This window comes from Pseudomonas sp. MOIL14HWK12:I1 (assembly GCF_000510705.1).
In the GTDB taxonomy this organism is placed as follows: Bacteria; Pseudomonadota; Gammaproteobacteria; order Pseudomonadales; family Pseudomonadaceae; genus Chryseomonas; species Chryseomonas oryzihabitans.
On record NZ_AZNY01000003.1, the window covers coordinates 388,000 to 612,104 of the forward strand.

Genomic DNA, 224,105 nt, shown 5'->3' on the forward strand with positions numbered 1-224,105 from the left:
TGCCCACGTCCAGCCAGTGCCCGGCGCCCACGTGGGGGACGATGCTGAGGCTGTCCAGCAGGTGCCGCGAGACCATCTCGTTGGGATCGCGCACCGCGGTGAGGTTGTAGGCCTTGTTCCACTTGACCAGCAGGTCCAGGTAGCCCAGCAGGCGCTCTTCCACGGCGACGGGCAGCGCCACGCCGAGCGTCTCGGCGCCCTGGCGCAGTTCGTTGGCTTGAATCGCGCTGGCCATCAGGCGCTGTGCTCCAGGCTGCGACCGGCGCTGCGCTTCTTCAGGTGGATCAGCAGCAGCGAGACCGCCGCCGGGGTGACCCCGGGAATGCGCGAGGCCTGACCGAGGGTTTCGGGGCGGGCCTGGGCCAGCTTGTGCTGAATCTCCTTGGACAGGCCGGAGATGCTGGCGTAGTCCAGCTCGGCGGGCAGCGCCACGGCGTCGCTGGCGCGCAGCCGCTGGATCTCGTCCTGCTGGCGATCGATGTAGCCGGCGTACTTGGTCTTGATCTCGATCTGCTCGGCGACTTGGGTCTCGGCCGGCGTTTCGCCCACCGCGGCCATCAGGCCGGCGTAGTCGATCTCCGGGCGGGCCAGCAGATTCTGCAGGTTGTATTCGTGGTTGAGCGGGGTGCCGAAGCGTTCGGCCACCGCCGTGCCCTGGGGCGTGCCCGGACGGATCCAGGTCGCCTTGAGGCGCTGCTCTTCCAGGGCGATGCCCTCGCGCTTGGCTTCGAACAGCGCCCAGCGCTGATCGTCCACCAGGCCCAGCTCGCGACCCTTCTCGGTCAGGCGCAGGTCGGCGTTGTCTTCGCGCAGGATCAGCCGGTATTCGGCGCGCGAGGTAAACATCCGATAGGGCTCCTGGGTGCCCAGGGTGATGAGGTCGTCCACCAGCACGCCGAGGTAGGCCTCGTCGCGGCGCGGACACCAGGCCTCGCGGCCCTGGGCGCGCAACGCGGCGTTGGCACCGGCGAGCAGCCCCTGGGCGCCGGCTTCTTCGTAGCCGGTGGTGCCATTGATCTGGCCGGCAAAGAACAGGCCGGCGATGACCTTGGTTTCCAGGCTGTACTTGAGATCCCGCGGATCGAAGAAGTCGTATTCGATGGCGTAGCCGGGTCGCAGGATGTGGGCGTTCTCCATGCCGCGCATGGAGCGCACCACCTCGAGCTGCACATCGAAGGGCAGCGAGGTGGAGATGCCGTTGGGATAGAGCTCGTGGGTGGTCAGACCCTCGGGCTCGAGAAAGACCTGATGGCTGTCCTTGTCGGCGAAGCGGTGGATCTTGTCTTCGATGGACGGACAGTAGCGCGGCCCTACTCCTTCGATCACGCCGGAGTACATGGGCGAACGATCCAGGTTGGCGCGGATGATGTCGTGGGTGCGGGCGTTGGTGTGGGTGATCCAGCAGCTGACCTGCGCCGGATGCTGCTCGCGATTGCCGAGAAAGGACATCACCGGCAAGGGGGTATCGCCGGGCTGCTCGGTCATCACCGAGAAGTCCACCGAGCGGCCGTCGATGCGCGGCGGCGTGCCGGTCTTCAGTCGCGATACCCGCAGCGGCAGTTCACGCAGGCGCTGGGCCAGGGCGATGGCCGGCGGGTCCCCGGCTCGTCCACCGCTGTGGTTCTGCAGACCGATGTGGATAAGACCACCGAGGAAGGTCCCGGCAGTGAGCACCACGTTGTCGGCATGGAATTTCAGGCCCATCTGGGTGATCACGCCGGCGACGCGATCGCCTTCGACGATGAGGTCGTCGCAGGCCTGCTGGAATATCCACAGGTTCGGCTGATTTTCCAGCGTGTAGCGGATGGCCGCCTTGTACAGCACGCGATCAGCCTGGGCGCGAGTAGCGCGCACGGCAGGTCCCTTGCGGCTGTTGAGAATGCGGAACTGGATGCCGGCGAGATCCGTGGCCGCGGCCATGGCGCCGCCCAGGGCATCGATCTCCTTGACCAGATGGCTCTTGCCGATGCCGCCGATGGCGGGGTTGCAGCTCATCTGGCCGAGAGTTTCCACATTATGCGTGAGCAGCAGGGTGCGCACACCCATGCGAGCGGCCGCCAGGGCCGCTTCGGTACCGGCATGGCCGCCGCCGATCACGATGACGTCGAAACGGGAAGGAAAGTCCACCACGCACCTCGTGCCTGTTGGCAGGAATTCAAAGGAAAGCCGGCAAGTATAAGGCCTGGACGTCGCTTGCAGAAGGGGGCTCTGGCCAAAAAATGATCAGCCGGCCTGGCAGACACCCAATATAAACAATAGGGAAGAAAGTTTTAAAAGGACTGATATAGAGCTTATGTATATGCAGGCCCTTCGCTGTGGATAAGCCTATGCAGCCCCCGTCAGCGCTGGGCTGGGGAAAACCTGAACCCCGTGTACGTCTTGTGCTGTGGATGAATACAAGCTCTCAGCATCCTGTGGACCCTTTGCCCGCTTATCCACAACGCCAGTCATGGACAGTTCGTGCACCGATTTATGGGCAGACCTCAGGCAGGGTTATCAACAGGGCTCTGGAAAGGGGAGATGAGGACAGCCAAGGCCTGCGTTGCACAGGCCGGGAACGGCGGGCGGGAGGCTATTTGCCGATGCAGAAGCTGGAGAAGATGCGCCCGAGCAGGTCGTCGGAGCTGAAGGCGCCGGTGATCTCGCCAAGCACCTGCTGGGCCTGGCGCAGGTCTTCGGCCAGCAGCTCGCCGGAGCCGGCCAGGGTGAGTTGGCGATAGCCGTGGTCCAGGGCGCTGGCGGCCCGCTGCAGGGCATCCAGATGGCGGCGGCGGGCGCTGAAGCCGCCTTCGGTGGTCTGTTCGAAGCCCATGCAGGCCTTGAGATGCTCGCGCAGGGCTTCGATACCGGCGCCATCGGTGGCGCTGAGACTGATCTCGACCGGCTCGGTCGCCAGCAGCCCGGTGGGCTCACCGGTGAGGTCGGCCTTGTTGCGGATCACCGTCAGCTTGTCCAGCGGCGGCCGGGTGCTCAGCAGTTCCGGCCAGAGCGCCTGGGGATCCCGGGCTTCCGGAGCGCTGGCGTCCACCACCAGCAGCACCCTGTCGGCGCCGGCAATGGCATCCAGGGCGCGCTGGACCCCGATCTGCTCGACCCGGTCGCTGGTGTCACGCAAGCCGGCGGTATCGACCACATGCAGCGGCATGCCATCAATGTGGATATGTTCGCGCAGGACATCCCGGGTGGTGCCGGCGATGTCGGTGACGATGGCGGCCTCACGCCCGGCCAGGGCGTTGAGCAGGCTGGACTTGCCGGCATTGGGGCGACCGGCGATCACCACGGTCATGCCGTCGCGCAGCAGGGCGCCGCGGTTGGCTTCGCGCTGGACCTGGTGCAGTTCGGCCTGGACGCCCTCCAGCAGGCCCTGGACCCGGCCATCGGCGAGGAAGTCGATCTCTTCCTCGGGAAAGTCGATGGCCGCCTCGACATAGATGCGCAGGCGGATCAGCTGTTCGACCAGGCTCTCCACCCGGCGCGAGAATTCGCCCTGCAGCGAACGCAGGGCATTACGCGCCGCCTGTTCGGTGCTCGCCTCGATGAGGTCGGCGATGGCTTCGGCCTGGGCCAGGTCGAGCTTGTCGTTGAGAAAGGCGCGTTCGCTGAATTCACCCGGGCGGGCCAGGCGCGCGCCTTCTTCCAGGGTGCGGCGCAGCAGCAGATCGAGGATCACCGGGCCGCCATGGCCCTGCAGCTCCAGCACATCTTCGCCGGTGAAGGAGTTGGGACCGGGAAAGAACAGCGCGATGCCGGCGTCCAGCACGCTGCCGTCGGCGGCTAGGAAGTTGCCGTAGTGGGCATGCCGGGGCGGCAGCTCGCGGCCGCAGATCGCCCGCGCCAGCGGGGCGGCCAGGGGACCGGAGACGCGGACGATGCCGACCCCGCCACGCCCGGTGGCGGTGGCGATGGCGGCGATACTGTCGGAAGGCAGGGACATGACGATCCTCCAGAAAGCACGACGCCCCAATCAAGGGGCGTCGTGTGGACAGAATGAGCGGGGTCAGGCCTTCTTGCTGGCCGCCTCGATCTTCCGGGTAATGTACCACTGCTGCAGGATCGACAGGCAGTTGTTGACGATCCAGTACAGCACCAGACCGGCCGGGAACCACAGGAAGAAGAAGGTGAAGATGATCGGCATCATCTTCATGACCTTGGCCTGCATGGGATCCGGCGGTGCGGGGTTCAGCATCTGCTGCACCAGCATGGTACCGCCCATGATGATCGGCAGGATGAAGAAGGGATCCTTGGCCGACAGGTCGGTGATCCAGAACATCCAGGGCGACTGGCGCATCTCGACGCTTTCCAGCAGCACCCAGTACAGCGCCAGGAACACCGGCATCTGCACCACGATGGGCAGGCAGCCACCCAGGGGATTGATCTTCTCCTTGCGGTACAGCTCCATCATCGCCTGGGACATCTTCTGGCGATCGTCGCCATACTGTTCCTTCAGCGCCTGCAGTCGCGGGCCGACGGCACGCATGCGCGCCATGGAACGGTAGCTGGCGGCGGACAGCGGGAAGAACAGCATCTTGATGATGATGGTCAGGACGATGATCGACCAGCCCCAGTTACCCAGGATGCTGTGGATATGCTGCAGCAGCCAGAAGATCGGCTGGGCGATGAACCACAGGAAGCCGTAGTCGACCGTCAGTTCCAGGCCGTGGGACAGGGTCTTGAGGTGCTCCTGGATCTTCGGACCGGCATAGAGGGTCAGCGAGGTCTCGCCCTTGCCACCCGCCGGCACGCTGAACTGCGGACCGGTGAAGCCGACGATGTAGTTGCCCTGGGCATCCTTGCGGGTGGTGATCTGGTGCTGCTCATCCTTGTTCGGCACCCAGGCGGTGACGAAGTAGTGCTGCAGCCAACCCACCCAGCCGCCCTGCACGGATTCCTGCAGGCGGTTCTTGTCCATGTCGCTCATGGACACCTTGCGATAGGGCTCGGCCGGGGTGCCGACCGCGGCGCCCAGGTAGGTGGACACGCCGGTGGCGGTGGTGGCCGAGGGATCGCCGCTCTTGTCACGCTTGAGCTGGGCGTAGAGCACGCCGTTCCAGGCGTTGGCGCTGTGGTTGTCGATCAGGTAGCTGACCTGGATCTGGTACGCGTCCGGATTGATGCAGGTGATCTTCTTCTGCGCCTTCTCGGCGTCCGAACAATCGACCTTCAGGCCCCGGTGGAAGGTGAATCTCTTGGTGTAGTCCACGCCATTGGCCTGGTACTTGAGATCCACCACCAGTTGCGGCTGGCCATCGGCGAGCACGTAGCTGGACTGCGCCGAGGTGTACAGCGGACGACCGGCGCTGTTGGCGTCGGGTCCGTTGGCACCGGTCAGGCCGCTCTGGGCCAGATAGAGACGCTCGTTGCCGTTGTCGAACAGCATGAAGGGAACGTCGGGGTGGTCCTGGCGACGGGGATACTGCACCAGTCCGAGCTGGACGATGTCACCACCGCGCGGATCGATGGCCAGATCCAGGACGTCGGTACGCACCTTGATGAGCGCGGTGCTCGGTTGGGCGGCCGAGTTGTCCACTGGCGCCGCGGCCTTGGCATCGGCCGGTACGTCGGTGGGCACGTTGGGGGTATCGCCCGGCAGGACGCTGGTCTGCGTCTTGGCCGTGGGCAGATCGGCCTGGCCGTAATCCTTGTTCCACTGGAAAACCAGGGTGTAGGACACGATCGCCAAGGCGGCAATGAGTAGCGGGCGCTTGATATCCATGTTTACTCGGCCATCGAAGAGGTCGGGGCTGGGTTCTTTGCGGGAGGAACGGGATCATATCCGCCTGAGTGCCAGGGATGGCACCGGCACAGTCGCCGTGTGGTCAGCCAGCCACCACGCAGCAGCCCGTGGCGCTCGATGGCTTCGAGGGCGTAACCGGAACAGGTCGGATAGAAACGACAGTGACTGGCCATCATGGGGCTGATGGCGTAACGGTAGAAGCGAATCAGCAGCAGGGCCGGTTTACGCATGAGCACCGTCGGGACTGTCGATTGGGTGGGCAACGGTCTTGCTCGCCTGGCGATTGAGACGTTTCCACAGTTGCAGCAGCTGATCGTGCAATTCGGGATTGTCGACTTCGCCAAGTCCCTTGCGGGCGACGAAGACCAGATCGAAGCTGCCCAGGCGGTCCTGATTCAGACGGAAGGAATCCCGGATGACCCGCTTGATGCGATTGCGCTCGACAGAAAGCTTGACGCTCTTCTTGCCGATGACCAGCCCGAGGCGGGAATGGTCGAGCCCATTGGCATGGGCGAGCAGCAGCAGGTGCTTGCCGGATGCCTTGTGGGTGGGAGAGTCAAAGACCGCTTGGAACTGTTGGGAGCTCAGTAAGCGCCTGTCCCGACCGAAACCCTGACTCACCACCTGACCGGGCAATCAGATCGCCAGACGCTTGCGGCCTTTGGCACGGCGACGGGACAGAACCTGACGGCCGTTCTTGGTTGCCATACGAGCACGGAAACCGTGGACACGGGCGCGCTTCAGGGTGCTGGGTTGGAAGGTGCGTTTCATGGACTTTTACCTAGGTGAAAGCGGCAAGGCATGAGTGCCCCGCGCAAAGAGACCGGCGATTCTAGAGAAAGCCTCGGTACAGGTCAATTTCCAACCAGCACCGGCTGACAGGAGACCAGGCAAATAAAATCAACAGGTCAGAAGGTTTTAAAAGACTGTTGAAGTGAATATGTATGGTGCAGCGGATTTCTGTGGATAGATCGTGCCAGGCCGGACGGAATCTGGCCTGAGCGGGGACGGAAAGTCTGTTTTCAACAGGTGCAGTTCGGGTGCTCTGCCTGCTGAGAGGCTGTGGATAAGCAAGGCTGTTACGCACAGCTGGATTATCCACAGTGAAAAGCCCCGGGATGTCCAGAGAGGTCAGACGGCGTTATCCACAGAGCTGACGGTCGTGCGTCCGCCCGTTGCCTTCGTGACGGCTATCTGTTGGGAAACTGCGCGGTCATGTGGATAACCCGGGTGGGGAGGGATACAATGGGCGTTTGCTCATGGCCCGTCCGGGCCGCTCCAGTTCTTGGGAGACGCTGTGTCGGTCGAACTCTGGCAACGTTGCGTGGATGTGCTGCGCGACGAGCTGCCTTCGCAACAATTCAATACCTGGATCCGGCCACTGCAGGTGGAAGCGGAAGGGGATGAGCTGCGGGTGTTCGCGCCCAATCGCTTCGTGCTCGACTGGGTCAACGAGAAGTACCTGAGCCGCATCCTCGAATTGCTCGAGGAACATGCCGACGACGGCATCGCCCCGGTGCTGTCCCTGTTGATCGGCAGCAAGCGCAGCAACAAGCCGCGTCCGGCGCAGACGCCAAGCAGCCAGAGCACCCCGCTGCCTCCTCCGGTGCAGGCTCCGCAGCCGATCCAATCGGACATCGTCACCGCGGGCGTCGCCCTGGAAGACGTGACCGCGGAACTGGCCGAGGCCGACGAGCCGGCGGTCAAGACCGAACGCACCGTGCAGGTGGAGGGTGCGCTCAAGCACACCAGCTACCTGAATCGCACCTTCACCTTCGAGAACTTCGTCGAGGGCAAGTCCAACCAGCTGGCCCGCGCCGCGGCCTGGCAGGTGGCGGACAATCCCAAGCACGGGTACAACCCGCTCTTCCTTTATGGGGGCGTGGGTCTGGGTAAGACCCACCTGATGCACGCGGTGGGCAACCACCTGCTCAAGCGCAATCCGAACGCCAAGATCGTCTATCTGCATTCGGAGCGCTTCGTCGCCGACATGGTCAAGGCGCTGCAGCTCAACGCCATCAACGAATTCAAGCGCTTCTACCGCTCGGTGGACGCGCTGCTGATCGACGACATCCAGTTCTTCGCCCGCAAGGAGCGTTCGCAGGAAGAGTTTTTCCACACCTTCAATGCCCTGCTCGAAGGTGGACAACAGGTGATCCTCACCAGCGACCGCTATCCCAAGGAGATCGACGGCCTGGAAGAGCGGCTCAAGTCGCGCTTCGGCTGGGGTCTCACCGTGGCGGTGGAGCCGCCGGAGCTGGAAACGCGGGTGGCGATCCTGATGAAGAAGGCCGACCAGGCCAAGGTCGACCTGCCCCACGACGCCGCCTTCTTTATTGCCCAGCGCATCCGCTCCAACGTGCGGGAACTGGAAGGCGCGCTCAAGCGGGTAATCGCCCATGCCCACTTCATGGGCCGCGACATCACCATCGAGCTGATCCGCGAATCGCTCAAGGATCTCCTGGCACTGCAGGACAAGCTGGTCAGCATCGACAACATCCAGCGCACCGCGGCCGAGTACTACAAGATCAAGATCGCCGATCTGCTGTCCAAACGCCGCTCGCGTTCGGTCGCCCGGCCGCGGCAGGTCGCCATGGCGCTGTCCAAGGAGCTGACCAACCACAGCCTGCCGGAAATCGGCGACGCCTTTGGCGGACGCGATCACACGACGGTGTTGCACGCCTGTCGCAAGATCGCCGAACTTCGGGAATCCGACGCGGATATCCGCGAGGATTACAAGAACCTGCTGCGTACCCTGACGACCTGACGGACGCGGCCCTGGCAAGGACCTGACCATGCATTTCACCATTCAACGCGAAGCCCTGTTGAAACCGCTGCAGCTGGTGGCCGGTGTCGTGGAACGTCGGCAAACGCTGCCGGTGCTGTCCAACGTACTCCTGGTCGTGGAAGGCCAGCGGCTGTCGCTGACCGGTACCGACCTGGAAGTCGAGCTGGTTGGCCGGGTCGATCTGGAAGAAGCCGCCGAAGCCGGCGAAATCACCGTGCCGGCGCGCAAGCTGATGGATATCTGCAAGAGCCTGCAGCCCGATGCGCTGATCGACATCCGCACCGAGGAGCAGAAGCTGCTGATCCGTGCCGGACGCAGCCGTTTCACCCTGTCCACCCTGCCGGCCAACGACTTCCCCACCGTGGAGGAAGGTCCGGGTTCGCTGAAGTTCAGCATTCCCCAAGGCCGCCTGCGCCGTCTGATCGAGCGCACCGGCTTCGCCATGGCCCAGCAGGACGTGCGCTACTACCTCAACGGCATGCTGCTCGAAGCCAGCACCGGGCGCCTGCGCGCCGTGGCCACCGATGGTCACCGCCTGGCCATGTGCATGCTGGAAGCCGACGTCGACCAGGCCGAGAAGCACCAGGTCATCGTGCCGCGCAAGGGCATCCTGGAACTGTCGCGCCTGCTCACCGAGCCGGAAGAGCCGGTCAACGTGGTGCTGGGCCAGCACCATATCCGCGCCACCACCGGGGACTTCACCTTTACCTCCAAGCTGGTGGACGGCAAGTTCCCCGACTACGAGCGCGTCCTGCCGCGGCATGGCGACAAGCTGGTATTGGGCGAACGTCAGCACCTGCGCGAGGCGTTCAGCCGCACCGCCATTCTCTCCAACGAGAAGTACCGCGGTATCCGCCTGCAGCTGGAAAACGGCTTCATGAAGATCCAGGCCAACAACCCGGAGCAGGAAGAGGCCGAGGAAGAACTGCAGGTCGATTACGACGGCGGCAGCCTGGAGATCGGCTTCAACGTCAGCTACCTGCTCGACGTGCTCGGCGTGATGACCACCGACCAGGTGCGCATCACCCTGTCCGATTCCAGCAGCAGTGCGCTGTTGCAGGAGGCGGGCAACGACGATTCCTCCTATGTCGTGATGCCGATGCGCCTCTGATCGCCGCTCGATGACGCTGATCCGCTTCAACGCCGACCGCCTGCGCAATCTGCAGGCGGTCGCGCTTCAGCCCTCGCCCCGGGTCAACCTGCTGCACGGCGCCAACGGCAGCGGCAAGACCAGCCTGCTGGAAGCCATCCACCTGCTGGGCCTCGCCCGCTCCTTTCGCAGCACCAAGCTGGCGCCGGTCATCCAGCACGAGCAGGCCAGCTGCACGGTGTTCGGCCAGGTGCGGCTGCCCGGGGGCCAGGATTGCAACCTGGGCATCCAGCGCGAGCGCGGCGGCGACTATCAGATCCGCATCAATGGCGAGAATGCCCGCAGTGCGGCGCAGCTGGCCGAGGTGCTGCCGCTGCAGCTGATCAACCCTGACGGCTTCCGGCTGCTCGAAGGCAGTCCCAAGATCAGACGGCAGTTTCTCGACTGGGGCGTGTTCCACGAGGAACAGCGTTTTCTGCCCCTATGGCAACGCCTGCAAAAGGCGCTCAGGCAGCGAAATCACTGGCTCAGACGTGGTAAAATCGACCCTGCGGCGCAGGCCGCCTGGGATCAGGAACTGGCCCTGGCCAGTGCCGAGATCGATGGCTTTCGCCAGGCCTACATCCAGCGCCTGAAACCGGAATTCACCGCAGTGCTGGCCGAGCTGATCCAGCTCGACGGCCTGACCCTGAGTTACTACCGCGGCTGGGACCGCGAGCGCGATCTGCGCGAGGTGCTGGCGGACAGCCTGCCGCGGGATCTGCAGCTGGGGCATACCCAGGCCGGTCCCCAACGCGCCGACCTGCGGATCCGCATCGGCAATCACAACGCGGCGGACATCCTGTCGCGCGGCCAGCAGAAGCTGGTGGTGTGCGCACTGCGCATCGCCCAGGGGCGGCTGGTCAACCAGGTCAAGCGGGGCCAGTGCGTCTATCTCATCGACGACCTGCCCTCGGAACTGGACGAGGGACACCGGCTGGCCTTGTGCCGGCTGCTGGAGGCACTGGAGTGCCAAGTCTTCATCACCTGTGTCGAGCGCGAGACGCTACAGGCCGCCTGGCGGCCGGAGACAGAGGTCAGCGTGTTCCACGTGGAACACGGCCATATCAAGCAGACCCACACTAGCGGGAGCCAAGCATGAGCGAGACCAATACCTACGACTCTTCCAGCATCAAGGTGCTGAAGGGACTGGATGCCGTGCGCAAGCGCCCCGGCATGTACATCGGCGACACCGATGACGGCACCGGCCTGCACCACATGGTCTTCGAGGTGGTGGACAACTCCATCGACGAGGCCCTGGCCGGCTTCTGCAGCGAGATCAGCATCACCATCCACATGGACGAATCCATCACCGTGCGCGACAACGGTCGCGGCATCCCGGTGGATATCCACAAGGAAGAAGGCGTTTCCGCGGCCGAGGTCATCATGACCGTGCTGCACGCCGGCGGTAAGTTCGACGACAACACCTACAAGGTGTCCGGCGGCCTGCACGGCGTGGGCGTCTCGGTGGTGAACGCCCTGTCCGAGGAGCTGCGGCTGACCATTCGCCGCGCCGGCCAGGTGTGGGAGCAGGTCTATGTGCATGGCGTGCCCCAGGCACCGCTGGCGGTGATCGGCGAGACCGACACCACCGGTACCCAGGTGCACTTCAAGCCGTCCGCCGAGACCTTCAGCAACATCCAGTTCAGCTGGGACATCCTGGCCAAGCGGATTCGCGAGCTGTCCTTCCTCAACTCCGGCGTCGGCATCGTCCTGCGCGACGAGCGCAGCGGCAAGGAAGAGCTGTTCAAGTACGAAGGCGGCCTGCGTGCCTTCGTCGACTACCTCAACACCAACAAGACCGCGGTGAACGAGGTGTTCCATTTCCAGGTGCAGCGCGACGACGATGGCGTCGGCGTGGAAGTGGCCCTGCAGTGGAACGACAGCTTCAACGAGAACATTCTCTGCTTCACCAACAACATTCCCCAGCGCGATGGCGGTACCCACCTGGCGGGCTTCCGCTCGGCACTGACGCGCAACCTGAACAACTACATCGAGGCCGAGGGCCTGGCCAAGAAGTTCAAGGTGGCCACCACCGGTGACGACGCCCGCGAAGGCCTGACCGCCATCATCTCGGTCAAGGTGCCGGATCCCAAGTTCTCCTCCCAGACCAAGGACAAGCTGGTCTCCTCCGAGGTGAAGACCGCTGTGGAGCAGGAGATGGGCAAGTACTTCTCCGACTTCCTGCTGGAGAATCCCAACGAGGCCAAGGCGGTGGTCGGCAAGATGATCGACGCGGCCCGGGCCCGGGAAGCGGCGCGCAAGGCGCGGGAGATGACCCGCCGCAAGGGCGCTCTGGACATCGCCGGTCTGCCCGGCAAGCTGGCGGACTGCCAGGAAAAGGACCCGGCGCTGTCCGAACTCTACATCGTGGAGGGTGACTCCGCCGGTGGTTCGGCCAAGCAGGGCCGCAACCGGCGCACCCAGGCGATCCTGCCGCTCAAGGGCAAGATCCTCAACGTCGAGAAGGCCCGCTTCGACAAGATGCTCTCCTCCCAGGAGGTGGGCACCCTGATCACCGCGCTGGGCTGCGGTATCGGTCGCGAAGAGTTCAATATCGACAAGCTGCGCTACCACAACATCATCATCATGACCGATGCTGACGTCGACGGTTCGCACATCCGTACCCTGCTGCTGACCTTCTTCTTCCGCCAGATGCCGCTGTTGATCGAGCGGGGCTACATCTACATCGCTCAGCCGCCGCTGTACAAGGTGAAGCGTGGCAAGCAGGAGCAGTACATCAAGGACGACGAGGCGATGGAGGAATACCTGACCCAGACCGCCCTCGAGGAAGCCAGCCTGCACGTCAACGAGAACGCCCCGGGCCTGTCCGGCGTGGAACTCGAGAAGTTGGTGAACAGCTATCGCCAGGTGATGAAGACCTTCAAGCGCCTGTCGCGCCTCTATCCGGCCGACGTCAGCGAACACCTGCTGTACCTGCCCCGCGTGGGCGTGGAGCAGCTGGGTGATGAGGCGGCCATGCGCCAGTGGCTGGCCGGCCTGGAAACGCGCCTCAAGGCTGCCGAGCGCAATGGCACCACCTACACCCTGAGCCTGCGCGAAGACCGCGAGCGCAGCCTGTGGCTGCCGGAGGTCGAGACCCGTGCCCACGGCCTGTCCAGCTACGTCACTTTCAACCGGGATTTCTTCGGCAGCAACGACTACCGCCTGGTGACCGAGCTGGCCGCCCAGTTGGACAACCTGCTGGAGGAAGGCGCCTACGCCAAGCGCGGCGAACGCCGGCGCCCGGTCAGCACCTTCAAGGAAGCCTGGGAATGGCTGATGGTGGAGACCAGCAAGAGATTCAACATCCAGCGCTACAAGGGCCTGGGCGAGATGAATCCGGATCAGCTGTGGGAAACCACCATGGACCCGAACGTGCGTCGCATGCTGCAGGTGACCATCGAGGACGCCATCGCCGCCGATCAGATCTTCAACACCCTGATGGGCGATCAGGTGGAGCCGCGCCGCGACTTCATCGAGAGCAACGCCCTGGCCGTGTCGAACCTCGACGTCTGATCCCGCGGTTATGCACAAGCCCCGCCATGCGGGGCTTTTTTGTGGAAAACATTCTGCCTAGAGAGCCGCAGCGTTTCGTTCCCCGGGAGCGAACGCCGTTCATCTTATAGCCAGAGGTTTTGTGGATAGTTTTCCTCAGCCGCTTTTGATCACCACAGAAAATTTGCGTAAAGAGGCCGTGCCATGCGGCATAGAGACACAGGCTATAACGGATGATCCTGTGGATAAGCCTGGGAATAAGCTTGTCGGTACTTGTGGATGAAGACTCATCCGAGGTAGCGGGCCAAAATCCGCCCACACCAAAGGCTTGATCTGGCCTGTGGATAAGTCTGTGGGAAAAGGGCGGAAAAGGGGTGGAAACAGCCAGGCCTCGCGGCCTGGCGGTCAGGCTACGCAGCGCGGGCGGGACTGGCGTCGGGCTTGGTCGCCAGAGCCTGTTCGATGAAGGCGAAGCAGCGGGCATTGAGATCGACGATGGCGCGCGGATCCTGACCCTGGGGATGGAGCAGCGGACCGATGCTGACCTTGATGGTCCCCGGCGACTTGATCCAGGAGCGATTGGGCCAGTAGGCACCGGCGTCATGGGCGATGGGCAGGATGGGTACGTTCAGGCTGCAGGCCAGGGCGGCGCCACCGCGAGAGAACTTGCCCATCTGGCCGTGATCGATGCGGGTACCCTGGGGAAAGATCAGCACCCAGCAACCCTGGGCCAGGTAGCGACCGCCCTGCTCCGTCAGCTGCTGCAGGGCCAGCTTGCCGTTGTCACGGTCGATGGCGATCGGCTTGAGCAGCGAGAAGGCCCAGCCAAAGAAGGGGATCCGCAGCAATTCGCGCTTGATCACCTGGGAGGTGGGCTCGAACTGGGCGGACAGGAAAAAGGTTTCCCAGGTGCTCTGGTGGTTGGCCACGATCACGCAGGGCTGCGCCGGGACGTTTTCCAGGCCTTCGATCTCGTAGCGGATGCCGCAGATGACCTTGGCCAGCCAGACGGCGAAACCGGTCCAGGCCTTGACCACCAGCCGATAGCGGGCGCGATAGGCGAGGAAGGGCGCGATCAGCAGGCTGACGCAGGACCAGAGGATGCCGCTGGTTCCCAGCAGCACATAGAACAACAGGGTACGCAAGAGCCGCATCAGGGCGCTTCCTCGAGCAGGTGATCAGCCACCGCGGCCAGGTCGGCGAAGACCCGGGTGCCGGCTGGCAAAGGCTTGGCCAGGGTGCGTTCACCCTTGCCGGTCCGCACCAGACAGGGTGTGCAGCCAAGGGCCACGCCGGCTTCCAGATCGCGCAGGCTGTCGCCCACCACCGGCACGCCGCTCAGGTCGGCACGGCCATAGTGGTGGGCGATGGCGCGAAACAGGCCGGGCAGCGGCTTGCGGCAGTCGCAGCCCGCTTCCGGGCCATGGGGGCAGTGCAGGATCAGGTCGACCCGACCGCCCTCCTCCGCCAGCAGCCGCTGCAGTTTCTCGTGCATGGCCGTCAGGTCGTCTTCCGTGAAGTAGCCGCGGGCCAGGCCGGACTGGTTGGTGGCCACGGCCACCTGCCAACCGGCCCGGTTCAGGCGAGCGATGGCGGCGAGGCTGCCGGGCAGCGGTTGCCACTGCTCGGCGCTGCGCACGTAGTCATCGGAATCGACATTGATGACGCCATCGCGGTCCAGCACGATCAGCTTCATGCCCTAGCCCAGCACCGAGATGTCGGCGATGCCCAGGAACAGGCCACGCAGGTGGGCGAGCAGCGCATAGCGATTGGCGCGGACGCGCTCGTCCTCGGCGTTGACCAATACCTCGTCGAAGAAGGCATCCACCGGGGCGCGCAGGCTGGCCAGGCGCTCCAGGGCTTCGCGATAACGGCGAGCTTCGGCCAGGGGCGCGGCTTCCCGCTCGGCATCGGCGATGGCCGCGGCCAGGGTGCGCTCGGCGTCGGTCTCGAACAGGGCGGCATCGGCCTGGGTGGCGACCGTGCCCTCGAACTTGCCCAGCAGGTTGGAGACGCGCTTGTTGGCGGCGGCCAGGGCTTCGGCCTCGGGCAGGCGGCGGAAGGCCTGCACGGCCTGGACGCGCTGATCGAAGTCCAGCGCCGAAGCCGGGCGCAGGGCCCGCACGGCCAGGTAGGCGGCGGTGTCGACGCCTTCGTCCTCGTAGCGGGCACGCAGCCGGTCGAAGACGAAGTCCAGCACCTGCTCCTGCAGCCCCGCGGCCTTGACCCGCTCGCCGTAACCGGCGATGGCGAAGGCGACGGCGGCTGGCAGATCCAGCTCCAGGCCCTTCTCGATGAGGATGCGTAGCACCCCCAGGGCCTGACGGCGCAGGGCGAAGGGGTCCTTGCTGCCGGTGGGCAGCATGCCGATGCCGAAGATGCCGACCAAGGTGTCGAGCTTGTCGGCCAGGGCCACGGCGGCCCCGGTCAGGGTCTGCGGCAATTCGGCGCCGGCGCCGCGCGGCATGTACTGCTCGTTGAGCGCCAGGGCCACGTCGTCGGCTTCGCCGCCCTTTTTGGCGTAGTAGTAGCCGGCGATGCCCTGCATCTCGGGGAATTCGCCGACCATCTCGGTGGCCAGGTCGCACTTGGCGAGCACACCGGCGCGGTGGGCGCGCTCGGCATCACCGCCGATGCGTTCGGCGATAAAGGCGGCCAGGGCGGCGACGCGCTGGGCCTTGTCGTAGACGGTGCCGAGCTGGGCCTGGAAGACCACGTTCTTGAGGCGCTCGTTGAAGCTTTCCAGCGGCTGCTTCTGGTCCTGCTTGAAGAAGAATTCGGCATCGGTGAGACGGGGGCGGACCACCTTCTCGTTGCCGCTGACGATCTGCGCCGGATCCTTGCTCTCCAGATTGGCCACGGTGATGAAGCGCGGCAGGAGCTTGCCCTGGGCGTCCAGCAAGCAGAAGTACTTCTGGTTGTCCTGCATGGTGGTGATCAGGGCTTCCTGGGGCACCTCGAGGAAGCGTTCCTCGAAGGCGCAGACCAGCGGCACCGGCCATTCCACCAGGGCGGTCACCTCGTCCAGCAGCGCGGGCGGCACCACGGCACTGCCCTGCTCCGCCGCGGCCAGTTCGGCCACGCGGGATTCGATCAGCTGGCGGCGCTCGGCGAAGTCGGCCAGCACATGGGCGGCGCGCAGGTCGGCTGCATAGTGGGCCGGCGCGCTGATGCGCACGGCGTCGGGATGGTGGAAGCGATGGCCACGGGACTCACGGCCGGCCCGGCGGGTCAGGATCTCGCAGTCGATGACCTCGTCACCCAGCAGCATCACCAGCCACTGGGTCGGACGCACGAATTCCTCGCGGCGGGCGGCCCAGCGCATGCGCTTGGGAATCGGCAGCTCGGCCAGGGAGGCTTCGACGATGCCGGGCAGCAGGCTGGCCGCCGGTTGACCGGGAATGCTCTGGGAGAATCTCAGCTTGGGACCGCTGCGGTCGATGGCGCTGATGTCGACGCCACACTTGCGGGCGAAGCCCAGGGCCGCCTGGGTCGGCTGGCCATCGGCGCCAAAGGCGGCCTGGAGCGGCGGGCCGTCCAGGTTGACGCTACGCTCGGGCTGCTGGGTCTGCAGGGCTTCGACCAGCACCGCCAGACGGCGCGGCGCGGCATAGGCGCGGGCGCCGGCATAGCCGAGACCGGCCTGCTTGAGGCCCTTCTCGATGCCGGCGAGAAAGCTGTCGCCAAGGGTCTTGAGCGCCTTGGGTGGCAGTTCTTCGGTACCCAGTTCGACCAGGAAATCCAGAGTGGTGCTCATCATTCGCCCTCCTTGAGCAGCGCCTGGACATCGTCACGACCCAGGACCTCGTCACGCAGCGCGGGGCTGGCCAGCGGGAAGCCCAGCCGGGCCCGGGCCTTGAAGTAGCCCTGGGCGACGCTGCGCGCCAGGGTGCGCACGCGCAGGATGTAGCGCTGGCGCTCGGTCACCGAGATGGCCCGGCGGGCGTCCAGCAGGTTGAAGGTGTGGGAGGCCTTGAGCACCATCTCGTAGGTGGGCAGCGGCAGGTCCAGGGCGATCAGGCGATTGGCCTCGGACTCGTAGAAGTCGAACAGTTCGAACAGCTTGGGCACATTGGCGTGCTCGAAGTTGTAGGTGCTCTGCTCCACCTCGTTCTGGTGGAAGACGTCGCCGTAGGTCACGGTGCCGAAGGGGCCGTCGGCCCAGATCAGGTCATAGACCGAATCCACGCCCTGCAGGTACATGGCCAGGCGCTCCAGGCCATAGGTAATCTCGCCGGTCACCGGATAGCACTCGAGACCGCCGGCCTGCTGGAAGTAGGTGAACTGGGTGACTTCCATGCCGTTGAGCCAGACTTCCCAGCCCAGACCCCAGGCGCCCAGGGTGGGCGATTCCCAGTTGTCCTCGACGAAGCGCACGTCGTGCACCAGCGGATCCAGGCCGATGGCGGCCAGGGAGCCGAGGTAGAGCTCCTGGAAGTTGTCCGGGTTGGGCTTCAAGACCACCTGGAACTGGTAGTAGTGCTGCAGGCGATTGGGGTTCTCGCCGTAGCGGCCGTCGGTGGGGCGGCGGCTGGGCTGCACATAGGCGGCGTTCCAGGTCTCGGGACCGATGGCGCGCAGGAAGGTGGCGGTGTGGAAGGTACCGGCGCCGACTTCCATGTCATAGGGCTGGAGTACCACGCAGCCCTGCTCGGCCCAGTATTGCTGCAAGGCCAGGATCAAGTCTTGGAAGGTGCGCACGGTGGGCTTGGACTGGCTCACGAAAAATACCCGTTCGGCTGCGACGAAAAGCCGGGGAGTATAGCCGAAAGCCGGGAGGGACCGCATGGGCTCGTAGGGCTGCCCGGCGGTATTTGGCGGGGATGGCCGGCTGCGCGCTTTATCGCGGCCATGGGCCGCTCCTACAGATACGGGTTGGCCTGTAGGAGCGGCCCATGGCCGCGATAAAGGTAGCTGCTCCTACGGTAGCAGCGCCTGCGGCCTGTTAGAAACGTGCGTTCAGAGCATTCGCCATGCTACCCATTCCAGAGGCGGTTATGACTCGCCTCCGCTGTCGGGCAATTGCGCTAAGGTGAGGCCTTCCCTCCTCGACCGAGTCTTCGCCATGCCGCGTTGCTTCTGGTGCACCGCCGATCCGATGTACATCGAGTATCACGACCACGAATGGGGCGTGCCCCAGCGCGATCCGGCGGTGCTCTTCGAATTCCTCCTGCTGGAGGGCTTCCAGGCCGGACTGTCGTGGATCACCGTGCTGAAGAAGCGCGAGCGCTATCGTCAGGTGCTGCATGGCTTCGATCCCAGGCGCCTGGCGCAGTTGAGCGATGCCGAGATCGCGGTGCTGATGCAGGACCCGGGCATCATCCGCAATGGCGCCAAGCTGCGCGCCGCTCGTCAGAATGCCCAGGCCTGGTTGCGCCTCGAAGACCCTGCCGGCTGGCTGTGGTCCTTTGTCGGCGGTACTCCGCGCATCAATCGTTTCCGTGATCGCAGCGAGGTGCCGGCGATCACCCCGGAAGCCGAGGCCATGAGCAAGGCGCTCAAGCGGGCCGGTTTCACCTTTGTCGGGCCGACCATCTGCTATGCCTTCATGCAGGCCATGGGCCTGGTCATGGACCATACCCTCGACTGCGACCGCCATGGCGAATTGGCGTCTGCGTCGGCAGAGCTGCAGGAAAAGTCGAATGTATAGCTGCCAGTTGGCGCGAACCTTACGCTTTCTTAACGTTTCCGGGGGCTGTAGACGGTAAACTGTCTGGGCATTCAGACAGGAGCCCCTCTTTTGGAAAGATTCAAAGGCGCGCTGATGATCGCCTTCCTGCGCCTTTTCGCCCTGCTGCCCTGGCCGCTGGTGCAGCGCCTGGGTGGATTCATCGGCTGGTGCATGTGGAAGCTGCCGACCCGCGCCAGCAAGGTCACCCGCATCAACCTCGCCCACTGTTTTCCCGAACTCGATGCCGCCGGTCTGGAGCGACTGTCGCGCGAGTGCCTGCGCGGCATCGGCAAGACCCTGACCGAAAGCGCCTGCGCCTGGATCTGGTCGCCGAAGCGTTCCTTGCGCCTGGTGCGCGAGGTGGAAGGGATGGACGTCCTGCAGGAAGCCCTGGCCTCCGGCGATGGCGTGGTGGGCATCACCAGCCACCTGGGCAACTGGGAGTTGCTCAACCACTTCTACTGCTCCCACGCCAAGCCGATCATCTTCTACCGGCCGCCCAAGCTCAAGGCGGTGGACGAGCTGCTCAAGCGCCAGCGGGTACAGCTGGGCAATCGGGTGGCGCCCTCCACCCCGGAAGGCATCATCAGCGTGATCAAGGAAGTCCGGCGCGGCGGCGCCGTGGGCATTCCGGCGGATCCCGAGCCGAGTCGCAGCGCCGGCCTCTTCGTGCCCTTCCTCGGCACCACCGCCCTGACCAGCAAGTTCGTGCCCTCGCTGCTGGCGCGCGGCAAGGCCCGTGGGGTGTTCTTCCATGCCGTGCGCCTGGCGGACGGCAGCGGCTACAAGGTGATCCTGGAAGCGGCGCCGCCGGCCATGTACGACCCGGATCCGGAGGTCTCGGTGGCCGCCATGAGCGAGGTGCTGGCCGGCTACGTGCGGCGCTATTCGACCCAGTACATGTGGAGCATGAAGAGGTTCAAGAATCGCCCGGATGGCGAGGAGAAGTGGTACTGAGGTCTAGCGCCCGGGTCCTGCCCGGGCGCTGAGGGGCAGGCGGTGGTCCTATGACCTATCGCTCGGCGCTTCGCCAGCACCGTTCGGTCGGTGCGCGGCTGACAGGCGCCGGGCTTTGCCGGAAGCTGCCAGGACCTCAAGGGAGCGCCTAAGCCAGGGAGTCAGGCGATGAATTCGCGCGATCAGCGCCAGCATACCCGTACCCCGCTCAAGTGCCGGCTATGGATCGCCTATCCGGATGGCGAGATCGTCGGCGAGACCCGCGACCTGTCCGATGGCGGCGTCTATGTGGTGCACCCCGAGCTGACCCGGCTGCCGCAGGGCACCCGCGTGGTCGGCCAGGTGCTCGATCTGCCGATCGAAGCGCCCAAGGTGACCATGGAAGTCATGCGCACCGACGGTGACGGCGCGGGCCTCAGATTCCTGCGCGATCAGGACTGAGCGCGGCGCGCCAGGCGCTTGAGAAACACCGTCATCTCCTTTTCCGCCTGCTTGTCGCCCTTGGCCTGCGCCGCCTGCAGGCCCTGGGTCCAGGCCGCTTCGGCGCTGGCCAGGTCGCCACTCCCCTCATGGGCCTTGCCCAGCAGTTTCCAGGCCGCCGAATAGGCCGGATCGAATTCGACGCAGCGCGCCAGGTGCTCGATCGCCCGGACGGGCTCTCCGGCATCCAGATAGCCCTTGCCCAGACCGAATCTGAGCAGGGCGTTGTCCTGGCCGCGGGCGAGCATCTTTTCCAGGGATTCGAGCATGGTGAGGTCTCCTACTTGGCGATCTTGATCAGCTTGCAGTAATAGAAGCCGTCATGGCCGTCGGGCTGCGGCAGGAGCTGGCGACCATGGGGCTGGGCAAGGCCCCAGGTAGCGGGGATATCCAGTTCGCGGGCGCCGGGGGTGCGGGCGAGAAAGGCGGCGAGGTTGCTGCTGTTTTCTTCCGGTAGCACCGAACAGGTGGCATAGACCAGGATGCCGCCCACCTCCAGCGTCGGCCAGAGGGCGTCCAGCAATTCGCCCTGCAGCTGCACCAGGGGCGCTATGTCGCTGGCCTGGCGGGTCAGCTTGATGTCCGGATGGCGGCGGATCACCCCGGTGGCGCTGCAGGGGGCGTCCAGCAGGATGCGCTGGAAGGGCGTGCCGTCCCACCAGTCGGCCACGGCACGGCCATCGGCAGCCAGGGTGCGCGCGGTGAGGCCCAGACGCGCCAGATTCTGCTCGACCCGCTGCAGGCGGCCGGCATCGGCGTCCAGCGCCACCACCTCGGCCAGCCCCGGCTCACGTTCCAGCAGATGGCAGGTCTTGCCCCCGGGCGCGGCGCAGGCGTCCAGCACCCGCTGGCCGGGCGCCAGTTCCAGCAGTTCGGCCGCCAGCTGCGCGGCTTCGTCCTGCACGCTCAAGCGACCCGCGGCAAAACCCGGCAGGGCGGTGACGTCCTGGGGCTGCAGCAGGCGGATGCCGTCGGCGCTGAAGGCGCAGGGCACGGCCTCGATACCGGCGGCGGCCAGCTCGGCCAGATAGGCATCGCGACTGCCCTGGCGGCGATTGACCCTGAGGATCAGCGGCGGGTGCAGGTTGTTGGCCGTGGCGATGGCCTCCCAGTGCTCCGGCCAGCGCGCCTTGAGGGCTTTCTGCAGCCAGCGCGGATGGGCCAGGCGCGCCGCCGGGTCATGCTCCAGGGCCGGCAGCAGGCTGTCGTATTCGCGCTGGGCGCGGCGCAGCACGGCATTGAGCAGGCCCTTGGCCGAGGATTTCTTCAGCTTGTCGACGCAGCCCACCGTCTCGCCGATGGCGGCGTGGGCGGGGATGCGCGTGTGGAACAGCTGGTAGAGCCCGATCAGCAGCAGGGCTTCGAGATCGCGGTCGCCGGCCTTGAAGGGTTTCTGCAGGAGCTTTTCCGCCAGCAGCGACAGGCGCGGCTGCCAGCGGGCGGTGCCGAAGGCGAGATCCTGGGTCAGGGCGCGGTCACGCGGATCGACCTTGGCCAGTTGCTCGGGCAGGCTGCTGCCCAGGGAGGCGCGGCCGGCGAGGACCGCCGCCAGGGCGCGGGTAGCTGCCAGCCGCGGATTCATAGACCCAGCACCTGACCGGGGGCGAAGCGCTCGCGACGGGCGTTGTAGAGATCGGCGAAGCCCAGCGGCTTGCCCCCGGGCAGCTGCAGCCGGGTCAGGCGCAGGGCGCCTTCACCGCAGGCGACCAGCAGGCCGGAGCGATCGGCATCCAGCACCATGCCGGGAACGCCCTGCCCTGCGGCCAGCTCCGCGGCCCAGACCTTGAGCGGTTCGCCGGCCAGGGCGGTGTGGCACAGCGGCCAGGGATCGAAGGCGCGGATACGGCGCTCCAGTTCCACCGCCGGACGGCCCCAGTCCAGCCGGGCCTCGTCCTTGTTGAGCTTGTGCGCATAGGTGGCCAGGTCATCGTCCTGCACCTCGCCCGCCAGGCTGCCGTCGGCCAGACCCGGCAGCGCCTGGACCACGGCGGCGGCGCCCAGGCTGGCCAGGCGATCGTGCAGGCTGCCGCCGGTATCGTCGGCGGTCAGCGGTGTGCTCACCTTGCTCAGCATGGGACCGGTATCCAGACCGGCTTCCATGCGCATCACGGTGACCCCGGATTCGGCATCGCCGGCCTCCAGGGCGCGCTGGATGGGCGCCGCGCCGCGCCAGCGCGGCAGCAGCGAGGCATGGCTGTTGATGCAGCCCAGGCGCGGGATGTCGAGCACCGCCTGGGGCAGGATCAGGCCGTAGGCCACCACCACCAGCAGATCGGGTTCCAGCGCCGCCAGGGTGGCCTGGGCCGCGGGATCGCGCAGGGTCGGCGGCTGCTGCACGGGAATGCCGTGGCTCAGCGCCAGCTGCTTGACCGGACTCATGGCCAGTTTCTGGCCACGCCCGGCGGGGCGATCCGGCTGGGTATAGACAGCGGCGATGGGATAACCGGCATCGATCAGCGCCTGCAGGTGCACGGCGGCGAATTCCGGGGTTCCGGCGAAGACGAGGCGAAGGGATCTGGACATGGCGGACCTGGCGGAAAGGGCGAGCGGCGGACGCCGAAGACGCCGTCCGCCAGGGCGATCAGGCCTTGTGGCGCTGCTGCTTTTCGAGCTTCTTCTTGATGCGATCGCGCTTGAGCGGCGACAGGTAGTCGACGAACAGCTTGCCGTCGAGGTGATCGATCTCGTGCTGGATGCACACCGCCAGCAGGCCGTCGCATTCCAGCTCGAAGGGCTTGCCGTCGCGATCCAGGGCCTTGACCCGGACGCGCTCGGGGCGGCAGACCTTTTCGTAGAAGCCGGGAATCGACAGGCAGCCTTCCTGATACTCGCCCAGTTCCTGGGTGAGCGGCTCGGCCTCGGGATTGATGAAGACCAGCGGCTCGCTCTTGTCTTCGCTGACGTCGATCACCACCAGGCGGCGATGCACGTTGACCTGGGTGGCGGCCAGACCGATGCCGGGCGCTTCGTACATGGTCTCGAACATGTCGTCGATGGTCTGGCGCAGGGCGTCGTCCACCGTGTCGATGGGCTTGGCGACGGTGCGCAGGCGGGGATCGGGGAATTCGAGGATGTCTAGGATCGCCATGGCGTTGAGGGCACTTGTGGAATACAGTCAAGGGGCGCTGCTAAGATGCCGCAGCGTTGTTTCCACCCGGCTCGGGCTGGTCCCGAGTGGTGGATGACGTCGGTCGACGGGGATGAGCGCCTGCGCTGCCCGGTGCCGACAAAGGTGGCGATCAGGGCACGACTGGGGCGATTCCCCGACGTTTGCGTGAAGACGGTTCTTCAAGGCCAAGAGTGTAAAGGGATTCGACGCATGAGGAAATCTTTGTTCGCCCTGCTGCTGGTTGCAGGGGGCGCCCTGCAGTCGGCGTACGCAGCGGTCACCCTGCGTCAGGATCACCCGGAAAGCTACACCGTGGTTCGCGGCGATACCCTCTGGGACATCTCCGCCAGATTCCTCAGCAAACCCTGGGAATGGCCGGAGATCTGGCAGGCCAATCCGCAGATCAAGAATCCCCATCTCATCTATCCCGGCGACACCCTGGTACTGAGCTATGTCGACGGTCAGCCGCGCCTGCAGCTCAACCGCGGCGCCTCGCGCGGCACGGTCAAGCTGTCGCCCACGGTGCGCAGCACGCCCATCGCCGAAGCCATCCCGGCCATTCCGCTGGAAGCGGTCAACAGCTTCCTCTTGCAGAATCGCGCCATCGATTCGGCCGAACAGTTCCAGGCGGCGCCCTATGTGGTGGCCGGCAACGCCGAGCGGGTGGTGAGCGGCGCCGGCGATCGCATCTATGTGCGCGGCAAGCTGCAGCCGGGGGTCTCGGCCTATGGCATCTACCGCCAGGGCAAGACCTATGTCGATCCCAAGACCGGCGCCTTCCTCGGCATCAATGGCGACTTCATCGGCAGCGCCGATCTGGTCGCCCAGGAGGGCGACATCGCCACCCTGCGCCTGACCCGCACCACCCAGGAGGTGCGCCTGGGCGACCGGCTGTTCCCCACCGAGGAGCGGCTGGTGAACTCCACCTTCATGCCCAGCGCCCCGGCCCGCGACATCAACGGCCTGATCCTCGATGTGCCGCGTGGCGTCACCCAGGTCGGCCAGTTCGATGTGGTGACCCTCAACAAGGGCGCTCGTGACGGCCTGGCCGAGGGCAACGTGCTGGCGGTCTACAAGACCGGCGAGACGGTGCGTGATCGCATCACCGGCGAGCTGGTGAAGATCCCCGACGAGCGCGCCGGCCTGCTGATGGTGTTTCGCACCTACGACAAGATCAGCTACGGCCTGATCCTGACCGCCACCCGCCAGCTGGCGATCATGGACAAGGTGCGCAACCCCTAACCCCCTCCCGGGTCGCCAGGACGGCGACCGGCCACCCTCAAGGACGACACCATGGCCAGCTTCTCCCCTGCCGAGCTGGACGCTCGGCTGCGCCTGCACGCACTCCCCGAACTCGGCGCCGTGCGCCAGCGCCTGCTGCTGGACGCCTTTGGCAGCGCCAGCGCCGCCCTCAGTGCCCCGGCCTCCGCCTGGCGCGCCCTGCGCCTGCCGGCGGTGGCCGCGGAGGCCCGCCGCAGCCCCGCCACCCGCGAACGGGTCGACCAGGCCTTGGCCTGGCTGGACGGCCCCGAACGCCACCTGCTCTGCCTGGGCGACGAGCGCTATCCGGCGCTGCTCGCCGAGATCGCCGATCCACCCCCGCTGCTGTTCGTCGAAGGACGGATCGAGTTGCTCGAACGGCCGCAACTGGCCCTGGTCGGCAGTCGCCAGGCCAGCGCCCAGGGACTGGACAATGCCCGGCGCTTCGCCCACAGCCTGGCCGCGGCCGGCTTCTGCATCACCAGTGGCCTGGCGCTGGGCATCGATGGCGCGGCGCACCAGGGCGCCCTGGACGCCGGCGGCGGCACGGTCGCCGTGCTCGGCACCGGCCTGCGGCAGCTCTATCCGCGCCGGCACCTGGGGCTCGCCCGGCGCCTGCTGGCCGAGGGCGGCGTGCTGGTCTCGGAGTTGCCACTGGACTGCACGCCCCAGGCCGGCAACTTTCCACGGCGCAACCGGATCATCAGCGGTCTCAGCCTGGGTACCCTGGTGGTGGAGGCCAGTCCTTCCAGCGGTTCGCTGATCACCGCGCGCCTGGCCGCCGAACAGGGCCGCGAGGTGTTCGCCCTGCCCGGCTCCATTCATCATCCCGGGGCTCGCGGCTGTCACCAGCTGATCCGCGAGGGCGCGCAGCTGGTGGAAGGCGTGGAACACATCCTCGAAGCCCTGCAGGGCTGGCGCAGCCTGGCCCCGCTCGCTACCACCGCGGCGGTCGAGGAGCATCCCCTGTTGCGCCAGCTGGCCGCCGGACCGCTCAACAGCGAAGAACTGGCGCGGCTCTGCGAGCTGTCGCTGCCGGAGGTGCTGGTCCAGCTGACCGAGCTGGAGCTGGAAGGCCGGATCGTGGCGCAGCAGGGCAGCTGGTGTCGCCTCGGCTAGCGGGGGATGACTGGCATCGGCGGCGCGCTCGGGTAGACTTCAGGGATTTGGCGGAGGCAAGGCGATGCACAACAGCTGGCGAGTGCGGCAGGCGGCGCGAATCGTGCGCGAGGGGGGCGTCCTGGCCTACCCCACCGAGGCCGTCTGGGGCCTGGGCTGCGATCCCTGGGATCAGGCCGCGGTCTATCGCCTGCTGATGCTCAAGCATCGGCCCATGGAAAAGGGTCTGATCCTGGTGGCCGACAACATCCGCCAGTTCGACTTCCTGCTGCACGATCTGCCGGAAGAGTCCCTGGCCAAGCTGGCCAGCACCTGGCCGGGGCCCAACACCTGGCTGGTGCCGCACCACAATCGCCTGCCCGGCTGGGTGACCGGCGCCCACGCCACCGTGGCATTGCGAGTCTCCGAGCATCCCCTGGTGGGCGAACTCTGCGCCCTGACCGGGCCGCTGATCTCCACCTCGGCCAATCCCGCCGGTCGCCCGGCCGCCCGCACGCGGTTGCGGGTTCAGCAATACTTTCCCAAGGGCCTCGACGGCATCCTCACGGGTGAACTGGGCGGGCGCAAAAATCCCAGCGTGATTCGCGACCTGGTGACCGGCAAGGTCTTCCGACCCTAGGTCAGTCCAGCAGCTGGCGCAGCAACCGCGCCAGGGCATCGATCTGGAACGGCTTGGCCAGCGAGGGCTCGCCGTTCGGCGTCGGGCGCTCGGCGTGACCGCTGACGAACAGCACCGGCAGCTCCGGCCAGCGCTCGCGCAGGCGTCCTGCCAGCTCGGCGCCATCGAGATCCGGCAGGCCGAGATCGGTGATCAGCAGGTCACAGGGCAGGTCGCCGTCGACCAGGGTGAGCGCCGCCGAGGCACTGGCCGCGGTGCGCACGCGATAGCCCAGCTCGGTGAGCATCTCGCGCAGCAGCAGCCGCACCGAGACATCGTCTTCCACCAGCAGCAGGCGTTCGCCCCGACTCTGGGCGATGGCCGCCTGGGGCGTCGCGCTCGCCGCCGGCCGCTCGGGCTGGGCACAGGGCAGCCAGAGACTGACCCGGGTGCCACTGCCCAATTCGCTCTCCAGGGTCACGTGGCCACCGGACTGCTTGATGAAGCCATAGAGCATCGACAGGCCCAGGCCGGTGCCCTGGCCGATGGGCTTGGTGGTGAAGAAGGGATCGAAGGCGCGGTCCACCACCTCGGCGGGCATGCCGCTGCCGGTGTCGGCGATGGTCAGACGCACATAGTCGCCCGGCGGCAGGTCGTGTTCGGCGGCCAGGTCGGTGAGGTGATCAAGGGCGGTTTCCAGGGTCAGCTGGCCGCCCTCGGGCATGGCGTCGCGGGCGTTGATCACCAGATTCAGCAGGGCGTTTTCCAGCTGGTTGGTGTCGGTGCGCGCCGGCGGTAGTTGCAGCGCGAGGCTGCTGCGCAGGCTGATGCGTTCGCCCAGGGTGCGCTGGAAGAGTTCTTCCAGGGACAGGATCAGGTCGTTGACGTCCACCGGCCGCGGGTCGAGGGTCTGCCGGCGCGCGAAGGCCAGCAGCCGATGGGTCAGGGCCGCGGCGCGGGTGGCGGATTGCTCGGCGGTGTCCAGGTAGCGCTGCAGGTTGTCGTGACGACCCTGGTCGAGACGCCGGCGCAGCAACTCCAGGGAACCGCTGATACCGGTGAGCAGGTTGTTGAAGTCGTGGGCGATGCCACCGGTGAGATGGCCGATGGCTTCCATCTTCTGCGCCTGGCGCAGGGCGGCTTCGGCATTCTGCAGGGCCAGGGCGGCATCGTGCTCGACGGTGACGTCGCGGCCGAAGACATAGATGCGTCCGTCGTGATCGGCGGTGGCCTTCCACATCATGTGGCGCCAGGCGCCGTCGCGGGTGCGCAGGCGCCCGGGCAGATCGCTGAGCACCTCGCCGTGGCGCAGGGCGGCCAGACGCGGAAACACCGGTGGATCGTCCGGATGCTCCAGCGAGGTCGGCGGCTGGTGGCGCAACTCCTCGTCGTCCCAGCCCAGGGTGCGGCCCCAGGCGGGGTTGCGGCTGAGCCAGCGTTGTCCCTGGATGACGCCGAGCAGGTCGTCGGCCACGCGCCACATGCGGTCACGCTCGACGGTGCGCTCGTGGACCCGCTGTTCCAGCAATTCGGCCAGGCGCCGCAGGCGGTGCTCGGCCATGCGGATCTCGCTGACGTCGGTGTGCACGCCCACCCATTCGCAGACCACGCCGTTCTCCCGCACCGGCAGGGCGCGCACGCTGAAGGTGCGCCACTGGCCGTCGCGACAGCGCAGGCGGTGTTCGTCGTGGAAGTCCACCTGCTGCTGCACCGCCAGGCGCCAGCGACGCAGGGTGCGGGATGAGTCTTCGGGATGCAGGGCATCGGCCCAGCCGTCCTGCTGATACTGGGCATAGCTCTGCCCGGTCAGGGTGCTCCAGGCGAGTTGTTCGCCAAGCAGATGGCCCTGGGCATTGGTGGTCCAGACCACCCCCTGCACCGCCTCCACGGCATTGCGGAAGCGCTGGTTGGACAGGTGCAGCGCGGCTTCGGCCTGCTTGCGCTGGGTGAGATCGACCACCACCAGGCTTACCGACAGTTCCTGGCCGATTTCCGATTGCAGCGGCGAGCCATGCAGACTGACCCAGACCACCGAACCGTCGGGGCGCAGGAAACGCTGGTCCAGCTTGAAGCTGTCGCCGCGCTCGCGCAGGGTGTCGAGATGGCGCTCCAGGACGGCCCGATCCTCGGGATGGGTCTGGGCCTGCAGGGTCTGTTCCAGCACCCCCACCTCGTTGCGATCGAGCAATTCGCAATAGCGTCGATTGGCGAGCAGGATGCGCCCGCGGGCGTCGGTCTGGCAGATGCCGACCGCCGCCTGGTTGATCAGGCTGGCCAGGCGCGCGCTGTGTTCGCGCAGGGCGGTTTCCGCATCGACCCGCTGCTGGACGTCATCGAACAGGGTGACCGAGGCGATCACCTCGCCGGTGGCCGAGCGGACCGGTGCGCTGGATACTTCCAGCAGCCGGATGCTGCCGTCGGGTCGCCGATAGCGCATCAACTCGGGCGCCACTGCCTGGCCGCTGCGCAGCACCCGTACCGTGGGATAGTCGTCCACCGCATAGGGCTGACCATTGGCGTGCAGGGCGCCGATAGCGCCATAGCGCTCGTCCAGCGTCTCGCCGGCCGGACGCTTGCCGAGGAGGATGTCGACCCGGTCGTTGAGCATCACCGCTTCTTCGCTGCCGGCCTCGGTGATGGAGATGCCCAGGGGTGCCTGCTGCAGCACGCTGGCCAACAGGCCCTGTTCCAGCGACAGGCGCCGTTCGAGGTGTCGGGCCTGATCCTGGGTCTGCTGCCGCACCAGCAGGGCACCCAGCAGCAGGGCCAACTGATCCAGCAGCAGCCGGGTGTCCGCCTCGACGGCGCTGCCCAGCTGCAGATAGCCCAGGGGCTGAGTGGCCGGGCCGAATGGGATGAGCAACTGACCCGTTGGCGGACTGCCGGCCTCGGCCACGGACAGCAGCCGCGCCTGGGGATCGTCGGTCAGGTCGCGCAGGGCCTGGGTGGCGCACAGCCGCAGGGCGGCGAGATCCGTGGTGCCGCTGAGACGCCGTGACCATTCGCCGAGCGCCTGCAGGCGTTGCGGCAGGTCGCGCTCGGCACTGCGCCGGGCGGCAAACCGGGCCCGGCTCGCCGGGGCCTGCCAGACGTGCAGCAGCCAGCCCACGGGGACATCCGCCCGGCGCAGCGGCACCAGGTGCAGGTCGAGGCGTACCAGGTGACCGTCGCGGTGGCGCAGGCCCTGGGTCTGGCAGCGTTCGAGGGCAGTCAGCCAGCCGTCGGCCGGCGGCTCCGGGAGCAGCAGGCCGACGATGGATTCACCGAGCCAGTCCTGCGCCGTCCAGCCCAGCAGCCGGGCGACGGCCGGGCACCACTGCCCGATCCGCCCGTCGGCGGTCAGGGTGATCAGCGCCGTGTCCGTGGCGGTGTCGAGCAGGCTGGCGAGGGGGCTGGAGATAGGCATGACAAGGGCAGCGATCCGGCCGATTCTTGAAAGAACGTCAAGGCCGTGACGACCTGACTGTCCGACATAGACCGGCGTTTACCCCCGTCGTGCCGCCTGGCTGCGGGAAACTTAATGGCCGTCACGATTTCCCGGCCAGGCGTGCGGGCGTTTTGCCTCAGGGCAGCAGGATGGTCGAGCCGCTGGTCTCGCGACCCGACAGCGCCCGATGCGCCTCCTGCACCTCGGCCAGTGGATAGCGCCGACCGATGTCCACCTGGATGCGGCCATCGGTGATCAGCTCGAACAGCTGATCGGCCATGTCCTGCAGGGCCTCGGGCGAGGCGGCGTAGGTGGCCAGGGTCGGCCGGGTGACATAGAGCGAGCCTTTCTGCGAGAGGATCCCCAGGTTGACCCCGGTGACCGCGCCGGAGGCGTTGCCGAAGCTGACCATCAGGCCGCGGGGCGCCAGACAGTCCAGCGACATTTCCCAGGTGTCCTTGCCGACGCCGTCGTAGACCACCGGCACCTTGGCCCCGTCGGTCAATTCGCGGACCCGTGCCGGGACGTCTTCCTGGCGATAGTCGATCACCGCCCAGGCGCCCAGCGCCTTGGCCTTTTCCAGCTTTTCCGGCGAGCCGGCGGTACCGATCAGGCGCACGCCCAGGGCCTTGGCCCACTGGCAGGCCAGGGAGCCGACGCCGCCGGCCGCGGCATGGAACAGCACGGTGTCGCCGGCCTGCAGCGGATAGGTCTGGCGCAGCAGGTACTGCACCGTCAGCCCCTTGAGCATGACCGCGGCGCCCTGCTCGAAGGACACCGCTTCCGGCAGGTGCACCAGATGCCGCTCGGGCAGCACATGGACCTCGGCATAGGCGCCCAGCGGGCCGGTGGCATAGGCCACGCGGTCGCCGGCCTTGAAGCGGGTGACCGCACTGCCGACCGCTTCCACCACCCCGGCGCCCTCGGTGCCCAGGCCGGAGGGCAGCGACGGCGGCGGATAGAGGCCGCTGCGGTAGTAGGTCTCGATGAAGTTGAGACCGATGGCATGGTTGCGCACCTGCACCTCGTCGGGGCCGGGCGCGGCGGGTTCGAAATCCACAAGTTCGAGTACTTCGGGACCACCGGTGCGGCTGAACTGGATGCGCTGGGCCATGCTTGAGTATCTCCTGGTTGGAGCCCTTGGCCGGGCTCTCTTGGGGTGAGCCTTCATCCAAACCGCAACCGCGGGCCGCGTCAACCGGTCGGATACGGGTGTTATGCTCTCCGCCCTCCCCGCCTGTTGTGGAAATCCTTGCGATGAATCCCTCCCTGGAGGCCGTCAAGGCCTATCTGCTCGATCTGCAGGAGCGCATCTGCGCCGCACTGGAAGCCGAGGATGGCGCCGCCGCTTTTGTCGAAGACGCCTGGACCCGGCCGACCGGCGGTGGTGGCCGCACCCGGGTGATCGCCGAGGGCGCCCTGCTGGAAAAGGGCGGCGTGAATTTCTCCCATGTGCATGGCGACAGCCTGCCGCCCTCGGCCAGCGCCCATCGCCCGGAACTGGCCGGGCGCAGCTTCGAGGCCATGGGCGTCTCCCTGGTGATGCACCCGCGCAATCCCCATATCCCCACCGCCCATGCCAATGTGCGCTTCTTTCTGGCCGAAAAGCCCGGCGAGGCGCCGGTCTGGTGGTTCGGCGGCGGTCTCGACCTCACCCCCTACTACGGCAACGAGGCCGACTGCGTGCACTGGCACCAGGTCTGCCATGACGCCTGCGCGCCCTTCGGCGCCGACGTCTATCCGCGCTACAAGGCCTGGTGCGACCGCTATTTCCACCTCAAGCACCGTGGCGAGCCGCGCGGCATCGGTGGCCTGTTCTTCGATGACCTGAACGACTGGGACTTCGAGACCTGCTTCGCCTTCCAGCGCGCCATCGGCGATGCCTTCGTCGACGCCTACCTGCCCATCGTCCAGCGTCGCCGCCACCAGCCGTACAGCGAGGCCGAGCGGGAATTCCAGGCCTATCGCCGCGGCCGCTACGTGGAATTCAACCTGGTCTATGACCGCGGTACCCTGTTCGGCCTGCAATCCGGCGGGCGCACCGAGTCCATCCTCATGTCGCTGCCGCCCGAGGTGCGCTGGGGCTACGACTGGAAACCCGTGCCCGGCTCGCCGGAAGCGCGCCTGACCGACTTCTTTCTCACCGACCGCGACTGGCTCGCGCTCGCCCCGACGCCTGCAGGATAGACCCATGGATCGCTACGCCGTCTTCGGCAATCCCATCGCCCACAGCAAGTCGCCGCTGATCCACAGCCTGTTCGCCGACCAGACCGGCCAGCGCCTGCACTACGGGACGCTGCTGGCGCCGCTGGACGGCTTCAGCGAAAGCGCCCGCAGCTTCTTCCAGAGCGGCCTGGGCGCCAATGTCACGGTGCCCTTCAAGGAAGAGGCCTACCAGCTGTGCGATGAACTCACCCCCCGTGCGCGCCGCGCCGGGGCGGTGAACACCCTCAAGCGCCAGGCCAACGGTCGCCTGCTCGGCGACAACACCGACGGCGCCGGGCTGGTGCGGGATCTCACGGTCAACGCCGGTCTGCAGCTGGCCGGTCAGCGCGTCCTGGTGCTGGGCGCCGGCGGCGCCGTGCGCGGCGTGCTGGAGCCCTTGCTGGCCTGCAATCCCGGGCAACTGGTGCTGGCCAATCGCACCGAACTCAAGGCGGTGCAACTGGCGCGCGAATTCGCCGAACTGGGGACGATCGAGGTGGCGGCCTTCTCCACCCTGAGAGCGCCCTTCGACGTCATCATCAACGGCACCTCGGCCAGTCTCGGGGGCGGTCGCCCACCGCTGTCGGAAGCGGTGATCGGCCCGCAGACGGTGACCTACGACATGATGTACGGCAAGGACCTCACCCCCTTCAACCGCTGGGCCCTGGACGAGGGTGCCTTCCACACCCTGGACGGCCTGGGGATGCTGGTGGAACAGGCCGCCGAGGCCTTCGAACTCTGGCGCGGCGTGCGCCCCGACAGCGCGCCGGTGCTGGCGGAGTTGCGGCGGCAGCTGGGGTGAGGGGCAAGGCGTGGCTTGTTGGGCGAGGGCCATACTGGACATGCCAAGGCCGCCGTTGCTAGGGGCTCAAATCGCGGCCATGGGCCGCTCCTACGGGATATATAACCGCTGTAGGAGCGGCCCATGGCCGCGATGAGACAGCACAGCAGCGCACGCAGTTAGGAGCAGCCGTATCGGCGGACAGCCATGGCCGCGATTGAGAGTCTTGCTGTGTGGGGTATGGCGAAGCCCGACGGACAGACGTCAGCCCAATACCTGAGGTTGAACGCCGCGGGATACAGGAGACACCGGCCAAGCTTGGGCTATACCGAAGCCGATTTCGAAGACCAGGAACCCCGCCAGCAAGGGACTGGCGCCCTGGTACAGCGCCCAGGCCTGCCAGAGGGCGAACAGGCCCCTGGCGACGGCATCGTAGCGTCCCAGCAGCAGCGAAGGCTTGGCCAGGCGCAGCACGGCCCAGACGCACACCAGAGAGCCAAGCAGATTGCCCAGCAGCAGGGCTTCCGGCGGGAATGCCGCCAGGGGCGCCAGGCCCAGTGCCTGGCCGAGCTCGTCGAGCTGTCGTAGCAGCCAGGCGAGACTCCAGGGGGTGGCAAAGGGCGCGGTGACCAGCAGATCATAGAGGGCGCTGGCACGGACCAGTCGCAGATAGGGCGCAAGCTTCCACATGGACGGACTTCCTTGAACGAGAGGAAGTCCAGTGTCGACCCTGGAGCAAGGTCCAGGGTCAAGGAGAACGGATGCGGATCGGCACCCTCGCCCAGGCCACCGGCCTGAGTCGCGACACCCTGAGATTCTACGAGCGCCGGGGACTGCTCCAGGCGCGGCGGCGGGCCAACGGCTATCGCGACTATCCGCCCGAAGCCGTGGAATGGCTGGGCTATATCCGCACCGCCCAGCGACTGGGTTTCAGCCTGCAGGAAATCGCCGCCAACCTTGAGGACGTCGAGCGCGCCGCCGATCCGGATGCCTATCTGCAAGAACTGCTGCGCGACAAGCTCAGGGTCATAGAGGCGCGCATCGACGAATTGCAGGCGTTGCGTGGGGTGCTGTATTCGCGCTTGGGTGAAGCCTGTCCGCTGCGGGGGTAGCCGAGCGTTGGGCTTCGCTGCGCTCAAGCCAACCTACCAACTGGAGATGGCCGCCTGCTCTGACAGCCCCCTCTCCCCTTGGGAAAGGGTTGGGTGAGGGCGTACCCGCGCAATGAAGGCACCCGTGGAAAAGGCTGCGCCGTTTTCCACGCTACGGTGCTATTGCACCAGGTGCCGTTCCTACGGGCTGGGTATAACGGCTGATCGTAATCGGGCCGGAGATGCTGGAGATGGCCGCCTGCTCTGATAGCCCCCTCTCCCCTTGGGAGAGGGTTGGGGTGAGGGCGCGCTGCACGCCACGAAGTCACCCGTGGAAAAGGCTGCGCCGTTTTCCACGCTACGGTGCTATTGCGCCAGGTGCCGTTCCTACGGGCTGGGTATAACGGCTGATCGTAATCGGGCCGGAGATGCTGGAGATGGCCGCCTGCTCTGATAGCCCCTTCTCCCCTTGGGAGAGGGTTGGGGTGAGGGCGCGCTGTACGCCACGAAGGCACCTGTGGAAAAGGCCGCGCCGTTTTCCACGCTACGGTGCTGCACTCAACCCAACCCGACCAGTTATCGCAACGCTTACGCCCCCTCCTCCCCATACCCCTCGGCCAGGTGCTGGTCCTTGAGCTTCACGTAGTTGCCGGCGCTGTAGGTGAAGAAGGCGCGTTCCTTTTCCTCCAGCGGTCGCACCTGCTTGACCGGGCGACCGACGTAGAGATGGCCGCCTTCCAGCCGCTTGCCCGGCGGGACCAGGCTGCCGGCGCCGATCACCACGTCATCCTCCACCACCGCGCCGTCCATGACGATGCTGCCCATGCCCACCAGCACCCGGTCGCCGATCGTGCAGCCGTGCAGGGTCACCTGGTGGCCGACGGTGACGTCGTTGCCGATCAGCAGGGGATAGCCCTCCGGATTGAAGGGCCCGGCGTGGGTGATGTGCAGCACGCTGCCGTCCTGGATGCTGGTGCGGGCGCCGATCTGGATGCGGTGCATGTCGCCACGGATCACCGTCAACGGCCATATCGAGCTGTCTGCACCGAGGGTCACGTCGCCGATCACCACCGCGGTGGCGTCGACGAAGGCGCGTTCGCCCAGTTGCGGGGTCTTACCCTGGAAGGTCCTTATGGTCACGATAGATACCTTTTCTCGTCGGAAGGGTCTTGAGACCTATTAGGATGGGCTCCATATATAACTGTCAAAGCCATCGCCCCGAGGGGAACGCCGTGAGCGCCAGCAATCCGCTGCTTCAGTCCCATGACCTGCCGCCCTTTTCCGCCATCAAGCCCGAGCACGTCGAGCCGGCCATAGACACCATCCTCGCTGAGAACCGTGCCGCCCTGGCCAAGCTGCTGGAGACCCAGAAGGAACACCCCACCTGGGCTGGCCTGGTGCTGGCGATGGACGAGCTGAACGATCGCCTGGGCCAGGCCTGGAGCCCCATCGGCCACCTCAACGCCGTATGCAACAGCGCCGAGTTGCGCGCCGCCTACGAGGCCTGCCTGCCCAAGCTGTCGGCCTATTCCACCGAGATCGGCCAGAACAAGGACCTCTTCCAGGCCTACAGCCGCCTGGCCGAGAGCGAGGAAGCCAAGGGCTTCGACGTCGGTCAGAAGACCACCCTGGAACACGCCCTGCGCGACTTCCGCCTGTCCGGCATCGACCTGCCGCCAGCCGAGCAGCAGCGCTATGCCGCCATCCAGGCGCGCAAGTCCGAGCTGGGAAGCAAGTTCTCCAACCAGTTGCTCGACGCGACGCAGGCCTGGACCAAGCACCTCACCGACGAAGCCGCCCTCGCCGGCCTGCCCGAGTCGGCCAAGGCCCAGCTGCAGGCCGCCGCCCAGGCCAAGGAGCTGGACGGCTGGCTGGTGACCCTGGAATTCCCCAGCTACTACGCGGTGATGACCTACGCCGACGACCGCGCCCTGCGTGAAGAGGTCTACGCCGCCTATGCCACCCGCGCCTCCGAACAGGGTCCCGACGCCGGCCAGTTCGACAACGGCCCGGTGATGGAGGAATTGCTCGACCTGCGCCAGGAACTGGCGCGCCTGCTGGGCTACGCCAACTACGCCGAGCTGTCGCTGGCCACCAAGATGGCCGAGAGCAGCGACCAGGTGCTGGGTTTCCTGCGCGACCTCGCCGTGCGCTCCAAGCCCTTCGCCCAGCGCGACCTGGAAGAACTGCGCGCCTTCGCCGCCGAACAGGGCGTCCAGGACCTGCAGAGCTGGGACACCGGCTACTTCGCCGAAAAGTTGCGCCAGCAGCGCTATTCGCTGTCCCAGGAAGAGGTCCGTGCCTGGTTCCCGGTGGACAAGGTGCTGTCCGGCCTGTTCGCCACGGTGCAGAAGCTCTATGGCATCGAGATCGCCGAGTTGCGCGACTTCGAGAAGTGGCATCCGGACGTGCGCCTGTTCGAGATCAAGGAGAACGGCAGCTCCATCGGCCGCTTCTATTTCGATCTCTATGCCCGCGCCAACAAGCGTGGCGGCGCCTGGATGGACGGCGCCCGTGACAAGCGCCGCGATGCCCAGGGTCGGCTGATCGATCCGGTGGCCTACCTGGTCTGCAACTTCACCCCGGCCAGCCCCGGCAAGCCGGCGCTGCTGACCCATGACGAGGTGACCACCCTCTTCCACGAATTCGGCCATGGCCTGCACCACCTGCTGACCCGCGTCGAACATGCCAGCGTTTCCGGCATCAACGGCGTGGCCTGGGACGCGGTGGAGCTGCCCAGCCAGTTCATGGAGAACTGGTGCTGGGAGCCCGAGGGCCTGGCGCTGATCTCCGGCCACTACGAGACCGGTGAGCCGCTGCCCCAGGAGCTGCTGGACAAGATGCTGGCGGCCAAGAACTTCCAGTCCGGCCTGATGATGCTGCGCCAGCTGGAATTCTCGCTGTTCGACTTCGAGCTGCACGCCAGCCACGGCGACGGTCGTAGCGTACGCGAGGTGCTGGAAGGCATCCGCGACGAGATCTCGGTGGTGCGTCCGCCGGCCTACAACCGCTTCCCCAACAGCTTCGCGCACATCTTCGCCGGTGGTTATGCGGCGGGTTACTACAGCTACAAGTGGGCCGAGGTGCTGTCCGCCGATGCCTTCGCCAAGTTCGAGGAAGAAGGCGTCTTCAACCCCGAAACCGGGCGGGCCTTCCGCGAAGCCATCCTGGCCCGCGGCGGCTCCCAGGCCCCCATGGTGCTGTTCGTCGACTTCCGCGGTCGCGAGCCCAGCATCGACGCCCTGCTCCGCCATTCCGGGCTGAGCGAGGAGGCGGCGTGAGCGAGCCGATCCGCAAGAGGTTCATCGCCGGGGCGGTCTGCCCGGCGTGCCAGGCGCAGGACACCCTGAAGATGTGGACCCAGGAGGGCACGCCTCATCGCGAGTGCGTCTCCTGCGGCTACAGCGACACCCTGGACGAGCGCGGCAATTCGGTCCCCAAGGAATTGCCGACGCGAGTCAATATCAGTGCGCTCAAGCCCAAGAAGCCCGATCCCAAGGTGCAGGCCGTGCAGTTCTTTCCCAATCCTAAGCTGAAGAAGCCGGATTAGGCAGCGGTGACCTTCGACAAGACCGCGCCCGGGATCACCCGGGCGCGGTCTTGTTGTTTTTGGGTTGAGTGAAATCGATCCGTATAGGGCTTCTGTAGCGATGAAAACAGGCTTCAGCGCAGGGGGTCTCAAGTTTTATCCACAAAAAGCGGATTCGATAGCCAGCCGATCATCTTTTTAATCCATTGATACCAAAGGCTTTTTATTTGGCCCCTGGCTGAGATTAGGGATTTCCCAGGAAGTTATACCGATTTTATCCCCGATTTATCCACAGGCTGCGCGTCCGTGAATGACCCGGGAGTCTTTTTCCGTGATCGGACTCCAAGGGGATAACCGACACCCTCGTCCCCCATGAGGAAAGCCCTCCATGCGTACCCTCCTCGCTGCTGCAGCCTTCTGTCTGACCGGTAACCTGGCCCTGGCCGCGCCGCCGGATCACGGGCCTGGCGGGCCCAAGGGGCCGCACGGGCCGGGCTGGCAGGAACAGGGTGGTCCCAAGGGCCAGGGACCTGGTCCCAAGGCGCATGATCAGGGTCGTCCGGGTGCCGGACCGGCCGCCGGCGGGCCGCCCGATCTGGGACCGGCGCGGGAGCGCATCAAGGCGCTGCGGGGGCAGATCGGCCGTGGAGGTGACCTGCCCCCGGGTCTGCGTCTGGAGCGCGGCCGTCCTCTGCCACCCGGGTACGGCCGCCCCCTGCCCCCGGGCATCGCCCGCCAGTTGCCTGACTATCCAGGCTACGAATGGCGGCGCCTGGGTACCGACATGGTGCTGGTCGCCGTGGGCACCGGGCTCGTCTACGCCATCCTGCAGGGCGTGCTGGACTAGTCCGGGCAATTCTTTTGCCGGCAGCCCGCGGGCACCGCCGAGTTCACCGCAGGCTCTGGCACGGGCTCCCGGGGCCGGCCGCTCGGGCGTAGCCCGCCGGTGCGCCGGCGCAGGCGATAAATGGCGAAATCCCTCTGGCACAGTGCCAGCCCGGATTTCAGTAGAATAGCCGCCGCGCGCGGCCGCCTTCCGCCTCCAGACGGTAGGGAAACCGGGCCGCTTCGCATCGGTCTCAACGCCCATCGCTCGCCAAGGATTTCCCATGAGAGCTCTGCCCCGTCTGCTGCCGCTGGCCCTGTTCGCCCTGCTCGTGGGGCACAATGCCCCGGCCCGCGCCGAACCCGGTCTGTTCAATCTGCTGGTCGGCAGCTACACCGCGGGTAGCAGCCAGGGGTTGTATGTCTATCGCTTCAACAGTCGCAATGGTCAGATCGATGGTCCGCTGCGCATCGTCAAGGCGTCCAATCCCTCGTTTCTGACCCTGTCTCGCGATGGCCGGACCCTGTTCGCCGTCAACGAGAATGGCCGGGGCTCTAGCGGCGACAGCATCGGCCGGGTCACCTCCTATCGCTTCGAACCGGGCAATGGCCGCCTGCAGCAGGTCAGCCAGGTCAAGAGCCTGGGCGACGAGCCGACCCATTCCAGCCTCAGCACTGACGGCAAGTTCCTGTTCGTCGCCAACTACTCCAGCCTGCCGGAAGGCTCCCTGGCGGTGCTGCCGATCCAGGACGGCGGCGTGCTTAGCCCGGTGGCGCAGATCGAATTCCACCAGCCCAGCGAACAGCACCCGCGCCAGCAGTCGAGCCATGTACATGCGGCGGTGACCACCCCGGACGGCCGCTTCGTCTTCGCCCCGGATCTGGGCGCCGACAAGGTCTTCGTCTATCGCTATCTGCCGCAGCAGCCGGAGCGGCCGCTGGTGGCCGCCGAGACGCCCTTCGTGCCGGTGCCGGAAGGCAGCGGGCCGCGTCACCTGGTGTTCAGCGCCGATGGCCGCTACGCCTACCTGACCCTGGAACTGGCCGGGCAGGTGATGGCCTTCGCCCACCAGGACGGCATGCTGCGGCAGTTGCAGAGCTACAGCCTGACGCCCCAGGAATTCACCGGCGAGCGGGATGCCGGCGCCCTGCACCTGTCCGGTGACGGGCGTTTCCTCTACGTCGCCAGTCGCGGCACCGACAACCAGCTGGCGGTATTCGCGGTGAATCCCGACGGCACCCTGACCTTTGTCGAGCGCCATCCGGTCAACGGCCTGTCGCCACGGGAATTCGCCATCGATCCGTCCGGACGCTTCCTGCTGGTGGCCAACCAGAAATCCAATCAGCTCAAGGTCTTCGCCCGGGATCCCGACAGCGGCAAGCTCGGCGACGAACTCCAGAGCCTGGACGTTGGCGCGCCAGCCGACCTCAAATTCGTCGCGGTACCCTGATGACCCACTTCGATCGTCTGCACCACGTGGCGCTGATCTGCGCCGACTACCAACGCTCCCGGCACTTCTACACCGAGATCCTCGGGCTGCCGGTGATCGCCGAGACCTATCGCGAGGCCCGGCGCTCTTGGAAGCTCGATCTGGCGGTGGGCGCGCATGCCCAGCTGGAGCTGTTTTCCTTTCCCGATGCCCCGCCGCGGCCCTCGCGCCCGGAAGCCCAGGGCCTGCGCCACCTGGCCTTTGCCGTGGCCGACCTGGATGCCACCGTCGCCCACTTGCAGGGCCATGGCGTGGTCACCGAGCCGATCCGCACCGACGAGCTGACCGGCAAGAGATTCACCTTCTTTGCCGATCCGGACGATCTGCCGCTGGAAGTCTACGAGCGCTAGCGCGCCGCTCAGGTCGCCAGCCGCGCGCCGGCCAGGGACTCGCGCGGCAGTTCCAGTTCTTCCAGCAGCCAGTCGAGAAAGCGCTGCACCAGTCGCTGGCGCCGCTTGCGCTCGGGCAGGATGGCGTAATAGCCATAGCGCGAGGTGGCCAGCCCGGCGAAGGGGCGACAGAGCAGCTCCTGCTGCAGCAGATCGTCCACCAGGTGGCGCCAGCCGATCGCCAGGCCCTGGCCGGCGATGGCCGCCTGGATCACCAGGGTGTAGTTGTCGAAGCTCAGCACCGCACCGGACGGCGCCGCGGGCAGGGGTGCCAGGTCCAGCGCCGGCAACAGCGTCTTCCAGTCATACCAGCGGCTGTTGGGCGCCGCCTTGAGGTGCAGCAACGGCCACTGACCCAGCTCCAGGACGGGTAGCGGCGGCTGCCGACCCTGGAGCAGCCGCGGACTGCACACCGGAAAGACCTCTTCGCGAAACAGCGGCCAGGCTTCGCCATGCTTGAAGCGGCCGTCGCCAAAGCCCAGGGTGATGTCGATCTCCGGACCGGGCAGGGGCACCCTGTCGCTGGTCACCAGGCTGACGTCCAGCTCCGGATGGCGGGCATGGAAACGTGGCAGGCGCGGCAACAGCCAGTAGGCGGCAAAGGCGAAATCGGTGGCCACCTGCAGCACCTCGTGGGCGGGGCGGGCGGTGACCAGCCGCACCCCCTCGTCCAGGGTGGCGAGACCGGCCTCGACGTATTCTTGCAGCAGCCGTCCGGCTTCGGTGAGCAGGATGCCGCGATGGACGCGATCGAACAGCCGCACCTGCAACTGGGCTTCCAGGCGCTTGATCTGCTGGCTGATGGCCGGCTGGGTGGTCCCCAGTTCGCCCGCCGCCGCGGTAAAGCTCAGGCGGCGCGCCACCACCTCGAAGGTGCGCAGGCTGTCCAGCGCCAGGGCAGGGCGGTCGGCAGGGGCGGCGTCCAAGAGTATGTTTCCATGGCGATTGGTCATAAGCCTAGCTTATCCGAAACATCATCCCCAGTGGCCTTCACGCAGATTTTTCAGCATTGGATGATGGGTCACCCATAAGCAACCCTGATCCTAGCGGAGGCGCTCTTGTCCAAGCCGGTGAACATCCTCTTCCTCATGGCCGACCAGATGGCGGCGCCCATCCTGCCGCTGTACGACGCCGCCTCGCCGATCAAGCTGCCGAACCTGCAACGCCTGGCCGAACAGGCCGTGGTGTTCGACTCTGCCTACTGCAACAGCCCGCTGTGCGCGCCCTCGCGCTTCACCCTGGTGAGCGGCCAGCTGCCGTCGAAGATCGGCGCCTACGACAACGCCGCCGATTTCGCCGCCGACATTCCCACCTATGCCCACCACCTGCGCCGCCTCGGCTATCGCACGGCGCTGTCGGGCAAGATGCATTTCTGCGGACCGGATCAGTTGCACGGCTACGAAGAGCGCCTGACCAGCGACATCTATCCCGCCGACTACGGCTGGGCGGTGAATTGGGACGCGGCGGACGTGCGCCCGAGCTGGTACCACAACATGTCCTCGGTGCTGCAGGCCGGGCCCTGCGTGCGCACCAACCAGCTGGATTTCGACGAAGAGGTGGTCTTCAAGGCGCGCCAGTACCTCTACGATCACGTGCGTCGCGGCGATGACCAGCCGTTCTGCCTGACCGTGTCCCTGACCCATCCGCACGATCCCTACACCATCCCCCGCGAATTCTGGGACCTGTACGACGAGGTCGACATCCCGCTGCCGCAAGGCGCCATCCCCCAGGCCGAGCAGGATCCCCACAGCCAACGCCTGCTCAAGGTGATCGACCTCTGGGACAAGCCGCTGCCCGAGGCCAAGATCCGCGACGCCCGCCAGGCCTACTACGGTGCCTGCAGCTACGTCGACGCCCAGGTCGGCCATCTGCTCAAGACGCTGGAGGAATGCGGTCTGGCCGACGACACCGTGATCGTCTTTTCCGGCGACCACGGCGACATGCTCGGTGAGCGCGGACTCTGGTACAAGATGCACTGGTTCGAGATGGCCGCGCGGGTACCGCTGCTGATCCATGCGCCCGGTCGCTTCGCCCCGGCGCGGGTGCAGGCCTCGGTGTCGACCCTGGACCTGCTGCCGACCTTCGTCGAGCTGGCCGGCGGTCAGCTGCCGGACGAGCTGCCGCTGGATGGTCGCTCGCTGCTGCCGCACCTGGAAGGCCGGGCCGGACACGACGAGGTGATCGGCGAATACCTGGCCGAGGGCACCGTCAGCCCGCTGCTGATGATCCGCCGCGGCCCCTACAAGTACATCCACTGCGAACTGGATCCGCCGCTGCTGTTCGATCTGCAGAACGATCCGCTGGAGCGGGAGAATCTGGCCGCCAGCGCCGACTACGCCGAGTTGCTCGCCAGCTTCCAGGCCGAGGTCCGCCAGCGCTGGGACCTGCCGCGTCTGCACGCCGAGGTGCTGGCCAGCCAGCGGCGGCGGCGCTTCGTCGCGGCGGCCCTGGAGCAGGGCGAGCGGACCAGCTGGGATCACCAGCCCTTCGTCGATGCCAGCCAGCAGTACATGCGCAATCACATCGACCTCGACGACCTGGAGCGTCGCGCCCGCTACCCTCAACCCTGAACCGCTAACAGGAGCACGGCCATGAAACACGGAATCATCGCTACCTTCACGCTGGCCCTGGTCAGCCTGTCGGCCCAGGCCGAGGACCAGGCCTGCGCAACGGTTCGCCTGGCCGATCCGGGCTGGAGCGACATCGCCGCCACCAACGCCCTCACCGGCGCGATCCTGGGTGCACTGGGCTACACCGGCAAGGTCGAGACCCTGGCGGTGCCAATCATCTACGGCGGCATGCGCAACGGGCAGGTGGATGCCTTCCTCGGCAACTGGATGCCGGCGCAGCAGGCGCACTATGACCAGTTCGTGAAGACCGGGCAGGTCACCGAGCTGGCGCAGAATCTGGTCGGGACCGAATTCACCCTGGCGGTGCCCACCTATGTCTGGGAAGGCGGGGTGAAGAGCTTCGACGACCTGGCCAAGCATGCCGACCAGTTCGGCAAGAAGATCTACGGGATCGGCGCCGGCGCGCCGGCCAACCAGTCGCTGCAGAAGATCATCCAGGACAACGAGTTCGGTCTGGGTGGCTGGCAACTGGTGGAGTCCAGCGAGCAGGCCATGCTCTCCCAGGTCGGGCGCGCGGTGAAGCGCGACAAGTGGGTGGTCTTTCTCGGCTGGACCCCGCACCCCATGAACGTCGACTACCCCATCAAGTACCTGACCGGCGGCGACAAGTACTTCGGGACCGCGGGCACGGTCAACACCCTGACGCGCAAGGGCTACGCCGAGCAGTGCCCCAATCCGGCCCGCCTGCTGAGCAACATGAAATTCACCCTGGACATGGAGAACGCCGTCATGAGCGCCGCGCGGGACAAGGGCGGCAGCTACGACACCGCCGCCAAGGCCTGGCTCAAGGCCCATCCCCAGGTGCTGGAGCCCTGGCTGCAGGGCGTCACCACCCGCGATGGCCAGCCGGGCCTGCCGGCGGTACAGAAAGCCCTGTGAGCTGAGAGCTACCTGAGACCGAGCCGCCGCGCCAGGCGCGCGAGGTTGGCGCGGTCCAGGCCCAGGGCGGCGGCGGCCAGGGTCCAGTTCTGGCCGTGCTGTTCCAGCGCCAGGGTGATGGTCTGGCGCTGGAAGGCATCGGTAGCCTCCCGCAGGGAGGCAGAGGGCAGGGCGGCATCCTCCTCGGGCAGGGGCGCGGGGCCCAGTGGCAGGCCGAGCTGATCGCTGTCCAGGGTCAGGATGCCGCCGCGCTCCTCGCTGCCGGCATGGGCCTTGAGCGCCGCCCGGCTGATGAGGTGGGAGAGTTCGCGCACATTGCCCGGCCAGTCGTAGGCCAGCAGGGTGCGCTGCGCCGCGGGCGTCAGCCGGAGGCCACGCAGGCCCAGGCGGGCACGATTCTGCTCCAGGTAGAAACCGGCCAGCAGCAGGACGTCGCGGCCGCGCTCACGCATGGCCGGCACGGCCAGCGGATAGACGCTCAGGCGATGGTAGAGGTCGGCGCGAAAGCGCCCGGCGCGCACGCACTCGGCCAGGTCGCGATTAGTGGCGGCGATGATGCGCACGTCCACCTTGAGATCGCGATCCGAGCCCAGCCGCTGCAACTGGCCGCTCTGCAGCACCCGCAGCAGCTTGGCCTGCACCGTCAGCGGCAATTCGCCGACCTCGTCGAGAAACAGGGTGCCGCCGTCGGCCAGCTCGAAGCGCCCGCGGCGGTCGCTCACCGCGCCGGAAAAGGCCCCGCGCACATGGCCGAAGAGTTCGCTTTCCACCAGGGCCTCGGGCAGGGCCGCGCAGTTGAGGCTGATCAGCGGCCGCTGCTGGCGCAGGGAGCGCGCGTGCACGGCTTCGGCCACCAGCTCCTTGCCGACGCCGGTCTCGCCGGTGATGAGCACCGTCAGGTCGCTGGCCGCCACGGTCTCGATCTCCTGCCGCAGGCGTAGGCTGGCCGGACTCTGGCCGATGAGTTCACGGGGTCGCTGGTGCCCCACCGACTGCTGATAGGCCACGGTCAGCTCGTGCTCGCTGACGATGCGCGCGGAGAGCTGACCGATGCGCTCGGCGGCGGCCACGGTGGCGGCCGCCAGCCCGGCGAAGGCGGCGAGGATGGTGAGATCCTCGGGCTGGGCATTCTGCGCCTGCAGCGAATCCAGGGTCAGCAGGCCCCAGAGCTGGTCCTGCACATAGAGCGGACAGCCCAGGCAGTCGTGGACCTCCAGATGCCCCTGCACGCCCTCCACCAGGCCATCGTAGGGATCGGGCAGGTCGCAATCGACGGCGAAGCGGGTCGGCGCGCGACTCGCCAGCAGCAGCGCCAGGCGCGGGTGCTCGCCAACCTTGAAGCGGCGGCCCAGGGTGTCGGCCGCGAGACCCCTTACCGCCAGGGGCACCAGGACATCGCCATCCAGGCGCAACAGGGCCACCGCATCGAAGGGTAGGACCTTGCGCAGGGCATCGAGCAGGCTGGCATAGCGCTGCTGATCGGGCAGGTCGCGGGCCAGATCCGCCACCAGGGGCACCATGGCTTCGAGCAGGGTGGTACGGGTCAATTTGACCTCGGCGAGTCATAGGGACCTGGTCATTATGACAAGCTCCCTGGATAAAAGCCTGATCTGGCGCAGTTTTTTGGTTGGCACGACTCGTGATACGGCCAGGGCAGTCCTGTTTGGAGATCCCTGCCATGCTGTCATCAGACCAAAAGGCCATCATCAAGGCCACCGTCCCCCTGCTGGAAACCGGCGGGGAAATCCTGACCCGGCATTTCTACGACAGATTGCTCGGCGACAACCCCGAGATCCGCCCGCTGTTCAACGGTGCCCACCAGGCCAGCGGTGCCCAGGCCCGGGCGCTGGCCCGCGCGGTGCTGATGTACGCCCGCTACATCGATCGCCTGGATACCCTGGGGCCGCTGGTGGAGCAGATCGTCAACAAGCACGTCTCGCTGCAGGTACAGCCGGACCACTATCCGCTGGTGGGCATCGCCCTGCTGCAGAGCATCCGCGAGGTGCTGGGCGCCGAGGTGGCCACCGATGCGGTGATCGACGCCTGGGCCGCCGCCTATGGCCAGCTGGCCAATCTGCTGATCGGTGCCGAGGAACAGCGCTACGCCGCCCAGGCCGGGGCGCCCGGTGGCTGGCGTGGCGGGCGGGCGTTCCGCATCGCGCGGATCGAGCCGGAAAGCGAAGAGATCAGCTCCTTCTACCTGGAGCCGGTGGACGGTCTGCCGACCAGCATCGCCCAGCCCGGCCAGTACCTGGGGCTGAGCCTGACGCTGGACGGGGTCGAATACCGCCGCAACTACTCGATCTCGGCCGCCAGCGAAGGCCGTGGCTATCGCATCAGCGTCAAGCATCAGCCGGGTGGGGTGGTCTCGCGCTACCTGCATACCGACGCCCATGAGGGCACCGTGCTGCAGGTCTTCGCACCGGCCGGCGAATTCGTCCTGCAGGAATCGACCAAGCCGCTGCTGCTGATCGCCGGTGGCGTCGGCATCACGCCGCTGCTGCCCATGGTGTCGGCGGCGCTGCCGAGCGGACGGCCGATCCAGCTGATCCACTGCACCCGCCATGTCGGGGTCCAGGCCTTCGGGCACTGGCTGGAAGAGCAGGCCGCCCACCATCCGCAACTGCAGCTGTATTTCTGCTACAGCGAGCCGGTGGCGGAAGAGGCCTATGCCTCGCGCCTGGATCGGGCGCGCCTGCAGCGTTGGCTGCCCAGGGATCGCGACCTGGACGTCTATCTTCTCGGCCCGCAGCCGTTCATGGCCCAGGTGCGCCGTGATCTGCTGGAGCTGGGCGTGCCGGAAAAGCAGATCCGCCACGAGTTCTTCGGACCTGCCACGGACCTCTGAAAAAAAGACGCCCACTGCCGTTGGGCAGTGGGCGTCTCTTCGCGAGAACCCAGGCGCCACCTGTGGGTAGCGCCCTGCGGTCCTGGACCTAGCGACGCTGGTAGACGATGTCCTTGCTACCGCCTTCGCAGCTGCCCACCACCTTGGCGGAGGCGCTGGCACTGCCCTTGTCCACCACCTCGAGGCTGTAGTTCGCCACCTGCTTGGCCTGCAGCTTGGCATCGATATCGGCCTTGACCGTGTCGCACGAGGTGCCGGCGGCAAAGGCGCCGCCGCTCAGGGCCAACAAACCGAGGGTGATCACGACTCTACGCATCTTGCCTGTCCTTTTGCGGGGGGAGGGAGGTCTGGAATGCTGCTCAGCTGGCTTCGATACGGAAGCCGATCTTCAGGGTGACCTGATAATGAGCCACCTTGGCGTCCTGGATATGACCGCGGATTTCACCCACCTCGAACCATTCCAGGTTCTTGACCGACTTGGCGGTCTCGGCGAGGGCGTTGTTGATGGCGTCCTCGACACTGGTGGTGGAAGAGCCAACGATTTCCAGCTTCTTGTAGGTGTGATGATCGGACATGAAACTCTCCTGGGTCAGCAATGACGGGCGCTGCAGCGGTTAGCCGGCAACGCGTTGACCGGTGTCGCGGTCGACTCGCCGGGAAGGGTGCCTCTGCCATTTGAGGCCGCGAAAGGCCCCGATAAGTTCACTGCCCAGGCTCTCGCCCACGGCTTTGCAGCACTTTCCAACGGCTCGGTAGTCACATTTCCTGAATCCGTCCATCCCAGGAGGTTGTCATGGCCCGTAACACCGATTACCAGGCGTCCATCGCCAGCATCGAGAACGAAATCAACAGCCTGCTCGACTCGCTGGCGTCGCTGAAGAAGAACGCTGCACGCGAATCCCGCAGCAGTCTGAATTCCTTCAAGAGCACCGCTCGCGAAGCCCTGCACCATTCGGGCGATTCGCTGGAAGAGGTCTATGACGATGTGCGTCGCCTGACCCGTCAGTACGGTCGCGCCGCCAGCGGCGTGGCGCGCGAACATCCCTGGGCCACCGTCGGCATCGCTGCCGGCGTGACCGTCCTGGTCGGCTGGGCGCTGCTGCGCGGCGACCACTGATCGTGGCGGTTCGAGGCATCCTCAAGGGGTGCCTCGGGCGCTAGCGCTCGGCCAGCTCGGTTCTGAGCCAGGCCGCCAATCGCTCCACCCGTTCATCCGCCAGCCGACCCGGCGCCCACAGCGCCAATTCTGCACCGGTCGCCGCAAAACCCCAGGGCGCCACCAGCCGGCCCGCCTTCAGATCCGCCGCCACCAATGGCTCCGGCGCGATCGCCACCCCCAATCCCGACAGCGCCGCCTCCAGCAGGTAGTAGAGGTGCTCGAATCCCTGCCCGTACTCCAGCACCGGTGCCTCCAGGCCCTGGGTGGCGAACCACTGTGGCCAGGCCTGGGGCCGTGACAGGGTGTGCAGCAACCGTTCGGTCAACAAGGCCTGCAGGTCGCCGTCCCGCAATCTCAGATAGGCCGGGCAATAGGGGCTCAGCACCGGACCGATGCGCTCAGGCGCCAGGTGATAGGGCATCACGTCCTGCGGCGGTGCCGTCTCGGTGAACAGCAGGCTGGCGTCCAGGCCAGCGGCGGCCAGCGGGGTATCGTCGGTACGGGTCGAAAGGTGCAGGCGCAACTCCGGTAGATCGCGATTGAGGCGATCCAGCCGCGGAATGAACCAGCGCGCCACCAGACTGCCCGGGCAGCCCAGCACGAAGGGCCCTTGGCGACTGCCGGCCTTGAGTTCGGCGCACACCTCGCGCAAGCGCTCGAAGACCTCGCCGCTCACCTCGCGCAGCCGCAGACCGGCTTCGGTCAACGCCAGACCACGGCCTTCGCGACGAAACAGCGCCACCCCCAGTTGTTCCTCCAGCGCACGGATCTGGCGACTCACGGCGCCATGGGTCACGTGCAGCTCGTCCCCTGCGCGGCTCATGCCACCCAGACGAGCAGTGGCTTCGAAAGCGCGCAGGGCATTCAGGGGAGGCAGGTCGCGGGGATCGCTCATCTGTGAGATTTCCTGACGGGTCATCGCGATCTTATCGATTTATCAGCGGCACTCAAGCAGGTAAGGTAGATCCATCTTCGCAGGAGAATCCCATGACCCAGACCGCTTATCGCCAGGGCCCCGACGCTCAAGGCATGTTCGGCCAGTTCGGTGGCCGCTATGTCGCCGAAACCCTGATGCCGCTGATCCTCGATCTGCAGCGCGAATACGAGACCGCCATGGAGGATCCGGCGTTTCTCGAGCAGCTGGCCTACTTCCAGCGCGACTACGTCGGTCGGCCCAATCCGCTGTACTTCGCCGAGCGCCTGACCGAGCACTTCGGCGGCGCCAAGATCTATCTCAAGCGCGAAGAGCTGAATCACACCGGCGCGCACAAGATCAACAACTGCATCGGCCAGATCCTGCTGGCCAAGCGCATGGGCAAGACCCGCATCATCGCCGAGACCGGCGCCGGCATGCACGGCGTGGCCACCGCCACCGTGGCCGCGCGTTTCGGACTGCCCTGCGTCATCTACATGGGCAGCACCGACATCGACCGCCAGCAGGCCAACGTCTTCCGCATGAAGCTGCTGGGCGCCGAGGTAATTCCGGTCACCTCCGGTACCGGCACCCTCAAGGACGCCATGAACGAGGCGCTGCGCGACTGGGTGACCAATGTCGCCGACACCTTCTACCTGATCGGTACCGTGGCCGGTCCGCATCCCTATCCGGCCATGGTCCGCGATTTCCAGGCCGTGATCGGTCGCGAGACCCGCGCCCAGATCCTGGAGAAGGAAGGACGCCTGCCCGACAGCCTGATCGCCTGCGTCGGTGGTGGCTCCAACGCCATGGGCCTGTTCCACGAATTCCTCGATGACACTGACGTCGCCATCATCGGCGTCGAAGCCGGCGGCCACGGCGTCGACACCAGCAAGCACGCCTCCAGCCTCAACGGCGGGATGCCCGGGGTGCTGCACGGCAACCGCACCTTCCTGCTGCAGGACGACGATGGCCAGATCATCGACGCCCACTCGATTTCCGCCGGCCTGGACTACCCCGGCATCGGTCCGGAGCACGCCCACCTGCACGACGTGAAGCGCGTGGAATACGTGCCGATCAACGACGACGAGGCGCTCAAGGCCTTCCACCAGACCTGCCGCCTGGAAGGTATCATCCCGGCGCTGGAAACGGCTCACGCCTTGGCCGAGGCCTTCAAGCGCGCGCCGCACCTGCCCAAGGACCACCTGATGGTCATCTGCCTCTCGGGCCGCGGCGACAAGGACATGCAGACCGTGATGAGTCACCTGGGAGACAAGCTATGAGCCGCCTGGAAACCCGCTTCGCCGCGCTGAAGGCCGAGGGCCGTGCGGCCCTGGTCACCTACACCACCGCCGGCGATCCGGACTATGACACCGCCCTGGCCATCCTCAAGGGCCTGCCGGCGGCCGGTGCCGACGTCATCGAGCTGGGCATGCCCTTCACCGATCCCATGGCCGACGGCCCGGCTATCCAGGCCGCTGCCCTGCGCGCCCTGCAGGCGGGTCAGAATCTGGCCAAGACCCTGGAGATGGTGCGCGACTTCCGGCGTGGGGAAGGCGAGACGCCGCTGGTGCTGATGGGCTACTACAACCCCATCCATCGCTATGGCGTGGAGCGCTTCCTGGCGGAAGCCGCCGAAGCGGGCGTGGATGGCCTGATCGTGGTCGATCTGCCACCCGAGCACGACGCCGAGCTGGCGCTGCCAGCCCAGGCCGCCGGCATCGACTTCATTCGCCTGACCACCCCGACCACCGACGACGCCCGCTTGCCGCGGGTGCTCAACACCAGCTCCGGCTTCGTCTACTACGTGTCCGTCGCTGGCGTCACCGGTGCCGGCTCGGCCACCACCGAACACGTCGAGGCCGCCGTGGCGCGCCTGCGCCGCTTCACCGACCTGCCCCTGGCCGTCGGCTTCGGTATCCGAACCCCCGAGCAGGCGCGGGTGATCGCTCGCATCGCCGATGGTGTGGTGGTGGGCTCGGCCTTCGTCGATCAGATCGCCAAGGCCGAGTCCTCAGGCGCTGCCATCGACGGCGTGCTCGGCCTCTGCAAGCAGCTGTCGGACAGCGTGCGCACCGCGCGCTAGGCCCTCGCCAGCCTCGAAAAAGACCGCATCAGGCGGTCTTTTTTTATGCCCGGACAGCCTGCAAGCTGTGCATAACTTTGTGGGCAGTCTGTTCGCTATCGGCGCAACGCCGCGTGCCAGAAGGGCTGGGCAGGTATTGTCCCTGTTGATCGAATCCGCTACGACCTGACTCGCTGAGTCAGGCTGCGAACGCCGGACTGCTTTGCCGTCATTGCCTGACAGGTAAAGGCTGTGGATAAGCCTTGGGCAAGTTGTCAGCAACCGATCAGGCGGTTGTCCGGGCAAAATTGCTCATTAAATAGCCAATTTCGTTTAGGTCGCTCAGGCTGCCGAAGGCGCACTCCGCGGTCCGGTTTTCCCACATCTGCTGTGTGCGTGCCTGTGGAAAAGATGTGGGACCTGGCCTGTACACCATGGCTGGCAAGGCCTGCAGAGGATCGTACAAAAAATGATCAATCCTCTTTTAGGTGTTTTCCACAACCCACAATAGAGCTGCATAGGGCTGTGGATAGGTTGTTCGTCTAGTGCCAGAGGCCATAGCTGGCGCGGCTTCCAGAGAATCGATCAAATAATGACCAGTTTTCCGGGTTATTCCCGAGTCAAGGGATTTCTGCTGCCAGCCCAAGGAGTTATCCACGTCTGTTCAGCGTCGGACTCAGCGATCGCCGCTAAAAGACTTGTGGATAAGTCTGTTGATTTTCTGTTTGGAAGCCTGTGCACGACAGCATTGGCCTAGCGCAGCGTCACCTGCTGGCGCAGGCCTGCGGTCGGCAGGGTGAAGGCGCATTCCTCGAAGGTGGCCATGCGCATGCGCAGTGGCGGATTGTTGCTGTAGCCGTATTGTTCGGTGGGCATGCCGATGAAATTGGTGTCCAGCGAGCTGTTGCCGTTGCTGTCGTGGATGACCGACACGGCATAGCGCCCGGGCGGCAGCTCGAAGCGCTGCTCCTGGGTACCCGCCTGCGCGGCGAGATGGGCCTGGGCCACGGGCGTCTTGTGCGCTTTCCAGGCCGCTTCGCTATCGAATACCGCCAGCAGCAACTGGCCCCCCGAGGCATCGACCGTCTCCACCCGTACCTGCAGTTCGGCGGCCTGCAAGAGACCGCTCAGACCGAGACCAGCGACCAGCAACAGAGACTTCATGGGCATTCCTTCAGCAGGGGGAGGGCAGCAGCCGCAGCAACTCGGCCGGTTGTTCGAAGAAGAGATCGGGTTGCTGCGCGCGCAGCGTCGTGGGGCAGCCATAGCCCCAGGCCACGGCGGCGCAGCCCAGTCCGGCGCGGCGAGCGGCCTGCAGATCGCGCAGTTCGTCACCGACATAGAGGGCCTCGGCCGGCGTGATCCCCTGGCGGTGGAGCAGGCGCTTCAGACGCCGCGTCTTGCCCAGCAGGGGGATGTCGAATTCGCCAGCGGTGAACAGGCGTCCGGCCTGGGGCAGCACCTGGTGCACGGCCGCGGCGGAGTTGGAGGTCGCCAGGCCCAGCTGCAGACCACTGGCCTGCAAGCGGTCGAGGGTGGCGGGAATCTCGGCGAAGGGCAGGACCTGAGCGCCACGCTGGACCAGCAGGCGGCGATAGTGCCGGGCGATGCGGGGCACCTGCCAGAGCGGGATGCCCAGGCTGTCGAGCAGACCGGTCAGGGAGGAGGCGCGCAATCGTGGCCACTCGTCGGCGGCTGGCTGGCGAAAGCCATGGGTCTGCGCCAGCTCGCCGAGACAGCTCAGCAGAAAGGGCAGGCTGTCCGCCAGGGTGCCGTCGAAGTCGAAGATGACGTAGCGATAGCTCATGCGAGAGAGGCGCGGTGGGCGAAGGCGCCAGCGTAGCGGTCGCCTCCCGGTTTTGCCACCGCGACGGGATCCGGCAGGGGCGTCCCTGCCGGTCAGGTCACACGCGGAAGCGGCGGATCTGGCCGTTGAGCTCCACTGCCAGTTCGGAGAGCTGCTGGCTGGCGGCGCGGGTCTGCTCGGCACCGGCGGCGGTCTGCACCGACAGATCGCGGATGCGCACCAGGTTGCGATCCACCTCGCGGGCCACCTGGGCCTGCTCTTCGGCAGCGCTGGCGATCACCAGGTTGCGCTCGTCGATGCCCGACACCGACTGGGCGATGGCGGCCAGGGCGGCGTTGGCCGACTGCGCCTGCTCGCGGGTCTGGCGGGCCTGGTCGGCACTGGTCAGCAGTGCATCGACGGTCTGGCCGGTGCCCTGCTGGATGCTGCCGATCATGCCTTCGATCTCGCGGGTGGATTCGCCGGTGCGATGGGCCAGGGCGCGGACCTCGTCGGCGACCACGGCGAAGCCACGACCGGCATCACCGGCACGCGCCGCTTCGATGGCGGCGTTGAGCGCCAGCAGGTTGGTCTGCTCGGCGACCGAGCGGATCACGTCCAGCACCTGGCTGATGTTGCGGGTCTGCTCGGCCAGCTGGCGAGCCTGCTCGCTGGCACCCAGCACGTTTTCGGTAAGCACCTCGATGGCGCCCAGGGTATCGCCCAGCTGCCGCTGGCCCTGACGCGCGGTATCGGCGGCCTGGCGCGATTCGGACGAGGTGGAGGTGGCGTTGCCAGCCACCTCGTCCACCGCCTGGCTCATCTCGGTGACGGCGGTGGCCGCCATCTCGATCTCGCTGTTCTGCTGCTGCAGGCCGTGGGCGCTCTCCTGCATGACCGCGGTCATCTCCTCGGCGGCCGAAGCCAGCTGGGTAGCGGAGTGGCCCAGGTGGCCCAGGGTGTCGCGCAGATTGGTCTGCATCTGCTGCATGGCCTGCAGCAGCTGAGCGGCTTCGTCGTGACCGCGGGTATCCAGGGTCTGGGTCAGATCGCCATTGGCGATGGTCCGGGCGGCGGCGACGGCCTCGGCGATGGGCCGGGTCATGCTCAGGGTCAGGCGCCAGGCCAGCAGCACGGTCAGACCCAGGGCCAGGGCGATCACGATCCAGGTGATGGAGGTGGCCTGGGCATAGGTCTCGCCGGAGTGCTGGGAGGCGGCCTTGATGTCTTCCTGGTTGATCTTGCGCAGGGCTTCGGTGCGCTCGTTCATCTGCACGCCGAGCTGGGCCATGCTGGTCTGGATGAGGCTGCGGGCTTCGTCGAGCTTGCCGGCGCCGATCAGATCGGCCAGTTGCGCGGTGTAGCGGACATAGTCGCCGTGGATCTGGCGCAGGGCATCGAAGGCCTGGCGTTCGCGATCGCTGCTGACGAGTTTTTCATAGCGACCGAAACCGGCACCGATGTCGGCATTGATGCTGTCGATCTTCTTGCGTGTGTTGGCGACGGTGGCGGCATCCGGAATGGCCAGCAGACGCAGCACCTCGACCCGGGTGCGGGCCAGTTGCAGGGCGAGGTTGTCGGCTTCGACGATACTGGGCACGTTGTTGGTCTCGATGACCTGGCCCTGGGTACGGATCTGCGACAGTTGCAGCAGTCCGAACAGACCCAGACTGGCCACTAGGATGGCCAGCAGGCCGAAACACAACACACTGCGAATGGCGAGGGAGAAGGAACGAAAGGTCACGGCGGCAGCCCCGGTGAAGAGTGAGGCCCCCTTTAACGGCTAGGGTCGCCGTGACTTGATGGTCATTCGTCCCAAATCTGACGGAAGTATGACCAGGGGCGGCCGGTGGTCAGCACTGGCCGGTCGTCAGCCGCGATCACGGCTAGAACTGGAAGCGCTGCACCTGCCCGCTGAGGGTCGCGGCCAGCGCCGCCAGTTGCTGGCTGGAGGCGCGGGTCTGCTCGGCACCCGCCGCGGTCTGCACCGACACGTCGCGGATGCGTACCAGGTTGCGGTCGACTTCGCGCGCCACCTGGGCCTGTTCTTCGGCGGCGCTGGCGATCACCAGGTTGCGCTCGTCGATGCCCGCGACCGACTGGGCGATGACGGCCAGGGCGGCATTGGCCGATTGCGCCTGCTCACGCGTCTGGCGCGCCTGGTCGGCGCTGGTCAGCAAGGCATCGACGGTCTGGCCGGTACCCTGCTGGATATCGCCGATCATGCCCTCGATCTCGCGGGTGGACTCACCGGTGCGATGGGCCAGGGCGCGCACCTCGTCGGCCACCACGGCAAAGCCGCGACCGGCCTCGCCCGCGCGCGCCGCCTCGATGGCGGCGTTCAGGGCCAGCAGGTTGGTCTGTTCCGCGACCGAGCGGATCACGTCCAGCACCTGGCTGATGTTGCGGGTCTGGGTTTCCAGCTCGCGAGCCCGGGCACTGGCACCCAGGACCTGCTCGGTGAGGGTCTCGATGGCCGTGAGCGTCTCGCCCAGCTGACGCTGGCCCTGAACGGCGGTATCGGCGGCCTGGCGCGAATCATTGGAGGTGGAGGAGGCGTTGCCGGCGACTTCCTCGATCGCCTGGCTCATTTCGGTGACGGCGGTCGCCGCCGATTCGATCTCGTTGTTCTGCTGTTGCAGGCCGGTGGCGCTTTCCTGCATGACCGAGGTCATCTCTTCGGCGGCGGACGCCAGCTGGCTGGCCGAATCGCCGATATGTCCCAGGGTCTCGCGCAACTGACCCTGCATCTGCTGCATGGCCTGCAGCAGCTGCGCCGCTTCGTCGTGGCCACGGCTGTCCAGCGCCTGGGTCAGGTCTCCCGCGGCGATGGTACGGGCCGCCGCTACCGCCTGGGCGATGGGGTTGGCCACGCTGCGCGTCAGGCGCCAGGCCAGCAGGCCGGTAAGGGTGAGGGTCACCAGGATGGCCAGCCAGGTCACGCTGTTGGAGCGTGCATAGGCTGCATCCGCATCCGCGCTGGCGGCGTGGATGTCCTGCTCGACGGCCTGGCGGAGCGTTTCTATGCAAGCGTTCATCCGCGTACCCAGCGGGCCCATGCTCTGCTGCACGACTTTACGGGCCTGGTCGAGCTGACCGGCACCGGCCAGGTCGGCGATCTGCTGCACGCCCTGCATGTAGCTCTGGTGCACCTGGCGCAATTCATCCAGCGCAGTGCGGCTCTTCGTCGACAGCAACTCGTGCTGATAGCGGCCGAAGATGGCCTGCACCTCGGTGCTCAGACCGTCCAGCTTCTGGCGGGTGTTGGCCAGGGTCTGGGCATCGGGCATGGCCAGCAGGCGCAGGGTTTCGATGCGGGTGCGGGCCACCAGCAGGCTGAGATTGTCGGCCGCGATCAGAGTCGGGATGTAGCGCTGCTCCACCTGGTGTCCCAGTTGGCGGATCTCCGACAGCTGGTACCAGCCGAAGAGGCCGAGCGCCGCGACGAGGACCGCCAGGATGCCGAAACACAGCAGGTTGCGGGTAGCGATGGACAGGGAGCGAAGAGTCATGACGGCCTGCTAGGAGGAGGAGGGTTCGGAGTGCGAACAGGGTCACAACTTTAGGTGATGATTTGGCGAAAAGGCCCTAGGACGGGTGCGGCAAAAGCTCGCAGCATCAGAAAGGTCAGACGTTTGTAGGCTTCCGTGGAGTCCTTGCGACTCCACGGAAGGAGGGTCCGGTACGCGGTCAGTCGCCGCTGACCTGGCGCAGGTGCGCCGCCGGCGCCTCTTCACCGAGGTTGTTGAGCAACCGCTCGCTGTACCAGTCGATGAAGTTGATCACGCCGAATTCGTAAGTCTTGGAATAGGGACCCGGCTGATAGGCCTTGGAGTTGATACCGCGCTGGTTTTCCTCGGCCAGCCGGCGGTCCTGGTCGTTGGTGGCATCCCAGACCTTGCGCAGATTGACCGGATCGTAGTCGACGCCTTCCACGGCATCCTTGTGCACCAGCCACTTGGTGGTCACCACGGTCTCGGTCGGACCCAGTGGCCAGACGGTGAAGACGATCATGTGATCGCCCATGCAGTGGTTCCAGGAATGCGGCAGGTGCAGGATGCGCATGGAGCCCAGGTCCGGGTCCTTGATGCGCCCCATGAGCTTCTTGCAGCCGGGCTTGCCGTCCATGGTCATGGACACGGTGCCGGCGAGCAGCGGCATGCGCACGATGCGGTTGCGCAGACCGAAGCTGGCATGGGCGTAGGGGATGTTGTCGGCGTCCCAGCGGCTGGTGCAGGCGGCGACCTGATCCTTGAACGCCTGGGAAGCGCGCGGATCGGTGACGTCGTCCCACTCCAGCAGGGTGTTCAGCAATTCGGGGTGGGAGCCGTTGCAGTGGTAGCACTCGCGGTTGTTTTCCAGCACCAGCTTCCAGTTGGCCTGCTCGACCAGATCGGTGCGCACCGCGACCTTGGTGTTCTCCATGTCGTACGGCTCCATGTAGTGCTCGAGCGTACGCAGGAAGTCGTCGATGGCCGGCGGTTCGTCGGCCAGGGAGATGAAGATGTAGCCGCCAGCGGTCTTGACGTGAACCGGCTTGAGGTTGAAGTCGGCCATGTTGAAGTCGGCGCCCATCTCGGTGCCGGCGAACAGCAGGCGGCCATCCAGCTCGTAGGTCCACTGGTGGTAGGGGCAGACCAGCTTGGCGACCTTGCCCTTGTCGCTGACGCAGAGGCGCGAACCCCGGTGACGGCAGACGTTGTGGAAGGCGTGCACCTTGCCCTCGGCACCGCGGACCACCAGGATGGGGTTGTCACCCAGCTGCAGGGTGATGAAGTTGCCCTTGGTGGGGATCTCGCAGGTCATGCCGGCGATCAGCCATTCCTTGCCGAAGATCTCCTGCATGTCGATCTGGAACAGGCGCTCGTCGTTGTAGAACGGCTGGGGCAGGGAGTAGGTGCGCTCGCGGGTGCGCAGCATCTCGGCCGTGGCCTTGCGGGCCGGATCGAGAGGGTCGCCCAAACTCAAGGTGCTGACGTCCATCGTACATCCTCGTGGCCACCGCGGCGGGTGGCGAAAGTGGTTGGTCACGGTATTGCAAGGCTATTGGCCGACGGGGCAGGGCCGCCGAATGACCCCGGGTGTCGCCCGTCGCGCGCTGTTCAGGTTCGGCTTGGGGCGGAGTGTGGGGCCGGAGCCGGGAGGGGGCCTTGCTCATGGGCGACATGGCCGACGCTGTTCACGACGCCCCAGCCCTTGCCATTGCTGGGCCGGTCGCCATCGGCATGTGGATGTCGCGATTGGGAAAGTGACGGTCGTGGGGCCCTCCCAGAATCGCCGCCAATAGCCCCAGTGGCAGTCGAGGTGCGTCATGAATACCTTCCTCAACCCCGTAACCACCCAGACCTGGACCAATGGCCGCCACCCCGTGCGCTGCGTCAAGGTCATCCAGGAAACCTGGGACGTACGCACCTTCTGCTTCACGGCCGAAATCCCGCTGATGTACTTCTTCAAGCCGGGTCAGTTCGTGACCCTGGAGCTGGAGATCGACGGCCGCCAGGTGATGCGTTCCTACACCATCTCCAGTTCCCCCTCGGTGCCCTACAGCTTCTCCATCACCGTCAAGCGCGTGCCGGGCGGCCAGGTGTCCAACTGGCTGCACGACAACATGAAGGTCGGCGACAACCTGGCCGTGCACGGGCCGGTCGGCCTGTTCAACGCCATCGACTATCCCGCCGACAAGGTGCTCTACCTCTCCGGCGGCGTCGGCATCACCCCGGTGATGTCCATGGCGCGCTGGTTCTACGACACCAACGCCAGCGTCGACATGGTCTTCGTGCACAGCGCCCGCACCCCGCGCGACATCATCTACCAGGGCGAGCTGGAGCACATGGCGGCGCGGATCGACAACTTCGCTCTGAATCTGGTGTGCGAGCGCACCGAGCACGGCGAGTCCTGGGCCGGCTATCGCGGCTACTTCGACCGCCGCATGCTGGAGCTGATGGCGCCGGACTTCCGTGAGCGCGAGATCTTCTGCTGCGGCCCCACGCCCTACATGAACGCGGTCAAGGCCATGCTCCGCGAGCTGGACTTCGACATGACCCACTACCACGAGGAATCCTTCGGCGCGACGCCGCCGGAAGCCAAGGTGGAGGCGGCCGAGCAGGCCGAAGCCGCGGCCGAACTGCCGCCGATTCCCCTGGAAGCCCAATGCAACGTCGCCTTCACCGAGAGTGGCAAGAGCGTCAACATCGGCCCCGGCGAAACCATCCACGGCGCCGCGGCCAAGCTCGGCCTGCACATCCCCAAGGCCTGCGGAATGGGCATCTGCGGCACCTGCAAGGTGCTCAAGAAGAGCGGCGAGGTGGTCATGGACCACAACGGCGGCATCACCGAGGAAGACGAAGCCGAAGGCTATATCCTGTCCTGCTGCAGCATCCCGCAAGGGGATGTGCAGATCGAGTTCTGAGGAGGCAGGTTGGGCGGAGGTGGCTCCATCGCCGAAGCCCAGCCGCGCGGATTCATCCCTGGCAGCGTTGGGCTTCGCTGCGCTCAACCCAGCCTACGGACGCTGCGCGTAGCCCCGTAGCGTGGACAACGGCGCAGCCTTGTCCACGTCGCCCAAGTCCTGTCTTGCACCAGCGGAAAACGTTGTGCGGTTTTCCACGCTACCGGCACCAGGATAATCGCGGCGCGCTGCCCCGAAAGTCGCTAGGCCAGCCGCAGCGGCAGGTGCAGGGTGATGACCACCTCGCCCGTGCCATTGGCGAAGCGCGCCTCGCCGCCGAAGCTTTCGCTGAGCGCCTTGACGATGGGCAGGCCCAGGCCCCAGCCGCGCTTGTCGCTGCGGGTGGAGATGAAATAGGGCGTGGCCAGGTTGGCCAGGACCTCGTCGGGAAACTGGCCGAGGTTGCGCAACTCCAGCATGACCTGGTCGTCGGCTAGCCACTGGCGGACCCGGATCGGCGTTCCCGCCTCGCCGTGCTTGGCGGCGTTGAGCACCAGGTTGTCGAAGATGCGCAGGAAGGCGTATCTGTCCCACAGCACCTCCTGCGCCGGGGTCTCCAGACGCAGGTCGAGATGATTGGCGAACTGCAGGCGCAGGTTGGCCGCGGCGTCGTTCAGCAACGGACCCAGCACCAGCGGATCGCCGCTGAGGCGGACGCCGCCGCCCAGGCTCATGTGGCTGATGTCCAGCACGTCGGTGATCATCTGGTTCATGCGCTGCAGGTTGTCGTGCAGGGTCTGCAGCAGATCGTCGGTCCGCCGCGCCGGATTGCGCTGCATCAGGTTGACCACCATGGTGGCGGCGGTGAGCGGCGAGCGCAGGTCGTGGTTGAGTGATCTCATGAAGCGTTCGAGCATGACCTTTTCCGCCTGCAGATTCTCGCTGCGGGCGATGGCCGAATTGCGCTGCTGCTCCATGTGGCCGACCCGCGAGCTGGCCTTGAGCAGGGCGCCGACGGTGGCCAGCACCTCTTCCGGATTGATCGGGTGGGTCAGGTAGGCCTGGGCCCCGGTATTGAAACCCTGGGCCTTGTCCTTGCCGGAAACGAAGGTGGCCGAGATGTTGATGATGGCCGGCAGCCGGCCCCAGCCACACTTGCGCTCGATGGCCTGGATCAGCTCGAAGCCGGTGGTGTCCGGCAGATTGACGTCGATGATCACCAGCTCGACGGATTCGTCGATCAGCGCCAGGCCGCTGGCACCGCTGGCGGCTTCCAGCACCTCATAGTGGCTCTGGCTGCCGAGGATCTTGCGCAGCACATAGCGATTGGCCTCGGTGTCGTCGATGATGACGATGCGGCGCGGGGCACTAGTCATCGGACAGGCTCCGCGCCAGGGCGCAGACCTCGGCCAGCAGCCGCTCGGCGTGATCGGGGGCGTGCTTGAACAGGATGGCGTGGCAGTAGTCCTGCAGGCGCTGGCGGCCCGCCTCGTCGAGGGGCTGGGCGGTGTTGATCAGCACCCGCCGGTGCATGCTCCAGTCCATGCTGGCGAGCAGGTCCTCGCCATTGATGTCGGGCAGGTCGAGGTCGAGGATGATGATGTCCGGGCGCACCGCATTGAGCCGGTCCAGGCTGCTGCGGGCGCTGTCCGCCTCCAGCAGGACCGGATTGAGGCGTTCGAGGGTGCGCCGGACCAGATAGCGATCGCCCTCGTTGTCCTCGATCACCAGCACGGTGAGGCCGCTGAGATCGGGCTCTGGTTCGGCGGCCCGGTGGCTGGCGTAGTGGCGCGGCAGGCGCAGGGTGAAGCGACTGCCGCGGCCGACTTCGCTGTCGAGGGACAGCTCGCCGCGCAGCAGCACGGCGAGGCGCTGCGCCAGGGGCAGGCCCAGGCCGGTGCCTTCGATATGGGTCAGGTGCGGCGAACGGATCCGCTCGAATTCCTCGAAGATCTTCTGCTGATCCGCCGCGGCGATGCCGATGCCGCTGTCTTCCACCAGGAATTCCAGGCTGGCGTCGTCGGGCTGGAACACCTGGATGCGCACCTGGCCCCGGGGGGTGTACTTGAAGGCGTTGGAGATCAGGTTGCGCAGCACCTGGAACAGCCGACTCTCGTCGGTATCCAGCAGCACCCCGGCCGGCGGCGGGGCGACGCTGAAGCTGACCTGCGGATAGCGCGGCGCCAGGGCCGCGGCGAACTGTTCGAGGCGATCAATGAAAGGCCCCAGCGCAAAGGGCTGGGGCACGATGCTCAGGCGGCCGGACTGCACCTCGGCCAGCGCCAGCAACTCGCCGACCAGATTCGCCAGTTCCAGCGCCGCATCGCTGATGAAGCGCACCTGGCGCTGCTGTTCGGCATTGAGCGCCCCGTCCACGCCGCTGGCGAGCAGCTTGGCGACATTCTCGATGATGTTGATCGGGGTGCGGAATTCATGGGTCATGTTGGAGAAGAAACGGGTCTTCGCCTCGCTGGCCTCCTTGAGCTCCTGAGTGGCCTTTTCCAGTTCGGAATAGAGCGCCACCACGCCCTGGTTGGTGTTTTCCAGTTCCTTGTTGGTGACCTCCAGTTCCGACTGGCGCACCTGCAGCTCGGTGTTGGTCAGCAGCAGCTCTTCGCTCTGCAGGCGGATCTGCTGGTAGGGATCCGGTGGCGGACTGCCCTGCAGCTCTGCCGTCAGCGCCTGGAGCTGCTCCGCCTCGGGAAAGGGTCGCGGCGCCTGGTACTTGCGGGCGGTGATGCAGGTGCCGGCAGGGGAGGTCTGGATGTCGAAGTCGTCGAACAGCCGCTGGGCGCCGCGCAGGCCGATGCCCATGCCGGTGCTGGAGCGATAGCTGCCCGCGCGGATGGCCTCCATCTCGGCGATGCCCGGACCCTGGTCGACCGCCCGCACCTCCAGGCCGCGCAGGCGCAGGTCTTCGCCACGCAGCAGGGCGAAGTCGAAGTGACCGCTGCCGGCGTACTGGTGGATGTTGCGCGCCAGTTCGGAGACCGCGGTGGCCAGGCGGATCTGCTCCAGCGCCGGCCACTCCATGGCCGCGGCCAGGCGCTTGGCGGCCTGGCGGCAGTGCACGATGTCCTGCTCGCTGTGCAGGGCGAGGGTCAGCAGGGGCAAGACGTCAGACATGCTTGAGTACCAGAACGGTGGCATCGTCGGCGGAGCGCCGAAAGTCGCGGTGCAGGAGGGCGGCGATCAGCGCCGGATGGCGCGCCCCGAGCCCGGAGTGCTCGCCCAGTCCCACCTTGGACGTCATGCCATCGGAGTTCAGCACCAGCAGGGTGCCGGGCGTCCAGGGGTAGGTATAGGTCTGGATCCGCCCGATCCGGTAGCCCAGGGTGCCGTTGTTGGACACCAGGCTGCGTGTGGTGTTGCCCAGCAGGCGCCCGGCGATGTTGCCGATGCCGCAAAAGCTCACCTGGCCCTGATCCGGGTCCAGCTCGGCCAGCGCCAGGGCGGCGCCGCGGGTTTCCATCAGCGCCTGGTGCAGATTCTCCATCAGCCGCTGCAGGGGCAGGTGCGCGCCATGGCGCAGGAACAGTTCCCGCGCCCGGCGACTGGCTGTGGCGGCCTGCTGGCCATGGCCCAGGCCGTCGCAGACCAACAGGCGACGCCCGCTGACCGCCCAGGTGTCGCCGCAGAGCTGCTCCTCGGGGTGCGGCGTGCACAGGGCGCCATGCTGCAACCGGCTGCTGGGCGTCCCGGCCAGATGGAAGCGCGCCAGCACCACGGTGCCCTGACCCGGTCGCGAATGGATGTCGAACACATCGGCCTGCCGGCGAATCGCCCCCAGGCCGGCGCCCAGCGTCGCGGCCGTGCTGTAGTGATCGCTCAGGCAGCGGGCGACGTCGTGCATGCCCGGGCCGCGATCCACCGCCAGGACATCGAGCACCCCTTCGCCGCCCAGGGTGGCCAGGAGTTCGCCGTGCCCGGCATGGCGGACCAGGTTGTAGCCCAGCTCCTGGGCGACGATGGTCAGGCGCCCGAGCAGGGTTTCGTCGGCGGTGACGGTGCCGGCCAGCCGGACCAGGGCGCGCCGGGCGGCATCGACATGGACGCTGGTGCTCACCGGCAGCACCAGGCTGCACGGCTGGTCGTTCATCGCCACTTCCAGAGTTCGACGGTGGTGCCCTGGCCGGGCTGGCTGTCGATGTGGAAGTCGTCCACCAGTCGCCGCGAACCGGACAGGCCCAGGCCAAGGCCCTTGCCCGAGGTGTAGCCGTCGACCATGGCGCGCTCGAGATCGGCGATGCCCGGGCCCTGGTCGCGGATCACCAGGCGGATCGCCGGCTTGCCGGCGCGCAGCGTCTCCTCGATCAGGCACTCGCCGCCCAGCCCGTAGACCAGGCCGTTGCGCGCGATCTCGCTGGCCGCGGTGACGATCTTGGTCTGGGAGATGAGGCCCAGGCGGATGGCTTCGGCGACCTTGCGCACCTGCTGACGGATCAGCACGATGTCAGTCTCCTGGCGGAGTGGAAGCGTCTGTGTCTTCGCCACCCTCTGACTCCTCCAGCGATTCGTCCGCGGCGACCATGGCTTCCAGCCGGCGCATGCCCTTTTCCATGTTCAGCGCCGTGGCGATGCCTTCCAGCGACAGCCCCAGTTCCACCAGGGTGATGGCCACCGCCGGTTGCATGCCGACCACGATCACCTTGGCATCGAGGATGCGCGAGACCTGGGCGATGTGGGAGAGCATCCGGCCAATGAAGGAGTCGACGATTTCCAGCGCGGAGATGTCGATGAGTACGCCCTTGGCCTTGTGCCGCACGATCTGCTCGGTGAGGTCTTCCTGCAGGTCCAGCGCCAGCTGGTCGTGCATGTCCACCTGGATGCTCAGCAGCAGGAAGGGTCCAAGCTTGAGGATCGGAATCCGCTCGATCATGAGGCGCTCCCTAACCCTTGGCGGCCGGGGCGGCCAGGCGCACGCCCTGCTGGCGCAGGGCCAGGCGGAAGGCATCGGCCAGGGACGCCTTGGTGATGACGTCGCCCAGGTCCACGCCCAGGTGGACGATGGTGGCGGCGATCTGCGGGCGGATGCCGCTGATGATGCACTGGGCGCCCATCAGCCGGGCGGCGGTCACCGTCTTGAGCAGGTGCTGGGCGACCATGGTGTCCACCGTGGGTACGCCGGTGATGTCGATGATGGCGATGTCCGATCCGGTCTGGACGATCTTTTCCAGCAGCGACTCCATCACCACCTGGGTGCGGTTGCTGTCCAGCGCGCCGATCAGCGGGATGGCCAGGATGCCGTCCCACAGCTCCACCACCGGGGTGGACAGTTCCAGCATGCTTTCCTGCTGCTCGCGGATCACCGTCTCGCGGCCGCTCATGAAGCTTTCCATGCTGTACAGACCGAGATCGTCGATCAGCCGGGTGGCGGCCCAGATCTCGGCGAGGGGATCGTCGCATTCGTTCTGGATCAGGTTGAATAGCGGTTCCTTGAGCGAGAAGACGAAGGTCGCCGTCTGCGCGGGCGTCAGGCCCGCGCGACTCTGGTCGAAGGAGAAGCGCTCCAGCAGCGCGCGCACCGGCTGCCAGTGCGGCTCGCGCAGATTGCCCAGGCCCTGGGCGGCGGCCACGGTGATGCGGCGCAGCAATTCGGCGGAGTTGGCCAGGATGGTGGTTTCATCGAGCAGGTCGATGCGCATGCCGGCCGCGCGCTGGGCGCCGATCCAGGCATCGAGCAGCGACCGCTCGTGGGTGCGCAGCAGCTCGACCAAAGCGGTACTGTACATGGGGGTTCCTAGGTGACAAGAAGGTGGCTCAGGACGAGCCGACCAGGCAGAGAGCGGGCAGGAAGAGGCGCAGGTGTCGGTGGGGATCCGGGCGCGTGGCCGGATCCCCGAGAGATCACATGTCCATCTTTTCCTTGGTGATCTCGCCGGTCTTGGCGTCGGCATGGAAGTCGTACTTCATACCATCCTTCTTCATGCCTTCGCCTTCCCACTGACCGTCATCGGCTTCGATCTTGGTGATCGAGGTGTAGCCCTGCTCCATGAGCTTGGACTTGACGTCGTTCATGGGCATCCAGTCGGCACCGGGCTGGTCGGCCAGGGCGGCGGTGCTGGCCAGGACGGAACAGGCGAACAGGGAAGCGAGCAGCTTGGATTTCATCGCGAGACCTCGGCGTGGTGGTGTGCCCGGACTTGGACCACCAGCACGCGCGACAAATCCCGTCTGGCGTAGACGTTAGACTGACGATTCCTCGACCAGGTGCGGAAGCAGTCCGGCAGGGGCCTTGGCGCTCTGGCCCTTGGTCTTGCGCGGGGCATAGGGGCGGCTGGCCAGCCGCCAGAGATCCCGCCAGCGTTCGGCGAGGACAGTGGGCTTGTCCAGATAGAGGCGCAGGCCCAGGGAAAAGGCCTTCGCCTGCAGCCGCTCGCGCTGCTGGGCCAGGCTTTCGCCGATCGCCAGGCGGGTGTTGCTGGCGCCGAACAGGGTCGGCTCGTCCAGCAGCAGCTGCTGCATCACCGCCAGGTCGTGATCGTCGCCCAGGTATTCCGACAGGCGCTTGAGGCTCTTCTGCCGCGTCTTGAATTCCGCCGGCCAGGCCGCGGCGAGCAGCTGGGTGTGATACCAGTGATCCTTCACCCGCTTGCGCCAGTCGTGCAGGCTGTCGTCGGTGGGCTTGTCGCGCGCGGTCTTGAGCGCCTGGCGCCCGGCCTTGTAGTTGTCTTCCAGGCCGCGGGCGAAGAGGGCGAAGCCCTTGCCGGACAGTTTCCAGCCAGCAACCTCCTCACGCATGGCGGTCAGTTCCTCGAGCAGTTCGGGATGGCCGCTGGCCGCGGCGATCTGCTGGTCGGCGCGCTCCTGCAGCCGCTGCCGCACGCGCTTCATGGCCGGTGAGGCGAATCTCTTGCGATCGGATTCGCCCAGCTTGTCCCAGCTTTCCACCAGGGCGGCGCTGTCGCGCAGCGACGACAGCTCCCGGCCCAGGTCGCGCAGACGCCGATTGCGACTGGCGAAGGCGCGCTTGCCCAGGGCGCCGTGCAGCAGCCGCAGGAGGGCGCGCAATTCCTTGAGGCGCTTGCGTGTCTCGTGGACGCCCTTGGGGGTACCGCTCGCCAGGGACGCTTCAGCCTGCACCAGACGATCCGTCACCACGCGGCGGACTTCCTCGTCAGCCGGTTGCCGTGCATCGAAACGAAAGGCCATCGAACTCTCCTCAATAGGGTGGACTGCCGCACCCGCTTGCGCGGGAGCGTAACGGTATGAAAGACCTCCACGACAGCGGGAGATGCCAAATTTCATCTAAACGTCATATTTCCTTCATGCCGCCTGGTGCGGGGCACCGCCTGCCGCAGGCCGGGTCAGAAGGGCTATAGTTGCCCGACCACCTGCGCAAGGAGATCCGGATGTTCGAAGCCGCCGAAAACGAACACCTGCTCGATGAGGCCACCTACGACGCCAAGCTGCCCAAGCTGCGCGAGGCGCTGCTGGCCGCCCAGTACGAACTCAAGGCGCAGGGCCGTTTCCCGGTGATCGTGCTGATCAATGGCATCGAGGGGGCGGGCAAGGGCGAGACGGTCAAGCTGCTCAACGAGTGGATGGATCCGCGCCTGATCCGCGTCGAGACCTTTCTCCAGCCCACCGCCGAGGAGCGCCAGCATCCACCAGCCTGGCGCTACTGGCAGCGCCTACCGGGCAAGGGCCGGACCGGCGTCTTCTTTGGCAACTGGTACAGCCAGATGCTGCACGGCCGGGTCAACAAGGAACTTAGTCGCGTCGAGCTGGATGCCGCCATTGGCCAGGCGGAACGCTTCGAGCGCATGCTGGCCGACGAAGGCGCGCTGATCCTCAAGTTCTGGTTCCACCTCTCCAAGCCGCAGCTCAAGCAGCGCCTGAAGCACCTCAAGAACGATCCCCGCCTGGGTTGGAAGCTCAGTCCACTGGACTGGCGCCAGGCCAAGGTCTACGACCGCTTCGTCAAGGAGGGCGAACGGGTGGTGCGGCGAACCCACCACGATTACGCCCCCTGGCACGTGGTGCCCGGCTTCGACGAGCGCTTTCGCAGCCTGACCGTCGGCACCGTGCTGCTCAAGGCGCTGCAGCGCGCCCTGGCCAACAAGCCGCGCAAGCAGCGTCGAGCCGCCGCCGTGGTACCGCCGCCGGTGGATGGCCGCGGCGTGCTGGAAGCCATGGATCTGACCCAGCGCCTGGACAAGGCCGACTACGAAGACCAGCTGCTCGCCGAACAGGCGCGCCTGGCGCGCCTGCTGCGCGACAAGAAGTATCGCCGCCACGCCTTGGTGGCGGCCTTCGAGGGCAACGACGCCGCCGGCAAGGGCAGCGCCATCCGCCGGGTCACCGGCGCCCTGGATCCGCGCCAGTACCGCATCGTCCCGGTTGCCGCACCCAGCGACGAGGAGCTGGCCCAGCCCTATCTCTGGCGCTTCTGGCGGCACATCCCGCGGCAGGCCAACTTCACCATCTTCGATCGCTCCTGGTACGGCCGGGTACTGGTGGAGCGGGTCGAGGAGCTGACGCCCGTCGCCGACTGGCAGCGGGCCTATGGCGAGATCAACGACTTCGAGGAACAGCTCCACGACGCCGGCATCGTGCTGGCCAAGTTCTGGCTGGCCATCGACCAGGACACCCAGCTCGAACGCTTTCGCGCCCGCGAGGAAACGCCCTTCAAGCGTTTCAAGATCACCGAGGACGACTGGCGCAACCGGGACAAGTGGGATCTCTACAGCCAGGCGGTCAACGACATGGTGGTCCAGACCAGCACCGCCATCGCGCCCTGGACCCTGGTGGAGGCCAACGACAAGAGGTTCGCCCGGGTGAAGGTGGTGCGGACGCTCAATGAGGCGCTGGAGCGGGCGTATGACAAGGGTTGAGCTGATCGGATTCTAGGAGTTGCAGCAAAGCGGTACGTGCTGCCCGAGCTTGGCGACTGCGAGAGCTGGGATGCTGAATGCGATAGCAGGGTATTTGGCCATATAGCCGGAATGACCAGAGCTGCCCCTTTGCGATTCCTTGCTCCGTGTAGTGACGACTGTCGCTACATACACTGCCTGGATTTTTATGAGGGAAGAAGGTTTGGCGAACGTATGCCGAGCTTGAGCCGTTGGCAAAGATGATCATATCCGGCCGCAGATGGGTGATCTGAGCCTTCAAGAAGCGTTCGGAAATGTCGCGAATCGTCTTGAACAGGTCTGCCCTCATGGGCGATCCGCCCTTCCACGAAAAGCAGAAGAGGTTCGCCCAGATGATCCCATCGTGCCCATACCGGATAGCGAGGTCGCGAACAAAATTGAAGAAACTGCAGCCAGGATCCGCAGATTGCGCTAGAGCGTCTTTCAGATAGTTCTGAGACTCTGCGATAGCCTTTTCTAGGTAATCGTCTTTGTCGATAAACGGCCTATCTGCTCGAAGGACGTTCCATTGGCGTGTTTCCCGTCCGACAACCATCACCCGTTTGCTCGCAGTAGTCAGGTAAGGCGAGTAGCCGGCTAAAAATAGCCCGGACAATCCTGCATGGATGGGATCGGAATGCCGACTCTTGTCGAGTAACGCGACGTCTACTGGGGCGAGAATTTCGCGATAAGCGGCGAAAAGCGAGGAAGAGGCCATGATTACTCGGCATAAAGCCATGCATGCTAGCTGCTAAGTTGGACCGCAAAGCCACTTCGAAGACAACAGGTGCAGGCCGGGGCGCCCAACGGTAAGAATCTTTATTTGCGCCCATGAAAAAGCCCCACCGAAGTGGGGCCTTTCTACAACCGGATCAGTCGTTAGACGACTTGAACCTGGTCAGCTTGCATACCCTTCTGGCCTTTGACAGCCACGAAAGTGACCTTCTGGCCTTCGCTCAGGCTCTTGAAGCCGGCGCTTTCGATGGAGCGGTAGTGCACGAACAGGTCGGCGCCGCTTTCCGGGGTGATGAAGCCGTAGCCTTTCTCATCGTTGAACCACTTGACGGTGCCATTTTCACGATTGGACATGAGTATCTCCAGGGTGTAGGGGGAACAACCACGTTAGCGAGACATTCGCTAGCGGGACTGTAATGCGAGAGTGAGACGAGCCAGGAGATGAAAATGAAGCAACATCAAGCAGGTATCGAGTAACTATTGCAGTAGCAGTGCCTACACCATACGCGCTTTCACGAGCTTGTATAGCCCTGATTCGCATATTTGTTGACCAATGGCCCTGCTTGCGCTGCCAGGGCGTCTCACTCAGGCTACGAACTCCCCTGCTCGAAAGAGACTCCGCATGGACAAGCTGCACCGGATCAAGGGGGCCTGGCCCTACCTGATCGCCGTCTTTCTCAACGCCTTCGTCGATCTTGGCCACAAGATCGTCATCCAGAACACCGTGTTCAAGGTCTATGACGGTTCCACCCAGGTGGTGCTGACCGCGCTGGTCAACGGCATGATGCTGCTGCCCTTCATCCTGCTGTTCAGCCCCTCCGGCCATGTCGCCGATCGCTTCGCCAAGGTGCGGGTGCTGCGCCTCGGCGGCTGGGCGGCGGTGGCCATCACCCTCGGCATCACCCTGGCCTACTACGCCGGGCTGTTCGAGCTGGCCTTTGCCATGACGCTCCTGCTGGCCATCCAGGCGACCTTCTATTCGCCGGCCAAGTACGGCTACATCAAGGCGCTGTTCGGCAAGCAGCGGCTGGCCGAGGGCAATGGCCTGGTGCAGGCCAATTCCATCATCGCCATCCTCGCCGGTACCGTGGTCTTTACCGCCTTCTTCCAGCTGCACCTGGGCGCGGACCAGGCCACGCCTCACGCCATCCTGCAGGACATCGCCCCGCTGGGCTGGCTGCTGGTGCTCTGCAGCCTGGCCGAGGTGGCGCTGCTCTATCGCCTGCCGCTGCTGGAAGAGCCCAGGCCGCGTGCACCCTTCGACTGGCATGCCTATGTGCGGCTGCAGAGCGCCCGGCAGAACCTGGCGGTGATCGGCGAGAATCCGGTGATCCGCCTGTCGATCATCGGCCTCGCGGTGTTCTGGTCGGTGGGCCAGGTGCTGCTGGCGAGTTTTCCGGCCTATGCCAAGGATCACCTGGGCATCGACAACGTGTTGCTGCTGCAGGGCATCCTGGCCTGCGCCGGGATCGGCATCGCCCTCGGCTCGGCGCTGGCCAGCCGAGCCTCGCGCGGGCGCATCGAGACCGGCCTGATCCCGGTGGGTGCCCTGGGCATCGCCCTCGGTCTGTGGTGGCTGCCGGCGCCCAGTTCGGCGCTGGTGCATGCGCTCAACTTCGTCTTCATCGGGCTGATGGGCGGGCTGTTCATCGTGCCGCTCAATGCGCTGATCCAGTTCCATGCCCGGGAAGACCAGCTCGGCACGGTGCTGGCGGCCAACAACTGGGTACAGAACGTCGCCATGCTGAGCTTTCTGGTGCTCACCGCGGTGATCGCCCTGCTCGGCCTGGACAGTCGCTGGCTGCTGCTGCTGATCGCCGCGGTGGCGCTGATCGGCGGCGCCTACACGGTGTGGAAGCTGCCGCAGAGTCTGGTGCGCTTTCTGCTCGGCCTGATGGTCACCCGCCACTACCGCATCCAGGTGCAGGGGCTGCAGAACCTGCCGGCCCAGGGCGGAGTGCTGCTGCTGGGCAATCACATCAGCTGGGTCGACTGGGCCATGGTGCAGATCGCCAGTCCGCGCCCGGTGCGCTTCGTGATGCTGCGCTCCATTTATGAGCGCTGGTACCTGAAGCCCTTCCTCAAGGCCATGGGCTGCCTGCCCATCGCCCAGGGCAACGGTGCCGGGGCGGCGCTGGAGCAGGTGGCGGCGTTGCTCAGCGCGGGCGAGGTGGTCTGCCTGTTTCCGGAAGGGGCGATCAGCCGCACCGGGCAACTCGGCGAATTCCGCCGCGGCTACGAAAAGGCCTGCGAGCGGGTCGGGTCCGAGGTGCAGATCGTGCCCTTCTATCTGCGCGGCCTCTGGGGCAGCCAGTTCTCGCGCTCCTCCAGCAAGCTCAAGGAACTGCGCGACAGTCCGCTGCACCGCGAGGTGGTGGTGGCCTTTGGCAAGGCGCTGGCCAAGGACACCCCGGCCGATGTGCTCAAGCGGCGGATCTTCGAGCTGTCGATCCGCTCCTGGGAGCGCTACATGCAGGGCCTGCCGTCGCTGGCCGATGCCTGGGTGGCCAGCGTCAAGCGCCGACCCAATGGCCTGGCGCTGATCGACGACCTGGGCGCTCCGCTCAAGGCCGCCCAGGCGCTCACCGGCGCCGCCTGCCTGGCGCGGCGGATGCGCAAGCGGCCCGAGCCGAATCTTGGGCTGCTGCTGCCCACCAGCAGCGGCGGCATGCTGGCCAACATGGCGGTGCTGCTGGCCGGCAAGACGCTGGTCAATCTCAACTACACGGCCACGCCCGAGGCCCTGGCCTCGGGCCTGGACCAGGCCGGTATCCGCACCGTCTACACCTCGACGCGCTTTCTCGATCGCCTGCGCCAGCGCGGCCTGCCGGTGGACGAGTTGCTCGCCGGGCGCGAGGTGGTGGATCTGGAGGCATTGCGCGCCGGGATCGGCAAGGCCGAGTTGCTGGCCAACTGGCTGGCGGTCTGGCTGCTGCCGACCGCCATGCTGCAGGTGCTGGTGAGTCGCGCCCACGATCCCGAGGCCACCGCCGCCATCCTCTTCTCCAGTGGCAGCGAGGGCACGCCCAAGGGGGTGATGCTCAGTCATCGCAACCTGATGGCCAATCTCAAGCAGACCTCGGACGTGCTCAATACCCAGGACGACGACGTCTTCATGGCCTCGCTGCCGCTGTTCCACGCCTTCGGTCTCACGGTGACCCAGTTCCTGCCGCTGATCGAGGGGGTGCCGGTGGTCTGCCAGGCCGATCCCACCGACGTGGCCGGCATCGCCAAGGCGGTGGCGACCCATCGCGCCACGGTGCTCTGCGGCACCTCGACCTTCCTGCGGCTGTTCGTGCGCAACACCAAGGTGCATCCGCTGATGCTGGAGAGCCTGCGCATCGTGGTGGCCGGCGCCGAACGCCTGGATCCGGCGGTGCGCGAGGCCTTCAAGCTCAAGTTCAACCAGGACATCTACGAAGGCTACGGCGCCACCGAGACCGCCCCGGTGGCCTCGGTCAACCTGCCCGATGCCCTGGACGTCAGCTACCTGCAGGTGCAGCGCGGCGGCAAGCTCGGCACCGTGGGCATGCCGCTGCCGGGGACCGGCTTCAAGATCGTCGACCCCCAGACCTTTGCCGAATTGCCCACCGGCGAGGCCGGCATGGTGCTGATCGGCGGGCCGCAACTGATGCAGGGCTACCTGAACGATCCCGAGCGCACCGCCAAGGCCATCCGCGAGATCGACGGCGAGCGCTGGTATGTGACCGGCGACCAGGGCCGGCTGGACGAGGACGGCTTTCTCACCATCGTCGACCGCTATTCGCGCTTCGCCAAGATCGGCGGCGAGATGGTCAGCCTGGGCGCCGTGGAGCAGGCCCTGGCCAGGGCGGTGGCCGATCCGGAGATCGAGCTGCAGGCGGTCAATCTGCCGGATGCCCGAAAGGGCGAGCGCATCGTGGTGCTGCATACCGGCGCCCTGGACGCGGCGGCGGTGGAGAAGACCCTGCTGGCCCAGGGGGTGGGCGGACTGCTGCTGCCCTCGGCCTGGGTGGCGGTGGACAGCCTGCCGAAACTGGGAACCGGCAAGGCCGACGTGGCCGGGGCGAAACGTCTGGCGCAGACGCGGTTAAACGAGGCGGAGGAGGTTTAGGCGGCATTTCGTCCATCCCGCGCCGGCGAGCCCTAAAGCCTGGCGCCGTTTGGCCGATCATGAGGGGGCTAATCATTTTTCGAGGTCTTCCCGGTGAAGCTACGCTCCCTCAACATCGCCCCGCGGGCCCTGGTCGCCTTTGGTTTCTTTGCTCTGCTGGTGATCGGCCTGGGGTTGTTTTCCCTGGGCCAGAATCGGGTCATCAAGGAGAGCGAGGAGCAGATCGTCGGCAACGTCATCCCCAGCGTCCAGACCATCGGCGAGATCCGCGCCGATCTGCTGAGTCTGCGCATGCAGAACCAGGGGTTGATGCTGGCCAGTTCCAACGCCGAGACCCAGGCGGTGCACAAGGCCATCGACGCGGCCAAGGCCAGCCTGGAACAGCATGTGCGCCAGTTCGACGGCCTGTTGCTCACCGACTCCGGGCGGGCGGTCTACACCCGGATGACCGGCCAGCTGGCCACCTACCTGAACAACCAGAATCGCTATCTCAAGGCGCTGGACGACCAGAACGACGCCGAGTTGCTCAAGCTGGCCGGGCAGGACGGCGAGATGGCCCACAGCGGCAATGCCCTGAGCGCCACCGTCAACGAACTCGCCGGGGTGGTCGATGGCAAGGTCACGCGCCTGGCCGCCGCCTCCATGGCCAGCTACCACAACGCCATCGCCATCACCGTGGCGGTGATGGTGGCGGCCCTGGCCGGTACCCTGTTGCTGGCCTGGCGCTTCACCCGCAGCCTCACCGGGCCGCTGGAAAAGGCCCTGGCGGTGGCCGAGCGCATCGCTGCCAACGATCTCAGCCGGACGATCGAGCGTGACGGCAACGACGAACCCGGCCGGCTGCTGGCGGCCATGGCGCGAATGCAGGACAACCTGCGCGGCACCCTGGAACGGCTGACCCTGTCGTCCACCACCCTGGCGTCCACCTCCGAAGAGCTGTCGACGGTCACCGAGACCGGCCTGCGCGGCATCCAGCGGCAAAACGACGAGCTGGCCCAGGCGGCCACCGCCGTCAATCAGATGACCGCCGCGGTGGAGGAGGTGGCGCGCAATGCCGCGGCTGCCAGCGCTGCCGCCCAGGACTCGCGCACCTCGGCCGATCTCGGCCAGCGCCGGGTCGAGGAAACCCTCGCCACCATTCATGCCCTGCACAGCGCGGTGGCCTCCAGCAGCGGTGAGATCGACGGCCTGGCGGGCCAGGTGCAGCGCATCAGCGGGGTGCTCGACGTGATCCGCGGCATCGCCGAACAGACCAATCTGCTGGCGCTCAACGCCGCCATCGAAGCGGCGCGCGCCGGGGATGCCGGGCGTGGCTTTGCCGTGGTGGCCGACGAGGTGCGCGCCCTGGCGGCCCGTACCCAGCAGTCCACCGGCGAGATCGAAGACATGATCGGTGCCATCCAGGGCGGCGCCGGCAAGGCGGTGGACGCCATGGCCACCAGCAATCAGCAGGCCGGTGCCTGCCTGACGGTGGCCGCCGCCGCCGGCGAGGCGCTGGCCGAGATCGCTCGCCACATCGTGCAGATCAACGAGCGCAACCTGAGCATTTCCGCGGCCACCGAGGAGCAGGCCCAGGTGGCGCGCGAGGTGGATCGCAACCTCACCAGCATCCGCGACCTCTCCACCCAGAACGCCGCCGGGGCCGAGCAGACCGCCGCCGCCAGCACCGACCTGGCGCGCCTGGCCGGCGACCTGAACGGCGCGGTCCGGCAATTCCGCCTCTGACCGCGGGCCTGCCTCAGCGGGCGATGTCTTCCAGCGCCCGGTTGCGGGTGCGCGGGCCGAACAGGCCGATGGTCAGCACCACGATCAGCATGCTGGCGACGATGAAGGCCAGCACGCCCGGGGTGCCCAGGCGCTCCAGCAGGGTGCCGATCAGCAGGCTGCTGAACACCGTCGACAACCGGCTGAAGGAATAGCAGAAACCCACCGCCCGGGCGCGGATGGCGGTGGGGAACAGCTCCGCCTGGTAGGAGTGGAAGGCAAAGGTCAGCCAGGCGTTGCAGAAGGTGATGCCGACGCCACAGAGGATCAGGCCGAGGGCGCCCTGCTGCAGGGCGAACAGGCTGCCGAAGCCCACCGTCCCCAGGGCGGAGCCGACGATCTGCCACTTGTTCTCGAAGCGGTTGGCGATGCGCACGAACAGCAGCGGTCCCAGCGGATAGGCGAGGGTGATGACGAAGGCATAGCCCAGGCTGTGGGTCAGGCTCACACCCTGGCCGGAGAGCAATGCCGGCAGCCAGTTGCCGAAGCCGAAGAAGCCGATGGCCTGGAACAGGTTGAAGACGATCAGCATGATCACCCGGCGCCGATAGGGCGGTTGCCACAGCGCCGCGAAGCGCGCGCTCACGGCGCGTTCTTCGACGATCGCCGCGGGTGGCGGCAGCGGCTGGCCGCTGTCGGCCTGGCAGGCGGCTTCCAGGCGCTCCACGCCCTGTTCGGCTTCGTCCAGCCGGCCCTGCTGCGCCAGCCAGCGCGGCGATTCGGGCAGGCGCTGGCGCAGCCACCAGATGAACAGGGCGAAGACGGCACTGGACAGCACCACCCAGCGCCAGCCGGAAATGCCCAGCGGCGCCTGGGGCACCAGCCACCAGGACAGCAGCGCCACCGCCGGCACCGAGAGGAACTGGAGGGCGAAGGCAAAGGCGAAGGCCGAGGTGCGCATGGCCTTGGGCACCAGCTCCGACAGATAGGCGTCGATGGTCACCAGCTCCAGGCCCAGGCCGATGCCCACCAGGAAGCGCAGGGCGATCAGCCCCAGGGCGGTGGTCTGCAGACCCATGGCCAGGGTCGCCAGGGTGTAGCCGACCAGTGCCCAGGTAAAGATCGCCCGGCGGCCGAAGCGGTCGGCGATGGGGCTGAGCAGGCTGGCGCCGACGAACAGGCCGAGAAAGGTGGCCGCGGCGAAGGCGGCCTGATCGGAGACCCCGAACACCCCGGCCGCGCCGGTCTGGAAGACGCCATCGCGCAGGAGCCCGGGGCTGATGTAGGCGGTCTGGAACAGGTCGTAGAGTTCGAAGAAACCGCCGATGGACAGCAGGGCCACCAGGCGCCACAGGCTGCGGGTGGCCGGCAGGCGATCGAGACGCGCCGAGAGGGCGGCGGCCCGCTGGGAGGCGGGCAGGGCAGTGGCCGAAGCCGAAGACGCTGAGGGCATGGGACGCTATCCAGAGAACAGTCGTCCTACAGCTTACGGATCAGTCCTTGCCGAATGTTGCCAAAGATTTCCGTGCCGGGTGGGCCGTTTGGCAGCAAATCGCGTTTTCCGGCCCGGTTCTGGCAGCCGCTTGCGTGGATCAGGGGACCAGCGCCAGGGCAGTGCGCAGATCAACCACCAGGACATCCAGATAACCGCCCTGCAGCGCGCCGCGGATGGCATTGACCTTGCGCAGGCCCCCGGCCAAGCCCACCACGCGGTCGATCTTCAGCAGTTGCGGCAGGTCCACCGCGACCACGGTCTCTTCACTGTCGTCCAGTACCGGTCGGCCTTGGGCGTCGAAGTACCTCAGGCAGATGTCGCCCACCGCGCCGCGGGCGGCGAGCACTTCCAGCATGGCCTCGCCGTGATAGTTGCCGCTGTTGCGCAGGAGCTGCGACGGCTCCAGCTCGCCGATGCCAACCAGGGCCACGGTGAGCCGGGCGAAGCGTTCGGTGACCTCGCGCACCTCGTCCAGCTGCAGGATGCGCTGGCGACTTTCCGGCGACTGCTCGATGCTCTGGGACGGCAGCAGATAGGCCGGGCAACCCAGCAGATTGGCCAGTTGCTGGGTCAGCAGGGTGGCTTCGAAGGCGCCCTTGTTGCCGACCCCGCCGAGCAGCTGCACCACCTCGGTCGCGCCTTGACGACTGCTGCCGCGGTGCATGTGGCCGACCATGGCGCGGATGGTGGAGCTCCAGGAGGAGATGCCGATGTGGTCCTTTTCGGTGACGCTGGTTTCCAGATAGTGGGCGGCGGCCGAGCCGATGGCCTGCTTGATGGCCTCTTCGTCGTCACCGGTGGGCTCCACCACGATCGCCTGGCGGATGCCGTAGCGCTGTTGCAGCTGGCGCTCCAGCTCCAGGTGGAAGTTGCGCGGGCGCTGCACCGAGATGCGCACGATGCCTTCCTTGAGCGCTCGGCTCAGGGCACGGCTGACAAAGGATTGCGACAGGTCGAGCTGTTCGGAGATCTGCGACTGCTTGAGCCCTTCTTCGTAGTAGAGGGAGGCGATCTTGGTCAGCAGGCGTTGTTCTTCGAGATTACTCATCCAGATTTCCGGTACCGGCGGCTAGGTTGCACCCAGGGCTGCCGGGCCGGGGCGGCCGTGACAAACCCTCAAAAAGCAGGCACTTGGCTGTTAGAAAGGCGCATTTTCCCGCTATTTTCCCTCAGCCTCCCGCTGGACGCCAAGGCTTTTGCGGCCTGGCGTCCCCGGGGGTCGATCAGGACATGATCAGGCCACCGTCCACATTGATCGCCTGGCCGGTGATGTAGGCGGCGTCCGCCGAGGCGAGGAAGGCCACCAGGCCGGCCACATCGGCCGGGGTGCCGGCGCGCTTCATGGGGATGTTGCCGACCCATTCCTGCATCAGTTCGCCCTGGCCATAGCGCTTTTCCGGGGTGGAAAGGATCTCGCCCCAGACGCGGTCGTTGTAGTCCCACATCTCGCTTTCGATGATGCCGGGGCAGAAGGCGTTGACCGTGATGCCGTGGCGCGCCAGTTCGTGGGCCAGGCTCTGGGTGATGCCGATGACGCCCATCTTGCTCGCCGCATAGTGGGGCGTGTAGATGAAGCCCTGGCGCCCCTGGCCGGAGCTGGTGTTGATCAGGCGTCCGCCACGCCCGGCGGCGACCATGCGCCTGGCCGCCTCGCGGCAGCACAGCCAGACGCCGGTGGTGTTGACCTGCAGGATGCGGTCGAAGTCCTCGCGCGGCATGCGGTCGAAGGCATCGATGGTGATGATCCCGGCGTTCTGCACCGAGACGTCGACCCGGCCGAAGCGCGACTCGGCCTGGGCATAGAGGTCGGCCACCGCCGCCTCGTCGGTGATGTCCACCACCAGCGGCAGCACCTCGGCCCCGGTCTCGGCGGCCAGCCGTGCGGCGGTGTCATGCACCCGCTCGGCGTTGGAGACCAGCACCAGGTTGGCGCCCTCACGCCCGAAGCGCTCGGCGATACCCTCGCCGATGCCCCGACAACCGCCGGTGATGACCACGGTTTGACCTGCGAAGCGACGTTCCACGTGAAACCTCCTAGGGCTATAGGCGACGATCTCGCGAGCTAGAGCCAAACTAGGCGAAAAGACCTGAGGAAGCGGAGTTTACGAGCGGTAAATGAGCATTCCGAAGGTCTTTTCAACGCCGTTTGGCCGACGCGCAGCAGATCGTGAAAGGCGTTACCAGCAGACGAAGCCGCCATCGACGATGAGATCCACCCCGGTACAAAAGGATGCGGCCGGGCTGCAGAGGAAGATCGCCGGACCGACCATTTCCTCCACCTCGGCCATGCGGCCCAGCGGGGTGGTCTGCTCGAAGATCTTGACCTGGTCGGCCACCTCGGGACGGGTGTTCATCGGCGTGGCGGTGTAGCCGGGGCTGATGCAGTTGACGCGGATGCCGCGCTCGGCCCACTCCATCGCCAGGCTCTTGGTCAGGTGGATGACCCCGGCCTTGGAGGTGTTGTAGTGGGCCTGCAGGAGGCCGCGGTTGACGATGCTGCCGGACATGGAGGCGATGTTGACGATGGCGCCCTTGCCGCGCGGCAGCATGACCCGCGCCTGGGCCTGGCAACTGAGCATCACCCCGGTGAGGTTGATGTCGAGCATGCGCTGCCAGCGCTCCAGTTCCAGCTCCTCGGCCGGCTGGGCGTTGGCGATGCCGGCGCTGTTGACCGCGAGACTCAGGGGGCCGAGTTCGGCCTCGGTACGGGCCACGGCGGCTTCCAGGTCGGCGGCGCTGGTCACCGAGCCTTCCAGGGCCAGGGCGCGGCGGCCGTGGGCCTGGATCCGCGCGACGGTACCGGCGAGGTCGCGGCTGCCGGGCAGGTCGAAGCAGGCCACCTGGGCACCGGCCTCGGCCAGTCCGACGGCGATGGCCTGGCCGATGCCGCTGCCGGCACCGGTGACGAAGGCGGTCTGGCCGCCGAGATCGAAGAGACGCATGGGAAAACTCCTAGTCAGGCGGTCGCCAATTCCATCACGGCCACCGGAGTGGCCTGTTCACGTTCGAGAATGCCCATCTGCTGGCCACGGCTCATCACCATGACCCGATGCGACAGGCCGAGGACCTCGTCGAGGTCCGAGCTGACCACGATCACCGCCATGCCGGTGGCCGCCAGTTCGGCGATCACCTGGTAGATGGCGGCGCGGGCGCCGACGTCGATGCCGCGGGTGGGCTCGTCGAGGATGAAGACCTTGGGATTGCGGGCCAGCCACTTGGCGATGATCACCTTCTGCTGGTTGCCGCCGGACAGGGCGGCGATGGCCTGCTCCGGCTGGCCCTTGACGCCGAGCCGCGCCACCGCCTTGCGGGCGAAGGCGCGCAGGCCGCCGGGCGAGACCCAGCCGCCACCGGCGAGCAGGTCGGTGTTGCCATAGATGAGGTTTTCCTCGATGGCGTGATCGACCACCACGCCCTGCTGCTTGCGATCCTCGGGCACCAGCACGATGCCGGCATGGATGGCGTCGTAGGTACTGGCGAAGCGACAGGCCTGGCCTTCCAGCACCAGCTCGCCGGTGACCTGCTCGGCCGCGCCGGCGATGGCGCGGACCAGCTCGGTACGCCCGGCGCCGACCACCCCGGCCACGCCAAAGACCTCGCCCGCGCGCACGCTGAAATCGATGTGTTTGAGCGGCATCTCGCGGCAGCTCAGGCCCTTCACCCGCAGCACCTCGCGGGCAGCGGGCGCGGCCATGGCCGGGAAGATGCGCTCCACGCTGCGGCCGACCATCTCTTCCACCAGTTGCCGCACCGGTACCTGGGCGGTGGCGTGCAGGGCGATCTGGCGGCCGTCGCGCAAGACCAGTACCCGGTCGGCGATCCGCGCGATCTCTTCCAGGCGATGGCTGATGTAGATGAAGGAGACGCCCTCGGCCTTGAGTCGCTCGACCTGGGCGAACAGCAACTCGGTCTCTTCGCCGCCCAGGGCCGCAGTGGGTTCGTCGAGGATCAGCAGGCGCGCCTTAAGGGTCAGCGCCTTGGCGATCTCCACCAGTTGCTGGGCGGCCACGCTGAGACCGGCCACGGTGCGCGTGGCGGGTACCTTCAGGCCCAGGCGATCCAGCTGGCGCTGGGCCTCGGTTTCCATGAAGGCGCGATCGATGCGGCCACCGCGCATGGGCAGGCGACCGACGAACATGTTCTCGGCGATGGTCAGTTCCGGCAGCAGGCGGATCTCCTGGTGGATCAGGCCGATGCCGGCGGCCAGGGCGGCGCCGGGGGAATCCGGGGCGTAGTCCCGACCCAGCCAGATCATGCGCCCGCCCGCTTCGGGCGGCACCAGGCCGGCGATGATCGACGACAGGGTGGACTTGCCGGCGCCGTTCTCGCCGAGCAGGGCCAGGACCTCGCCGGGCTGGATGTCGACGTCCACGCCGCTCAGCACCTCGATGCCGGCGTATTTCTTGCCGATGTTTCTCAGGCTGAGGGCCGCGGGCTGTTCCAGGGGCATGACGGCGGACATGGAGCCTCCGAAGGGGGGAGCTGAAACGGTGCCTCCCTAGGGAGGCACCTTGGGCAGGAGCCAACACGATCTCGCGAGCTAGAGCCAACCAAGGCGAATACAGCTGAGGACGCGGACCGGGCTTGCGCTCAAGTTTACGAGTGGTAAATGAGCATTCCGACCGGGCTGGCGATCCAGGTTGTATTCAACGCAGGTTGGCCGACGCGCAGCAGATCGTGGTTACGGGTGGTTCTCGATGAAGGGGGCGACGTTATCCTTGGTGGTCAGGATCGCCTCCTGCAGCTGCTCCTTGGGCACCTGCTTGCCTTCCTTGAGCGCCACCGCCGATTCCAGGGCCATGCGCCCCATCTTGCGGGTCTGCTGGGTCATGGTGGCGGACAGGGTGCCGGCGGCCACGGCCTTGAGACCGGCCACGTCGCCGTCGAAGCCGACGATGGTCACCGGATGGTCGAGGTTGGCCACCTTGACCGCCTGGGCCGCGCCCAGGGCCATGGCGTCGGCACGGCCGAAGAAGACGCTGATGTTGGGATCGCGCTGGAGCATGTCCTGAGCCACGGCGAAGCCCTTGTCCTGGGCCCACTCGGCGGGCTGCTGGGCGACCACCTTCAGCTCGGGAAACTTGGCCAGGCCTTCGGCGAAGCCCTTGGCGCGATCGTTTTCCGGCGTGGTGCCGATCTGACCCTGGAGGATGGCGACGCGGCCCTTGCCGTTGGTGACCTTGCCGACGTATTCGGCCAGGGTGCGGGCGGCGGCGACGCTGTCGCTGGCGATGAAGGTGTCACCCGGGGCGTCGGGGGCGTTGCGGTCCACCGCCACCACCGGGATGCCGGCGGCCTTGGCCGCCTTGACCGGGACACCGGCGGCGGTGGCGCCGGCCGGGATGTAGATCAGGGCGTCGACCTGGCGGGTGATCAGGTCCTGGATCTGGTTGACCTGGGTCGCCGAATTGCCCTGGGCGTCCACGGTGATCACCTTGATGCCCTTGGCCTTGCCCTCGGCCTCGACGGCCTGCTTGATCTGGTTGAAGAAGTCGGCCTGCAGGTTGGCCACGGCCAGGCCCACGGTGAGTTCCTTGGCCTGGGCATTGAGGGCGCCGGTGCAGGTGATGGCGGCGAACAGGGTACTGAGCAACAGCTTCTTGGGGGTCAGCATGGATGGCACTCCGTTGTTATTGTTGTACTGCGGTGACGAGACGAAGCAGTTCTAAACTAGCGCTGCCCGTTACGGCGGCGCAGGGTGTCCAGGGTGACGGCCAGGGCGATGACGATGCCGATGATCACCTGCTGCACGAAGGGCGAGACCCCCAGCAGATTCAGGCCATTGCGCAGCACGCCGATGATCAGCACTCCCACCAGGGTGCCACCGACGCTGCCGACGCCGCCGCTGAGGCTGGCGCCGCCGATCACCACCGCGGCGATGGCATCCAGCTCCATGGACAGGCCGGCGCTGGGCTGGGACGAATCCAGCCGCGCCGCCATGGCCACCGCGGCCAGACCCGCCAGGGCGCCGCTCAGGGCATAGATCCAGATGGTGATGGTGCGCACCTTGATGCCCGACAACCGCGCCACCTCGGCGCTACCGCCCATGGCATAGAGGTTGCGGCCACCGGCGCGAAAGCGCAGGAACACCCAGGCCACCAGCAGCATCAGCAAAAACAGCCCGACGGTGACCGAGAGGAAGCCGAAGTGTCGCACCGTGGCCAGGCTGGTGAACCAGTCCGGAAAGCCGACGATCTGGCGACCGTCAGTAAGGATGTTGGCCAGGCCGCGGGCCACCGACATCATGGTCAGGGTGGCGATGAAGGCGGGCAGCCGGGCGCGGGCGATGAGCAGGCCCGAGACCAGGCCGCAGACCAGGCCGCCGAGGATGGCGGCGGGAATCGCCAGACCCAGCGGCCAGCCGATGTCCTGATAGAGCCAGCCCAGCAGCATCATGGAAAAGGCCAGTACCGAGCCCACCGACAGGTCGATGCCGCCGATGACGATGACCAGGGTCATGCCGATGGCCAGGATGCCGAGCACGGTCACCTGGTCGAGGATGTTGAGGGCGTTGCGCACGGAGAAGAAATACTCCGAGGCAAAGGAGAACACGGCGATCAGCAGCGCCAGGCCGATCAGCGGACCGCCGACGTTGCGCGGCAGGCGCAGGGCCAGGCGGGCGAGGGGCTTGGCGGGTGGCGAGGCGGTCGGGGCTTTGGCGTCCACGCACTTCTCCTGAGGTTATTGTTCTTGTGTTCGGCTAGCTTGAATATTTATGCGTGCCTGATTTTTAATTCAGACTCCGCCTGTTCCGGATGGAAGTCAAGCGCCTTTTCATCGCCTCGCGTCGAACGCGACGGCCTCGGCAATCCCGCATCCTGCCGCGCATTCTATCCTCTCAACCGGTCGCCGACGGCCCTTCATGGCTATTGACGGCCCTGCGGATTGGGGTCTAAATGATAAATATATTTTCAGTGACGAATAAATATTCATAAGACGCCCACTGAAACCTCGGCAGGCGTCTGCTCCACTGCAGCTTCGGATACCCGAGGGGGTCGCCTGATGAATCCGTTCCAGTACGACGTCGCGCAGATTCGCGAAAAGGCCCGGCTGATCCGCCGGCGCGTCATCCAGCTCAATGCCGGCTCGCCTGCCGGCGGCCACACCGGGGCGGATCTGTCGGAGACCGACATCCTCGCCACCCTCTACTTCCGCCTGCTCGACGTCGCCCCGGAACGCCTCGCCGATCCCCGGCGCGACATCTACATCCAGAGCAAGGGCCACGGCGTCGGCGGCCTCTACTGCTGCCTGGCCGAAGCCGGCTACTTTCCGCCGGAATGGCTCGACACCTACCAGCACTTCGACTCCCATCTGCCGGGCCACCCGGTGCGGCAGAAGACCCCCGGCATCGAACTCAACACCGGCGCCCTCGGCCACGGCCTGCCCGTGGCCACCGGGATCGCCCTGGCCGCGCAACGCGATGGCAGTCCGCGCCGCGTCTATGTGCTGACCGGCGACGGCGAACTGGGCGAGGGCTCCAACTGGGAGTCGGCGCTGACCGCCGCCAAGTACCGGCTGGACAACCTCACGGTGATCGTCGACCACAACCGCCTGCAACTGGCCGGCCCCACCGCGGAGATCCTGCCGCTGGAGCCCCTGGCCGAGAAATGGCGCGCCTTCGGCTTCCATGTGGTCGAGTGCGACGGCAACGACGTGGCCCAGCTGGTGGAGACCCTGGAAGCCCTGCGCGAACACCGCGGCCAGCCCCAGGTGCTGATCGCCAATACCGTCAAAGGCAAGGGGGTTTCCTTCATCGAAGGCAAACCCGAATGGCACCACCGGGTGCCCAAGGGCGACGAGATCGCCGCTGCTCTGGAGGAGCTCGACCATGGCCACTGATACCCAGACCCCGGGCGAAGCCCATCTCGCCAGCGTCATGGTCGAGGCCTTCATCGCCGCGGTGGACGCCGGCGTCGATCTGGTGCCGGTGGTGAGCGATTCCACCTCCACGGCCAAGATCGGCCCCTTCGTCAAACGCTTCCCGGAGCGCCTGGTCAACGTCGGCATCGCCGAACAGACCCTGGTCGGGGTGGCCGCCGGCCTGGGCCTGGCCGGCAAGGTGGCGGTGACCTGCAACGCCGCGCCCTTCCTGATCTCCCGCGCCAACGAACAGGTCAAGGTGGACGTCTGCTACAACAGGTCCAACGTCAAGATGTTCGGCCTCAACGCCGGGGCCAGCTACGGTCCCCTGGCCAGCACCCACCACAGCCTCGACGACATAGCCGTGATGCGCGGCTTCGGCAACGTGGAGATCTATGCACCGGCCGATGGCAGCGAATGTCGGCAGATCGTCGAGCATGCCCTGGCCCATGACGGTCCGGTCTATATCCGCCTGGACGGCAAGGCGCTGCCCGATCTGCACGGGCCCGACTATCGCTTCGTCCCCGGTCAGGTCGATGTGCTGCGCCAGGGTCACGACGTCAGCCTGGTGGCCCTGGGCTCGGTGGTCCACGAGGCGGTGGACGCCGCGCAGCTACTGGCCGAGCAGGGCATCAGCGCCCAGGTGATCAACCTGTCGTCGATCCGGCCGCTGCAGCGCGAGGCCTTGCTGGAAGCCCTCTGCGCGGCTCGCGGCGGGGTGGTCACGGTGGAAGAGCACAACGCCAACGGCGGGGTGGGCAGCCTGGTCGCCGAGGTGATGGCCGAGGCCGCGCTGGGCGTGCCGCTGATCCGCCTGGGCATCGCCGATGGCGAGTATGCTGCCGCCGGTGGCCGGGGGCCGACCCGCGCCAAGCACGGCATCGATGCTGCCGGCATCGTCGCCGCGGTGCAGCGCCTGCGCTGAGCGCTGGCGTAGTGAACCGATAAGAACAAGGAGCCGCCATGGCCGCCGAACCGCTGATCCTCGCCCTCGACGAGGGCACCACCAATGCCAAGGCGATCCTGGTGGATCGCGCCGGTCGGGTCGTGGCCCGCGGTTCCCGGCCGCTCACCGTCCAGCATCCCCAGGCGGGCTATGCCGAGCAGGATCCCCTGGCCATCTGGCAGGCCCTGCAGGGCGCCATCGGCGACTGCCTGGCCCAGACGGACGCACCCCTGGCGGCCATCGCCATCAGCAACCAGCGCGAATCCGCCCTGGCCTGGGAGCGCGGCAGCGGCCAGTTGCTCGGCCCCCTGGTGAGCTGGCAGTGCAAGAGATCCCAGCCGCAGTGCGAAGCCTTGCACGCCGCCGGCCACGGCGAGCTGATCCGCGAGCGCAGTGGCCTGGCGCTGGATCCGATGTTTTCCGCCGGCAAATGGCGCTGGCTGCTCGACCAGATTCCCGACGGCACGGCCCGCGCCGCCGCTGGCGAGATCTGCCTGGGCACCGTGGACAGCTGGCTGCTCTGGCAACTCAGCGGTGGCGCGAGCTTTCTCATCGACGCGGCCAACGCCGCCCGTACCCAGTTGCTCGATCTGCGCGGCGGTGACTGGGATCCGCAGCTGCTGAGTCTGTTCGGGATTCCCCGGGCGGCCCTGCCAGAGATCCGTCCCAGTGCCGGCTGCTTCGGCGAGACCCGCGCCCAGGGTCCGCTGCCGGCCGGCCTGCCGATCCTGGCGATGATCGGCGATTCCCATGCGGCGCTGTTCGGCCAGGGCGGTTTCGTCCCGGGCAAGGTCAAGGCCACCCTGGGCACCGGCTCCTCGCTGATGACCCCCATCGCCGAACCGGTGGTCTCCGCCCATGGTTTGGCCACCACCCTGGCCTGGCGCCTGGGGGATACGCCGACCTTTGCCCTGGAAGGCAACATCGTTCACACCGGCGCCGCCGTGGGCTGGACGGCGCGCCTGCTGGGCGGCGCCGGAGAGCTGGAGGCCCTGGCCGCCGAAGCCGCGGCGCTACCGGACAACGGCGGCGTCTACTTCGTCCCGGCACTCGGGGGGCTCGGTGCGCCGCATTGGCGCGCCGAGGCGCGTGGGCTGTTCTGCGGTCTCAGCGAGAATTGCGGACGGGCGCACCTGATGCGTGCGGCGCTGGAGGCCATCGCCTACCAGATCCGCGATGTCTTCGACGCCATGCAGCAGGACAGCCCGACGGCCCTGGACGAACTCTGGGTGGACGGCGGCGCCACGCGCAACGAATGGCTGCTGCAATTCCAGGCCGATCTCCTGCAGCGCCCGGTGATCTGCAGCCTGTCGCCGGAGGTCTCGGCCCTGGGCGCCGCCCACCTGGCCGGCCACGCCCTGGGCTGGTGGCAGGACGCCGCGGCCCTGGCCGATCTCGAACGGCCACGTCGCCGCTACGAACCCCGCGCCAACGCGGTACCGGAACTCTATGCCGGCTGGCGCCAGGCGCTGGCGCGGACGCTGCGGTAGGATTCCAGTGTTTTACTGATCGCGGCCATGGGCCGCTCCTACAGGATGTCCGGCTCCTGTAGGAGCGGTCGCTACGGCGCACCGGCATGGCCGCGATTTGGCGGGATCAGCCCCGTAGCCTTTTCCAATGGGCCACCGTGGCGAGGGGCGCCCTCAACCCAACCCTCTCCCGGAGGGAGAGGGGGGCTGTCCGAGCAGGCGGTTGGCTGCATTCATCCCGGCAGTAGCGGGGTCGACTAGCGCGGTGCTGCCCGTAAGAGCAGCCCGGGATGACTCAGGTCGGCAGGGTCATGAAGATCTGGGTGCCCTGGCCTGGGCGGGAGACGACGCCGATGCGGCCGCCGTGCTGACGGATGATTTCCTTGCACAGGGCCAGGCCCAGGCCGGCGCCGCCCTTCTGGCTGCCGATCTGCACGAAGGGTTCGAACACCCGGCCCTGCTGGGCATAGGCGATGCCCTCGCCATTGTCCTGCACCGCCATCAGCAGCTGCTCGTTCTGGCGCATGGCCTGGATGACGATACGGCCGCCGGCCGGGGTATGGCGCAGGGCGTTGCTCAGCAGGTTGTCGAACACCCGGGCCAGCTGTTTGGGATCCAGGCTGACCCGTGGCAGCGGCGTGTGCAGCAACTCGACGGCCAGCTCGACATCGCGCTCGCGGGCCTCGTCGGCGTGGCGGGCGCGGGCTTCCTCCAGCAGGTCGCCGATCTCGCTCGGCACCTTTTCCGGACGCTGCAGACCGCTCTGGTGGCGCGAATAGTCCAGCAGGTCGTTGATCAGCTGCACCAGGCGATGGGTTTCCTCGTCCACCGTCTGCAGCAGAAAGGCCTCGCGGGATTCCGGTGCCACCTTGAGGCGTTCGCGCAACAGCCCGAAGGCCATGTGCATGCCGGTGACCGGGGTACGCAATTCGTGGGAGGCGCGCAGGACGAATTCGTTGCGCACCCGATCGAAGGCGCGCTGCTCGGTGACATCGCGCAGCACCATCAGCGCACCCACGCTGCGGCCGTCGGCGTGGTTGACCGGGGTCAGACTCCAGGCCAGCAGCCGCACCTCGTCGTCGACGCGGATCTCCAGATCTTCGGGCGCCGCGTCCAGGGCGCCGCCGGCCAGTACCCGTTGCACGCTGGTCTCGATTTCCGGCCGTTCCAGGGCGGCGATCAGGGATTCGCCCAGGTGATTCTCGTTCCAGCCCAGCTGGCGGCAGGCCACCGGATTGGCGTGCTCGATGTTGCCCTGGGGATCGAGGATCACCAGGCCGTAGTCGATACTGTCGAGCACGGCCTGCAGGCGCCGCTGGCCGGCCACCAGGGCCTCGACATTGGTCTGGCTGAGGCGATGCAGGGCCTGGGCCATGTTGCCGAAGCGGCGGCTGAGCAGGGTGAACTCGGCGATCTGCGAGGTGGGCAGCTGGACGTCGAAGTTGCCCTGGCTGATGCGCTCGGCGGCCTTGGCCAGGCCGTCGATGGGCCCGGTGAAGCGCCGGGCGATGCCGTTGGCGGTGACCACCCCGGTGACCAGGATGGCCACGCCGATCAGCGCCAGCAGCAGGGCGATGATCACCGCCCGGTCATGGGCCTCGTCCTGCATGCGCTCCAGGGTCACCACATAGCTGCGCTGCAGATCGTAGATGCGCGTGCGCAGCGCGTTGAGGGTTTGCTGGAAGCCGCGATCGGCGCGCAACTCGCCATAGCCCGCCGGGGGTGAGCTCAGGTAGTCGGAAAAGCGCTGGTAGCGCTGCTTGACGTCTTCCAGGATGGCCAGCTGCTCGGGATTGCGCATCTGGCCTTCGACCTGTTGCAGGTACTCCTGGAAACGCTGCTGGGCCGCGGCCAGCGACTGGGGGTTGGGTGCCCCGTCGAGCATCTGGAACAGGCTGTTGCTCAACTCCTGGCGCATGTTCAGCGTCAGGTTGATGAAGTCCAGGTTGCTGCGGGTCTGGACGCTCTGCTCGCGGGCCAGGTGCAGGACGCTGACCAGGCCCACCAGCAGCCCGATGAGAGCCACGGCGATCAGGGCGGAGATGCTGAGAAAGAGGCGGGTGTGCAACTTGATCGGCAGCTTCATAGCCCGTACTGCTTGCGTTTTCGATAGAGCGTGGAGGCGTCGATGCCCAGCGTCTTGGCGGCCTGGTCGAGGGTCTCGCTGGTGGCCATCACCGCGGCGATGTGGGCGCGCTCCAGGGCTTCCAGACTCAGCGCCTCGCCAACCCGCGGTGCGCTGGCGGCGCCGCTGGAGGCCGGGCTGTCACCCAGGCCCAGGTGGTTGACGTCCACCAGGTCCTGGCCGCAGATGATGCTCGCCCGCTCGATGACGTTGCGCAGCTCGCGGACGTTGCCCGGCCAGCCATAATTGCGCAGGGCGTCCAGGGCCGCCTCGCTGAAGCCATGGGCGGGTCTGTTGTAGTCCTTGACGAAGCGGGCGAGAAAGCGCTCGGCCAGATCGACGATGTCTTCCTTGCGCTCGCGCAGCGGCGGCAGGTTGAGCACGATGACGTTGAGGCGATAGAGCAGGTCTTCGCGGAATTCGTTTTCCGCCACCATCTGTTCCAGGTTGCGGTTGGTGGCGGCGAGGATGCGCACGTCGGCGCGACGGGTCACCGGGTCGCCAACGCGCTCGTATTCCTTGTCCTGGATGAAGCGCAAGAGCTTGGGCTGCAGGGCCAGGGGGAAGTCGCCGATCTCGTCGAGGAAGAGGGTGCCGCCGTCGGCCTGGCTGACCCGGCCGAGGGTGCTCTCGCTGGCCCCGGTGAAGGCGCCGCGGGTATGGCCGAACATCTCGCTTTCCATCAGGTCGGCGGACAGCGACGGGCAGTTGATGGTGACGAAGGTCTTCTTGGCGCGGCGACTCCAGGCGTGGATGGCGCGGGCCAGTTCGCCCTTGCCGGAACCGGACTCGCCGAGGATCAGCACGTTGGCATCGGTGGTGGCGACCTGTCGGGCGGTCTCCAGGATGCTCATCATCGCCGGGCTGCGCGAATCGAGACCGGCACTGGACTTGCGTACCTCGCCCTCGAGGGCCTCCAGGCGCGCCGAGAGCTGGCGGAATTCCAGCTGCTTGGCCGCCGCCATGCGCAGCTGGTCGGGACTGCAGGGCTTCACCAGGTAGTCGGCGGCGCCGGCCTGCATGGCGTCCACCGCGGTGTCGATGGCCGAGTGGGCGGTGACGATCACCACCCGCATCCAGGGCGCCTGGATGCGCATCTGCTGCAGCACGTCCAGACCGTTGTCCGCGCCCAGGCGCAGGTCGAGAAAGCAGAGGTCGTAGACCTGGCGCAGGAGCAGGGCCTCGGCCTGGGCCGCGCTGTTGGCCGTGGCCACGCTGTAGCCGGCGTCTTCCAGGCAGAAACGAAAGGTCCGCAGGATGGCGGCTTCGTCATCCACAAGAAGGATACGACCGCTGGTTTGTTCCATGACGGGAGAACTCCAGGCCGCAGGGGCCGAAACGCGCTAAAGGACAGGGCTGGCAGTTAGTCCATCATACATCGTGCAAGTTGCAATCCGCAGGACCATCGGGCAATCCGGGCAGGGCGTCGCGGGCATCGTGCAGATCGCAACCCGCCGGCGAGAAAGTGGCAAAAAGCAGATTTTTTGGTGGGCATTGGAAGGTTTCGGGCTCCCTTTCCCCGTCGCGCGGTCGAGCGGACTGGCCCGGTGCCTCCAGATCAGCCCCTGGCCATCATGCAAAACGCAATGGTTCAGGCGTTGCACCTTGCAAGGTGCAAGTGCAGGCGCCTCTGCCAAAAATAATAAGCTGTTGTTTTTAAAGGAAAAAATAGTTTTCGAAAAGCTGGCACGCAGTCTGCAATCTCCTTGGCAAGCCGGCCTCAGGGCCAACGGATTGCAGGAGATACCCGATGATCAGCCAGACCCTTCGCAAGCACTTGGTAGGTACTGCGCTCTTCGCTTGCTTCGCCAGCGCCGCCGTCGCCGCCCCCCAGGGCCAGGACGTCAGCCGCGAACAGGCACTCATCGCATCCACCCGCATTGCTGCCCAGGCCATGGTGCCCGCAGCCAAGCCGCTGGCAAGTCAAGGCCGTGGGGAACTCAAAGCCATCCCGGCACAGTCCAACGGTGACCGTCTGGTGAAGCAGACCCGCTGGGTATTCTGAGGTCATGACCATGATGTGGATGCTGCTGATGATCGTGTTGTTCGTTGCAGCGGCGGTCGTACTCGGGATGTTGCTCAGTGCTTTGATGATGGGTCGTGCGCTCAATCAGACGCACAACCTCAACGGTCTGGATCTCGATCTGACCGGTGTGGAACCACGGATGGCGAGTCTGGATACCCAGGATTTCGCTAATAAAACCACTGCTCGCTGGACAGGTGCTGTCGTCCGCTGAGTGCACTTGCAATACATAGGAGAAACACCATGCTGAGCTGGGCTATCACTTTCCTGATCATCGCGATCATCGCAGGCGTCCTGGGTTTCGGTGGCATTGCCGGTACCGCCACCAGTATCGCCAAGATCCTGTTCGTGCTGTTCCTGGTGCTGTTCGTGGTGTCGTTCTTCATGGGTCGCCGTCGTCCCTGACGCTCGGTCCGTGAGCAAGACAGGCAGCCGGTCGTGATGACCGGCTGCTGAGGCTCTGTCATCGGATTGCAGCTTTAAGCCGATTCAATGGACAACCTCTAAGTCGTCTCCTGATCCGAGACGCAAGGGCCACATGGTCGGGACGCTCTGCAGTAGGGGAGGGTTCCAAGAGTACAGGGAGTACTTTCGCACTCGCGGCGGACTGGGCTGGTTACGACCACACCCCTGAATTCGACCGGTTTCGTCTCTAGCGAAACCTGCCGACGTCAGGGGTGTTGTCGTTTGGGAGAGGCAAAAGTCGGACGTTCGGCAGGACTCAACCCTGCCAGAAGGCGTCCCACCAGGAACGTTCGCCGCGAGCGTCTTCCAGGACCACGGTACAGGTGGTGCCGGCCGCCAGCAGCAGGCCCTCGGGCAGCGGGTCCAGGGCGATGCGCACCGGCACCCGCTGCGCCAGGCGTACCCAGTTGAAGGTGGGATTCACATCGGCGGTGAGTTCACGACTCTGGGGGTTGTCCCGGTCATAGATGCCGCGGGCGATGCTTTCCACGTGGCCCTGCAGCGTCTGGCCGCTCATCAGGCGCATCTCCGCCGCTGCACCGACCCGCACATGGGGCAGCTTGGTCTCTTCGAAATAGCCATAGACCCAGAACGAATGGGCGTCGATGACGGCCAGCTTGGGCGCGCCCGCGGCGGCATAGTCGCCCTTGAACACCGAGAGGTTGGTGACGTAGCCGTCCACGGGGGCCAGCACCCGGGTGCGCTTGAGGTTCAGGCGCGCCGATTCCAGCTGGGCCTGGGCCTGGCGCAGATCGGCCTCGGCGGCCAGGGCCGCGCTGCTGGCGTCTTCACGATTCTCGCGAGAGACCACCAGGCTGTCGATGTCGGCGCGGCGGCGGGCGTTCTGCTGACGCATGGCCAGGGTGGCCTTGCGCGCGGCGACCGAAGCCTCGGCCTGATGCACGGCGATCTCGTAGTGTTCCGGATCGATCTGCAGCAGCAGGTCGCCCTTGTTGACCCACTGGTTGTCGCGCACGGCGATCTCGGTCACCAGGCCCGCCACGTCGGGCGCGATGGTGATGACCTCCGCGCGCACCCGGCCGTCGCGGGTCCAGGGATCGTTCATGTAGTGCACCCAGAGCAGCCGACCGAGGATCAGCGCCAGGCAGACCACCAGCAGGGTAAAGAGCACGCCGAAGAGTTTCTTGAGGATCATGGCAGGAGTCCTAGCGATAGACGCACAGCGCCAGGGCGCAGTAGAGGCAGATGAACAGGGCCAGGCGCAGCAGCGCCGGATGCCAGACGACGTGATAGAGACCGACCGCGGCGAGCACCCGGTCCAGCGCCCAGGCGAGCAGGGCGGCGACCAGGAACAGCACCGTCACGGTGGGCAGGTAGAGGCCGTGGAAGGCGATTTCACGTGGCATGGGGGATCTCGAGATAGCGGGCCAGCGGCCCCTGGGGATCGAGCAGGGCGCTGCGGATGAAGTGCAGGTCGCTTTGCACCTGGCGCAGCGGCGACTCGTCATAGGGCAGTTCCGGCGGTTCGGTCACGACCGTCACGGCGGCCAGGGCCGCATCCACCGCCGCCAGCGCCCGGCGCAGATGTTCCGCGCCGGGCTTGAGGAAGAGACGCACCAGGGCGCGTCCGAGCACCCGGATGGCCTGGCGCCAGGCGCTGCCCTCGGCATAGCGTGGCGCGTTCGGCAGGCGCGCCTGCAACTGGCGCAACTCGATCACCGCATGGCCGATTTCCAGCACCGCGAAGGCCCAGCCGATCAGGCGCCGCTGCGCCTCGCCGCGCCCGGCGCTGACGCCATAGGCCTGGTTGAGCAGATCGCGGGTCTGGCCCTCGAAGGCCGGTGCCAGGTGCGGCAGCGGCGCGCTCACCGCCCGCACCAGCTGTTGGCGCAGGTCCCGTTCCAGCCGGCGCCACAGCCAGGGGCTGTTGGGCGGCAGCAGCACCGCAGAGACCGCCGCGGTGATCACCATCGACAGGACCACGGCGATGCCGTTGTTGATGAAGGCGTAGGCGTCGTAGACCGGCGGATTGTCGGGAATCGAGGTGAAGCAGAAGAACACCAGGCAACCCAGGCCATAGCCCATCCAGCCCGGGCGCAGGGAGATCCAGGTGCCGAGCATGAACACTGGCGCCAGGGTCAGCAGCAGCAGCGGCAGGCCGGTGATCCAGGGAAAGACGAAGAAGGTCAGGAAGAAGCCCAGCACCACGCCGCCACTGGCGCCGACGGCCATCTGCAGCGCGGTGCGCTTGGGATCCGGCGAGGCCGAGGCCAGCGCCGAGACGGCTGCGGCGTTGAGCGCCAGCATGCCGCCGCTGGGATAGGCACTGGCGATCCAGAAGGCGCCCAGCACCAGCACCAGAAAGGCGCTGCGGATACCCGTGACCGCCGCGCCCAGGGCATTGGCCTTGGCCACGAAGCGCGGCTTCCACTGCTCGCGACTGTGCCGCGGCGCGGCCAGGGAAGCGTGGGTCTGCAGATAGCCGTGCCATTCGCCGGTGAAGCGAAAGAGCAGCTCCACGGCGGTCTCGAAGTCGCGCCGGTCGGTTTCGCTCAAGGGCGGCAACTCGGCGCGCAGGGCACGAATGCGCGGCCGCAGCCCCTGGTGCAGCTGTTCCAGACGCGCCGCCGCCGTCAGGGCCGCGCGGTCGGTGAGCGCCTGGCCGCGCCATTCCTCGAACAGTTCCAGCAGCGGCGCCCAGAGGCGTTCGAGGGCCGTCAGTGGCAGCTGGGCGTCGCGTTCGCGCAGGCGCATCAGCAGGCGGCTGAGGGCATGCAGGCGGGTGGTCAGGCCCATGAATTCGGCGTTCAGCCGGGCCAGGCGGCCGCTGCGCATGCGCATGTGCGGGTCTTCGAAGGCCGAGGCGCTGCGCAGGCTTTCCAGCCCCACCGCTTCGGCGGCCAGGCGCACGCCCGCGGCTTCCAGGGTGGGCCGGTCGAGCCGACCGCGCAGGACGTCGGCGGCCAGTCCGGCGAAGCCGCCCATGCGCCGATAGAGGGTCGCGCGCATGGCCGTGGCGCTGGTCTGCGGAAAGACCGCCGCACTCACCGCGCCGCTGCAGAGCACGCCCAGGGTGATGGCCAGCACCCGCATCACCGCCGACATGAAGGCGGTGTCGGCATTGAGCGCGGCAGGGATGCCGATCAGCGCGGCGGTATAGCCGGCCAGCATGCAGGCATAGCTGCGAAAGTCCCGGTAGCGCGCCGAGCCGGCCACGCAGAGGCCGATCCACAGCGCCAGAAAGATCAGGAAGGGCACCCGTTCCTGGGCGAACAGGGCGATCAGCACCAGCATCACCGCCAGTCCCAGCAGGGTCCCCATGACCCGGTAGAAGCTCTTGGCCAGGACCTGGCCGCTCTGCGGCTGCATGACGATGAACACGGTGATCACCGCCGAACTGGGGTGCGGCAATTGCAGGCGCATGGCCAGCCAGAGGGTCAGGCTGGCGGCGAGCAGCATCTTGGCCTGGTAGAGCCAGAGGCTGCCGTCGCTGCGCGCCCAGGCGCCGAGGGCCTGGCGCAGCGGCGCGCCGGCGGTGGTACTGGCACTCACCGGGGCGCTCGCTCGACGGCCACGCGCGCCGGCACCAGGTCGTGGTCGCCCGGGCCGCGTTCGAGGTCCGCGCCGCCGCCGAGGGCGACCAGGGCAGCGGCCTGGGCGGCCAGGCGCAGGGCATGCACCTGGGCGGTGACCCGCTGCTGGGCGAACAACCGGGTCTGGGCATCGAGCACGTGCAGGTAGTCGGTCAGGCCACGGCGAAAGGCCTCACGGGCGATGTCGTAGGTGCGCTGGGCTTCCTGGCTGGCCTGGTCGGCCAGGGTGGCCTGCCGGGCCGCCGAGTCGGCCTTGATCAGCGCATCGGAGATGTCCTTGAGGGCGTCCACCAGGGTCTGGTTGTAGGCGCTGACGGCCATGTCGTAGGCCGCCGATTCCGCGCCGAGACGACTGCGTAGGGCGCCGCCGTCATAGATCGGCAGGGAGAACGCGGGCCCGATGAAGGAGCCGGTCTTGGCGTGGGTCAGCATCTCGCTGAGGCGGCCCAGGGTCAGGAACTGGCCGACGTTGGCCACCAGGTCGATGTTGGGATAGAAGCTGGCGCGGGCGACGTCCACGCCCTTGGCCGCGGCGGCGATCTGCCAGCGGCGCGCCACCACGTCGGGGCGCTTGCCGACCAGTTCCAGGGGCAGACTGCTGGGCAGGCGTGGCGCCGCGCCCAGGGTCAGGCGCGGCCGCTGCAGGCGGGCGCCGGCACCCGGGCCCTTGCCGGCCAGGGCGGCGAGCTGGTTGCGATCCAGTGCCAGGGTCTCGTCCAGGGCTTCCAGCTGGCGTTCGGTCTCGGGCAGCAGGGCGCGCGCCTGGCTGACCTCGAACTGGGTGCCGAGGCCGCCGTCCAGCTGACGCTGGGCCAGGTCGGCCAGTTGCCGCTGCTGCTCCAGGGTGGCGGCGAGGATGTCGCGCTGGTCATGGTGCAGGGCGAAGCCGATGTAGCTGCGGACGATATTGCCGGTCAGCTCCAGTTCGGCGGCGCGGACCTCGGCGGCAGCCTGATGGGCCTGGTCCAGGGCCTGGGCGCTGGCGTCGCGCTCGCGGCCCCAGAAGTCCAGGGCATAGCTCAGGCCCAGTTCGGCATTGTTGTTCCAGGTGGTGCGATCGGCCAGCTCGCCCGGGCCATAGAAGCCGTCGGTGGGCCAGCTGTAGCGCTTGAAGGCGCCCTTGCCCTCGACCTGCAGGGCTTCGCGGGATTCGGCCAGGCCGGCCAGGGACTCGGCGCGGCGCACCCGGGCGGCGGCCGTGGCCAGGCGCGGGTTGTCGGCCAGTGCACTGCCGATCCAGGCATCCAGCTGGGGATCGCCATAGGCGCGCCACCACTGGCGTTCGGGCCAGGCGGCCTGGCCGGCGGCGGCCTGAATGGCGGCGTCGGTGGCCAGCGTCTGATCGTCGAGACGCTGCGCCTGGGGCGCGTTGTGACCGGTACCGATACAGCCGGCCAGCAGGGTCGCGAGGGCGACCACCGTGAGCGCAGGCCAGGCTCTGCTAGAGAAAGGCGACACGTGGGGGTCCGTTGGCAACAAGGCCATACCGGCGTCTGGCTGAGAGGGCGCAGCGCGGTAGGCGAGATGAGCTGGAACTGAAGAGGACGCCGGTAGGAGATGCCCGCGAACCGAGCGGTCAGTGGACGTTACCATTAGGCTGCTAACGATTCTATAAAATTCCAGGGTGGCCGATTAGCGCGCGAACCGGCGAATCTTTGTTTCACATACTGAAATAATATGGAGAATGACGCTTTTCCCGACTGTCGAGGCGGCATGGACACCCTGCACAACATGCGCGTTTTCGTCGCCGTGGTGGAGAGCGGCAGCTTCACTGGGGCGGCCCAGACGCTGCAGACCACCACGGCTCACGTCTCCCGGGCGGTGGCCCATCTGGAAACCCATCTGCGCACCCGCCTGCTGCACCGGACCACGAGACGCATCGCCCTGACCGAGGCCGGCCAGCGCTACCTGGCGCGCTGCGAGCAGATCCTTGCCTATGTCGAGGAAGCCGAAGCCGAGGCCGGGCACGCCCAGGCGCGCCCCGAGGGACGGCTGCGGGTGCACAGCATGACCGGCATCGGTCAGCACTACGTGATCCGCGCCATCGCCGGCTATCGCGCCCTGCACCCCGAGGTGCGCTTCGACCTGACCATGGCCAACCGCATTCCCGATCTGCTCGAAGAGGGTTTCGACCTGGCCATCGTGGTGGCGGCCGAGCTACCCGATTCCGGCTTCGTCTCCCAGCAGATCGGCCACACCTACAGCATCCTCTGCGCCTCGCCCGCCTACCTGGCGGAGCATGGTCAGCCACAGACGCCGGCGGAGCTGGCCGACCACGCCTGCCTGAGATTCATCAGTCCGGTGGTGTCCTTCGACCGCTGGCACTTCGAGGGCCCCAACGGCCCTGAGACCTATCGCATCGGCGAGACCCCCTTCCAGGTCAACGTCGGCGACGCCATGACCGAAGCCCTGCGCCAGGGCCTGGGCATCGGCGTGCTGCCGCTCTATTCGGCGGTGGACGGCCTGCGCGACGGCAGCCTGGTGCGGGTGCTGCCGGCCTATCGCCTGCAGCGGCTCAATGCCTATGCCCTCTATGCCTCGCGGCAGTACCTGGATGCCAAGATCCGCACCTGGGTGGCCTATCTGCGCGAACAGATCCCCGGGGCGCTGGAAGCGGACGAGGCGTTTGTGCGGGCCGTCAGCGAAGTCGTCGGCCAAGCGCATTGAGATCGACGGGCCCCTTGGACTAAGCTCGGAAGAGACCGGGCCGCGCGCCGGGCCATAGTTAGTAAGCTATTGAAATATCGCCCGGTATTGCGGTCCTGAGGGCGACAGGATGGGTGCTCGACGGCACACTCCGCCATCGTCGAGGTCCATGTCCCGAGTCGGTGCCCACGCCGACGGACCGCCGTGCAGGACGGCCGGATCACGCAGGCGGTCAGGGACCGCCGTTAGCGCCACGGGAGTCCAATGAGCGCCCAAGCAGGACCCACTCTGAGATTCGCCGACCAGCCGCTCAAGGGCATCGCCCTGATCTGCCTCGCGGTCTGGCTGTTCGCCTCCCACGATGCCCTCTCCAAGTACCTGTCCGGCTTCTATCCGGTAGTCATGGTGGTCTGGGCCCGCTACCTCTCCCACACCCTGCTGATGATGGGCATCTTCATCCCGCGCTCGGGACTGGCGGTGATCCGCACCAAGCGACCCGGCCTGCAGGTGCTCAGGGCGCTGTGCCTGATCGGTTGCAGCCTGTTCTTCACCACCGGGCTGCGCTATCTGCCGATGGCCGAGGCCACGGCGGTCAACTTTCTCGCCCCGCTGATGGTGACGGCGCTGTCGGTGCCGCTGCTCAAGGAAACCGTGACCCGCAGCCAGTGGGCGGCGGTGCTGGCCGGCTTCATCGGGGTGCTGATCATCGTGCGGCCGGGCGGCCAGCTGTTCACCCCGGCGGTGCTGCTACCGGTCTGCTCGGCGGTGTGCTTCGGTCTCTACCAGCTGCTGACCCGCCTGCTCAGCGGCATCGACAGCCCCACCACCAGCAACTTCCTTACCGGCATCATCAACACCCTGGTGCTGAGCAGCGTGGTGCCCTTCTTCTGGGAGATCCCGACCCTGACCCACGGCTTCATGCTGGCCCTGCTCGGCCTCTTCGGCATGTCCGGCCACCTGCTGCTGACCCAGGCCTTCCGCTATGCGCCACCGGCGCTGCTGGCGCCCTTCAGCTACGGCCAGATCGTCACCGCCGGCATCATCGGCTATTTCGTCTTCGGTCATGTGCCGGACAGCGGCGCGCTGATCGGCATCCTCATCATCTGCGCCAGCGGCCTGGCGGTGGCTTGGCAGCAGAGCCGCAAGGCGTCCAAGGCCAAGAAGGCCCGGGCGGTGCCGGCGACGCAACCCGAGGCGCTGCCGGAGGTGGTGGCCGATGCCGCCGCGGGCGCTCCGGCTCAGCGCAGTCCGTAATCGGCGATGATGCCGACGAGGATCGCCAGCCCCGCCCAGTGGTTGTGCAGGAAGGCCTTGAAGCACACCAGAGGATCACGGTCGCGGGTGACGTGGAATTCCCAGGCGAAGCAGCCGGCCGCCACCACCAGGCCCAGGTAGAAAGGCAGGCCCAGGCCGAAGCGGCCGCCGGCCAGCGCCAGGCAGAACAGGGTCAGGCCCTGCAGGGTGGCGATGATCACCCGGTCGGCGTCGCCGAACAGGATGGCGGTGGATTTCACCCCGATCTTGAGATCGTCTTCGCGGTCGGCCATGGCGTAGTAGGTGTCGTAGCCCACCGTCCAGATCACGTTGGCGACGAACAGCAGCCAGGCCGCCGCCGGCAACTCGCCGGTCTCGGCGGTGAAGGCCATGGGCATGCCCCAGGAAAAGGCCGCGCCCAGGACCGCCTGGGGGTAGTAGGTGTATCTCTTCATGAAGGGATAGAGCGCCGCCACGCCCAGGGCGCCAAAGGACAGCCAGACGGTGGTGGCATTGGTGCAGAGCACCAGGCCGAAGCTGAGCAGCACCAGCACGGCAAAGAACAGCAGGGCTTCCTTGGGCGAGATGCGCCCGGTGGCCAGGGGGCGGTTCTTGGTGCGGGCGACGTGGCCGTCGAAATTGCGGTCGGCGAAGTCGTTGATCACGCAGCCGGCCGATCTCATCAGCACCACGCCGAGCACGAAGATCAGCAGATTCTTCAGGCTCGGCACGCCCTCGGCGGCGATCCACAGCGCCCAGAGGGTGGGCCAGAGCAGCAGATAGATGCCGATGGGGCGGTCCAGCCGGGTCAGCTGGACGAAGTCGCGGATGCGCTCGCGGCGGGGGCGCGTAGCGATCACCCGGGCGCTGGGCTCGGGACCGCGGGGCGCGGCGGGACGGCGATCACGGGGACGGGAGGCGTTCTTTTTCATCGGACGGCTGCATGGCGAAGGGCCCGGCGATTATAGGGGCCCTGGGATTTCGCCGCTGCCGTCGTGATGAGTCGACCCGCTCTCGCGCCGCGCGTGCGGCCAGAAGGCCGGCAGGAAGACCTCGCCCACCAGGATCGCCAGGGGACCACGCCGGAACACCGAGCGCCGGGCCCAGCAGGGCGTGGTGGCCGCTCCTGCGGGCAGCCAGGCCAGCGGATAGCGGCAGGCTTCCAGCGGTCCGCGGACAAAGGCCGGTGCCTGGAACAGCCAGTGGCCGAGGGGGCGCTCGCCCAGCGCCGCCAGGTCGAAATCCGCCGCTTCCAGGGCTTCGCGCGCCGCCACGCTGCGGGCGAAGACCCAGGCCTCGCCAGCACCGCGCAGCCAGACCTCGCGCACCCAGCCAGGGCTGGCCGGCGGCACCTCCAGCGCCTGGCACTCGTCCGGCCGCAGCGCTTGCCAGCCTTCGGCGATCACCTCGACGGCGAAGCGCCCGCCACTGAGGGCGGTCAGGCGTTCGGTGAGGGAGCCGCGGTCGGCATAGAGCCAGCCGCACGGCGCCTCGGCATAGTCCGGCTCCGCGCCGGCCGCCGCCTGGGTCAGCCAGCGCGGGGTGCCGTCAGAGGCCCCAGACATTGCCCAGGGTGCTCAGCAGGGAGGGCTGGGTACCTTGCTTGCCGAGATAGCCAAGGATCACCTGGGCGAACTGGTTGGTCATGCCGCTGTTCATGCCCAGGGCGTTGAAGGTCTTGTCGACGTCCTGACGGCTGTCGACATTGCCCAGCAGGCTGCCCAGCGGACTCTGCTTGGCGTCCTGACCACCACCGCCGAGCAGACTGCCCAGACCGCCCAGTTGCGCCAGGCCGCCGGTGGCATTGGCGCCGGCCAGCTGGTCCAGTCCCGGCACGGCCTTGGCCAGCTGGCGATAGTCGTTACCCACCAGCTGATTCTTGGCCAGGCCGAGCAGGGCGCCAGTGCCGCCCACCGCCTGTTGCGGGGTGACGTTGAGCTGGCTGGTCAGCGCCTGCAGCAGGCCCTGGGCCTGGGGCGTGGCCGCCGCGGCGGCGGTGGCCTTGGCGTTGTTGTTGCCGTTGGCGCTGTTGTAGGCGTTGACGGCGTCGTTGAGGTTGAAGGCGAACACCGGGCTGGCGGCGAGCACCAGCGGCAGGGCGAGAACGGACAGACGCATGGGCGGACTCCAGCGGATTGCGTGAAAGGTCAGAGGATAACCCGGCGGCGATGACCACAGACTGAACGGCGTCCCTGCAGGGAGCGGACGCTGCGGTTATCATCGCCGTTTTGCCGGGAGAACCGCGATGCTCAACGGGTTGTGGCTGGGCTTCTTCATCGTTGCCGGGATCAGCGCCTTCGGCCAATGGCTGGTCGCCGGCAACGCCGGAGTCTTCGCCGCCATGGTGGAGAGTCTGTTCGCCATGGCCAAGCTGTCGGTGGAGGTCATGGTGCTCCTGTTCGGCACCCTGACCCTCTGGCTCGGCATCCTGCGCATCGCCGAAAAGGCCGGGCTGGTGGACGCCCTGGCGCGCCTGCTCGGGCCGCTGTTCGCCCGGCTGATGCCCGAGGTGCCGCGCGGCCATCCGGCGCTGGGGCTGATCACCCTCAACTTCGCCGCCAACGGCCTGGGTCTGGACAACGCCGCCACGCCCATCGGCCTCAAGGCCATGCGCGCCCTGCAGGAGCTCAATCCCAGCAGCACCACGGCGAGCAATGCGCAGATCCTCTTCCTGGTGCTCAATGCCTCTTCGCTGACGCTGTTGCCGGTGACGGTGTTCATGTACCGCGCCCAGCAGGGCGCCACCGATCCGACCCTGGTGTTCCTGCCGATCCTGCTGGCCCACACCTGCGCCAATCTGGTGGGGTTGTTCTCGGTGGCCTTCATGCAGCGGCTGAAGTTGTGGGATCCGGTGGTGCTGGCCTGGATCGGCGGCGGCTCCCTGGCCTTCGGCGCCTTCGTCGCCTTTCTCTTCACCCTGACCGCCACGGCGCTGGCCGGGTTGTCGTCGCTGCTCGGCAACCTGACGCTGTTCGGCATCATCCTGGCGTTCATGATCCTTGGCGCCCTGCGCAAGGTGCCGGTCTACGAAGCCTTCGTCGAAGGCGCCAAGGAAGGCTTCGACGTCGCCAAGTCGCTGTTGCCCTATCTGGTCGCCATGCTGTGCGCGGTGGGGGTGCTGCGGGCTTCCGGCGCCCTGGAGGCCGTTCTCGAAGGCATCCGCCATGCGGTGACCTTCCTTGGCTGGGACACCCGCTTCGTCGAGGCGCTACCCACCGCCCTGGTCAAGCCCTTCTCCGGCAGTGCCGCCCGCGCGCTGCTGATCGAGACCATGCAGACCCATGGCGTGGACAGCTTTCCGGCGCTGGTGGCGGCGACCATCCAGGGCAGTACCGAAACCACCTTCTATGTGCTGGCGGTGTACTTCGGCGCGGTGGGCATCCAGCGCGCCCGCCATGCGGTGGGTTGCGCCCTGCTGGCGGAATTCACCGGGGTCACGGCCTCGATCCTGATCTGCTACTGGTTCTTTGGCTGAGCCTTGGGCTCCAGCTCGACCATCCACTCGTCCTGCACCATGCGCCGCTGGCGGCGCGTGGTCAGCTGCTGGGTCTGCCAGTCCTCGGCGATCAGCGCGCAGTAGTGGCCGTCGTGCTGGCCCAGGCGGAAGCGCCGGCGCACCCCGATGGGGTCGTGATCCGAGCCATAGAAGGCCACCGCGCGGATCTCCAGGCCCTCGAACACCCAGCCCTCGGGCGGCCGGTGGTCTTCCAGGGTCAGGCCGTTGTACTCGGCGGCGCGGCGAATCAGGCCCTGGAAGGTACCGATGTGGGTGAAGTCGCCAGTGTTGAGCGGTCCCTGGTGGGTGGCCTGGCCCAGCACCAGATCGGGATCGACGTCATCCTGGCCACTCTCGCGGATATCGGTGACATCCGTGTAGAGCGTCTCGCGATTGGTCTTGAGGATCACCGTGAGCTGGTTGATGAACACCGGCTCGGCGCTCATGTTGGACAGCAGGCAGAGGGCGCCCACGCCCTTGCCGGCGCCGCGGTTGATGATCAGCCGCGGCTGGCGCTGGCGCTTGTAGTTGTTGAGCAGGAGCTGCGCATAGAGGACCCAGACGCCCAGGGTGCAGCACTGGGCGAAGAGCGTGAGGACCTGGGAATTGTCTTTCAACCACTGGAACATGGGAGCACTTCGCTGAACGGAATGCCCATCGGAAATACCGTTCGGGTTCCAGGTTCCACCGCTTCGCTGGCCAAAGGGCGGCGCTGAGAACATCGCCACAGCGCGGGCGTCCAAGCCTGAGAGGTCATCACGCCAAGGAAAATCGCCATGCTGCGTCTCTCGCTCCTCTGCTGCACCGCCCTGCTGAGCACTGCCGTGCTGGCCGAACCCCTGTCCTGCGATCAGCTCAAGGCCGACATCGAGGTCAAGATCCAGTCGGCCGGGGTGACCGCCTATACCCTCGAAGCGGTCCCCAATGCCGAGGTGCGCGATCCCAACATGGTGGTGGGCAGCTGCGCCAACGGGACCTACAAGATCCTCTACCAGCGCAACGACTGAAGTCCCGGACCGGGAGACAGACCGTTCATCCGCTGGATGCTTGTACAGTTCCGCTTGGCTTAGTACTGTTTGCGCATACAGTATTTAGCCAAGAGGGTAATGCCATGTCGCCGTTCGCCCGGATTCGCCAAGCTCTGTCCCTTGCCCAGCCCGCGCCGCGCTGGATGGAACGCGAGGATTTCCTGCGCATGAGTCGCCAGCTGCGCGAGCAGAAGGGTCGCCCGCTGACGGTCCGCACCCAGGATCGCAGCCAGGACGACTGGCTCAGCGTGCCTGCCTAGTAGCCCTTCACCCGACCGTGCCGGCCGCTCTGCCAGCCGTGGTCAGAAGGGCGAGCAGATGCCGCGCTCGGAGCTCATCAGTTCGCGCGGGCCGTCGTAGAGGGTGATCTGGCCCTGGCCGAAGGTGTTCTCGGCCTCCAGGCGATAGCGCCGACCGGCCTGGAAGTCTGGGTAGTCCAGTTCCAGATAGCACTGGATCTGCAGCGGTTCGCGCCAGCCGAAGCGCGAACCGAAGCCACCGCCGCCATAGAGTTCGTAGCGATAGCTCACCTTGAGGCTGTGGCTGCCGGGGGTGAGCTGGAAGTAGCGGCCGTCGTCGAGACGCTTGCCGTCCTGGGCCTCGGCCAGCAGCGAGGCGCCCACCGCGGGTTCGCGCAGCACCAGATCGACCCACGCCTGGTGGGGATCCTTGGGGGGCAGCGGCGTGGTGCAGCCGCCGAGCAGGAGCAGCAGGGGGACCAGCAGGCGCAGGCGCATGGACGGCGACTCGCGACAGGGAGATCAGCCGAGTCTACACGTCGCCGCAACGACTGGCAGTGCTACGCGCCACTTCCTGGTTGCGCTCGTCATAGAGGCGCGCCCAGGGCCGCCAGCCGGTCTGGCCGGCTTCCAGGCGATAGCGCTCGCCCGCGGCGAAGGCCTTGTAGTTGAGGGTCACCAGGCAGGTGCGCGCCAGCGGATCGGCCACCTGGGCGCCGATGTTGGTGGGCTGCACCTCGAACTGGTAGCGTACCTGCAGATCGTGGCTCCCTGGCCAGACCTGGAAGTAGCGCCTGTCTTCGAGATCCTTACGGTCGGCGCGCAGGGCTTCCAGCTTGGCCTTGCCGTCGCTGTCCAGATCGATCCAGGCCTGCGCCGGATCCGGCTTGGGCAACGGCCACAGGGAACAGCCACCTAGGAACAGCACAGGCAACAGCAGGCACAGTCTACGCATGACGGCTACAACTCCGGGCAGGGAAGGGCGCGCCACCCAGCCAGGCACCCTGCCTGCGCAACGCACGAGCCGCTGGCTGGCGCTGCTGTCCCTCGTGATCGGACTGAGCGGTTGTACCTCGGTCGGGTACTACGGTCAGATGGTACAGGGCCAATGGGCGCTGATCCGTGATCGCGAGCCCATTGCGACGGTCGTCGCAGATCCCGCGCGACCCGCCGTCCTGCGCGAACGCCTGGCTGCCGCGGCGGCGGCCCGCCGCTTCGCCAGCGCCGAGCTGGCCTTGCCCGACAACGCCAGCTATCGCAGTTTCGTCGAACTCAAGCGGCCCTTCGTGCTGTGGAACGTCTTCGCCACCGCCGAATTCTCCACCCGGCCCACCACCCACTGCTTTCCCATCGCCGGTTGCGTGGCCTATCGCGGCTACTACCAGGAAGCCCGGGCGCGGGCCGAGGCGCAGCGGCTGCAGGCCGAGGGCCAGGACACCTATGTCGGCGGCGTGCCGGCCTATTCGACGCTGGGCTGGTTCAGCGACCCGCTGCTCAGCAGCATGCTGCGCTGGGACGACGATCAGGTGGCGGCGACGATCTTCCACGAGCTGGCGCACCAGCGCTTCTATCTGCCCGGCGATACCGCCTTCAACGAGTCCTATGCCACCTTCGTCGAGGGCGAAGGCCTGCGGCAATGGCGCGCCAGGCGCGGTCTACCCCCGCCGGATGCGGGGCGCGAAGCCCGCTACCAGCAATTCCGCGCCCTGCTGCTGACCACCCGCGCCGACCTGGCCCGGCTCTATGCCCAGCCATTGGCGGCCGAGGCCAAGCGCGCGGCCAAGGCCCGCCGCTTCGCGCAGTTGCGCAGCGATTACCAGCGGCTGCGCGCCACCCCGGCCTGGCGGGACGACCGCCGCTTCGATGGCTGGATGCAGCAGCCGCTCAACAATGCGCGGCTGGTGCCCTATGGCCTGTACGAACAGTGGGTGCCGGCCTTTGCCGCCCTTTATCGACAGCACCCGGGCAACTGGCCGGCCTTCTTTCATCGGGTCCGGCTGCTGGGCGAGCGCCCGGCGGTCGAGCGCGAGCAGGCGCTCAGGGCGCTGCTCGGGCCGGAGACAGGCCCCCAGTCCTAGCGCGGTGCCCGCCAGTTGGACCAGGCGGCGACCAGACCCAGAGCAGCCGCCAGAGCCAGTCCCAGCCGCGGGGCCAGGCTGCCATCCAGATGCAGCAGCAGCGCCAGGGCCGCGGCGCCCAGGGCCATGCCGGTCTGCCGCGCCGTGGCCTGGACACCGCCGGTGGCGCCGTTGCGACCGGCCGGGGCGGCGGTCAGCATGATCCTGTTGTTGGGTACCTGAAAGAAGCCGAAGCCGATGCCGCCGAGGATCAGGCAGGGGATCAGCAGGGCGGTCGAGCGCTCCAGCGGCATCACCGCGGCGGCTGCCAGACCCAGGGCGATACCCAGGCCGCCGAGCATGCAAAGGCGCTGCGGCGGGTGGCGGTCGGCCAGGCGCCCGGCCACCTGCGCCGAGACGGCCACGGTGAGCGGCCAGGCCAGCATCAGCAGGGCCACCTGCAAGGGCACCAGTCCGAGCTGGTGCTGCAGATAGAAGGGCAGGGCGAGAAAGCAGAGCATCTGCGCGGCAAAGGAGCAGACCGAGGCCAGCACCGAGTGGCGCATGGCCGGCAGCCCCAGCAGATCGACCGGCAACAGCGGCGCCGGCAGACCGCGCTCGCGGCGCACCAGCAGCACCAGGCTGGCGGCGGCCAGCAGCAGCAGACCCACGCCCTGCAGCGGCGCAGCGCCGAGGCGCTCCAGACCGCCGATACCGGCGCAGAACAGCAGGGCGTTGAGCAGCACGCTGAGGGGATCGAGGCGGCGCTGTGCACGGGGGCTGTCGGGCAGGTTACGCACCAGCAGCGCGATCAGCACCGCCACGGGCACATTGACGGCGAACAGCCAGGGCCAGCCACCCAGGGCCAGGATGGCGGCGCCCAGGCTGGGTGCGGCAGCCGACCCCAGGGCCACGCAGAGGGCATTGATGGCGATGCCACGCCCGAGGCGGTCGCGGGGATAGGAGAGGCGGACGATACCGGCGCTGACGCACATGATGGCGGCGGCGCCCACCCCCTGCAGCGCCCGCGCAGCCACCAGGCTGGCGAGATCCGGCGCCAGGGCGCAGCCCAGGGAGGCCAGGCCGAAGATCCCGACCCCGGCGGCGAAGACCGGCCGCAGACCGTGACGCTCGGCCACCGCGGCCAGGGGAAACAGCAGGGCCACCAGACTCAGCTGATAGGCGCTGACGATCCAGACCGCCGCCGCCGCCGAGACGTCCAGGGCCTCGGCGATGCTGGGCAGCGCCAGGTTGGCGATACCGCTGTCCAGCACCGTCATGCTGATGGCCAGCAGCAGGGCGGCCACGGCGCGATAGCGGCGGGGCAGGGGCAGGCCGTCGGTGACGGCGGTGGCGGTGCTCAATCCTCGACCTTCACGTGCTGGTCGCTCTCGCCGAGCTTCCAGTAGCCGGCCGCCTTGACCCAGTCCCGCGGCAGTCCCTTGGCCAACAGCGCCTGGCGCGCGGCGCGGGCTTGGGTGGCCTCGCCGGCGATCCAGGCATAGCCTTCGCCTGCCGGCAGCTCCAGCTGCTCCAGGGCCTGCACCAGGGCCTCGGCCGCGGTCTCGCGATAGACCCAGCGGATCTCGGCGGCCGCGGCCGTCGGCAGGGCGATTTCCAGGCTCGGACGGGCCACTTCGGCAACGACTACTACCCGGACGCCGGCTGCCAGCTGCTCCAGGCGGCGAGCGATGGCGGGCAGGGCGGTCTCGTCGCCGGCCAGCAGGTACCAGTCGAAATCCTCGGGCGGCACCAGAGCGCCCTTGGGTCCACCGATGATCAGCTCGGCACCCGGCTGCGCCTGGCGCGCCCAGGTGGTCAGCACCCCGGCTTCATGCAGGTAGAAGTCGATGGCCAGTTCGCCACGGGCGGCATCGTAGTGGCGCGGCGTGTAGTGACGGCCCACCAGCTGTTCGGGGCTGGCGGCGCGAATCGGCGTGGTGTCGGCGGGGACGAAGAGTTTCACGTGCTCGTCGAAGGCCGCGCTCTGGAAATCGGCCAGGTCGCTGCCGCCAAAGGTCAGGCGCAGCAGGTCGCCACCGAGTTCTTCGCGGCGGACGACGGTTGCCCAGCGACGCTTGAGGTCGAAGCGCACGCGCTGGAAAAGGTGAGGGGCACTGGCATCGCCCTCGCGGCTGTGAAAAGATGTCGCCATTGCGGAGGTACCATTCATTGAGGTTCCTCACTATATTCGAGGTAAGCAGCTTTCATGTCAACCGCCGCCGCCATTGCCGAAGCCCTGATGGATCTGAAACGGCAGATGCGCCAACAACTGGATGAGACCCTCAAGGCCTCCGGACTTTCCTTTGCCCGCTACAAGGTGCTCAAGGTGCTGGAACGCCTGGGCCCCTGTCGTCCGGGCGAGGTCGCCGAACAGCTGCGCCATGCGCCGCGCACCCTGACCGATGCCTTCGATGCCCTGGAACGCGACGGCCTGGTCCGGCGCGAGCCCCATCCCCAGGATCGCCGGGCGCTGCTGGTCCATCTCACGGAGCAGGGTCGCCAGGCGCTGGATCAGGCCCAGGTGCCGCGCACCCAGGCCCTGGAAGCGGTCTTCGCGCCGCTGGACGCCACCGAGCAGGCGCAGTTGCTGGCCTATCTGGAGCGGGTGCGGATCCGCAATTGAGCGGCGGGCGAACTCCGCAGCGGTCGTCGCGCTCGAAAGAAGGACCCTACCGAGGAGAGCCCTTCATGAGCGACCAGCGTTCCGATGCCCATCTGGGCAAGACCCCACCCAACGAACCCGCGCTCGATGAAGCCGGACGGCCGGTGGACGTGGTGAAAAAGGACATGGAACAGCCGGAATCGACGCCGACCGATGGCATCGACAAGGTCATCACGCCCACCGATATCAAGACCAAGGAGCAGGAAGCCGAGGAGATCAGGCGCAAGACCGCCGAGGTCGAGCGCAAGCTGGAACGCTGATGCTCCACGTGGAACCTCGGGCCAGCCGGGGCTGCCACGCGCCAGCGGCCCTGGCCGGTCATAGTCCGTACCAGGGCCCGTCATAGCGATTTTGAACGGGTCAAACGCAGGTGGGTGCTTTAGCCTGGACGCGGATCATCTCCCTTCAGCGTGAAAAGCACTCTTGGACCCGATCACCTTCATCGAGCAACTCGCCCGCGAGGGCTTCCAGCCGCCGGTACTGGTCGAGCGCGAGGCCCTGGGCCGCCTGGACTCCCATGCTCATCCCTTCGAAGCCAAGGCGCTGGTCGTCCAGGGCGACTTGCACATCCGCACGGCCACGGGCGAGCGCCACTATGGCGTTGGCGAGGTCTTCCACCAGGCCGCCCAGGAGCCGCATTCGGAGCGCTTCGGTGCCGAGGGCGTGCGCTATCTGGCAGGTCGGCGCCTGGCCTAGCCTTCGCTGTCGTTCTTCTCGATGTCCTTGCGCTGGCGATTGAGGATCACGCAGCCGTAGATGCCGCCGCCCAGCAGCAACACGGCGAGGATGGAAAAGAGGGTCATGAAGAGGGAGTCGTTCATCGTGCTCTCCGAAAGCGTGGTCGGAGCAGTCTAGCGATTCGGCCTGTCGCTGCGAACGGCCTTTATGACGCGGTGTTGCCGATGCCAGGCGGCACCGGCAGGCACCTCAAACCCTTAGCCTTCGAGCGTGGCGTTCAGGTTGATCTTGGCGCCCTTGAGCACCTTGGACACCGGGCAGCCTTCCTTCGCCTGGTTGGCGATGGTGGTGAACTGCTCTTGGGTGGCACCGGGGATCTTGGCCTTCATGGTCAGATCGATGGTGGTGATCTCGAAGCCGTCGCCGACCTTGTCCAGGGTCACGTCGGCCTTGGTCTCGATGCGCTCGGGGGTCAGACCGTTCTGGCCCAGCAGCATGGAAAAGGCCATGGAGAAGCAACCGGCATGGGCCGCGCCGATCAGTTCCTCGGGATTGGTGCCCGGGGTGTCTTCGAAACGGGTGTTGAAGCCGTAGGCATTGTCCTTGAGCGCGCCGCTCTCGGTGGAGATATGGCCCTTGCCATCCTTCAGACCGCCTTGCCAGACCGCGGAAGCATATTTCTTCATGGAGCGTCTCCGGTTGTGGATGAGAATTCATCTAGAACCAGACGGCAGCCGGTAAGTTCGTTGCAGTCGATCCGGGACCCACGTGGTCAACCCTTTTCGACCATCCCTGGAGGCCCCCATGAACTATCGCAATCTAGGCCGCACCGGTCTGAAGATCTCGCCCCTCTGCCTCGGCTGCATGACCTATGGCGTCCCCGAGCGCGGCAATCACCCCTGGACCCTGCCGGAAGACCAGAGCCAGCCGCTGCTGAAGAAGGCGCTGGATCTCGGGATCAACTTCTTCGACACCGCCAACAGCTACTCCGACGGCACCAGCGAAGAGATCGTCGGCCGCTTTCTCAAGGCCAACGCCGTGCGCGAGGAGATCGTGCTGGCGACCAAGGTGTACTTCCCGCTGCGCGACAAGCCCAATGTCGGCGGCCTGTCGCGCAAGGCCATCTTCGCCGCCATCGACGCCAGCCTGCAGCGGCTGGGCACCGACTATGTCGACCTCTACCAGATCCACCGCTGGGACTATCACACCCCCATCGAGGAGACCCTCGAAGCCCTGCATGACGTGGTCAAGGCGGGCAAGGCGCTGCACATCGGTGCGAGCAGCATGTATGCCTGGCAATTCGCCAAGGCGCTGCACACGGCGGAACGCCATGGCTGGACAAAATTCGCCACCATGCAGAACCACCTCAATCTGCTCAATCGCGAAGAGGAGCGGGAGATGCTGCCGCTGTGCCGCGACGCCGGCATCGGCGTGATCCCCTGGAGTCCGCTGGCCCGCGGCCGCCTGACCCGCGACTGGGACGCCAGCACCGCGCGCACCGAAAGCGACGCCTTCGGCAAGACGCTCTATACCGCCAGTGAGGAATCCGATCGGCAGATCGTCGCCGCCGTAGCGCGCATCGCCGAAGCCCGTGGCGTACCTCGTGCCCAGGTGGCCCTGGCCTGGCTGCTGCAGAAGCCAGGGATCGACGCACCCATCGTCGGGGCGTCCAAGCCGCAGCATCTGGAGGATGCGGTGGCGGCGCTGGAGCTGCGCCTGAGCGAAGAAGAGATCGGTGCCCTGGAAGCGCCCTATGTGCCGCATCCGGTGGTGGGGTTCAGCTAAATACGCGAGCAGCCCTCACCCCGGCCCTCTCCCAGAGGGAGAGGGGGAAGACCGGGATGGCGCGAGGAATGAGTTCCGGCGCTCAAGCTGTCACGAAGCTTGATCTCTGGGCTCTAGCTCCCCTCTCCCTCGGGGAGAGGGGCCGGGGGTGAGGTCCCCTTCACTCCGACCTCGACTTTTCAGATTGCCCCTGCCCACGCGCGAGGAGTCGCTAGCTCTCCTCTCCCCGAGGGAGAGGAGCCGTGGGTGAGGGCGACCGGATTCAGGCGAACTGCTCGGCGATCTGGCGTTCGGCGCTGGCCAGGGCCGCGCTCTTGGCTTCGTCGCCATAGGCCAGGCCTTCGGCATACACGGTCTGAACATCGGTGATGCCGAGAAAGCTCAAAACCAGCTTCAGATAGTCCGCATGGGCCAGTCCAGTCGGCTTGCCGGCATGGATGCCGCCCGCGGTAGCGACGATGATCGCCTTCTTGCCTTCACAGAGACCCACCGGACCGGCTTCGCTGTAGCGGAAGGTGGTGCCGGCCACGGTGATGCGGTCGATCCAGGCCTTGAGCTGGGTCGGGATGGTGAAGTTGTACATGGGCGCGCCCAGTACCAGGACATCGGCGGCGAGGAATTCCTGCAGGGCGCGGGCGTTGCGCTCGGCTTCGTCGCGCTGTTCGGCGCTGCGCTGCTCGGCCGGGGTAGCGCCGGCGGTCAGGCTGGCGGCGGAGAAGTCGCCCAGGGCATCGTGGGCGAGGTCATGGTAGCTGACCTCCAGTCCGGGCGTAGCGGCCTTGAGGGCGGCGACCACCTTGGCGGTCAGGGCACGGGAGGCGGAGTGATCACCGAGGATGCTGGAATCGATGTGCAAGAGTTTCATGTGCGGTAGTCCTGTAGGGTTCGACGCGATGAGCCCAGACTACCGATAAGACGATCGGCTGATTAGTCGCCTAGAATGCGATGCTTCGTCCCATGGATAGGACAATCGTCCATGCAAGACCTCAATGATCTCGCCTACTTCGCCAAGGTGGTGGAAGCCGGTGGCTTCGCAGCCGCCGGGCGGCTGCTGGGCATTCCCAAGTCGCGGCTGTCCCGGCGCATCGCCGAGCTGGAGACGCGCCTGGGCGCGCGGCTGCTGCAGCGCACCACCCGTACCCTGACCCTGACCACCCTTGGCGAGCGCTACCTAGTGCACTGCCAGGCGCTGCTGCGCGAGGCGGAGAGCGCCGCCGAGACGGCGGCCAGCCTGTCCAGCGAACCGCGCGGCCCGCTGCGGGTGTCCTGCCCGGTGGCGCTGGCGCAGGATTACCTGCCCGACGTCGTCACCCGCTTCCTGCAGCGCTATCCCCAGGTGCAGCTGGAGATGGTGCTGGTCAATCGGCGGGTGGACGTGGTCAACGAGGGTCTCGACGTGGCCCTGCGGGTAAGGGACGTCGACGACGTGGAACCGGGGCTGATCGTGCGCCGCCTGCGCCAGGCCTCCGGGGTGCTGGTGGCCGCACCCGACTTTCTCGTCGGTCGCCAGCTGGATGCACCGGAGGCCCTGCTGGGGGTCCCGCTGCTCGGCGCCCTGGAACTGGATCGCCGGGTGCACCTGCGCATGGTCGGCCCCAACGGCCAGCGCCGTGAGCTGGTGCTGGAAGCCCGGCTGGGCATCGATGACTTTAGCGTACGCAAGACCGCCGCCCTGGCGGGCCTCGGCTACACGATGCTGCCGCTGCTCTATTGCGAGGCCGAACTGGCCGAGGGTCGCTTGCAGCGCCTGCTGCCGGACTGGTCGCTGCCCGGTGGTCACCTGCAGGCCGCCTATGCCCACAGACGCGGTCAGCTGCCGGCGGTACGCGCCTGGCTGGAGCACCTGGAGGACAGCTTCCGCGATCAGGGCGGGATGCCGGTCTAGACCACCGTCGCCCAGGCCGAGGCGAGCAGCAGCGCCGCCATCCCCAGGTTGAAGCCGCGCCAGGCGCGGGTCGATTTCAGGCCATGCGCCGCGACCCGGCCGAGCAGGGCCCAGAGGCCCAGGCAGGGTACGGACACCAGCAGGAACACCAGGGCCAGCACCAGCACCTGGTGCCAGAGATCGGCACCGGGTTCGGCATAGACGGTCACCACCGCCAGCGCCATGCTCCAGCTCTTGGGGTTGAGCACCTGCAATCCGGCGGTGCCGCCGAAACCCAGGCGGGCACTGTCGTCCGCCACCGCGGGCGCCCCGGCGCGGGCCAGTTGCCAGGCCAGCCAGCTCAGCCAGAGCACCCCGGCCCAGGCCAGGGCGCGCTGCCAGTCGGGGTGTTGCGCCAGGGTCTGGCCGAGTCCGAAACCCACCACCAGCACCAGGGCCACCGCGCCCAGGCTGCCGCCCAGCACCAGCGGCAGGCTGGCCCGGGCGCCATGGCGCGCGCTGTGGCCGAGGATGAGCACATTGGTCGGCCCCGGGGTGATGGAGGCGACCAGGGCGAACAGCAGAAAGGGCAGCAGGGACATGGGGGACTCCCGAGAGGACTGAGCCACCAGGGTCGCAAGCCTTGCCGCTAGCGGTCTGGAAGATTCGAGCAGCGCGCGCGATAGGCCGCCGGGGTCAGGCCATAGGCGCGGCGGAACCAGCGCCCCAGGTGACTCTGGTCGGCGAAGCCCAGGGCGGCCGCGGTCTCCGCCGGCGACAGGCCGTCGGCCAGCAGGCGGCGTGCACGCGACAGGCGCAGCTGTACCAGATAGGCATGGGGCGCCAGGCCGAAGGCGGCCTTGAAGGCGCGGGTCAGGCGGAATCTGTCCACCCCGGCGGCCCGGGCCAGCTCCTCAAGGCCGATGTCTTCATGGTGATGGGCATGCAGGAAGTCGCGAGCGCGCAGGGCCACCTGGGGCAGCCGCGGATCGCCGGCCTGGGGCGCGCGCCATTGCAGTTGCGGCAGGAGGCGCAGTAGCAGGGCGTCCAGCGCGCTCTGGCGGACGATGCGCAATTCCGGACGACTCAGGACCTCATGGGCCCAGGCCACGGCGCGATGCAGCTCGGCCTGCGCCACCAGGGTCCGGGCGAAGCCGGGTTCGCCCAGGGGTCGGCCGTCGCCATGCAAGCCCTGCAGCTCGCGCGCCAGCCACTGGGGATCGAGATAGAGCATGGAATAGGTGAAGCCCTCGGCTTCCGGCGCCTGGCCGTCGTGCAGTTCGCCGGGCTCCAGCAGAAAGACCTGGCCGGGGGTGCTCAGGTGGCGCTGGCCGCGGCAGTGGAATTGCTGCAGGCCCTGCTCGGTGTAGCCCACCAGATAGGCGTCGTGCCAGTGCGGGTCATAGGCATGGCCCTCGAAATGGGCGCGCAGGGTCTCGATGCCGGTCTCGGCGTCCTGCTGCAGCTGGATCCAGTGATCGTCGGCCATGGCGAGAGAAGGGGGCTTTCGGGCCTTTCAGTCTAGTTACTGACCTGATGTCGGTCTGGAAGATTCGTGCAGCCCTAGCGTCCCAACCGCGCGGGCAGCTCCCGTGCCAGGTGGCGGATCAGTTCCGACAATCGGCGCGGCACGTGGCGCTGCTGGCGGTGCACCGCATAGATGGCCGCCGCCGATGCCTCGTGATCGGTCAGCAGCGGCACCAGGGCGCCGCTGGCGATCAGCTCGGCCACGTCCCATTCCGATCTCAGGATCAGCCCGTGGCCCTCCAGCGCCAGACGCACCACCACCTCGCCATCGTTGCTGCTCAGGCTGCCGCGGACCTTCTGGGCGAAATGCTGGCCGCCCTTGGTGAAGCGCCAGACGGCGTAGTCGCCGGCGTCCTGGCGCAGCACCAGGCAGTTGTGGTGCGCCAGGTCGGCCACGCTTTCCGGCACGCCGGCCCGGGCCAGGTAGCTGGGGGCGGCGCAGAGCAGGCGGCGGTTGTCCAGCAGGCGATGGGCGATGACCCGGGCGTCCGGCGGCTCGCCGACGCGGATGTCCAGGTCGAAGGGGCCGTCCAGCAGATTCACCGGATGACTGGAAAGGTGCAGGTTGAGCTCCAGCTCGGGATGACGGCGGGCGAAGTCCGACAGCAACGGCGCCAGGTGGCGGCGGCCAAAGCCAAAGGTGGCGTTGAGATTGAGCGTGCCACTCAGGGGCGCATCGGGTCGGCCAACCGCGGCCTCGAGATCCTCCAGCTGAGTCAGCAGCGGACGGGCGCCTTCCAGATAGCGCAGGCCTTCCGGGGTCAGGTCCAGGCGTCGCGTGGTGCGGCGGATCAGCTGCACGCCCAGCCGGCGCTCCAGGGCGGTGAGTCTCTTGCTGACGGCCGCCAGCGACAGGCCCAGTTCCCGGGCGGCGGCGGTCAGGCTGGGGTGGCCAGCCAGGCGGACAAAGAAGGCGAGGTCATCGGCGGACAAGATTCTTGATCCCAGGTTAAGAATGGCTTTCCGTGTGGCGGGATTGTACGCCCCTGGCGCAGGACTACACTGGGTCCATCTCACCCAGACTGCCGGAGAACGTCCATGCAAGCGTCCAAGCCCCACAAGATCGCGGTCATCGCCGGAGACGGCATCGGCAAGGAAGTCATGCCCGAAGGCATCCGCGTGCTGGACGCCGCCGCTCGCCGCTTCGGACTCTCGCTGCAGTGGGACCACTTCGACTTCGCCAGCGCCGAGTACTACCAGGCCCATGGCAAGATGTTGCCGGACGACTGGTTCGAGACCCTCAAGGACTACGACGCCCTCTATTTCGGCGCCGTCGGCTGGCCGGACGTGGTGCCCGACCACATCTCCCTCTGGGGCTCGCTGCTGCAATTCCGCCGTCGTTTCGACCAGTACGTCAACCTGCGGCCCTGCCGGCTGATGCCCGGAGTCAAGGCGCCTCTGGCCAACCGCCAGCCGGGCGATATCGACTTCTATGTGGTGCGCGAGAACACCGAGGGCGAGTACTCCAGCGTCGGCGGCATCATGTTCGAGGGCACCGAGCGCGAGGTGGTGATCCAGGAAACGGTGATGACCCGTCACGGCACCGACCGCATCCTCAAGTTCGCCTTCGACCTGGCCCAGCAGCGGCCGCGCAAGAAGCTGACCTCGGCCACCAAATCCAACGGCATCGCCATCACCATGCCCTGGTGGGACAAGCGCGTGGAAGAGATGGGCAAGGCCTATCCGGACGTGGCGGTGGACAAGTTCCACATCGACATCCTCACCGCCAACTTCGTCCTGCACCCGGACTGGTTCGACGTGGTGGTGGCCAGCAACCTGTTCGGCGACATCCTCTCCGACCTGGGCCCGGCCTGTACCGGCACCATCGGCATCGCGCCCTCGGCCAACATCAATCCGGAACGCACCTTCCCCAGCCTGTTCGAGCCGGTACACGGCTCGGCGCCGGACATCGCCGGGCGGGGCATCGCCAATCCCATCGGCCAGATCTGGTGCGGCGCCATGATGCTGGAGCACCTCGGCCATGCCGACGCCGGCGCTGCCGTGGTGGCGGCCATCGAGGCGGTGCTGCGCCAGGGGCCCGAGCAGGCGCCCCTGACCCGCGACCTCGGCGGTCAGGGCACCACCGAAAGCCTGGGGCAGGCCATCGCCGCGGCCCTGGCCTGAAATGGAAGGCCTCTTCGTGGGATTCGAACAGCGGCGGCTGAGCGTCAACGGCGTCGAGCTCAATTGCCGCGTCGGCGGTCAGGGCCCGGCGCTGCTGCTGCTCCACGGTCATCCGCAGACACTTGTCATGTGGCACAAGGTAGCGCCGCGTCTGGCCGAGCGCTTCACCCTGGTGGCCGCCGATCTGCGCGGCTATGGCGACAGCGCCAAGCCGGAGGCGGGTGCCGAGGCGTACAGCAAGCGTACCCTGGCGCGGGACAACGTCGAGCTGATGCGCCGGCTGGGCCATGAGCGCTTCGCCGTGCTGGCCCACGACCGCGGCGCCCGGGTCGCCCATCGCCTGGCGCTGGATCATCCCGCGGCGGTGGAGCGGCTGCTGCTGCTGGACATCGCGCCGACCCTGGCCATGTATCGGCAGACCGACGAGGCCTTCGCCCGCGCCTACTGGCACTGGTTCTTTCTGATCCGCCCGGCGCCGCTGCCGGAGCGGTTGATCGAAGCCGATCCGGAAGGCTATCTCAAGGGCGTGATGGGTACCCGCAGCGCCGGCCTGGCGCCCTTTCCGCCGGAGGTGCTGGCCGAATACCTGCGCTGCCTGAGCCTGCCCGGCACCGCCCGTGGCATCTGCGAGGACTATCGCGCCAGCGCCGGGATCGACCTGGCGCATGACCAGGCCGATCTGGATGCCGGGCGCCGGCTGGAATTGCCGCTGCGCATACTCTGGGGTGCGGAAGGCACCGTGGGGCGCTGCTTCGATCCCCTCGCCGAATGGCGCCAGGTGGCCACCCAGGTCAGCGGCCGCGCCTTGCCGGGCGGGCATTACCTGGCGGAAGAGCTACCGGATCTGGTGGTAGAGGAAGCCCTGGCCTTCTTTGGTTGACGCGATGCCTGCAAAGGAGTGTTGCGTCATCTGGCTGTAACAAAGTGTGACGTTATCGAGGTCGAGCGGGTCTATTCGTGAAATTTTCGTGAAAAGAGACCTCGATGAACGCTCCACTCTTCGCTTCCACCTGGCAGTGGCGCCGCCTGGCGCTGTGCCAGGGACTGGCTCTGGGCCTGTTGCTGCTCTGGCTGATTCCGGGTGTGCGCAGCCAACTGCTGGCTTTCGATGCCGGGTTGTTCCATGCCCTCAACGCGCCCCTGGCCCAGTCCACCGCCTGGCTCTACCTCTGGACCTTCTTCAGCCTGAGACCGGTGGATGCCCTCGTTGGCCTGGTGCTGCTGGCGCTCCTGGTCCGTGGCGGCTGGGCCTATCCGGCCCGGCAGGTGCGCCCGGCGCTGGCGGCCTTCATCGGCCTGCTGGTGATCCTGCTGATCGTGCGAACGCTGTTGACCAAGGGCATCGAAGCCTGGGGTTTGCAGCATTCCAGTCCGTCCGACGTGCTCTCGGGCGCCTATTTGCTCAGCGATCGCTTTCCCGGACTGGAGCACGGCTGGGAGTTGAAGGACAGATCCGGCGCCAGCTTTCCCGGCGACCATGCCTCGGTGCTGCTGCTCTGGGCGCTGTTCATGGCGCATTTCACCCGCGGCGGACGCCGGCTGGTGGTGGCCGCGCTGGCCGTGCTGTTCATGCTGCCGCGCCTGGTGGCCGGCGCCCACTGGGGCTCGGATGACTATATCGGCGGTCTGGCGCTGGCCCTGGCCGTCATCAGCCTGGGCCTGCATACGCCGCTGGCGGCCATCTTCGCCCGCCAGGGTGAGCGCCTGCTGACGCCGCCGTTGCGAGGTCTGGGCCGGTTGCCGCTGCTGGGTCGGCTGAGTCTGCTGCGGCCCTAGCGCCTGCTAGCCGCGCGGCTGGGCCAGGGCTGGCAGCAATTGCTGGTCGATGGCCTGGCGCACCGCCGGCAGCAGCGCCGCGCTGCCGGACAGCAATTCCTGGATCAGTTGCCGCAGGGCCTGGGCGCGCTCCTGGTTGAGTCCCGTCACCGCCTGGCGGCAGGCCTCGTCCGCGGTGGCCGCGGGCGTCACGTTGAAACCCAGCGCACGCAGGCGGTCGCGGAAGTCGTCCTGGTCGATCAAGTCGGCGATCATCATGGTGCTGCCCTCTCCGGTGGAATGCCTGGATTCTCCCATCGGCGTCGCAGACGGCAAGCCGGGCTGGCGTCGCCGCATAGCCGGATGTCGTTTTTGGAAAGCGCCGCGCCCGCCAGCCAGGCAATGTAGGTTTATTACGACGTCATGCCCGGACAATCTGCCGCAGGGTCAATAGCGACGTTCGCGGTTAGAATGGCGCCTATCAACGACATTTTCCGGTTGTTCGCCACCAGAGCCGAGCAACCCCCGGTTACACACTGAGGCCCATCAGGGCGTTTGAACCTCTTCCGTCTCCAGCGGTTGAGGTTTTTTTTTGTCTTTTGCCAGGTCAGCAGGGGGCAGGGCGCCCAGTTCGCCCGCGAGAAAGCGCTCCAGGGCCTCGCGCAGCGCCTCGGCCCGCCGACCCCGGGCGCGCAGGGCGCCGTGCAGCAGACCGGCGCCTTGCCACAGGCGACCGGGCGTCCCGCCGGCACGCAGGGCGGCGATATAGGCGCGGCCATGGTCGGCCAGGGGATCGCGCTGGGCCACGGCGACAAAGGCCGGCGCCAGTCCACTGCAATCGCTAGCCTCCAGGGGCAGGGCGAGAGACTCCCGGCGCTGCGCCTGGCGAGGCAGATAGACCTCCAGACACGCCCGCCAGTCGGCCGCGCTCAGCAACGGCGCCGCGGCCTGCCGGCGTTCGCTGGGCAGCACCCGCGCGGTCAGCGCCGGATAGATCAGCGCCTGGGCCCGGGGCTGGGCACGCCCCTGCTGCCGCAACGCCAGGCACAGGGCGGCGGCGAGATTGCCGCCGGCACTGTCGCCGGCCACCGCCAGCCGGGTCGGGTCCAGCCCCAGGGTCGGGGCGTGCTGCTGCAGCCAGTCCCAGGCCTGGCGGGCATCGTTCAGAGCGGCGGGATAGGGATGCTCCGGCGCCAGGCGATAGTCCACCAGCAGCACCGCCAGCCCCAGTCGCCGCGCCAGCCGCGCCGCGAGAAAACCGTGGGAATCCAGATCGCCGAGCATCCAGCCGCCGCCATGCAGATAGAGCAGGGCGGGACGGTCAGCGGTGGGCTCCCGCGGCGCCACCAACCGCAATGGCACGTCGCTGGCGCGGTGATCGCTGACCGCCAGGCCCTGATAGTCCGCCGGTGCCAAGGCTGCGCAGAGGCGCGTATAGGCCTGGCGTTGGGCCTGGATATCCGGGTCGGCCGTGGCGAAGGCCTGGCTGGCCGCGACGAAGGCGGCCATGTCCGCCGACAGCGGTGGCTGGCTCATCGTTGCAGCACGCGAATCCGGGAATGCAGTTCGTCTCTGTCGACATAGCAGCCCTGGAAGTTACGCGCGCCGCTGGCAGGGTCGAATTCATCCCTGGCATGCAGGGCGCGTCTGTTGTCGAAACACCAGAGCTGACCCGCTTCGAGTCGCTGTCGATAGCGGAAGTGATCGTCGCGCGTCAGGGCGATGAAGCGACGGTAGGCGCGGTAGAGCAGCGGCATGGTGGCGGGCAGGGTGCTGAAGGGGCCACGCAGGAAATTCGCCATGCGGATTTCCGTCACCTCCTGGTTTTCGTCCAGGGCAATGATGGGCGCCTGGTAGCGATAGTCAGAAGACCTGCCCCGATTGCGGAATTCGATGGGCAGGGTGGTGAGGATCTCGAAGGACTGCGGGTCTTCTCCCCTGAGCACTTCCGCCAGTTTGAATCCATCGACGAAGGTGCTGCTGCCGCCGCGTGCGTCGTTGACCAGGCAGTGCAGGAATTGCAGACCGGGTTGCAACTCGCGGGTCGGCAGATCGGTATGCAGGGGGAGGTTGAAGGCGGTATAGGCGTTGCTGTCCGCATCGACCTTGGACTGGACATCGAAGAGCGTGCCGAAATTGCTTTCCCGGATGAAGGAAATGCGTTTCGCCACGGGGACGAGCGCGCCGCTTTCGGTAGGCACGCCGTGGATCAGGGACAGGCCGGTATCTCTCACCATCAGCAGCCAAGCCAGCAGCGCGGCGTCGTCGGCCATTACGTCGGTGTAATGGAAGGCTGGAACAGCCAGGCTACTGTCCCAGAGCCTTTTCTTCGGCTTCAGCCGTTCCCGTTCAGCGAGGGATTCCTCGTCATAGGCGTGGGCGCGCAACCAACCCGCGTCGTAGGTACTGGCATGCCCGTCTTGCCAGAGGATGTCCAGATTGCCGTCGTCCGTGAGGGTCACCCGGGCGGCCTGAATGTCTTCGGGAATATCCAGGATCTCGACGACCTGCTCGCGGGTAACGGAATAGACACAGCGCGAGCAGGGACAGTTGTCCCTGAGCCAGAGCAGGTGGTAGGGACTGGTTCGGCCATCCAGCCAGTGAACGGTGACATGAGTATCGTCGCCTCGGGCACTGCCTATCGGGCTGATGACTTTATAGGTACTGAAGTCGGCGATGGCGCTCATGTCAGGGTGACTCCGCTGGATCCTTGGGGTCGTTGGTCATTTTCTCGCGGGCGGCAGGCCGATGACCCGCCCAACGTGCTCTGGCCAGGGCGCGTCCCGCTGCGCCGCCAGCTGGGTCGCCAGCCAGTCGTGTACCCGCGGCGCGAAGGGCGCGGAGCGGGGGCCGTCCAGATGGACGTGCAGGAGCAGTTGTTCGGAGGCGGCCAGCAGCTCGGTCTGCCCCTGGTGATGGAGCCCGAAGTGCAGGTGCAGCCGCTTGGCGTCCAGCGCCAGGAATCTCACCCGCACCTCCAGCTGGGCGTCCGCCTTCACCTCATGGAGGAAGTTGAGATGGCACTCCAGGGTGAACAGCGAGTGCCCGCTGGCGGCGCGGCCGGCGGCGTCCAGGCCCATGGCGTCCATCAGGGCGTCGGTGGCGTGGCTGAAGATCAGCAGGTAGTAGGCGTCGCGCAGATGGCCGTTGTAGTCGACCCACTCGGGGGCGACGGTGGTGCTGTGGATCAGCATGACCCTTCTCCTAGTCCCGAATCCCGTGGCGTGTCTTGCAGTCGGCGATGGCCGCCTGCACCGCCAGCAGGCAGTCGTCGCGATAGCGCTCCAGCGCCGCCAGTTCCAGGTCGCCCTGCTGGGCCTGGGTGCCCTCGACCACGGCGTCGATCAGGCCGTCGGTCAGCTCCGGGGCTTCCAGGTAGGTCCAGGGCAGTTTCAGTGCCGGGCCGAATTGCTGCATGAAGTGGCGCATGCCCGCCGGGCCGCCAGCCAGGGTGTAGGTGAGGAAGGTGCCCATGAACGACCAGCGCAGGCCGGCGCCATAGCGGATGGCGTCGTCGATCTCGCCGGTGGTGGCGACGCCGTCGTTGACCAGGTGCAGCGCCTCGCGCCACAGGGCTTCGAGCAGGCGGTCGGCAATGAAGCCGGGCACCTCCTTGCGCACCCGCAGCGGCCGCATGCCCAGCTCGCGATAGAAGGCCTCGGCGCGCTCCAGGTTGGCCGTCGAGGTCTGGCTGCCACCCACCACCTCCACCAGCGGCAGCAGGTAGACGGGGTTGAAGGGATGGCCCACCAGGCAGCGCTCGGGGTGCTGGGCGTCGGCATAGAAGTCACTGGGCAGCAGACCCGAGGTGCTGGAGCAGATCAGGGCGTCGGGCCGCGCTGCCCGGCTGACCCGGGCATGCAGGTCGCGCTTGAGCTCCAGACGCTCGGGCGCGCTTTCCTGGATGACGTCGGCAGTGGCCACCGCGGCTTCCAGATCGGTATGGAAGCTCAGGCGCTCCAGGCTGGCGCCGGGCGCCAGGCCCTGGGCCTCCAGGGCCGGCCAGGCATTGGCCAGGCGGATGCGCAGGGCGGCCTCGGCGCCGGGTGCCGGGTCCCAGGCACGGACGTCCAGGCCCCGAGCCAGGGCCCGGACGATCCAGCCGGCACCGATCACGCCGGTGCCGAGGGCGGCGAAGACGGCGCTCATCGGGCACCTCCCAGCTGCATCCGGTCCCGCCCTTCGGCCGGGCTCAGAGCGCGTCCGCCCAGCCGTTCGATGATCTGGATGACCCGCTCCACCAGGCTGCCGTTGGTGGCGTGGACGCCCCGGTCCAGCCAGAGATTGTCCTCCAGGCCGACGCGGACGTTGCCGCCCAGCAGCATGGCCTGGGCGGCCATGGGCATCTGCATCCGGCCGATGCCAAAGCCGGCCCAGCAGGCGCCCGCCGGCAGGTTGTCGACCATGGCCTTCATGGTGGTGGTGTCGGCCGGGGCGCCCCAGGGAATGCCCAGGCACAGCTGGAACAGCGGATCCTTCAGCAGGCCCTCCTTGAGCAACTGCTTGGCGAACCAGAGGTGGCCAGTGTCGAAGATCTCCAGCTCGGCCTTCACCCCCAGTTCGGTGATGCGCCTGGCCCCGGCGCGCAGTTGCGCGGGGGTGGAGACATAGATGAAGTCGCCATCGCCGAAGTTGAGGGTGCCGCAATCCAGGGTGCAGATGTCCGGACGCAATTCCTCGACATGCAGCAGGCGGGTGAGGGGACCGACCAGGTCCGAGCCGGGGCCGAAGTCGGTGGGCGTCTCGCCCGGGCCGATCTCCAGGTCGCCGCCCATGCCGGCGGTGAGGTTGATGACGATCTCGGTGTCCGCCTCGCGGATGCGCTCGACCACCTCGCGATAGAGCGCCACGTCGCGACTCGGCTTGCCGGTGGCGGGATCGCGCACATGGGCGTGCACCACGGTGGCGCCGGCGCGGGCCACTTCCAGGGCGGCGGCGGCGATCTGCGCCGGGGTAACGGGGACATGGGGATTGCGGCCTACGGTATCACCGGCGCCGGTCAGGGCGCAGGTGACGATGACATCGGTGTTCATGGGGTCTGTCCTTGGGCGATCAGAGCTTGAGAGCGGCGGGCTGGCCGGTACGGGTGGTCACGCCCTGGAGAAAGGCGTCGAGGCGTTGCGGGTTGTCCTTGAGCCAGGCGCGGGCGGCGTCCTTGGGCGCGGTGCGCTCCAGGATGGGCGCCATCACGGCACTGACCTCGGCACTGTCCATGTGCAGATTGCTGAGCAGGCGCTGGACGTTGGCGCAGCGCTGCGGATAGTCGGCGGTGGTCACCACCGAGACCGTGGCCTGGCCTTCCTTGGGGCCGAAGACGTCTTCGCTGCCTGTCAGGTAGCGCATCTTGATCTGCAGGTTCATCGGATGCGGCTTCCAGCCAAAGAAGACGATCCACTCCTTGCGCTTCTCGGCGCGGCGCACGGCGGTGAGCATGCCCGCCTCGCTGGACTCCACCAGCTGGAAGTCCTTGAGGCCGAAACGGTCGGTCTTGATCATCTCGGCGGTGCCGCGGTTGGCGCCGCTGCCTGGCTCGATGCCGTAGATCTTGCCGCCGAGCTTGTCCTTGAAGCGGGCGATGTCGGCAAAGGTCTTCAGGCCCCCCTCGTAGACGTACTCGGGCACCGCATAGGTGGACTGGGCATCGGCCAGCAGCGGCGGAGTGAGTACCTTGACCTGGCCCTTGTCGACGAAGGGCTGCACCACCGGCTGCATGGTCGGCTGCCAGTAGCCGAGGAACACATCCAGATTCTTGTCGCCCATGGCCGCCATGATGATCTGCTGGGAGGCGGTGGTCGGCTTCACGCCGTAGCCGAGGCCTTCGAGCATGACCTCGGCCAGGGCGCTGGTGGCGACCACGTCGGTCCAGCCGACAATGCCCATCCGTACCGTCTGGCAGCTGTCGGGATCGGCGGCGCGGGCGCTGCCAAGGGTGGCGGCCAGCAGGCCGCAGGCGAGGAGGGTGGCACTGAGGGTCTTGTTGGGCATGACGAACTCCCTGGGGCGGCGGGCGGGGATGACTGCCGGTTGCCTTCTACCCTAGGCGCCTCGCCCCGCCGCCATGTGCAGCCCGACGACCGGAATTTGCACCCTGGCGACCTTCTTGCTTGCCCAAGCCAACCGTTACCGAGGACGCCCCACCCATGCCGCAGTCCTTTGCCTTTCTCCTGCTGCCCGGCTTTTCCGCCCTGGGCTTCATCGCCACCCTGGAACCCCTGCGGGTGGCCAACCGCTTTCGCCCGGGCAGCTACCGCTGGCGCATCCTCGGTCGCGAGGGCGCGGCGGTGACCGCCAGCAACGGCATGTCGGTCAATGTCGACAGTGGCCTCGATGCCCTGGAAGCGGGCACCACCCTGTTCGTGGTGGCCGGTTTCGAGCCCCTGGCCCATTACGACGACGGCCTCGCCAGCTGGCTGCGCCAGGTCGCCCGCCACGGCCATCCCCTGGGCGGGATCGACACCGGTGCCCTGGTGCTGGCGCGTGCCGGGCTGCTGGACGGCCATAGGATCACCCTGCACTGGGAGGCGGTGGCGGCCTTTCGCGAAGCCTGGCCGCAGCTCGAGGTGACCGGCGAGCTGTTCGAGATCGACCGCGGCCGCATCACCTGCGCCGGCGGCACGGCCAGCCTCGACCTGCTGCTGGAACTGATCGGCCGCAGCCACGGCAGCGAACTGGCGGTGCAGGTCTCCGAGCAATTCGTGCTCGGGCGCATTCGCCCGCCGCGCGAGCACCAGCGGCTGCAGGTGGCGCAGCGCTACGGTATCGCCAATCGCAAGCTGATCCGCGTGGTGGAGCGCATGGAGCGCCACACCGAGACGCCCCTGGGCACCCTGGAACTGGCCGCCGGCATCCAGGTGACCCGCCGCCAGCTGGAGCGGCTGTTCCGCCTCCACCTGCAGACGACCCCCTCCACCTTCTATCTGCAGTTGCGCCTGGACCGGGCCCGCCAGCTGCTGCAGCAGGGGGAGGCCAGCGTGCTGGACGTCGCCCTGGCCTGCGGCTTCGAGTCCGCGTCCTATTTCTCCCGCTGCTACCGCCAGCGCTTCGGCCTGAGTCCGCGGGAAGACCGGCCGCACCGGTCGTCGGCGCCGGAGCTTGTGGCGGCGGCTGCCGGCCTGCCGCCGGGGTAGGCCGACCCGCTCACTGACGCTTCTGGTGATACCCCTGTCGTTTTTGCATCCGGTCGGCCAGGACCCCGGGGCTATGCTGGCCTCGAATCGCCGGCACCCGTTCCGGCGCGAGACCAACGCCGGAGCCCGTCATGAATGCCACCGAACTCCACGCCGACAGCATCGTCATCGACGGGCTGATCATCGCCAAGTGGAACCGCGAACTCTTCGAAGACATGCGCAAGGGTGGCCTGACCGCCGCCAACTGCACCGTCTCGGTATGGGAGGGCTTCCAGGCCACGGTCAACAACATCGCCGCGAGCCAGAAGCTGATCCGCGAGTGCAGCGACCTGGTGGTCCAGGTGCGCACCACCGCCGAGATCCGCCAGGCCAAGGCCCAGGGCAAGACCGGCATCCTGTTCGGCTTCCAGAACGCCCATGCCTTCGAAGACCAGATCGGCTACGTCGAGATCTTCAAGCAGCTCGGCGTGGGCATTGTGCAGATGTGCTACAACACCCAGAACCTGGTGGGCACCGGCTGCTACGAGCGTGACGGCGGCCTGTCCGGCTTCGGTCGCGAGATCGTCGCCGAGATGAACCGCGTCGGCATCATGTGCGACCTCTCCCACGTCGGCTCCAAGACCAGCGAGGAAGTCATCCTCGAATCCAAGAAGCCGGTCTGCTACTCCCACTGCCTGCCGTCCGGCCTGAAGGAGCATCCGCGCAACAAGTCGGACGCGGAACTCAAGTTCATCGCCGACCACGGCGGCTTCGTCGGCGTGACCATGTTCGCCCCCTTCCTGGCCAAGGGCATCGACTCGACCATCGACGACTACGCCGAGGCCATCGAGTACGTGATGAACCTGGTGGGTGAAGACTCCATCGGCATCGGTACCGACTTCACCCAGGGCCACGGCCATGACTTCTTCGAGTGGCTGACCCATGACAAGGGCTACGCCCGTCGCCTGACCAACTTCGGCAAGATCGTCAACCCGCTGGGCATCCGCACCGTGGGCGAATTCCCCAACCTGACCGAGACCCTGCTCAAGCGCGGCATGCCCGAGCGCACCGTGCGCAAGGTCATGGGCGAGAACTGGATGCGCATCCTCGGCGAAGTCTGGGGCGAGTAGTGAATACCTCTGGAGCCTACTGCGCACACCGCTAGCGGCGTCGCGTCCTCGCGCCAGGTTCGCCGTACCTCGGTACTGCTCTCACCTGGCGCTGCGGGGCTCCTTGTCAGCGGCGCGCTCGCTACGGCTCCACAGGCATTCACCCACACCTTTTTTTAGATACGTATTAGCGAATCGGAGCTCCACACATGGCCAGCCACGCCCCCGAAATGCCCATCCAGGTCGACGACGAAACCGGCGTCTGGACCACCGACGCCCTGCCGATGCTGTACGTACCCCGGCACTTCTTCGTCAACAACCACATGGGTATCGAAGAAGTCCTGGGCGCCGACAAATACGCCGAGATCCTCTACAAGGCCGGCTACAAGTCCGCCTGGCACTGGTGCGAGAAGGAAGCCGAGTGCCATGGCATCCACGGCGCCGCGGTGTTCGAGCACTACATGAAGCGCCTGTCGCAGCGCGGCTGGGGCCTGTTCGAGACCCAGAAGCTCGATCTGGACACCGGCCATGCCGAGGTCAAGCTCAAGCATTCCGCCTTCGTCTACGTCTACGGCAAGGTCAATCGCAAGGTCGACTACATGTTCACCGGCTGGTTCTCCGGCGCCATCGACCAGATCCTGGCCGCCAAGGGCAGTGCCATCCGCACCGTCACCGTCCAGGAATACAGCGGTTCCGAAGAAGGCCATGACGACGGCCTGTTCGTCACCCGGCCGAAGTAACGTCCCGCCCCCGGGTGGCCGCCGACCCGCTCGCCGCCACCCCAGCGCCACCCCAGAGCAAGAGCGCGGCTCAAGACCGCGCACCAGCCGATCGAGGAGAAGGTCATGGCCTTCGAAGCAATGTTCCAGCCGATCCAGATCGGCAAGCTCACCATCCGCAACCGCGTACTCTCCACGGCCCACGCCGAGGTCTATGCCACCGACGGCGGCATGACCACCGAGCGTTACGTCAAGTATTACGAAGAGAAGGCCAAGGGCGGCATCGGCCTGGCCATCTGCGGGGGTTCCTCGGTGGTCGCCATCGACAGCCCGCAGCACTGGTGGAGTTCGGTCAACCTCTCCACCGACCGCATCATTCCGCACTTCCAGAATCTGGCCGACGCCATGCACAAGCACGGCGCCAAGATCATGATCCAGATCACCCACATGGGGCGCCGCTCCCGCTGGGACGGCGGCCACTGGCCGACCCTGATGTCGCCGTCGGGCATCCGCGAGCCCGTGCACCGCGCCACCTGCAAGACCATCGAGCCGGAAGAGATCTGGCGGGTGATCGGCAACTTCGCCCAGGCCGCCCGCCGGGCCAAGGCCGGCGGCCTGGACGGCGTCGAGCTGTCCGCCGTGCACCAGCACATGATCGACCAGTTCTGGTCGCCGCGGGTCAACAAGCGTACCGACGAATGGGGCGGCAGCTTCGAGAACCGCATGAGATTCGGCATGGAGGTGCTCAAGGCCGTGCGTGCCGAGGTCGGTGACGACTTCTGCGTCGGCATGCGCATCACCGGCGACGAATTCCACCCGGACGGTCTGTCCCACGACGACATGAAGCAGATCGCCAAGTACTACAGCGACACCGGCATGCTCGACTTCATCGGCGTCGTCGGCTCGGGGTGCGACACCCACAACACCCTGGCCAACGTCATCCCCAACATGACCTATCCGCCGGAGCCCTTCCTGCACCTGGCCGCGGGCATCAAGGAAGTGGTCAACGTACCGGTGCTGCACGCCCAGAACATCAAGGACCCGAACCAGGCCACCCGTATCCTGGAAGGCGGCTATGTCGACATGGTCGGCATGACCCGCGCCCATATCGCCGATCCGCACCTGATCACCAAGATCAAGATGGGGCAGATCGACCAGATCCGTCAGTGCGTCGGCGCCAACTACTGCATCGACCGCCAGTACAACGGCCTCGACGTGCTGTGCATCCAGAACGCCGCCACTAGCCGCGAATACATGGGCCTGCCGCACATCATCGAGAAGTCCACCGGGCCCAAGCGCAAGGTGGTCATCGTCGGCGGCGGCCCGGCCGGCATGGAGGCCGCGCGCGTCTCGGCCGAGCGCGGCCATGACGTCACCCTGTTCGAGAAGCAGGAGCAACTCGGCGGCCAGATCACCCTGGCCTCTCGCGCTCCGCAGCGCGACCAGATCGCCGGCATCACCCGCTGGTACCAGCTGGAACTGGCGCGCCTGGGCATCGACCTGCGCCTGGGCACCGCCGCCGATCCGGCGACCATCCTCGACCTGCGTCCGGACATCGTCATCCTCGCCAACGGCGGCCATCCCTTCCTGGAACAGGTCGACCACTGGCACGCCGCCGACGGCCTGGTCGTCAGCAGCTGGGACATCCTCTCGGGCAAGGTCGAACCGGGCAAGAACGTGCTGGTGTACGACACCATCTGTGAATTCACCGGCATGTCGGTGGCCGACTACCTGGCCGACAAGGGCGCCCAGGTCGAGATCGTCACCGACGACATCAAGCCGGGCGTGGCCATCGGCGGGACCACCTTCCCGACCTACTACCGCAGCCTCTATCCCAAGGAAGTGATCATGACCGGCGACCTGATGCTGGAAAAGGTCTACGCCGAGGGCGACAAGAAGGTCGCGGTGCTGGAGAACGAATACACCGGCGCCCGCGAAGAGCGCGTGGTCGACCAGATCGTCATCGAGAACGGCGTGCGCCCGGACGAGGGGCTCTACTACGCCCTCAAGGAAGACTCGCGCAACAAGGGCCAGATGGACATCGAGGCGCTGTTCGCCATCGAGCCGCAGCCGGCGCTGGGCGAGACCGGCAACGGCTACCTGCTCTACCGGATCGGCGACTGCGTGGCCCAGCGCAACACCCACGCCGCCATCTACGACGCCCTGCGCCTGTGCAAGGACTTCTAAGACACGCCCCGTGAGGGTTCGCAACGTCCGGTCGGCACGGACAGCCCCCTCTCCCTGAGGGAGAGGGCGGGGGTGAGGGGCCCAGCTGACGCCTTGGCGTCAAAGCGGGCTCTCCATCTCGGCTTTCTCCCCAGGGAGAGGAGGTGATCCGCCGCCACCCGAGGTCCCGTAGGGAGACCCGCAATGCTCAGTACCATCCTCCCCATCCTGCTCTTCGCCGCCCTGGCCCTCACCGTGATCGGTGCCGTGCGCCGCTTCAGTCTCTGGCGACAGGGGCGTCCGGCCGAGGTCGACTGGCTGGGCGGGCTGCTGAAGATGCCGCGGCGCTACCTGGTGGATCTGCACCACGTGGTCGACCGCGACAAGTACATCTCCAAGACCCACGTGGCCACCGCTGGCGGCTTCGTCTTGGCGGCGCTCTTGGCCATCCTGGTGCATGGCTTCGGCCTGCACAGCCGCATCCTCGGCTGGGCGCTGCTGGCGGCCACCGCCTGCATGTTCACCGGCGCCCTGTTCGTCGCCAGGCGCCGCCGCAATCCGCCGGCGCGGCTGTCCAAGGGCCCCTGGATGCGCCTGCCCAAGAGCCTGCTGGCCTTTGCCGCGAGCTTCTTCATCGCCACCCTGCCGGTCGCCGGCATCCTGCCGCCGGACTTCGGCGGCTGGCTGCTGGCCGCGGTGCTGGCGGTGGGCGTGGCCTGGGGCGTGTCCGAACTGTTCCTCGGCATGACCTGGGGCGGTCCCATCAAGCACGCCTTCGCCGGTGCCCTGCACCTGGCCTGGCACCGTCGCGCCGAGCGCTTCAGCACCCCGCACAACGCCAGCGCCGCCCGCTCCAGCGGTCTCAAGGCGCTGGACCTGCACGATCCCAAGGCGCCGCTGGGGGTGGAAAAACCCGCCGACTTCACCTGGAACCAGCTGCTCGGCTTCGACGCCTGCGTCCAGTGCGGTCGCTGCGAAGCCATGTGCCCGGCCTTCGCCGCCGGCCAGCCGCTCAATCCCAAGAAGCTGATCCAGGACATGGTCGTCGGCCTCAAGGGCGGCAGCGATGCCCGCTACTTCGGCTCGCCCTATCCGGGCAAGCCGGTCGGCGAGCACGCCGGCGGTCCGCACCTGCCGATCGTGGCGCGCCAGGGCAAGGCCCTGGTGGATGCCGAGACCCTCTGGTCCTGCACCACCTGCCGCGCCTGCGTCGAGGAATGCCCGATGATGATCGAGCACGTCGATGCCATCGTCGACATGCGCCGGCACCTGACCCTGGAACGCGGCGAGACGCCGAACAAGGGCGCCGAGGTGCTGGAAAATCTCATCGCCACCGACAACCCCGGCGGCTTCGCCCCCGGTGGCCGCCTGAACTGGGCCGCCGACCTGGACCTGCCGCTGATGAAGGACAAGGGCCAGGCCGAGGTGCTGTTCTGGGTCGGCGACGGTGCCTTCGACATGCGCAACCAGCGCACCTTGCGCGCCTTCGTCAAGGTGCTCAAGGCAGCCAAGGTGGACTTCGCCGTGCTCGGCCTGGAAGAGCGCGACAGCGGTGACGTGGCCCGTCGCCTGGGCGACGAGGCGACCTTCCAGCAACTGGCCAGACGCAACATCGAGACCCTGGGCAAGTATCGCTTCCAGACCATCGTCTCCTGCGATCCGCACAGCTTCCATGTGCTCAAGAACGAATACGGCGCCCTGGGCGGCAACTACCAGGTGCAGCACCACAGCACCTTCATCGAGACCCTGCTCAGCCGCGGCACCCTGCACCTCGGCCAGCACGCCCTGGCCGAGCAGGGCGCCACCATCACCTATCACGATCCCTGCTATCTGGGCCGCTACAACGGCGAGTACGAGGCGCCGCGCGCGGTGCTCAAGGCGCTGGGCATCGCGGTCAAGGAGATGGAGCGTTCCGGCTTCCGTTCGCGCTGCTGCGGCGGTGGCGGTGGCGCCCCCATCACCGACATCCCCGGCAAGCAGCGGATCCCCGACATGCGCATGGCCGACATCAAGGAAACCGGCGCCGAGCTGGTGGCCGTGGGCTGCCCCCAGTGCACCCTGATGCTGGAAGGCGTGGTCGCCCCGCGTCCGGAGATCAAGGACATCGCCGAACTGGTGGCCGAGGCCATCGTCGAGGCGCCGGTGGACAGCAAGCCTGCGGCTGCGCGGCGGCCGGTGGCGGAGGCGCTGTCGTGAGTGGGTTTGGTAGCCCCCTCACCCTGGCCCTCTCCCCGAGGGGAGAGGGGATGGCTACCGGTGTCCGGCCAGTTCTGGCGTTCGCCTGTAGCACCGGGAAAAGCCATCTGGCAGGCCTGCCGCTTTTTTCTTTTACCCCCGCTCCCCTCAGGGGAGAGGGCTGGGGTGAGGGGCCCACCGCGCACCTCACCGGCCATTTCCAAACGGAGCGCCCAGCATGAGCATCATCCGTCGCGATCCGCGCCGCGAGTGGATCGCGCGCAACCGTCTGCATCCGCTGCACGCCAGTATCGCCAGCAGCGCCGAGGCCGAAGTCCGCTGGATGGGCCCCAATGGCCTGGTCCGCAAGAATCCCCATGCCGCGGCGGCCGGTTTCGTCGGCCCCCAGGGCGTCAAGCGGATCGATCGCAGCGGCGCCCAGCAGGGCGGCGGCCGCCGTGGCGCCGCCCAGGCGGTGGAAGAACAGCTGCCGCTGCACCGGATCGCCGAACCGGCCTTCCACATCGCCGTGGTTCCGGACCTGGTCAGCGGTCGCCTGACCGCCCATGACCGCGACCTGCTGGGCCTGGCCCGGCAACTGGCCGGCGCCGAGGGCGCCGTGCTGGCGGTGGTCTTCGGCGAGGTCAAGGAAACCGCCTTCGATACCGCCGGCGTGGATCGCCTGCTGCATCTGGACGGCGAGCAATTCCAGGGCTATGCCCCCGAGCAGCGGGTGCTGGCGCTGCGCGCGGTAGACAATGAACTGCAGCCGCGTCACTGGCTGCTGCCCGACAGCCGCAGTGGTGGCGGCGAACTGGGTCGGCGCCTGGGCGCGGCCCTGCACGAGCGTCCCGCCACCCGCGTCTGGCAGGTCAAGGACGGTCTGGCCACCGGCCGCGCCGGTGCCGGTCGCCAGGATCTGCAGCAGCCGCTGCCGCGCCTGGTGCTGGCCCTGCCGGAGTGCGCGGAGCCGGTCGGCGAGACCCGTCACGAGGTCCTGCCGGTCACCCTCGGCGGCAACATCGCCCGCCACCTGCCGCGCATCGAGGACCTCGGCCCGGTTGCGGTGGACCCCATGCAGATTCCCCTGGGCGAAGCGGAATTCATCCTCTCCGGTGGCAACGGCATCCGCGACTGGGATCTGTTCCACAGCACCGCCGCCATCCTCGGTGCCACCGAGGGCGCCTCGCGGGTGGCGGTGGACGATGGCCATATGCCGCGCAATCGTCAGGTAGGTGCGACCGGGACCTGGGTCACCGCGCGGGTCTATCTGGCCGTGGGTATCTCCGGCGCCGTGCAGCATCTGCAGGGCATCGCCAGTTGCGACAAGGTCATCGCCATCAATACCAATCCGGGTTGCGACATGGTCAAGCGCGCCGATCTTTCGGTGATCGGCAATGGTGACGCCATCCTGGCCGCCCTGGCGCGGCTGGTCGAACAACAGCGGGCAGGGGAGTTGCAGGATGTCGCCTGAGCAGAAGCTGCCGTCGCTGGACGGCGTCAAGGTCGTGGCCCTGGTCTCCGTCGGCGCCCACCCTACCTCCGGACGGGCCCGGCGGGCGGAACAGGATGCCCGCGCCGTCGAACTGGGCCTGCGCCTGGTGGGCGACAGGCTGCGCGTGCTGCACGCCGGTGATCCCGCCGAAGAGGCCTTGCGTGGCTATCTGGGCATGGGCGTGCCGGCCCTGCACGTACTGGAACAACCGCCAGGCGCCGATGCCCTGCCAGCCCTCGGCGATACCTTGCGCGACGTCGGCGCCGGCCTGGTGCTGACCGGCAGCCAGGCGGAAACCGGCGAAGGCTCGGGTTTGCTGCCCTACTTGCTGGCCGAGACCCTTGGCTGGCCGCTGGTGGTTGGCCTCGCCGCGGTGGAAGCCGTGGAAGGTGGCCAGGCCACGGTGCTCCAGGCCCTGCCGCGTGGTCAGCGGCGGCGCCTGCGGGTACGGCTGCCCTTCGTCGCCAGCGTCGACAGCGCCGCCCCGGCGCCGCGGCAAAGCGCCTTCGGCCCCGCCCGGCGGGGCGAGTTGCAGGTGGAGACCACCGAGATCGTGCAGGACAGCCTGTTCGACAGCGGCGAATTGCAGCCCGCCAAGGCCCGCCCCAAGCGCCTCAAGGTGATCAAGGCCAAGACCGCCGCCGACCGCTTCAAGGCCGCCACGGCCAAGGCTTCCGGCGACGGCGGCCAGGTCCTCAAGGACCTGACCCCGGAAGCGGCCGCGGCCGCCATCTTCAAGGTATTGCGCGAGGAAGGGGTAGTACGCTGAAGTTGTAACCCCCTCTCCCTCAGGGAGAGGGCCGGGGTGAGGGCACCCTTGGCACCTGAGTTTCAGGTGGAAAAGGCTGCGCCGTTTTCCACGCTATGGAGCCACGGTGTCGAAGCCACGCTCCAAACCGCCCCCTCTCCTCTTAGGAGAGGGCTGGGGTGAGGGCGCCCTTGGCACCTGAGTTTCAGGTGGAAAAGGCTACGCCGTTTTCCACGCTATGGAGCCACGGTGTCGAAGCCACGCTCCAAACCGCCCCCTCTCCCCCTGGGAGAGGGCTGGGGTGAGGGCGCCCTTAACACCTGAGTTTCAGGTGGAAAAGGCTGCGCCGTTTTCCACGCTACGGAGCCACGGTGTCGAGGCCGCGCTCCGAATCACCCCCTCTCCCTCTGGGAGAGGGCTGGGGTGAGGGGAGGCGCGGCACCCAAGCCTCAGATGGAAATGGCTGTTCCGTTTCCAAGCTACGGTGTCTGAATCGCGGCCATGGGCCGCTCCTACAGTGAGATCTAAACCAGTAGAAGCGGCCGCATTGGCGGACCGCCATGGCCGCGATCAAACCCAGTCAGGCGTACTGATCAGTGCGCCTCGTCCCAGTTACCACCCACCCCCGACTCCACCAGCAGCGGCACGTCCAGCTCGCCGGCGCCGCTCATCAGCGGCAGCAGGCCTTCGCGCAGCAGCTCCACCTGGTCCTCGCGGACCTCCAGCACCAGTTCGTCGTGTACCTGCAGGATCACCCGGGCATCCAGCTCGGGGGTCGATTGCAGCCAGGCGTCCACGGCGATCATGGCGCGCTTGATGATGTCAGCCGCGGTGCCCTGCATGGGCGCGTTGATCGCCGCCCGCTCGGCCGCGCGACGCAGGCCCTGGTTCTTGGAGTGGATGTCCGGCAGGTACAGCCGGCGGCCATAGAGGGTCTCCACGTAGCCCTGGTCCACCACCTGGGCGCGGGTGCGCTCCATGTAGGCCAGCACGCCCGGATAGCGCTGGAAATAGCGATCGATATAGGCCTGGGCCTCGGCGCGGCCGACGCCGATCTGCTTGGCCAGGCCAAAGGCGCTCATGCCGTAGATCAGGCCGAAGTTGATGGCCTTGGCGCGGCGACGGTCCTCGTTGCTGACCTCTTCCAGGGGCACGCCCATCACCTCGGCGGCGGTGGCGCGGTGCACGTCCAGATCGTTCTGGAAGGCGTGCAGCAGGCCTTCGTCCTGGGCCAGGTGGGCCATGATGCGCAATTCGATCTGCGAATAGTCCGCCGCCAGCAGGCGATAGCCCTGGGGTGCGACGAAGGCCTGGCGGATGCGCCGGCCCTCGGCAGTGCGGATCGGAATGTTCTGCAGATTCGGGTCGCTGGACGACAGCCGCCCGGTAGCCGTCACCGCCTGGTGGTAGCTGGTGTGGATGCGCCCAGTGCGCGGATTGATCTGCTGCGGCAGCTTGTCGGTGTAGGTGCTCTTGAGCTTGCTCATCTGCCGGTACTGCATCAGCACCTTGGGCAGCGGGAAGTCCTGGTCGGCCAGTTCCTGCAGCACCGCCTCGGCGGTGGAGGGCTGGCCGGAAGCGGTCTTGCTGACCACCGGCAGACCCAGCTTGACGAAGAGGATCTCGCCCAGCTGCTTGGGCGAACCCAGGTTGAATTCCTGGCCGGCCAGCTCATAGGCCTCCTTTTCCAGGGCGATCATCTTCTCGCCCAGCTCGCGGCTCTGCACCCCGAGCAGCGCCGAATCCACCAGGGCGCCGTTGCGCTCGATGCGCGCCAGCGCCGGCACCAGCGGCATCTCGATGTCGCGCAGCACCGCGGCCAGGCCCGGCACGGCCTCCAGCCTGGGCCAGAGGGTCTCATGCAGGCGCAGGGTGACGTCGGCATCCTCGGCGGCATAGGGCCCGGCTTGCTCGATGGCGATCTGGTCGAAGGTCAGCTGCTTGGCGCCCTTGCCGGCGATGTCCTCGAAACGGATGGTGCTGTGGCCCAGGTACTTGAGCGCCAGGCTGTCCATGTCGTGCCGGGTGCCGGTGGCGTCCAGCACATAGGATTCGAGCATGGTGTCGAAGGCGATGCCCTGGATCGTGATGCCGTAGCGGGTCAGCACATTGAGGTCGTATTTGCCGTGCTGCATGACCTTGAGCTTGGCCGGGTCTTCCAGCAGCGGCTTGAGCGCCGCCAATACCGGCTCCATACCGAGCTGGGTCGGCGCGCCCATGTAACTGTGGGCCAGGGGCACATAGGCAGCCTGGCCCGGCGCCACGGCAAAGGACAGGCCCACCAGCTCGGCGCGCTGGGCATCGATGCTGGTGGTCTCGGTGTCGAAGGCGAAGCAGTCGGCGGCTTGCAGGCGCGCTAGCCAGGCGTCGAAGTCGGCCTGCTCCAGCACGGTGTCGTAATGGGTTTCCACCTGGGTGGTGGCGGCATCCTCGGCCAGCGGCAGCGGCGCGCCCTGGCGCTTGGTGTCGCGGATCAGCTCATCCAGCCAGGACTTGAATTCCAGCTCCTGGTAGAGCGCCATCAGGGCTTCCACATGGGGCTCGCCGACCTTGAGTTCCTCGAAGGTGAGGTCCAGCGGCACGTCCAGCTTGATGGTCGCCAGCTGATAGGACAGATAGGCCTGCTCGCGATGCTGGTCCAGCTTGGCGGCCAGCGACTTGGCGCCGCGCAAGGGCAGGGCGGCCACCGCGTCGAGGTTGGCGTAGAGGGTATCCAGGCCACCGCCGATGCCATTGAGCAGGCCGGCGGCGGTCTTCTCGCCCACCCCGGGTACCCCGGGGATGTTGTCGATCTTGTCGCCCATCAACGCCAGGTAGTCGATGATCAGCTCCGGACCCACGCCGAACTTGGTCCTGACCCCTTCCACGTCCAGCACGCTGCCGCTCATGGTGTTGACCAGGGTGACGTAGGGGCAGACCAGCTGGGCCATGTCCTTGTCGCCGGTGGAGATCACCACCGGGCGCTCGGCGCTGGCGCAGTGGCGGGCGAGGGTGCCGATGACGTCGTCGGCTTCCACCCCTTCGACGGCCAGCAGCGGCAGGCCCAGGGCGCGGATGCAGGCGTGCAGCGGCTCGACCTGGCCGCGCAGGTCGTCGGGCATGGCCGGTCGCTGGGCCTTGTAGTCGGCGAAGAGTTCGTCGCGGAAGGTCGGGCCCTTGGCGTCGAAGACCACCGCGAAGAGGCTGTCCGGATACTGGCGGCGCAGCGAGAGCAGCATGTTGAGCACGCCCTTCACCGCGCCGGTCGGCTTGCCGGTGGAGGTCATCAGCGGCGGCAGGGCGTGGAAGGCGCGATAGAGATAGGAGGAACCGTCCACCAGGACGAGAGGGGCGTGGCTCATGGTCTAAACCTTTGTCGTGGCGTGTGCGGCGTCTGTCCGGCCAGTCTCGACGACTGCAAGGCCGGGTTCTAGAATCGACCACTCGCTCCGTTCAAAAGGTCAAAGGTTACCATGGGTGCTCGTCGCTTCCTCTTCGCCGCGTTGCTGCTGGCGCCGCTGGTCCAGGCCGCGGAACCGCTGCCACCGGGCGAAAAGCCCCTGCCTGACGAGATCAAGGTGATCCGCTATCAGGCCGGCGACCAGACCATCGAGGAGACGCGCATCCGCGGCGTGCTGCAGTCCACCCGGGTCATCCCCAAGCATGGCGCGCCCTACGAACTGGTGCCCGCCGATGGCAGCAGCACCGCCGCCAACGACAAGCCGACCCTGCACGTCCCCAGCTGGCGCCTGTTCAGCTGGTAGGCGCAAGGCGCCTGGACCGGTAAACTGCGCGCCGCTCGCACATTCCTCCGCCAGGCCCCGTCATGTCCGTTTTCACGCCCCTCGATCGTCCCACCCTCGAAGCCTTTCTCGCGCCCTATGGCCTGGGCCGGCTGCGGGATTTCCGGGGCATCGCCGAGGGCTCGGAAAACACCAACTACTTCATCAGCCTGGAAGGCGGCGAATTCGTCCTGACCCTGGTGGAGCGCGGTCCGGTGGCGGAGATGCCGTTCTTCATCGAACTGCTCGACGTCCTCCACGACGCCGACCTGCCGGTGCCCTATGCGGTGCGCACCCAGGATGGCCAGGCCCTGCGCGAACTGGCCGGCAAGCCGGCGCTGCTGCAACCGCGCCTGGCCGGTCGCCACGAGCGTGTGCCCAATCCCCATCACTGCAGCGAAGTCGGCCACCTGCTGGGCCATCTGCACCGGGCCACTGCGGGTGAAAAACGCATCGAACGCGCCAGTGATCGCGGCCTGGCCTGGATGCTGGCCGAAGGTGAGCGCCTGGCGCCGACCCTGGACGCGACCGCCCGGCCATTGCTGGAGCGCACCCTGGCGGAGATCCGCGAGTTGCTGAGCGAGCAGCCGCCGCTGCCCGAGGCCAATCTGCACGGCGACCTGTTCCGCGACAACGTGATGTTCGACGGCCCCCGGCTGTCGGGCGTCATCGACTTCTACAACGCCAGTTCCGGCTGGATGCTCTATGACCTCGCCATCACGGTGAACGACTGGTGCTCCACCGAGAGCGGCGCGCTGGACCTGCCACGCGCCCGGGCGCTGCTGGCAGCCTATGCCGCCGACCGCCACTTCACGCCGCGCGAAGCCGAATTGTGGCCGGTGCTGCTGCGGGTCGCCTGCGTACGCTTCTGGCTGTCACGCCTGATCGCCGCTCAGGCCTTTGCCGGTCAGGACGTGCTGATCCATGATCCGGCCGAATTCCAGCAGCGCCTGGCGGCGCGGCAGCAGACCCCGCTGGAATTGCCGCTGACCCTGTAGCCCGGGGTTCCACGTGAAACCTCTGTGCCGAGCTACAGCTGCAGGCGTCGCTCGATGGCGGGCTGCGCCTGGCCCTGCCGCTGCCAACTCAGCCTGGCCTCGATCAGGCTGCCTGGCGCCGCGCCCAGGCGCGTGATCACCGGGCAGCCGTCACCTCTGGCCTCGCCGGCCTGGCGCGTGCGGGCGACGCCCCCCGGGCCGTGCAATTCGACGATGAGTTCGTAGCGCAGGGGTGCGTCTTCGCCGGCGAAGCACAGCTCCACCTGAGCGCCCGCCGGTTGCGGCTGCAGCTCCAGGCGGGCGCTGGCCGCGGCGCCGCCCGCCAGGGGCAGGAGGGCCGCGATTAGCCAGGCGACGGGTTTCACCGCTGGTTGATGGTGGCGCTGTTGCCGAAGCCGCTCTGCGAGATCTGCGCGCTGTCGTTGAAGCCGTTGAAGTTGGCCGAGGTCTGCAGGATGCTCGCGCGGTTGCTGTCGCCGACCTGGCTGACGCTGGCCGTGCTGATGGCACTGGTGACGTCGAGACGCGCTTCGTTGCCGTTGCCGGTCTGGACGATGCTGGTCTGGTTGCTGTCGCCCTGGACCGTGACGCTGGCCAGGTTATCGTCGCCGGTGGAGCTGCCGCTGAAGCGATTGCCGCGACCGGCCTGGTTGACGTTCAGGGTGTTGCGATTGCCGTCCTGGGTAAAGCTCAGTTCGTTGAACTTGCCGGAGGAGAGCACCGTGGCGACGTTGGCCTGGCCGCGCTGGGTCAGCTCCACGGTGTCGACCGAGTAGCCCTGCTGGGTCAGGTCGATGCGGTTGTCGGTGCCGGTTTGACTGAGGGTGGCCGTCACGGCATCGCCGCTCTGGTCGACCCGCACCTGGTTGTTGTCGCCATTCTGCTCCAGGGTCAGCTGGGCGCTGGAGGCCGACTGGACCAGGGCGCCGCTGTTGCTGCCTACGGAGGTGATGCTGGCCTGGTTGCCGAAGCCGTCCTGGGCCAGGGTATGGACGTTGCTGCCGCCTTCCTGGCGCAGGTTCGCCACGTTGCCCTGGGCGTAGCCGTAGATATCGCCGCCCTGGGTGATGGTGGCGCTGCTGGCGCCGGTCTGGACCACGCTGATCGCATTGCCTTCGCCCTGCAGCTGATAGAGCGACGCGCTGTTGCCGGGACCGCTCTGGTCCAGGGTGATGGTGCCGCTGTTGCCATCCTGCTGGACGGTGGCGGTGCTGTTCTGGGCAAGGGCGTTGGCCGCCACGAGGGCCAGCGTCAGGGCGGCCAGGGGCCTGAGTAGAAACATCTGTCTGATCTCCATGAGTGCCATCAGCGGTACTGACGTACCACCGTGTTCTGGTTGCTTCCGTACTGGACGATGCGGCTGGACAGGCCCGAGCCGTGCTGTTCGATGCGGGCGTTGCCCTGGACGCCGAGTTGCAGGATGTCGGCCTGGTTGCCGCTGCCGACCTGCTCGATGCGCGCCACGTTGCCGTAGCCGCCCTGGAGGATGACCGCGCTCAGTTCAGTGCCATCCTGCAGGATGCGGGCTTCCTGGGCAGCGCCGCTTTGGGCGACCTGAGCGCGCAGCGCGGTGCCACGCTGGTCGATGAGCGCCTGGTTGCCTACGCCGAGCTGGCGGATGGCGGCTTCGCGCCCGGCTGCGGGCGCCTGCCCCAGGTCGCCGGTCTCCATGAGATCGGCGGCCGACGCCAGGGCGTCCAGGCCGAGTACCAGGGCAAGGACCACGATCAGGCCGCGGGTTGGGCTGCGCATCTCTGTCACCATCATTGCCTTGGATTCTCCGCCTGGCATTGTCCGGAGCCGCCTGGCCCATCGCTATCGCTCCAGGGAGCGAATCCCGCGGGGCTGGCGGCTTAATCCCTAGCGCCGGGTCGGCTCCAGGTATTTGGTCAGCGCCGGATCGCGTGGATCGCGACCGTCGGCCACCAGCCACAGCCGCCGCTCCACGCCCTGGGCGACCAGATGGGCGACCGCCGCCTCGATGGCCGAGAGCACGCACAGCTGCGCCGGCTCGTTGGTGGTGTAGCCGGACTCGGCTTCGAGCAGCTTCTTGAATTCGATGAACTTGAAGACCCCGGCCTGGCGGCCGATGGAATAGATGGTCTTGGAGGTCATGACATTGGCCAGCACCCGACCGCTGCGGGTGTCGATGGCGCGCAGATTGACCGTCACCTGATCCACCCGGTATTCCTCGGACAGGCCGATGCCCAGGTAGCGCGCCCCTTCGCCGCCGCTGCGCACGTTGGTGTCGTAGGCCACCACGCCGCCTTCGAGCAGCAGGTTGGCCGCCTGCAGCGACGGCAGCGCCTGCTGCAGATTTTCCGGCAGGTCCGGCTTGTTCTGGGTGGCGCGGATGATCTTGCGCTCGGTCAGCAGATTCTGCAGGCCCTCGCGTTCGAGCACCACGAACCAGCCGCTGGCCTGCAGGGCGTCCACCAGCATGCTGCCGGCGCCCTGGGTGACGGCGGTGGAAAAGGAACTGGCCGGATTGGGCTTGTATTGCCCGGTCTGGTCGCGGAAGCCGTAGACGGCGGCCACCAGCGGACCCTTGGGCGGCGGCAGCGCCAGCAGGTCGTAGTAGGTGGAGGCACGCGGCGTCAGGGTCGGCGCGGCGTTCTGTTCGGCGGGCATGGGATCGCGCACGCAGCCGGTCAGGACGAGGGCGGCGGTCAGGGCCGCCGCCAGGGAAAAGGCGTTCATGGCAGGCATCCGTGCTCAGGGTTGGTTGAAGCCGTTGACGGAGATTTCCGAAATCTCCCCGGTACCGCGATCGGTGATCTGCACGGTCAGGTTGCCGGAGTCGTCGACGATGTTGACGATGAACTGGTCGGTGGAGATGGTGCCCGAGTTGCCGTCCTTGATGTCGGTCAGCACCTGGGACAGCAGCCGCGATTCCAGCTGGCTGGTGAAGCGCTCGAGGGGCGACTGGCTGCTGGCGCTGCTGCGCAGGTCGGGATCCTTGTGGCGATCCTGGGCGGTGGCGTTGTTCAGCAGGTAGGTGCCGTTGAGCGGATTGCCGCCAAAGGACGGATTCACCGGCGTATAGACCAGTTCGGTCGCCATGGCCGGGGCGACGCCCAGGGTGCAGAGCAGGGGCAGGGCCTTCCAGGCGTGCGCGTTCATAACTCGTCCTTTTCCATGTCGAAGGTGTCCTGCAGCAGATTTTCCAGGCGGCGTCGGGTGATGCCCTCGTGGACCTGGTCCGCCGCGGCGTAGGCGGCATCCTTGAGTTCGCTGTTGTTGGGCGGAATGAACTGGCGATAGAGCAGCCGCTGTTCGTACTCGACCCAGACCAGGCTGCCCCAGCGCGCCGACGGCCGTTCGCGCACCACCAGGTTGAAATCCAGGTCGGTGGTGTCGGTGAGGCGGTCGGCGAAATGGCGATAGAAGTCGTGGCCGAAGCGGGAGATGGTGTTGTCCACCAGCAGTCCCTGGATCAGCTCGCCCTCGGCCCGCAGCGGTCCGGCCAGCAGCAGGCCGAACAGCAGCCAGACCGCCTTCATCCCGGCAGGTCCTGCCCGGCATGGAAGCGCAGCGCCGCCTCGGCGCGATTGGCCGCGCCGGTCTTGCGCAGCAGGTTGTGCATGTGGCTCTTGACCGTGTGGGTGCTCAGGCACAGCGTCTCGCCGATGGCGGCATTGGAGAGCCCGCGACCGACCAGCCGGAGGATCTCCCGCTCGCGGCGGGTCAGGCCGTCGGCGGCGATGCTCGGGCGCTCGCGGGAGCGGCGCAGCAGGTGGGCCAGGATGGCGCGGGGCAGCCAGTCCTCGCCGGCCAGCAGGGCGCCCAGTCCCTGCAGCAGCTGGTCGCGACTGGCCTGGGGGGCGAACACGCCCTGGATGGCGGGAAAGCGTTCGACCCAGGGCAGCGCCTGTTCGACGCTGGCATTGAGAAAGGCCACCGTGACCGCCGGCGTCAGGCCTTCCAGCCAGCGCTCCAGCGCCGGCTCGGGCACGCTGCCGAGATCGACCAGCACCAGGCCGGCGTCGCCGGCTGCGTCCAGCTCGCGGGCGCAACTCAGCTCGATGCCGTGGCGTTCTTCCAGAAAGGGTTTGAGCAGTTCTGCCAGGAGGACGTTTCCTGTCGTCAGGCAGACCTTGCTCGCAGGTATCGCGCGCATGTCCATATGGGCTGTCTCATCATCCGTTGCGCGAACGCTGAGACAAATCGCCGGGAGCGACAAGAAAAAATTGACCGATTTCCAGCGACTTAACGGCTCTGTGGACCGCTTGGCAGATTACCCGTCGACCAGCCGGCGGCAGCTAGCTCCAAAGACTTAGCTCTCCGGATTGAGGCGCGAAAACAGGCGCGCCGGATGCCGGAGCGCCTGGGCCGAGGATCGTCGCCTCAGCGGGTGAGGGTGACCTTGCGCAGGTGGCGCGGCTGGTCCGGGTCCTGGCCCCGGGCCTCGGCCAGCAAGGCGGCCATGCGATAGAAGCTCTGGATCGCCAGCAGGCCGTCCAGGTCCGGATGGCCGGCGACGGCGAGGGGCAGGTCACGCTCGGCCACCTCGTCCGGCGCGGCCAGCAGCACCCGGGCGCCACGTCCGCGCAGGTCCCGCGCCAGGTGCAGCAGACCGGCCTGCTCGGGCCCGCGCAGGGCGAAGATCAGCAGCGGATAGCCGCGCTCCACCAGCGCCAGGGGGCCGTGCTGCAATTCCGCGCCGCTGAAGGCTTCGCCCTGCAGCGCCGAGGTTTCCTTGAGCTTGAGCGCGGCCTCCTGGGCGATGGCGAATCCCGGTCCGCGGCCGACCACCATGCAGCGTTCGGCGTCGCGCAATACCGGCAGTGCCGGCGCCCAGCTCAGTTCGGCTGCGCGATCCAGCGCTTCGGGCAAGGCCGCGCCGGCAGCCAGCAGGGTCTCGTCCTGCTGCCAGTGGGCGATCAGCCGGGCCGCGGCGGCCAGGGTGGCGATAAAACTCTTGGTGGCGGCGACGCTCTGTTCGGGTCCGGCTTGCACGCCGATGGCGTGGCGGCAGGCCAGGGCCAAGGGCGAATCGATCTCGTTGACCAGGGCGGCGGTGCGGGCGCCGTAGCGATCCAGGGCGGACAGCGTCTCGATCAGATCGGGACTGCGCCCGGACTGGGAAAAGCCCAGGGCGAGCTGGCTTTCGACGCGCAGCGGCGCCTGGCGCAGGGTCACCAGCGAAGGCGGCAGCGACAGCACCGGCAGTCCCAGGTGGGCCATGGCCAGGTAGGCGAAATAGCTGGCGGCATGGTCCGAACTGCCGCGCGCCACGGTCAGCGCCAGCTGTGGCGGGTGGGCTCTGAGGTCGTCGGCTAGCGCCGCCAGGGCCTGGTCGATGGTCGCCAGTTGGCGAGCGACCGCCGCGCCGCTGGCGGCGGCTTCTGCGAGCATGAGCGAGGTCAAGAGGGTCTCCTTGCGCGAACGCCTAGGGTCGCACTCTGCCACTCCTGGCCAGGCGCGACCAGCCGACCTTGGTCAGTCCCCGTCGTCCGCCGCGCCACCGGTGAACTGCAGGTCGTGCTTGCGCAGCTTGTCGGACAGCGTCTTGCGCGGCAGGCCCAGGGCTTCGGCCAGGCTGCGCAGGGAGGCGTGGGGGCGGGCCAGTTCGCGCTGGATGAGTTCGCGCTCGAAGGCCTCGACCTGCTCGCCCAGCCCGGCCGCGAGGGCGGCTGCCGCGGGTGCCGCCGCCGTGGAAGCGGCCACGGGCGTCGCCGTCATGGGCGCCAGGGGCGCATAGGCGCTGTTGTCCAGCGCCAGCTCCAGCCCCAGGGCGAAACGCTCGGCGGCGTTCTGCAATTCGCGCACGTTGCCCGGCCAGCTGTGGGCGATCAGGGCGGCGCGCTGCTCGGCATCGGGCTCGCGCAGCGGGGTACCGTGGCGCTGGGCGGCGGCCAGGACGAAGTGACGGAACAGCGGCAGGATGTCTTCGCTGCGTTCGCGCAGGGCGGGGATGCGCAGGGTGGCGACATTGAGCCGGTAGTAGAGGTCGGCGCGGAAGCGGCCCTGGTCGGCGGCCTGGCGCAGGTCTTCCTTGGTGGCGGCGACCACCCGGATGTCCAGCGGGATCTGCTGGTTGGAGCCGAGGCGCTCGACCTTGCGCTCCTGCAGCAGGCGCAGCAGTTTGACCTGGACATCCAGGCTCATGCTCTCGATCTCGTCGAGAAAGAGGGTGCCGCCGCTGGCGTATTCGAATTTGCCGATACGGCGCTTCTGGGCCCCGGTGAAGGCGCCCTGTTCGTGGCCGAAGAGTTCGCTCTCCACCACGGATTCGGCGAGGGCGCCGGCGTTGATGGCGACGAAGGGGCCGTCGCGGCGATTCGACAGGTCGTGCAGGGCACGGGCCACCACCTCCTTGCCGGCGCCGGTTTCGCCATGGATCAGCACATCGGCCTGGGTCGCGGCGAGGGCGCCGATTTGGTCGCGCAGGCGGGCCATGCCCGGGGTCTGGCCGATCAGCCGGGTCTGGAGTTCATGGCGCTCGGCGAGGGCCAGGCGCAGGCTGCGGTTCTCCAGTACCAGGTGGCGGGCGCCCAGGGCGCGGCGCACGCTGTCGATCAGGGCGTCGTTGGCGAAGGGCTTTTCCAGGAAGTCATAGGCGCCGGCGCGCATGGCCTGGACCGCCAGGGGCACGTCGCCGTGGCCAGTGATCAACACCACCGGCAATTCGGCGTCGCGCTGGTGCAACTGGGCGAGCAACTCCAGGCCATCGATGCCGGGCATGCGGATGTCGCTCACCACCACGCCGGGCCAGTCGCGCACGGTGGCCATTTCCAGGTCGCGGGCATCGGCCAGGGTGGTCACCTTGAAGCCGGCCAGGTCCAGGGTCTGGCTCAAGGCCAGGCGCAGGTGGGCGTCATCGTCGATCAACAGGATCTGGCTGGCAGGGTCGAAGGGGGGCAGGGCGCTCATGGCAAGGAACCTAAGGTAAGGGGCTGCACGGTCAACCGCGGACTTCTTCCTGGGGTACCGACGCGACCCCGGGTTTGCCGTGCAGCAGATAGAGGCGCACCTCGGCGCCACCGTCGAGATGGTTGGACAGGTGCAGGTGGCCACCGAGGGTCCGCAACAGGTTATCGCAGATCGCCAGACCCAGGCCGAGCCCCTGGGCGGTGGCCTTGGTGGTGAAAAAGGGTTCATGGGCGCGGGCCAGGGCCTCGCCGGAGAAACCCGGACCGTTGTCCCTCAGGATCAGGGTCACGCCGCGCTCGTCGATGCTGGTGGTCAGCCACAGCCGGCGGGTGCTGGTCTTTTCCGCCAGGGCGTCGAGGGCATTGCTCAGCAGGTTGCTGATGATCTGCCGCAGGCGGGTCTCGCCGGCCTGCACCCACAGCGGCGCATCGGGCAGGTCGCGGATCAGCTCCACCTGCATGGCCCGGCGCCGCGCGGCGACTAGCGCCAGGGCGTCTTCCAGGGCGCCCTGCAGCACCACGCTCTCCGGCGCGCGGCGGGCGCCGCGGGCATAGGCCTTGAGGTGGGCGATGATGTTGGCCATGCGCGTGGTCAGCTCGCCGATCAGCTTGAGATTGCCGCGGGCATCGTCCAGGCGATCGTGGTCGAGCAGCACCACGGCGTTTTCCGTGTAGCTGCGGATGGCCGCCAGCGGCTGGTTGAGTTCGTGGCTGATGCTGGCGGACATGGTCCCCAGCGCCGACAGCTTGCCGGCCTGCACGGCTTCGTCCTGGGCGCGCATGAGTTCGCGCTGGGCCTGCTCGCGATCGTGCACCTCCTGCTGCAGCCGGGCGTTGAGCGTCTGCAGGTCGCGGGTGCGTTCCTCCACGTTCAGCTCCAGGTCGCGCTTGGCCCGGGCATCCAGCGCCAGGCGCTCGATGAAGTGGCGCCGTCTCAGGGTCATGACCACCAGCAGCAGGAGCAGCGCCAGCAGGGTGGCCGCGCCGACATAGAGGGCGCTGCGCACCTGGCGCTCGACCATCTCCCGCGGCGCCAGGATCTGCGCGTTCCAGCCCACTTCGTCGAGATTGCGGGTCTGGGTCAGCCAGTCGCCGGGCACCAGGGTCAGGGGCGCCGGATTGGTGGTGGGGTAAGGCCGGTTGGCGTTGACCTGCTCGCGCTGGCGCTCGTCCAGCGGATGGGTGGCGCGAAAGCGCCAGGCGTCATGGGAGGTGAGGATGACCACGCCCAGGTCATCGGTCACCAGCAACTGCTCGGGCGCGTTGCCCCAGAGCTTTTCCGCACTGTCCAGATCGACCTTGACCACCACCACGCCGATGGCGCGCGCGCCGTCACGCACGGCGGCGGCGAAATAGTAGCCGCGCTTGCTGGAGGTGGTGCCCAAGCCGAAGAAGCGCCCCGGCTGGCCCTGCATGGCCGCCTTGTAATAGGGCCGGAAGGAGAAGTCGCGACCGACGAAGCTGTCCGCCTGGCGATAGTTGGAGCTGGCCAGGCAGGTGCCGTCGTCCTGCATCAGGTAGATGACATCCGCCCCGGTGCGCTGGCGGATGTCTTCCAGCATCTGGCTGGCGGCGTCCTGGGCGCTGCCGTCACGCTGGCCTTCCAGGGCATGGCGCAGCACCGGCAGATCGCCCAGCAGATCCGGCAGCACCTCGTAGCGTCTCAGGGTGCCCAGCAGGTTGGCGACATAGAGGTCCAGCGTCTGGCCGTTCTGCTCGGCCAGTTGCGCCTCGTAATAGTGCTGGGCCGCATAGCGCAGCGGAATCAGCAGCAGCGTCAGGCCCAGGGCCAGCAGCAGCAGGCTGCTCCAGCGGGGGCGCTTGGGGAGATGAGGACTCTTGGGCATACGCGGCTACGGTAAGGGGGCGTCTCGGCATTATGCCCAAGCCGGGCCCCCGACGAAGGGGTTGCCAGACTGTTAACGCCTTGGCAGCCGATTGAAATATCTTGTTACCAATGGCCCTGGCTGTGGAAGGGGACACGGTTTTGCCGGGCGAAAGGCGGCTAACTGGGGCTGCAATCAGCCACCGAAGGAGTGACTTCCATGAAAAGCACCACCCTCTGCCTGACCCTCGCCGGCCTGCTGGCCACCTCCGCCGCCTTCGCCCAGACGGCGCCCGCCGATCCGGCAACGCCGCCTGCCGCGACGAGCAGCAGCCCGGCCAAGACCGGCAAGCAGACCACCACCCACCACAAGAAGGTGGCGCACAAGAAGGTCCATAAGGCCAGCCCCAGCGGCAGCTGATCCGCGGCGCGGCACCTCCCCGCGGGGGAGGTGCCTAAAGGTGAGTGCATCCGTCCAGAGGAGTCCTCCCATGCGTACCTCTTCCCTGCTCTGCGCCCTGATCCTGGGCCTCAGCCTGTCCGGCGCCGCCCTGGCCCAGACCAGCCCGACCAATCCCCCGGCCACCCCCGCGCGACCCGATCCCACCAGCACCCATGGCATGGAAAAGGCGCCCAGCACCGGCGTCGGTGCGGCAGACAACGGTTCCAGCAGCGGTTCGGGCAGCGATACCGGCACCGATCACGTGAAGAAGCCCAAGAGCCAGCACAAGGATCACTGAGGCATCCGCCCATTCCCTCGGGGAATGATCCAATGAGCAAAGATCGCTTGAGCAGCCCGTGCGGGCATGTCGAAATCGGCTTCTAGCCTGAGCCAGGAGCCGCTCCCATGACCGCCGCGTCGCTGCTTTCCCCGGATCTGATCCGCACCCGCTTTTCCCAGGCCATGTCGGCGATGTACCGCCAGGAGGTGCCCCAGTACGGCACCCTGCTGGAACTGGTCGCCGAGGTGAACGCCGGACAACCGGGCTTCGCCGGAGATTCCGCGGAGCGCCTGGATCTGGAGCGCCATGGCGCCATTCGCGTCGGCACCGCCGCCGAGCTGGCCACCCTGCGCCGTCTGTTCGCCGTGATGGGCATGCAGCCGGTCGGCTACTACGATCTGAGCGTGGCCGGGGTGCCGGTGCATTCCACCGCCTTCCGCCCGGTGGAGCCGGCCGCCCTGCAGGTCAATCCGTTTCGCGTCTTCACCTCGCTGCTGCGCTTGGAGCTGATCGAGGACGCCGAGTTGCGCCAGCTGGCCGAAGGGGTGCTGAACGCGCGGCGCATCTTCACCCCGGGCGCACTGGAGCTGATCGAGCGCGCCGAAGCCCAGGGCGGACTGACGGATGCCGAGGCCGCTGCCTTCGTCCAGGAAGCCCTGGAGACCTTTCGCTGGCACCGCGAGGCCAATGTCGACGCCAGTCTCTACCACCGCCTGCACGATGCCCACCGACTGATCGCCGACGTGGTCTGCTTCAAGGGGCCGCACATCAACCACCTGACCCCGCGCACTCTCGACATCGATGCCGTCCAGGCGCAGATGCCCGCCCGCGGCATCGCGCCCAAGGAAACCATCGAAGGCCCGCCCCGCCGCCAGTGCCCCATCCTGCTGCGCCAGACCAGCTTCAAGGCCCTGGAAGAGCCCATCCTGTTCCAGGGCGAGGTCCAGGGCTCGCACACGGCGCGCTTCGGCGAGATCGAACAGCGGGGCATCGCCCTCACGCCGGCCGGTCGCCAGCGTTACGACGAGCTGCTGCAAGAGGTCCGCCAGCGCAGCAAGGCGGCCGGCAGTGACTACGCAACGGTATTGGCCGAGGTGTTCCAGGCGCTGCCCGACAACTGGGACGAGCTGCGCCGTCAGGGTCTGGCCTGGTTCCGCTATCGCGCTGCGCCCGGTAGCCAGGCGGCTAGCGATAGCCGCGATCCCGAGGCCCTGATCGCCGCTGGCCAACTCCTGGCCGATCCCATTACCTATGAGGACTTCCTGCCGGTCAGCGCCGCGGGCATCTTCCAGTCCAACCTGGGTGCCGGCAGCCAGCAGGAATACCAGAGCGGCGGCAATCGCGCCGCCTTCGAAGCCGCCCTGGGTGCGCCGGTGCTCGACGAGATGGCGCTGTACGAACGTCAGCAGCAGGACTCCCTGGACGCCGCCCTGGCTGCCCTCGGCCGCCCCGCCTAGAATGGCGGCTCCCGCGTCGGCGGCCCCCGGCCCCGACGCCCNCCCCCGGCAGGCAGCCACGATGTTCACCAAACTCGATCCGACCGACTGGCAGCTCATCCACCTGCTGCAACAGAACGCCCGCGCCTCCAACGCAACCCTGGCCCGCCAGCTGGGCCTGGCGCGCACCACCGTGGTCACCCGCCTGGCGCGCCTGGAGCGCGACGGCATCATCCAGGGCTACGGCCTGCGCCTGGGCTCCGAACTGGAACAGGCCGCCGTGCGCGCCTACTGCGCCATCAGCGTCCTGCCGCGCAGCACCGCCGGCGTCATCCGCGCCCTGGAAAAGATGGTCGAGGTCGAGGAAGTCTCCTCGGTCAGCGGCCAGTTCGACTACCTGGCCTTCCTGCGCTGCACCACCCACGAAAAGCTCGACGAACTGCTCGACCGCATCGGCAACCTCGACGGGGTCAAGCAGACCCAGACGTCGATCATTTTGAATCGGAAGATCGATCGGCGGGGTGGACTTTGATGGTTATTGATGCAGCGATCTGTATTCCGCACTACTTTTCATCGCAGCGATAGCGTTATCCAGCGTAGCGTTCCCATCGGTGATCTGCTGTATCCAGTAGTTCAGTCCCGCCCCATCCGGCTCTCTGCCCAAGTAGGTCCGATAGGCCTGAACTACTCCGTCACGTGCTACGGTCATGGCTTCCTCGCTATGCAGGAGTGCTGATTTCACCTGTTCGCGCGTCATCGTTCCGGAGTTGAGCAGTCCAGCCCAGTAGGCCAGTCCGGCTTGATCGGCAATGCGACCCATGTAGCTGTTATAGAGCTGCCAGACATAACTGCGATTTTGGTATTCGCCACTATTGAAGAAAGAATTGATTACCGCTGCGAGCGACATGGTTCCGCTGTCTAGCAGCCCGGTCCAATAGCTCAAGCCTGCAGGTTCCGCCTCTCTTCCCAAGTAGTCGATATAAAGCTGCTTCACCGTGCCGGCGTAAGCACTGTTTGCGTTTGGTTTAGCAACCGCACCCTGGGTTATTTGGACAGGCCCGATGCCTGTGCAACTGGTGTCATCAAGGTATTTCCTAAGGGTTGGCCATTGCGGTCGTTCTACCCCGTTGATTGGTTCTACCGACAGGTTGTAGTTGGCCCATCCAGGACCTGCCGCCCAATAAGTGGCCGGCATACAATTTTGCTTCAGATAGGCCAGCATGTTGCCCATGATGACGTTCCAGCGACTATCCGAGTCCGGTACGCCAAACTCACCGATCATGCCACGCTTGCCATTCTTCTTTAGCCATTCGACGAATGGTTTGACCCGCTCCACGCCAAAATTATCGCCGTAGGCTGCGGCGCTTGTGTTGGCGTAGTTACCACCGCCGCCTACACCATCAAAGTACACGTGCGCCTGATAGATCAGGTTGTTTGCCGGGTCTTTGAGTCCCAGCAACGTATCGTTCCATTGCGGCCAACGGGTGGCCTCGGCCCAACCGTTGCCTTCGATCATGATGGGGCGAACCGAATCGATGGATCGAACGCCGTCGATACCGTACTGCGCTGCAGTTGCCCACTGAGCCACCGCATCATGCGGCTCGTTCATGATGTCGTAGGCATACAGCGACGACTGGGTGCCCCAGCGTTGAGCGATGCGAACGAGTACATCTTTGTAATGCATATAGGACACGTTGCCTGTGCCTATCACTACACCGCGATAGCGCATGTAGTTATGCAGGTCCAGGATGATCTTGATGTCGTACTTTTGCGCGTAGTTGAAGGTGCGATCGATCAGAGCCGCATAGGTAGCGTCCAGTGGGCCGCCTAGCACGGGTTGTAGCCGTTCCCAGAGAATGGGGAAGCGAATCAGCTTGACCCCTCGGCCGCTCCACTGACTGAAGTAGCTTTCTGTAGGAAAAATGTAGTGGGTGCCGTTCACCCCCGGCAGGACCTGCGAGGCAAACCCGGCTCCCGATAGGTTCAGTCCCAGCAGGCTGACCCGCTCCGCCCGTGCAGGGCCGGCCATGAAGGCTGACAGCATGGCTAAGATCAGGGCTGTACTGAGTCGGAAGATGTTCGAGCAGAAGAAAGAAGATGCCATGAGAGATCGCCCGGGTATCGTCTCGGCGGTACGCGGATTGCCGAGCCGGTTGGCAGTGGAGATAGCATTCCCCTGCGGAGCCGTACCGCGTGACCAGGCATCCCCGGGGAGCCTAGGCGTATCTGACGTTAGATCGAACTTCTTTAATCCGAGGCGATGAGCGGTTACTGCCAGCATGAGGAGGTGGCAAGGCGGACGACAGGAAACGCTGGGCTGGGACGATGTAGAAAAAAGCTACTTAAGCTGAAACCCTTCGCAAAACGCGATAGTCAGAGGTCGCTGGATTTTGAAACCGTGGTGTTTGGGCCCCTTGGCTCCAGCGCTGGGTTAACATACGGCGCGCCAAAGCTCCTACCGGGCTAGACCGTTTTCATGGCACTGCGCCACCTTCTCGAAGGTCCGCGGTGAATTCTCTGTACCAACGGACACCTGCCGCCGCGACCAGCACAGCAGACCTCTGGCTCAGAGAAGGTAGGGAGCAGCGGCTCACGAGAGTCCTGCCGACACGTTATGCCGTAGTGTGATCGGCGCTGCGCTCTGTAATTCGAAGGGAAGACCATGCTATCGATGTTGTTGAGCCTGTGGAGATACCGGGGATTCGTTCTCTCCTCCATTCGCAACGAGTTCTCGACACGCTTCGCCCGTAGTCGCCTAGGTGGGCTGTGGATGATCATTAATCCGCTGGCTCAGGTTGCCATCTATGCACTGATCCTTTCCAACGTCTTGGCGACCAAACTGCCTGGGCTGAACAACAGCTACGCCTATGCGCTTTACCTGATGGCCGGAATGTTGGGTTGGAGTCTTTTCTCAGAAGTCATCAACCGCTGCCTGACCCTGTTTGTCGATCAAGGCAACCTGCTGAAGAAGATGAGTTTTCCTCGGATCACCTTGCCTGTGATCGTGATGGGATCAAGCCTGCTCAACTACGTGCTGCTCTTCGGTGCTTTGCTGGTGGTGTTCGCCTTTTTCGGCAAATTTCCTGATCTGCTCATGTTATGGCTCATACCCCTGACCCTTGCCATCTTGGCGCTTGCTGTCGGAATCGGTCTGATTCTTGGCGTGCTCAACGTGTTCGTTCGTGATGTCGGCCAGGTCGTGCCCATCGTGCTCCAGGTGTGGTTCTGGTTCACCCCAATCGTCTATCCCGCCAACATCATTCCTGAGTATCTCAAGGGCTTCATGGGTAACAATCCCTTGTTTCCTATCATCACTGGTTATCATGACGTATTGGTTTACGCGCGCGCGCCCGATCTGCTGCAGATCTATCCCTCCTGCTTGATCGCTTGCGGCCTCCTCCTGCTTGGCCTACTCATGTTCCGCCGCGCGGCGCCGGAAATGGCGGATGTACTATGAGCTTGCTCAGTGTTTCCGGCCTCGGGAAATCCTATCGTTCCTATCGTTCTGAGTGGCTCCGCTTCGCGCGCTGGCTCTACCTTCCGGTCAAGCCCAGTGCTGAAAACTGGATCATTCGGCACATCAATTTCTCGATAGAGCCTGGTGAGGCTATTGGCATCGTTGGGCAGAATGGTGCTGGCAAATCCACGCTGCTCAAAATGATCACCGGTACGCTCCAACCTAGCGAGGGCACCGTGACGTGTCGCGGGCGAATTGCCGCCATCCTCGAACTGGGTATGGGCTTCAACCCTGAGCTGACCGGAAGGCAGAACGCCTATCATGCGGCCGGCCTGATGGGGTTCAGCAAAGAACAGATCGATTCAGTTATCGATTGGATTGATAGCTTTGCCGAGATTGGATCCTATTTCGATGCGCCCGTCCGTACCTATTCAAGCGGTATGCAGATGCGAGTGGCTTTTGCCGTGGCCACTGCCTTTCGGCCGGAAATCCTCATCATCGACGAGGCCTTGTCAGTCGGCGACGGCTATTTCCAGCACAAGAGTTTCGACCGCATCCGCGAGTTCCAGCAACAAGGCACCACACTGCTGATTGTCTCTCACGATCGTAGTGCGATTCAGGCTCTATGCAGCCGTGCCGTTTTGCTCGACAAAGGGACCATCATCAAAGATGGGAATCCTGAAGAAGTAATGGATTTCTATAACGCGCTGATTGCCGAAAAGGAAGGTACTAGCGTCACCGTGCAACACCTCGACAATGGCCGGGTACAGACGCGCTCTGGCAGTGGCGAGGCCAGCATCCTTGCAGTCGATGTCTTCAATTCCGCCGAGCAGCCGGCGGAATTCATCCGGGTAGGCGAAATCGCTTCATTGCGCATTAAGGTGGCGGTCTCGGTGGCACTCCCCGAGTTGGTGGTGGGCTACATGATCAAGGATCGTCTCGGGCAATCCGTCTATGGCACCAATACCCATCACCTGGGATGCAAACTCGAGGCGCTCGAAGCGGATACGGAGATCGAGTATCGCTTCAACTTTGCAATGAACCTTGGTGTTGGCTCCTATTCGGTTGCCGTTGCCCTCCATACGGCCGATACCCATCTGGCGCAAAACTACGAGTGGCGCGACTTGGCCGCGGTGTTCAACGTCGTGAACATGGACCGCGAGGAATTCGTCGGCCTGACCTGGATGCCACCTGAAGTGGAGCTCGTGCGATGAGCGGAAATTTTTACCGTGCTTTCGAAGATCGACATCGCGGCTCCCGCGCGCTGATCAAGCAACGCCTTCGCGTATATGAACCCTTCCTGCAGGCGCTTAAGGAAGCCGATGAAGCCTGTCCGGCACTCGATATCGGATGTGGTCGTGGCGAGTGGCTTGAACTGCTGATCGAGCAGGGCTTCCAGGCCCAGGGGGTCGACCTCGACGACGGTATGCTCCAGGCCTGTCGCGACAGAGGACTGCCAGCAGTTCAGGGCGATGCCTTGAGTGCATTGCAAGTGCTGCCGGCGGAGAGTCAGATCCTCATTTCTGGTTTTCACATCGTCGAGCACATACCCTTCTCGGTACTTCAAGAGCTGGTAAGTGAAGCGCTGCGCGTCCTCAAGCCTGGAGGGCTGCTGATTCTTGAGACGCCGAATGCGGAAAATTTGGTAGTGGGGACCAACAGCTTCTATCTCGACCCTACCCACGAGCGCCCGCTTCCTCATCAATTGCTCAAGTTTCTTGTCGAATACAGTGGCTTCGCTCGCCAGAAAATCCTGCGCTTGCAGGAAGCTCCTCAAGTGAGAGAGACGGACCAGCTGCAGTTGCTGGATGTCCTGGGTGGATCCAGCCCTGACTATGCAGTGGTGGCGCAGAAGCACGCTGACAATAACCGCTATGAGGTCCTGACGTCGGCTTTCGATAAGGATTTTGGGGTTTCCCTAGGGGAGTTGGCACAGCGCTACGAGCAGCAACTTCAACATCGCTTTTGGGAAAGCCGAACTGAGCTGCAGGCCGTACGTAGCGAGATCCACGTCCTTAGCCAGCAACTGCATGACGCCAGTCGCTGGTCGAGCATCTTCGCTGAGCCGGTGACCTTGCTCAGTCGTGAGCTCGAGGCCGTGCAGAGCGCACGGCGGCAAGCAGATGAACAGCGGCAACACGCCGAGGATGCCCGACAGCAAGCGCACCGCGAGCTGGAATCCCTACGACAAGAGCTACAGGCTGCTCATCAAAGTGCTCACTACTGGCACACTCAGGCCAATACGCTGCAAGGGCAGAATAGCGCTTTGCTAAGCAGCACGTCCTGGCGACTGACCGCACCTCTTCGAGCAATTGCGTCGCGCGCCGGGCAGGTGCGTCAAGGCGCTCGGCCTAGTCCCTTAGCTTTGGCACGACGGGTCCTCAAACTCGGTATCCGGCCGCTGCTCAAATATCCGTGGTTCGTACGGCGGTTGAATATTCTTGTTGCTCGTTATCCAGGCCTCGCTAAGCGGATGCGTGGTGATCGGCAGGCTGTTGTGGTAGAACGCGCCGCCACCGCGCCGCATCAGAGCATGCCGATTGATGCCGCAGAACTGTCAGCGCGCTCGAAGAAGCTCTACGCCGCTTTCGTTAAACAGGATATGGAGAATCGTCCCTGATGCGCATCGTTATCGATCTGCAGGGTGCGCAGGCTGAAAATCGCAAACGGGGAATAGGTCGCTACTCGTTGTCTCTGGCCAAGGCCATCGTGGCCCAACGTGGAGAAGCCGAGGTTCTTATCGTCCTGTCGGACGCCTTTCCAGACACCATCGAACCCCTGCGCGCCGAATTCGCTGGCCTGCTCCTACCGGAGCAGATCAAGGTCTGGAGTTGTCCGCCTCAAACGCGTCAGCTCGGTTCGGCGACTTCCTGGGATAGAGAAGCGGCCGAGCTGCTGCGAGAGGCTTTTATCGCCAATCTCAATCCCAGCGTTGTTTTGGTCTGCAGCTTGTTCGAAGGCCTGGTGGACGAGGCGGTAACCAGTATCGGTCGACTATCGCAAAAGATCCCTACGGCGGTGGTCCTCTACGATCTCATTCCAATCATCTATCGCGATCTCTACCTGAAAGAGTGGGTGGTGGACAGGTGGTATGAGAACAAGCTCGGACACCTGCGCCGGGCTGAACTGCTGCTGGCCATTTCTCAATCTTCTGGCAACGAAGCCCAAACTTATTTGGGGCTGCCTGCCGAGCGTATCGTGACGATCTCCACGGCCGCCGATAGCCACTTTCAGGAGAGGGTGATACCCGAGCAGGAACGCGCTGAGTTGCAGGCTCGAGTCGGGCTGACTGGTGACTTCGTGCTCTATACCGGCGGCATTGATCACCGCAAGAACATCGAAGGTCTGATCCGTGGCTATAGTCTGCTGTCACCAAAGTTGCGTCAGTCCCTGCAGCTCGCGATTGTCTGTTCTGTTCAACCCGCGGAGCGTGAGCGCCTTGAGGCATTAGTCCGTAGCCAGGGACTCAAGCCCCATGAGGTCGTCTTTACCGGCTTCGTTTCTGAAGACGACTTGTTGCGGCTCTATAACAGCTGCAAGGTCTTCGTTTTTCCGTCTTGGCACGAAGGTTTTGGGCTGCCCGCACTAGAGGCAATGAGCTGTGGTCGGGCGGTAATCGCTTCAAACAGTTCAAGCCTGCCAGAGGTCATCGGTAACGAGGCCGCTTTGTTCGATCCGCGTAGCGACGAAGCCCTCGCCGACAAGCTAGGACAGGTTCTGACTGATGATGTATTTCGGGCGCAATTGCAAACTCATGCTCGCCAGCAGTCGCGTCGCTTCTCCTGGCAGCATTGTGCCGAACAGACGCTAACTGCTTTGCGCGCACTGGTGGCGCAGGGCAAACCCAGCCGGCCCAAGACGCGCCCTCGACTAGCCTACGTTTCGCCCTTGCCGCCGCTTCGTAGCGGTATCAGCGACTATAGCGCCGAGCTGCTGCCTGAACTGTGTCGTTACTATGAAGTAGAGGTAATAGCCGCACAGGATGAAGTGACGTCCGCCTGCATCGCCGGTAATTGCGCCGTGCGCGATGTCTCCTGGTTTAGACGCAATGCAGACCGATACGATCGCGTCCTCTATCATTTTGGCAACTCTGTATTTCATGAGCACATGTTTGCGCTGCTGGAGGAAATACCGGGCACAGTGGTGCTTCATGATTTCTTTCTTTCCGGCATTCTTGCGCATCTGGAGTGCCATGGCTTGCAGCAAGGCGTCTGGGTAAATGCGCTTTATGAAAGCCATGGGTACGCCGCTGTCATCGAGCGTCTCCAGGCTGAAGATACGGCTGACGTCGTTTGGAAGTACCCCTGCAACTATCCTGTGATTGCTAACGCCGAAGGCGTAATCGTCCATTCACAGAGCTCGCAACGAATGGCCGATGCCTGGTACGGCAGCACCGTTGCGCAGGACTGGGCCTGCATTCCACTCCTGCGTGTGCCCGATCTGCAGCTGAAACAGGACCGGGCGCTGATCCGCAAGAAACTGGGGCTTAAAAGCAGCGACTTCGTAGTTTGCAGCTTTGGTTTGCTTGGCCCCAGCAAGATGAACGACCGCCTGCTGAGCGCCTGGCTGCAATCGGCCCTTGCCCAAGACGACAACAACGTTCTGATTTTTGTGGGTGAAAATGACCAGGGCATCTATGGTGAGAAGATCCAGCGTGAGATTGCCGCCAGTGGTCGCAAACGCCATATTCGCATTACCGGCTGGACCGACGCCGAAGCGTTTGGTGATTATCTAGCTATCGCTGACGTCGGTGTTCAGCTCCGCACTCGTTCACGAGGCGAGACGTCGGCTGCCGTGCTGGACTGCATGAAATATGGTCTGCCCACCATCGTGAATGCCAATGGCAGTATGGCGGACTTACCAGCGGGCAGTGTTCTGATGCTGGACGATCAGTTCGCCGACGTTGACCTGGTACGCGCCTTGGAGCAGCTGCACCGTGATGCCGGATTGCGGCACGAGCTCGGTAAGCATGCTCGCTCTACTATCCTTACCCAGCATGCACCGCGCCTATGTGCTGAGCAGTATCACAAGGCAATCGAGGCCTTTTACGACAAGGCGAGTATCGGTGCGCCGGCGTTGGTCCGCCGCATCATGGCCGCTGGGGCTGAGCAGGTAGAAGGCGCCAGCTATCGCCAGCTCGCCCGAGCACTGGATCTTTCCCTCCCGCCGCCCTGTCATCAGCGGCAGATCCTGGTGGATGTCTCAGAGTTGGTGCAGCGCGATGCCCGTAGCGGTATCCAGCGTGTCGTACGCAGCGTGCTCCGCGAATGGTTGGAAAAGCCAGTTGAAGGCTATCGCATCGAGCCCGTTTACGCGGTCGCCGGTACCGCAGGCTATCGCTATGCGCGGCGGTTCGCGCTGGAATTCCTCGGTGGTCAACCGGTCCTGCAAGACGAGCCCATAACCTTCCGGGCGGGTGACATCTTCTTTGCATTGGATCTGCAGCCTGCTGTGGTGGCTGAACAGGCCGACCAGCTCAGACAGATGAAATTGATGGGAGTCAGGACCTATTTCCTGATCTACGACCTCATTCCCGTTCTACACCCACAGTACTTTCCGGAAGGCGCTCAGCCATTGTTTGATCGCTGGTTCTCGACGGTCATACAGGGTGATGGTGCTGTCTGTATTTCGCAGGCGACGGCTGATGCAGTTCGAATGCTTGTGCAGCAGCGTCGTCCAAACACAGCCTTCGCGCTTCGGGTATCGCATATCGGCGCCGACATCGAGGCCTCTTTACCCACCATCGGTCTACCGGATGAGGCTAATGCTGTGCTGAACCGGCTGACGGATAGTCCCAGCTTCCTGATGGTTGGTACCATTGAGCCGCGTAAAGGTCACCGGCACGTACTAGATGCCTTCGAGCAGCTCTGGCAGCAAGGTGAGAAGGTCAACCTGGTTATCGTCGGCAAGCAGGGATGGTTGGTGGAAGATGTCGTAGCACGGCTGACAGACCATCCTCAAGCCAATCAGCGTCTGTTCTGGCTACAAGGGATCAGCGACGAGTATCTGGAGCGCCTCTATGGCGTCAGTGTGTGTCTGATCGCCGCCTCTTACGAGGAAGGCTTTGGTCTGCCTCTGATTGAGGCCGCGCAGAAGGGTCTTCCAGTGCTTGCCCGCGATATCCCGGTTTTTCGCGAGGTCGCCAAGGACAGTGCCTACTATTTTGCTGTCGCAGACGGCCCCGGTTTGGCTGCTGACATTCAGGCTTGGCTTGCGCTTTATCGTGCAGGCACGCATCCGGACTCCCGCACCATGCCCTGGCTGACCTGGGCTGAAAGCGCGCGTACTACCCAAGAACTCATCATCGACATGTCTACGGAAAGCCGTGCGACATAATCACGGTCCGGCGGCTGGCAGTGCAGCCCAAGGGTCCAACGGAGAACGAAGAACCTCATGAAAGCTATCATCACCGGAATCACGGGCCAGGACGGCGCCTACCTGGCCCAACTGCTGCTGGAGAAAGGCTATACCGTCTACGGTACCTATCGCCGTACCAGTTCGGTCAACTTCTGGCGCATCGAAGAAGTGGGTGTCGCCGGCCATCCCAATCTGCACCTGGTCGAGTACGACCTGACCGATCTGTCCGCCAGCATCCGTCTGCTGCAGACCACCGAGGCGACCGAGGTGTACAACCTCGCTGCCCAGAGCTTCGTGGGCGTTTCCTTCGACCAGCCGGTAACCACTGCTGAAATCACTGGCGTCGGTCCGGTGAACCTGCTCGAAGCCATCCGCATCGTCAATCCGAAGATCCGCTTCTATCAGGCATCCACTTCGGAGATGTTCGGTAAGGTCCAGGCGATTCCGCAGATCGAGAGCACGCCTTTCTATCCGCGCAGCCCCTACGGCGTGGCCAAGCTCTATGCCCACTGGATGACCATCAACTACCGCGAGTCCTACGGCATCTTCGGCACCAGCGGCATTCTCTTCAACCACGAATCCCCGCTGCGCGGCCGCGAGTTCGTGACCCGCAAGATCACCGACAGCATCGCCAAGATCAAGCTGGGCAAGCTGGACGTACTGGAGCTGGGCAACCTCGACGCCAAGCGCGACTGGGGCTTCGCCAAGGAATACGTCGAGGGCATGTGGCGCATGCTGCAGGCCGACAAGCCGGACACCTATGTACTGGCCACCAACCGCACCGAGACCGTGCGTGACTTCGTCAGCCTGGCGGCCAAGGCCGTGGATATCCAGCTGGAATGGAAGGGCGAAGGCGACAAGGAAGAAGGTTATTGCACCCGTAGCGGCAAGAAGGTCGTGGCCGTGAATCCGAAATTCCACCGTCCCGCTGAAGTGGATCTGCTGATCGGCAATCCTGAGAAAGCCAAGCGCGAGCTGGGTTGGGAGCCCAAGACCACCCTGGAGCAGCTCTGCCAGATGATGGTCGAGGCTGACCTGCGTCGCAACGAACAAGGCTTTTCGTTCTAACTAAGGGGATAGGCATGCCAACCGCTCTGGTCACAGGCGCATCGGGTTTTACGGGACGCTATCTGATCCAGGCGCTCAAGGCGCGGGGATTCAAGGTAGTCGGATTCGGTAGTGGTACTACCGATGCGGATGTCACCCTGGCATGCGATCTCACCGACAAGGCAGCGGTCATCGCTGCCGTAGGTCAGGTGCAACCGGACTGGGTCGTCCATCTGGCGGCACTGGCCTTTGTCGGGCATGCCGATCAGGAAGCCTTTTACCGGGTGAACCTGTTCGGCACCTTGAATTTGCTCGAGGCGCTGGGCGCCCTGGAGCGTCAACCTCAGCGGGTGCTGATTGCCAGTAGCGCCAACATCTATGGGACTCCGGGCATCGAAGTGATCGATGAGTCGGTCTGTCCGGCGCCGGTCAATCACTACGCCTGCAGCAAACTGGCCATGGAGCATATGGTCGCTACCTGGTACGACCGTCTGCCCATCGTCGTCACTCGGCCCTTCAACTACACCGGGCCAGGCCAGGACGAGCGCTTTCTCATCCCCAAGATCGTGGGCCATTTTGCCCGCGGCGAACGCGTGATCGAGTTGGGTAATCTGGACGTGAGTCGGGACTTCTCCGATGTTCGTGACCTTGCGCAGGCTTACCTGGGGCTGCTGGACAGCGACCATCGCTCCAGTCCCGTCAATGTCTGCTCGGGTAGGGCAACGGCGCTACGCACCATCATCGAGATGATGGAGCGTATTGCCGGTTACTCGATAGAGGTCCGGGTCAATCCGGCTTTCGTTCGGGCTAACGAGATTCCGACGCTCCGTGGCAGCGATGTACGCCTGCGCGAGATCGTAGGAGATAGAGCGCTGATTTCGCTGGAGCAGACCCTCGAGGATCTGTACGTATCCTTGGGGGGTAGTCGTTGACGACGTTGAAGGTTGGGCTGGGGACGACGGTATGGTCTTCCGGGACGACCAAGGGACATCTCGATGGGATCGGTATCTATACTCAGTCGCTGTCCCAAGCACTCGAGGCGTGCCCGGACGTTCAGGTCAGGCCCTACACCTTCGGCGTGGATACGCCGACCCTGAGTTGTGGTGTAGCTGCGAGTCTGACGCCGCACTTTCCCAAGTTCGTCCTGAAGAACGCGCTGCTTGGCGCTGATCACAGGGTTGACCAGCGACTAGCGAACGAAGTCGATATCTTCCACGCGCCTGATCATCACATTCCGCGGCTCAAGAACGTGGCGATGGTGGCCAGCGTGATGGACCTGATTCCGCAGATTCATCCCGAGTGGGTCACGCTCAAGCTGCGCAGATTGAAGAACTGGCTGTTCAACCAGAGCGTGGGCTGGGCCGATCAGGTCATCACCATCTCGGAGTACAGCAAGAGAGACATCGTCAGACTGCTGGGCATTGCGGAAGAGCGGGTCCATGTCACGCCACTCGGCGTGGAGGGGCACTACTTCAGCCGGCAATCCGACGCCGCGCGTCAGGAGGCACTGCATAAGCATGGCCTGGAGCCAGGCTTCTTCCTCTTTGTCGGCACCCTGCAGCCGCGCAAGAACCTTGTGGCTGTCCTTGCGGCTCATGCCCAGCTACCCGAGGCGCTGCGCAAGCGGCATCCCTTGGTCGTCGTCGGGCGCAATGGCTGGCGTGCCGAGACCCTGGTCGAGGAACTGCGTGCTCTGGAGGCCAGGGGCGAAGGCAAATGGCTGGAATATCTGCCGCAGGATGAGGTCATTGCCTTGCTGCAGAGTGCGGCGGCCCTGGTATTCATGTCGTTGTTCGAGGGCTTCGGGCTACCGGCTATCGAAGCTTTCGCCGCGCGATGCCCCGTAATCTGTTCCAACACCACCTCCCTGCCAGAAGTGGTCGGCGAGGCAGCGCTGCAGGCCGATCCACGGGACTTCAAGGCCATAACCCAGGCTATGCTGGAAGTTCTCGATGATCCTTTAGCTGTGAGCCAACGAGTGGAAGAGGGCGAGCGCCGCGCTCGCGACTACACCTGGGGCGCCTGCGCTGCTCGGACGCTAGAGGTGTATCGCCTCGCCCTGCAAGGTCGCTAGGCTGTCACTTGGCCAGGGCTTCGCGATAGACCTCGATAAGCTTGCTGGCCATGATCTCGCTGCGAAAATGCGTCTCGAAGCGTGCCCGTGCGGCTTGTCCGTAGCGGGTCCGTAGCTCGGCATCCTCCCACAGTGTCATCAGCCCCTCGCGCAAAGCCGCAGGCTCCGGTGGCACACCGATCCCTGTCTGCCCGTTGAGGTTGATCTCACTCATGCCCGAGCCGATCTCGCAACTGAGCAGGGGTTTGCCGTACATGGCTGCTTCCAGCAGCGCCATGCCAAAGGCTTCGGAGCGCAGGTGCGAAGGAAACACGAAGCTCTCGCAACCCGCATAGAGCGCCGCCAGGTCTTCTTCGCTCTGGCGTCCCAGGAAATGGCAATTTCTGAGGCCCAGCCGCTCGCATTGCGCCCGCAGCGCTTCACCTTCCGGCCCGGCACCCACGATCGCCAGGGGGTAATCCAGCCCCTGAAGCGCTTCGAGCAACAGATGCAGACCTTTGTAATAGCGCAACACCCCTACGAACAGCAGATAGCGCGGCCCGAGGCGCTGGCGCCAGCTCGCAAGGCGCTGCGGATCTGCCTCCGGATAGCTGGCAGGGTCGAGGCCATAGGGGATCACCCGGACCTTCGTACCTAGACGCTGCAGGGTAGGGCTGGATTGGCGATAGGGTTCGGTGGCCGCTATGACGCAGGTCGCGTTGCTAAGGAAGCGTTGCATCAGGGGCGCATACAGCTTGAGCAGATGGCGTTGCTTGACGATGTCCGAGTGATAGCTCACCACATAGGGTTTGCCGGGTCGCGTCAACAGCTGCAATACGTCCATGAACGGCCAGGGAAAATGAAAATGCACCAGGTCGGCGGCGCGGGCCTCCTCGGCGAAGGCTCGAAAAGCGGTCAAGGAAAGACCCGTCGAGGCCAAGTCGACATCCTGTTTGACGCGGCGGACAGGAATGCCATCCACCTCCAGACGTTCCGGGACAGGCTGCTTGCTGAGCGTCAGGATTCGGTGATCGATTCCGAAGCCTCTTGTAGCCAGGCACATCTGCCGAATGACGTGTTCGATTCCACCGTGGGTGTCAGGCAGATAGGTCTTGAAGACATGCAGAATGCGCACGATCGATCTGAACTCAAAAGAAACGCACCCTAGCACAGGTGTCTAGTATGCAGTTTCGCGTTCTGATGCTAGGGATTCCAGACTTGTGGGCCGGCGCACCCTTTTTTATGGCTTTTTGCTATCAAAGCCATTGAACTTTTCTACCGAACGGTAGTGCTCGCCTGCGATTTGACGTTGAGATTTAATGAAATTCTTCTATCCTGACCTCGTCAAGAAGCTGGCGCCGTCACATAAGAAGTGTGATAGGGTTAGCACTTGACCAAGGCTCGGATGCATCTATCCGGGACTGTTAAGGAAATCGGTCACGGGCATTATGGATCAAATGGACGATTCACCCTTCACCTTCAAGACTCGGCTGCTCACCCTCGAGCCCGGTATGTATATCGTTCGATACGCATCCCAGGAGATCGCCGAGGAGCCTTGCCTTATCAGTCTCCAGCCTGCCCCCATCGGCAAGAGCTCGGTCGACTTCTTTCCTGGCGAAACGGTTGTCCGCAATACCCTTTCCCGTCTTGGCGACACGCTGATCGTGCGCGTCAAGAACGGCGCCGGAACCCTGCTTATCACCGAATACCAGCGTGCCGACCTACCGGTGCGCCAGGTCGATCTGCGTGTCGATCGGATCGATACCTCCGCTGACATCATTCGCTCCGAACAGCAGCGCAATGCTCCGGTTGTGGCCAACAAGGCTTTGGCGACCGCCGCACGAGTCGAGCGTAACGGCAATCCTATAGTGCTCAAGCTGATTGGCCATGTTCAGGCCCAAGGCGATGTCACGGCCAGCGAATGGGTCGGTAACGTCGAACAAGAAGCCCGTCTGGAGGGTTTCGCCATCGTCTGGCCCAACAAGCCTCAGGGCGTGGACGTTGCCTATAGCTGCAAGGTTGCAGATGTCCTGCAGCCCGCCGTTCTAAGCGGCAATTTTTCGGGTTCGCGCGGCAAGCGCGCACCTATTACCGCGGTGGCCATGGCTCTGGTCGGGCCGCGCCGCGCCGAATACGTTCTGGACGCCCAGGCGGTCTTTGCCGGATGCCCTCCGCAGGACCTCGTGGACGGTCAGGAAGTTACTGCCCAACAGGGGCAGGCCAAGCTAGTTGCTCTACATGTATCGATCACCCCCCGCATCGAGATGAACGCTGCCCGCTACCAGTCTCCCAGGGAAGATCTCACCCAAACCCCGCTTCATTCCGCGCAAGTCACGAACTGACGCGCGACCTAGGAGATTCTTTTCATGCAATACGATGCCGCCATTACCGCTTCTGCTCTGAACACCACCCTGACCTCCAACGCCGCTCTGAGCAGCAGCACCGTCGATGCCATTTCGACCCTTCTGAACCTGAGCAACACGACCGCCACTCTGCCGGTTGCAACCTCTACCGGTAGCAACCTGTCGGTCAACTTCGATGCCAGCGGTCAGATCGTCGCTCCGAAAGTGACCTTCTTCAGCGACCTGGGCGCAGCTGGTACTGACGTCACCGTGAGCATCCCCTCGGTTGTCGCCAACAGCTCGGCTATCCTGTTCAACACTGGCGCCAACGTGACTGCCGTCATCGGCAACTCCGCTGCCGTTACCCCGACTGCTGCCGTCGAAGGTTCGGATGCAGCTCGCGTGGTCGTGAGCGGTTCGGGCAACGACACCATCACCATCACCGACAACGTCAATACTTTCGTCGACGCTGGCGCCGGCAATGACAAGATCACCACCGCTGGTGGCAATGACACCGTTGTCCTGAACGGTGGCAACAACACGGTCAGCACCGGTGCTGGCAACGATGTGATCTACGCGGGTAACGGCGTCGACAAGATCGATGGCGGCGCTGGCTATGACGTCGTCAACGTCGGCAACCTGGCCAACTACACCGTTTCCGTATCCAACGGCAGCGTTGTGCTGAACAGCACCACTAGCGGTCAGGCAACTCTGACCAACGTTCAGTTCGTCGCCAGTGTAAACGGCACCGAAAGCCTCGCTATCGTCAACTCGCAGGCTGAAGGTATCGCCCTGCGTATGTTCGATGCAGTGCTGGGCCGTGACGCTGATGCCGGCGGTGCGCAGTACTACACCCAGCAAGTCAACGGTGGTACCAGCCTGTCCACCATCGCCAACAACTTCATCAACTCCGCTGAATACACTGCTGCCCACGGTAGCAACGTGTCTGATGCCAAGTTCATTCAGGACATCTACCAAGGTGCCCTGGGCCGTACCGCCGATGCGGAAGGTCTGGTGTTCTGGGCACAGCAGTTGGTAACCGGTCACACCCGTGCCGACGTAGTCGTAGGGATCGTCGGCTCTGCCGAATCCCAAGCTCACGACACCGGCGTCATCGTGGTCACCGGTCAGGTCTAACAGCACTTCGCTGACCTGAGACAAGACTTCCGGCCTTAGGGCCGGAAGTCTTTTTTAAAACGGTAGTACTCTGATCCACCTGGCTTTTCGCGGAGACCGATGCCCATGAGCCAATCGACACTCATGGAGCACTATCAGGCTCTGCTCCAGGCCGGACAGCCAGAAGAGGCTCAACGTCGTCTCGAACTGGCACTTCAGATTCCCGACCAGCGCCCAGTAGCACTGGTCTCCGCCGGTCTTGCGGCGCTCAATAGAGGCGCGCTGGATCAGGCTTTCCTGGCCTTGGCCGAAGCCAATACCAGTCTGGCCCGGCAGGGCGAAACGGCTGCGTTGCTCGCTCATGTGCTTCTGCAAAAGGGCGAGCCCCAAGCCGCCTACGATTTTCTCGCCGACCCGGCCAATCCTGCCCGTAATACTCCCGCGGTTCGGCTATTGCGTTTGCGTGCGCTCATTGCGCTACCGGGCGTCAAACCTGCGCAATTGGTCGAGCAGCTGCCCTACGTCAATAGCGCCGACGAACTGGCCGTGCTGTTGCAGCAACTGTCGCCACGGCGCTGGGGACACGTCGAATTCGATCCGGCCACCCAGGAAATTCGGGGTTGGGCTCTGGATACCCGGCATCCACAAACCCCGGTCAAGCTCACGTTGAAACTGGGCGATCGCCAACAGACCCTCGTTGCCAACCTGCCCAGTCCATTGCTGGCCAAGTCAGTCAATGGAGGGCGTCATGGTGGCATTCGCATCCGTTTGCCTGCTCCCCTCGGGCGTGTGCGCCTGTGCTGGGCGGATGGCAGCGAGGTTCTGGGCAGTCCCCTGGCGGCCGTCGAGCCCTTGCGGCCTATCCCAGTTGAAACACCGGTAGCGTCCATCGAACCGCTCGTGGATGTGCTCATTCCCATCTACCGCGGGCGTGAGGCATCGCTCGCCTGTATCCACGGCGTGCTCGATAGCCTGGACGCCAACCGGACCCCGATGAACGTGGTGGTGCTGGACGACGAAAGCCCCGAGCCGGAGTTGAGTCAGGCGCTGCGCGAACTGGCCGAGGCGGGCCGGATAGAGCTCCATCGCAGTCCGGCCAACCTGGGCTTCATCCGCAACATGAACCGGGGTATGGCGCTGCATCCTGGGCGCGATGTGGTGTGGTTGAACGCCGATGCGCGCGTCTGCGATGACTGGCTGGACAGGCTGCGCGATGCAGCCTACTCAGCTGCTGATGTAGCCACTGCCACCCCTTTCAGCAACAACGGCGAGCTGCTCAGCTTTCCGGAAAGCCGCAAGAGCCACGTCATGCCCACGCTGGACGAACAGCGTGCCCTGCATCGCCAGGCAGCTAGCGACCTGTCGGCGCCGCCCGAGATCGAGGTGGGTTGTGGCTTCTGCTTCTACATCAAGCGTCGCGCACTGGAGCAGGTCGGCCTGCTTGACGAGGTCCAGCTCAAGCGAGGTTATGGCGAAGAAACCGATTGGTGCCTGAGGGCCAAGGCCCAGGGCTGGCGGCACGTGGCAGCACAGCGGGCCTTCGTTGCGCATCGGGGCGGTGTTTCCTTTGGTGCGGAAAAGCTCGAGCGGGTGGCCTTCAACAACGCCATTCTCCGCCAGCGCTATCCTGGTGCAGAGCGCGCCTTCGAGCGCTTCTATCGTCACGATCCGCTCAAGCCCTACCGCCAGCGCCTGCAGCGCGAGCGACTGGCTGAGCTCGGCGCACAGCTGGCGACAGCCAAAAGCGACGCAGCCATCATCGCAACTGATCGACTGGATCTTCTTACGGCGCTGGGCGGCGACGGACCTGCCTTTGTACTGGCCTTTCGGCAGACGGATGCCGAGCTGAAGGTCAGCCTTCAGGTTCATGGCCAGGGGTTGCCGGTGCTCCTGGACTACCGTCTACCCGAAGATTTGGAGCAACTGATCACAGACCTGCAGCGGTTGCGGCCGAGCGCTCTGGACTACATTCAGCCGGAGCGCTGTCCCACCTTGCTGCAGACCCTGGCCGCACGGATCGGCGTACCCTATCGCCTGATCGATCCGGTCGCTGGTGATTCCTCCCAAGCTGCTGGCTTCCACGAGGCAGCTGGCGAACAGCGTGTGACCTTCGCCGCGCTCGCCACCGCGTTGCTGATGAGCAATCCCCAGGTCCCTGTGGCGGCGGGCGCACCTTTTGCGTCGCTCGACCAACCACCAGCCCAACGCCTGGGCAATATCCTGATCGCTGATTCCCTGGCAGATCCACGCCTGGCCCAGGCCTGGTTGCAGCTGGTTCGCCTGAGCCGGCGGCAGGGTCTGGCCTGCCGGTTCCTGCTTCTCGAGCGCACGCACTGGGAAAAGAGCCTGCTCGCCAGCGGTAATGTCAGCCCCTTGATCGAGCTACCCGGTGTCTCCCGGTCCCGGATACCTGCCCTGGCTGGCTGTACCCTGGCTTTGAGTCTCGAGGCCGCACCGGCCAGTGCCTGGTTTGCCCCTCAGATTGCCCGGCATACCGCTTTGCCCCTCTATGCACCCGCGGGTGCGGTCGCGACCGAAGCGGGCGCCCACCCCCTCAGTCTGCTGCCCGCGCCCCTGAATGCCCTGCTAGGCGACGCCCTTCCCGACAGGTTTCTCCATGACTGAACTCTCTCAAGCTCTCGCCCTGGTCACCGTGCAAGGTCAGATCCAAGGCCTTCACGGCAATGTACTGGAGGGCTGGGCCTTTGATCCTGCGCAGCCCGATCTGCGTCTGGCACTGGAGGTCGTCATCGATGGGGCTTCCGTAGCCTTGGTACGGGCGGATACCTATCAGCACGATCCGCTGGCCGGTGACGGCTTTCATGGCTTCGCTCTCCAGCTGCAGCCGGCCTGGCTCAGTGGAGCTCGGCGTATCGCCGTGCGGTTGGCCAACGAAGGCCCGTGGATCGGTGAACCCCTGGAGCTGCCCAACGAGAAGCCGCGCAAGGCCGAGGCTCAGGTACCGGGCAGTCAGGTCTGGTATGGCGGTGGTCTGGCCGTGGGCGGCTGGGTCTGGGATGACGCTACCCCGGGGCGTCACGTCGAGGTGAGGGCGCGCCTGGGCGATCAGATCGTCGCCCGTTGCCTGGCCGATCTGCACCATCCCGCCCTCATCTATCGCGCCGATGCCGATCATGGCTACAGCTTGGAGCTGCCTTGGCAATTCGGGGACGGCGAGCGTCGCGAAGTGCATATCGAAGACGATCAGGGCCGCCCCTTGCAGGGTAGCCCCATCACCGTCTGTTGCCACACCGATGGGCTCGGCGCACTGGTAGCCGCTCACTGGCCGGAGCAGGCCGATCCGGCACCCCGCGACCTGCTCATTCGCCTGGCGCGCGATTACGATCAGCGCTGCCCGCGTAGTGCCGGCTTCGGCCACTATCCTCAGTGGTTCGCTCATTACCAGCGCGCACCTCAGTATCCAGAAGCCGTGACCGGTAGCCGGATCGCCGTGCTGCTCCATGGGGACGCCGATGAAACCGAGCGGCAGGCGTGCCTGGACAGCCTGAGCCAACAACGCCTGCGACCTTTCACGCAGGCCGTCGCCGATCCCGCTGATGTGTCTACCTCCTTGCAGCTGCTACTGGAGGAGGGGGCCGAAGCCGTGCTGCTCCAGCCACTGGACAGCCGCCTGCTGCCCCACGCCCTCGATCAACTGGCGCTGGCTCTGCAACCGAAAGAGGCAGGCAAGCAAGCGGCCTGGGCTTTCGCTGATAGCGATCAGGACGGAGCGGATGGCCTACGTAGCAACCCCTGGTTCAAACCGAGCTGGGATCTGGACCTCTACCTGGGCGCCGATCTCTTTACCGCCGGCGCCCTGTTTGGCCGCGACATCATCCAGCGCGCCGTCCGACTGCTGAACGCAGCGCCCGAGCTGCCACGCGATCACGAAGGTGTACTCGCCGCCCTTATCCTGGCCACCGAGCAAGATAACCTGGGTGTCACCCGCGTGACCCAGGTGCTCAGCCATCGCAGTGCCAACAGTCCCGCAACGCCGGCCGCCTGCGATGCCGGCAAGCCGCAGCGTCTGGAGCGCTTGACCTGGCTGGTGAACAAGCTGCGTCCCGGTACCCGTCTGAGCCGCCAGTCCAAATTGCCCGGTGCGCTACGCACCCACTGGCCATTGCCCGAGCGACTGCCCAAGGTCAGCCTGATCATCCCTACCCGGGATGCCTACAATCTCCTGCATGCCTGCATGGAAGGTCTGCTGACCCAGACCGACTACCCGGATCTGGAACTCATCATCGTCGACAACCAGACCAGCGATCCCCAGACCCTGGAGTACTTCGACGAACTCAAGACCCGCGGTGTACGCATCCTGCCGCACCCCTATCCCTTCAACTACGCCACCCTGAACAATGTCGGTGCCGAGTTCGCCACGGGAGAATACATAGGGCTGGTCAACAACGACATCGAGATCCTGCATCCCGACTGGCTCAAGGAAATGATGAGTCTGGTCGTACGACCTGATGTTGGAGCTGTAGGCGCCAAGCTGCTGTGGAAGAACGATATGGTCCAGCACGCCGGTGTCGTCATCGGCATCAACGGCCTGGCCGCCCATACGGGCAACAACTGGCTGCGCAACGATCCCGGCTATCTGGGCTTCAACCATCTTGCTCGTCGTCAGAGCGCCTGCACCACCGCCTGCTTGATTCTGCGCCGCGACCTTTATCTGCAGATCGAGGGCATGGACGAGGTACGCCACCCCGTCGCCTTCAACGATGTGGACATGTGCCTGCGCATCAATGAGCTGGGCCTGAAGATCCTCTGGACGCCGTTCGCCGAGTTGATCCATGCGGAATCGGCGAGTCGGGGGAAGGACTCCACGGCGGACAAGGCTGCGCGATCCAAGAGAGAACAAAATCTCCTGCTGTCGCGCTGGGGGAGGTCATACAGGTATGACCCTGCCTATCATCCGTCTCTAAACGCGGACTGGGCATTGGGTACTTACGCCGGCATGAGTTTCTCATCCATGAACGGCGGTGCTTTGGGGGAGGGTAGATGAACTTCTCCCAATACTTCGAGGAGCCAAATAGTTTCGTATCAGCTACCCATTATTATTACGACGAGATTCCTGAACTAGGGGTGGCCGGGATTTCTAAGTTTTACCATATACACCTTGCGATATTGCAGTTGCGCGAAAAGAGTTTCCCAGGGATTTCATTGGAAAGTACTGATTCGCGTCTAGGTTTTTTGGGCTGGTGTGTAGTGCACGGCCGCAGAGAATATCAAGCGCTACGTGAGTTTTCCCAGTACTGGCGAGACCTATCTGTACCAGCAAGCCTCCCTAGAACCAGGTGGTCAGCCGGGATTTCCCGGATGCTGCAACTCGTAATAGCGGGGAGGCCAGACTTAAATATAGATAGCAGGCTAGCCACTGAAGATGATCAGCTAAAGGCGCTGGCATGGTTTTTTGTCGGCGGTGGGCTGGCGGATATCGGCATGACCGCGAAGGATGTACCGGCTTGGCAAAAGAGAGTTCTTTTCCATACTGATCAGATAGAGAAGACAATCTTCTCTCAGCTCATATATTCAGTCAGGCTAGACATACGTTCTGCTTTTGATCTAGGTGATAAAGAAGGTTTGTTAGCCTACCGCTCTTGGATCTACAACTGCGGAATAGTGGAAGCAGGCCTGTCTAATATCTTGAAGGCAAGACCTACTGCATGGCCGGCCTATGAAGAAAAGGCGGAAGAAAGCAGAAGTCTGGTTGGTGGCGTAAATCTCATAGGTTACGCCTATGGTGAGTTGGGCATCGGCGAAGATGTGAGAATGGCGGCCCGTTGTCTCATCGAGCGTGATATTCCTTTCGTAATCGTGAATGTGAAGCCAGGACAGGAGATAAGTCAGGGCGACCGGAGCCTGGAGGCATGGGTTAGCGACGAGCCAAAGTATGCGGTAAACATCATCTGCCTAACGGCGCTTGAGATGCTTCGGGTTTTCTTAGAGCAGGGGAGACGACTCTTCTCAGGTCGATACAATATAGGTTATTGGCCTTGGGAGCTGAGTTCGTGGCCTGAAAACTGGACGCATACCTTTTGCCTAGTTGATGAAATTTGGTGTTCGAGCCAGCATACTTTTTGGGCTATTGATCCAGTTTCCGCAGTGCCGGTAAAGCACATGCCTATGGCGGTATGGATTAATGCAAATCTCCCATCCGTGGTGGATTCTAGAGAAAAATTCAAGCTGCCTCTCGATAGTTTTATATTTATTTTTTCGTTCGATGGTAACTCTTCGGCATATAGGAAGAACCCAGCCGCTGTGTTGAATGCTTTTATATCCGCCTTTAAGGAGGAGCATAAGCAAGTTTTTCTCGTAATAAAAGCAATGAGAGCTACACAAGGTCCTGTCTGGGATCAGATAGTCGCTGAAGCTAAAGAAGATAAGCGAATTAAGATAATAGACGCTGTTCTTGCTAAGGAAGAGGTGGTTTCACTATATAACGCGTGCAACTGCTTTGTTTCCCTTCATAGAGCAGAGGGCTTTGGTCGAGGAATTGCTGAGGCGCTTTTGTTGGGAATGGACGTTATAGCTACCAATTATGGGGGAAACAGGGATTTTTGTATTGGTGAAGGTGCTTACCTGATCCCGTACAAAATGATTTCAGTGGGTTCGGACGAGTACGTCGAAGCTGTTGGCCAACGATGGGCAGATCCTGAGGTTGAGATCGCAGCTCAGGCAATGCGGCAGGTTTACCTAAAAAATGAAGGTAGGTATTTCGAAAAGCACGACATTTCGGAGTATGACGACTTGTTCGGCCTAAAAGAAATCGGGCGAAAGTACTATGATAGGTTGGCTGAGTTAGGATACGTTTGATATGGCACTTGATAATGACGCAGAGCTAATGTTAGGCGCCTATCAAGTTAAGCTCAGATTGAATGAAAATGTAAGCTCCGTAGTAATAATTCTTGCAGGAATTGGCAGCGATTTTTCCAAAGACCCTGAGTTTGACTTTCAAGGTGTAGGTAAGCCTTTTTTTAATCATTCATTTGTCTATGTAAAGGATAATAGTCGGTCGTGGTATACAAATCCCCATGGCTGGATGGACTTGGTGGATTTTATACAGGACCTTATTCCAGACAATACAGAGTCACGAATTACCCTTTTAGGCTTAAGCATGGGAGGAGCTGGGGTTTTAAGGTTGGCGAAGTATGTCAAAGCGGATAGGGTTGTCGCAATCTCGCCCAGATCAACTCTCTCGACCGATTTCGACATTCGTAACATCGAAATCGTAAATGCGGTTGAAAATCCGGAGTTGTTGGACTATTTTCCAGCGGCCGCAGGTGTCGAATATATCGTTCTATTCTCGATCGATGATTACGAAGATACACTGCATGTTGCGCGGCTTCCGTTCACTTCTTACTGGGTAAGAGGCGGGCATAATGTGGCCTATACCTTTAAGAAGCTGAATTTACTAGATGTGCTTTTCGAGGCGCTGTGCGCTCCCGTGCTTTCAATAGCGGATCTAGGGTTCAATAATTCGAATCTTTCGACATTTGACTGCGCTTTGCAAAGAAATAATACCAATTTTGAATTGGCGGCATGTGATGAAAGCATAATGCCTGAGTATCTATTCGATTCTTGGTATCAAAAAAAGCTCTTAGATTATTCGGCTAGTCAATGCAAAGGTCATCTTTTCTTTCCCATGCATTATCTCAGTAGAGTAGCGGGAGTAGAACTTGAGAGATATCTATTCTATGGATGGTCCTACCTGGAGGAGTGGGGCGTTTGGGGCATAGGTCCCGTCCACACGCTTGGTTTCCAGCTCCTTGATCACGGACGTGATTTTGATGTGCATGTCAACATCATGCTTGCGGTGTTCAAACCAAATCCTGAGTATGAACAGCATATTGAAGTCTTACTAAACGGTGAAGCCGTTTTTGACGGCTTCCTGAGTAATGAAAGATGCCTGCTGACCTTTCCTGCAGCGGCAAAGGACAATAGTATTGTTATCCTTACAAAAAATCATATATCTCCTGCAGAATGCGACATCGCTGGTGATGATAGAAGTCTTTCGGTGGGCGTTGAAGAAGTTTTCCTCAAGCCAGTGTTCTAATTGGAATAGACATGAAAAAAATTGAGAGAGTCCTCCTAGAAGGGTCTTTTTGTGGTGACTATAGCCTTGCAATCGTTAATAGAAGCATCGCTGTAGCCCTGCTGCAGGAAGGCTATGAGGTATACATAACCTCCTCGAACGAGGTTTTTGAAAAGATCGCTGCTGACAGTGAAGTCATCAAGGCTGGTTTGAGTGATAAAGTTTTTTCCCAGTCATCCAGCAATGATTTCGATTTGCACCTTTTTAATGATTGGCCAGTACACGTTGATCGGAAGGCCCCTCTGGTTGGAGCAATATGTTGGGCTTGGGAAGAGACTGTAGTTCCTTTTGAAATAGTCGATAAGTTCAACAGGGATTTCGATTTCGTTGCCGTTGCCAGCAAATTCACTGAAGACGCGCTGCTGGTCGGAGGACTGACCGTTCCGGTCTTCGTCGTTGGGGAGGGCGTGGATCACCTTGCCAGCTACTCCAAATTAGATAGGTTCGATAAAAAGAGCAAAGACAAATTTCAATTTCTTCATATTTCGTCCTGCTTCTGGCGGAAAGGGGTCGACGCACTGCTCAATGCCTTTAATGATGAATTCTCCGAAGACAATGGTGCAGAGCTCATCATTAAAACGTTTAGAAATCCGCACAATGGATGGCTCGATGAATTCGTAGATGGCTTGAAACCTTCGGTAAGGTCAAAGATAACGATAATCTATGATTCGTTGGATAGTGGGGACCTCGCAAGGCTTTACCTATCTGCAGATTGCACCGTGTTTCCAACTCGTGGCGAGGGGTTTCTACTTCCTGCTGCAGAGTCCATGCTTTATGGAACGCCGGTTATGGTGACGGGCTTTTCGGGGCATATGGATTATTGTAATCACGGAAATTCGGTGCTCGTAGACTATTCGCTGATTCAGTCTATATCTCACGTTTCTTTTCCAGGCTCTATGGTTGCAGAGCCTGATGTCATGAGCTTGAGGCGAGGAATGCGGCGTGTCCAAAAGTCCTCTCCGATTGCACTGGAAAAATTGGCAGCCGCCGGTATAGAAACTGCTAAATCTTTGACTTGGCGTTCAACGATAGTCCAGCTCAAGAATGGGTTGGAAAAGTCCTTTGGCAAAAAGAAGAAGGCTAAGGTAGTACGTGATATTTCCGTCATTTCGACTTGGGGGGTCGAGTGCGGTATCGCTACTTACAGCCAAGAGCTTCTGGCAGCCTCTTCAATGGCAGAAAGAATCAGGAACGTATTTTGTGAGCGGGTTGTTGCATTAGATGAAAATCAATCGTCGCCTGCTTGCCTTATTGCAAAGGAAGGCGCTGTCGACATTATTCCCGTATGGTATCGCCATAGTAAAGGCATTAAAGCGCTTATAACATCGCTTTTGGAAAGAGCGAGTGACGTGGTTGTGTTGCAACACCACTTCGGCTTCTTCTCGGTTGCAGATATTAATGACATCTCTATGGCGCTTCATTATGCAAATAAAAAGCTGATTCTAGAGTTTCATGGAATACCCGCTGAGGTGGATCTTTCCTTGATAGAGAGCTCTTATATATCACTGTCGATTGCACACAGCAAAGTGGACTTTGGTCGTCTCAAGGCGGCTGGGTTTGAAGATGTAATAAGAGTACCTCATGGAATAGCAGCGAGTGCTCAGGGCCTTGAGGCTAGACAGAGTAGGGATAATAAAGAGATAGTACTATCTACTTTTGGATTTTGCTTGCCGCACAAGAACTTTGAGGTTGTCCTCTATCTGGTCTCACTATTGAATTCGATAGGGGTCGCGTGCCGAGCAAAAATGCTGATTAGCGTCAAGAAGGAGCGCTCGAGTTATGATTACTTGCTTCGGCTCAAAGCGATCATCAGAGCACTATCGCTTGAAGATAAAATCCAACTGGACACTAGATTCAATTCGTTAGATACAGTCATAGCGGAGTTGGCTGATTCCGATGTGGCGGTTTTTCCCTACGCGGAGGTTCCTGAGTCGGCGAGCGGAGCTATCAGAGTCGCGATCCGCGCTGAAATTCCAATAATCTGTTCCACAGCAAGTATGTTCGATGAATTTGAAGGTGTCATTCCTCGTATAGATCCTCAATCTATCTATACGCTAGCAAGTAAGGTCTTGGAAGCGTCTTCGATAAGTGACTCTTCAAGACGTTTGAATGATGCTATCAAGTCTTTTGCACATGCAAACTCCTTTGAACGCATTGGAAGCTTCTACTCGAATGTCATTGATGCTTATTGCTAGTGGAACGTCTTATGGCTAAATACTCAGGTTTTGTTGATACCGTAAATTCAGATCTGATCGCGGGTTGGCTATATGACGCGGACTCTCCAAAAAAACGAATTGACGTGGTGGTTGTCCAGGGAGAGCAGGTATTGGGAAAAGCTACCTGTACGGAGTTTCGTCCCGACCTCTTGTCGCTCGGAATCGCCGATGGGAAGTATGGATTTCGTTTGGAACTCACGTCTAGCTTGTTAAATGTTAAGGCTCCGTTAAGCCTCTATTTTTACGATGAGGGAAAAATCCTGGCTTTTCCCGGAAAATCTGCCTTTGAGATTTTGGCAGGTGACGAACAGGATTTGGAAAAGAATAGTGCGTCTAATTTGTGGTTTAAGATAGTTGCTGCGAATCTGGAAGAGTTCGAGGGATGCCGGGAGCTGATAAAAGAGATTTTGCCGGGGGGCGGATCTCAACGTTTCTGGAAAGTCTTTCGTCATAAATTGCTCTCGGTTTCAGAGGAGCAAAGGCGAGAATTATTTATATGTTTGGCAAGAAATAATGGAGCCCTGGGAAGTGGCTTTCTGACCTCGGCTGATCGAATAAAGTCTTGGATGTCTGGTAGCGAGGTTAGATATTTTTCAAAAGGTGGCGTGCCAGTAATTGATAGCGCAGATCATGTCGATACAGCAACTGTCGTATCAGAGCTGTATATGATGGTGCTCGGACGCATGCCAGATGAGAAGGGTTTGAAAGATTACTGCTCTGCAATTGAGGGTGGTCTCTCCCTTGAGGAAGCTTGGGATAACTTGTCAAATAGCGATGAGTTTTTCTCGATGGACAGGGAACACTATGTCGATATCGATAGCAGGATAGTAGCCGGTGATGATAGCCATTATGAAAACTCCGATAGCTTACCCTTTGCCTCTTATTATAGAGAATGTCCAGGCGAGAATGCTTCCTTAAACGTCAACAGAGTTTCTTGTATGAAATCCGCTAGTGAAAAGCAGTATGTTGTTGCCTATTTGTCGAAAAGCAATGAGTTTTTCCTTGGGGAAGGTGTAGTCGTTGAAGGTATGTTCAATCAAGAAAATACCTCTATCATGCGAAGTGATCCGGGGTTTTTGCTCTATGGTATGAAACTGGATCTGGCGCCCGGAACTTATGTTCTTGATTTAGAGATAGAGGCAGCAGATTGGTCTGCTTATGCTGTAGATGTGGTTTCCGATTTTGGATTCCACAAGCTTTATCACTCCGACCTTTCGGGGTCCGCCAGCTTTCGCACTACCTTTCAAGTCGATGCGAACAATACCTTTGTAGAGCCGAGATTAATTACGCTTAACAATAATGCAAGTCTTAGGGTTGTCCGGCTTTTAGTTTATAAGAAATAATTGATCTGAGGGGTTTTCATCTCAAATGAAGGTCATCACAAAAACGGACCTGCAACTGGCTTTGGAGGCTTGTAGATCAAGCTTCCTGGCAGCAGGTTTCTTTAGTTTGTTTATAAATATTTTGCTCCTGGCTCCATCTTTTTATATGCTGGAGGTTTATGATAGGGTTGTTAGTAGTCGGAGCGTTACTACGCTTTTAATGCTTACAATCCTGATATCTGTGTTGATGGCGACCTACGGGGCTTTAGAGTGGATTCGTTCTCGCATAATGGTGAGGATATCAACTAAGTTAGACCTGTTGCTTGGCGAGCGCGTATTAGGGGCTAGTTTTAAGCAGTCGCTGTACACCGGTAGTACAGGGACTTCTGCCCAGCCTATGGGAGATTTAACAGGGCTGCGTCAGTTTTTAACCGGCAGTGGTGTTTTTGCCTTTTTTGACGCTCCGTGGATGCCTATATATATCGGCATCATGTTTTTTTTCCATCCGTGGTTTGGGATGTTGACAGTCGTTGGCGCATTAGTAGCAACTGCTCTTGCTTTTGCAAATGAACGCGCTACAGCAAAAAGGCTATCTGAGGCAAATAAAGAGAACAGCGCTGCTTTGAGCTTGGTAGGAATGGCGCTGCGTAATTCTGAAGTCCTGTCGGCCATGGGAATGCTTCCTAACCTGACCAAAAAATGGAAGGTGAGAAATTACAAGACGCTTGCTCTGCAGGGCAGGGCAAGCGAGATGGGTGGAGCGATTTCTAATATATCGCGTACTTGGCGAATACTCCTGCAATCATTTGTGCTTGGACTGGGTGCTTATCTTGTCATCAACAACGAGATCACGCCTGGACTCATGACAGCTGCCTCTCTGCTGATTGGTCGGGCACTCGCGCCTATTGATCAAATGATTGCAAACTGGAAAGGCTTCGTTAATGCACGTGGACAATATGCTCGATTGAACGAGGTATTGAAGCAGATTCCAGCAGAGCCCGAGCGGATGTCTTTACCTGCTCCGACTGGAGATCTTTCTGTTGAACAACTGGTGGTTACGCCTCCCGGCGCTCATCTTCCTGTACTCAAAGGGATTAGTTTTCGAGCCCCTCCCGGCGCTTCTGTTGGTGTCCTAGGCGCGAGCGCTGCCGGTAAATCTACCTTGGCACGGGCGCTCCTTGGAATCTGGCCTGCTCAGAGCGGAAAAGTGCGCTTGGATGGGGCAGACATGTTCCACCTTGATCGAGCAGCGGTAGGTCCATACCTCGGTTACCTGCCTCAGGACATCGAGCTTTTCGAGGGTTCTATAGGTGACAATATCGCGCGCTTCGGTGAGGTGGATGCGGCAAAGGTGGTTGAGGCTGCCCAGATCGCGGGTGTCCACGAAATGATCCTCCGCTTGCCCCAAGGCTATGACACCGTCATCGGTGCCCATGGCGGTGCTTTATCGGGTGGGCAGCGTCAGCGTATCGGACTAGCGCGTGCCATATACGGCGATCCGAAACTGGTCATCCTTGATGAGCCGAACTCCAATCTGGACGACGTCGGTGAGCGCGCGCTGGGCGAGGCTCTTATAAAGCTGAAGCAGAAGGGCACTACGCTCTTCATCATTACCCACAGGGTCAGCGCCCTGGCCTATGTGGATAACCTTCTGGTACTGAGCGAAGGCCAGATCGTGATGTCCGGAGCCCGTGATCAGGTACTGGCTCAGCTCAAGGCGCAGCAGTCCGGTGGTCCGCAGCCAGTGGCTAATCCAGGTTCGGTTACCCCCTTGCCGCCCAAGCCTGGTAGTGCAGGAGGAGCGCCCGCATGAAAGACGTCTACATGGAAGCCGAGGCCGCGGGCCTGAAGGTCAATGATGCACCTGTGCGTCGGTTGGGCTTCATCATTCTCTTTGCCGTGTTCGGTATTGGCGGCGGCTGGGCAGCACTGGCGCCGCTCAATAGCGCGGCCTTCGCCACAGGCGTGGTGGCGGTAGACAGCTACCGCAAGTCGGTCCAACACCTGGAAGGCGGTATCATCCGCGAGGTGCGGGTGCACGACGGCGACGACGTCAAGGCTGGAGACGTGCTGATCGTTCTGGACAGCACCCAGGCGGGTTCGGAACTGGAGGCGACCCGTGGTCAGCTGATCGCCGCCCAGGCGCAGGAGGCCCGGCTCATCGCCGAGCGTGACGACGCCAATGACATCACCTTTGGCGCGAGTGACTTTCCCACCGCGGATAAGCGGGTCCAAGAGGCGCGCGCCAGTGAACGGCAAATCTTCATAGCAGGCCGCGATGCGCGCCGTGGTGAGATCGACGTTTTGAAGAATCGCGCCGCAGAGCTCGAACAGCAGATTCGTGGTTACAACGAAGTCATCGCCAGCAAGGAGAGTCTGGCGAAATCCTATGCCAGCGAGATCAAGGATCTCACCGGCTTGTTAAAAGAGGGTTTTGTCAGCAACGAGCGTCTTCGTGACCAGGAGCGCAATCTCTCCCGTCTGCAGGCAGAGATCGCCGATCAGCGTTCGGCTATCGCCCGGGCCAAGGTCCAGATCGGCGAGACGCGGCTGCAGATTCTGCAGACTACCCAGAAATTCAAATCTGACGTGGCGAGTCGTCTGGCTGATACCCAGTCGCGAATCTACGAGGCTCGCGAGCGGGTAGGGGCGTTGCAGGACAAGTACAACCGGACCGAGGTCAAGGCACCGGTCAGCGGCATGGTGATGAACCTGGCGGTGCATACCATCGGGGGCGTCGTGCAATCCGGCACCAATCTGCTCGATATCGTGCCGGATGCGGCCAAGCTCATCGTCGAGGTGCATATCGAACCAAAGGACATCGACCGGGTAGAACTGGGGACCAAGGCCGAGGTTCGTTTCAGTGCCTTCAGCAATGCCACCACCCCCATCATCGAAGGCGAATTGGTCTATGTGTCAGCCGACCGGATCACCAATGAGCGCGACGGTACGCCTTACTACCTGGGTCGGGTCAAGCTGACCGAACAGGGCAAGAAGGATCTCGGGCATCGGGAACTGGTCGCGGGCATGCCTGCCGACGTGCTGATCAACACCGGTTCGCGCACCATGCTGCAATACCTGCTCAAGCCAGCGCGCAATGCCATGGCTCGCTCGATGATCGAGGAGTAGAGCAGACATGAACGCCAAGTTTCTTGCATTGGTGGCCGTGTTGGGCTGCTCTGGCTGGGTACAGGCACAGACGCCTGTCGCGCCTAGGTCACAGGATTACGTAGACCTCTGGAAGCTCTATCAGGACAGCGCAGTCTCGGATCCCCGTATTCGTGGCGCCGAGGCCCAGGTGAAGAATCTGGAGGGCCAGGAGCGCGCCGCCTTCGGCCAGGTGCTGCCGCAGTTGAGCGGCGGGGCTTCGACCAGTCGGGTTCGGCGCGAGGAGGGCATGCAGACTCTCAACTACAACGGCGAGAGCTACAACCTGACCCTGAGCCAGGCGCTCTACAACGCTGCCGCCTGGCGCGGCTTCAAGCGCTATGAGCAACTGACCGAGCAGTACCGTGCCCAATACGAGGATGCCAAGACCCAGTCGGCCGCAGACCTCGTCCAGCGCTATTTCGCCGCCTTGGCGGCTGAAGATACGCTCGAGCTGGTCACGGCCGAGCGCAAGGCGACGCAGCGCAACCTGGATCGTGCCCAGGCGCTGTTTGACAAGCAGATGAGCACCGTCACCGACGTCCTGCAGATCTCCGCCAAGGTGGACAGCCTGAAAACCCAGGAGATCGAAGCACGCAACCAGATCCAGGTGACCCGCGAGGCATTGGGCGAGCTGATCGGCCGTCCGGTCTATCAGCCGCTCAAACGCCTTAACGAAAAAGCCCAACTGGCCATGCCGCAAGGTGACGAAGAGCAGTGGGTGAATTCGGCAGTGGCGAACAACCCTGCACTGGAGGCCAAGCAGCGCGCCGTGGATGCCGCCAACTACGGTATCTCCGAGGCCAAGGCCGGTCATCTGCCGACCTTGAGTTTCAACCTGGGCGCGCAGCGCAGCGACTTCGCCTATGACAACGTCATCGCCTCCTCCGCGATCAACACCTACTCAGCCACCATCAGCGTGCAGATCCCGCTCTATAGCGGCGGCTCGACCAGCGCCCGTGTCGCCAGCTCCTATGGCTCGCGCGATGCCGCGGAGCAGGAGTACGAATCGATCCGTCGTCAGGTGGTGAAGGAAACGCGCACGGCCTACATGAAGAGCGCTGCAGACCTGGCCAAGATCGGTTCTTCGCGTAACGCCCTGGACTCGGCGATCAAGTCCCGCGCTGCCAGTGAGCGATCGCTCAGCCTGGGCGTGGCGACCGCCGTGGATGTGCTCAACGCGGTGCAGCAGGAATACAGCGCAAGACGGGATTATCTGCAGGCGCAATACGACTTCGTCACCAATCAGCTGGTGCTGTTGCGCTGGAGCGGCGGTTTCCGCGATACCGATATCCAGAAGATCAACGGTTGGCTGGCGGTACCTACGCCCGGTGAAGAGCGCAAGACTGGCGTCAAGGAAGGAGAGGTCGCCAAGGGATGAGCGGAAGGCAATAGGGTTTGCATCCGCGCCGCCCACCCCCTATCGTCTGCCCCCTACTGGGGGCAGACGCTTTTCTATCTGAAAGAATTGCCCTGATTGCAGTATTCACTACGAGGTAGACAGGTTCGCGGTGTTATCAGGCGAAGCCAGGTCTAGTCCAAAGGAGATAGGTTGAACAGCTATGACCTCGGGCCACGCGCCACGGACATTCCGGTGCTACTAACCCTCGTAATACCGGTATTCAATGAAACAGAAGCCATTCCTTTCTTCCTGGAGCGAGTAGGGGCCGTCTTCGCGACACAGGCTGGAATCGAGCTGGAGTTTCTGTTCATCAACGATGGCAGTACCGATGCGACCTTGCAGACGCTGTTGGAATGCCAGCGGCGTGAGCCGCGAATCCGAGTGCTGGATCTGAGCCGCAACTTCGGCAAGGAAGCGGCCATGACCGCCGGCCTCGAAGAAGCGCGCGGTCAGTTAGTAGTGCCGATTGACGTCGATCTCCAGGATCCACCCGAGGTGATCTTGGAGATGATTGCAAAGTGGCATGAAGGCTACGAGGTAGTGCTGGGGCGGCGTCTAAATCGAGATTCGGATTCCTGGGCCAAACGTGCCTCGGCCAACTGGTTCTACCGTCTGCACAACAAGATCGCCGATCCCCAATTGCCGGAGAATGTCGGCGATTTCCGCCTCATGGATCGCTGCGTGGTGGAGGCGCTCAAGGAACTCCCGGAGTCGCGCCGTTTCATGAAGGGGTTGTTCGCCTGGGTGGGCTTTCGCACCGCCTACGTGGACTATGCGCGCCCTGAGCGGGTCGCCGGTTCGACCAAATTCAACGGCTGGCGGCTGTGGAACTTCGCCTTGGAAGGCGTCACCAGCTTCAGCACTGATCCCCTGAGGGTCTGGACCTATCTGGGATCAGCAGTCTCCCTGGTGTCCTTCCTCTTCGCCATATCTATCGCCCTGAAAGTGTTGATCAAGGGTGTGGATGTGCCCGGTTATGCCTCCATCATCGTCTCGGTCACGTTCTTGGGCGGTCTGCAGCTCATGGGAATAGGCATTCTTGGCGAGTATCTGGGGCGAACCTATATCGAAGCCAAGCGCCGTCCGGTCTATGTGGTGCGCAAGAATTACACAGTGACCGATCGGGTCGAGTCATGATCACCAGGCTCAAGGCACTGCGCGAAGGCCGCGCCTTTGGTGAGCTGCTGGTAGCGAGTCGCTTTGGTTTGGTAGGACTCGCCGCCACAGCTGTGCACCTTGCCATTGTCACCCTGTTGATTCGAGCTGGCTTGGCGCCGTTGTTAGCCAATCTGCTGGCCTTCCTGTGTGCCTTCGGCGTGTCCTTCTGCGGGCATTACTTTTGGACTTTCCGCAGTTCAGCCGGCATCGCCAGTGCTGTCCTTCGTTTCTTCCTTATCGCGGTGGGTGGCTTTTTCATCAACAGTGCGCTGCTGGCGATGCTATTGCGCTGGACCACATTGGAAAATACCACCTGCGCGCTGATCGCCGTCCTGATCGTGCCCGTCTTGTCGTTTTTCGCTAGCAGGCTCTGGGGATTTAAGGCGTGAGTGCGGTTCTCTCTTTAGGAAATTAAGATGTCAGATTTGAAGCGCACGCGCGGAATCGCGGTTGGTAGGGATCTAGCTTGGGCGACCTTGCTTGGCGTACTCGCCTTCCTGGCAATACTCGGTCCCCGCGTACTTAACCCTGCGAACATTGGCTGGTTGCAGGCAGGCGACTTTGCCCAGTACTACTTGGGCTGGCGTTTTTTTGAGCAGGCACCTTGGAGCTTTCCAGTTGGCCTAAATCCTGGTTTTGGCCTCGAATTAGGTAATTCCATCGTCTACACCGACTCTACGCCACTGTTGGCGATTTTCTTCAAATTGCTTTCTCCTCTGCTGCCCGAGACTTTTCAGTACGCCGGAATCTGGTGGCTCTTCTGCTTCATATTGCAGGCCTTCTTCGCTTGGAAGATCATCGGTCTGTTTTCACGGAATCTGGCTATCCAGATTCCGGCCGTAATGTTATTTCTCTTTGCACCGCCGTTTCTCTGGCGCTTGCAATGTCACGTCAGTCTGACCGGACATTTTTTGGTTTTGGCAGGCATCTATCTTGTGCTTCGCCGCGACCAACGCCACCGTATTCTCTATTGGTGCTTACTGTTTGGAACCATCGCTCTGGTTCATGCCTATTTCTTCCCTATGGTTGGCGCGCTATGGGCGGCAGATTTAGGCTGGCGTACAGCGAAGCGTAATCAAACAATTCGCCTTGCGATTGTCGAGACAATAGCCGTAGCCCTGACTGTGCTTTTCTGCTGTTGGCAGGCCGGCTATTTCGCTGTACAGAATGGCTTGAGTGCAACCGGCTATGGTCAGCTCGGCCTTAATCTGCTTTCAATATTCGATTCTGCAGATACCTGGGCGCACAGTCCTACGTCGCGGTGGTCCTACGTATTGCAGGATTTTCCCGAGATTCCAGGTAACTATGAGGGCTTTAACTACCTCGGCTTGGGTACCATCGTGCTATTGATCATAGGTATACCTACGCTGGTGAGCGGCAAGGTGAGCCTGATTTCGGTGGTTCGTCGCAATCCGTTGCTAGTCCTAGCCGTGCTGGCACTTACGCTGTTCGCCATTACAAACAAGGTCGGTATTGGCTCCTATTCCTTTCAGTTTCCCATCGGAGCTCACCTAGAACGACTAGCCAACGTCTTTCGAGCTTCGGGAAGGATCTTCTGGCCCGTATACTACCTGATTATCACCGTGGGGCTCTATCTGCTGATAAGAGGCCACACTACTCGAGTTGCAGCAGTATTGCTTGTCGGCGTTGCAGTTATTCAAATGGCGGATATGAATCTTTTTCGCAAAGGTATGCATGAAAAGATGATGGAAACGCCACTACCTGCTTGGTCAACCCCGCTCAATAATCCCTTCTGGGATCAAGCCGCTGATCGTTATCAAAAGGTACGAAGCTTGGCGCCAATGAATCAGCACGATTCTTGGAGCGTCTTTGCGGAATATGCCATTCGCCATAATTTGGATACTGATATCGTGTACTTGGCTCGTATGGACCAGAGTGCGCTTGCAAGAGCTAAGTCTCAAGCGGCTGATAGCTTGGCTTTAGGTAACTATTCGAGCGATACGCTATACATTTTGGACGATAGCCAGGTCTACTTCGCTAAGCGCAATCTTCGTAGCGATGATCTCCTCGCTCGTGTTGATAACTTCTATGTGATAGCCCCGGGCTGGAAGAGTTGCAAAACGTGCCGGCTGGACGACCCAGAAGTAGTAGAAGTCTCAGAAAAAAACTTCGGCCTCCAATTGGGTCAAACGATTAAATTTGTAAAGGGTGCACCACTTTCAGCTTACTTGGCGAAAGGCTGGTCTGAGTTGGAGCCTTGGGGGGTCTGGTCAAATGGGCCGATTTCCGAGGTTGAAGTGGCCACTGCTACCCAACCCTCGCGCTTGATCCTGAAGCTCGATGCCTTTATATCCTCCGTAACCCCTGTCCAGCGCTTCAGTATCGAAGTCAACGGCCATCCTGCCGGAGATTTTGAAGTCGCAGATCGCTCAGATAACACGGTAATCGTGTCTGTGCCGACTCAGGCGCAAGGAGCTATTGCCGAAAATAACCTTATGAAGCTGACCATTAAATATAAAACCGCAATCGTGCCTAAAGCAGTCGGTATCAGTGGAGAGGACCGTATGCTCGCCCTCGGCTTACGAAGCCTAACTTTAGAATAGACATCTCAACTATGGGCCGGCCTGTCAGCTGCAGCGCCGGTCTTCAAGCCCAATCGGCCTGTCCCACCAACTGAATGAAGCCCGAGCTACCTTCGGTGAGCTGCTGGTTTTCCGGGGACTCGGTGAAATGCAGCATTACGTTGGCGCGGCTCATGCCGTGCTCGAGTTGCGTAGCCCAGTAGCTCAGGCCGCTGGCTTCGCCTTCCCGGCCTAGAACGGTGCGATAGAGCGTGTTGGTAAAACCAACATTGTCTTGGCTGCCATACCAGGTGGCAAACTCGGGCGAAGCAGTGAAGTTGCTGGCGATGTCGTCAAAGCTACGACCAAGAGCGTGCTGGTGCATCCAGTACTCGATGCCCTGATACTCCGGCACCCGATCGAAGGCGGTATAGAGGCGCGCGATCTGCGCCTCTTGCTGATCCAGTACGAAGATATCCCTATCTTGGAAACGCAGCACATTCACATCGTGAACTTCCAGCGCAACACTGCCGTTGTTAGCCGTCAGTACCAACGTACTAGGCGCTGTGGCGGTACGTCCATAATCCGCTACGGTTCCCTGCAGAGAAAGGACATCGTTTCCTTGGCCACCAAACACCCGCATGGTATGACCAGAGTCGGCAACCATCTCGCTTTGTAGGAGGCTGTCTCCGTAGCTGCTGCCGAAAGCGACACCTTTTTGGATGACCACATCCGCGTTCGTCCAGGCGACGTGGTCAACGATCTTGAGGTAGCCCGCCGAGCCTTCTGTGAGCTGCTGACTTTCAGGTGAGTTAGTGAAATGAGTCATGACGTCCAGGCGATTCATGCCCTGATCCATCAAGGTCGTCCAGTAATTCAGGCCATCGCCATCTCCTGCACGATCAAGCACACGCTCGTATAGCAAGGAAGCGAATTGGCTATTGGTACTGGTGCCATAGTGAGCGATGAATTCAGCAGAGTTGGCAAAGCTCCGACTGATATCGGTAAAGCTCATGCCATGGGCCTGCAGGTCGGTCCAATAGGCTAGCCCGGCAAGATCAGGCACCCGATCGAATACCGTATAAAGCCTTGCCAGCTGAGCTTGGTTTTCCGTCATGACAAAAACAGTCTTGTCAGAAAAGTCGAGCGCGTTGACGTCGTGCAGGTTCAGCGTCTGCCCACTAACGTTGTCCTTTACCTGCAATAGACTCGGATCATCGGTAGCCGTCGTTAGCTGATAAGACCAGGAAGAGCCGCGCATAATGAGCGCATCCGCTCCTCGATAGCCGTAGACCTGGGCGGTGCCTGTTGTGTCGTACGACAGCCGAGCCTGGATAAGAATATCGTCGGCATCACTGCCACTGGCAACGCCGAGACCGCTTAATCGATAGGTACTACTGGCATCCAGCAACCCATCGTTAGCGCTGCTCGCTTTGGATAGCCAGGCCGCATTGGCTCCGGTCAGGGCGGCATAGAGAGAGAAGGTGTTGGCGTTGTCTCCGGCGGACAGTACGCCACGGATGCTTGCAGTTGCCCCGGATCCCTCCAGCAACGGGCCCCCTGAAGCACCTGCGCCCAAGCCCGTATCCACAAAATAAAGCGGATAGTCGGCTACATAGGTGGCGGCTGCGGAGTCTTGCATCAAGCCGGTACCGCGCGCGGGATACCCTAGTACTGTGCCAGTTAGATCCGAGCCGGTAGTCGAGATACCCAGGATGCCGGTAGTCGCCCCGATGTTAGTGTCGAGGTTGATCAACGCCAAATCGTGCCCGACCTCTTCATAACTCGGAACATGATCGCCATTCTTGTCCCAGTTGCTGGAATAGCCGGACCAGCTACGGGCCGCATAGGTACCTAAAGGCGCGGAAAAAGAGGTGGAATTGATGTAGGCGCCTGGCGTAACTGTGACACTGACCGCCTGTCCGCCGTACCGATCGTCGTAGATCACATGGAGCGCTGTGAGGACGTCGTTATTGCCGACGACCGTTCCTGAGCCCCTGGTTACAGTGCCATCGGGAAAAATACTTTGGATGAACGCAATTTCACGATAGGGAGACGTGGAGCGATCATTGACAAGGAACATGGCGGGCCGCGGCGGTAGGTGATTTCCAGGTCATCATACAGACCCAGGTCTTGCCGCTACATGTTGCAGGCAGGCGTTCCATCCGCTAGACAAAACCGTCTGGCAGACAGGGATACAAAGAAGATGGTGCCGGCACCAGGAGTCGAACCCGGGACCTACTGATTACAAGTCAGTTGCTCTACCAGCTGAGCTATACCGGCAAGGGGACGCCATTATAGCCATGGGAAAGCCCTTGTAAACCAAGGATGTGCGGCGGTTAAGGCTGGCGTAAGCCAGCTGCGGCTAAAATGACGCAAAGAGCTTGCGAGGAGCCGCTGATGAGAACCAAAACCCTGGCCTTCCTGGCCGCTGCCCTGGCCGGTTGCACCAGCCAGGCGAATCTTGAACGCAATCCGCCCATGGAGCTGCGCACCGGCAAGAGTGCCGAGGACTATCGCACCTGCCTGGTGACCGGTCTGGAAAAGGACGGCCGCCATGTGCTGGTCCAGCCGCAGGGCAGCAGTGGGCAGCGGGTGCTGGTGGACAGCAAGGTGCCGGGCGCCACGGCAGCCATCATCGACATCGGCTCGGCATCGCGCGGTACGCGCATCCAGTTGCGCGAGCAGATGGCCAACAATCCGCTGCGGCCGCGGACCATTCTGACGGCGGTGAAGGATTGTCTGTGAGATGAGGGACTGGGCGGCCCTCACCCCCGCCCTCTCCCAGAGGGAGCGGGGGAAGAGCGGGCTGTCTTGCTGAGTCCCTTGCCAGGCGATTCGAAGAGCCAGATACAAGAAGGGCGCCCGCGGGCGCCCTTCTTGCTTTCGGCTGCCTGGGATCAGGCGGCCGGCTGGTTGCGGCGCTGCGGGACCGGCTCGGCGGCGCGCTGACCGTTGACGTCACGCAGCGGGGTACCCCTTACCGGCGCGCCGTTGGCGACGTAGTAGGCGGCGTTGCTGCGCGGCAGCGGGGCGCGACCGCGGATTTTGTCGGCGATCTTCTCGGCGATCATGATGGTCGGGGCGTTGAGGTTGCCCGTCGCGATAATCGGCATGATGGAGGCGTCCACCACGCGCAGGCCTTCCAGGCCGTGCACGCGACCGGCGCCGTCGACCACCGCCATGTCGTCGGTACCCATCTTGTTGGAGCAGGAAGGGTGATAGGCGGTCTCGGCGTGGGAGCGCACGAAGGCGTCCAGCTGGGCGTCGGTCACGCAGTCGCGGCCCGGGTTGATCTCTTCGCCACGATAGGGGTCCAGCGCCGGCTGCTGCATGATCTCGCGGGTCAGGCGGATGCCGTCGCGGAATTCGCGCCAGTCCTGCTCGGTGCTCATGTAGTTGAACAGGATGCTCGGATGCTGGCGCGGATCGCGCGAGGTCAGTTCGATGCGACCGCGGCTGGGCGAGCGCATGGAGCCGACGTGGGCCTGGAAGCCATGGGCCTCGATGGCATTGGTGCCATTGTAATTGATGGCGATCGGCAGGAAGTGGTACTGGATGTTGGGCCAGTCGAATTCTTCGCTGGAGCGGATGAAACCGCCCGCCTCGAAGTGGTTGCTGGCGCCCAGGCCGGTGCCCTTGAGCATCCATTCCAGGCCGATCTGCGGCTGGTTGTACCACTTCAGCGCCGGGTACAGCGAGACCGGCTGCTTGCACTCGTACTGCAGGTACATTTCCAGATGGTCCTGCAGATTCTGGCCGACGCCCGGCAGGTCGTGGACCAGCGGGATGTCGAAGCGCCGCAGCAGCGGCGCGGGGCCGACGCCGGAGCGCTGCAGGATCTGCGGCGAGGCGATGGCGCCGGCGCAGAGCAGGACTTCACGACGGGCGCGCACGGTGATGGCTTCCAGGGAATCGCCCTTCATGTAGGCGACGCCATTGGCGCGCTTGCCCTCGAAGAGGATGCGATCGGTGGTGGCGTGGGTGACGATGGTCAGGTTCGGGCGACCCTTGGCCTGATCCAGATAGCCACGCGCGGTGCTGGAGCGACGGCCATTCGGGGTGACGAAGCGGTCCATCGGGCCGAAGCCTTCCTGCTGATAGCCGTTGAGGTCTTCGGTGCGCGGATAGCCTGCCTGGACACCGGCTTCGACCATGGCTTCGAACAAGGGATTGGTATTCGGCTTGGCGGTGGTCACCGAGACCGGGCCGTCGCCGCCGTGCCAGTCGTTGGCACCGGCATCGCGCTTCTCGGCCTTGCGGAAGTAGGGCAGGCAGTCGAGGTAGGTCCAGTCTTCCAGGCCGTCGAGTTGCGCCCAGTTGTCATAGTCCAGGGCGTTGCCGCGGATGTAGCACATGCCGTTGATCAGCGAGGAGCCGCCCAGGCCCTTGCCGCGACCGCATTCCATCCGGCGGTTGTCCATGTGCGGCTCGGGCTCGGTCTGGTAGGCCCAGTTGTACTGCTTGCCCTGCAGCGGATAGGCCAGGGCGGCCGGCATCTGGGTGCGGAAGTCCAGGCGGTAGTCGGGCCCGCCGGCTTCCAGCAGCAGGACGGTGACGTCCTTGTCTTCGGTCAGCCGGGTGGCCAGGACGTTGCCGGCCGAACCAGCGCCTATGACGATGTAATCGAATTCGTGTGCCATGAAGATTCTCCTCCTGACGGCGGGTGGGGTCTGGCCCCAGCCCCGGGCCCTCTCCAGCGGAGAGGGGAGAAAAGCGCTACTGAAGCGGCTTAGAAGATCGAGGCGTAGTCGCCCAGCTCGACCTGCACCGACTTGATGCGGGTGTAGTGGCCGAGGGTGGTGAGGCCGTTTTCGCGACCGACGCCGGAATGCTTGTAGCCACCCACCGGCATCTCGGCGGGGGATTCGCCCCAGGTGTTGATCCAGCAGATGCCGGCTTCCAGGCGATGGATCAGGCGGTGGGCACGGGCCAGGTCACGGGTGACCACGCCGGCCGCCAGGCCGTACTCGGTGTCGTTGGCGCGGCGCACCACCTCGTCTTCGTCGGCATAGGCCAGGATGCTCATGACCGGGCCGAAGATTTCTTCGCGGGCGATGGCCATGTCGTCACGGCAATCGGTGAAGACGGTGGGGGCGACGAAGTTGCCCTTGGCCAGTTCGCCCTGGGTGACGCGCTCGCCACCAATGAGCAGGCGGGCGCCTTCGGCCTGGCCCTGGGCGATGTAGCCCAGCACCTTTTCCATGTGCGGGGTGCTGACCAGCGGCCCGAAGTTGGTCTCGGCGGCTAGGGGATCGCCCAGCTTGATGCGCTTGACCCGCTCCACCACCTTGGCCTCGAAGTCGGCCTTGAGCGCCTGGGGTACGAAGACGCGGGTGCCGTTGGTGCAGACCTGGCCGGAACTGAAGAAGTTGGCCATGACGGCGATATCGGCGGCGCGTTCCAGGTCGGCGTCATCGCAGACGATCAGCGGCGACTTGCCGCCCAGCTCCATGGTGACTTCCTTGAGGGTCGAGCCGGCGGCGCTGGCCATGACCTTCTTGCCGGTGGCGACGCCGCCGGTAAAGGAGATCTTCTCGATGCCGGGATGCTCGGTCAGGGCCACGCCGACCTCCGGGCCGACGCCATTGACCACGTTGAAGACGCCATCGGGCAGACCGGCCTCGGTGTAGATCTCGGCCAGCTTCAGCGCGGTCAGCGGGGTGACTTCGCTGGGCTTGAAGATCATGGCGTTGCCGGCGGCCAGGGCCGGGGCGGATTTCCACAGGGCGATCTGGATCGGGTAGTTCCAGGCGCCGATGCCAGCAACCACGCCCAGCGGCTCGCGGCGGGTGTAGACGAAGGAGGTCTCGCGCAGCGGGATCTGCTCGCCTTCCAGGGCAGGCACGAGGCCCGCGTAGTACTCGAGCACGTCGGCGCCGGTGACGATGTCGACGGCCTGGGTCTCGGACAGGGCCTTGCCGGTGTCCAGGGTTTCCAGCAGCGCCAGCTCGTCGTTGCGCTCGCGGAGGATGTCCACGGCCTTGCGCAGGATGCGCGAGCGCTGCATGGCGGTCATCGCGGCCCAGACCTTCTGGCCGGCGGCGGCGGCGGCCACCGCCTTGTCCACGTCGGCGCGGCTGGCGCTCTGCACCGTGGCGAGCACCTCGCCGGTGGCGGGATTCAGGGTTTCGAAGGTGGCACCACCGGTGGCGGCGACATAACGGCCACCGATGTACAGCTGCTGTTCGGCGAAACGGGCCATGGACGTTCTCCCAATCTGGGCGGGCGCCGTGGCACCCGCAAGGAACACAGGGGGCGCGAAAGAAAGGTCTCTCTGCGCCAGCGATGAATCCAGTCTACTTAATTTTTATTGAACGTTCAATCAATGAAAAATTCACAGGCGTGACGAAACGGGGCGATGGGCGGCCCAGAGCGGTTCTGTCGAAGCGGGGAGGGAGCGGGAAACGCGGGAGGAGAGCCCCGCGCCGAGTGGGCGGGGCGGGGCGGCGAAAGAGGGGGTCAGGCCTTGGCCAGCTGCAGGTCCAGGTAGTCGTAGGCGATTTGCAGGGCCTGCTGGGTGTTGAAGGTGTCGCCGGAGAGGGCGCCGCGCAGCCAGAGGCCGTCGATGATAGCGGCCAGGCCCTTGGCCGAGGCGCGGGCCTGCTCATGGGGCAGGAGGCGGCGGAATTGCCAGCAGAGGTTCGAATAGAGGCGCAGGTCGTTGATGCGTTGCAGCCGGCGCAGATTGGGCTGGTGCATGCTGGTGGCCCAGAAGGCCAGCCAGGTCTTCATGGCCGGGCCGCTGACCTGGGTATCGTCGAAGTTGCCCTGGATGATGGCGCGCAGGTTGGCGGCTGGGTCGTCACCGGGCAGGGCAGCGCGGCGTTCGCGCACGGCCTGGCGCAGCGCATTCATCAGATGCCGCATGGTGGCTTCGAGCAGGCCGTTCTTGTCCTGGAAGTAGTGGCTGATGATGCCGTTGGAAACGCCGGCCTTGCGGGCGATGAAGGCGATACTGGCGTCGCCCATGCCGACTTCGTCGACGGCTTCGAGGGTCGCGGCAATGAGCTGCGAACGGCGGATGGGCTGCATCCCGACCTTGGGCACGAGGCATCTCCTGGACAGAGCGGAAGGAGCCTCGGAGGGTAACTATTTTTTATTGAACGTTCAATCAATAAAAACGGTCACGACCTTCTGGATTGTGCCCTGGCCCAGGCGGCAATACCAGTCCTGACGGGTGGTTACTTTTAATAACCGCCCGAAAGGCGTAGGCTGGAAGCCAGTTCTGCTTCGAGGATCGCCATGGACGCCGTGGTCAGTCGTATCTCCAGCCGTCGCCGCCTGCATGCCCACGCCTGTCCGATCAGGGACGTGCTGGACCGGATCGGCGATGCCTGGTCCCTGCTCACGCTCTTTACCCTGGAACCCGGTCCGCTGCGCTTCAACGAATTGCGCCGGCGGGTCGACGGCATTTCCCAGCGCATGCTCAGCGTGACCCTGCGCCAGCTGGAGCGCGACGGCCTGGTGTCCCGCACGGTGACGCCGAGCAAGCCGCCCCAGGTGGAATACGCCCTCACCGAACTGGGCCAGAGCCTGATGGTGCCGGTGGGCGCCCTGGCCGCCTGGGCCTCCGCGAAGCAGCCTCTCATTCAGCGCCACAGGGCGGCCTACGATCAGGTCGCCGAGGAGTTCTCTGATGACCCGTCTCGCTAAGACCGCCCTGTCGGTCCTCGACCTCGCTCCTATCCGTGACGATGGCGATGCCGCCCAGGCGTTGCACAACGCCCTGGATCTGGCGCGCCACGTCGAGCAACTCGGCTTTTCCCGCTACTGGGTCGCCGAGCACCACAACATGGACGGCATCGCCAGTTCGGCGACCGCCGTGCTACTGGGCTATCTGGCCGCTGGCACCAGCACCCTGCGCCTGGGTTCGGGCGGTATCATGCTGCCCAACCATGCGCCGCTGGTGGTGGCCGAGCAGTTCGGCACCCTGGCCTCGCTGTATCCGGGCCGCATCGAGCTCGGCCTGGGTCGCGCACCGGGCTCGGATCAGCGCACCGCCTATGCCCTGCGCCGTGATCGCCTGGGCAGCTCCGACGACTTCCCGCGGGATGTGGAAGAGCTGCAGCACTACTTCGGGCCGCAGCAGCCGGGGCAGGGCGTGATCGCCATGCCGGGTGCGGGCACCGAGGTGCCGATCTGGCTCCTGGGTTCGAGCCTGTTCAGCGCCCAGCTGGCGGCGGCCAAGGGCCTGCCCTATGCCTTCGCCTCGCACTTCGCGCCGCGCTACGTGCACGAGGCCATCCGCCTCTATCGCGAGAACTTCAAGCCGTCCAAGGTGCTCGATCGCCCCTATGTGATGCTCGGGGTACCGCTGGTGGCGGCCGACAGCGACGACGAAGCCAATTACCTGGCCACCACCGTCTACCAGCGCATCCTCGCCCTGTTCCGCGGCGACAGCCTGCGCCTGCAACCGCCGGTGCGCAGCATGGAGGGGGTCTGGTTGCCCCACGAGAAGGAGTCGGTGTCGAGTTTCCTCGGCATGGCGGTGATCGGTGGCCCGGACAAGGTCCGCGAGCGCCTGGAGCTGCTGCTGGAGAAGACCGATGCCGACGAGCTGATCTTTACCTGCGACGTCTACGAGCAGGCGGATCGCCTGCGCGCCTTCTCGATCCTGGCGGATCTGAAGGGCGGTTGATGGGGATAAGGTAGCGTTGGGCCTCGTTGGGCTCGGCGTAACCCGGATTTATCGCGGCCATGGCGGTCCGCCGATGCGGCCGCTCCTACGAAAGCATGAAAAGCATCGTCCCTCTAGGAGCGGTCGCTACGGCGCACCGGCATGGCCGCGAATAAAAGCCGACCGTCTCGCGACGGTCGGCTTTTTTATGGGTGCTGCGGAGGATGCTGCTGTTGGGCTTCGCTGCGCTCAACCCAACCTACGCCTGCGTAGCGTGGAAAACCGCGCCAGCGTTTTCCACTGGCGGCTACCGGTTCGTACTGTGGATAAGGCTGCGCCGTTATCCACGCTACGCAGGTCTGCATTACAGGAAGGTGAAGACCTGCTCGCGGGTCAGGCGGGACTTGGGCAGGGCGGCGTTGAAGTCGCTTTCGCCGCGATAGCCCAGGCCGACCACCACCAGGGCGGTGTAGCCCTGCTCGCGCAGGCCCAGTTCCTGGTCCAGGCTGTTGGCGTCGAAGCCTTCCATGGGGGTGGCGTCGATGCCGAGGGCGGCGGCGCCCAGCAGCAGGGTGCCCAGGGCCAGGTAGGTCTGCTTCTCCATCCAGTGCTGCACGTCCTTGCGCTCATGACGATGCAGGTCGACGAAGTGACGGCGGGTGCCGTCCTGGGTGGCGCGCGCCTCGGGCTTGGCGAAGCGGCCGTCCTGGGCTTCCTGCTCCAGCACCTGGGCCAGGTGGCCTTCGGTCATTTCCAGGCGGGTGCACAGCACAATGACGTGGGACGCCGGCAGCACCTTGGGTTCGTTGTAGGGACTCTGCATGCCCTGGGCGATGCGCGCCTTGGCCTCGGCGCTGGCGGCGACCACGAAGTGCCAGGGCTGGGAGTTGACCGAGGAGGGCGCCTGGCGCAGCAGCTCCAGCAATTCCTCGACCTGTTCGGCCGGGATGCTGCGGGAGCCGTCGAAGGCCTTGGTGGTGTAACGGGTGCGGGCGATCTGGGACAGCTGCATGGATAACTCCTGATCGGATCAGTGGGTAGGGGCCGGCTGGGCGTCGATCTTGACGCGGAACAGGCTGTAGGGCTTCTGGCGCAGGTCCTGGCCACCGTGGAACTGGGCCTGGCGATGGAGCTGGTTGGCGGTGAAATAGAGGTAGCCGTCCGGACCGATGCTGAAGGTGTCGGGCCAGAGCACACGGGGATCGTGGACCAGGGTCTTCCAGCTGCCGTCGGCCTGGCGCTGGCGCACGGCGTTGTGCTCGTAGTCGCCGGCATAGACGCGACCCTGGGCATCGGCTTCGAGGCCGTCGGAGGCACCCTTCTCGCCGAGATCCTGCACCCCGGCGCGCACCTGAGCCTCGCTCGCCTCGGGATCACGCAGCAGGGCGGTGGGCACGGCATAGAGGTGGCGGCTGGACAGCGGGCTGAAGTAGAGGGTGCCGCCGTCCGGCGACAGGGCGATGCCGTCGCTGGCGATGGCCGGTCGGACCTTGCTGCCATCGGGGCGCTGCATCAGCAACGGTTCGCCTTCCACCACCGGGGCGAAGCTGGGGTCGACGTTGGCCTGGGGCGCGCCGGTCAGGCGACGCTGGGCCTGGCCGGTGGCGAGGTCGAGGATGATCAGGCCACCGGGAGGCGCCGAGTCGGTGACATAGGCCACTCCGGCGCGACCGACGCGAAAGTCGAAGCGCACGTCGTTGACGTAGCTGTTGGGTTCGAGCACCGCGGCCGGGAAGACCAGGGTCCTGGCGACCTTGTTGGTCTTGAGGTCGATGGCCACCAGCTTGGCGCCGCCGGCCTTGGGCGCCGCGAAGCCCGGCGCGGCGGTGTCCAGCACCCAGAGGTGTCCGCGACCATCGGCCACCACGCTCTGCACGCTGATGAAGCCCTTGCCCGGCTGGCCGGGGGTCTCGACGTTGAGCGCGGCGTCCGGGTAGGGCACGGCCTTGCCGTCCTTGAGTTCGGCCACGGTAAAGGGCACCGCGTCGCCCCAGCGCGGGTAGTTGACGAAGATCCGCCCGGTCTCGCTGACGGTGACGCCGGTGGGCATGGCGTCCTGGAAGGCGAACACCGGCTCCAGCTGGCCGAGGGTGCGCTCCTGGGGCAGGGCCGCCGCCTGGGCCGTCAGGCTACCCACGGCCAGGGCGACGGCGAGGGTCAGGGCACTCAAGCGAGGCATCAGAACCCCTCCAGCACGAGCTTGCCGCGCGCCTGATGGCTTTCCAGCTGGGCATGGGCGCGGCGCAGGTTGGCGGCATCGATCCGGCCCAGGTGTTCGCCGAGGGTGGTCTTGAGGGTGCCCTGGTCGATCAGTCCGGCGACGCGTTCGAGGATCTCGTGCTGGCGCACCTTGTCCGGGGTCTGGAACAGCGAGCGGGTAAACATCAGTTCCCAGTGCAGCGACAGCGACTTGGCCTTCATCGGCACCACGTCGAGTTGCGCCGGATCGTCGATCACGCCCAGGCGACCCTGGGGCCGCAGGACATCCACCAGCTGAGTGAAGTGCTCATCGGTGTGGGTGAGGCTGGCCACCAGGGTCACGCCATCCAGACCCAGGGCTTCGAGCTGGGGCCGCAGCGGCTGGTGGTGGTCGATGACGTGGTGGGCGCCGAGGGTGCGCACCCAGTCCTGGGTTTCCTGGCGCGAGGCGGTACCTATCACCGTCAGCTCGGTGAGTTGGCGGGCCAGCTGCACCAGCACGGAGCCGACGCCGCCTGCCGCGCCCATCACCAGCAGCTGCTGGCCGGCGCCGCCGCCTTCGGTCGCGCCGAGACGGTCGAACAGCAGTTCCCAGGCGGTGATGGCGGTCAGCGGCAGGGCCGCGGCCTGGGCATGATCCAGGCGCTTGGGCTTGTGCCCGGCCAGGTGTTCGTCGACCAGGTGCAGTTCGCTGTTGCAACCGGGGCGGAACAGCTCGCCGGCGTAGTAGACCTCGTCACCCACGGCGAAGCGGCTGACGGCGCTGCCCACGGCGCGGACCACGCCGGAGACGTCCCAGCCCAGTACCTTGGACTCGCGCTGCACCAGGCCCTGGCGCACCTTGGTATCGACCGGATTGACCGACACGGCGCGGACTTCCACCAGGAGGTCATGGGCCTCGGGCGTGGGGTCGGGCAGCACCGCGTCCTGCAGGGCACGGGGATCGCTGGCGGGCAGGGTGGTGTCGCCGTGGACGATGGCTTTCATGGGCGGGTTCCTTTGTACGATAAGAAGACGTGAGCCCATGGTCGTCTTCATGCTCGGCCGGAAAAAGCGGCAGAATCGGATAGCACCTTCACTGCAGGAGTGAAAATGATCCGCTTCGACGACCTCGGCCTCTTCGTGCGCTCCGCCGCCCTCGGCAGCTTTTCCCGCGCCGCCCGCGAGGCAGACCTCCTGCCGGGGCAGGTGAGCGCCGCCATCGGCCGGCTGGAGCGCGAACTGGGCATCCGCCTGTTCGCCCGCTCGACCCGTAGCCTGCGCCTGACCGCCGAGGGCGAGGCCTATCTGCCCTATGCCCGCGAGGTGCTGGAGACCTTGCGCGAAGGGCGCGAGCGGTTGCAGGGGGAGAGTCCGGAATTGCGTGGGGTGCTGCAGGTGGCGGCGCCTTCGGACCTGGGGCGCAATCTCCTGCTGCCCTGGCTGGCCGAGTTTCGTCAGCGCCATCCCGGCCTGACCCTCAGGCTCTACGTCTCGGACCAGCAGGCCGACGTCTATCGCGATCCGGTGGACATCGCCATCCGCTACGGCCGCAGCCAGGACGACAGCCTGGTGGCCCTGCCGCTGGCCCCGGACAATCGCCGGCTGCTGGCGGCGGCGCCGGCCTATCTGGCCCGCCAGGGCGCGCCGCGCAGCCTGGACGACCTGTCCAGGCACGCCTGCCTGCTCTACCAGCTGCATGGGCGCACCTATGACAAGTGGAGCTTTCCACAGGCCGACGGTGGCCTGCGCCAGGTAGCCGTCAGCGGACCCCTGCAAAGCGACGATGCCGAGGTGGTGCGGCGCTGGGCGGTGGCCGGGGAGGGCATCGTCTACAAGTCCTGGCTGGACATGCGCGACGACCTGCAGCGCGGTCGGCTGGTGCGGCTGCTGCCCGAGCAGCCCGGCGAGCCGTTGCCGCTGCAGCTGTTCTGCCCGCATCGGCGGCAATTCTCGCCGGCGGTGCGGCAGCTGCACGGCTGGCTGGCGGAACGCTTCGCGGCCCTGGGCGAGCAGCCTTGAAACGCAAAGGGGATGGCGCCGCGAACGGAGCCACCCCCTTGGGTACCGCGCCTGCCTTACTGCAGGTGCTGCTTGAGCAACTGGCCGGCCTGGGTCAGCGCAGCCTGGACCTCGGGTACCTTGGCCAGGGCGTTGAGCAGGCCGTAGTCGTGGATCATGCCGTTGTAGCGCACCTGGACGACATCGACGCCGGCGGCGTTGAGCTTGCGGGCATAGGCCTCGCCCTCGTCTCGCAGCACGTCGTTCTCGGCGGTCTGTACCAGCGCCGGCGGCAGACCCTTGAGCTGGGCCTCGCTGGCCCGCAACGGCGAGGCGTAGATATTGGCGCGCTCGGTCTCGCTGGTGGTGTAGTTGTCCCAGAACCACTTCATCATGTTGCGGGTCAGGAAGCGGCCCTCGGCATAGGTCTGGTAGGAGCCGTTGTCGAAGCTCGCATCGGTCACCGGCCAGAACAGCACCTGGTAGCGCAGCTTGGGCGTGCCCTTGTCCTTGGCCATCAGGCTGACCACCGCGGCCATGTTGCCGCCGACGCTGTTGCCGGCCACCGCCAGGCGACTGCCGTCGACATCGATGTCCTTGCCGTGCTCGGCCACCCACTGGGTCGCGGCATAGGCCTGGTTGATGGCCACCGGGAAGTGGGCTTCCGGACTCGGGGTGTAGTTGACGAACACCGCCGTGGCGCCGGAGGCCACCACCAGGTCACGCACCAGGCGCTGGTGGGTGGGGAAGTCGCCCAGCACCCAGCCGCCGCCGTGGAAGAACATGAAGGCCGGTGTCTGCCCCTTGGCGTTGGCCGGGCGGACGATGGTCAGCTGCAGCGGCTTGCCGTCGACCTGGATGGTCTTTTCACGGGTCTTGACCCCCGAGAGATCGACCTTGACGCCGGACTGGGCGCCGGCCAGCACCGCGCGGGCGTCCTTGGGGCTCAGGGTTTCCAGGGGTTTGCCACCGCTGCCGTTCAGGGCATCGACGAAGCCCTGGGTGGTGCGCTCCAGATGCGGATCGGGCTGGGGCGCGGCGAAGGCGCTGCCCAGGGCCAGGCTGAGCGCGGAAAGGCCAAGCAGGCGAGAGACGGTACGCATGACAGATGACTCCTCGAACGGGAAGGACCGGGCGCCTCGGCGGAGGCGCCAGGGTAATACCGCGACCTTTAGGCCAGGGTCAGGCGCACGTCCACGTTGCCGCGGGTGGCGTTGGAGTAGGGGCAGACCTGGTGGGCCTTCTCGACCAGGTCTTCGGCCACGGCACGCTCCAGGCCCGGCAGGCTGATGACCAGCTCGACGTCCAGGGCGAAGCCGGTGGGGATCGGGCCGATGCCGACCTGGGCGGTCACGCTGACGTCCGCCGGCACGGCGATCTTTTCCTTGGCGCCGACGAACTTGAGCGCGCCGATGAAGCAGGCCGAATAGCCGGCGGCGAAGAGTTGCTCGGGATTGGTGCCGGCACCGCCGGCGCCGCCGAGCTCCTTGGGCGTGGACAGCTGCACGTCCAGGACCTTGTCGCTGCTGATGGAACGGCCGTCGCGGCCACCGGTGCTGGTTGCGGAAGCGGTATAGAGGATGTTCATGGCGTGCTCCTGTTTAGGTATCGCGATAACTGATTGTTCGGACGTTGACCGAAGGAATCGTCCGGGTACGGATTTAAGTTATCGCGATATTCGTTATCGCGCAAATATATTTTCAGAAGCAGCCGACCAGCGGCAGCGAAGGGGGCTAACGCTCCAGCTTGGCTCTCAGGGTCATCAGGTTTTCGCGCAGGGCATTCATCTGGGCATCGCCCAGCGCGCAATAGCTGCTGATGGTGCCGTTGATCTCCCGGGCCCGCTCGCGCAGGGCGCGGCCAGACTCGGTGAGTTCGATGGACAGGTTGCGCTCGTCCTCGGCATTGCGCTGTCGGGTCACGTAGCCCTCGGCTTCCAGGCGCTTGAGCACCGGGGTCAGGGCGCCGGAGTCCTGGTGCAGCCGGCGCGCCAGCTCCTTGAGCGGCAGCCGATCGTTTTCCCACAGCACCAGCATCATCAGGTACTGCGGATAGGTCAGGCCCACCTCTTCGAGCAGCGGCTTGTACACCTTGGTCATGGCCAGCGAGGTGGAGTACAGGGCGAAGCACAGCTGCTGATCGAGAAGAAGGGGGTCTTTGTTGTTCATCGCGTTCCCGCCTGGGTAAATGAGAAATGATTCTACCCCGAGCATTTGGGTAGCATTAGTCCTTTCGCTCTCAGACCCCAGGGTTTCCATGCGTATCCATGTGTCGTTCATCGATCGTGTCGGCATCACCCAGGAAGTCCTGGCGCTGCTCGGTGCCCGCAATCTCAACCTGGACGCCGTGGAGATGGTGCCGCCCAACGTCTACATCGATGCGCCGACCCTGAGCGCGACGGTGCTGGAGGAGTTGCGCGCCGCCCTGCTGACCGTGGTGGGGGTGGAGGCGGTGCGGGTGGTGGATATCCTGCCCGGCCAGCGCCGCTCCCTGCAGCTCGACGCCCTGCTCGCCGCCATGGCCGATCCAGTGCTGGCGGTGGACGGCGAGGGCCGCATCCTGCTGGCCAATCCGGCCTTTGCCGCCCTGGCCGGGGAAGGCGCCGGCAACACCCTGGCCGAACTCTTCAATGACGGCGAATTGTCCGCCGAACTGCTGGACCAGGGCTTTCGTTTGCCCCTGCGCGAGGTGGTGCTGCGCGGCCAGGCACTGCTGCTGGACGCCACCCCCATCGGCGAACCGGTGGGCGGCCTGGCCGGTGGCCTGCTGACCCTCTACGCCCCCAGCCGTATCGGTGGCCGCCTCTCGGCGCTGCGCCACGACACCCCCGAGGGGTTCGATTCGCTGCTCGGCGACTGCGCCGCCATCCGCACCCTCAAGGCCCGCGCCCAGCGCCTGGCCGCCCTGGAGGCGCCGCTGCTGATCCTCGGCGAGACCGGCACCGGCAAGGAACTGGTGGCGCGCGCCTGCCATGCGGCCAGTGCGCGGCGCGAGGCGCCCTTTCTGGCGCTGAACTGCGCGGCTCTGCCGGAAAGCCTCGCCGAGAGCGAATTGTTCGGCTATGCCCCGGGCGCCTTTACCGGCGCCCAGCGCGGCGGCAAGCCGGGCCTGCTGGAACTGGCCGACCAGGGCACGGTGTTTCTCGACGAAGTCGGCGAGATGTCGCCCTATCTGCAGGCCAAGCTGCTGAGATTTCTCTCCGATGGCACCTTCCGCCGCGTTGGCGGAGCCCAGGAAACCCAGGTCAATGTGCGCATCCTCGCCGCCACCCATCGCGACCTGCAGGCCATGGTCGCCGCCGGCACCTTTCGCGAAGACCTCTTCTATCGCCTCAATGTGCTCAGCCTGCAGGTGCCGGCACTGCGCGAGCGGGGCCAGGACATCCTGCTGCTGGCACGGCACTTCCTGCAGCAGGCCTGCGCCCAGATCGGCCGACCGCCGTGCCGCCTGGCGCCGGCCACCTATGGCGTGCTGCTGGGCAACGCCTGGCCGGGCAACGTGCGGCAATTGCAGAACATCCTCTTTCGCGCCGCCGCCATCAGCGAGAGTGGCCAGATCGACGTCGACGACCTCGACCTGGCCGGCACGGCGGTGGCGGGGCAGGCCGAGACCGAGGTCAGCACCCTGGAGGCCGCCGTCCAGGGCTACGAGGCGGCGCTGCTGGAACGACTCTATCCGCAGTACCCGTCCAGCCGCCAGCTGGCCGCGCGGTTGCAGACGTCCCACTCGGCCATTGCCATGCGCCTGCGCCGTTATGGTATCCCCCGGCGAGACTAGCCCCGCCGCTTCAAGTTTCGTCACGGCAGCCCGATAACGTCAGACGACATCACGCTCGGACGGGGGGGGGCTTCGTGACGAGCAGCTTCTTGCATTGGCTGGTTCTCGGTCTGGTGCTGGTGTGCACGGGCGTCCGTGCCGGCGCACTGCAACTGGTGACCGAGGACTATCCGCCGTTCAGCGTGGTCCAGCCGGATGGCCGGGTGACCGGCTTTTCCGTCGAGTTGGTGCGGCTGCTGTTGGCCCGGGCCGAGCTTGCGGCCGAGCCGCAGGTCATGCCGTGGGCGCGGGCCTTCGCCCAGGCCCAGGGCCGGCCCGATGTCCTCGTCTTTTCCATGGCGCGTCTGCCCGAGCGCGAGGCGCTGTTCGAGTGGGTGGTGCCCCTGACCGAGACCACCCTCTGCCTGTTCAGCTGGCGGGACCGCGTGCGTCCCTTGGCCAGCCTGCAGGCGGCCCGCGGCCTGCAAATCGCTACGGTCAACGGCGATGCGGGAGAGCGCATCCTGCTGGAGCAGGGCTTCACCGTCGGACGGGAGCTGCAATCCGGCACGCATTACAGCCTCAACCTGGAGAAACTCAAAGCCGGTCGGGTCGACCTGTGGATCGCCAACCGCGCCGTGGCCGATCACCTCGCTCGCCAGGCCGGCTACGATCCTCAGGGCGATCTGCGGCAGGCCTACTGCGCCGCCCCCTATCCGCTGTATCTGGCGGCCAGCCTGGGCACCGCTCCCGAGGTGATGGCACGGCTGCGGGCGGCCTTCGTGACGTTGCAACAGGACGGTACGCTGGCCGAACTCCAGCGGCGCTGGCTATGAGGGGCGTGCTGAAACGCCGCTCGCTCGGTAACCGCCTGGCCTTGCTGACGGTGGCGTTCTGTCTGCTGTTTTCCGCGGCCACGGCAGGGCTGCGCACCTGGAATATCTGGGAACAGAATCGCCTGGGTATGGATACCGAGCTGCAATTGCTGGAGCAGGTGTACCAGTCGACCCTGACCAAGGCCATCTGGGAACTGGACAAGCCCGCGGTGCAGGCGCAACTGGACGGGGCGTCGCGCATCGCCTCGGTCGGCCGTATCGAGCTGCGGCTGACCGGCCACGGCCAGGAGTCCGACGTCCAATCCCGTCAGCAGGCCGACTGGGCGCCCTCGAGCCTGGCGCCGAGTCGAAGCTCCACGCTGGTCTACAGTCCCTATCCGGGCGGTCACGAGGTGCTCGGCGAACTCCTCATCCAAGGCAATGAAGCCCTGCTCTGGCGTGAATTGCGCGACAGCGTGGCGAGTACCCTGCTGACCCAACTGGCACTCGCCCTGCTGCTCGCCGGCCTGGTCAGCCTGGCCTTCAATCGGCTGGTGACCCTGCATGTCCGTCGGATCGCCCGCCACCTGTCCCGGCTGACGGCCGCCACCCTCGCCGAGCCCCTTCGACTGCGGCGGCCCACCCGCCAGGACGAGCTGGATCTGCTGGTGAGTGGCATCAATACCCTGCAGGGCAACCTGGCGGGCTACCTGGCCCAACAGCATCGCCACGAAGAAGAGCTCGCCGCGCATCGCGATCTCCTGGCGGAGCGAGTTCGCGAGCGCACGGCAGAGCTCGAGGCCTTGGCGACGGCGCAGCAAACCATCTTGAGGCTGTCCAACCAACTGATCCATGCGCCTTACGCGGACTTCGACCGGCATTGCCAACTCTGTCTACAGGAGGTCGCACAACGCTTGCGCGCGCGTCAGGCCTTCTGGTTCAAGCGTGACACCCGGGATGCGCCCTATCGCCTTTACCAGGGCTGGTTCCGCGACGCCGAGCCGTTGGCCGCCGGTCTGACACTGCCGCCGCCATGCGCCCAGGTGCTGGAAGCCCTGCTGGAACCCGAGGTCCCCCGTACCTTCGCGACGCGCGAGGCGCTCGTGGCCGCCTTCGGTGACGCGGCGGAGCCGCTGTTGGCACTAGGTAACGAAGCCCTGGCGCTGGTCCATCTGCGGATCGCCGAGGACGAAGACGGTTTGCTGCTCTTCGGCTGCAATCTGGGCGGCGAGTGGCGCACCGATGAACGCGCCCTCATCAACATGACCACCCAACTGCTCTTGCATGCCTCCCATCACCAGTTGCAATTGCGCGACCTGCTGACGTCCCAGGAGGCGTTGCGCAGCGCCAACGCGCGGCTGGAGCAACTGTCGCGCAGCGATCCGCTCACCGGGCTGCCCAATAGGCGCTGTTTCGACGAGGCCGAGGAGGTGGAGTTTCGCCGCGCGCGACGCTCCGGGGAGCCCCTCGCGCTGCTGCTCTGCGATGTCGACTTTTTCAAGCGCTACAACGATACCTATGGGCATGCCCAGGGCGATGTCTGTCTGCAGCAGGTAGCGACCGCCATGCAGCAGGTCGTCACGCGCCCAGGCGACCTGGTGGCGCGGATCGGCGGCGAAGAGTTCGCGGTTCTGCTGCCCGCGACCGATCTGGCGGGCGCGGGGGCGATGGCCGAGCGCTTGCGCCGGGCCGTCGCCGCGCTGGAAATCACCCATGCCGGCTCGGAGGCTGCTGGCCACGTCACCCTGAGCATCGGCTATGCCACCCTGAGTACCGATATGCACGATTTCGCCAGCCTGCTGCGCCAGGCCGACCAGGCGCTCTACCGCGCGAAAAGCTTGGGGCGCCATCGCAGCTGTCATCTGCCTGAGGAGCCGCTGCCATGAAGCGTCATCTGTTGTTGGCCCTGCTGGCCTTGCTGGGGCCGGGCGTGGAGGCCGCCACGGTGCGCGCCGTGACGGAAGAGACGTCCTTGAGCTGGAGCGTGGACGGTCGGGTGGGTGGGCCGGCGACCTCGGTGGTGGAGCGTACCCTGGCCCTGGCGGGTATCACCGACTACCGCCTGGAACTCTATCCCTGGGCTCGCGCCTATGATCTGGCCCTGCGCGAGCCAGGGGTGCTGATCTATCTGATCGCCCGCACGCCGGCACGCGAGACCCAATTCCAGTGGGTCGGGGAGGTCATGCGCCTGCGGTACTACTTCTATCGGCTGGCGAATCGCGACGACGTGCGTATCGAGCGTCTCGACGACGCCCGCGCCTATCGGCTGGGCGTGATGCGCGACGATGTGCGCCACCAGTATTTGCAGTCGCTCGGCTTCCAGCTGCTGGTGGTGTCAGGCCAGCAAAAGGACAACTTCAGTCGCTTGCTCAATGGTCAGGTGGATGCCGTGCTGCTGCCGGAGCAGGATGCCATTCGCTTCTGCCAGGACGCGGCTAGCGCCTTTCCGGGATTGCGCCGCCTCGCCGCCCTGGAGGATCTCGATACCCCGCTGTACATGGCGTTCAGCCCGACCACGCCGGCGCCGCTGGTAGCCCGGCTGCGCACGGCGTTCGCGCAGCTCAAGGCCAGTGGCGAGGTCGCTCGGCTGCTGGAATAGCCGAGCGACCCCCGACCATCAACGCAGCACGTTGGTCTTGGCCAGGTCCAGCACCTCGCTGCCGCGCCCGCTCATCACCGCGCGCAGCATGTAGAGGCTGAAGCCCTTGGCCTGGGCCGCTTCGATCTTCGGCGGCAGCGACAGCTCCTGCTTGGCGATGCGTACGTCCACCAGCGCCGGGCCGGGGTGGGCGAACGCCTCTTCCAGAGTGGCGTCGAGCAGGCTGGCCGATTCCACCTTCCAGCCGCGCACGCCGCAGGCCTCGGCCACCTGGGCGAAGTCGACGGCGGCGAGATCCGTGGTCTCGTCGATCATGCCGGCGGCCTTCATCTCCATGGCGACGAAGCCCAGGGTGGCGTTGTCGTAGACGATGACCTTGACCGGCAGCTTCTCGCTGGCCAGGGTCGCCAGTTCGCCGAGCAGCATGGACAGTCCGCCGTCGCCGGCCAGCGCCACCACCTGGCGGTCGGGATAGGCCGCCTGCAGACCCATGGCCTGGGGCAGGGCATTGGCCATGGAGCCATGGGTAAAGGAGCCGGCCAGCTTGCGCTCGAAATTCATCGCCAGGTAGCGGGCCGCCCACACCGTGGGCGTGCCGACGTCGCAGGTGAAAAGGGCATCCGCCGCGGCCAGTTCGCTGACGCGGGTGGTGAGGTACTGCGGATGCAGCGGCTCGCCATTGGCGGTGGCGGTGGCCAGTTCGTCGAGCTCGGCGCGGGTCTTGCGGTAGTGCTGCTGGGCCTTTTCCAGGAAGCGGCTGTGGCTGTTGGGCTGGAGTCGCGGCAGCAGGGCGTCGAGGGTGGCGCGGACATCGCCCACCAGCCCCTTGAGCAGCGGGGTACGCACGCCCAGGTGGGCGCCGCGCACATCTATCTGCACCACGCGGCCGTGATCCGGGAAGAAGTTGCGATAGGGGAAGTTGCTGCCCAGCATCAGCAGCAGGTCGCATTCCTTGAGCGCGTGATAGCCGGACGAAAAGCCGATCAGGCCGGTCATGCCCACGCCATAGGGATTCGAATACTCGATATGGGCCTTGCCGCGCAGGGCATGGACCACCGGCGCCTGCAGGCGCTCGGCCAGGGCCACCACCTGGGCATGGGCACCGGCGCAACCGGCGCCGCAGAGTAGGGTGATGCGCTTTTCCCCGGCTAGCAATTCGGCCAGGGCATCCAGCTCGGCGTCCGGTGGCACCACCACCGGACGCACCGGCTCGCTCCACTGGGCTTCCTTGATCGGCGCCTCGGCCAGGGCCACGTCGCCGGGAATCACCACCACCGACACCGAACGATTGAGGATGGCCGAACGCATGGCGGTCTCGAGGATGCGCGGCAGTTGCTCGGGATGGGAGACCACCTCGCAGAAGTCGCTGCAGTCGCGGAACAGGCGTTCCGGATGGGTCTCCTGGAAATAGCCCAAGCCGATCTCGCTGGAAGGAATCTGGGCGGCGATGGCCAGCACCGGCGCACCGCTGCGCTGGGCGTCGAACAGGCCATTGATCAGGTGCAGGTTGCCCGGGCCACAGGAGCCGGCGCAGACCGCCAGACGCCCGCTGGTGTCGGCCGCGGCACTGGCGGCGAAGGCGGCGGCTTCTTCGTGCCGCACGCCACGCCAGCGGATGCGCTCACGCTTGCGCAGGCTTTCGGTGAGGCCGTTGAGCGAATCGCCCGGCAGGCCCCAGATGGTGTCGACACCAGCCGCTTCGAGGGTGGCGACGAGCAGATCGGCAACGGTTTTCACAGCCATGACAAAGACTCCAGACAAGGATGGAAGAGGGCAAAGCCGCTTGGCAGAGGTCTTGTTGTGCCTTCTTGGTCCGACGAAGCGGGGCGGAAGTTCGCGGCGGGTGCGCTTGTCCGAATCTTGCCCCGCGCCGATGACATTTCCGCCTCCGGCGTCTTTCCCAAGGCTTCACCAGGTGTCATCCGCGCGAAGAGCGCTATACCAACTGTGATGCCTGATGCCGAGAGGGTGCCGATTGACAGATCCAGCCTTGCCCCTAATATGGGATATACATCCGATATATCCCAGAGGTCGATCATGGATCAAGGCGCCGTATTCCAAAGCAATCGCAGTCAGGCGGTGAGACTGCCAAAGGCGGTTGCCCTGCCCGCAGACGTGAAGCGCGTCGATGTGGTCGCGGTCGGTCGCACGAGGATCATTACCCCGGCCGGGGAATCCTGGGATTCCTGGTTCGAGGGGGAGGGTGTCACGGCGGATTTCATGGCGGAACGGGACCAGCCCGCCGAGCAGGAGCGCGAGGGCTTCTGATGTTCAAGTTCATGCTCGACACCAACACCTGCATCTTCACCATCAAGAACCGACCGACGTCGGTTCGCGAGGCCTTCACCCGGCACCAGGGGCAGTTGTGCATCAGTACGATCACCCTGATGGAGCTGATCTACGGTGCGGAAAAGTCTTCCAGCCCGGAGCGCAACCTGGCGGTGATCGAGGGCTTCGCCGCGCGGCTGGAGGTGTTGACGTACGGTCCCGAAGCCGCAGCCCATACCGGGCAGTTGCGCGCCGAACTAGCCCGAGCGGGTCAGCAGATCGGTCCCTATGATCAGATGATCGCGGGGCATGCGCGCTCCCTAGGCCTGATCGTGGTCACCAACAACCGTCGCGAGTTCGACCGGGTGCCAGGCCTGCGCGTTGAAGACTGGGTCACTGCGGCAGGAAATTAGCGCGCAAGGCGCTCTATCCGCCTCTGACTGCGGCACAGTGATAAGGAACAGCAGGGCCCTGGCGTACAGCCCGGCTGTCGGACCCAGGAGCCTGGCTAATATCGTAACGATTTCGATACGCCGTTTGTAAATCGATACGAGTGTGGCGGGTTGGGGCGTCAATCGTAACGATTTCGCTACGGCGCAATAGGGGTTCTTTAGCTAAACCCCTAAAAACACTGGCCTTTGTTCCTGGCATCACCCTTGCAATCCCAGACCCATCTATCCATCAGGACAAAGGTCCGCAGGAGTCTGGCAATGGGTCTGCGCTATACCGAAGAACACGAATGGCTGCGTCAGGAAGCCGATGGCAGCATTACCGTCGGCATCACCGACTATGCTCAGGACTCCTTGGGCGACCTGGTCTTCGTGCAATTGCCGGAGCTGCGCAGCTACGCCCAGGGCGATGAGGTGGCGGTGCTGGAGTCGGTCAAGGCCGCCAGCAACATCACCATGCCGCTGGACGGCGAGGTCCTGGCGGTCAACGAGGCGCTGAACGATGCGCCCGAGACCATCAACAGCGATCCGCTGAACGCCGGCTGGTTCTTTCGTTTCCAGCCCGCCAATGCCGAAGCCTTCGCCGCGCTGCTCGACGAAGCCGCCTATCAGCAACTGATCAAGGGGTAAGACCGCCATGTCGCTGCACGACACCCTCAGCACCGCCGACGAATTCGTCCCGCGCCACATAGGTCCGCGCGAGCTCGACGAGATCGCCATGCTGAATCTGCTCGGCTATGAATCCCTGGACGCCATGACCGCCCAGGTGATTCCCGAGAGCATCAAGGGCACCAGCGTGCTGGACCTGCCCGCCGGGCTGTCCGAAGCCGACGCCCTGGCCGAGCTGCGCGCCATCGCCGGCAAGAATCGCCTGCTCAAGAGCCTGATCGGCCAGGGCTACTACAACACCCATACCCCGGCGCCGATCCTGCGCAACCTGCTGGAAAATCCGGCCTGGTACACCGCCTACACCCCCTACCAGCCGGAGATCTCCCAGGGTCGCCTGGAAGCCCTGCTCAACTTCCAGACGCTGATCGGCGACCTCACCGGCATGCCGGTGGCCAACGCCTCGCTGCTGGACGAGGGCACCGCCGCCGCCGAGGCCATGACCTTCTGCAAGCGCCTGGCGAAAAACAAGGCCAGCGCCTTCTTTGCCTCCGTGCACTGCCATCCGCAGACCCTGGACGTCCTGCGCACCCGTGCCGAGCCCCTGGGCATCGAGGTGGTCGTGGGCGTGGAAACCGAGATCGAGGACCACGGCCGCTTCTTTGGTGCGCTGTTCCAGTACCCCATGACCACCGGCGAGATCCGTGACTACCGGGAGAGCATCCAGGCCTTCCAGGCCGCCGGTGCCCTGGTGGCCATGGCCGCCGACCTGCTGGCCCTGACCCTGCTCACCCCGCCCGGCGAACTGGGCGCGGACGTGGCCATCGGCACCGCCCAGCGTTTTGGCGTACCGCTCGGTTTCGGCGGCCCGCACGCGGCCTACTTCGCCACGCAGGACAAGTACAAGCGCGACATGCCCGGGCGCGTCGTCGGCGTGTCCATCGACCGCCACGGCAACCCGGCCTATCGCCTGGCGCTGCAGACCCGCGAGCAGCACATCCGCCGCGAGAAGGCCACCAGCAACATCTGCACCGCCCAGGTGCTCCTGGCCAACATCGCCAGCATGTACGCGGTCTACCACGGTCCCGAAGGCCTGACCCGCATCGCCACCCGGGTGCAGCGTCTGACCAGCCTGCTGGCCGCCGGCCTGCAGCGCCTGGGCCACGAGACCCAGCACACCGCCTTCGACACCCTTACCCTGGTGTTCGGGGCGCGCACCGCCGCCCTGCACGAGGCCGCCCGTGCCCGTGGCTACAACCTGCGCGAAGTCAGCGCCGAGGCCCTGGGCGTGTCCTTGGACGAGACCAGCACCCTGGCCGATGTCCAGGCACTGCTGGAGATCCTGGCCGATGGCAAGCCCGCGCCCCAGGTCGCCGAGCTGGGCGATGCCCAGGGCGTGGAAGTGCCCGCGGCGCTGCAGCGCCAATCGGCCTTCCTGACCCATCCGGTGTTCGCCAGCCACAGGTCCGAGACCGAGCTGATGCGTTACCTGCGCAAGCTGGCGGACAAGGACCTGGCGCTGGATCGCACCATGATCCCGCTGGGTTCCTGCACCATGAAGCTCAACGCCGCCAGCGAGATGATCCCGGTCACCTGGGCGGAATTCGGCGGTATCCACCCCTTCGCCCCGGCCGACCAGGCCGAGGGCTATGCTCAGCTCACCACCGAGCTGGAGGCCATGCTCTGCGCCGCCACCGGCTATGACGCCGTCTCCCTGCAGCCCAATGCCGGCTCCCAGGGCGAGTACGCCGGCCTCCTGGCCATCCGTGCCTATCACGCGAGCCGCGGCCAGGGCGAGCGCGACGTCTGCCTGATCCCGGCCTCGGCCCACGGCACCAACCCGGCTACCGCCAGCATGGTCGACATGCGCGTGGTGGTGGTGGCCTGCGACAAGCGCGGCAACGTCGATCTTGACGACCTGCGGGCCAAGGCCGAGCAGCACAGCGAGCGCCTGGCCGCGCTGATGATCACCTACCCGTCCACCCACGGGGTGTTCGAAGAGGCCATCCGCGAGATCTGCCAGGTGGTCCATGACCACGGCGGCCAGGTCTATATCGACGGCGCCAACATGAACGCCATGGTCGGTCTCTGCGCCCCGGGTCAGTTCGGCGGTGACGTCTCCCACCTCAACCTGCACAAGACCTTCTGCATCCCCCATGGCGGCGGCGGTCCGGGCGTCGGCCCTATCGGCGTCAAGGCGCACCTGGCGCCCTTCCTGCCTGGCCATGCCCGGCTGGAGCGCAAGGAGGGCGCGGTCTGCGCGGCGCCCTATGGCAGCGCCAGCATCCTGCCGATCTCCTGGATGTACCTGAAGATGATGGGCAGCGTCGGTCTGACCCGCGCCTCCCAGGTTGCCATCCTCAGCGCCAACTACATCGCCCGCCGACTGGAAGAGCACTACCCGGTGCTCTACAGCGGCACCGGCGGCCTGGTGGCCCACGAGTGCATCCTCGACCTGCGCCCGCTCAAGGACAGCAGCGGCGTGACCGTGGACGACGTGGCCAAGCGCCTGATCGACTTCGGCTTCCATGCCCCGACCATGTCCTTCCCGGTGGCCGGCACCCTGATGATCGAGCCCACCGAGAGCGAGTCCAAGCAGGAACTGGACAGATTCTGCGACGCCATGATCGCCATCCGCGAAGAGATCCGCGCCCTGGAAGCCGGCACCCTGGATCCCCAGGACAACCCGCTGAAGAACGCGCCCCACACCGCGCGCGAATTGGCGGGCGAGTGGACCCACCCCTACAGCCGCGAGCAGGCGGTCTTCCCGCTGCCGAGTCTGGTGGACGGCAAGTACTGGCCGCCGGTGGCGCGCATCGACAACGTCTACGGCGATCGCAACCTGGTCTGCTCCTGCCCGCCGATCGAAGCCTACGGCGAGGCCTGACCCTCACCCCCGGCCCCTCTCCCAGGGGGAGAGGGGAGGAGAACGGTGGCCCCGCTGCAGTCCCGCGCGAGCCGCCCGCTCTTCCCCCTCTCCCTCAGGGAGAGGGCCGGGGTGAGGGCTGACCCCATCACCCACGTCGCGACCCCATAGCCCAGCGCTGTCCCGTTCCCCTTGCCTGGGGCGACAGCCGCCACCCGACACGGAGCCCCACCATGTCCCTGCTCAAGACTTCGCTGCACGCCCTGCACCTGGAACTCGGCGCCCGCATGGTGCCCTTCGCCGGCTACGAGATGCCGGTGCAATACCCGCTCGGCGTGCTCAAGGAGCACCAGCACACCCGCGCCCAGGCCGGGTTGTTCGACGTGTCCCACATGGGCCAGGTCCTGCTCGAAGGCGAAGAAGCCGCCGAAGCCCTGGAGACCTTGGTGCCGGTCGACATCATCGACCTGCCCAGCGGCATGCAGCGCTATGCCCTGCTGACCGACGACAACGGCGGCATCCTCGACGACCTCATGGTCGCCAACCTAGGCGACTGCCTCTACCTGGTGGTCAACGCCGCCTGCAAGGAAGCCGACCTCGCCCACCTGGAAAAGCACTTGGGCGATCGCTGTCAGGTGCTGCCGCAATTCGATCGCGCCCTGCTGGCCCTGCAAGGGCCCGCCGCTGCCGCGGTGCTGGCGCGCCTGGCGCCAGAGGTGGCCGAGATGACCTTCATGCAGGTCCGCCGCGTCAAGCTGCTGGACCAGCCCTGCATCGTCAGTCGCAGTGGCTATACCGGCGAAGACGGCTACGAGATCTCGGTGCCCAGCGCCGCCGCCGAGGCCCTGGCCCGCCGCCTGCTGGCCGAGCCGGAGGTCGAGGCCATCGGCCTGGGCGCGCGCGACTCCCTGCGCCTGGAAGCCGGTCTCTGCCTCTATGGCCATGACATGGATGCCGGCACCACGCCGGTGATGGCCAACCTGGGCTGGGCGCTGTCCAAGGTGCGTCGTGAAGGCAACGGTCGCGCCGGCGGTTTCCCCGGTGCCGAGCGCATCTTCACCGAGCAGCGTGAAGGCGTGAGCCGCAAGCGCGTCGGCCTGCTGGTGCAGGAACGGGTGCCGGTGCGCGAGGGCGCCGAGCTGGTGGATGCCAATGGCGCCAGCATCGGTCGTGTCACCAGTGGCGGCTTCGGCCCGACCCTGGGGGCGCCGGTGGCCATGGGTTATGTCGACAGCGACTTCGCCGCCCTGGATACCCAGCTGTTCGCCGTGGTGCGCGGCAAGCAGGTGCCGGTCAGGGTCGCCAAGACCCCCTTCGTGCCGCAGCGGTATTACCGCGGGTAGGGAGTCGCCAAGCGCATCGCGGCCATGGCGGTCCGCCGATGCGGCCGCTCCTACAGGGTCCCGTAGGAGCGGCCCATGGCCGCGATGCTTTTCCGTCACGCCAGCGGATAATCGCGAAACACCGACAGCGCCTCCGCTTCGGCGGTCAAGGCCTCCAGCGTCGGGTAGTTACGCCGTTCGATCAGTCCCGGCAGGGCGAAATGCAGGAAGGTCCAGGCCACCGCCGTGTCGATGGCGTCCTGACCGATACTGTCTTCACCCAGCGGCGGACGCGGGCCCAGCCAGGCCTTGTCCAGGGCGCCACAGGCCGCGCGCAACTGACCTTCCACGCGCTGCTGCCAGGGCGCATGTCGCTTCTCTTCCGGTCGCAGATCACGCTCGTACACCAGCTGCACCGCCTTCTCGGACAGGGCCAGCGCTAGGCCGCTGCGACTGAGGGCGGTGGCCCGGGCCGCGTGGCCGCTCGGCCGCAACTGCCGACTGCCACAGGCGAGATGCTGGGCATAGTCCAGAATCAGCGACGAATCCATCAGCCGCTGACCGTCCAGGCAGATCAATGTGGGTGCCTTGAGCACCGGATTGAAGCTGCGAAAGCGCTCGACCTCACGAAACAGCGAGATCTGGCGCAGCTCGAAGGGCAGAACCAGCAGGCCAAGGGAGATCGCGACCCGCCGCACATAGGGGGAGTCGAGCATGCCGATGAGTTGCATGGGGGAGCGTCCTGTCAGAAAGAGTGAATCCTGTTTCACGTGGAACGTCATCCTGGTCGTGTGTTTCACGCCAGGTGCCGCTCTGGACAAGACATTAAGGATTCGACGAAGCTGCTTCCAGCGAGAAATTCTGACCGGACCATTAAGGAAAGCTTACATGTCACGTGTGCCGCCGTTGAATGCCCTGCGCTGCTTCGAAGCGGTTGCCCGCCTGGGCAGCGTGACCCGCGCCGCCAATGAATTGCACCTCACCCATGCCGCGGTCAGTCAGCAGGTGAAGGGCCTGGAGCACCAGCTGGGCATGGTGCTGTTCGAGCGCCAGGGGCGGGGGATCGAGGTCACCGGCGACGGTCGTGTCTATGCCGAGCAGGTCCGCCAGCTGCTCGAGGATCTGGGCGAGGCGACCCGGCGACTGCAGGCCCGCCCGCGGCGCAACGAGCTGGTATTTGCCACCTTTCCCTCCTTCGCCACCCACTGGCTGCTGCCGCGGCTGCCGCGTTTTCGCGCCCTGTACCCGGACTATCGCATCCGTATCCAGACCAGCCTGGATTTCCAGGATCTGCGCCAGGGCATGGTGGATATCGGAGTGCGCATGGGCGAGGGCCAGTGGGATGGCCTGACGGCGCTTCGGCTGTTTCAGGACGATGTGCTGCTGGTGGCGGCACCTGGTTACAACGGTGGGCAACTGCCGTGCAGCTTGGACGAGGCTCTCGCGCAGCCGCTATTGCACACGGAGGAAACCTGGCTGCACTGGGGCGAAACGGCTGGTCTAGGCGAAGCAGCACCCAATCGCGGCATCAGCGTGAATGATTCCAACGTGGTACTGGAGGCGCTACGCCTTGGTCAGGCGCTAGCGCTGGAGCGGCGCAGCCTGGTGCAGGCCGCGCTGGACGAGGGGCGTCTGGTCCAGCTCAGTCCGGAAACGGCGCCCTATCCCTATGCCTACTGGCTGGTCTGGCCGGAACGCGCCGAATCGGCGGAAAAGCAGGAGCGCTTCAGTGCCTGGATCCAGGCCGAGGTCGCGACCTACCTGGCCGCGCTGGAGACGCCGACGCCCGCCTAGGGCGTCGGGCGGGAGGTCTTAGCGCAGCAGCAGCTTGCGACGGCCGTCCGGCCAGACTTCCCAGAGTTGATCGTTGATGCGCTGCACCTGGCTGGTGGTCCGGCGCATGGCCGAAATGCTGGCCCGCAGGGCCTGGCCGCTGGCGGTGTCGACGATATTTCCGGCGCCGGTGCTCTCGGCCGTGGCGCGATCCATAGCTACAGTGTTCATTGACGCCTCCCAGAGCTCGGCTAAAGACGGCGAAAGTGCCGTAGCCCAAGGACTGCCCAGTCACGGCAAGATTCCGCGTCCGCGGCGGCCGCCGTTCAAGCTGTGATCCACGTCCTGAGCACGCTGTGGCCCACTGGGCGAATTTGCGCAAAGGCCGCTTTCTGTACGGATATACAGATTAGGCCTTGCGCCGCTCGCGCAGGCTTTGCATCCTGTGGCGATTCCCCTCGTGCGACGCCCGCCATGCAGCTGTATCTCTGCGAAAAACCCTCCCAGGCCAAGGATATCGCCCGCATCCTCGGCGCCACCCGCCGCGGCGAGGGCTGCCTGCAGGGGCAGGGCGTGACCGTGACCTGGTGCATCGGCCACCTGCTGGAAACGGCGCCACCGGACGCCTATGACGCCCGCTACAAGCGCTGGTCGCTGGACGACCTACCCATCGTTCCCGAGCAGTGGAAGCTGCAGGTCAAGACGACCACCGGCAGCCAGTTCAAGGCGGTCAAGCGCCTGTTGGGCGAGGCCAGCGAACTGGTGATCGCCACCGACGCCGATCGCGAAGGCGAGATGATCGCCCGCGAGCTGGTGGAGCATTGCCGCTATCGCGGGCCGATCCGCCGTTTGTGGCTGTCGGCGCTGGATGACGTCTCCATCCGCCGCGCCCTGGCCGCGCTCAAGCCCGGTGCCGAGACCTATGGGCTCTATCAGTCCGCCCTGGGACGCTCGCGCGCCGACTGGCTGATCGGCATGAACATGAGCCGGCTGTTCACCCTGCTGGGGCGTCGCTCCGGCTATCAGGGCGTGCTTTCGGTCGGACGGGTGCAGACGCCGACCCTGCGCCTGGTGGTGGACCGCGATCGTGCCATCGCCGCCTTCGTGCCGGTGCCCTTCTGGACCGTGGAGGCGACCCTGGACGCCTCCGGCAGTCGCTTCCAGGCCCAATGGCAACCGCCAGAGGACGTCTGCGACGACCAGGGCCGCTGTCTCAAGCCCGAGGTGGCCCAGGCGGCGGCGCGGGCCATCGAGGCGGCTGGGCAGGCGCGGCTGGTCAAGCTCAAGACCGAGCGCGTCCGCGAGGCGGCGCCCTTGCCCTTCGATCTGGGCACCTTGCAGGAGGTCTGCTCCAAGCGCCTCAACCTGGGCGCCCAGCAGACCCTGGACGTCGCCCAGGCGCTCTACGAGAAGTACAAGCTGATCACCTATCCGCGCAGCGATTGCGGCTACCTGCCGCTGTCCCAGCACGCCGAGGCGCCGGCGCTGCTGGCCGCCTTGCTGGGCGCCGACAGCAGTCTCGCCCCCTTGCGCGACCATCTGGACGCCAGTCGCCGCTCGCGGGCCTGGAACGATGCGAAGGTCAGCGCCCACCACGGCATCATCCCGACCCTGGTGACCCGCGACCTGGGCCGCCTGAGTCCCCAGGAGCGCAACGTCTATGGCCTGATCCGCGCGCGCTACCTGGCGCAATTCCTGCCGCCGCACGAATTCGATCGCACCCAGGCCGATTTCGAGGCGGGCGGCGAACGCCTGCGGGCCACCGGCAAGCGGCTGGTGGAACCGGGCTGGCGGCGCGCCTTGCCCGAGTCGCTCACGCCGCCCAAGGGTCGCGAGGCACCGCCGCCCCAGGCGCTGCCCGAGTTGCGCGAGGATGAGTCCTATCCGGTGGTGGAGGTGCGTTGCAAGGATCAGCTGACCCAACCGCCCAAGCCCTTCACCGAGGGCGATCTGATCAAGGCGATGAAGAATGTCGCCAAGCTGGTGGAGGATCCCGCCCTCAAGCAAAAGCTCAAGGACACCACCGGCATCGGCACCGAGGCGACCCGCGCCAGCATCATCCAGGGCCTGCTGGACCGCGGCTACCTGGTCAAGCAGGGCAAGGCCCTGGCGGCGACCCCGGCGGCCTTCGGCCTGATCGACGCCGTGCCCCGGGCCATCGCCGATCCGGGCACCACGGCGCTCTGGGAGCAGGCGCTGGATCGGGTGCAGGAGGGCGAGCTGAGCCTGGCCGAATTCGTCACCAAGCAATCGGCCTGGATGGGCAAGCAGGTGGAGCGCTGTCTCGGCCTGACCCTGACCATCAGCGGACCGCCGCCGGCGGGCAAGGGCGCGCCCTGGAAGAAGAAGCGGCGTACGGGCGGGAGCAAGGCCAAGACGACGGCGAAGACGGGTGGCGCACCGCCGCGCGTGCGCAAGCCGAGGGTCAAGCCGGGCTGAGGGCTGCGTGAAGGCGCTCGAGCACGGCGTCGGGCCGGGTCAGGACGTCGTGGTTCCAGAAGCGCAGGATCTGGAAGCCCTGGGCCTGCAGCCAGGCGTCGCGCTCGCGGTCATTGGCGCTGCCCTGATGCTGGCCGCCATCCAGTTCGATCACCAGCCGCGCTTCCAGGCAGACGAAGTCCAGGATGTAGCGACCATAGGGATGCTGACGGCGGAATTTATGACCCTGTAGACGGTTGCCGCGCAGGTGATACCAGAGGGCGCGCTCGGCGTCGGTCTGACCCCGGCGCAGGGCGCGGGCATGGCTGATGAGGGGCATGGGAATCCTTTCCCTGTGTGTTCTGGTGTCGGGTTCGCCCTCACCCCAACCCCAACCCTCTCCCGGAGGGAGAGGGGGTGGTACGGAGTGAGGGGTGATCTGAGGAGTATCGCCTGGGGAAATAGTGTTGGCGAGGCTCTAATGCGTGGTTCGCAAGGCTATGACGTGGGTGCCGATGCGGCCCTCACCCCAACCCTCTCCCGGAGGGAGAGGGGGTGGTACGGAGTGAGAGGTGATCCGGGGAGTATCGCCTGGGGAAATCGTGTTGGCGAGGCTCCAACGCGCGGTTCGTGCGGCTATGACAAGGGTGCCTGTGCGGCCCTCACCCCAACCCTCTCCCGGGGGGAGAGGGGGCCATACGGAGCTATGGAGTAGCTCTCGCTGAAAGACAGTCAAAACTGCTATCGCAGCAGCACTGAAAACAGCTTCAGTACCCACGTCTGGAGAAAGAGCCCGCCACCGCTCCAGGCCGCTCCCTCTCCCTGGGGGAGAGGGTTGGGGTGAGGGCCCCCGGCCAGCCTTACTTCCCCTCGAACGCCGCAGCAGCAGTGGCATAGGCCGCTTTGTGATATTCAAAGCTGGCTGACTGCGCCAACATGATTTCCCAGTCCTCGATAAAGGCGATCACCGAGCGCTAGGAGAGGCTGTCAGCCTTGATTTCGGCTCTGTCGATGAAGTTGGAGGGGGTGGAGGTGAAATGGCCTCAACTGGCCTAAGCGAATCGCTATCGCAGTAACACTGAAAACAGCTTCAGGACCCACGTCTGGAGGAAGAGCCCGCCACCGCTCCAGACCGCCCCCTCTCCCTGGGGGAGAGGGTTGGGGTGAGGGCGCAGGGCCCCGGGCGAGGCTTACTTCTTCTCGAACGCCGCCGCGGCGGTGGCGTAGGCCGCTTCGTGATAGTCGAATTCGGCGGACTGCACCAGCAGGGTTTCCTCGTCCTCGGTGAAGGCGATCACCGGGCGATAGGAGAGGCCGTCGGCCTTGATTTCGGCTTCGTCGATGAGCTTGGAGAGATCGAAGGCGAAGTCGCCGCAGATGGCCTTGGCCTGGGCGTCGGTGATGCCGTGCTTCTTCAGGGCATCGCGCAGCAGGCTGCTCCACTGGTATTGAAACTGGAGACCCAGTTTGGCGTAGCTGGGACCGTAGTCGATTTCCATGAGTGTGTAACCGGGGCTTGGGAGGAGGGGGCGAACTCGCCACAGCGGTCAGCGAAATGACCGTTGTGGACGCTGCCGGTGACACTACGATGGCGTGCCCCAAAGCCCAGGCAAAGGGGGGCGGGCCGGACGGCCAAATCTAATGACCGAGAGGCCCGCACCCAGGGACGAGCGGTTATTCGTGCACGATGCGCGAGTGATCGCGGGTGTCCTTCATGAAGACGTAGACCAGCAGCGAGCAGGCGATGCAGCCGGTCACGTACCAGTAGTAGCCGCTCTCCATGCCGATGCTCTTGAACCACAGGGCCAGGTATTCGGCGGTGCCGCCGAAGATGGACACGGTCAGGGCATAGGGCAGGCCGACGCCCAGGGCGCGGATCTCGGTGGGGAACAGCTCGGCCTTCACCACGGCGTTGATCGAGGTGTAGAAGCTGACGATCACCAGCGCCACCATGATCAGGCCGAAGGCGCCCCACCAGGTGGTGACGCTGCCCAGGGCGGAGAGGATCGGGTAGGTGAACAGCGTGCCGAGCACGCCGAAGGCGATCAGTACCGGGCGCCGGCCGACGCGGTCGGAGAGGGCGCCGACCACGGGCTGCAGCAGCATGAACAGGAACAGCGTCGCCGCCGAGATGGAGGTGGCGTCGGTCTTGCTCATGCCCACCGAATTGACCAGGTACTTCTGCATGTAGGTGGTGTAGGTGTAGAAGGCCAGGGTGCCGCCCATGGTCAGGCCGACCACGGTGAAGAATTCCTTGGGATGGCGCATCAGGGTGCGCATCAGGGATTCCTTGGGTTTTTCGGCCTTCTTGAAGGAGCTGGTCTCTTCCATGCCGCGGCGCAGGTAGAGCGCGGTCACGGCGCAGGCGGCGCCGATCAGGAAGGGGATGCGCCAGCCCCAGCTTTCCAGCTGTTCGACGGTCAGGGTCTGCTGCAGCACGATCAGGGTGGCCAGCGCCAGCAGCTGGCCGGAGATCAGGGTGACGTACTGGAAGCTGGAGTAGAAGCCGCGGCTTTCCTTGGTCGCCATCTCGCTCAGGTAGGTGGCGGAGGTGCCGTATTCACCGCCGACCGAGAGGCCCTGCAGCAGCCGCGCCAGCACCAGCATGATGGGGGCGGCGACGCCGATGGTGGTGTAGCTGGGGGTGAGGGCGATAATCAGCGAGCCGGCGCACATCATGATCACCGAGACCATCAGCGCGGACTTGCGGCCGGCCTTGTCGGCATAGAGACCCATCAGCCAGCCGCCGATGGGGCGCATGAGAAAGCCCACGGCAAAGATGGCGGCGACGTTGAGCAGCTGGGCGGTCTGGTCGCCCTTGGGAAAGAAGGCCTTGGCGAAATACAGCGAGAAGGCGGCGTAGACGTACCAGTCGTACCATTCGACCAGGTTGCCGACGGAACCGCTGAAGATGGACTTGATGCGCTGCGAGGTGGTCTTGGGCGCGGTCTGGCCGGCCGCGAGGGTAGCGGTGCTATCCACAGGGTGTTCCTCTTGTCGTTGTTATTAGGGCGCTCGGGGCGTCGACAAGGGCTATAGCAGGGCCCGTGCCAGGTCGCGAAGTCGCGTCCTGACTGGGTTTTGCAGAGACGGATCGGCGAAAGATCGCCGAAAGGCGGTGAGCAATGAGCGGATTTCCGCCTATTGCCTCTCAATCCTCGTCGCGGAAGTCGGCGCGCACCAGGCCATGGCGCTGCATCTTCTCGTTGAGGGTGCGCCGTGGCAGTTGCAACTCGTCCATCACCGCCTTGATCTCGCCGCCGTGGCGGGCCAGGGCGGCGCGCAGGCACTGGGCCTCGAAGGCTTCCAGCTGATCGGCCAGGGAATGGCCCGCGGCCGCGGTGGCGGGGGTAGCCAGGCCAAGGGCCTCGCGTTCGGCGGCGTTGGCCAGCTCGCGCACGTTGCCGGGCCAGCCGTGACCCAGTAGCTGGGCCAGACGCGCCGCGCCGGGCGGGGTGACCGGGCGGCCCAGGCGGGCGCCGGCCTCGGCGAGGAAGTGATCGAACAGCAGTGGGATGTCCTCGCGCCGCGCCCGCAGCGGCGGCAGGTGCAGCTCGGCGACATTGAGGCGATAGGCCAGGTCTTCGCGAAAGCGTCCAGCGCGGGCTTCTTCCAGGAGATCCGGCTTGGTGGCGGCGACGATGCGCAGGTCCAGGGCGATGCTCTGGTTGGAGCCGAGGCGCTCCAGACGCTGCTCCTGCAGCACCCGCAAGAGCTTGACCTGCTGCGCCAGGGGCATGCTCTCGATCTCGTCGAGAAACAGGGTGCCGCCGTTGGCGTATTCCAACTTGCCGATGCGCTTGCCCTGGGCGCCGGTGAAGGCGCCGCTCTCGTGACCGAACAACTCGCTCTCGAACAGCTGCTCGGGGATGGCCGCGCAGTTGAGGGCGACGAAGGCCTTGTCGGCGCGGGGACCGAAGTCGTGCAGGCAGCGGGCGACCAGTTCCTTGCCGCTGCCGGTCTCGCCGCGCAGGAGCACGTTGACCGGTGTCGGCGCCAGGTCGAGGATCTGCTGGCGCAGGCGGACGATGCCCGGCGAGACGCCGAGCAGGCGGCGGGCGAGGGTGCTTTGGTCGTCGACCCGGCGATGCAGCTGGCGGTTCTCCAGCACCAGCCGGCGCTTTTCCAGGGCGCGGCCGAGATCGCCGAGCAGCGCCTCGGGGCTGAAGGGCTTTTCCAGGAAATCGTAGGCGCCCTGGCGCATGGCGCTGACCGCCAGGGCGACGTCGCCGTGGGCGGTGAGCAGAATCACCGGCAGGTCGGCATCCAGCGCCTGCAGCCGTTCCAGCAGGGCCAGGCCGTCCATGCCGGGCATGCGCACGTCGCTGACCACCACCCCGGCGAAATCCGGGGTCACTGCCGCCAGGCAGTCTTCGGCGCGGGCGAACAGCCGCACCTGATGCCCCGACAGCTCCAGCCACTGGCGCACCGCTTCGCGGATGCTGGCTTCGTCGTCGACCAGATAGACCTGAGCTTGCATGGGTGGCGTCCTCTCGCGGCCGGTGCGCCGCTACCTTGCCCGAAGGCCGGCGACGGGTCGAGTCCCTAGCCGGGTCCCGGCAGTACCGGCAGGCCGAGACGGGCGCAGGCGCCGCCCTCCGGGCGGTTGCCCAGTTCGATGCGTCCACCCAGGTGCTGGGCGACGGTCTGGACGATGGACAGTCCCAGGCCGGCGCCGTTGGCCGCGCCGCTGCTGTAGAAGCGCTCGAACAGCCGCGGCTGGATCTCCGTGGCGATGCCGGGGCCCTGGTCGAGGATCTGGATGTCCGCCCAGTCGGCGGTGACCTCCAGGCGGATGCGGATCTCGCCGCCGGGAGGCGAGACGTTGACTGCATTGGTCAGCAGATTCTGCAGGGCGATGCCCAGCATGGCGCTGTCGCCATGGACCTGCACCCGGCTGGCTTCGGCGTCGAGGCTGAGGTCCAGGCCCTTGTCGAGAATCCAGGGACCCAGTTCTTCCAGGGTGGCGCTGAGGGCGGTGCGCAAATCGAAGCGCTGCTCGGCGCTCCAGCTCGGCCGGGGTTCCAGACGGGCGAGGATCAGCAGCTGGTTGACCACCCGGGTCAGCCGATCGGTGCCGCTGACGACGAATTTCAGCGCCTCGTCGCGAGCCGCCGCTGTCTGCGCGGACAGGGCGTTCTGCGCGTGCAGGCGCAGCACCGCCAGCGGCGTGCGCAACTCGTGGGCGGCATCGGCGATGAAGCGGCGTTCGCGCTGCAGCAGTTGCTCGATCTGCAGCAGCAGCCGATTGAGCGCCGCCTGCATGGGTTCCAGTTCGCGTGGCAGGGGATCGAGCTGCAGCGGTTGCAGGGATTCCGGGTCGCGGTGGCGGATCAGCCCGGCCATGCGCCGCAGCGGTTTCAGGCCCCAGCCGATGGCCAGCCAGGCCAGCAGCGACAGCAGCACCAGGCCGATCAGATGCGGCGTGAGGGTGTGGCGCAGGATGCGGCGGACCAGATCGGCGCGCACCTCTTCGCGTTCGCCGACCCAGAGCATCAGGTCGTGCTCCGGGTCGGGCAGCAGGAAGCCATACCAGGCCTCGCCCTCCAGGGTCTGCTCGGTGAAGCCCGGGGTCGTCGGCATGCTGAAGATGGGCGCGCTGGGCGAGCGCATCAGGGGGATGCCGCGGGCGTTCCAGGCCTGGAAGGCCATCTTGGCCTCGTACCTGTGGCCATAGGGGCTGTCGCTGGCCTCGGCCAGAGCCTGGGTGACACTGGCGTGCAGCGTCAGGCGGCCTTCGCCGCGGGGGGCGGCGCGCAGCATGCCCTGCAGGATGCGCGCGCTCTGCGCCAGCTGGGCATCGTAGATCTCGCCGATCTCGCGCTGGCTGTCGTGGACGTTGGTCAGGGCGATCAGCAGGGTGCCGATCAGCAGCAGCGAGAGCACCAGGCCGACGGTGCGGCGGCGGATGGAGGTCATGGACATTCGAGGCGGTAACCGATGCCCCGGACGGTACGGATCAGGTCGGCGCGCAGCTTCTTGCGCAGGTTGTAGATGTGGACTTCCAGGGTGTTGCTTTCCACCCCCTCGTCCCAGCCGTAGAGCAGCCCCATGAGGCGGTCGCGACTGAAGATCTTGCCCGGATTGGCCAGCAGTTCGTGCAGCAGCTGGTATTCGCGCGGGGTGAGGTTGACCGGCTGGCCATCGAAGGTGACCCGGCGGGTGGCCGGATCCAGGGCGATGCCGCCGCCTTCGAGCTGGATCTGCGAGGGACCGTTGCGCCGCCGCAGCAGGGCGCGCAGGCGGGCCTTGAGTTCCTTGATATCGAAGGGCTTGACCAGGTAGTCGTCGGCGCCGGCGTCGAGGCCGGCGACCCGGTCCTCGGTGTCGTCGCGGGCGGTAAGGATCAGCACCGGCGTGGTCAGGCCATTGGCGCGACTCTGGCGCAGCACCTGGATGCCGTCCAGGCGCGGCAGGCCGAGGTCCAGCACCACCAGGTCGAAGCCCTCTTCGCGCAGGGCATGGACGGCGCTTTCGCCGTCCTTGAGCCAGTCCAGGGTATAGCCCTCTTCCCGCAGACTGGTGCGGATGCCCTCGCCGAGGTCGGGATCGTCTTCGATCAGCAGCACGCGCATGGAGGCCTCGTCACTTCAGCTTCTGGTCGACGTCCTTGAGCAGCGCGGCGATCTCGCCCCGCCGTCCCTGGTCGGCCAGTTCGCGTCCGGGCCGCGGTGCGGCCTGCTGCGCCTTGAGCAGGGCGGCGCGGGCTTCGGCATAGCGCTGCTGGCGATACAGGTGGTCGCCCCAGAAGTATAGGGTATCGATACCGCTGGGGTTGAGGGCGAGGGACTGCTGCAGCAGACGATCGGCTTCGCTGGCGTCACCGAAGGCGATCGGCCAGCCGGGAACCCGGTCGTAGAGGGCGGCGAGACTGGTGTAGGCGGAGCCCTGCAGCGCCGTGGGATCGAGCTTGAGCGCCTGTTCCAGGTCGCTGCGGGCTTCCTTGACCTTGCCCAGCGCTCCCAGCCCGCCCTGGGCGCCGGCCCAGCTGCTGAGCACGATGCCCTGCCAGATCAGCGCTGGCGCCGACTGGGGCTCGGCCTGGGTGAAGGCGCGCGCTTCGCCGGCCAGCTGTTCGAAGGCCGCGGGTTTTTCGGCGCTGGGCAGGCGGTACTGGATCTCGGCCCAGCGCTGCTGGATCTGGGCCAGGCGCTGGCCATCGTCGGCCAGGGCGAAGGGGCTGGCGAGCAGCGCGGCGAGCAGCAGGCCGAGGGCCTTGCGCGGGGTCGTCATGGGTGTTTCTCCGGGGCGAAGGCGGGGTCGATGAAGCGGCGGATCACCGGCAGCTGGCGGCGCAGGGCGCGATCCACCAGGCCGGGCAGCAGGCCGTTGAGGCGGACGAAGAGCTTTTCCGGCCAGCCGAGATAGAGCTCCTGGCGGTCCTCGACCAGGGCACGGATCACCGCGCCGGCGACCACGGTGGGGTCGTCCACCTGGCTCTTGAGCGCCTGGTTCACGGCCATGGCCGCCGGGCCGTTCATCGCCGTGCGGGTGGCGCGGGGCGCCACGTAGAGCACCCGGATGCGGGTATCGGCCAGCTCCCGGCGCAGGGCCTGGGTGAAGCCGCGCAGGGCGAACTTGCTGGCGCAATAGGGCGCATAGCCGGGATAGCCGATGGAGCCCAGGGTGGAGCCGACATGGGCGATCACCGCTCGCGGCTGGCGGCGCAGCAGCGGCAGCAGCAGGCGGGTCAGCTGGATGGCCGCGCCGATGTTGATCGCCAGCAGGTTGTCGATGGCATCGTCGTCGAGGGCGTCGAGCAGGGCGAAGCTGTTGCTGCCGGCGGCATTGAGCAGCACGTTGACGCCCTGGCCGCGGCTGGCTTCGGCCAGCACCGCCTGGCGATCGGCCCGGCGGGTGAGATCGGCATCGAGC

General features: G+C 65.3%; 202 protein-coding genes, 1 tRNA gene and 7 pseudogenes (2 of these 210 only partly in view). 98 read left to right on the forward strand and 112 right to left on the reverse strand.

Going from position 1 to position 224,105, the window contains the following annotated elements; all coding sequences use genetic code 11:
- The 7 genes from rsmG to rpmH all read right to left on the reverse strand — a co-directional run.
- Window positions 1–235, reverse strand: the 5' portion of a protein-coding gene (gene rsmG / locus PSEK12I1_RS0101755) for a 16S rRNA (guanine(527)-N(7))-methyltransferase RsmG (protein WP_027600504.1). Its footprint begins 410 nt before the window's first position; the window shows 235 of its 645 coding nt (coding positions 1–235); it begins with the start codon at window positions 233–235; the stop codon falls past the left edge of the window.
- Complete coding sequence (mnmG, locus tag PSEK12I1_RS0101760) at window positions 235–2,127, reverse strand: tRNA uridine-5-carboxymethylaminomethyl(34) synthesis enzyme MnmG (RefSeq protein WP_027600505.1); 1,893 nt, start codon at window positions 2,125–2,127, stop codon at window positions 235–237. Before mnmG ends, rsmG begins: the two co-directional genes overlap by 1 nt.
- Before the next feature lie 445 nt (window positions 2,128–2,572).
- Entirely contained in the window at window positions 2,573–3,934 is a 1,362-nt protein-coding gene (mnmE, locus tag PSEK12I1_RS0101765) for a tRNA uridine-5-carboxymethylaminomethyl(34) synthesis GTPase MnmE (protein ID WP_027598722.1), read from the reverse strand.
- A gap of 63 nt (window positions 3,935–3,997) precedes the next feature.
- A complete protein-coding gene (yidC, locus tag PSEK12I1_RS0101770; RefSeq protein ID WP_027598723.1) occupies window positions 3,998–5,713 on the reverse strand; it encodes a membrane protein insertase YidC in 1,716 nt (571 codons plus the stop codon).
- Between the two features lie 2 nt (window positions 5,714–5,715).
- A complete protein-coding gene (yidD, locus tag PSEK12I1_RS24190) occupies window positions 5,716–5,964 on the reverse strand; it encodes a membrane protein insertion efficiency factor YidD (RefSeq protein WP_007160132.1) in 249 nt (82 codons plus the stop codon).
- Window positions 5,957–6,358, reverse strand: a complete 402-nt coding sequence (gene rnpA, locus PSEK12I1_RS0101775; RefSeq protein WP_007160133.1) for a ribonuclease P protein component — start codon at window positions 6,356–6,358, stop codon at window positions 5,957–5,959. Before rnpA ends, yidD begins: the two co-directional genes overlap by 8 nt.
- Window positions 6,359–6,370: 12 nt before the next feature.
- Window positions 6,371–6,505, reverse strand: a complete 135-nt coding sequence (gene rpmH, locus PSEK12I1_RS0101780; RefSeq protein WP_007160134.1) for a 50S ribosomal protein L34 — start codon at window positions 6,503–6,505, stop codon at window positions 6,371–6,373.
- A gap of 526 nt (window positions 6,506–7,031) precedes the next feature.
- Here rpmH and dnaA point away from each other — a divergent pair.
- The 4 genes from dnaA to gyrB are packed head-to-tail and all read left to right on the forward strand — an operon-like array spanning window position 7,032 to window position 13,170.
- The gene (gene dnaA / locus PSEK12I1_RS0101785) at window positions 7,032–8,501 is read left to right on the forward strand and encodes a chromosomal replication initiator protein DnaA (protein WP_007160135.1); all 1,470 of its coding nucleotides are present in this window, start codon (window positions 7,032–7,034) and stop codon (window positions 8,499–8,501) included.
- Between the two features lie 28 nt (window positions 8,502–8,529).
- Window positions 8,530–9,633 carry a DNA polymerase III subunit beta gene (gene dnaN, locus PSEK12I1_RS0101790; RefSeq protein WP_007160136.1) on the forward strand — a complete coding sequence of 368 codons (1,104 nt, stop codon included), beginning with the start codon at window positions 8,530–8,532 and terminating at the stop codon, window positions 9,631–9,633.
- A 10-nt stretch (window positions 9,634–9,643) separates the two neighbouring features.
- Window positions 9,644–10,753, forward strand: coding sequence for a DNA replication/repair protein RecF (gene recF / locus PSEK12I1_RS0101795; protein WP_007160137.1), 1,110 nt, complete (start codon window positions 9,644–9,646; stop codon window positions 10,751–10,753).
- Entirely contained in the window at window positions 10,750–13,170 is a 2,421-nt protein-coding gene (gene gyrB, locus PSEK12I1_RS0101800) for a DNA topoisomerase (ATP-hydrolyzing) subunit B (RefSeq protein ID WP_027598724.1), read from the forward strand. Before recF ends, gyrB begins: the two co-directional genes overlap by 4 nt.
- A gap of 389 nt (window positions 13,171–13,559) precedes the next feature.
- Here the strand turns inward: gyrB and PSEK12I1_RS0101805 are convergent, their stop codons facing one another.
- From PSEK12I1_RS0101805 to glyQ, 4 genes are read right to left on the reverse strand one after another with little or no spacing between them, the layout of a single operon-like run.
- Complete coding sequence (locus PSEK12I1_RS0101805) at window positions 13,560–14,303, reverse strand: 1-acyl-sn-glycerol-3-phosphate acyltransferase (protein WP_027598725.1); 744 nt, start codon at window positions 14,301–14,303, stop codon at window positions 13,560–13,562.
- Window positions 14,303–14,845, reverse strand: coding sequence for a D-glycero-beta-D-manno-heptose 1,7-bisphosphate 7-phosphatase (gene gmhB, locus PSEK12I1_RS0101810; protein WP_027600506.1), 543 nt, complete (start codon window positions 14,843–14,845; stop codon window positions 14,303–14,305). Before gmhB ends, PSEK12I1_RS0101805 begins: the two co-directional genes overlap by 1 nt.
- A 3-nt stretch (window positions 14,846–14,848) precedes the next feature.
- Entirely contained in the window at window positions 14,849–16,906 is a 2,058-nt protein-coding gene (gene glyS / locus PSEK12I1_RS0101815) for a glycine--tRNA ligase subunit beta (protein WP_027598727.1), read from the reverse strand.
- A complete protein-coding gene (gene glyQ / locus PSEK12I1_RS0101820; protein WP_027598728.1) occupies window positions 16,906–17,871 on the reverse strand; it encodes a glycine--tRNA ligase subunit alpha in 966 nt (321 codons plus the stop codon). Before glyQ ends, glyS begins: the two co-directional genes overlap by 1 nt.
- 343 nt (window positions 17,872–18,214) lie before the next feature.
- Between glyQ and PSEK12I1_RS0101825 the strand changes: the two genes are divergently transcribed.
- The 3 genes from PSEK12I1_RS0101825 (at window position 18,215) to PSEK12I1_RS0101835 (ending at window position 20,218) form a co-directional block, all read left to right on the forward strand.
- Window positions 18,215–18,799 carry a DNA-3-methyladenine glycosylase I gene (locus PSEK12I1_RS0101825; RefSeq protein WP_027600507.1) on the forward strand — a complete coding sequence of 195 codons (585 nt, stop codon included), beginning with the start codon at window positions 18,215–18,217 and terminating at the stop codon, window positions 18,797–18,799.
- A 90-nt stretch (window positions 18,800–18,889) separates the two neighbouring features.
- The gene (locus tag PSEK12I1_RS0101830; RefSeq protein ID WP_027600508.1) at window positions 18,890–19,777 is read left to right on the forward strand and encodes a lysophospholipid acyltransferase; all 888 of its coding nucleotides are present in this window, start codon (window positions 18,890–18,892) and stop codon (window positions 19,775–19,777) included.
- Window positions 19,778–19,945: 168 nt separating this feature from the next.
- Complete coding sequence (locus PSEK12I1_RS0101835) at window positions 19,946–20,218, forward strand: PilZ domain-containing protein (protein ID WP_007160145.1); 273 nt, start codon at window positions 19,946–19,948, stop codon at window positions 20,216–20,218.
- Here the strand turns inward: PSEK12I1_RS0101835 and PSEK12I1_RS0101840 are convergent.
- Genes PSEK12I1_RS0101840 through def form a run of 4 tightly spaced genes read right to left on the reverse strand, consistent with a single transcriptional unit; the run spans window position 20,209 to window position 23,345 of the window.
- A complete protein-coding gene (locus PSEK12I1_RS0101840) occupies window positions 20,209–20,526 on the reverse strand; it encodes a tetratricopeptide repeat protein (RefSeq protein WP_027600509.1) in 318 nt (105 codons plus the stop codon). The two genes, PSEK12I1_RS0101835 and PSEK12I1_RS0101840, sit on opposite strands and share 10 nt — an antisense overlap.
- An 11-nt stretch (window positions 20,527–20,537) precedes the next feature.
- Entirely contained in the window at window positions 20,538–21,839 is a 1,302-nt protein-coding gene (rsmB, locus tag PSEK12I1_RS0101845; RefSeq protein ID WP_027600510.1) for a 16S rRNA (cytosine(967)-C(5))-methyltransferase RsmB, read from the reverse strand.
- Complete coding sequence (gene fmt, locus PSEK12I1_RS0101850) at window positions 21,836–22,780, reverse strand: methionyl-tRNA formyltransferase (protein ID WP_027598733.1); 945 nt, start codon at window positions 22,778–22,780, stop codon at window positions 21,836–21,838. Before fmt ends, rsmB begins: the two co-directional genes overlap by 4 nt.
- Window positions 22,781–22,838: 58 nt before the next feature.
- A complete protein-coding gene (gene def / locus PSEK12I1_RS0101855) occupies window positions 22,839–23,345 on the reverse strand; it encodes a peptide deformylase (RefSeq protein ID WP_007160149.1) in 507 nt (168 codons plus the stop codon).
- A gap of 231 nt (window positions 23,346–23,576) precedes the next feature.
- On the opposite strand from def, the gene PSEK12I1_RS0101860 reads away from it, so the two are divergent.
- The 3 genes from PSEK12I1_RS0101860 to PSEK12I1_RS0101870 all read left to right on the forward strand — a co-directional run bounded on the left by PSEK12I1_RS0101860 (window position 23,577) and on the right by PSEK12I1_RS0101870 (window position 26,364).
- Window positions 23,577–24,608, forward strand: coding sequence for a LysM peptidoglycan-binding domain-containing protein (locus tag PSEK12I1_RS0101860; RefSeq protein ID WP_027598734.1), 1,032 nt, complete (start codon window positions 23,577–23,579; stop codon window positions 24,606–24,608).
- Window positions 24,609–24,659: 51 nt separating this feature from the next.
- Window positions 24,660–25,745: a DNA-processing protein DprA gene (gene dprA / locus PSEK12I1_RS0101865; protein WP_027600511.1), complete on the forward strand. Its 1,086-nt coding sequence runs from the start codon at window positions 24,660–24,662 to the stop codon at window positions 25,743–25,745.
- A 64-nt stretch (window positions 25,746–25,809) separates the two neighbouring features.
- Window positions 25,810–26,364, forward strand: a complete 555-nt coding sequence (locus tag PSEK12I1_RS0101870; RefSeq protein WP_027600512.1) for an L-threonylcarbamoyladenylate synthase — start codon at window positions 25,810–25,812, stop codon at window positions 26,362–26,364.
- 1 nt (window position 26,365) lies between these two features.
- Here PSEK12I1_RS0101870 and PSEK12I1_RS25150 read toward each other — a convergent pair whose 3' ends face one another.
- The 4 genes and pseudogenes from PSEK12I1_RS25150 to PSEK12I1_RS0101880 all read right to left on the reverse strand — a co-directional run bounded on the left by PSEK12I1_RS25150 (window position 26,366) and on the right by PSEK12I1_RS0101880 (window position 30,884).
- Window positions 26,366–26,824, reverse strand: a complete 459-nt coding sequence (locus PSEK12I1_RS25150; RefSeq protein WP_371099477.1) for a response regulator — start codon at window positions 26,822–26,824, stop codon at window positions 26,366–26,368.
- Window positions 26,825–27,067 (reverse strand): annotated as a pseudogene (locus tag PSEK12I1_RS25155) (ATP-binding protein); the annotation flags it as partial.
- Between the two features lie 198 nt (window positions 27,068–27,265).
- A pseudogene (locus PSEK12I1_RS0101875) lies at window positions 27,266–29,749 on the reverse strand (PAS domain S-box protein); the annotation flags it as partial.
- Window positions 29,750–29,906: 157 nt separating this feature from the next.
- A complete protein-coding gene (locus PSEK12I1_RS0101880; protein ID WP_027598738.1) occupies window positions 29,907–30,884 on the reverse strand; it encodes an NADPH:quinone reductase in 978 nt (325 codons plus the stop codon).
- A gap of 143 nt (window positions 30,885–31,027) precedes the next feature.
- Here PSEK12I1_RS0101880 and hemF point away from each other — a divergent pair, with 143 nt between their 5' ends.
- Together hemF and aroE are read left to right on the forward strand one after the other, a co-directional pair.
- Window positions 31,028–31,957, forward strand: a complete 930-nt coding sequence (gene hemF, locus PSEK12I1_RS0101885) for an oxygen-dependent coproporphyrinogen oxidase (RefSeq protein ID WP_027598739.1) — start codon at window positions 31,028–31,030, stop codon at window positions 31,955–31,957.
- A gap of 4 nt (window positions 31,958–31,961) precedes the next feature.
- Window positions 31,962–32,777, forward strand: coding sequence for a shikimate dehydrogenase (aroE, locus tag PSEK12I1_RS0101890; protein ID WP_027600514.1), 816 nt, complete (start codon window positions 31,962–31,964; stop codon window positions 32,775–32,777).
- A 243-nt stretch (window positions 32,778–33,020) separates the two neighbouring features.
- On the opposite strand, the gene PSEK12I1_RS0101895 is transcribed toward aroE, so the two are convergent.
- Window positions 33,021–33,446, reverse strand: a complete 426-nt coding sequence (locus PSEK12I1_RS0101895) for a hypothetical protein (protein WP_027600515.1) — start codon at window positions 33,444–33,446, stop codon at window positions 33,021–33,023.
- Between the two features lie 71 nt (window positions 33,447–33,517).
- On the opposite strand from PSEK12I1_RS0101895, the gene PSEK12I1_RS0101900 reads away from it, so the two are divergent.
- On the forward strand, window positions 33,518–33,868 hold the full coding sequence (locus tag PSEK12I1_RS0101900) for a MerR family transcriptional regulator (protein ID WP_027600516.1): 351 nt from the start codon (window positions 33,518–33,520) through the stop codon (window positions 33,866–33,868).
- A 567-nt stretch (window positions 33,869–34,435) separates the two neighbouring features.
- Here the strand turns inward: PSEK12I1_RS0101900 and PSEK12I1_RS0101905 are convergent.
- Window positions 34,436–34,987 (reverse strand): gamma carbonic anhydrase family protein, encoded by a 552-nt coding sequence (locus PSEK12I1_RS0101905; protein WP_027600517.1) that lies wholly within the window; start codon window positions 34,985–34,987, stop codon window positions 34,436–34,438.
- Window positions 34,988–35,031: 44 nt separating this feature from the next.
- On the opposite strand from PSEK12I1_RS0101905, the gene prlC reads away from it, so the two are divergent.
- The 5 genes from prlC (at window position 35,032) to PSEK12I1_RS0101930 (ending at window position 40,041) form a co-directional block, all read left to right on the forward strand.
- Complete coding sequence (gene prlC, locus PSEK12I1_RS0101910; protein WP_145248973.1) at window positions 35,032–37,128, forward strand: oligopeptidase A; 2,097 nt, start codon at window positions 35,032–35,034, stop codon at window positions 37,126–37,128.
- Entirely contained in the window at window positions 37,125–37,397 is a 273-nt protein-coding gene (locus PSEK12I1_RS0101915) for a YheV family putative zinc ribbon protein (protein ID WP_027598745.1), read from the forward strand. Before prlC ends, PSEK12I1_RS0101915 begins: the two co-directional genes overlap by 4 nt.
- Before the next feature lie 367 nt (window positions 37,398–37,764).
- On the forward strand, window positions 37,765–38,223 hold the full coding sequence (locus tag PSEK12I1_RS0101920; RefSeq protein WP_027600519.1) for an anti-virulence regulator CigR family protein: 459 nt from the start codon (window positions 37,765–37,767) through the stop codon (window positions 38,221–38,223).
- Between the two features lie 262 nt (window positions 38,224–38,485).
- A complete protein-coding gene (locus tag PSEK12I1_RS0101925; protein WP_027600520.1) occupies window positions 38,486–39,652 on the forward strand; it encodes a lactonase family protein in 1,167 nt (388 codons plus the stop codon).
- Window positions 39,652–40,041 carry a VOC family protein gene (locus tag PSEK12I1_RS0101930; RefSeq protein ID WP_027598748.1) on the forward strand — a complete coding sequence of 130 codons (390 nt, stop codon included), beginning with the start codon at window positions 39,652–39,654 and terminating at the stop codon, window positions 40,039–40,041. The genes PSEK12I1_RS0101925 and PSEK12I1_RS0101930 overlap by 1 nt, the downstream gene beginning before the upstream one ends.
- A gap of 8 nt (window positions 40,042–40,049) precedes the next feature.
- On the opposite strand, the gene PSEK12I1_RS0101935 is transcribed toward PSEK12I1_RS0101930, so the two are convergent.
- Window positions 40,050–41,033, reverse strand: a complete 984-nt coding sequence (locus PSEK12I1_RS0101935; protein WP_042135007.1) for a LysR substrate-binding domain-containing protein — start codon at window positions 41,031–41,033, stop codon at window positions 40,050–40,052.
- Window positions 41,034–41,138: 105 nt separating this feature from the next.
- Between PSEK12I1_RS0101935 and betC the strand changes: the two genes are divergently transcribed.
- Together betC and PSEK12I1_RS0101945 are read left to right on the forward strand one after the other, a co-directional pair.
- Window positions 41,139–42,650, forward strand: coding sequence for a choline-sulfatase (gene betC / locus PSEK12I1_RS0101940; RefSeq protein ID WP_256204033.1), 1,512 nt, complete (start codon window positions 41,139–41,141; stop codon window positions 42,648–42,650).
- A 21-nt stretch (window positions 42,651–42,671) separates the two neighbouring features.
- Window positions 42,672–43,589, forward strand: coding sequence for a choline ABC transporter substrate-binding protein (locus tag PSEK12I1_RS0101945; protein ID WP_007160165.1), 918 nt, complete (start codon window positions 42,672–42,674; stop codon window positions 43,587–43,589).
- An 8-nt stretch (window positions 43,590–43,597) separates the two neighbouring features.
- Here PSEK12I1_RS0101945 and norR read toward each other — a convergent pair whose 3' ends face one another.
- A complete protein-coding gene (norR, locus tag PSEK12I1_RS0101950) occupies window positions 43,598–45,136 on the reverse strand; it encodes a nitric oxide reductase transcriptional regulator NorR (RefSeq protein ID WP_027600523.1) in 1,539 nt (512 codons plus the stop codon).
- Window positions 45,137–45,267: 131 nt separating this feature from the next.
- On the opposite strand from norR, the gene hmpA reads away from it, so the two are divergent.
- A complete protein-coding gene (hmpA, locus tag PSEK12I1_RS0101955; protein ID WP_027600524.1) occupies window positions 45,268–46,437 on the forward strand; it encodes an NO-inducible flavohemoprotein in 1,170 nt (389 codons plus the stop codon).
- Window positions 46,438–46,525: 88 nt separating this feature from the next.
- Here hmpA and PSEK12I1_RS0101960 read toward each other — a convergent pair whose 3' ends face one another.
- A complete protein-coding gene (locus tag PSEK12I1_RS0101960; RefSeq protein WP_027598753.1) occupies window positions 46,526–46,753 on the reverse strand; it encodes a DUF1161 domain-containing protein in 228 nt (75 codons plus the stop codon).
- Window positions 46,754–46,796: 43 nt separating this feature from the next.
- Complete coding sequence (locus tag PSEK12I1_RS0101965; RefSeq protein ID WP_007160169.1) at window positions 46,797–47,012, reverse strand: dodecin; 216 nt, start codon at window positions 47,010–47,012, stop codon at window positions 46,797–46,799.
- A 218-nt stretch (window positions 47,013–47,230) separates the two neighbouring features.
- Here PSEK12I1_RS0101965 and PSEK12I1_RS0101970 point away from each other — a divergent pair, with 218 nt between their 5' ends.
- Window positions 47,231–47,554: a YqjD family protein gene (locus PSEK12I1_RS0101970; protein ID WP_007160170.1), complete on the forward strand. Its 324-nt coding sequence runs from the start codon at window positions 47,231–47,233 to the stop codon at window positions 47,552–47,554.
- Between the two features lie 40 nt (window positions 47,555–47,594).
- On the opposite strand, the gene PSEK12I1_RS0101975 is transcribed toward PSEK12I1_RS0101970, so the two are convergent.
- Window positions 47,595–48,491 carry a LysR family transcriptional regulator gene (locus tag PSEK12I1_RS0101975; RefSeq protein ID WP_027600525.1) on the reverse strand — a complete coding sequence of 299 codons (897 nt, stop codon included), beginning with the start codon at window positions 48,489–48,491 and terminating at the stop codon, window positions 47,595–47,597.
- 92 nt (window positions 48,492–48,583) lie between these two features.
- Here PSEK12I1_RS0101975 and trpB point away from each other — a divergent pair, with 92 nt between their 5' ends.
- The gene (gene trpB, locus PSEK12I1_RS0101980; protein WP_027600526.1) at window positions 48,584–49,792 is read left to right on the forward strand and encodes a tryptophan synthase subunit beta; all 1,209 of its coding nucleotides are present in this window, start codon (window positions 48,584–48,586) and stop codon (window positions 49,790–49,792) included.
- The gene (gene trpA, locus PSEK12I1_RS0101985; protein WP_007160173.1) at window positions 49,789–50,595 is read left to right on the forward strand and encodes a tryptophan synthase subunit alpha; all 807 of its coding nucleotides are present in this window, start codon (window positions 49,789–49,791) and stop codon (window positions 50,593–50,595) included. The genes trpB and trpA overlap by 4 nt, the downstream gene beginning before the upstream one ends.
- Window positions 50,596–51,327: 732 nt before the next feature.
- On the opposite strand, the gene PSEK12I1_RS0101990 is transcribed toward trpA, so the two are convergent.
- The 7 genes and pseudogenes from PSEK12I1_RS0101990 to gbcA form a co-directional block, all read right to left on the reverse strand.
- Window positions 51,328–51,738 (reverse strand): DUF2141 domain-containing protein, encoded by a 411-nt coding sequence (locus PSEK12I1_RS0101990; protein WP_037006587.1) that lies wholly within the window; start codon window positions 51,736–51,738, stop codon window positions 51,328–51,330.
- Window positions 51,739–51,748: 10 nt separating this feature from the next.
- On the reverse strand, window positions 51,749–52,381 hold the full coding sequence (locus PSEK12I1_RS0101995; RefSeq protein WP_027600528.1) for an HAD hydrolase-like protein: 633 nt from the start codon (window positions 52,379–52,381) through the stop codon (window positions 51,749–51,751).
- A 97-nt stretch (window positions 52,382–52,478) separates the two neighbouring features.
- Window positions 52,479–53,351, reverse strand: coding sequence for a methyl-accepting chemotaxis protein (locus tag PSEK12I1_RS25160; RefSeq protein WP_371099479.1), 873 nt, complete (start codon window positions 53,349–53,351; stop codon window positions 52,479–52,481).
- Window positions 53,334–54,104, reverse strand: a pseudogene (locus PSEK12I1_RS25165) (MCP four helix bundle domain-containing protein); the annotation flags it as partial. The gene PSEK12I1_RS25160 and the pseudogene PSEK12I1_RS25165, both read right to left, overlap by 18 nt.
- Before the next feature lie 142 nt (window positions 54,105–54,246).
- Window positions 54,247–55,107 (reverse strand): annotated as a pseudogene (locus PSEK12I1_RS25170) (methyl-accepting chemotaxis protein); the annotation flags it as partial.
- Window positions 55,102–55,872: pseudogene (locus PSEK12I1_RS25175) on the reverse strand (MCP four helix bundle domain-containing protein); the annotation flags it as partial. The pseudogenes PSEK12I1_RS25170 and PSEK12I1_RS25175, both read right to left, overlap by 6 nt.
- A 178-nt stretch (window positions 55,873–56,050) precedes the next feature.
- Entirely contained in the window at window positions 56,051–57,343 is a 1,293-nt protein-coding gene (gene gbcA, locus PSEK12I1_RS0102010; protein WP_027600530.1) for a glycine-betaine demethylase subunit GbcA, read from the reverse strand.
- A 328-nt stretch (window positions 57,344–57,671) separates the two neighbouring features.
- On the opposite strand from gbcA, the gene PSEK12I1_RS0102020 reads away from it, so the two are divergent.
- Window positions 57,672–58,769 carry a hybrid-cluster NAD(P)-dependent oxidoreductase gene (locus PSEK12I1_RS0102020; protein WP_027598761.1) on the forward strand — a complete coding sequence of 366 codons (1,098 nt, stop codon included), beginning with the start codon at window positions 57,672–57,674 and terminating at the stop codon, window positions 58,767–58,769.
- 242 nt (window positions 58,770–59,011) lie between these two features.
- Here the strand turns inward: PSEK12I1_RS0102020 and PSEK12I1_RS0102025 are convergent, their stop codons facing one another.
- From PSEK12I1_RS0102025 to PSEK12I1_RS0102060, 8 genes are all read right to left on the reverse strand, one after another.
- Window positions 59,012–60,124, reverse strand: coding sequence for a response regulator (locus PSEK12I1_RS0102025; protein ID WP_027600531.1), 1,113 nt, complete (start codon window positions 60,122–60,124; stop codon window positions 59,012–59,014).
- Window positions 60,117–61,874 carry an ATP-binding protein gene (locus tag PSEK12I1_RS0102030; RefSeq protein ID WP_027600532.1) on the reverse strand — a complete coding sequence of 586 codons (1,758 nt, stop codon included), beginning with the start codon at window positions 61,872–61,874 and terminating at the stop codon, window positions 60,117–60,119. Before PSEK12I1_RS0102030 ends, PSEK12I1_RS0102025 begins: the two co-directional genes overlap by 8 nt.
- On the reverse strand, window positions 61,867–62,847 hold the full coding sequence (locus PSEK12I1_RS0102035) for a SpoIIE family protein phosphatase (protein WP_027600533.1): 981 nt from the start codon (window positions 62,845–62,847) through the stop codon (window positions 61,867–61,869). Before PSEK12I1_RS0102035 ends, PSEK12I1_RS0102030 begins: the two co-directional genes overlap by 8 nt.
- Window positions 62,844–63,197 carry an ATP-binding protein gene (locus tag PSEK12I1_RS0102040; RefSeq protein WP_037006590.1) on the reverse strand — a complete coding sequence of 118 codons (354 nt, stop codon included), beginning with the start codon at window positions 63,195–63,197 and terminating at the stop codon, window positions 62,844–62,846. Before PSEK12I1_RS0102040 ends, PSEK12I1_RS0102035 begins: the two co-directional genes overlap by 4 nt.
- A gap of 4 nt (window positions 63,198–63,201) precedes the next feature.
- Complete coding sequence (locus PSEK12I1_RS0102045; RefSeq protein WP_007160184.1) at window positions 63,202–63,627, reverse strand: STAS domain-containing protein; 426 nt, start codon at window positions 63,625–63,627, stop codon at window positions 63,202–63,204.
- 10 nt (window positions 63,628–63,637) lie between these two features.
- On the reverse strand, window positions 63,638–64,480 hold the full coding sequence (locus tag PSEK12I1_RS0102050; protein ID WP_027597260.1) for an STAS domain-containing protein: 843 nt from the start codon (window positions 64,478–64,480) through the stop codon (window positions 63,638–63,640).
- Window positions 64,481–64,595: 115 nt separating this feature from the next.
- Window positions 64,596–64,859, reverse strand: a complete 264-nt coding sequence (locus PSEK12I1_RS0102055; protein ID WP_027600535.1) for a PepSY domain-containing protein — start codon at window positions 64,857–64,859, stop codon at window positions 64,596–64,598.
- Between the two features lie 75 nt (window positions 64,860–64,934).
- Window positions 64,935–65,900, reverse strand: a complete 966-nt coding sequence (locus PSEK12I1_RS0102060) for a CHAD domain-containing protein (RefSeq protein WP_027600536.1) — start codon at window positions 65,898–65,900, stop codon at window positions 64,935–64,937.
- A 200-nt stretch (window positions 65,901–66,100) separates the two neighbouring features.
- Between PSEK12I1_RS0102060 and pap the strand changes: the two genes are divergently transcribed.
- Window positions 66,101–67,585: a polyphosphate:AMP phosphotransferase gene (gene pap / locus PSEK12I1_RS0102065; RefSeq protein WP_027600537.1), complete on the forward strand. Its 1,485-nt coding sequence runs from the start codon at window positions 66,101–66,103 to the stop codon at window positions 67,583–67,585.
- On the opposite strand, the gene PSEK12I1_RS24510 is transcribed toward pap, so the two are convergent.
- Both PSEK12I1_RS24510 and PSEK12I1_RS0102070 read right to left on the reverse strand, forming a co-directional pair.
- A complete protein-coding gene (locus PSEK12I1_RS24510) occupies window positions 67,548–68,321 on the reverse strand; it encodes a hypothetical protein (protein ID WP_155951388.1) in 774 nt (257 codons plus the stop codon). The two genes, pap and PSEK12I1_RS24510, sit on opposite strands and share 38 nt — an antisense overlap.
- Window positions 68,322–68,482: 161 nt before the next feature.
- A complete protein-coding gene (locus PSEK12I1_RS0102070) occupies window positions 68,483–68,692 on the reverse strand; it encodes a cold-shock protein (protein ID WP_007160189.1) in 210 nt (69 codons plus the stop codon).
- 268 nt (window positions 68,693–68,960) lie between these two features.
- Here PSEK12I1_RS0102070 and PSEK12I1_RS0102075 point away from each other — a divergent pair, with 268 nt between their 5' ends.
- The 3 genes and pseudogenes from PSEK12I1_RS0102075 to PSEK12I1_RS25185 all read left to right on the forward strand — a co-directional run.
- Window positions 68,961–72,431, forward strand: a complete 3,471-nt coding sequence (locus PSEK12I1_RS0102075) for an acyl-[ACP]--phospholipid O-acyltransferase (protein WP_027600538.1) — start codon at window positions 68,961–68,963, stop codon at window positions 72,429–72,431.
- 159 nt (window positions 72,432–72,590) lie between these two features.
- Window positions 72,591–73,250: pseudogene (locus PSEK12I1_RS25180) on the forward strand (MCP four helix bundle domain-containing protein); the annotation flags it as partial.
- A 309-nt stretch (window positions 73,251–73,559) separates the two neighbouring features.
- A pseudogene (locus tag PSEK12I1_RS25185) lies at window positions 73,560–74,156 on the forward strand (methyl-accepting chemotaxis protein); the annotation flags it as partial.
- A 13-nt stretch (window positions 74,157–74,169) separates the two neighbouring features.
- Here PSEK12I1_RS25185 and PSEK12I1_RS0102085 read toward each other — a convergent pair.
- From PSEK12I1_RS0102085 to PSEK12I1_RS0102115, 7 genes are all read right to left on the reverse strand, one after another.
- A complete protein-coding gene (locus tag PSEK12I1_RS0102085) occupies window positions 74,170–75,588 on the reverse strand; it encodes an MFS transporter (protein WP_027600540.1) in 1,419 nt (472 codons plus the stop codon).
- A 139-nt stretch (window positions 75,589–75,727) separates the two neighbouring features.
- The gene (locus PSEK12I1_RS0102090) at window positions 75,728–76,678 is read right to left on the reverse strand and encodes a sugar-binding transcriptional regulator (protein ID WP_027600541.1); all 951 of its coding nucleotides are present in this window, start codon (window positions 76,676–76,678) and stop codon (window positions 75,728–75,730) included.
- Window positions 76,679–76,853: 175 nt separating this feature from the next.
- Window positions 76,854–77,654, reverse strand: a complete 801-nt coding sequence (locus PSEK12I1_RS0102095; RefSeq protein WP_027600542.1) for an SDR family oxidoreductase — start codon at window positions 77,652–77,654, stop codon at window positions 76,854–76,856.
- A gap of 153 nt (window positions 77,655–77,807) precedes the next feature.
- Entirely contained in the window at window positions 77,808–78,572 is a 765-nt protein-coding gene (locus PSEK12I1_RS0102100; protein WP_027600543.1) for an SDR family oxidoreductase, read from the reverse strand.
- A 14-nt stretch (window positions 78,573–78,586) separates the two neighbouring features.
- Entirely contained in the window at window positions 78,587–80,092 is a 1,506-nt protein-coding gene (locus PSEK12I1_RS0102105; RefSeq protein ID WP_027600544.1) for a sugar ABC transporter ATP-binding protein, read from the reverse strand.
- A gap of 219 nt (window positions 80,093–80,311) precedes the next feature.
- Complete coding sequence (locus tag PSEK12I1_RS0102110; RefSeq protein WP_027597270.1) at window positions 80,312–81,244, reverse strand: sugar ABC transporter substrate-binding protein; 933 nt, start codon at window positions 81,242–81,244, stop codon at window positions 80,312–80,314.
- 56 nt (window positions 81,245–81,300) lie between these two features.
- Window positions 81,301–82,296 carry an ABC transporter permease gene (locus PSEK12I1_RS0102115; RefSeq protein WP_027600545.1) on the reverse strand — a complete coding sequence of 332 codons (996 nt, stop codon included), beginning with the start codon at window positions 82,294–82,296 and terminating at the stop codon, window positions 81,301–81,303.
- Between the two features lie 336 nt (window positions 82,297–82,632).
- On the opposite strand from PSEK12I1_RS0102115, the gene PSEK12I1_RS0102120 reads away from it, so the two are divergent.
- The 3 genes from PSEK12I1_RS0102120 to PSEK12I1_RS0102130 are packed head-to-tail and all read left to right on the forward strand — an operon-like array spanning window position 82,633 to window position 85,926.
- A complete protein-coding gene (locus PSEK12I1_RS0102120; RefSeq protein WP_027600546.1) occupies window positions 82,633–83,469 on the forward strand; it encodes a transketolase in 837 nt (278 codons plus the stop codon).
- Window positions 83,459–84,415 carry a transketolase family protein gene (locus tag PSEK12I1_RS0102125; RefSeq protein ID WP_027600547.1) on the forward strand — a complete coding sequence of 319 codons (957 nt, stop codon included), beginning with the start codon at window positions 83,459–83,461 and terminating at the stop codon, window positions 84,413–84,415. Before PSEK12I1_RS0102120 ends, PSEK12I1_RS0102125 begins: the two co-directional genes overlap by 11 nt.
- A gap of 38 nt (window positions 84,416–84,453) precedes the next feature.
- Window positions 84,454–85,926, forward strand: coding sequence for an FGGY family carbohydrate kinase (locus tag PSEK12I1_RS0102130; RefSeq protein WP_027600548.1), 1,473 nt, complete (start codon window positions 84,454–84,456; stop codon window positions 85,924–85,926).
- A 274-nt stretch (window positions 85,927–86,200) separates the two neighbouring features.
- On the opposite strand, the gene PSEK12I1_RS0102135 is transcribed toward PSEK12I1_RS0102130, so the two are convergent.
- A complete protein-coding gene (locus PSEK12I1_RS0102135) occupies window positions 86,201–87,991 on the reverse strand; it encodes an ATP-binding protein (protein ID WP_027600549.1) in 1,791 nt (596 codons plus the stop codon).
- A complete protein-coding gene (algB, locus tag PSEK12I1_RS0102140) occupies window positions 87,988–89,337 on the reverse strand; it encodes a sigma-54-dependent response regulator transcription factor AlgB (protein WP_007160203.1) in 1,350 nt (449 codons plus the stop codon). Before algB ends, PSEK12I1_RS0102135 begins: the two co-directional genes overlap by 4 nt.
- Window positions 89,338–89,780: 443 nt before the next feature.
- On the opposite strand from algB, the gene PSEK12I1_RS0102145 reads away from it, so the two are divergent.
- From PSEK12I1_RS0102145 to PSEK12I1_RS24195, 3 genes are read left to right on the forward strand one after another with little or no spacing between them, the layout of a single operon-like run.
- On the forward strand, window positions 89,781–90,035 hold the full coding sequence (locus PSEK12I1_RS0102145) for a hypothetical protein (RefSeq protein WP_007160204.1): 255 nt from the start codon (window positions 89,781–89,783) through the stop codon (window positions 90,033–90,035).
- Between the two features lie 10 nt (window positions 90,036–90,045).
- Window positions 90,046–90,267 carry a hypothetical protein gene (locus PSEK12I1_RS0102150; RefSeq protein ID WP_177323726.1) on the forward strand — a complete coding sequence of 74 codons (222 nt, stop codon included), beginning with the start codon at window positions 90,046–90,048 and terminating at the stop codon, window positions 90,265–90,267.
- 29 nt (window positions 90,268–90,296) lie between these two features.
- Complete coding sequence (locus PSEK12I1_RS24195) at window positions 90,297–90,458, forward strand: DUF1328 domain-containing protein (RefSeq protein ID WP_007160206.1); 162 nt, start codon at window positions 90,297–90,299, stop codon at window positions 90,456–90,458.
- 316 nt (window positions 90,459–90,774) lie between these two features.
- Here the strand turns inward: PSEK12I1_RS24195 and PSEK12I1_RS0102160 are convergent, their stop codons facing one another.
- From PSEK12I1_RS0102160 to PSEK12I1_RS0102175, 4 genes are read right to left on the reverse strand one after another with little or no spacing between them, the layout of a single operon-like run.
- Complete coding sequence (locus PSEK12I1_RS0102160) at window positions 90,775–91,674, reverse strand: HlyD family secretion protein (RefSeq protein ID WP_027600551.1); 900 nt, start codon at window positions 91,672–91,674, stop codon at window positions 90,775–90,777.
- Between the two features lie 10 nt (window positions 91,675–91,684).
- A complete protein-coding gene (locus tag PSEK12I1_RS0102165; RefSeq protein ID WP_007160208.1) occupies window positions 91,685–91,885 on the reverse strand; it encodes a DUF1656 domain-containing protein in 201 nt (66 codons plus the stop codon).
- On the reverse strand, window positions 91,875–94,031 hold the full coding sequence (locus tag PSEK12I1_RS0102170) for an FUSC family protein (protein ID WP_027600552.1): 2,157 nt from the start codon (window positions 94,029–94,031) through the stop codon (window positions 91,875–91,877). Before PSEK12I1_RS0102170 ends, PSEK12I1_RS0102165 begins: the two co-directional genes overlap by 11 nt.
- On the reverse strand, window positions 94,028–95,530 hold the full coding sequence (locus tag PSEK12I1_RS0102175) for an efflux transporter outer membrane subunit (protein WP_037006595.1): 1,503 nt from the start codon (window positions 95,528–95,530) through the stop codon (window positions 94,028–94,030). Before PSEK12I1_RS0102175 ends, PSEK12I1_RS0102170 begins: the two co-directional genes overlap by 4 nt.
- A 255-nt stretch (window positions 95,531–95,785) precedes the next feature.
- Between PSEK12I1_RS0102175 and PSEK12I1_RS0102180 the strand changes: the two genes are divergently transcribed.
- On the forward strand, window positions 95,786–96,739 hold the full coding sequence (locus PSEK12I1_RS0102180; RefSeq protein ID WP_027597281.1) for a LysR family transcriptional regulator: 954 nt from the start codon (window positions 95,786–95,788) through the stop codon (window positions 96,737–96,739).
- Window positions 96,740–96,982: 243 nt separating this feature from the next.
- The gene (locus PSEK12I1_RS0102185) at window positions 96,983–97,972 is read left to right on the forward strand and encodes a DMT family transporter (protein WP_027600554.1); all 990 of its coding nucleotides are present in this window, start codon (window positions 96,983–96,985) and stop codon (window positions 97,970–97,972) included.
- Here PSEK12I1_RS0102185 and ubiA read toward each other — a convergent pair.
- The 3 genes from ubiA to PSEK12I1_RS0102200 are packed head-to-tail and all read right to left on the reverse strand — an operon-like array spanning window position 97,957 to window position 100,090.
- Window positions 97,957–98,904 carry a 4-hydroxybenzoate octaprenyltransferase gene (gene ubiA / locus PSEK12I1_RS0102190; RefSeq protein WP_037006596.1) on the reverse strand — a complete coding sequence of 316 codons (948 nt, stop codon included), beginning with the start codon at window positions 98,902–98,904 and terminating at the stop codon, window positions 97,957–97,959. The two genes, PSEK12I1_RS0102185 and ubiA, sit on opposite strands and share 16 nt — an antisense overlap.
- A gap of 30 nt (window positions 98,905–98,934) precedes the next feature.
- Window positions 98,935–99,537, reverse strand: a complete 603-nt coding sequence (locus PSEK12I1_RS0102195) for a chorismate lyase (protein ID WP_027600556.1) — start codon at window positions 99,535–99,537, stop codon at window positions 98,935–98,937.
- Window positions 99,521–100,090: a DUF2780 domain-containing protein gene (locus PSEK12I1_RS0102200; protein WP_027600557.1), complete on the reverse strand. Its 570-nt coding sequence runs from the start codon at window positions 100,088–100,090 to the stop codon at window positions 99,521–99,523. Before PSEK12I1_RS0102200 ends, PSEK12I1_RS0102195 begins: the two co-directional genes overlap by 17 nt.
- A gap of 127 nt (window positions 100,091–100,217) precedes the next feature.
- On the opposite strand from PSEK12I1_RS0102200, the gene PSEK12I1_RS0102205 reads away from it, so the two are divergent.
- Complete coding sequence (locus PSEK12I1_RS0102205; protein WP_027600558.1) at window positions 100,218–101,447, forward strand: nucleoside recognition domain-containing protein; 1,230 nt, start codon at window positions 100,218–100,220, stop codon at window positions 101,445–101,447.
- Here PSEK12I1_RS0102205 and PSEK12I1_RS0102210 read toward each other — a convergent pair.
- Window positions 101,429–102,097 carry a hypothetical protein gene (locus tag PSEK12I1_RS0102210; protein WP_007160217.1) on the reverse strand — a complete coding sequence of 223 codons (669 nt, stop codon included), beginning with the start codon at window positions 102,095–102,097 and terminating at the stop codon, window positions 101,429–101,431. The two genes, PSEK12I1_RS0102205 and PSEK12I1_RS0102210, sit on opposite strands and share 19 nt — an antisense overlap.
- A gap of 147 nt (window positions 102,098–102,244) precedes the next feature.
- Here PSEK12I1_RS0102210 and PSEK12I1_RS0102215 point away from each other — a divergent pair, with 147 nt between their 5' ends.
- Both PSEK12I1_RS0102215 and PSEK12I1_RS24710 read left to right on the forward strand, forming a co-directional pair.
- On the forward strand, window positions 102,245–102,475 hold the full coding sequence (locus PSEK12I1_RS0102215; protein ID WP_007160218.1) for a DUF1161 domain-containing protein: 231 nt from the start codon (window positions 102,245–102,247) through the stop codon (window positions 102,473–102,475).
- A gap of 104 nt (window positions 102,476–102,579) precedes the next feature.
- Window positions 102,580–102,756: a hypothetical protein gene (locus tag PSEK12I1_RS24710; protein ID WP_007160219.1), complete on the forward strand. Its 177-nt coding sequence runs from the start codon at window positions 102,580–102,582 to the stop codon at window positions 102,754–102,756.
- 42 nt (window positions 102,757–102,798) lie between these two features.
- On the opposite strand, the gene PSEK12I1_RS0102225 is transcribed toward PSEK12I1_RS24710, so the two are convergent.
- Window positions 102,799–103,233 (reverse strand): hypothetical protein, encoded by a 435-nt coding sequence (locus PSEK12I1_RS0102225; protein WP_027600560.1) that lies wholly within the window; start codon window positions 103,231–103,233, stop codon window positions 102,799–102,801.
- 34 nt (window positions 103,234–103,267) lie between these two features.
- Window positions 103,268–103,690, reverse strand: coding sequence for a hypothetical protein (locus PSEK12I1_RS0102230; RefSeq protein ID WP_007160221.1), 423 nt, complete (start codon window positions 103,688–103,690; stop codon window positions 103,268–103,270).
- Between PSEK12I1_RS0102230 and PSEK12I1_RS0102235 the strand changes: the two genes are divergently transcribed.
- Entirely contained in the window at window positions 103,689–104,813 is a 1,125-nt protein-coding gene (locus tag PSEK12I1_RS0102235; RefSeq protein WP_081737521.1) for an aminopeptidase, read from the forward strand. The two genes, PSEK12I1_RS0102230 and PSEK12I1_RS0102235, sit on opposite strands and share 2 nt — an antisense overlap.
- On the opposite strand, the gene PSEK12I1_RS0102240 is transcribed toward PSEK12I1_RS0102235, so the two are convergent.
- Window positions 104,810–106,156, reverse strand: coding sequence for an MFS transporter (locus PSEK12I1_RS0102240; protein ID WP_027600562.1), 1,347 nt, complete (start codon window positions 106,154–106,156; stop codon window positions 104,810–104,812). The genes PSEK12I1_RS0102235 and PSEK12I1_RS0102240 overlap by 4 nt on opposite strands.
- Complete coding sequence (locus tag PSEK12I1_RS0102245; protein WP_081737520.1) at window positions 106,153–106,947, reverse strand: siderophore-interacting protein; 795 nt, start codon at window positions 106,945–106,947, stop codon at window positions 106,153–106,155. Before PSEK12I1_RS0102245 ends, PSEK12I1_RS0102240 begins: the two co-directional genes overlap by 4 nt.
- Window positions 106,948–107,001: 54 nt before the next feature.
- Between PSEK12I1_RS0102245 and PSEK12I1_RS0102250 the strand changes: the two genes are divergently transcribed.
- From PSEK12I1_RS0102250 to PSEK12I1_RS0102260, 3 genes are all read left to right on the forward strand, one after another.
- A complete protein-coding gene (locus tag PSEK12I1_RS0102250) occupies window positions 107,002–107,418 on the forward strand; it encodes a MarR family winged helix-turn-helix transcriptional regulator (protein ID WP_027597291.1) in 417 nt (138 codons plus the stop codon).
- A gap of 65 nt (window positions 107,419–107,483) precedes the next feature.
- Window positions 107,484–107,717, forward strand: a complete 234-nt coding sequence (locus tag PSEK12I1_RS0102255) for a hypothetical protein (protein WP_007160226.1) — start codon at window positions 107,484–107,486, stop codon at window positions 107,715–107,717.
- A 163-nt stretch (window positions 107,718–107,880) separates the two neighbouring features.
- Window positions 107,881–108,153 (forward strand): hypothetical protein, encoded by a 273-nt coding sequence (locus PSEK12I1_RS0102260; protein WP_027600565.1) that lies wholly within the window; start codon window positions 107,881–107,883, stop codon window positions 108,151–108,153.
- Here the strand turns inward: PSEK12I1_RS0102260 and PSEK12I1_RS24885 are convergent.
- Window positions 108,150–108,278 (reverse strand): hypothetical protein, encoded by a 129-nt coding sequence (locus PSEK12I1_RS24885; protein ID WP_007160228.1) that lies wholly within the window; start codon window positions 108,276–108,278, stop codon window positions 108,150–108,152. The genes PSEK12I1_RS0102260 and PSEK12I1_RS24885 overlap by 4 nt on opposite strands.
- A 114-nt stretch (window positions 108,279–108,392) precedes the next feature.
- The gene (locus PSEK12I1_RS0102270) at window positions 108,393–108,821 is read right to left on the reverse strand and encodes an OsmC family protein (protein ID WP_007160229.1); all 429 of its coding nucleotides are present in this window, start codon (window positions 108,819–108,821) and stop codon (window positions 108,393–108,395) included.
- Between the two features lie 118 nt (window positions 108,822–108,939).
- On the opposite strand from PSEK12I1_RS0102270, the gene PSEK12I1_RS0102275 reads away from it, so the two are divergent.
- The gene (locus PSEK12I1_RS0102275; protein ID WP_007160230.1) at window positions 108,940–109,920 is read left to right on the forward strand and encodes an aldo/keto reductase; all 981 of its coding nucleotides are present in this window, start codon (window positions 108,940–108,942) and stop codon (window positions 109,918–109,920) included.
- A 262-nt stretch (window positions 109,921–110,182) separates the two neighbouring features.
- On the opposite strand, the gene PSEK12I1_RS0102280 is transcribed toward PSEK12I1_RS0102275, so the two are convergent.
- Window positions 110,183–110,785, reverse strand: a complete 603-nt coding sequence (locus PSEK12I1_RS0102280) for an NAD(P)H-dependent oxidoreductase (protein ID WP_027597294.1) — start codon at window positions 110,783–110,785, stop codon at window positions 110,183–110,185.
- A gap of 111 nt (window positions 110,786–110,896) precedes the next feature.
- Between PSEK12I1_RS0102280 and PSEK12I1_RS0102285 the strand changes: the two genes are divergently transcribed.
- Window positions 110,897–111,805, forward strand: coding sequence for a LysR family transcriptional regulator (locus tag PSEK12I1_RS0102285; protein ID WP_027600566.1), 909 nt, complete (start codon window positions 110,897–110,899; stop codon window positions 111,803–111,805).
- Here PSEK12I1_RS0102285 and PSEK12I1_RS0102290 read toward each other — a convergent pair.
- From PSEK12I1_RS0102290 to PSEK12I1_RS0102300, 3 genes are all read right to left on the reverse strand, one after another.
- Window positions 111,802–112,386, reverse strand: coding sequence for a LysE family translocator (locus PSEK12I1_RS0102290; protein WP_027597298.1), 585 nt, complete (start codon window positions 112,384–112,386; stop codon window positions 111,802–111,804). The genes PSEK12I1_RS0102285 and PSEK12I1_RS0102290 overlap by 4 nt on opposite strands.
- A 47-nt stretch (window positions 112,387–112,433) precedes the next feature.
- The gene (locus tag PSEK12I1_RS0102295; protein WP_027600567.1) at window positions 112,434–113,273 is read right to left on the reverse strand and encodes an AraC family transcriptional regulator; all 840 of its coding nucleotides are present in this window, start codon (window positions 113,271–113,273) and stop codon (window positions 112,434–112,436) included.
- Between the two features lie 74 nt (window positions 113,274–113,347).
- Window positions 113,348–114,244, reverse strand: coding sequence for a LysR family transcriptional regulator (locus PSEK12I1_RS0102300; RefSeq protein WP_027600568.1), 897 nt, complete (start codon window positions 114,242–114,244; stop codon window positions 113,348–113,350).
- 105 nt (window positions 114,245–114,349) lie between these two features.
- On the opposite strand from PSEK12I1_RS0102300, the gene PSEK12I1_RS0102305 reads away from it, so the two are divergent.
- From PSEK12I1_RS0102305 to PSEK12I1_RS0102315, 3 genes are all read left to right on the forward strand, one after another.
- Entirely contained in the window at window positions 114,350–115,435 is a 1,086-nt protein-coding gene (locus PSEK12I1_RS0102305; protein WP_027600569.1) for a tartrate dehydrogenase, read from the forward strand.
- Window position 115,436: 1 nt separating this feature from the next.
- A complete protein-coding gene (locus tag PSEK12I1_RS0102310) occupies window positions 115,437–116,315 on the forward strand; it encodes an alpha/beta fold hydrolase (RefSeq protein WP_027600570.1) in 879 nt (292 codons plus the stop codon).
- Window positions 116,316–116,419: 104 nt separating this feature from the next.
- Entirely contained in the window at window positions 116,420–117,211 is a 792-nt protein-coding gene (locus tag PSEK12I1_RS0102315; protein ID WP_027600571.1) for a phosphatase PAP2 family protein, read from the forward strand.
- 6 nt (window positions 117,212–117,217) lie between these two features.
- Here the strand turns inward: PSEK12I1_RS0102315 and PSEK12I1_RS0102320 are convergent, their stop codons facing one another.
- The 7 genes from PSEK12I1_RS0102320 to choX form a co-directional block, all read right to left on the reverse strand.
- A complete protein-coding gene (locus PSEK12I1_RS0102320) occupies window positions 117,218–117,469 on the reverse strand; it encodes a hypothetical protein (protein WP_007160239.1) in 252 nt (83 codons plus the stop codon).
- 267 nt (window positions 117,470–117,736) lie between these two features.
- Window positions 117,737–118,726 (reverse strand): alpha/beta hydrolase, encoded by a 990-nt coding sequence (locus PSEK12I1_RS0102325; protein WP_231501035.1) that lies wholly within the window; start codon window positions 118,724–118,726, stop codon window positions 117,737–117,739.
- Window positions 118,723–119,877 (reverse strand): gamma-butyrobetaine dioxygenase, encoded by a 1,155-nt coding sequence (locus PSEK12I1_RS0102330; RefSeq protein ID WP_027600573.1) that lies wholly within the window; start codon window positions 119,875–119,877, stop codon window positions 118,723–118,725. The genes PSEK12I1_RS0102325 and PSEK12I1_RS0102330 overlap by 4 nt, the downstream gene beginning before the upstream one ends.
- Window positions 119,878–119,913: 36 nt before the next feature.
- Window positions 119,914–120,384, reverse strand: coding sequence for a thioesterase family protein (locus PSEK12I1_RS0102335; protein ID WP_027600574.1), 471 nt, complete (start codon window positions 120,382–120,384; stop codon window positions 119,914–119,916).
- Between the two features lie 10 nt (window positions 120,385–120,394).
- Window positions 120,395–121,339 carry an L-carnitine dehydrogenase gene (locus tag PSEK12I1_RS0102340; protein ID WP_027600575.1) on the reverse strand — a complete coding sequence of 315 codons (945 nt, stop codon included), beginning with the start codon at window positions 121,337–121,339 and terminating at the stop codon, window positions 120,395–120,397.
- Complete coding sequence (locus PSEK12I1_RS0102345) at window positions 121,336–122,223, reverse strand: 3-keto-5-aminohexanoate cleavage protein (RefSeq protein ID WP_027600576.1); 888 nt, start codon at window positions 122,221–122,223, stop codon at window positions 121,336–121,338. Before PSEK12I1_RS0102345 ends, PSEK12I1_RS0102340 begins: the two co-directional genes overlap by 4 nt.
- 19 nt (window positions 122,224–122,242) lie before the next feature.
- The gene (gene choX / locus PSEK12I1_RS0102350; RefSeq protein ID WP_027600577.1) at window positions 122,243–123,175 is read right to left on the reverse strand and encodes a choline ABC transporter substrate-binding protein; all 933 of its coding nucleotides are present in this window, start codon (window positions 123,173–123,175) and stop codon (window positions 122,243–122,245) included.
- 155 nt (window positions 123,176–123,330) lie between these two features.
- On the opposite strand from choX, the gene PSEK12I1_RS0102355 reads away from it, so the two are divergent.
- From PSEK12I1_RS0102355 to PSEK12I1_RS0102385, 7 genes are all read left to right on the forward strand, one after another.
- Window positions 123,331–124,317, forward strand: a complete 987-nt coding sequence (locus PSEK12I1_RS0102355) for a GlxA family transcriptional regulator (RefSeq protein ID WP_027600578.1) — start codon at window positions 123,331–123,333, stop codon at window positions 124,315–124,317.
- Between the two features lie 131 nt (window positions 124,318–124,448).
- Window positions 124,449–125,426, forward strand: coding sequence for a dipeptidase (locus tag PSEK12I1_RS0102360; RefSeq protein ID WP_027597310.1), 978 nt, complete (start codon window positions 124,449–124,451; stop codon window positions 125,424–125,426).
- A gap of 188 nt (window positions 125,427–125,614) precedes the next feature.
- Window positions 125,615–126,145 (forward strand): DUF5943 domain-containing protein, encoded by a 531-nt coding sequence (locus PSEK12I1_RS0102365; protein WP_027597311.1) that lies wholly within the window; start codon window positions 125,615–125,617, stop codon window positions 126,143–126,145.
- A 105-nt stretch (window positions 126,146–126,250) separates the two neighbouring features.
- A complete protein-coding gene (dgcA, locus tag PSEK12I1_RS0102370) occupies window positions 126,251–128,311 on the forward strand; it encodes a dimethylglycine demethylation protein DgcA (RefSeq protein ID WP_027597312.1) in 2,061 nt (686 codons plus the stop codon).
- A gap of 183 nt (window positions 128,312–128,494) precedes the next feature.
- Complete coding sequence (gene dgcB, locus PSEK12I1_RS0102375; RefSeq protein ID WP_027597313.1) at window positions 128,495–130,486, forward strand: dimethylglycine demethylation protein DgcB; 1,992 nt, start codon at window positions 128,495–128,497, stop codon at window positions 130,484–130,486.
- A gap of 217 nt (window positions 130,487–130,703) precedes the next feature.
- Entirely contained in the window at window positions 130,704–131,939 is a 1,236-nt protein-coding gene (locus PSEK12I1_RS0102380; protein ID WP_027600579.1) for an electron transfer flavoprotein subunit alpha/FixB family protein, read from the forward strand.
- The gene (locus PSEK12I1_RS0102385) at window positions 131,929–132,729 is read left to right on the forward strand and encodes an electron transfer flavoprotein subunit beta (protein ID WP_037006600.1); all 801 of its coding nucleotides are present in this window, start codon (window positions 131,929–131,931) and stop codon (window positions 132,727–132,729) included. Before PSEK12I1_RS0102380 ends, PSEK12I1_RS0102385 begins: the two co-directional genes overlap by 11 nt.
- A gap of 572 nt (window positions 132,730–133,301) precedes the next feature.
- Here the strand turns inward: PSEK12I1_RS0102385 and polA are convergent.
- Window positions 133,302–136,049 (reverse strand): DNA polymerase I, encoded by a 2,748-nt coding sequence (gene polA, locus PSEK12I1_RS0102390; RefSeq protein WP_027600581.1) that lies wholly within the window; start codon window positions 136,047–136,049, stop codon window positions 133,302–133,304.
- A 111-nt stretch (window positions 136,050–136,160) separates the two neighbouring features.
- On the opposite strand from polA, the gene PSEK12I1_RS0102395 reads away from it, so the two are divergent.
- Complete coding sequence (locus PSEK12I1_RS0102395; protein WP_027597317.1) at window positions 136,161–136,451, forward strand: DUF2782 domain-containing protein; 291 nt, start codon at window positions 136,161–136,163, stop codon at window positions 136,449–136,451.
- Window positions 136,452–136,513: 62 nt separating this feature from the next.
- Window positions 136,514–137,467, forward strand: coding sequence for a homoserine kinase (locus PSEK12I1_RS0102400; protein WP_027600582.1), 954 nt, complete (start codon window positions 136,514–136,516; stop codon window positions 137,465–137,467).
- A 32-nt stretch (window positions 137,468–137,499) separates the two neighbouring features.
- On the opposite strand, the gene PSEK12I1_RS0102405 is transcribed toward PSEK12I1_RS0102400, so the two are convergent.
- The 10 genes from PSEK12I1_RS0102405 to PSEK12I1_RS0102450 form a co-directional block, all read right to left on the reverse strand.
- The gene (locus PSEK12I1_RS0102405; protein ID WP_027600583.1) at window positions 137,500–137,832 is read right to left on the reverse strand and encodes a hypothetical protein; all 333 of its coding nucleotides are present in this window, start codon (window positions 137,830–137,832) and stop codon (window positions 137,500–137,502) included.
- A complete protein-coding gene (locus tag PSEK12I1_RS0102410; RefSeq protein ID WP_231501034.1) occupies window positions 137,829–138,749 on the reverse strand; it encodes a hypothetical protein in 921 nt (306 codons plus the stop codon). Before PSEK12I1_RS0102410 ends, PSEK12I1_RS0102405 begins: the two co-directional genes overlap by 4 nt.
- Window positions 138,750–138,772: 23 nt before the next feature.
- Complete coding sequence (locus PSEK12I1_RS0102415; RefSeq protein ID WP_027600585.1) at window positions 138,773–139,219, reverse strand: curli fiber surface-exposed nucleator CsgB; 447 nt, start codon at window positions 139,217–139,219, stop codon at window positions 138,773–138,775.
- A 108-nt stretch (window positions 139,220–139,327) separates the two neighbouring features.
- Window positions 139,328–140,167 (reverse strand): CsgG/HfaB family protein, encoded by an 840-nt coding sequence (locus PSEK12I1_RS0102420; protein WP_017641598.1) that lies wholly within the window; start codon window positions 140,165–140,167, stop codon window positions 139,328–139,330.
- A gap of 15 nt (window positions 140,168–140,182) precedes the next feature.
- Complete coding sequence (locus tag PSEK12I1_RS0102425; protein WP_027600586.1) at window positions 140,183–140,590, reverse strand: curli assembly protein CsgF; 408 nt, start codon at window positions 140,588–140,590, stop codon at window positions 140,183–140,185.
- The gene (gene csgE / locus PSEK12I1_RS0102430; protein ID WP_027597323.1) at window positions 140,587–140,970 is read right to left on the reverse strand and encodes a curli production assembly/transport protein CsgE; all 384 of its coding nucleotides are present in this window, start codon (window positions 140,968–140,970) and stop codon (window positions 140,587–140,589) included. The genes PSEK12I1_RS0102425 and csgE overlap by 4 nt, the downstream gene beginning before the upstream one ends.
- A complete protein-coding gene (locus tag PSEK12I1_RS0102435) occupies window positions 140,967–141,587 on the reverse strand; it encodes a LuxR C-terminal-related transcriptional regulator (RefSeq protein WP_223855396.1) in 621 nt (206 codons plus the stop codon). Before PSEK12I1_RS0102435 ends, csgE begins: the two co-directional genes overlap by 4 nt.
- A gap of 227 nt (window positions 141,588–141,814) precedes the next feature.
- Complete coding sequence (locus tag PSEK12I1_RS0102440) at window positions 141,815–142,825, reverse strand: SIS domain-containing protein (RefSeq protein WP_037006650.1); 1,011 nt, start codon at window positions 142,823–142,825, stop codon at window positions 141,815–141,817.
- 84 nt (window positions 142,826–142,909) lie between these two features.
- Window positions 142,910–144,343, reverse strand: coding sequence for a sigma-54 dependent transcriptional regulator (locus PSEK12I1_RS0102445; protein WP_027597326.1), 1,434 nt, complete (start codon window positions 144,341–144,343; stop codon window positions 142,910–142,912).
- A gap of 31 nt (window positions 144,344–144,374) precedes the next feature.
- Window positions 144,375–146,189 (reverse strand): ATP-binding protein, encoded by a 1,815-nt coding sequence (locus PSEK12I1_RS0102450; RefSeq protein ID WP_027600588.1) that lies wholly within the window; start codon window positions 146,187–146,189, stop codon window positions 144,375–144,377.
- Between the two features lie 198 nt (window positions 146,190–146,387).
- On the opposite strand from PSEK12I1_RS0102450, the gene PSEK12I1_RS0102455 reads away from it, so the two are divergent.
- From PSEK12I1_RS0102455 to PSEK12I1_RS0102470, 4 genes are all read left to right on the forward strand, one after another.
- The gene (locus PSEK12I1_RS0102455; RefSeq protein ID WP_027600589.1) at window positions 146,388–146,588 is read left to right on the forward strand and encodes a hypothetical protein; all 201 of its coding nucleotides are present in this window, start codon (window positions 146,388–146,390) and stop codon (window positions 146,586–146,588) included.
- Window positions 146,589–146,658: 70 nt separating this feature from the next.
- Window positions 146,659–146,907 carry a hypothetical protein gene (locus PSEK12I1_RS0102460; protein WP_027600590.1) on the forward strand — a complete coding sequence of 83 codons (249 nt, stop codon included), beginning with the start codon at window positions 146,659–146,661 and terminating at the stop codon, window positions 146,905–146,907.
- 107 nt (window positions 146,908–147,014) lie between these two features.
- On the forward strand, window positions 147,015–148,346 hold the full coding sequence (locus tag PSEK12I1_RS0102465; RefSeq protein WP_027600591.1) for a VOC family protein: 1,332 nt from the start codon (window positions 147,015–147,017) through the stop codon (window positions 148,344–148,346).
- Between the two features lie 61 nt (window positions 148,347–148,407).
- Window positions 148,408–148,857, forward strand: coding sequence for an Lrp/AsnC family transcriptional regulator (locus PSEK12I1_RS0102470; RefSeq protein ID WP_027600592.1), 450 nt, complete (start codon window positions 148,408–148,410; stop codon window positions 148,855–148,857).
- A gap of 3 nt (window positions 148,858–148,860) precedes the next feature.
- Here the strand turns inward: PSEK12I1_RS0102470 and PSEK12I1_RS0102475 are convergent, their stop codons facing one another.
- Window positions 148,861–150,429, reverse strand: coding sequence for a cellulase family glycosylhydrolase (locus tag PSEK12I1_RS0102475; RefSeq protein WP_027600593.1), 1,569 nt, complete (start codon window positions 150,427–150,429; stop codon window positions 148,861–148,863).
- A gap of 558 nt (window positions 150,430–150,987) precedes the next feature.
- On the opposite strand from PSEK12I1_RS0102475, the gene PSEK12I1_RS0102480 reads away from it, so the two are divergent.
- The 7 genes from PSEK12I1_RS0102480 to PSEK12I1_RS0102510 are packed head-to-tail and all read left to right on the forward strand — an operon-like array spanning window position 150,988 to window position 161,260.
- A complete protein-coding gene (locus PSEK12I1_RS0102480; protein ID WP_027600594.1) occupies window positions 150,988–151,782 on the forward strand; it encodes an ABC transporter permease in 795 nt (264 codons plus the stop codon).
- The gene (locus PSEK12I1_RS0102485; RefSeq protein WP_007159976.1) at window positions 151,779–152,996 is read left to right on the forward strand and encodes an ABC transporter ATP-binding protein; all 1,218 of its coding nucleotides are present in this window, start codon (window positions 151,779–151,781) and stop codon (window positions 152,994–152,996) included. Before PSEK12I1_RS0102480 ends, PSEK12I1_RS0102485 begins: the two co-directional genes overlap by 4 nt.
- A complete protein-coding gene (locus PSEK12I1_RS0102490) occupies window positions 152,993–154,402 on the forward strand; it encodes a bifunctional 2-polyprenyl-6-hydroxyphenol methylase/3-demethylubiquinol 3-O-methyltransferase UbiG (protein WP_027600595.1) in 1,410 nt (469 codons plus the stop codon). Before PSEK12I1_RS0102485 ends, PSEK12I1_RS0102490 begins: the two co-directional genes overlap by 4 nt.
- Window positions 154,402–158,118 (forward strand): glycosyltransferase, encoded by a 3,717-nt coding sequence (locus tag PSEK12I1_RS0102495; protein ID WP_027600596.1) that lies wholly within the window; start codon window positions 154,402–154,404, stop codon window positions 158,116–158,118. Before PSEK12I1_RS0102490 ends, PSEK12I1_RS0102495 begins: the two co-directional genes overlap by 1 nt.
- A 57-nt stretch (window positions 158,119–158,175) precedes the next feature.
- The gene (gene gmd, locus PSEK12I1_RS0102500) at window positions 158,176–159,207 is read left to right on the forward strand and encodes a GDP-mannose 4,6-dehydratase (RefSeq protein ID WP_007159973.1); all 1,032 of its coding nucleotides are present in this window, start codon (window positions 158,176–158,178) and stop codon (window positions 159,205–159,207) included.
- Window positions 159,208–159,221: 14 nt separating this feature from the next.
- Entirely contained in the window at window positions 159,222–160,118 is an 897-nt protein-coding gene (locus tag PSEK12I1_RS0102505; RefSeq protein ID WP_027600597.1) for an NAD-dependent epimerase/dehydratase family protein, read from the forward strand.
- A 5-nt stretch (window positions 160,119–160,123) separates the two neighbouring features.
- Window positions 160,124–161,260: a glycosyltransferase family 1 protein gene (locus PSEK12I1_RS0102510; RefSeq protein WP_027600598.1), complete on the forward strand. Its 1,137-nt coding sequence runs from the start codon at window positions 160,124–160,126 to the stop codon at window positions 161,258–161,260.
- Window positions 161,261–161,264: 4 nt separating this feature from the next.
- On the opposite strand, the gene PSEK12I1_RS0102515 is transcribed toward PSEK12I1_RS0102510, so the two are convergent.
- Window positions 161,265–162,374 carry a glycosyltransferase gene (locus tag PSEK12I1_RS0102515; RefSeq protein WP_027600599.1) on the reverse strand — a complete coding sequence of 370 codons (1,110 nt, stop codon included), beginning with the start codon at window positions 162,372–162,374 and terminating at the stop codon, window positions 161,265–161,267.
- A gap of 322 nt (window positions 162,375–162,696) precedes the next feature.
- On the opposite strand from PSEK12I1_RS0102515, the gene PSEK12I1_RS0102520 reads away from it, so the two are divergent.
- From PSEK12I1_RS0102520 to PSEK12I1_RS0102580, 14 genes are all read left to right on the forward strand, one after another.
- Window positions 162,697–163,581, forward strand: a complete 885-nt coding sequence (locus tag PSEK12I1_RS0102520; protein WP_231501033.1) for a cell wall-binding repeat 2 family protein — start codon at window positions 162,697–162,699, stop codon at window positions 163,579–163,581.
- Between the two features lie 24 nt (window positions 163,582–163,605).
- Complete coding sequence (locus PSEK12I1_RS23460) at window positions 163,606–164,718, forward strand: DUF4214 domain-containing protein (protein WP_051399163.1); 1,113 nt, start codon at window positions 163,606–163,608, stop codon at window positions 164,716–164,718.
- A gap of 105 nt (window positions 164,719–164,823) precedes the next feature.
- On the forward strand, window positions 164,824–167,322 hold the full coding sequence (locus PSEK12I1_RS23465; protein ID WP_177323727.1) for a glycosyltransferase family 2 protein: 2,499 nt from the start codon (window positions 164,824–164,826) through the stop codon (window positions 167,320–167,322).
- The gene (locus PSEK12I1_RS23470; RefSeq protein ID WP_051399160.1) at window positions 167,315–169,702 is read left to right on the forward strand and encodes a glycosyltransferase; all 2,388 of its coding nucleotides are present in this window, start codon (window positions 167,315–167,317) and stop codon (window positions 169,700–169,702) included. Before PSEK12I1_RS23465 ends, PSEK12I1_RS23470 begins: the two co-directional genes overlap by 8 nt.
- Complete coding sequence (locus PSEK12I1_RS24200) at window positions 169,699–171,513, forward strand: glycosyltransferase (protein WP_081737517.1); 1,815 nt, start codon at window positions 169,699–169,701, stop codon at window positions 171,511–171,513. Before PSEK12I1_RS23470 ends, PSEK12I1_RS24200 begins: the two co-directional genes overlap by 4 nt.
- Window position 171,514: 1 nt before the next feature.
- On the forward strand, window positions 171,515–172,753 hold the full coding sequence (locus PSEK12I1_RS24515) for a hypothetical protein (protein ID WP_155951387.1): 1,239 nt from the start codon (window positions 171,515–171,517) through the stop codon (window positions 172,751–172,753).
- An 11-nt stretch (window positions 172,754–172,764) separates the two neighbouring features.
- Entirely contained in the window at window positions 172,765–174,987 is a 2,223-nt protein-coding gene (locus tag PSEK12I1_RS24205) for a glycosyltransferase (protein WP_081737516.1), read from the forward strand.
- Between the two features lie 11 nt (window positions 174,988–174,998).
- Complete coding sequence (locus PSEK12I1_RS24210; RefSeq protein WP_081347953.1) at window positions 174,999–176,351, forward strand: DUF4214 domain-containing protein; 1,353 nt, start codon at window positions 174,999–175,001, stop codon at window positions 176,349–176,351.
- 25 nt (window positions 176,352–176,376) lie between these two features.
- Window positions 176,377–178,143 carry a type I secretion system permease/ATPase gene (locus PSEK12I1_RS23480; RefSeq protein WP_037006606.1) on the forward strand — a complete coding sequence of 589 codons (1,767 nt, stop codon included), beginning with the start codon at window positions 176,377–176,379 and terminating at the stop codon, window positions 178,141–178,143.
- Entirely contained in the window at window positions 178,140–179,459 is a 1,320-nt protein-coding gene (locus PSEK12I1_RS0102560; RefSeq protein ID WP_027600601.1) for an HlyD family type I secretion periplasmic adaptor subunit, read from the forward strand. The genes PSEK12I1_RS23480 and PSEK12I1_RS0102560 overlap by 4 nt, the downstream gene beginning before the upstream one ends.
- Before the next feature lie 40 nt (window positions 179,460–179,499).
- Window positions 179,500–180,858, forward strand: a complete 1,359-nt coding sequence (locus PSEK12I1_RS23485; RefSeq protein ID WP_044342509.1) for a TolC family outer membrane protein — start codon at window positions 179,500–179,502, stop codon at window positions 180,856–180,858.
- A gap of 171 nt (window positions 180,859–181,029) precedes the next feature.
- Window positions 181,030–182,016, forward strand: a complete 987-nt coding sequence (locus PSEK12I1_RS0102570; RefSeq protein ID WP_051399159.1) for a glycosyltransferase family 2 protein — start codon at window positions 181,030–181,032, stop codon at window positions 182,014–182,016.
- Window positions 182,013–182,426, forward strand: coding sequence for a GtrA family protein (locus PSEK12I1_RS0102575; protein ID WP_081347952.1), 414 nt, complete (start codon window positions 182,013–182,015; stop codon window positions 182,424–182,426). Before PSEK12I1_RS0102570 ends, PSEK12I1_RS0102575 begins: the two co-directional genes overlap by 4 nt.
- Window positions 182,427–182,453: 27 nt before the next feature.
- Window positions 182,454–184,601, forward strand: a complete 2,148-nt coding sequence (locus PSEK12I1_RS0102580) for a DUF6311 domain-containing protein (RefSeq protein ID WP_051399158.1) — start codon at window positions 182,454–182,456, stop codon at window positions 184,599–184,601.
- A gap of 43 nt (window positions 184,602–184,644) precedes the next feature.
- On the opposite strand, the gene PSEK12I1_RS23490 is transcribed toward PSEK12I1_RS0102580, so the two are convergent.
- Both PSEK12I1_RS23490 and PSEK12I1_RS0102590 read right to left on the reverse strand, forming a co-directional pair.
- Window positions 184,645–186,642 carry a DUF4214 domain-containing protein gene (locus PSEK12I1_RS23490; RefSeq protein ID WP_051399157.1) on the reverse strand — a complete coding sequence of 666 codons (1,998 nt, stop codon included), beginning with the start codon at window positions 186,640–186,642 and terminating at the stop codon, window positions 184,645–184,647.
- Window positions 186,643–186,766: 124 nt separating this feature from the next.
- Window positions 186,767–186,842 (reverse strand) — tRNA-Thr (locus PSEK12I1_RS0102590).
- A 117-nt stretch (window positions 186,843–186,959) separates the two neighbouring features.
- Here PSEK12I1_RS0102590 and PSEK12I1_RS0102595 point away from each other — a divergent pair.
- Window positions 186,960–187,307, forward strand: coding sequence for a hypothetical protein (locus PSEK12I1_RS0102595; protein ID WP_027597345.1), 348 nt, complete (start codon window positions 186,960–186,962; stop codon window positions 187,305–187,307).
- 152 nt (window positions 187,308–187,459) lie between these two features.
- On the opposite strand, the gene betA is transcribed toward PSEK12I1_RS0102595, so the two are convergent.
- The 3 genes from betA to betI all read right to left on the reverse strand — a co-directional run bounded on the left by betA (window position 187,460) and on the right by betI (window position 191,609).
- The gene (gene betA, locus PSEK12I1_RS0102600) at window positions 187,460–189,202 is read right to left on the reverse strand and encodes a choline dehydrogenase (RefSeq protein WP_027600605.1); all 1,743 of its coding nucleotides are present in this window, start codon (window positions 189,200–189,202) and stop codon (window positions 187,460–187,462) included.
- A gap of 89 nt (window positions 189,203–189,291) precedes the next feature.
- Complete coding sequence (gene betB, locus PSEK12I1_RS0102605) at window positions 189,292–190,764, reverse strand: betaine-aldehyde dehydrogenase (RefSeq protein ID WP_027600606.1); 1,473 nt, start codon at window positions 190,762–190,764, stop codon at window positions 189,292–189,294.
- A gap of 257 nt (window positions 190,765–191,021) precedes the next feature.
- The gene (gene betI, locus PSEK12I1_RS0102610) at window positions 191,022–191,609 is read right to left on the reverse strand and encodes a transcriptional regulator BetI (RefSeq protein WP_007159951.1); all 588 of its coding nucleotides are present in this window, start codon (window positions 191,607–191,609) and stop codon (window positions 191,022–191,024) included.
- A 195-nt stretch (window positions 191,610–191,804) separates the two neighbouring features.
- Here betI and PSEK12I1_RS0102615 point away from each other — a divergent pair, with 195 nt between their 5' ends.
- Together PSEK12I1_RS0102615 and PSEK12I1_RS0102620 are read left to right on the forward strand one after the other, a co-directional pair.
- Window positions 191,805–192,215, forward strand: coding sequence for a helix-turn-helix domain-containing protein (locus PSEK12I1_RS0102615; RefSeq protein ID WP_027597349.1), 411 nt, complete (start codon window positions 191,805–191,807; stop codon window positions 192,213–192,215).
- Entirely contained in the window at window positions 192,199–193,200 is a 1,002-nt protein-coding gene (locus PSEK12I1_RS0102620; protein WP_007159949.1) for an LLM class flavin-dependent oxidoreductase, read from the forward strand. The genes PSEK12I1_RS0102615 and PSEK12I1_RS0102620 overlap by 17 nt, the downstream gene beginning before the upstream one ends.
- Window positions 193,201–193,543: 343 nt before the next feature.
- Here PSEK12I1_RS0102620 and nfsB read toward each other — a convergent pair whose 3' ends face one another.
- Genes nfsB through PSEK12I1_RS0102635 form a run of 3 tightly spaced genes read right to left on the reverse strand, consistent with a single transcriptional unit; the run spans window position 193,544 to window position 196,365 of the window.
- Complete coding sequence (gene nfsB / locus PSEK12I1_RS0102625; protein WP_027600607.1) at window positions 193,544–194,191, reverse strand: oxygen-insensitive NAD(P)H nitroreductase; 648 nt, start codon at window positions 194,189–194,191, stop codon at window positions 193,544–193,546.
- An 18-nt stretch (window positions 194,192–194,209) separates the two neighbouring features.
- Window positions 194,210–195,358, reverse strand: coding sequence for an L-dopachrome tautomerase-related protein (locus tag PSEK12I1_RS0102630; protein WP_027600608.1), 1,149 nt, complete (start codon window positions 195,356–195,358; stop codon window positions 194,210–194,212).
- Window positions 195,358–196,365 carry a zinc-binding alcohol dehydrogenase family protein gene (locus PSEK12I1_RS0102635; RefSeq protein ID WP_007159946.1) on the reverse strand — a complete coding sequence of 336 codons (1,008 nt, stop codon included), beginning with the start codon at window positions 196,363–196,365 and terminating at the stop codon, window positions 195,358–195,360. The genes PSEK12I1_RS0102630 and PSEK12I1_RS0102635 overlap by 1 nt, the downstream gene beginning before the upstream one ends.
- A 105-nt stretch (window positions 196,366–196,470) precedes the next feature.
- Here PSEK12I1_RS0102635 and PSEK12I1_RS0102640 point away from each other — a divergent pair, with 105 nt between their 5' ends.
- Window positions 196,471–197,379: a LysR family transcriptional regulator gene (locus tag PSEK12I1_RS0102640; RefSeq protein ID WP_027600609.1), complete on the forward strand. Its 909-nt coding sequence runs from the start codon at window positions 196,471–196,473 to the stop codon at window positions 197,377–197,379.
- A 56-nt stretch (window positions 197,380–197,435) separates the two neighbouring features.
- Here the strand turns inward: PSEK12I1_RS0102640 and PSEK12I1_RS0102645 are convergent, their stop codons facing one another.
- The 3 genes from PSEK12I1_RS0102645 to PSEK12I1_RS0102655 form a co-directional block, all read right to left on the reverse strand.
- Window positions 197,436–198,461: an alpha/beta hydrolase gene (locus tag PSEK12I1_RS0102645; RefSeq protein ID WP_027600610.1), complete on the reverse strand. Its 1,026-nt coding sequence runs from the start codon at window positions 198,459–198,461 to the stop codon at window positions 197,436–197,438.
- Window positions 198,462–198,529: 68 nt separating this feature from the next.
- Window positions 198,530–198,946, reverse strand: coding sequence for an organic hydroperoxide resistance protein (locus tag PSEK12I1_RS0102650; protein ID WP_027597355.1), 417 nt, complete (start codon window positions 198,944–198,946; stop codon window positions 198,530–198,532).
- A gap of 145 nt (window positions 198,947–199,091) precedes the next feature.
- Window positions 199,092–199,526: a MarR family winged helix-turn-helix transcriptional regulator gene (locus tag PSEK12I1_RS0102655; protein WP_027597356.1), complete on the reverse strand. Its 435-nt coding sequence runs from the start codon at window positions 199,524–199,526 to the stop codon at window positions 199,092–199,094.
- 88 nt (window positions 199,527–199,614) lie between these two features.
- On the opposite strand from PSEK12I1_RS0102655, the gene PSEK12I1_RS0102660 reads away from it, so the two are divergent.
- From PSEK12I1_RS0102660 to PSEK12I1_RS0102680, 4 genes are all read left to right on the forward strand, one after another.
- A complete protein-coding gene (locus tag PSEK12I1_RS0102660; protein WP_027600611.1) occupies window positions 199,615–201,135 on the forward strand; it encodes a sigma-54-dependent transcriptional regulator in 1,521 nt (506 codons plus the stop codon).
- Window positions 201,136–201,224: 89 nt separating this feature from the next.
- Window positions 201,225–201,950, forward strand: a complete 726-nt coding sequence (locus PSEK12I1_RS0102665) for an ABC transporter substrate-binding protein (RefSeq protein ID WP_051399156.1) — start codon at window positions 201,225–201,227, stop codon at window positions 201,948–201,950.
- A gap of 5 nt (window positions 201,951–201,955) precedes the next feature.
- Window positions 201,956–203,815 (forward strand): diguanylate cyclase, encoded by a 1,860-nt coding sequence (locus PSEK12I1_RS24090; RefSeq protein WP_177323728.1) that lies wholly within the window; start codon window positions 201,956–201,958, stop codon window positions 203,813–203,815.
- Window positions 203,812–204,528: an ABC transporter substrate-binding protein gene (locus PSEK12I1_RS0102680; RefSeq protein WP_027600612.1), complete on the forward strand. Its 717-nt coding sequence runs from the start codon at window positions 203,812–203,814 to the stop codon at window positions 204,526–204,528. Before PSEK12I1_RS24090 ends, PSEK12I1_RS0102680 begins: the two co-directional genes overlap by 4 nt.
- Before the next feature lie 18 nt (window positions 204,529–204,546).
- Here PSEK12I1_RS0102680 and poxB read toward each other — a convergent pair whose 3' ends face one another.
- Window positions 204,547–206,271 carry a ubiquinone-dependent pyruvate dehydrogenase gene (poxB, locus tag PSEK12I1_RS0102685; protein WP_027600613.1) on the reverse strand — a complete coding sequence of 575 codons (1,725 nt, stop codon included), beginning with the start codon at window positions 206,269–206,271 and terminating at the stop codon, window positions 204,547–204,549.
- A gap of 294 nt (window positions 206,272–206,565) precedes the next feature.
- Here poxB and vapB point away from each other — a divergent pair, with 294 nt between their 5' ends.
- From vapB to gcvT, 5 genes are all read left to right on the forward strand, one after another.
- Complete coding sequence (vapB, locus tag PSEK12I1_RS0102690) at window positions 206,566–206,796, forward strand: type II toxin-antitoxin system VapB family antitoxin (protein ID WP_027597360.1); 231 nt, start codon at window positions 206,566–206,568, stop codon at window positions 206,794–206,796.
- On the forward strand, window positions 206,796–207,209 hold the full coding sequence (gene vapC, locus PSEK12I1_RS0102695; protein WP_027600614.1) for a tRNA(fMet)-specific endonuclease VapC: 414 nt from the start codon (window positions 206,796–206,798) through the stop codon (window positions 207,207–207,209). Before vapB ends, vapC begins: the two co-directional genes overlap by 1 nt.
- A 297-nt stretch (window positions 207,210–207,506) precedes the next feature.
- Entirely contained in the window at window positions 207,507–207,875 is a 369-nt protein-coding gene (gene gcvH / locus PSEK12I1_RS0102700; protein WP_007159937.1) for a glycine cleavage system protein GcvH, read from the forward strand.
- Between the two features lie 7 nt (window positions 207,876–207,882).
- Entirely contained in the window at window positions 207,883–210,738 is a 2,856-nt protein-coding gene (gene gcvP, locus PSEK12I1_RS0102705; RefSeq protein WP_027600615.1) for an aminomethyl-transferring glycine dehydrogenase, read from the forward strand.
- 212 nt (window positions 210,739–210,950) lie between these two features.
- Window positions 210,951–212,060, forward strand: a complete 1,110-nt coding sequence (gene gcvT, locus PSEK12I1_RS0102710; RefSeq protein ID WP_027600616.1) for a glycine cleavage system aminomethyltransferase GcvT — start codon at window positions 210,951–210,953, stop codon at window positions 212,058–212,060.
- 95 nt (window positions 212,061–212,155) lie between these two features.
- Here the strand turns inward: gcvT and PSEK12I1_RS0102715 are convergent, their stop codons facing one another.
- A complete protein-coding gene (locus PSEK12I1_RS0102715; protein ID WP_027600617.1) occupies window positions 212,156–212,770 on the reverse strand; it encodes a glutathione S-transferase in 615 nt (204 codons plus the stop codon).
- 157 nt (window positions 212,771–212,927) lie between these two features.
- On the opposite strand from PSEK12I1_RS0102715, the gene PSEK12I1_RS0102720 reads away from it, so the two are divergent.
- Entirely contained in the window at window positions 212,928–213,833 is a 906-nt protein-coding gene (locus tag PSEK12I1_RS0102720) for a LysR substrate-binding domain-containing protein (protein WP_027600618.1), read from the forward strand.
- An 18-nt stretch (window positions 213,834–213,851) separates the two neighbouring features.
- On the opposite strand, the gene PSEK12I1_RS24520 is transcribed toward PSEK12I1_RS0102720, so the two are convergent.
- Window positions 213,852–214,043 (reverse strand): hypothetical protein, encoded by a 192-nt coding sequence (locus tag PSEK12I1_RS24520; protein ID WP_144945249.1) that lies wholly within the window; start codon window positions 214,041–214,043, stop codon window positions 213,852–213,854.
- Window positions 214,044–214,286: 243 nt separating this feature from the next.
- Here PSEK12I1_RS24520 and PSEK12I1_RS0102730 point away from each other — a divergent pair, with 243 nt between their 5' ends.
- Complete coding sequence (locus tag PSEK12I1_RS0102730) at window positions 214,287–216,251, forward strand: DNA topoisomerase III (RefSeq protein WP_027600619.1); 1,965 nt, start codon at window positions 214,287–214,289, stop codon at window positions 216,249–216,251.
- Here the strand turns inward: PSEK12I1_RS0102730 and PSEK12I1_RS0102735 are convergent.
- The 8 genes from PSEK12I1_RS0102735 to PSEK12I1_RS0102780 form a co-directional block, all read right to left on the reverse strand.
- Window positions 216,238–216,570 (reverse strand): endonuclease domain-containing protein, encoded by a 333-nt coding sequence (locus PSEK12I1_RS0102735; protein ID WP_027600620.1) that lies wholly within the window; start codon window positions 216,568–216,570, stop codon window positions 216,238–216,240. The two genes, PSEK12I1_RS0102730 and PSEK12I1_RS0102735, sit on opposite strands and share 14 nt — an antisense overlap.
- A gap of 850 nt (window positions 216,571–217,420) precedes the next feature.
- Entirely contained in the window at window positions 217,421–217,729 is a 309-nt protein-coding gene (locus PSEK12I1_RS0102745) for a hypothetical protein (protein WP_027597369.1), read from the reverse strand.
- A gap of 175 nt (window positions 217,730–217,904) precedes the next feature.
- Window positions 217,905–219,212, reverse strand: a complete 1,308-nt coding sequence (locus PSEK12I1_RS0102755) for an MFS transporter (RefSeq protein ID WP_027597370.1) — start codon at window positions 219,210–219,212, stop codon at window positions 217,905–217,907.
- 169 nt (window positions 219,213–219,381) lie between these two features.
- Complete coding sequence (locus PSEK12I1_RS0102760; RefSeq protein ID WP_027600621.1) at window positions 219,382–220,710, reverse strand: sigma-54 dependent transcriptional regulator; 1,329 nt, start codon at window positions 220,708–220,710, stop codon at window positions 219,382–219,384.
- A 65-nt stretch (window positions 220,711–220,775) separates the two neighbouring features.
- Entirely contained in the window at window positions 220,776–222,149 is a 1,374-nt protein-coding gene (locus PSEK12I1_RS0102765) for a HAMP domain-containing sensor histidine kinase (RefSeq protein ID WP_027600622.1), read from the reverse strand.
- Window positions 222,146–222,805, reverse strand: a complete 660-nt coding sequence (locus PSEK12I1_RS0102770; RefSeq protein WP_027597373.1) for a response regulator transcription factor — start codon at window positions 222,803–222,805, stop codon at window positions 222,146–222,148. Before PSEK12I1_RS0102770 ends, PSEK12I1_RS0102765 begins: the two co-directional genes overlap by 4 nt.
- A 10-nt stretch (window positions 222,806–222,815) precedes the next feature.
- Entirely contained in the window at window positions 222,816–223,463 is a 648-nt protein-coding gene (locus tag PSEK12I1_RS0102775; protein WP_027600623.1) for a hypothetical protein, read from the reverse strand.
- Window positions 223,460–224,105: the 3' portion of an SDR family oxidoreductase gene (locus PSEK12I1_RS0102780; protein ID WP_027600624.1), read on the reverse strand. Its footprint extends 164 nt past the window's final position; only the last 646 of its 810 coding nucleotides appear in the window; the start codon falls outside the window, past its right edge; the stop codon is at window positions 223,460–223,462. Before PSEK12I1_RS0102780 ends, PSEK12I1_RS0102775 begins: the two co-directional genes overlap by 4 nt.

Bases quoted from the DNA above. Each gene is read 5' to 3' on its own strand.
- mnmE (WP_027598722.1), bottom strand. From the start codon at position 3,934: ATGTCCCTGCCTTCCGACAGTATCGCCGCCATCGCCACCGCCACCGGG.
- yidC (WP_027598723.1), bottom strand. From the start codon at position 5,713: ATGGATATCAAGCGCCCGCTACTCATTGCCGCCTTGGCGATCGTGTCC.
- yidD (WP_007160132.1), bottom strand. From the start codon at position 5,964: ATGCGTAAACCGGCCCTGCTGCTGATTCGCTTCTACCGTTACGCCATC.
- rpmH (WP_007160134.1), bottom strand. From the start codon at position 6,505: ATGAAACGCACCTTCCAACCCAGCACCCTGAAGCGCGCCCGTGTCCAC.
- dnaN (WP_007160136.1), top strand. From the start codon at position 8,530: ATGCATTTCACCATTCAACGCGAAGCCCTGTTGAAACCGCTGCAGCTG.
- recF (WP_007160137.1), top strand. From the start codon at position 9,644: ATGACGCTGATCCGCTTCAACGCCGACCGCCTGCGCAATCTGCAGGCG.
- gyrB (WP_027598724.1), top strand. From the start codon at position 10,750: ATGAGCGAGACCAATACCTACGACTCTTCCAGCATCAAGGTGCTGAAG.
- PSEK12I1_RS0101805 (WP_027598725.1), bottom strand. From the start codon at position 14,303: ATGCGGCTCTTGCGTACCCTGTTGTTCTATGTGCTGCTGGGAACCAGC.
- gmhB (WP_027600506.1), bottom strand. From the start codon at position 14,845: ATGAAGCTGATCGTGCTGGACCGCGATGGCGTCATCAATGTCGATTCC.
- glyS (WP_027598727.1), bottom strand. From the start codon at position 16,906: ATGAGCACCACTCTGGATTTCCTGGTCGAACTGGGTACCGAAGAACTG.
- PSEK12I1_RS0101825 (WP_027600507.1), top strand. From the start codon at position 18,215: ATGCCGCGTTGCTTCTGGTGCACCGCCGATCCGATGTACATCGAGTAT.
- PSEK12I1_RS0101835 (WP_007160145.1), top strand. From the start codon at position 19,946: ATGAATTCGCGCGATCAGCGCCAGCATACCCGTACCCCGCTCAAGTGC.
- PSEK12I1_RS0101840 (WP_027600509.1), bottom strand. From the start codon at position 20,526: ATGCTCGAATCCCTGGAAAAGATGCTCGCCCGCGGCCAGGACAACGCC.
- rsmB (WP_027600510.1), bottom strand. From the start codon at position 21,839: ATGAATCCGCGGCTGGCAGCTACCCGCGCCCTGGCGGCGGTCCTCGCC.
- fmt (WP_027598733.1), bottom strand. From the start codon at position 22,780: ATGTCCAGATCCCTTCGCCTCGTCTTCGCCGGAACCCCGGAATTCGCC.
- def (WP_007160149.1), bottom strand. From the start codon at position 23,345: ATGGCGATCCTAGACATCCTCGAATTCCCCGATCCCCGCCTGCGCACC.
- PSEK12I1_RS0101860 (WP_027598734.1), top strand. From the start codon at position 23,577: ATGAGGAAATCTTTGTTCGCCCTGCTGCTGGTTGCAGGGGGCGCCCTG.
- dprA (WP_027600511.1), top strand. From the start codon at position 24,660: ATGGCCAGCTTCTCCCCTGCCGAGCTGGACGCTCGGCTGCGCCTGCAC.
- PSEK12I1_RS0101870 (WP_027600512.1), top strand. From the start codon at position 25,810: ATGCACAACAGCTGGCGAGTGCGGCAGGCGGCGCGAATCGTGCGCGAG.
- PSEK12I1_RS0101880 (WP_027598738.1), bottom strand. From the start codon at position 30,884: ATGGCCCAGCGCATCCAGTTCAGCCGCACCGGTGGTCCCGAAGTACTC.
- hemF (WP_027598739.1), top strand. From the start codon at position 31,028: ATGAATCCCTCCCTGGAGGCCGTCAAGGCCTATCTGCTCGATCTGCAG.
- aroE (WP_027600514.1), top strand. From the start codon at position 31,962: ATGGATCGCTACGCCGTCTTCGGCAATCCCATCGCCCACAGCAAGTCG.
- PSEK12I1_RS0101895 (WP_027600515.1), bottom strand. From the start codon at position 33,446: ATGTGGAAGCTTGCGCCCTATCTGCGACTGGTCCGTGCCAGCGCCCTC.
- PSEK12I1_RS0101900 (WP_027600516.1), top strand. From the start codon at position 33,518: ATGCGGATCGGCACCCTCGCCCAGGCCACCGGCCTGAGTCGCGACACC.
- prlC (WP_145248973.1), top strand. From the start codon at position 35,032: ATGGGCTCCATATATAACTGTCAAAGCCATCGCCCCGAGGGGAACGCC.
- PSEK12I1_RS0101920 (WP_027600519.1), top strand. From the start codon at position 37,765: ATGCGTACCCTCCTCGCTGCTGCAGCCTTCTGTCTGACCGGTAACCTG.
- PSEK12I1_RS0101925 (WP_027600520.1), top strand. From the start codon at position 38,486: ATGAGAGCTCTGCCCCGTCTGCTGCCGCTGGCCCTGTTCGCCCTGCTC.
- PSEK12I1_RS0101930 (WP_027598748.1), top strand. From the start codon at position 39,652: ATGACCCACTTCGATCGTCTGCACCACGTGGCGCTGATCTGCGCCGAC.
- PSEK12I1_RS0101935 (WP_042135007.1), bottom strand. From the start codon at position 41,033: ATGACCAATCGCCATGGAAACATACTCTTGGACGCCGCCCCTGCCGAC.
- PSEK12I1_RS0101945 (WP_007160165.1), top strand. From the start codon at position 42,672: ATGAAACACGGAATCATCGCTACCTTCACGCTGGCCCTGGTCAGCCTG.
- hmpA (WP_027600524.1), top strand. From the start codon at position 45,268: ATGCTGTCATCAGACCAAAAGGCCATCATCAAGGCCACCGTCCCCCTG.
- PSEK12I1_RS0101960 (WP_027598753.1), bottom strand. From the start codon at position 46,753: ATGCGTAGAGTCGTGATCACCCTCGGTTTGTTGGCCCTGAGCGGCGGC.
- PSEK12I1_RS0101965 (WP_007160169.1), bottom strand. From the start codon at position 47,012: ATGTCCGATCATCACACCTACAAGAAGCTGGAAATCGTTGGCTCTTCC.
- PSEK12I1_RS0101970 (WP_007160170.1), top strand. From the start codon at position 47,231: ATGGCCCGTAACACCGATTACCAGGCGTCCATCGCCAGCATCGAGAAC.
- PSEK12I1_RS0101975 (WP_027600525.1), bottom strand. From the start codon at position 48,491: ATGAGCGATCCCCGCGACCTGCCTCCCCTGAATGCCCTGCGCGCTTTC.
- trpB (WP_027600526.1), top strand. From the start codon at position 48,584: ATGACCCAGACCGCTTATCGCCAGGGCCCCGACGCTCAAGGCATGTTC.
- trpA (WP_007160173.1), top strand. From the start codon at position 49,789: ATGAGCCGCCTGGAAACCCGCTTCGCCGCGCTGAAGGCCGAGGGCCGT.
- PSEK12I1_RS0101990 (WP_037006587.1), bottom strand. From the start codon at position 51,738: ATGAAGTCTCTGTTGCTGGTCGCTGGTCTCGGTCTGAGCGGTCTCTTG.
- PSEK12I1_RS0101995 (WP_027600528.1), bottom strand. From the start codon at position 52,381: ATGAGCTATCGCTACGTCATCTTCGACTTCGACGGCACCCTGGCGGAC.
- PSEK12I1_RS25160 (WP_371099479.1), bottom strand. From the start codon at position 53,351: ATGCAGCAGATGCAGACCAATCTGCGCGACACCCTGGGCCACCTGGGC.
- gbcA (WP_027600530.1), bottom strand. From the start codon at position 57,343: ATGGACGTCAGCACCTTGAGTTTGGGCGACCCTCTCGATCCGGCCCGC.
- PSEK12I1_RS0102020 (WP_027598761.1), top strand. From the start codon at position 57,672: ATGAATACCTTCCTCAACCCCGTAACCACCCAGACCTGGACCAATGGC.
- PSEK12I1_RS0102025 (WP_027600531.1), bottom strand. From the start codon at position 60,124: ATGACTAGTGCCCCGCGCCGCATCGTCATCATCGACGACACCGAGGCC.
- PSEK12I1_RS0102030 (WP_027600532.1), bottom strand. From the start codon at position 61,874: ATGTCTGACGTCTTGCCCCTGCTGACCCTCGCCCTGCACAGCGAGCAG.
- PSEK12I1_RS0102035 (WP_027600533.1), bottom strand. From the start codon at position 62,847: ATGAACGACCAGCCGTGCAGCCTGGTGCTGCCGGTGAGCACCAGCGTC.
- PSEK12I1_RS0102045 (WP_007160184.1), bottom strand. From the start codon at position 63,627: ATGATCGAGCGGATTCCGATCCTCAAGCTTGGACCCTTCCTGCTGCTG.
- PSEK12I1_RS0102050 (WP_027597260.1), bottom strand. From the start codon at position 64,480: ATGTACAGTACCGCTTTGGTCGAGCTGCTGCGCACCCACGAGCGGTCG.
- PSEK12I1_RS0102055 (WP_027600535.1), bottom strand. From the start codon at position 64,859: ATGAAATCCAAGCTGCTCGCTTCCCTGTTCGCCTGTTCCGTCCTGGCC.
- PSEK12I1_RS0102060 (WP_027600536.1), bottom strand. From the start codon at position 65,900: ATGGCCTTTCGTTTCGATGCACGGCAACCGGCTGACGAGGAAGTCCGC.
- pap (WP_027600537.1), top strand. From the start codon at position 66,101: ATGTTCGAAGCCGCCGAAAACGAACACCTGCTCGATGAGGCCACCTAC.
- PSEK12I1_RS24510 (WP_155951388.1), bottom strand. From the start codon at position 68,321: ATGGCCTCTTCCTCGCTTTTCGCCGCTTATCGCGAAATTCTCGCCCCA.
- PSEK12I1_RS0102070 (WP_007160189.1), bottom strand. From the start codon at position 68,692: ATGTCCAATCGTGAAAATGGCACCGTCAAGTGGTTCAACGATGAGAAA.
- PSEK12I1_RS0102075 (WP_027600538.1), top strand. From the start codon at position 68,961: ATGGACAAGCTGCACCGGATCAAGGGGGCCTGGCCCTACCTGATCGCC.
- PSEK12I1_RS0102085 (WP_027600540.1), bottom strand. From the start codon at position 75,588: ATGCCCTCAGCGTCTTCGGCTTCGGCCACTGCCCTGCCCGCCTCCCAG.
- PSEK12I1_RS0102090 (WP_027600541.1), bottom strand. From the start codon at position 76,678: ATGAGTAATCTCGAAGAACAACGCCTGCTGACCAAGATCGCCTCCCTC.
- PSEK12I1_RS0102100 (WP_027600543.1), bottom strand. From the start codon at position 78,572: ATGCGTCTCTTCGATCTCGGCGGCCAGACCGCCTTCGTCACCGGTGCC.
- PSEK12I1_RS0102105 (WP_027600544.1), bottom strand. From the start codon at position 80,092: ATGTCCGCCGTCATGCCCCTGGAACAGCCCGCGGCCCTCAGCCTGAGA.
- PSEK12I1_RS0102110 (WP_027597270.1), bottom strand. From the start codon at position 81,244: ATGCTGACCCCCAAGAAGCTGTTGCTCAGTACCCTGTTCGCCGCCATC.
- PSEK12I1_RS0102120 (WP_027600546.1), top strand. From the start codon at position 82,633: ATGAATCCGTTCCAGTACGACGTCGCGCAGATTCGCGAAAAGGCCCGG.
- PSEK12I1_RS0102125 (WP_027600547.1), top strand. From the start codon at position 83,459: ATGGCCACTGATACCCAGACCCCGGGCGAAGCCCATCTCGCCAGCGTC.
- PSEK12I1_RS0102130 (WP_027600548.1), top strand. From the start codon at position 84,454: ATGGCCGCCGAACCGCTGATCCTCGCCCTCGACGAGGGCACCACCAAT.
- PSEK12I1_RS0102135 (WP_027600549.1), bottom strand. From the start codon at position 87,991: ATGAAGCTGCCGATCAAGTTGCACACCCGCCTCTTTCTCAGCATCTCC.
- algB (WP_007160203.1), bottom strand. From the start codon at position 89,337: ATGGAACAAACCAGCGGTCGTATCCTTCTTGTGGATGACGAAGCCGCC.
- PSEK12I1_RS0102145 (WP_007160204.1), top strand. From the start codon at position 89,781: ATGATCAGCCAGACCCTTCGCAAGCACTTGGTAGGTACTGCGCTCTTC.
- PSEK12I1_RS0102150 (WP_177323726.1), top strand. From the start codon at position 90,046: ATGATGTGGATGCTGCTGATGATCGTGTTGTTCGTTGCAGCGGCGGTC.
- PSEK12I1_RS24195 (WP_007160206.1), top strand. From the start codon at position 90,297: ATGCTGAGCTGGGCTATCACTTTCCTGATCATCGCGATCATCGCAGGC.
- PSEK12I1_RS0102160 (WP_027600551.1), bottom strand. From the start codon at position 91,674: ATGATCCTCAAGAAACTCTTCGGCGTGCTCTTTACCCTGCTGGTGGTC.
- PSEK12I1_RS0102165 (WP_007160208.1), bottom strand. From the start codon at position 91,885: ATGCCACGTGAAATCGCCTTCCACGGCCTCTACCTGCCCACCGTGACG.
- PSEK12I1_RS0102180 (WP_027597281.1), top strand. From the start codon at position 95,786: ATGGACACCCTGCACAACATGCGCGTTTTCGTCGCCGTGGTGGAGAGC.
- PSEK12I1_RS0102185 (WP_027600554.1), top strand. From the start codon at position 96,983: ATGAGCGCCCAAGCAGGACCCACTCTGAGATTCGCCGACCAGCCGCTC.
- ubiA (WP_037006596.1), bottom strand. From the start codon at position 98,904: ATGAAAAAGAACGCCTCCCGTCCCCGTGATCGCCGTCCCGCCGCGCCC.
- PSEK12I1_RS0102195 (WP_027600556.1), bottom strand. From the start codon at position 99,537: ATGTCTGGGGCCTCTGACGGCACCCCGCGCTGGCTGACCCAGGCGGCG.
- PSEK12I1_RS0102200 (WP_027600557.1), bottom strand. From the start codon at position 100,090: ATGCGTCTGTCCGTTCTCGCCCTGCCGCTGGTGCTCGCCGCCAGCCCG.
- PSEK12I1_RS0102205 (WP_027600558.1), top strand. From the start codon at position 100,218: ATGCTCAACGGGTTGTGGCTGGGCTTCTTCATCGTTGCCGGGATCAGC.
- PSEK12I1_RS0102210 (WP_007160217.1), bottom strand. From the start codon at position 102,097: ATGTTCCAGTGGTTGAAAGACAATTCCCAGGTCCTCACGCTCTTCGCC.
- PSEK12I1_RS0102215 (WP_007160218.1), top strand. From the start codon at position 102,245: ATGCTGCGTCTCTCGCTCCTCTGCTGCACCGCCCTGCTGAGCACTGCC.
- PSEK12I1_RS24710 (WP_007160219.1), top strand. From the start codon at position 102,580: ATGTCGCCGTTCGCCCGGATTCGCCAAGCTCTGTCCCTTGCCCAGCCC.
- PSEK12I1_RS0102225 (WP_027600560.1), bottom strand. From the start codon at position 103,233: ATGCGCCTGCGCCTGCTGGTCCCCCTGCTGCTCCTGCTCGGCGGCTGC.
- PSEK12I1_RS0102235 (WP_081737521.1), top strand. From the start codon at position 103,689: ATGACGGCTACAACTCCGGGCAGGGAAGGGCGCGCCACCCAGCCAGGC.
- PSEK12I1_RS0102230 (WP_007160221.1), bottom strand. From the start codon at position 103,690: ATGCGTAGACTGTGCCTGCTGTTGCCTGTGCTGTTCCTAGGTGGCTGT.
- PSEK12I1_RS0102245 (WP_081737520.1), bottom strand. From the start codon at position 106,947: ATGGCGACATCTTTTCACAGCCGCGAGGGCGATGCCAGTGCCCCTCAC.
- PSEK12I1_RS0102250 (WP_027597291.1), top strand. From the start codon at position 107,002: ATGTCAACCGCCGCCGCCATTGCCGAAGCCCTGATGGATCTGAAACGG.
- PSEK12I1_RS0102255 (WP_007160226.1), top strand. From the start codon at position 107,484: ATGAGCGACCAGCGTTCCGATGCCCATCTGGGCAAGACCCCACCCAAC.
- PSEK12I1_RS24885 (WP_007160228.1), bottom strand. From the start codon at position 108,278: ATGAACGACTCCCTCTTCATGACCCTCTTTTCCATCCTCGCCGTGTTG.
- PSEK12I1_RS0102270 (WP_007160229.1), bottom strand. From the start codon at position 108,821: ATGAAGAAATATGCTTCCGCGGTCTGGCAAGGCGGTCTGAAGGATGGC.
- PSEK12I1_RS0102275 (WP_007160230.1), top strand. From the start codon at position 108,940: ATGAACTATCGCAATCTAGGCCGCACCGGTCTGAAGATCTCGCCCCTC.
- PSEK12I1_RS0102280 (WP_027597294.1), bottom strand. From the start codon at position 110,785: ATGAAACTCTTGCACATCGATTCCAGCATCCTCGGTGATCACTCCGCC.
- PSEK12I1_RS0102285 (WP_027600566.1), top strand. From the start codon at position 110,897: ATGCAAGACCTCAATGATCTCGCCTACTTCGCCAAGGTGGTGGAAGCC.
- PSEK12I1_RS0102290 (WP_027597298.1), bottom strand. From the start codon at position 112,386: ATGTCCCTGCTGCCCTTTCTGCTGTTCGCCCTGGTCGCCTCCATCACC.
- PSEK12I1_RS0102295 (WP_027600567.1), bottom strand. From the start codon at position 113,273: ATGGCCGACGATCACTGGATCCAGCTGCAGCAGGACGCCGAGACCGGC.
- PSEK12I1_RS0102305 (WP_027600569.1), top strand. From the start codon at position 114,350: ATGCAAGCGTCCAAGCCCCACAAGATCGCGGTCATCGCCGGAGACGGC.
- PSEK12I1_RS0102310 (WP_027600570.1), top strand. From the start codon at position 115,437: ATGGAAGGCCTCTTCGTGGGATTCGAACAGCGGCGGCTGAGCGTCAAC.
- PSEK12I1_RS0102315 (WP_027600571.1), top strand. From the start codon at position 116,420: ATGAACGCTCCACTCTTCGCTTCCACCTGGCAGTGGCGCCGCCTGGCG.
- PSEK12I1_RS0102320 (WP_007160239.1), bottom strand. From the start codon at position 117,469: ATGATGATCGCCGACTTGATCGACCAGGACGACTTCCGCGACCGCCTG.
- PSEK12I1_RS0102325 (WP_231501035.1), bottom strand. From the start codon at position 118,726: ATGAGCCAGCCACCGCTGTCGGCGGACATGGCCGCCTTCGTCGCGGCC.
- PSEK12I1_RS0102330 (WP_027600573.1), bottom strand. From the start codon at position 119,877: ATGAGCGCCATCGCCGACTTCAGTACCTATAAAGTCATCAGCCCGATA.
- PSEK12I1_RS0102335 (WP_027600574.1), bottom strand. From the start codon at position 120,384: ATGCTGATCCACAGCACCACCGTCGCCCCCGAGTGGGTCGACTACAAC.
- PSEK12I1_RS0102340 (WP_027600575.1), bottom strand. From the start codon at position 121,339: ATGAGCGCCGTCTTCGCCGCCCTCGGCACCGGCGTGATCGGTGCCGGC.
- PSEK12I1_RS0102345 (WP_027600576.1), bottom strand. From the start codon at position 122,223: ATGAACACCGATGTCATCGTCACCTGCGCCCTGACCGGCGCCGGTGAT.
- choX (WP_027600577.1), bottom strand. From the start codon at position 123,175: ATGCCCAACAAGACCCTCAGTGCCACCCTCCTCGCCTGCGGCCTGCTG.
- PSEK12I1_RS0102355 (WP_027600578.1), top strand. From the start codon at position 123,331: ATGCCGCAGTCCTTTGCCTTTCTCCTGCTGCCCGGCTTTTCCGCCCTG.
- PSEK12I1_RS0102360 (WP_027597310.1), top strand. From the start codon at position 124,449: ATGAATGCCACCGAACTCCACGCCGACAGCATCGTCATCGACGGGCTG.
- PSEK12I1_RS0102365 (WP_027597311.1), top strand. From the start codon at position 125,615: ATGGCCAGCCACGCCCCCGAAATGCCCATCCAGGTCGACGACGAAACC.
- dgcA (WP_027597312.1), top strand. From the start codon at position 126,251: ATGGCCTTCGAAGCAATGTTCCAGCCGATCCAGATCGGCAAGCTCACC.
- dgcB (WP_027597313.1), top strand. From the start codon at position 128,495: ATGCTCAGTACCATCCTCCCCATCCTGCTCTTCGCCGCCCTGGCCCTC.
- PSEK12I1_RS0102380 (WP_027600579.1), top strand. From the start codon at position 130,704: ATGAGCATCATCCGTCGCGATCCGCGCCGCGAGTGGATCGCGCGCAAC.
- PSEK12I1_RS0102385 (WP_037006600.1), top strand. From the start codon at position 131,929: ATGTCGCCTGAGCAGAAGCTGCCGTCGCTGGACGGCGTCAAGGTCGTG.
- polA (WP_027600581.1), bottom strand. From the start codon at position 136,049: ATGAGCCACGCCCCTCTCGTCCTGGTGGACGGTTCCTCCTATCTCTAT.
- PSEK12I1_RS0102395 (WP_027597317.1), top strand. From the start codon at position 136,161: ATGGGTGCTCGTCGCTTCCTCTTCGCCGCGTTGCTGCTGGCGCCGCTG.
- PSEK12I1_RS0102400 (WP_027600582.1), top strand. From the start codon at position 136,514: ATGTCCGTTTTCACGCCCCTCGATCGTCCCACCCTCGAAGCCTTTCTC.
- PSEK12I1_RS0102410 (WP_231501034.1), bottom strand. From the start codon at position 138,749: ATGTTTCTACTCAGGCCCCTGGCCGCCCTGACGCTGGCCCTCGTGGCG.
- PSEK12I1_RS0102415 (WP_027600585.1), bottom strand. From the start codon at position 139,219: ATGCGCAGCCCAACCCGCGGCCTGATCGTGGTCCTTGCCCTGGTACTC.
- PSEK12I1_RS0102420 (WP_017641598.1), bottom strand. From the start codon at position 140,167: ATGAACGCCTTTTCCCTGGCGGCGGCCCTGACCGCCGCCCTCGTCCTG.
- PSEK12I1_RS0102425 (WP_027600586.1), bottom strand. From the start codon at position 140,590: ATGAACGCGCACGCCTGGAAGGCCCTGCCCCTGCTCTGCACCCTGGGC.
- csgE (WP_027597323.1), bottom strand. From the start codon at position 140,970: ATGAAGGCGGTCTGGCTGCTGTTCGGCCTGCTGCTGGCCGGACCGCTG.
- PSEK12I1_RS0102435 (WP_223855396.1), bottom strand. From the start codon at position 141,587: ATGCGCGCGATACCTGCGAGCAAGGTCTGCCTGACGACAGGAAACGTC.
- PSEK12I1_RS0102440 (WP_037006650.1), bottom strand. From the start codon at position 142,825: ATGCTCGCAGAAGCCGCCGCCAGCGGCGCGGCGGTCGCTCGCCAACTG.
- PSEK12I1_RS0102445 (WP_027597326.1), bottom strand. From the start codon at position 144,343: ATGAGCGCCCTGCCCCCCTTCGACCCTGCCAGCCAGATCCTGTTGATC.
- PSEK12I1_RS0102450 (WP_027600588.1), bottom strand. From the start codon at position 146,189: ATGCCCAAGAGTCCTCATCTCCCCAAGCGCCCCCGCTGGAGCAGCCTG.
- PSEK12I1_RS0102455 (WP_027600589.1), top strand. From the start codon at position 146,388: ATGAAAAGCACCACCCTCTGCCTGACCCTCGCCGGCCTGCTGGCCACC.
- PSEK12I1_RS0102460 (WP_027600590.1), top strand. From the start codon at position 146,659: ATGCGTACCTCTTCCCTGCTCTGCGCCCTGATCCTGGGCCTCAGCCTG.
- PSEK12I1_RS0102465 (WP_027600591.1), top strand. From the start codon at position 147,015: ATGACCGCCGCGTCGCTGCTTTCCCCGGATCTGATCCGCACCCGCTTT.
- PSEK12I1_RS0102470 (WP_027600592.1), top strand. From the start codon at position 148,408: ATGTTCACCAAACTCGATCCGACCGACTGGCAGCTCATCCACCTGCTG.
- PSEK12I1_RS0102475 (WP_027600593.1), bottom strand. From the start codon at position 150,429: ATGGCATCTTCTTTCTTCTGCTCGAACATCTTCCGACTCAGTACAGCC.
- PSEK12I1_RS0102480 (WP_027600594.1), top strand. From the start codon at position 150,988: ATGCTATCGATGTTGTTGAGCCTGTGGAGATACCGGGGATTCGTTCTC.
- PSEK12I1_RS0102485 (WP_007159976.1), top strand. From the start codon at position 151,779: ATGAGCTTGCTCAGTGTTTCCGGCCTCGGGAAATCCTATCGTTCCTAT.
- PSEK12I1_RS0102490 (WP_027600595.1), top strand. From the start codon at position 152,993: ATGAGCGGAAATTTTTACCGTGCTTTCGAAGATCGACATCGCGGCTCC.
- PSEK12I1_RS0102495 (WP_027600596.1), top strand. From the start codon at position 154,402: ATGCGCATCGTTATCGATCTGCAGGGTGCGCAGGCTGAAAATCGCAAA.
- gmd (WP_007159973.1), top strand. From the start codon at position 158,176: ATGAAAGCTATCATCACCGGAATCACGGGCCAGGACGGCGCCTACCTG.
- PSEK12I1_RS0102505 (WP_027600597.1), top strand. From the start codon at position 159,222: ATGCCAACCGCTCTGGTCACAGGCGCATCGGGTTTTACGGGACGCTAT.
- PSEK12I1_RS0102520 (WP_231501033.1), top strand. From the start codon at position 162,697: ATGGACGATTCACCCTTCACCTTCAAGACTCGGCTGCTCACCCTCGAG.
- PSEK12I1_RS23460 (WP_051399163.1), top strand. From the start codon at position 163,606: ATGCAATACGATGCCGCCATTACCGCTTCTGCTCTGAACACCACCCTG.
- PSEK12I1_RS23465 (WP_177323727.1), top strand. From the start codon at position 164,824: ATGAGCCAATCGACACTCATGGAGCACTATCAGGCTCTGCTCCAGGCC.
- PSEK12I1_RS23470 (WP_051399160.1), top strand. From the start codon at position 167,315: ATGACTGAACTCTCTCAAGCTCTCGCCCTGGTCACCGTGCAAGGTCAG.
- PSEK12I1_RS24200 (WP_081737517.1), top strand. From the start codon at position 169,699: ATGAACTTCTCCCAATACTTCGAGGAGCCAAATAGTTTCGTATCAGCT.
- PSEK12I1_RS24515 (WP_155951387.1), top strand. From the start codon at position 171,515: ATGGCACTTGATAATGACGCAGAGCTAATGTTAGGCGCCTATCAAGTT.
- PSEK12I1_RS24205 (WP_081737516.1), top strand. From the start codon at position 172,765: ATGAAAAAAATTGAGAGAGTCCTCCTAGAAGGGTCTTTTTGTGGTGAC.
- PSEK12I1_RS24210 (WP_081347953.1), top strand. From the start codon at position 174,999: ATGGCTAAATACTCAGGTTTTGTTGATACCGTAAATTCAGATCTGATC.
- PSEK12I1_RS23480 (WP_037006606.1), top strand. From the start codon at position 176,377: ATGAAGGTCATCACAAAAACGGACCTGCAACTGGCTTTGGAGGCTTGT.
- PSEK12I1_RS0102560 (WP_027600601.1), top strand. From the start codon at position 178,140: ATGAAAGACGTCTACATGGAAGCCGAGGCCGCGGGCCTGAAGGTCAAT.
- PSEK12I1_RS0102575 (WP_081347952.1), top strand. From the start codon at position 182,013: ATGATCACCAGGCTCAAGGCACTGCGCGAAGGCCGCGCCTTTGGTGAG.
- PSEK12I1_RS0102580 (WP_051399158.1), top strand. From the start codon at position 182,454: ATGTCAGATTTGAAGCGCACGCGCGGAATCGCGGTTGGTAGGGATCTA.
- PSEK12I1_RS23490 (WP_051399157.1), bottom strand. From the start codon at position 186,642: ATGTTCCTTGTCAATGATCGCTCCACGTCTCCCTATCGTGAAATTGCG.
- PSEK12I1_RS0102595 (WP_027597345.1), top strand. From the start codon at position 186,960: ATGAGAACCAAAACCCTGGCCTTCCTGGCCGCTGCCCTGGCCGGTTGC.
- betA (WP_027600605.1), bottom strand. From the start codon at position 189,202: ATGGCACACGAATTCGATTACATCGTCATAGGCGCTGGTTCGGCCGGC.
- betB (WP_027600606.1), bottom strand. From the start codon at position 190,764: ATGGCCCGTTTCGCCGAACAGCAGCTGTACATCGGTGGCCGTTATGTC.
- PSEK12I1_RS0102615 (WP_027597349.1), top strand. From the start codon at position 191,805: ATGGACGCCGTGGTCAGTCGTATCTCCAGCCGTCGCCGCCTGCATGCC.
- PSEK12I1_RS0102620 (WP_007159949.1), top strand. From the start codon at position 192,199: ATGACCCGTCTCGCTAAGACCGCCCTGTCGGTCCTCGACCTCGCTCCT.
- nfsB (WP_027600607.1), bottom strand. From the start codon at position 194,191: ATGCAGCTGTCCCAGATCGCCCGCACCCGTTACACCACCAAGGCCTTC.
- PSEK12I1_RS0102630 (WP_027600608.1), bottom strand. From the start codon at position 195,358: ATGCCTCGCTTGAGTGCCCTGACCCTCGCCGTCGCCCTGGCCGTGGGT.
- PSEK12I1_RS0102635 (WP_007159946.1), bottom strand. From the start codon at position 196,365: ATGAAAGCCATCGTCCACGGCGACACCACCCTGCCCGCCAGCGATCCC.
- PSEK12I1_RS0102640 (WP_027600609.1), top strand. From the start codon at position 196,471: ATGATCCGCTTCGACGACCTCGGCCTCTTCGTGCGCTCCGCCGCCCTC.
- PSEK12I1_RS0102645 (WP_027600610.1), bottom strand. From the start codon at position 198,461: ATGCGTACCGTCTCTCGCCTGCTTGGCCTTTCCGCGCTCAGCCTGGCC.
- PSEK12I1_RS0102650 (WP_027597355.1), bottom strand. From the start codon at position 198,946: ATGAACATCCTCTATACCGCTTCCGCAACCAGCACCGGTGGCCGCGAC.
- PSEK12I1_RS0102655 (WP_027597356.1), bottom strand. From the start codon at position 199,526: ATGAACAACAAAGACCCCCTTCTTCTCGATCAGCAGCTGTGCTTCGCC.
- PSEK12I1_RS0102660 (WP_027600611.1), top strand. From the start codon at position 199,615: ATGCGTATCCATGTGTCGTTCATCGATCGTGTCGGCATCACCCAGGAA.
- PSEK12I1_RS0102680 (WP_027600612.1), top strand. From the start codon at position 203,812: ATGAAGCGTCATCTGTTGTTGGCCCTGCTGGCCTTGCTGGGGCCGGGC.
- poxB (WP_027600613.1), bottom strand. From the start codon at position 206,271: ATGGCTGTGAAAACCGTTGCCGATCTGCTCGTCGCCACCCTCGAAGCG.
- vapB (WP_027597360.1), top strand. From the start codon at position 206,566: ATGGATCAAGGCGCCGTATTCCAAAGCAATCGCAGTCAGGCGGTGAGA.
- vapC (WP_027600614.1), top strand. From the start codon at position 206,796: ATGTTCAAGTTCATGCTCGACACCAACACCTGCATCTTCACCATCAAG.
- gcvH (WP_007159937.1), top strand. From the start codon at position 207,507: ATGGGTCTGCGCTATACCGAAGAACACGAATGGCTGCGTCAGGAAGCC.
- gcvP (WP_027600615.1), top strand. From the start codon at position 207,883: ATGTCGCTGCACGACACCCTCAGCACCGCCGACGAATTCGTCCCGCGC.
- gcvT (WP_027600616.1), top strand. From the start codon at position 210,951: ATGTCCCTGCTCAAGACTTCGCTGCACGCCCTGCACCTGGAACTCGGC.
- PSEK12I1_RS0102715 (WP_027600617.1), bottom strand. From the start codon at position 212,770: ATGCAACTCATCGGCATGCTCGACTCCCCCTATGTGCGGCGGGTCGCG.
- PSEK12I1_RS0102720 (WP_027600618.1), top strand. From the start codon at position 212,928: ATGTCACGTGTGCCGCCGTTGAATGCCCTGCGCTGCTTCGAAGCGGTT.
- PSEK12I1_RS24520 (WP_144945249.1), bottom strand. From the start codon at position 214,043: ATGAACACTGTAGCTATGGATCGCGCCACGGCCGAGAGCACCGGCGCC.
- PSEK12I1_RS0102730 (WP_027600619.1), top strand. From the start codon at position 214,287: ATGCAGCTGTATCTCTGCGAAAAACCCTCCCAGGCCAAGGATATCGCC.
- PSEK12I1_RS0102735 (WP_027600620.1), bottom strand. From the start codon at position 216,570: ATGCCCCTCATCAGCCATGCCCGCGCCCTGCGCCGGGGTCAGACCGAC.
- PSEK12I1_RS0102745 (WP_027597369.1), bottom strand. From the start codon at position 217,729: ATGGAAATCGACTACGGTCCCAGCTACGCCAAACTGGGTCTCCAGTTT.
- PSEK12I1_RS0102760 (WP_027600621.1), bottom strand. From the start codon at position 220,710: ATGCAAGCTCAGGTCTATCTGGTCGACGACGAAGCCAGCATCCGCGAA.
- PSEK12I1_RS0102765 (WP_027600622.1), bottom strand. From the start codon at position 222,149: ATGACCTCCATCCGCCGCCGCACCGTCGGCCTGGTGCTCTCGCTGCTG.
- PSEK12I1_RS0102770 (WP_027597373.1), bottom strand. From the start codon at position 222,805: ATGCGCGTGCTGCTGATCGAAGACGATCCCGACCTCGGCGAGGGCATC.
- PSEK12I1_RS0102775 (WP_027600623.1), bottom strand. From the start codon at position 223,463: ATGACGACCCCGCGCAAGGCCCTCGGCCTGCTGCTCGCCGCGCTGCTC.